Annotated in this window: 221 protein-coding genes, 1 tRNA gene, 2 pseudogenes and 1 riboswitch (2 of these 225 running past the window's edge); of the genes and pseudogenes, 99 read left to right on the top strand and 125 right to left on the bottom strand. The window is 63.8% G+C overall.

The window, feature by feature from the left end:
- Both MESOP_RS07550 and MESOP_RS07545 read right to left on the bottom strand, forming a co-directional pair.
- Positions 1-769, bottom strand: partial view of an FGGY-family carbohydrate kinase gene (locus MESOP_RS07550; RefSeq protein ID WP_013892743.1) — the 5' portion only. The gene continues 611 nt to the left of window position 1, outside the view; only the first 769 of its 1380 coding nucleotides appear in the window; it begins with the start codon at positions 767-769; its stop codon lies beyond the left edge, outside the window.
- Positions 766-1548 (bottom strand): DeoR/GlpR family DNA-binding transcription regulator, encoded by a 783-nt coding sequence (locus MESOP_RS07545; RefSeq protein ID WP_013892742.1) that lies wholly within the window; start codon positions 1546-1548, stop codon positions 766-768. The genes MESOP_RS07550 and MESOP_RS07545 overlap by 4 nt, the downstream gene beginning before the upstream one ends.
- A 179-nt stretch (positions 1549-1727) precedes the next feature.
- Here MESOP_RS07545 and MESOP_RS07540 point away from each other — a divergent pair, with 179 nt between their 5' ends.
- From MESOP_RS07540 to MESOP_RS07530, 3 genes are read left to right on the top strand one after another with little or no spacing between them, the layout of a single operon-like run.
- Positions 1728-2771, top strand: a complete 1044-nt coding sequence (locus MESOP_RS07540; protein WP_013892741.1) for a class II aldolase/adducin family protein — start codon at positions 1728-1730, stop codon at positions 2769-2771.
- Positions 2772-2783: 12 nt separating this feature from the next.
- Complete coding sequence (locus tag MESOP_RS07535) at positions 2784-4058, top strand: FGGY-family carbohydrate kinase (protein ID WP_013892740.1); 1275 nt, start codon at positions 2784-2786, stop codon at positions 4056-4058.
- On the top strand, positions 4055-4906 hold the full coding sequence (locus tag MESOP_RS07530; protein ID WP_013892739.1) for a TIGR01459 family HAD-type hydrolase: 852 nt from the start codon (positions 4055-4057) through the stop codon (positions 4904-4906). The genes MESOP_RS07535 and MESOP_RS07530 overlap by 4 nt, the downstream gene beginning before the upstream one ends.
- Here the strand turns inward: MESOP_RS07530 and MESOP_RS07525 are convergent.
- Positions 4893-5918, bottom strand: coding sequence for a sugar-binding transcriptional regulator (locus MESOP_RS07525; RefSeq protein ID WP_013892738.1), 1026 nt, complete (start codon positions 5916-5918; stop codon positions 4893-4895). The genes MESOP_RS07530 and MESOP_RS07525 overlap by 14 nt on opposite strands.
- Before the next feature lie 156 nt (positions 5919-6074).
- Here MESOP_RS07525 and MESOP_RS07520 point away from each other — a divergent pair, with 156 nt between their 5' ends.
- Positions 6075-6875 (top strand): hypothetical protein, encoded by an 801-nt coding sequence (locus MESOP_RS07520; RefSeq protein ID WP_013892737.1) that lies wholly within the window; start codon positions 6075-6077, stop codon positions 6873-6875.
- A 9-nt stretch (positions 6876-6884) separates the two neighbouring features.
- Here MESOP_RS07520 and ptsP read toward each other — a convergent pair whose 3' ends face one another.
- The 5 genes from ptsP to MESOP_RS07495 form a co-directional block, all read right to left on the bottom strand.
- Positions 6885-8864: a phosphoenolpyruvate--protein phosphotransferase gene (gene ptsP / locus MESOP_RS07515; protein WP_013892736.1), complete on the bottom strand. Its 1980-nt coding sequence runs from the start codon at positions 8862-8864 to the stop codon at positions 6885-6887.
- 56 nt (positions 8865-8920) lie between these two features.
- Complete coding sequence (locus tag MESOP_RS07510; protein WP_013892735.1) at positions 8921-9301, bottom strand: PTS glucitol/sorbitol transporter subunit IIA; 381 nt, start codon at positions 9299-9301, stop codon at positions 8921-8923.
- Between the two features lie 136 nt (positions 9302-9437).
- Positions 9438-10442, bottom strand: a complete 1005-nt coding sequence (gene srlE, locus MESOP_RS07505; RefSeq protein ID WP_013892734.1) for a PTS glucitol/sorbitol transporter subunit IIB — start codon at positions 10440-10442, stop codon at positions 9438-9440.
- Between the two features lie 15 nt (positions 10443-10457).
- Positions 10458-11219: a PTS glucitol/sorbitol transporter subunit IIC gene (gene srlA / locus MESOP_RS07500; protein WP_013892733.1), complete on the bottom strand. Its 762-nt coding sequence runs from the start codon at positions 11217-11219 to the stop codon at positions 10458-10460.
- A 52-nt stretch (positions 11220-11271) separates the two neighbouring features.
- The gene (locus tag MESOP_RS07495; protein ID WP_013892732.1) at positions 11272-11709 is read right to left on the bottom strand and encodes a transcriptional regulator GutM; all 438 of its coding nucleotides are present in this window, start codon (positions 11707-11709) and stop codon (positions 11272-11274) included.
- Positions 11710-11901: 192 nt separating this feature from the next.
- On the opposite strand from MESOP_RS07495, the gene MESOP_RS07490 reads away from it, so the two are divergent.
- Together MESOP_RS07490 and MESOP_RS07485 are read left to right on the top strand one after the other, a co-directional pair.
- A complete protein-coding gene (locus MESOP_RS07490) occupies positions 11902-12543 on the top strand; it encodes a hypothetical protein (RefSeq protein ID WP_013892731.1) in 642 nt (213 codons plus the stop codon).
- An 80-nt stretch (positions 12544-12623) separates the two neighbouring features.
- The gene (locus tag MESOP_RS07485; RefSeq protein ID WP_041164562.1) at positions 12624-13298 is read left to right on the top strand and encodes an HAD family hydrolase; all 675 of its coding nucleotides are present in this window, start codon (positions 12624-12626) and stop codon (positions 13296-13298) included.
- A gap of 19 nt (positions 13299-13317) precedes the next feature.
- On the opposite strand, the gene MESOP_RS07480 is transcribed toward MESOP_RS07485, so the two are convergent.
- The 6 genes from MESOP_RS07480 to MESOP_RS07455 form a co-directional block, all read right to left on the bottom strand.
- The gene (locus tag MESOP_RS07480; RefSeq protein ID WP_013892729.1) at positions 13318-14451 is read right to left on the bottom strand and encodes a DUF930 domain-containing protein; all 1134 of its coding nucleotides are present in this window, start codon (positions 14449-14451) and stop codon (positions 13318-13320) included.
- A gap of 152 nt (positions 14452-14603) precedes the next feature.
- On the bottom strand, positions 14604-15362 hold the full coding sequence (locus MESOP_RS07475; protein WP_013892728.1) for a 5'/3'-nucleotidase SurE: 759 nt from the start codon (positions 15360-15362) through the stop codon (positions 14604-14606).
- A 55-nt stretch (positions 15363-15417) separates the two neighbouring features.
- Complete coding sequence (locus MESOP_RS07470; protein ID WP_013892727.1) at positions 15418-16593, bottom strand: MBL fold metallo-hydrolase; 1176 nt, start codon at positions 16591-16593, stop codon at positions 15418-15420.
- The gene (locus MESOP_RS07465; protein WP_013892726.1) at positions 16593-17666 is read right to left on the bottom strand and encodes an ABC transporter ATP-binding protein; all 1074 of its coding nucleotides are present in this window, start codon (positions 17664-17666) and stop codon (positions 16593-16595) included. Before MESOP_RS07465 ends, MESOP_RS07470 begins: the two co-directional genes overlap by 1 nt.
- On the bottom strand, positions 17654-19357 hold the full coding sequence (locus MESOP_RS07460) for an ABC transporter permease (RefSeq protein WP_013892725.1): 1704 nt from the start codon (positions 19355-19357) through the stop codon (positions 17654-17656). Before MESOP_RS07460 ends, MESOP_RS07465 begins: the two co-directional genes overlap by 13 nt.
- 89 nt (positions 19358-19446) lie before the next feature.
- A complete protein-coding gene (locus MESOP_RS07455; RefSeq protein ID WP_013892724.1) occupies positions 19447-20433 on the bottom strand; it encodes an ABC transporter substrate-binding protein in 987 nt (328 codons plus the stop codon).
- Positions 20434-20696: 263 nt separating this feature from the next.
- Between MESOP_RS07455 and MESOP_RS07450 the strand changes: the two genes are divergently transcribed.
- Positions 20697-21668 carry a sugar-binding transcriptional regulator gene (locus tag MESOP_RS07450; RefSeq protein WP_013892723.1) on the top strand — a complete coding sequence of 324 codons (972 nt, stop codon included), beginning with the start codon at positions 20697-20699 and terminating at the stop codon, positions 21666-21668.
- A gap of 18 nt (positions 21669-21686) precedes the next feature.
- On the opposite strand, the gene MESOP_RS07445 is transcribed toward MESOP_RS07450, so the two are convergent.
- From MESOP_RS07445 to MESOP_RS07415, 7 genes are all read right to left on the bottom strand, one after another.
- Positions 21687-22055 (bottom strand): hypothetical protein, encoded by a 369-nt coding sequence (locus MESOP_RS07445; RefSeq protein WP_013892722.1) that lies wholly within the window; start codon positions 22053-22055, stop codon positions 21687-21689.
- 110 nt (positions 22056-22165) lie between these two features.
- Positions 22166-23569, bottom strand: coding sequence for a pyruvate dehydrogenase complex dihydrolipoamide acetyltransferase (locus MESOP_RS07440; RefSeq protein ID WP_013892721.1), 1404 nt, complete (start codon positions 23567-23569; stop codon positions 22166-22168).
- A gap of 3 nt (positions 23570-23572) precedes the next feature.
- Positions 23573-24571: an alpha-ketoacid dehydrogenase subunit beta gene (locus MESOP_RS07435; protein ID WP_013892720.1), complete on the bottom strand. Its 999-nt coding sequence runs from the start codon at positions 24569-24571 to the stop codon at positions 23573-23575.
- Positions 24571-25599 (bottom strand): thiamine pyrophosphate-dependent dehydrogenase E1 component subunit alpha, encoded by a 1029-nt coding sequence (locus tag MESOP_RS07430; RefSeq protein ID WP_013892719.1) that lies wholly within the window; start codon positions 25597-25599, stop codon positions 24571-24573. The genes MESOP_RS07435 and MESOP_RS07430 overlap by 1 nt, the downstream gene beginning before the upstream one ends.
- 2 nt (positions 25600-25601) lie before the next feature.
- Positions 25602-26930, bottom strand: a complete 1329-nt coding sequence (locus MESOP_RS07425; RefSeq protein WP_013892718.1) for an NAD(P)H-dependent oxidoreductase — start codon at positions 26928-26930, stop codon at positions 25602-25604.
- Between the two features lie 281 nt (positions 26931-27211).
- On the bottom strand, positions 27212-27976 hold the full coding sequence (locus MESOP_RS07420; RefSeq protein ID WP_041164560.1) for a phosphodiesterase: 765 nt from the start codon (positions 27974-27976) through the stop codon (positions 27212-27214).
- 70 nt (positions 27977-28046) lie between these two features.
- The gene (locus MESOP_RS07415; protein ID WP_041164559.1) at positions 28047-28835 is read right to left on the bottom strand and encodes a 3-hydroxybutyrate dehydrogenase; all 789 of its coding nucleotides are present in this window, start codon (positions 28833-28835) and stop codon (positions 28047-28049) included.
- A 246-nt stretch (positions 28836-29081) separates the two neighbouring features.
- Between MESOP_RS07415 and MESOP_RS07410 the strand changes: the two genes are divergently transcribed.
- Together MESOP_RS07410 and MESOP_RS07405 are read left to right on the top strand one after the other, a co-directional pair.
- Positions 29082-29864, top strand: coding sequence for an acetoacetate decarboxylase (locus MESOP_RS07410; protein WP_013892715.1), 783 nt, complete (start codon positions 29082-29084; stop codon positions 29862-29864).
- A complete protein-coding gene (locus MESOP_RS07405; protein WP_013892714.1) occupies positions 29857-31017 on the top strand; it encodes a patatin-like phospholipase family protein in 1161 nt (386 codons plus the stop codon). The genes MESOP_RS07410 and MESOP_RS07405 overlap by 8 nt, the downstream gene beginning before the upstream one ends.
- A gap of 291 nt (positions 31018-31308) precedes the next feature.
- Here MESOP_RS07405 and MESOP_RS07395 read toward each other — a convergent pair whose 3' ends face one another.
- Both MESOP_RS07395 and MESOP_RS07390 read right to left on the bottom strand, forming a co-directional pair.
- Positions 31309-32910 carry an inorganic phosphate transporter gene (locus MESOP_RS07395; RefSeq protein ID WP_013892712.1) on the bottom strand — a complete coding sequence of 534 codons (1602 nt, stop codon included), beginning with the start codon at positions 32908-32910 and terminating at the stop codon, positions 31309-31311.
- Between the two features lie 93 nt (positions 32911-33003).
- Positions 33004-34218 carry an ROK family transcriptional regulator gene (locus tag MESOP_RS07390; RefSeq protein WP_013892711.1) on the bottom strand — a complete coding sequence of 405 codons (1215 nt, stop codon included), beginning with the start codon at positions 34216-34218 and terminating at the stop codon, positions 33004-33006.
- Between the two features lie 219 nt (positions 34219-34437).
- On the opposite strand from MESOP_RS07390, the gene MESOP_RS07385 reads away from it, so the two are divergent.
- The 6 genes from MESOP_RS07385 to MESOP_RS07360 all read left to right on the top strand — a co-directional run bounded on the left by MESOP_RS07385 (position 34438) and on the right by MESOP_RS07360 (position 40518).
- A complete protein-coding gene (locus MESOP_RS07385) occupies positions 34438-35676 on the top strand; it encodes an extracellular solute-binding protein (RefSeq protein ID WP_013892710.1) in 1239 nt (412 codons plus the stop codon).
- An 83-nt stretch (positions 35677-35759) separates the two neighbouring features.
- On the top strand, positions 35760-36644 hold the full coding sequence (locus MESOP_RS07380) for a carbohydrate ABC transporter permease (protein ID WP_013892709.1): 885 nt from the start codon (positions 35760-35762) through the stop codon (positions 36642-36644).
- A complete protein-coding gene (locus MESOP_RS07375; protein ID WP_013892708.1) occupies positions 36644-37489 on the top strand; it encodes a carbohydrate ABC transporter permease in 846 nt (281 codons plus the stop codon). Before MESOP_RS07380 ends, MESOP_RS07375 begins: the two co-directional genes overlap by 1 nt.
- Positions 37486-38508, top strand: a complete 1023-nt coding sequence (locus MESOP_RS07370; RefSeq protein ID WP_041164027.1) for an SIS domain-containing protein — start codon at positions 37486-37488, stop codon at positions 38506-38508. The genes MESOP_RS07375 and MESOP_RS07370 overlap by 4 nt, the downstream gene beginning before the upstream one ends.
- Positions 38508-39446 (top strand): PfkB family carbohydrate kinase, encoded by a 939-nt coding sequence (locus MESOP_RS07365; protein ID WP_013892706.1) that lies wholly within the window; start codon positions 38508-38510, stop codon positions 39444-39446. Before MESOP_RS07370 ends, MESOP_RS07365 begins: the two co-directional genes overlap by 1 nt.
- The gene (locus MESOP_RS07360; RefSeq protein WP_013892705.1) at positions 39433-40518 is read left to right on the top strand and encodes an ABC transporter ATP-binding protein; all 1086 of its coding nucleotides are present in this window, start codon (positions 39433-39435) and stop codon (positions 40516-40518) included. The genes MESOP_RS07365 and MESOP_RS07360 overlap by 14 nt, the downstream gene beginning before the upstream one ends.
- Before the next feature lie 46 nt (positions 40519-40564).
- Here the strand turns inward: MESOP_RS07360 and MESOP_RS07355 are convergent, their stop codons facing one another.
- Positions 40565-41098 carry a TetR/AcrR family transcriptional regulator gene (locus MESOP_RS07355; RefSeq protein WP_013892704.1) on the bottom strand — a complete coding sequence of 178 codons (534 nt, stop codon included), beginning with the start codon at positions 41096-41098 and terminating at the stop codon, positions 40565-40567.
- Between the two features lie 145 nt (positions 41099-41243).
- Between MESOP_RS07355 and MESOP_RS07350 the strand changes: the two genes are divergently transcribed.
- Together MESOP_RS07350 and MESOP_RS07345 are read left to right on the top strand one after the other, a co-directional pair.
- Positions 41244-42608, top strand: a complete 1365-nt coding sequence (locus tag MESOP_RS07350) for an efflux RND transporter periplasmic adaptor subunit (protein ID WP_013892703.1) — start codon at positions 41244-41246, stop codon at positions 42606-42608.
- Positions 42605-45688, top strand: a complete 3084-nt coding sequence (locus MESOP_RS07345; protein ID WP_013892702.1) for an efflux RND transporter permease subunit — start codon at positions 42605-42607, stop codon at positions 45686-45688. Before MESOP_RS07350 ends, MESOP_RS07345 begins: the two co-directional genes overlap by 4 nt.
- Before the next feature lie 135 nt (positions 45689-45823).
- On the opposite strand, the gene MESOP_RS07340 is transcribed toward MESOP_RS07345, so the two are convergent.
- Positions 45824-46279 (bottom strand): L,D-transpeptidase, encoded by a 456-nt coding sequence (locus MESOP_RS07340; RefSeq protein ID WP_013892701.1) that lies wholly within the window; start codon positions 46277-46279, stop codon positions 45824-45826.
- 723 nt (positions 46280-47002) lie between these two features.
- Here MESOP_RS07340 and MESOP_RS33445 point away from each other — a divergent pair.
- Positions 47003-47170: a hypothetical protein gene (locus MESOP_RS33445; RefSeq protein WP_013892699.1), complete on the top strand. Its 168-nt coding sequence runs from the start codon at positions 47003-47005 to the stop codon at positions 47168-47170.
- Positions 47171-47238: 68 nt separating this feature from the next.
- Here MESOP_RS33445 and MESOP_RS07335 read toward each other — a convergent pair whose 3' ends face one another.
- Entirely contained in the window at positions 47239-47940 is a 702-nt protein-coding gene (locus MESOP_RS07335) for a response regulator transcription factor (RefSeq protein ID WP_013892698.1), read from the bottom strand.
- Positions 47941-47985: 45 nt separating this feature from the next.
- Between MESOP_RS07335 and MESOP_RS07330 the strand changes: the two genes are divergently transcribed.
- Both MESOP_RS07330 and MESOP_RS07325 read left to right on the top strand, forming a co-directional pair.
- Entirely contained in the window at positions 47986-48759 is a 774-nt protein-coding gene (locus MESOP_RS07330; protein ID WP_013892697.1) for a response regulator, read from the top strand.
- Between the two features lie 91 nt (positions 48760-48850).
- The gene (locus MESOP_RS07325) at positions 48851-50938 is read left to right on the top strand and encodes a PAS domain S-box protein (protein ID WP_041164025.1); all 2088 of its coding nucleotides are present in this window, start codon (positions 48851-48853) and stop codon (positions 50936-50938) included.
- Positions 50939-51056: 118 nt separating this feature from the next.
- Here MESOP_RS07325 and MESOP_RS07320 read toward each other — a convergent pair whose 3' ends face one another.
- On the bottom strand, positions 51057-51467 hold the full coding sequence (locus MESOP_RS07320; RefSeq protein ID WP_013892695.1) for a hypothetical protein: 411 nt from the start codon (positions 51465-51467) through the stop codon (positions 51057-51059).
- A 499-nt stretch (positions 51468-51966) separates the two neighbouring features.
- Here MESOP_RS07320 and MESOP_RS07315 point away from each other — a divergent pair, with 499 nt between their 5' ends.
- Positions 51967-53169, top strand: coding sequence for an aromatic ring-hydroxylating oxygenase subunit alpha (locus MESOP_RS07315; protein WP_013892694.1), 1203 nt, complete (start codon positions 51967-51969; stop codon positions 53167-53169).
- Between the two features lie 196 nt (positions 53170-53365).
- Here the strand turns inward: MESOP_RS07315 and MESOP_RS07310 are convergent, their stop codons facing one another.
- Entirely contained in the window at positions 53366-54784 is a 1419-nt protein-coding gene (locus MESOP_RS07310; RefSeq protein WP_013892693.1) for an aminotransferase, read from the bottom strand.
- A gap of 395 nt (positions 54785-55179) precedes the next feature.
- Between MESOP_RS07310 and MESOP_RS07305 the strand changes: the two genes are divergently transcribed.
- Genes MESOP_RS07305 through MESOP_RS07295 form a run of 3 tightly spaced genes read left to right on the top strand, consistent with a single transcriptional unit; the run spans position 55180 to position 58008 of the window.
- The gene (locus MESOP_RS07305) at positions 55180-56097 is read left to right on the top strand and encodes an ABC transporter permease (protein ID WP_013892692.1); all 918 of its coding nucleotides are present in this window, start codon (positions 55180-55182) and stop codon (positions 56095-56097) included.
- The gene (locus MESOP_RS07300; RefSeq protein WP_013892691.1) at positions 56094-56918 is read left to right on the top strand and encodes an ABC transporter permease; all 825 of its coding nucleotides are present in this window, start codon (positions 56094-56096) and stop codon (positions 56916-56918) included. Before MESOP_RS07305 ends, MESOP_RS07300 begins: the two co-directional genes overlap by 4 nt.
- A 16-nt stretch (positions 56919-56934) precedes the next feature.
- The gene (locus tag MESOP_RS07295) at positions 56935-58008 is read left to right on the top strand and encodes an ABC transporter ATP-binding protein (RefSeq protein WP_041164024.1); all 1074 of its coding nucleotides are present in this window, start codon (positions 56935-56937) and stop codon (positions 58006-58008) included.
- On the opposite strand, the gene MESOP_RS07290 is transcribed toward MESOP_RS07295, so the two are convergent.
- The 5 genes from MESOP_RS07290 to MESOP_RS07270 all read right to left on the bottom strand — a co-directional run bounded on the left by MESOP_RS07290 (position 57972) and on the right by MESOP_RS07270 (position 63083).
- Positions 57972-59282 carry a flavin monoamine oxidase family protein gene (locus tag MESOP_RS07290; RefSeq protein WP_013892689.1) on the bottom strand — a complete coding sequence of 437 codons (1311 nt, stop codon included), beginning with the start codon at positions 59280-59282 and terminating at the stop codon, positions 57972-57974. The two genes, MESOP_RS07295 and MESOP_RS07290, sit on opposite strands and share 37 nt — an antisense overlap.
- Positions 59279-60355, bottom strand: coding sequence for an extracellular solute-binding protein (locus MESOP_RS07285; RefSeq protein WP_013892688.1), 1077 nt, complete (start codon positions 60353-60355; stop codon positions 59279-59281). The genes MESOP_RS07290 and MESOP_RS07285 overlap by 4 nt, the downstream gene beginning before the upstream one ends.
- A 111-nt stretch (positions 60356-60466) precedes the next feature.
- Positions 60467-61549, bottom strand: coding sequence for an ABC transporter substrate-binding protein (locus MESOP_RS07280; RefSeq protein ID WP_013892687.1), 1083 nt, complete (start codon positions 61547-61549; stop codon positions 60467-60469).
- 25 nt (positions 61550-61574) lie between these two features.
- Positions 61575-62282 carry a transcriptional regulator BetI gene (betI, locus tag MESOP_RS07275; protein WP_013892686.1) on the bottom strand — a complete coding sequence of 236 codons (708 nt, stop codon included), beginning with the start codon at positions 62280-62282 and terminating at the stop codon, positions 61575-61577.
- 6 nt (positions 62283-62288) lie between these two features.
- Positions 62289-63083: a methyltransferase domain-containing protein gene (locus MESOP_RS07270; protein WP_013892685.1), complete on the bottom strand. Its 795-nt coding sequence runs from the start codon at positions 63081-63083 to the stop codon at positions 62289-62291.
- Between the two features lie 194 nt (positions 63084-63277).
- Here MESOP_RS07270 and MESOP_RS07265 point away from each other — a divergent pair, with 194 nt between their 5' ends.
- The 4 genes from MESOP_RS07265 to MESOP_RS07250 all read left to right on the top strand — a co-directional run bounded on the left by MESOP_RS07265 (position 63278) and on the right by MESOP_RS07250 (position 68144).
- On the top strand, positions 63278-64897 hold the full coding sequence (locus tag MESOP_RS07265) for a phytoene desaturase family protein (RefSeq protein ID WP_013892684.1): 1620 nt from the start codon (positions 63278-63280) through the stop codon (positions 64895-64897).
- Positions 64884-66449, top strand: coding sequence for a phytoene desaturase family protein (locus MESOP_RS07260; protein WP_013892683.1), 1566 nt, complete (start codon positions 64884-64886; stop codon positions 66447-66449). The genes MESOP_RS07265 and MESOP_RS07260 overlap by 14 nt, the downstream gene beginning before the upstream one ends.
- A gap of 211 nt (positions 66450-66660) precedes the next feature.
- Positions 66661-67890, top strand: coding sequence for an aminomethyl transferase family protein (locus MESOP_RS07255; protein WP_013892682.1), 1230 nt, complete (start codon positions 66661-66663; stop codon positions 67888-67890).
- 2 nt (positions 67891-67892) lie between these two features.
- Positions 67893-68144 (top strand): hypothetical protein, encoded by a 252-nt coding sequence (locus tag MESOP_RS07250; protein ID WP_013892681.1) that lies wholly within the window; start codon positions 67893-67895, stop codon positions 68142-68144.
- A 5-nt stretch (positions 68145-68149) separates the two neighbouring features.
- On the opposite strand, the gene MESOP_RS07245 is transcribed toward MESOP_RS07250, so the two are convergent.
- From MESOP_RS07245 to MESOP_RS07230, 4 genes are all read right to left on the bottom strand, one after another.
- The gene (locus tag MESOP_RS07245; protein ID WP_013892680.1) at positions 68150-69208 is read right to left on the bottom strand and encodes a dipeptidase; all 1059 of its coding nucleotides are present in this window, start codon (positions 69206-69208) and stop codon (positions 68150-68152) included.
- A gap of 142 nt (positions 69209-69350) precedes the next feature.
- Positions 69351-69650 (bottom strand): GNAT family N-acetyltransferase, encoded by a 300-nt coding sequence (locus MESOP_RS07240; RefSeq protein ID WP_013892679.1) that lies wholly within the window; start codon positions 69648-69650, stop codon positions 69351-69353.
- A 3-nt stretch (positions 69651-69653) separates the two neighbouring features.
- Positions 69654-70274 carry an alpha/beta hydrolase gene (locus MESOP_RS07235; protein WP_013892678.1) on the bottom strand — a complete coding sequence of 207 codons (621 nt, stop codon included), beginning with the start codon at positions 70272-70274 and terminating at the stop codon, positions 69654-69656.
- A 4-nt stretch (positions 70275-70278) separates the two neighbouring features.
- Positions 70279-71211, bottom strand: coding sequence for a VOC family protein (locus MESOP_RS07230; RefSeq protein WP_013892677.1), 933 nt, complete (start codon positions 71209-71211; stop codon positions 70279-70281).
- Between the two features lie 227 nt (positions 71212-71438).
- Here MESOP_RS07230 and MESOP_RS07225 point away from each other — a divergent pair, with 227 nt between their 5' ends.
- Positions 71439-72992 carry an alkaline phosphatase family protein gene (locus MESOP_RS07225; protein WP_013892676.1) on the top strand — a complete coding sequence of 518 codons (1554 nt, stop codon included), beginning with the start codon at positions 71439-71441 and terminating at the stop codon, positions 72990-72992.
- 88 nt (positions 72993-73080) lie between these two features.
- On the opposite strand, the gene MESOP_RS07220 is transcribed toward MESOP_RS07225, so the two are convergent.
- Positions 73081-74388: a PRC-barrel domain-containing protein gene (locus MESOP_RS07220; protein WP_013892675.1), complete on the bottom strand. Its 1308-nt coding sequence runs from the start codon at positions 74386-74388 to the stop codon at positions 73081-73083.
- Between the two features lie 288 nt (positions 74389-74676).
- Between MESOP_RS07220 and MESOP_RS07215 the strand changes: the two genes are divergently transcribed.
- Entirely contained in the window at positions 74677-75597 is a 921-nt protein-coding gene (locus tag MESOP_RS07215; protein ID WP_013892674.1) for a diacylglycerol/lipid kinase family protein, read from the top strand.
- 29 nt (positions 75598-75626) lie between these two features.
- Here MESOP_RS07215 and MESOP_RS33440 read toward each other — a convergent pair whose 3' ends face one another.
- Positions 75627-75800: a hypothetical protein gene (locus tag MESOP_RS33440; protein WP_013892673.1), complete on the bottom strand. Its 174-nt coding sequence runs from the start codon at positions 75798-75800 to the stop codon at positions 75627-75629.
- Positions 75801-75933: 133 nt separating this feature from the next.
- On the opposite strand from MESOP_RS33440, the gene MESOP_RS07210 reads away from it, so the two are divergent.
- Entirely contained in the window at positions 75934-77466 is a 1533-nt protein-coding gene (locus tag MESOP_RS07210) for a sensor histidine kinase (RefSeq protein WP_083833223.1), read from the top strand.
- A gap of 28 nt (positions 77467-77494) precedes the next feature.
- Here MESOP_RS07210 and MESOP_RS07205 read toward each other — a convergent pair whose 3' ends face one another.
- Complete coding sequence (locus tag MESOP_RS07205) at positions 77495-77980, bottom strand: hypothetical protein (protein WP_013892671.1); 486 nt, start codon at positions 77978-77980, stop codon at positions 77495-77497.
- 11 nt (positions 77981-77991) lie between these two features.
- Positions 77992-78318 carry an ElaB/YgaM/YqjD family protein gene (locus MESOP_RS07200; RefSeq protein WP_013892670.1) on the bottom strand — a complete coding sequence of 109 codons (327 nt, stop codon included), beginning with the start codon at positions 78316-78318 and terminating at the stop codon, positions 77992-77994.
- Between the two features lie 336 nt (positions 78319-78654).
- Between MESOP_RS07200 and MESOP_RS07195 the strand changes: the two genes are divergently transcribed.
- Positions 78655-79104, top strand: a complete 450-nt coding sequence (locus MESOP_RS07195) for a response regulator (protein WP_013892669.1) — start codon at positions 78655-78657, stop codon at positions 79102-79104.
- A 42-nt stretch (positions 79105-79146) separates the two neighbouring features.
- On the opposite strand, the gene MESOP_RS07190 is transcribed toward MESOP_RS07195, so the two are convergent.
- On the bottom strand, positions 79147-79698 hold the full coding sequence (locus tag MESOP_RS07190; protein WP_013892668.1) for a sigma-70 family RNA polymerase sigma factor: 552 nt from the start codon (positions 79696-79698) through the stop codon (positions 79147-79149).
- A gap of 3 nt (positions 79699-79701) precedes the next feature.
- A complete protein-coding gene (locus MESOP_RS07185; RefSeq protein WP_013892667.1) occupies positions 79702-79905 on the bottom strand; it encodes a NepR family anti-sigma factor in 204 nt (67 codons plus the stop codon).
- Positions 79906-80129: 224 nt separating this feature from the next.
- Between MESOP_RS07185 and MESOP_RS07180 the strand changes: the two genes are divergently transcribed.
- The 6 genes from MESOP_RS07180 (at position 80130) to MESOP_RS07160 (ending at position 83593) form a co-directional block, all read left to right on the top strand.
- Positions 80130-80924 (top strand): response regulator, encoded by a 795-nt coding sequence (locus MESOP_RS07180; protein WP_013892666.1) that lies wholly within the window; start codon positions 80130-80132, stop codon positions 80922-80924.
- A gap of 212 nt (positions 80925-81136) precedes the next feature.
- The gene (locus tag MESOP_RS33435; RefSeq protein ID WP_013892665.1) at positions 81137-81301 is read left to right on the top strand and encodes a DUF1328 domain-containing protein; all 165 of its coding nucleotides are present in this window, start codon (positions 81137-81139) and stop codon (positions 81299-81301) included.
- Positions 81302-81480: 179 nt separating this feature from the next.
- On the top strand, positions 81481-82512 hold the full coding sequence (locus MESOP_RS07170; protein WP_013892664.1) for a sensor histidine kinase: 1032 nt from the start codon (positions 81481-81483) through the stop codon (positions 82510-82512).
- A gap of 132 nt (positions 82513-82644) precedes the next feature.
- Positions 82645-82821, top strand: coding sequence for a hypothetical protein (locus tag MESOP_RS35545; protein ID WP_013892663.1), 177 nt, complete (start codon positions 82645-82647; stop codon positions 82819-82821).
- Positions 82822-82940: 119 nt separating this feature from the next.
- Positions 82941-83264, top strand: a complete 324-nt coding sequence (locus tag MESOP_RS07165) for a hypothetical protein (protein ID WP_013892662.1) — start codon at positions 82941-82943, stop codon at positions 83262-83264.
- Positions 83265-83347: 83 nt separating this feature from the next.
- The gene (locus tag MESOP_RS07160) at positions 83348-83593 is read left to right on the top strand and encodes a YMGG-like glycine zipper-containing protein (RefSeq protein ID WP_013892661.1); all 246 of its coding nucleotides are present in this window, start codon (positions 83348-83350) and stop codon (positions 83591-83593) included.
- A gap of 98 nt (positions 83594-83691) precedes the next feature.
- On the opposite strand, the gene MESOP_RS07155 is transcribed toward MESOP_RS07160, so the two are convergent.
- The 4 genes from MESOP_RS07155 to xylF form a co-directional block, all read right to left on the bottom strand.
- Positions 83692-85332: a CHASE domain-containing protein gene (locus MESOP_RS07155; RefSeq protein WP_013892660.1), complete on the bottom strand. Its 1641-nt coding sequence runs from the start codon at positions 85330-85332 to the stop codon at positions 83692-83694.
- A 150-nt stretch (positions 85333-85482) separates the two neighbouring features.
- Positions 85483-86295 carry an ATP-binding cassette domain-containing protein gene (locus MESOP_RS07150; RefSeq protein WP_013892659.1) on the bottom strand — a complete coding sequence of 271 codons (813 nt, stop codon included), beginning with the start codon at positions 86293-86295 and terminating at the stop codon, positions 85483-85485.
- Positions 86296-86310: 15 nt separating this feature from the next.
- On the bottom strand, positions 86311-87627 hold the full coding sequence (locus MESOP_RS07145) for a sugar ABC transporter permease (RefSeq protein ID WP_013892658.1): 1317 nt from the start codon (positions 87625-87627) through the stop codon (positions 86311-86313).
- A 143-nt stretch (positions 87628-87770) separates the two neighbouring features.
- Positions 87771-88811, bottom strand: coding sequence for a D-xylose ABC transporter substrate-binding protein (gene xylF, locus MESOP_RS07140; protein WP_013892657.1), 1041 nt, complete (start codon positions 88809-88811; stop codon positions 87771-87773).
- A 269-nt stretch (positions 88812-89080) separates the two neighbouring features.
- Between xylF and MESOP_RS07135 the strand changes: the two genes are divergently transcribed.
- Complete coding sequence (locus MESOP_RS07135; RefSeq protein ID WP_013892656.1) at positions 89081-90325, top strand: ROK family protein; 1245 nt, start codon at positions 89081-89083, stop codon at positions 90323-90325.
- Positions 90326-90643: 318 nt separating this feature from the next.
- On the opposite strand, the gene phoB is transcribed toward MESOP_RS07135, so the two are convergent.
- The 9 genes from phoB to MESOP_RS07090 all read right to left on the bottom strand — a co-directional run bounded on the left by phoB (position 90644) and on the right by MESOP_RS07090 (position 102009).
- Positions 90644-91333 carry a phosphate regulon transcriptional regulator PhoB gene (gene phoB, locus MESOP_RS07130; RefSeq protein ID WP_010911896.1) on the bottom strand — a complete coding sequence of 230 codons (690 nt, stop codon included), beginning with the start codon at positions 91331-91333 and terminating at the stop codon, positions 90644-90646.
- A gap of 16 nt (positions 91334-91349) precedes the next feature.
- Positions 91350-92057 carry a phosphate signaling complex protein PhoU gene (phoU, locus tag MESOP_RS07125; protein ID WP_013892655.1) on the bottom strand — a complete coding sequence of 236 codons (708 nt, stop codon included), beginning with the start codon at positions 92055-92057 and terminating at the stop codon, positions 91350-91352.
- 25 nt (positions 92058-92082) lie between these two features.
- Positions 92083-92886: a phosphate ABC transporter ATP-binding protein PstB gene (pstB, locus tag MESOP_RS07120; RefSeq protein ID WP_013892654.1), complete on the bottom strand. Its 804-nt coding sequence runs from the start codon at positions 92884-92886 to the stop codon at positions 92083-92085.
- Positions 92883-93734: a phosphate ABC transporter permease PstA gene (gene pstA / locus MESOP_RS07115; protein ID WP_013892653.1), complete on the bottom strand. Its 852-nt coding sequence runs from the start codon at positions 93732-93734 to the stop codon at positions 92883-92885. The genes pstB and pstA overlap by 4 nt, the downstream gene beginning before the upstream one ends.
- Before the next feature lie 3 nt (positions 93735-93737).
- The gene (gene pstC / locus MESOP_RS07110; RefSeq protein ID WP_013892652.1) at positions 93738-94721 is read right to left on the bottom strand and encodes a phosphate ABC transporter permease subunit PstC; all 984 of its coding nucleotides are present in this window, start codon (positions 94719-94721) and stop codon (positions 93738-93740) included.
- 67 nt (positions 94722-94788) lie between these two features.
- Positions 94789-95844 (bottom strand): phosphate ABC transporter substrate-binding protein PstS, encoded by a 1056-nt coding sequence (gene pstS, locus MESOP_RS07105; RefSeq protein ID WP_013892651.1) that lies wholly within the window; start codon positions 95842-95844, stop codon positions 94789-94791.
- Between the two features lie 531 nt (positions 95845-96375).
- The gene (locus MESOP_RS07100; RefSeq protein ID WP_013892650.1) at positions 96376-100143 is read right to left on the bottom strand and encodes a PAS domain-containing protein; all 3768 of its coding nucleotides are present in this window, start codon (positions 100141-100143) and stop codon (positions 96376-96378) included.
- Positions 100144-100711: 568 nt separating this feature from the next.
- Positions 100712-100948 carry a hypothetical protein gene (locus MESOP_RS07095; RefSeq protein WP_013892649.1) on the bottom strand — a complete coding sequence of 79 codons (237 nt, stop codon included), beginning with the start codon at positions 100946-100948 and terminating at the stop codon, positions 100712-100714.
- Between the two features lie 137 nt (positions 100949-101085).
- Positions 101086-102009, bottom strand: coding sequence for a DUF2865 domain-containing protein (locus tag MESOP_RS07090; protein WP_013892648.1), 924 nt, complete (start codon positions 102007-102009; stop codon positions 101086-101088).
- Between the two features lie 315 nt (positions 102010-102324).
- Here MESOP_RS07090 and MESOP_RS07085 point away from each other — a divergent pair, with 315 nt between their 5' ends.
- Positions 102325-102534, top strand: coding sequence for a hypothetical protein (locus MESOP_RS07085; RefSeq protein WP_013892647.1), 210 nt, complete (start codon positions 102325-102327; stop codon positions 102532-102534).
- Positions 102535-102682: 148 nt separating this feature from the next.
- Here the strand turns inward: MESOP_RS07085 and MESOP_RS07080 are convergent, their stop codons facing one another.
- From MESOP_RS07080 to MESOP_RS07050, 7 genes are all read right to left on the bottom strand, one after another.
- Complete coding sequence (locus MESOP_RS07080; RefSeq protein ID WP_049802442.1) at positions 102683-103051, bottom strand: hypothetical protein; 369 nt, start codon at positions 103049-103051, stop codon at positions 102683-102685.
- A 291-nt stretch (positions 103052-103342) separates the two neighbouring features.
- The gene (locus MESOP_RS07075; protein WP_013892645.1) at positions 103343-104188 is read right to left on the bottom strand and encodes a glutathione S-transferase family protein; all 846 of its coding nucleotides are present in this window, start codon (positions 104186-104188) and stop codon (positions 103343-103345) included.
- 22 nt (positions 104189-104210) lie between these two features.
- Positions 104211-104792 carry a VOC family protein gene (locus MESOP_RS07070; RefSeq protein WP_013892644.1) on the bottom strand — a complete coding sequence of 194 codons (582 nt, stop codon included), beginning with the start codon at positions 104790-104792 and terminating at the stop codon, positions 104211-104213.
- Positions 104793-105603: 811 nt separating this feature from the next.
- Positions 105604-105975: a hypothetical protein gene (locus MESOP_RS07065; RefSeq protein WP_013892642.1), complete on the bottom strand. Its 372-nt coding sequence runs from the start codon at positions 105973-105975 to the stop codon at positions 105604-105606.
- A gap of 20 nt (positions 105976-105995) precedes the next feature.
- Positions 105996-106070: transfer RNA gene (locus MESOP_RS07060), tRNA-Glu, on the bottom strand.
- Between the two features lie 91 nt (positions 106071-106161).
- Positions 106162-106569: a VOC family protein gene (locus tag MESOP_RS07055; RefSeq protein WP_013892641.1), complete on the bottom strand. Its 408-nt coding sequence runs from the start codon at positions 106567-106569 to the stop codon at positions 106162-106164.
- Positions 106566-106949: a hypothetical protein gene (locus MESOP_RS07050; RefSeq protein ID WP_013892640.1), complete on the bottom strand. Its 384-nt coding sequence runs from the start codon at positions 106947-106949 to the stop codon at positions 106566-106568. Before MESOP_RS07050 ends, MESOP_RS07055 begins: the two co-directional genes overlap by 4 nt.
- Positions 106950-106976: 27 nt before the next feature.
- Here MESOP_RS07050 and MESOP_RS07045 point away from each other — a divergent pair, with 27 nt between their 5' ends.
- On the top strand, positions 106977-108029 hold the full coding sequence (locus tag MESOP_RS07045) for an RluA family pseudouridine synthase (protein ID WP_041164022.1): 1053 nt from the start codon (positions 106977-106979) through the stop codon (positions 108027-108029).
- 209 nt (positions 108030-108238) lie between these two features.
- Positions 108239-109150: an RNA polymerase sigma factor RpoH gene (rpoH, locus tag MESOP_RS07040; protein WP_013892638.1), complete on the top strand. Its 912-nt coding sequence runs from the start codon at positions 108239-108241 to the stop codon at positions 109148-109150.
- 306 nt (positions 109151-109456) lie between these two features.
- Here rpoH and MESOP_RS07035 read toward each other — a convergent pair whose 3' ends face one another.
- The 4 genes from MESOP_RS07035 to MESOP_RS07020 all read right to left on the bottom strand — a co-directional run bounded on the left by MESOP_RS07035 (position 109457) and on the right by MESOP_RS07020 (position 112042).
- Positions 109457-110323, bottom strand: coding sequence for an MBL fold metallo-hydrolase (locus MESOP_RS07035; protein WP_013892637.1), 867 nt, complete (start codon positions 110321-110323; stop codon positions 109457-109459).
- A 160-nt stretch (positions 110324-110483) separates the two neighbouring features.
- Entirely contained in the window at positions 110484-111143 is a 660-nt protein-coding gene (locus MESOP_RS07030; RefSeq protein WP_013892636.1) for a peroxiredoxin, read from the bottom strand.
- A gap of 249 nt (positions 111144-111392) precedes the next feature.
- Positions 111393-111758 (bottom strand): cell division protein ZapA, encoded by a 366-nt coding sequence (locus tag MESOP_RS07025; RefSeq protein WP_013892635.1) that lies wholly within the window; start codon positions 111756-111758, stop codon positions 111393-111395.
- Between the two features lie 11 nt (positions 111759-111769).
- Entirely contained in the window at positions 111770-112042 is a 273-nt protein-coding gene (locus tag MESOP_RS07020; protein ID WP_013892634.1) for a DUF4164 domain-containing protein, read from the bottom strand.
- 262 nt (positions 112043-112304) lie between these two features.
- Between MESOP_RS07020 and tkt the strand changes: the two genes are divergently transcribed.
- From tkt to MESOP_RS06985, 7 genes are all read left to right on the top strand, one after another.
- Positions 112305-114296, top strand: a complete 1992-nt coding sequence (gene tkt / locus MESOP_RS07015; RefSeq protein WP_013892633.1) for a transketolase — start codon at positions 112305-112307, stop codon at positions 114294-114296.
- Positions 114297-114455: 159 nt separating this feature from the next.
- Positions 114456-115466, top strand: coding sequence for a type I glyceraldehyde-3-phosphate dehydrogenase (gap, locus tag MESOP_RS07010; RefSeq protein ID WP_013892632.1), 1011 nt, complete (start codon positions 114456-114458; stop codon positions 115464-115466).
- A 297-nt stretch (positions 115467-115763) separates the two neighbouring features.
- Positions 115764-117644: a potassium/proton antiporter gene (locus MESOP_RS07005; protein ID WP_013892631.1), complete on the top strand. Its 1881-nt coding sequence runs from the start codon at positions 115764-115766 to the stop codon at positions 117642-117644.
- A gap of 158 nt (positions 117645-117802) precedes the next feature.
- A complete protein-coding gene (locus MESOP_RS07000) occupies positions 117803-118999 on the top strand; it encodes a phosphoglycerate kinase (RefSeq protein WP_013892630.1) in 1197 nt (398 codons plus the stop codon).
- Between the two features lie 148 nt (positions 119000-119147).
- Complete coding sequence (locus MESOP_RS06995; protein ID WP_013892629.1) at positions 119148-120173, top strand: class I fructose-bisphosphate aldolase; 1026 nt, start codon at positions 119148-119150, stop codon at positions 120171-120173.
- Positions 120174-120334: 161 nt separating this feature from the next.
- Entirely contained in the window at positions 120335-121075 is a 741-nt protein-coding gene (locus MESOP_RS06990; protein ID WP_013892628.1) for a DUF899 domain-containing protein, read from the top strand.
- Positions 121076-121134: 59 nt separating this feature from the next.
- On the top strand, positions 121135-121848 hold the full coding sequence (locus MESOP_RS06985; protein WP_013892627.1) for an SGNH/GDSL hydrolase family protein: 714 nt from the start codon (positions 121135-121137) through the stop codon (positions 121846-121848).
- Between the two features lie 32 nt (positions 121849-121880).
- On the opposite strand, the gene MESOP_RS06980 is transcribed toward MESOP_RS06985, so the two are convergent.
- Both MESOP_RS06980 and MESOP_RS06975 read right to left on the bottom strand, forming a co-directional pair.
- The gene (locus tag MESOP_RS06980; RefSeq protein WP_013892626.1) at positions 121881-122042 is read right to left on the bottom strand and encodes a hypothetical protein; all 162 of its coding nucleotides are present in this window, start codon (positions 122040-122042) and stop codon (positions 121881-121883) included.
- Between the two features lie 116 nt (positions 122043-122158).
- Complete coding sequence (locus MESOP_RS06975; RefSeq protein ID WP_013892625.1) at positions 122159-123106, bottom strand: ring-cleaving dioxygenase; 948 nt, start codon at positions 123104-123106, stop codon at positions 122159-122161.
- Between the two features lie 298 nt (positions 123107-123404).
- Between MESOP_RS06975 and MESOP_RS33420 the strand changes: the two genes are divergently transcribed.
- The 4 genes from MESOP_RS33420 (at position 123405) to MESOP_RS06960 (ending at position 125630) form a co-directional block, all read left to right on the top strand.
- Positions 123405-123572 (top strand): hypothetical protein, encoded by a 168-nt coding sequence (locus MESOP_RS33420; protein WP_013892624.1) that lies wholly within the window; start codon positions 123405-123407, stop codon positions 123570-123572.
- 105 nt (positions 123573-123677) lie between these two features.
- On the top strand, positions 123678-124268 hold the full coding sequence (locus MESOP_RS06970; RefSeq protein ID WP_013892623.1) for a DJ-1/PfpI family protein: 591 nt from the start codon (positions 123678-123680) through the stop codon (positions 124266-124268).
- A gap of 66 nt (positions 124269-124334) precedes the next feature.
- A complete protein-coding gene (locus MESOP_RS06965) occupies positions 124335-124742 on the top strand; it encodes a hypothetical protein (RefSeq protein WP_013892622.1) in 408 nt (135 codons plus the stop codon).
- A gap of 168 nt (positions 124743-124910) precedes the next feature.
- Positions 124911-125630 (top strand): helix-turn-helix transcriptional regulator, encoded by a 720-nt coding sequence (locus tag MESOP_RS06960; RefSeq protein WP_013892621.1) that lies wholly within the window; start codon positions 124911-124913, stop codon positions 125628-125630.
- A gap of 48 nt (positions 125631-125678) precedes the next feature.
- Here the strand turns inward: MESOP_RS06960 and MESOP_RS06955 are convergent, their stop codons facing one another.
- From MESOP_RS06955 to MESOP_RS06950, 3 genes are all read right to left on the bottom strand, one after another.
- Positions 125679-126374, bottom strand: a complete 696-nt coding sequence (locus MESOP_RS06955) for a DUF1013 domain-containing protein (protein WP_013892620.1) — start codon at positions 126372-126374, stop codon at positions 125679-125681.
- Positions 126375-126817: 443 nt separating this feature from the next.
- Entirely contained in the window at positions 126818-126958 is a 141-nt protein-coding gene (locus MESOP_RS33415; RefSeq protein WP_013892619.1) for a DUF1127 domain-containing protein, read from the bottom strand.
- Between the two features lie 268 nt (positions 126959-127226).
- Positions 127227-128237, bottom strand: a complete 1011-nt coding sequence (locus MESOP_RS06950; RefSeq protein WP_013892618.1) for an NAD(P)H-quinone oxidoreductase — start codon at positions 128235-128237, stop codon at positions 127227-127229.
- A gap of 122 nt (positions 128238-128359) precedes the next feature.
- Here MESOP_RS06950 and MESOP_RS06945 point away from each other — a divergent pair, with 122 nt between their 5' ends.
- From MESOP_RS06945 to MESOP_RS06935, 3 genes are all read left to right on the top strand, one after another.
- Positions 128360-128554: a DUF1192 domain-containing protein gene (locus tag MESOP_RS06945; protein ID WP_013892617.1), complete on the top strand. Its 195-nt coding sequence runs from the start codon at positions 128360-128362 to the stop codon at positions 128552-128554.
- A 90-nt stretch (positions 128555-128644) separates the two neighbouring features.
- Positions 128645-129892, top strand: coding sequence for an MFS transporter (locus MESOP_RS06940; RefSeq protein ID WP_013892616.1), 1248 nt, complete (start codon positions 128645-128647; stop codon positions 129890-129892).
- A 31-nt stretch (positions 129893-129923) separates the two neighbouring features.
- Complete coding sequence (locus tag MESOP_RS06935) at positions 129924-130187, top strand: ArsR/SmtB family transcription factor (protein WP_023763711.1); 264 nt, start codon at positions 129924-129926, stop codon at positions 130185-130187.
- A gap of 112 nt (positions 130188-130299) precedes the next feature.
- On the opposite strand, the gene MESOP_RS06930 is transcribed toward MESOP_RS06935, so the two are convergent.
- Together MESOP_RS06930 and MESOP_RS06925 are read right to left on the bottom strand one after the other, a co-directional pair.
- Positions 130300-130956 (bottom strand): glutathione S-transferase family protein, encoded by a 657-nt coding sequence (locus MESOP_RS06930; RefSeq protein ID WP_013892614.1) that lies wholly within the window; start codon positions 130954-130956, stop codon positions 130300-130302.
- A 98-nt stretch (positions 130957-131054) separates the two neighbouring features.
- Positions 131055-131891 carry an alpha/beta fold hydrolase gene (locus MESOP_RS06925; RefSeq protein ID WP_013892613.1) on the bottom strand — a complete coding sequence of 279 codons (837 nt, stop codon included), beginning with the start codon at positions 131889-131891 and terminating at the stop codon, positions 131055-131057.
- A 92-nt stretch (positions 131892-131983) separates the two neighbouring features.
- Between MESOP_RS06925 and MESOP_RS06920 the strand changes: the two genes are divergently transcribed.
- The 3 genes from MESOP_RS06920 (at position 131984) to MESOP_RS06910 (ending at position 133432) form a co-directional block, all read left to right on the top strand.
- A complete protein-coding gene (locus tag MESOP_RS06920) occupies positions 131984-132505 on the top strand; it encodes a winged helix-turn-helix transcriptional regulator (RefSeq protein WP_013892612.1) in 522 nt (173 codons plus the stop codon).
- A gap of 76 nt (positions 132506-132581) precedes the next feature.
- The gene (locus tag MESOP_RS06915) at positions 132582-132815 is read left to right on the top strand and encodes a hypothetical protein (protein ID WP_013892611.1); all 234 of its coding nucleotides are present in this window, start codon (positions 132582-132584) and stop codon (positions 132813-132815) included.
- A 185-nt stretch (positions 132816-133000) separates the two neighbouring features.
- Positions 133001-133432, top strand: coding sequence for a GlcG/HbpS family heme-binding protein (locus MESOP_RS06910; protein ID WP_013892610.1), 432 nt, complete (start codon positions 133001-133003; stop codon positions 133430-133432).
- A 26-nt stretch (positions 133433-133458) separates the two neighbouring features.
- Here the strand turns inward: MESOP_RS06910 and MESOP_RS06905 are convergent, their stop codons facing one another.
- From MESOP_RS06905 to MESOP_RS06890, 4 genes are all read right to left on the bottom strand, one after another.
- Positions 133459-133860, bottom strand: coding sequence for a hypothetical protein (locus MESOP_RS06905; RefSeq protein ID WP_013892609.1), 402 nt, complete (start codon positions 133858-133860; stop codon positions 133459-133461).
- 257 nt (positions 133861-134117) lie between these two features.
- Positions 134118-135077 (bottom strand): agmatinase, encoded by a 960-nt coding sequence (locus MESOP_RS06900; protein WP_013892608.1) that lies wholly within the window; start codon positions 135075-135077, stop codon positions 134118-134120.
- Positions 135078-135328: 251 nt separating this feature from the next.
- Positions 135329-135511, bottom strand: a complete 183-nt coding sequence (gene rpmF, locus MESOP_RS06895) for a 50S ribosomal protein L32 (protein ID WP_008834724.1) — start codon at positions 135509-135511, stop codon at positions 135329-135331.
- Between the two features lie 141 nt (positions 135512-135652).
- Entirely contained in the window at positions 135653-136414 is a 762-nt protein-coding gene (locus MESOP_RS06890; protein ID WP_013892607.1) for a biosynthetic peptidoglycan transglycosylase, read from the bottom strand.
- Between the two features lie 78 nt (positions 136415-136492).
- Here MESOP_RS06890 and MESOP_RS06885 point away from each other — a divergent pair, with 78 nt between their 5' ends.
- From MESOP_RS06885 to MESOP_RS06875, 3 genes are all read left to right on the top strand, one after another.
- Positions 136493-137410 (top strand): polyprenyl synthetase family protein, encoded by a 918-nt coding sequence (locus tag MESOP_RS06885; protein WP_013892606.1) that lies wholly within the window; start codon positions 136493-136495, stop codon positions 137408-137410.
- A gap of 55 nt (positions 137411-137465) precedes the next feature.
- Positions 137466-138221, top strand: a complete 756-nt coding sequence (locus MESOP_RS06880) for an SDR family oxidoreductase (protein WP_013892605.1) — start codon at positions 137466-137468, stop codon at positions 138219-138221.
- 109 nt (positions 138222-138330) lie between these two features.
- A complete protein-coding gene (locus MESOP_RS06875; RefSeq protein ID WP_013892604.1) occupies positions 138331-140670 on the top strand; it encodes a response regulator in 2340 nt (779 codons plus the stop codon).
- 18 nt (positions 140671-140688) lie between these two features.
- Here MESOP_RS06875 and MESOP_RS06870 read toward each other — a convergent pair whose 3' ends face one another.
- From MESOP_RS06870 to MESOP_RS33410, 5 genes are all read right to left on the bottom strand, one after another.
- Complete coding sequence (locus tag MESOP_RS06870) at positions 140689-141441, bottom strand: Stf0 family sulfotransferase (RefSeq protein WP_013892603.1); 753 nt, start codon at positions 141439-141441, stop codon at positions 140689-140691.
- 54 nt (positions 141442-141495) lie between these two features.
- Complete coding sequence (locus MESOP_RS06865; RefSeq protein WP_013892602.1) at positions 141496-142047, bottom strand: chloramphenicol phosphotransferase CPT family protein; 552 nt, start codon at positions 142045-142047, stop codon at positions 141496-141498.
- Positions 142048-142075: 28 nt separating this feature from the next.
- A complete protein-coding gene (locus MESOP_RS06860) occupies positions 142076-142930 on the bottom strand; it encodes a lytic transglycosylase domain-containing protein (RefSeq protein WP_013892601.1) in 855 nt (284 codons plus the stop codon).
- 4 nt (positions 142931-142934) lie between these two features.
- Positions 142935-144188: a flavodoxin-dependent (E)-4-hydroxy-3-methylbut-2-enyl-diphosphate synthase gene (ispG, locus tag MESOP_RS06855; RefSeq protein ID WP_013892600.1), complete on the bottom strand. Its 1254-nt coding sequence runs from the start codon at positions 144186-144188 to the stop codon at positions 142935-142937.
- A 312-nt stretch (positions 144189-144500) separates the two neighbouring features.
- Entirely contained in the window at positions 144501-144674 is a 174-nt protein-coding gene (locus MESOP_RS33410; protein ID WP_013892599.1) for a YdcH family protein, read from the bottom strand.
- 239 nt (positions 144675-144913) lie between these two features.
- On the opposite strand from MESOP_RS33410, the gene MESOP_RS06850 reads away from it, so the two are divergent.
- A complete protein-coding gene (locus MESOP_RS06850) occupies positions 144914-145117 on the top strand; it encodes a YdcH family protein (protein ID WP_013892598.1) in 204 nt (67 codons plus the stop codon).
- 35 nt (positions 145118-145152) lie between these two features.
- Here MESOP_RS06850 and MESOP_RS06845 read toward each other — a convergent pair whose 3' ends face one another.
- Complete coding sequence (locus MESOP_RS06845; RefSeq protein WP_013892597.1) at positions 145153-145941, bottom strand: IclR family transcriptional regulator; 789 nt, start codon at positions 145939-145941, stop codon at positions 145153-145155.
- Between the two features lie 169 nt (positions 145942-146110).
- Between MESOP_RS06845 and MESOP_RS06840 the strand changes: the two genes are divergently transcribed.
- From MESOP_RS06840 to MESOP_RS06790, 11 genes are all read left to right on the top strand, one after another.
- Complete coding sequence (locus tag MESOP_RS06840) at positions 146111-146941, top strand: transporter substrate-binding protein (RefSeq protein ID WP_174324795.1); 831 nt, start codon at positions 146111-146113, stop codon at positions 146939-146941.
- 69 nt (positions 146942-147010) lie between these two features.
- Positions 147011-147676 (top strand): amino acid ABC transporter permease, encoded by a 666-nt coding sequence (locus MESOP_RS06835; protein WP_013892595.1) that lies wholly within the window; start codon positions 147011-147013, stop codon positions 147674-147676.
- Position 147677: 1 nt separating this feature from the next.
- Positions 147678-148328, top strand: coding sequence for an amino acid ABC transporter permease (locus tag MESOP_RS06830; protein WP_013892594.1), 651 nt, complete (start codon positions 147678-147680; stop codon positions 148326-148328).
- A 4-nt stretch (positions 148329-148332) separates the two neighbouring features.
- Positions 148333-149127 carry an amino acid ABC transporter ATP-binding protein gene (locus MESOP_RS06825; RefSeq protein ID WP_013892593.1) on the top strand — a complete coding sequence of 265 codons (795 nt, stop codon included), beginning with the start codon at positions 148333-148335 and terminating at the stop codon, positions 149125-149127.
- 70 nt (positions 149128-149197) lie between these two features.
- Positions 149198-149662, top strand: coding sequence for a RidA family protein (locus tag MESOP_RS06820; RefSeq protein WP_013892592.1), 465 nt, complete (start codon positions 149198-149200; stop codon positions 149660-149662).
- Between the two features lie 25 nt (positions 149663-149687).
- On the top strand, positions 149688-150893 hold the full coding sequence (locus MESOP_RS06815) for an aminotransferase class V-fold PLP-dependent enzyme (protein ID WP_013892591.1): 1206 nt from the start codon (positions 149688-149690) through the stop codon (positions 150891-150893).
- Between the two features lie 137 nt (positions 150894-151030).
- The gene (locus MESOP_RS06810; protein WP_013892590.1) at positions 151031-151234 is read left to right on the top strand and encodes a hypothetical protein; all 204 of its coding nucleotides are present in this window, start codon (positions 151031-151033) and stop codon (positions 151232-151234) included.
- Positions 151235-151280: 46 nt separating this feature from the next.
- Positions 151281-151820, top strand: a complete 540-nt coding sequence (locus MESOP_RS06805; RefSeq protein ID WP_041164020.1) for a sigma-70 family RNA polymerase sigma factor — start codon at positions 151281-151283, stop codon at positions 151818-151820.
- Positions 151817-152725, top strand: coding sequence for an anti-sigma factor family protein (locus MESOP_RS06800; protein ID WP_013892588.1), 909 nt, complete (start codon positions 151817-151819; stop codon positions 152723-152725). Before MESOP_RS06805 ends, MESOP_RS06800 begins: the two co-directional genes overlap by 4 nt.
- An 86-nt stretch (positions 152726-152811) precedes the next feature.
- On the top strand, positions 152812-153309 hold the full coding sequence (purE, locus tag MESOP_RS06795; RefSeq protein WP_013892587.1) for a 5-(carboxyamino)imidazole ribonucleotide mutase: 498 nt from the start codon (positions 152812-152814) through the stop codon (positions 153307-153309).
- The gene (locus MESOP_RS06790) at positions 153306-154382 is read left to right on the top strand and encodes a 5-(carboxyamino)imidazole ribonucleotide synthase (protein WP_013892586.1); all 1077 of its coding nucleotides are present in this window, start codon (positions 153306-153308) and stop codon (positions 154380-154382) included. Before purE ends, MESOP_RS06790 begins: the two co-directional genes overlap by 4 nt.
- A 13-nt stretch (positions 154383-154395) precedes the next feature.
- Here the strand turns inward: MESOP_RS06790 and MESOP_RS06785 are convergent, their stop codons facing one another.
- Positions 154396-154815, bottom strand: coding sequence for a lysozyme inhibitor LprI family protein (locus tag MESOP_RS06785; protein WP_013892585.1), 420 nt, complete (start codon positions 154813-154815; stop codon positions 154396-154398).
- A gap of 231 nt (positions 154816-155046) precedes the next feature.
- Here MESOP_RS06785 and ykgO point away from each other — a divergent pair, with 231 nt between their 5' ends.
- From ykgO to MESOP_RS06765, 4 genes are all read left to right on the top strand, one after another.
- Positions 155047-155172: a type B 50S ribosomal protein L36 gene (gene ykgO, locus MESOP_RS06780; protein ID WP_006327841.1), complete on the top strand. Its 126-nt coding sequence runs from the start codon at positions 155047-155049 to the stop codon at positions 155170-155172.
- Between the two features lie 108 nt (positions 155173-155280).
- Complete coding sequence (locus tag MESOP_RS06775) at positions 155281-155880, top strand: tetratricopeptide repeat protein (RefSeq protein ID WP_013892584.1); 600 nt, start codon at positions 155281-155283, stop codon at positions 155878-155880.
- A 110-nt stretch (positions 155881-155990) separates the two neighbouring features.
- Complete coding sequence (locus MESOP_RS06770; RefSeq protein ID WP_013892583.1) at positions 155991-157058, top strand: alpha/beta fold hydrolase; 1068 nt, start codon at positions 155991-155993, stop codon at positions 157056-157058.
- A gap of 52 nt (positions 157059-157110) precedes the next feature.
- Positions 157111-157575, top strand: coding sequence for a hypothetical protein (locus tag MESOP_RS06765; RefSeq protein ID WP_013892582.1), 465 nt, complete (start codon positions 157111-157113; stop codon positions 157573-157575).
- Between the two features lie 9 nt (positions 157576-157584).
- On the opposite strand, the gene pyk is transcribed toward MESOP_RS06765, so the two are convergent.
- Positions 157585-159018 (bottom strand): pyruvate kinase, encoded by a 1434-nt coding sequence (gene pyk / locus MESOP_RS06760; RefSeq protein ID WP_013892581.1) that lies wholly within the window; start codon positions 159016-159018, stop codon positions 157585-157587.
- Positions 159015-159461 (bottom strand): DUF1036 domain-containing protein, encoded by a 447-nt coding sequence (locus MESOP_RS06755; protein ID WP_412033906.1) that lies wholly within the window; start codon positions 159459-159461, stop codon positions 159015-159017. Before MESOP_RS06755 ends, pyk begins: the two co-directional genes overlap by 4 nt.
- On the opposite strand from MESOP_RS06755, the gene MESOP_RS35540 reads away from it, so the two are divergent.
- From MESOP_RS35540 to MESOP_RS06740, 4 genes are all read left to right on the top strand, one after another.
- Entirely contained in the window at positions 159418-159606 is a 189-nt protein-coding gene (locus tag MESOP_RS35540) for a hypothetical protein (protein WP_167313525.1), read from the top strand. The genes MESOP_RS06755 and MESOP_RS35540 overlap by 44 nt on opposite strands.
- Positions 159607-159748: 142 nt before the next feature.
- Positions 159749-160561 (top strand): N-formylglutamate amidohydrolase, encoded by an 813-nt coding sequence (locus MESOP_RS06750; protein WP_013892579.1) that lies wholly within the window; start codon positions 159749-159751, stop codon positions 160559-160561.
- Positions 160558-160866: a DUF1244 domain-containing protein gene (locus tag MESOP_RS06745; protein ID WP_013892578.1), complete on the top strand. Its 309-nt coding sequence runs from the start codon at positions 160558-160560 to the stop codon at positions 160864-160866. The genes MESOP_RS06750 and MESOP_RS06745 overlap by 4 nt, the downstream gene beginning before the upstream one ends.
- Positions 160867-161128: 262 nt before the next feature.
- Complete coding sequence (locus MESOP_RS06740) at positions 161129-162304, top strand: MFS transporter (protein ID WP_013892577.1); 1176 nt, start codon at positions 161129-161131, stop codon at positions 162302-162304.
- Here MESOP_RS06740 and MESOP_RS06735 read toward each other — a convergent pair.
- The gene (locus MESOP_RS06735) at positions 162268-163176 is read right to left on the bottom strand and encodes a LysR family transcriptional regulator (RefSeq protein WP_013892576.1); all 909 of its coding nucleotides are present in this window, start codon (positions 163174-163176) and stop codon (positions 162268-162270) included. The genes MESOP_RS06740 and MESOP_RS06735 overlap by 37 nt on opposite strands.
- 116 nt (positions 163177-163292) lie before the next feature.
- Here MESOP_RS06735 and MESOP_RS06730 point away from each other — a divergent pair.
- A pseudogene (locus MESOP_RS06730) lies at positions 163293-164253 on the top strand (SDR family oxidoreductase).
- A 25-nt stretch (positions 164254-164278) separates the two neighbouring features.
- On the opposite strand, the gene MESOP_RS33405 reads toward MESOP_RS06730, so the two are convergent.
- The 5 genes from MESOP_RS33405 to MESOP_RS06705 form a co-directional block, all read right to left on the bottom strand.
- The gene (locus MESOP_RS33405; protein WP_023763678.1) at positions 164279-164437 is read right to left on the bottom strand and encodes a DUF3309 family protein; all 159 of its coding nucleotides are present in this window, start codon (positions 164435-164437) and stop codon (positions 164279-164281) included.
- A gap of 99 nt (positions 164438-164536) precedes the next feature.
- Positions 164537-167713 (bottom strand): efflux RND transporter permease subunit, encoded by a 3177-nt coding sequence (locus tag MESOP_RS06720; protein WP_013892574.1) that lies wholly within the window; start codon positions 167711-167713, stop codon positions 164537-164539.
- A 78-nt stretch (positions 167714-167791) separates the two neighbouring features.
- Positions 167792-168958 (bottom strand): efflux RND transporter periplasmic adaptor subunit, encoded by a 1167-nt coding sequence (locus tag MESOP_RS06715; RefSeq protein ID WP_083833349.1) that lies wholly within the window; start codon positions 168956-168958, stop codon positions 167792-167794.
- Positions 168959-169797: 839 nt separating this feature from the next.
- Positions 169798-170928 (bottom strand): patatin-like phospholipase family protein, encoded by a 1131-nt coding sequence (locus tag MESOP_RS06710; RefSeq protein WP_013892572.1) that lies wholly within the window; start codon positions 170926-170928, stop codon positions 169798-169800.
- A gap of 209 nt (positions 170929-171137) precedes the next feature.
- A complete protein-coding gene (locus MESOP_RS06705; RefSeq protein WP_013892571.1) occupies positions 171138-172226 on the bottom strand; it encodes a citrate synthase/methylcitrate synthase in 1089 nt (362 codons plus the stop codon).
- A gap of 89 nt (positions 172227-172315) precedes the next feature.
- On the opposite strand from MESOP_RS06705, the gene MESOP_RS06700 reads away from it, so the two are divergent.
- The gene (locus tag MESOP_RS06700) at positions 172316-173458 is read left to right on the top strand and encodes a citrate synthase (RefSeq protein WP_041164553.1); all 1143 of its coding nucleotides are present in this window, start codon (positions 172316-172318) and stop codon (positions 173456-173458) included.
- Between the two features lie 19 nt (positions 173459-173477).
- On the opposite strand, the gene phaR is transcribed toward MESOP_RS06700, so the two are convergent.
- On the bottom strand, positions 173478-174086 hold the full coding sequence (phaR, locus tag MESOP_RS06695) for a polyhydroxyalkanoate synthesis repressor PhaR (protein ID WP_013892569.1): 609 nt from the start codon (positions 174084-174086) through the stop codon (positions 173478-173480).
- Positions 174087-174382: 296 nt separating this feature from the next.
- On the opposite strand from phaR, the gene MESOP_RS06690 reads away from it, so the two are divergent.
- The 6 genes from MESOP_RS06690 to MESOP_RS06665 all read left to right on the top strand — a co-directional run bounded on the left by MESOP_RS06690 (position 174383) and on the right by MESOP_RS06665 (position 182602).
- Positions 174383-175561 (top strand): acetyl-CoA C-acetyltransferase, encoded by a 1179-nt coding sequence (locus MESOP_RS06690; RefSeq protein ID WP_013892568.1) that lies wholly within the window; start codon positions 174383-174385, stop codon positions 175559-175561.
- A gap of 128 nt (positions 175562-175689) precedes the next feature.
- A complete protein-coding gene (phbB, locus tag MESOP_RS06685; protein WP_013892567.1) occupies positions 175690-176415 on the top strand; it encodes an acetoacetyl-CoA reductase in 726 nt (241 codons plus the stop codon).
- A 727-nt stretch (positions 176416-177142) separates the two neighbouring features.
- Positions 177143-180631, top strand: coding sequence for a helicase-related protein (locus MESOP_RS06680; protein ID WP_013892566.1), 3489 nt, complete (start codon positions 177143-177145; stop codon positions 180629-180631).
- Positions 180632-180658: 27 nt separating this feature from the next.
- Complete coding sequence (locus MESOP_RS06675; RefSeq protein WP_013892565.1) at positions 180659-181045, top strand: RNA-binding S4 domain-containing protein; 387 nt, start codon at positions 180659-180661, stop codon at positions 181043-181045.
- A gap of 267 nt (positions 181046-181312) precedes the next feature.
- A complete protein-coding gene (gene fdxA, locus MESOP_RS06670; RefSeq protein WP_013892564.1) occupies positions 181313-181651 on the top strand; it encodes a ferredoxin FdxA in 339 nt (112 codons plus the stop codon).
- Between the two features lie 369 nt (positions 181652-182020).
- The gene (locus MESOP_RS06665) at positions 182021-182602 is read left to right on the top strand and encodes a CarD family transcriptional regulator (RefSeq protein WP_010911999.1); all 582 of its coding nucleotides are present in this window, start codon (positions 182021-182023) and stop codon (positions 182600-182602) included.
- A gap of 179 nt (positions 182603-182781) precedes the next feature.
- On the opposite strand, the gene MESOP_RS06660 is transcribed toward MESOP_RS06665, so the two are convergent.
- The 3 genes from MESOP_RS06660 to MESOP_RS06650 all read right to left on the bottom strand — a co-directional run bounded on the left by MESOP_RS06660 (position 182782) and on the right by MESOP_RS06650 (position 185118).
- Positions 182782-183549: an amino acid ABC transporter ATP-binding protein gene (locus MESOP_RS06660; protein WP_013892563.1), complete on the bottom strand. Its 768-nt coding sequence runs from the start codon at positions 183547-183549 to the stop codon at positions 182782-182784.
- Entirely contained in the window at positions 183546-184226 is a 681-nt protein-coding gene (locus MESOP_RS06655; protein WP_013892562.1) for an amino acid ABC transporter permease, read from the bottom strand. The genes MESOP_RS06660 and MESOP_RS06655 overlap by 4 nt, the downstream gene beginning before the upstream one ends.
- 118 nt (positions 184227-184344) lie before the next feature.
- Positions 184345-185118, bottom strand: coding sequence for an amino acid ABC transporter substrate-binding protein (locus MESOP_RS06650; protein WP_013892561.1), 774 nt, complete (start codon positions 185116-185118; stop codon positions 184345-184347).
- A gap of 322 nt (positions 185119-185440) precedes the next feature.
- Here MESOP_RS06650 and MESOP_RS06645 point away from each other — a divergent pair, with 322 nt between their 5' ends.
- Positions 185441-186304 (top strand): RNA polymerase factor sigma-32, encoded by an 864-nt coding sequence (locus MESOP_RS06645; RefSeq protein ID WP_013892560.1) that lies wholly within the window; start codon positions 185441-185443, stop codon positions 186302-186304.
- 47 nt (positions 186305-186351) lie between these two features.
- Here MESOP_RS06645 and MESOP_RS06640 read toward each other — a convergent pair whose 3' ends face one another.
- The 5 genes and pseudogenes from MESOP_RS06640 to thiB all read right to left on the bottom strand — a co-directional run bounded on the left by MESOP_RS06640 (position 186352) and on the right by thiB (position 191712).
- Positions 186352-187758 carry a M48 family metalloprotease gene (locus MESOP_RS06640; RefSeq protein WP_263496972.1) on the bottom strand — a complete coding sequence of 469 codons (1407 nt, stop codon included), beginning with the start codon at positions 187756-187758 and terminating at the stop codon, positions 186352-186354.
- 318 nt (positions 187759-188076) lie between these two features.
- Positions 188077-188853: a thiamine ABC transporter ATP-binding protein gene (gene thiQ, locus MESOP_RS06635; RefSeq protein WP_013892558.1), complete on the bottom strand. Its 777-nt coding sequence runs from the start codon at positions 188851-188853 to the stop codon at positions 188077-188079.
- Complete coding sequence (thiP, locus tag MESOP_RS06630; RefSeq protein WP_013892557.1) at positions 188846-190465, bottom strand: thiamine/thiamine pyrophosphate ABC transporter permease; 1620 nt, start codon at positions 190463-190465, stop codon at positions 188846-188848. The genes thiQ and thiP overlap by 8 nt, the downstream gene beginning before the upstream one ends.
- A gap of 54 nt (positions 190466-190519) precedes the next feature.
- Positions 190520-190677, bottom strand: a pseudogene (locus MESOP_RS36735) (ABC transporter ATP-binding protein); the annotation flags it as partial.
- Between the two features lie 36 nt (positions 190678-190713).
- The gene (thiB, locus tag MESOP_RS06625) at positions 190714-191712 is read right to left on the bottom strand and encodes a thiamine ABC transporter substrate binding subunit (RefSeq protein ID WP_013892556.1); all 999 of its coding nucleotides are present in this window, start codon (positions 191710-191712) and stop codon (positions 190714-190716) included.
- 43 nt (positions 191713-191755) lie between these two features.
- A riboswitch (TPP riboswitch) is annotated at positions 191756-191870 on the bottom strand.
- Between the two features lie 87 nt (positions 191871-191957).
- Here thiB and MESOP_RS06620 point away from each other — a divergent pair.
- From MESOP_RS06620 to MESOP_RS06605, 4 genes are read left to right on the top strand one after another with little or no spacing between them, the layout of a single operon-like run.
- Positions 191958-192602 (top strand): thiamine diphosphokinase, encoded by a 645-nt coding sequence (locus tag MESOP_RS06620; RefSeq protein WP_013892555.1) that lies wholly within the window; start codon positions 191958-191960, stop codon positions 192600-192602.
- Position 192603: 1 nt separating this feature from the next.
- Entirely contained in the window at positions 192604-194424 is a 1821-nt protein-coding gene (locus MESOP_RS06615) for an ABC-F family ATP-binding cassette domain-containing protein (protein ID WP_013892554.1), read from the top strand.
- Positions 194425-194482: 58 nt separating this feature from the next.
- The gene (locus tag MESOP_RS06610) at positions 194483-194725 is read left to right on the top strand and encodes a type II toxin-antitoxin system CcdA family antitoxin (RefSeq protein WP_013892553.1); all 243 of its coding nucleotides are present in this window, start codon (positions 194483-194485) and stop codon (positions 194723-194725) included.
- Positions 194725-195024: a CcdB family protein gene (locus MESOP_RS06605; protein WP_013892552.1), complete on the top strand. Its 300-nt coding sequence runs from the start codon at positions 194725-194727 to the stop codon at positions 195022-195024. The genes MESOP_RS06610 and MESOP_RS06605 overlap by 1 nt, the downstream gene beginning before the upstream one ends.
- Before the next feature lie 25 nt (positions 195025-195049).
- Here the strand turns inward: MESOP_RS06605 and MESOP_RS06600 are convergent, their stop codons facing one another.
- Complete coding sequence (locus MESOP_RS06600) at positions 195050-196699, bottom strand: hypothetical protein (protein WP_013892551.1); 1650 nt, start codon at positions 196697-196699, stop codon at positions 195050-195052.
- A 76-nt stretch (positions 196700-196775) separates the two neighbouring features.
- Complete coding sequence (locus tag MESOP_RS06595; protein WP_013892550.1) at positions 196776-198074, bottom strand: adenylosuccinate synthase; 1299 nt, start codon at positions 198072-198074, stop codon at positions 196776-196778.
- Positions 198075-198285: 211 nt separating this feature from the next.
- Between MESOP_RS06595 and MESOP_RS06590 the strand changes: the two genes are divergently transcribed.
- Complete coding sequence (locus MESOP_RS06590) at positions 198286-199188, top strand: DMT family transporter (protein ID WP_013892549.1); 903 nt, start codon at positions 198286-198288, stop codon at positions 199186-199188.
- Positions 199189-199242: 54 nt separating this feature from the next.
- On the opposite strand, the gene serA is transcribed toward MESOP_RS06590, so the two are convergent.
- The 5 genes from serA to glmM form a co-directional block, all read right to left on the bottom strand.
- The gene (gene serA / locus MESOP_RS06585; RefSeq protein ID WP_013892548.1) at positions 199243-200844 is read right to left on the bottom strand and encodes a phosphoglycerate dehydrogenase; all 1602 of its coding nucleotides are present in this window, start codon (positions 200842-200844) and stop codon (positions 199243-199245) included.
- 58 nt (positions 200845-200902) lie between these two features.
- Complete coding sequence (locus MESOP_RS06580; RefSeq protein WP_013892547.1) at positions 200903-202078, bottom strand: phosphoserine transaminase; 1176 nt, start codon at positions 202076-202078, stop codon at positions 200903-200905.
- A gap of 201 nt (positions 202079-202279) precedes the next feature.
- Entirely contained in the window at positions 202280-203062 is a 783-nt protein-coding gene (locus MESOP_RS06575; RefSeq protein WP_013892546.1) for an outer membrane protein, read from the bottom strand.
- Between the two features lie 219 nt (positions 203063-203281).
- Positions 203282-204130: an outer membrane protein gene (locus MESOP_RS06570; RefSeq protein ID WP_013892545.1), complete on the bottom strand. Its 849-nt coding sequence runs from the start codon at positions 204128-204130 to the stop codon at positions 203282-203284.
- Between the two features lie 246 nt (positions 204131-204376).
- The gene (gene glmM, locus MESOP_RS06565) at positions 204377-205729 is read right to left on the bottom strand and encodes a phosphoglucosamine mutase (protein WP_013892544.1); all 1353 of its coding nucleotides are present in this window, start codon (positions 205727-205729) and stop codon (positions 204377-204379) included.
- Between the two features lie 357 nt (positions 205730-206086).
- Between glmM and MESOP_RS06560 the strand changes: the two genes are divergently transcribed.
- Entirely contained in the window at positions 206087-206935 is an 849-nt protein-coding gene (locus tag MESOP_RS06560) for a hypothetical protein (protein WP_013892543.1), read from the top strand.
- A 216-nt stretch (positions 206936-207151) separates the two neighbouring features.
- Positions 207152-207610, top strand: coding sequence for a hypothetical protein (locus MESOP_RS06555; RefSeq protein ID WP_013892542.1), 459 nt, complete (start codon positions 207152-207154; stop codon positions 207608-207610).
- Positions 207611-207737: 127 nt separating this feature from the next.
- On the opposite strand, the gene ftsH is transcribed toward MESOP_RS06555, so the two are convergent.
- The 11 genes from ftsH to ybgC all read right to left on the bottom strand — a co-directional run bounded on the left by ftsH (position 207738) and on the right by ybgC (position 218165).
- Positions 207738-209666 (bottom strand): ATP-dependent zinc metalloprotease FtsH, encoded by a 1929-nt coding sequence (gene ftsH / locus MESOP_RS06550; RefSeq protein ID WP_013892541.1) that lies wholly within the window; start codon positions 209664-209666, stop codon positions 207738-207740.
- A 122-nt stretch (positions 209667-209788) separates the two neighbouring features.
- A complete protein-coding gene (gene tilS / locus MESOP_RS06545) occupies positions 209789-211156 on the bottom strand; it encodes a tRNA lysidine(34) synthetase TilS (protein ID WP_013892540.1) in 1368 nt (455 codons plus the stop codon).
- A 40-nt stretch (positions 211157-211196) separates the two neighbouring features.
- Entirely contained in the window at positions 211197-212303 is a 1107-nt protein-coding gene (gene ybgF / locus MESOP_RS06540; RefSeq protein ID WP_013892539.1) for a tol-pal system protein YbgF, read from the bottom strand.
- A gap of 223 nt (positions 212304-212526) precedes the next feature.
- A complete protein-coding gene (pal, locus tag MESOP_RS06535; protein WP_013892538.1) occupies positions 212527-213033 on the bottom strand; it encodes a peptidoglycan-associated lipoprotein Pal in 507 nt (168 codons plus the stop codon).
- Positions 213034-213278: 245 nt separating this feature from the next.
- On the bottom strand, positions 213279-213551 hold the full coding sequence (locus MESOP_RS06530) for a four helix bundle protein (RefSeq protein WP_280739555.1): 273 nt from the start codon (positions 213549-213551) through the stop codon (positions 213279-213281).
- On the bottom strand, positions 213481-213669 hold the full coding sequence (locus MESOP_RS36530) for a four helix bundle protein (protein WP_280739554.1): 189 nt from the start codon (positions 213667-213669) through the stop codon (positions 213481-213483). Before MESOP_RS36530 ends, MESOP_RS06530 begins: the two co-directional genes overlap by 71 nt.
- A 52-nt stretch (positions 213670-213721) precedes the next feature.
- Positions 213722-215032, bottom strand: a complete 1311-nt coding sequence (tolB, locus tag MESOP_RS06525; RefSeq protein ID WP_013892537.1) for a Tol-Pal system beta propeller repeat protein TolB — start codon at positions 215030-215032, stop codon at positions 213722-213724.
- A gap of 39 nt (positions 215033-215071) precedes the next feature.
- Positions 215072-216229 (bottom strand): cell envelope integrity protein TolA, encoded by a 1158-nt coding sequence (gene tolA / locus MESOP_RS06520; protein ID WP_013892536.1) that lies wholly within the window; start codon positions 216227-216229, stop codon positions 215072-215074.
- Positions 216230-216237: 8 nt separating this feature from the next.
- Positions 216238-216690 (bottom strand): protein TolR, encoded by a 453-nt coding sequence (gene tolR / locus MESOP_RS06515; RefSeq protein ID WP_013892535.1) that lies wholly within the window; start codon positions 216688-216690, stop codon positions 216238-216240.
- A gap of 12 nt (positions 216691-216702) precedes the next feature.
- Positions 216703-217413, bottom strand: coding sequence for a protein TolQ (tolQ, locus tag MESOP_RS06510; protein WP_013892534.1), 711 nt, complete (start codon positions 217411-217413; stop codon positions 216703-216705).
- A 269-nt stretch (positions 217414-217682) separates the two neighbouring features.
- Positions 217683-218165, bottom strand: coding sequence for a tol-pal system-associated acyl-CoA thioesterase (gene ybgC / locus MESOP_RS06505; RefSeq protein WP_013892533.1), 483 nt, complete (start codon positions 218163-218165; stop codon positions 217683-217685).
- A gap of 57 nt (positions 218166-218222) precedes the next feature.
- Between ybgC and MESOP_RS06500 the strand changes: the two genes are divergently transcribed.
- On the top strand, positions 218223-219473 hold the full coding sequence (locus MESOP_RS06500; protein WP_013892532.1) for a glycoside hydrolase family 5 protein: 1251 nt from the start codon (positions 218223-218225) through the stop codon (positions 219471-219473).
- An 8-nt stretch (positions 219474-219481) separates the two neighbouring features.
- Here the strand turns inward: MESOP_RS06500 and MESOP_RS06495 are convergent, their stop codons facing one another.
- The 5 genes from MESOP_RS06495 to rcdA form a co-directional block, all read right to left on the bottom strand.
- Positions 219482-220378: a metallophosphoesterase gene (locus MESOP_RS06495; RefSeq protein WP_013892531.1), complete on the bottom strand. Its 897-nt coding sequence runs from the start codon at positions 220376-220378 to the stop codon at positions 219482-219484.
- A gap of 161 nt (positions 220379-220539) precedes the next feature.
- Positions 220540-221577 carry a Holliday junction branch migration DNA helicase RuvB gene (ruvB, locus tag MESOP_RS06490; protein ID WP_013892530.1) on the bottom strand — a complete coding sequence of 346 codons (1038 nt, stop codon included), beginning with the start codon at positions 221575-221577 and terminating at the stop codon, positions 220540-220542.
- 43 nt (positions 221578-221620) lie between these two features.
- Positions 221621-222241 carry a Holliday junction branch migration protein RuvA gene (gene ruvA / locus MESOP_RS06485; protein WP_013892529.1) on the bottom strand — a complete coding sequence of 207 codons (621 nt, stop codon included), beginning with the start codon at positions 222239-222241 and terminating at the stop codon, positions 221621-221623.
- Between the two features lie 13 nt (positions 222242-222254).
- A complete protein-coding gene (gene ruvC, locus MESOP_RS06480) occupies positions 222255-222767 on the bottom strand; it encodes a crossover junction endodeoxyribonuclease RuvC (RefSeq protein ID WP_013892528.1) in 513 nt (170 codons plus the stop codon).
- Between the two features lie 62 nt (positions 222768-222829).
- Positions 222830-223275, bottom strand: partial view of a protease adaptor protein RcdA gene (gene rcdA / locus MESOP_RS06475; protein ID WP_013892527.1) — the 3' portion only. The gene runs 88 nt beyond the window's last position; 446 of the gene's 534 nt are visible here — the last part of the coding sequence; its start codon lies beyond the right edge, outside the window — the gene reads right to left on this strand; its stop codon occupies positions 222830-222832.

Here is a 223275-nt window from a genome sequence, read left to right as displayed (position 1 = left end):
AGTCGGGATTGAGCACGACGACCCAGGTGCCGGTCGACACCACGGTCAGCGGGCCAAGTTCCTGCCGGCGATAGGCATGGAGAGCCGCATTCGAATCGTGGACGCCGTTGTGGATGGCGACCGGCCGCGCCGCGCCGCCCAGACGCTGCTCGCCGATGACGGCGCCGGCACGCGCGAACGCCGGCATCCGGCCGCGCCAGCCTTCGGTATCCACCAGCGAAGAGAAATCACGCTTGCGCGGCGCCCACAAATGCGAATGGCAGCCGAGATAGGACACTTCGCAAACCGGCCTGCCGCCGAGACGCCAGCTCCAGTATTGCGGATAGCCGAGGATCGCTGTCGCCGCCGCGAATGCGTCGGGATCGACCTCCTGCAGCCACAGCATATGGCGGCCATAGTTGAAACCGAGCGGCAGGCGCGGCGAGAACGTCTCGGCGAAATCGGGAATGCGAGGATCGATCCGAGCGGCGATCTCGGCCGGCGGCTCCTGCTCGTAGTCGAGGATCGGATGCGTCAGCGCCTCATCGTCCACCAGGGCAAAGGTGCAGCCATGGCCGGATACCATCACCCCTTCGACACCATGGTTGTCGACCGCGTCAGTGACAGTGCTGAGCGCCCAATCGTGGAGGTCGGCCTCGTCAAGCACGCTGAAGCCGCTCTGGCGCGTCCATTTCGGCTGGGTCCGGCGCTCGTCGAGGATGCGTCCGTCCTGGCCGAAGACAAACAGCTTCGAATTGGTCTTGCCGAAGTCGAGCACCGCCAGTTTCATGGGACGGCTCCCAAGGTGGAAGCAATCCGCACCATGACGCCTGCGTCCTCCAGCATGCGTGCATCGGTATCGGAGAGGCCATCATCGGTGATCAGCGTGCCGATGCGCGACAGGGGCAGCGAGACATTGCGCGCGTGGATGGAAAGCTTGCGGCTGTCGGCCAGCACCACGATCTGGTCGGCGCACAGGCTGAGATCGACGATGGAGCGCACCAGCAGCGGGTGCGATTCCAGCAGCCCTTCCTGATTAAGGCCTTGCGCGCCCAGAAAGAATTTCGAGGCGTAGAAGGGAGTGGCTTGCGTCGGCGAATGGATGATACCGGGTTCGCGATGCAGCTCGCCGCCGGCAACCGTCAGGCTGCAATGGCCGTGATCGCTGAGATAGGCCGCGAGCGGCATCGAATTGGTGTAGAGCCGGATGTTGCGCTCGGCGAGCTTGACGCCGAGATGGAAACAGGTCGAGCCGCCATGGACGATGACCGCGTCGCCGTCGCGCACCATGGTAGCGGCAACGGCCGCGATCTGCCGCTTGGCCTCGACGGCGAGGTCACGGTTCTCGTCATAGGGCCGGGCATAGGCGACGCCCGCATGGGAAGCGCCGTCGAGCGCCGAGATGCCGCCATAGACCTTCCGGGCTTCCCCGGCTTCATCGATCCTGTCGATATCGCGCCTGACCGTCGCCGCCGAAACGCCGAGCCGCTCCTGCAGCTCGCGCACCGAGGCGAACGGGCGGTCCCGCAGCAGTTCGACGATCTGACGCTGGCGGCCGAAGTCGCTCAACACTTTCCTCCCGAAATGCCATTTTTCATGACAATTGGCGCAACTTACTCAACATTAGTCGGATTGCAAGCTGTTTTGAGGATAGTAGATCACTGTTGACGTAGATCACTCATATCTGCGATATCTCCGCCAAATGTCGGTCCCGGCGACGGGATTTCGTGCAGGGAGAAGAAGGCGCCATGGCAAACCAGGCTGATGCACAGGAACTGGCAGCCTTGCGGGCGCTTTCAGCCGGCATCGGGCTGAACCCGCACATGACCCAGGCGGCGGGCGGCAACACCTCGCTCAAGGCCGGCGACACGCTGTGGATCAAGGCTTCGGGCACATGGCTGAAGGATGCGCTCAGCGACGACATCATGGTGCCGGTAGCGATGGCGCCGTTGCTCAAGGCGGTCGAAGAGCGCAATCCGGCAGCCGACAAGCCGCAGGCCTTTGCCATCGATGAACTCAATCCGCGCGGCCTGCGCCCATCGATCGAGACCACGGTGCATGCCTTGATGCCACAGCGCGTGGTCCTGCACGTGCATTGCGTCGATACGATTTCGCTTGCCGTGCAGGCCAATGGCGAGACTGAGGTCGCTAGGCGGCTGGACGGCATCGAATGGGCCTATGTCCCCTATTTCCGGCCAGGTCTGCCGCTCGCCCGCGGCATTGCCGAGAAGCTGCGGCCCGGTGTCGATGTGCTGATCCTTGGCAATCACGGACTGGTCGTCGCCGCCGAAACCGTGGCCGAGGCTGACCTTCTGCTGCGCCGCGTCCGGTCGCTGCTGGCGCGGCCGGCACGCGTTACCGCCGCGCCAGATATCGTGGCCCTGACAACGCTTGCCGGCGACAGCGTCTACCGATTGCCGGCGGATATCGAGGCGCATGCGGTCGCGCTCGATCCGGAAAGCCGCCGCATGGCCGAGGCCGGCAGCCTCTATCCGGACCATGTCATCTTCCTCGGCCGGGGCTCGGTCGTGGCCAAGCCAGGCGAGGACGCGGCCGGCGTCGTCGCGCGGCTCGGCGCCGCACCAGTGGCGATCCTGTTTCCCGGCGCCGGCGTCCTGATGCGCGGCGACGCCAGCGCCGGCGCCGATGCCATGCAGCGTTGCCTCGCCGACGTGACGGCACGCGTCGACGTCGCGGCGCGGCTGAACTATCTCACCGCCGCCGAAAACGACGAACTGGTCAACTGGGACGCCGAGCAGTATCGCCAGAAGCTCAACGCGGCCGGCGGCTAGCAAAGGACTGACATGATGCCTCTTGTCATCGGCATCGACATCGGCACGTCGGGCGCGCGCGCCGTCGCCATGCGTCCGGACTTTTCCATTGCCGGCCAGTCCGCTGTCCGCCTCGACACGTTCAGCCAGGATCCACGCGCGCCCTCGGCATGGTGGCAAGCGGTCCAGGCGGCGCTGACGGAGCTGCTTTCAGGCATCGACCGCGCCACGGTTCGCGCCATCGCCATCGACGGCACGTCGGGCACGCTGCTGCCGGTCGACGTCGCCGGGCGGCCGCTGGCGGAACCGCTGATGTACAACGACAAGGTCGCCGACGACGGTATCCTGGCCGCGATCGCGCGCGAGGCACCGGAGGCTAGCGCCGCCCACGGGGCGACGTCGGGCCTCGCCAAGGCTTTGCTGTTCCAGCATCTGCCCGGCATCGCGGCGGTGCAGCACCAGGCCGACTGGATTGCCGCAAACCTGTCCGGCCGCTTCGATGTCAGCGACGAGAACAACGCGCTGAAGACGGGCTATGACGTCGAGGCCCGGCGCTGGCCGGACTGGATCGCGGCCACCGGCATGCACATGGACTTGCTGCCGCGCGTGGTCGAGCCCGGCGATATCACCGGCACCCTCACCCCAGCCATGGCGGATCTGTTCGGCCTGCCGCGCGACGTGGCCGTGGTTGCCGGCACCACCGACGGCTGCGCCTCGTTCCTGGCGACCGGCGCCACGGCCATCGGCGACGGCGTCACCGCACTGGGATCCTCGCTGACCATCAAGATCCTGTCCGACCGGCCGATCTCGGCGCCGCGCTTCGGCATCTACAGCCATCGCCTCGGCGACACCTGGCTGGCGGGCGGCGCCTCGAATTCCGGCGGCAAGGTACTGGCCCAGCATTTTCCGCTCGCGCGGATCATCGAACTCAGCGCGGCGATCGACCCTACGACCGAGACTGGCCTCGATTACTATCCGCTGAGCACAGCGGGCGAACGGTTCCCGATCGCCGATCCAGCATTGCCGCCGCGCCTCACCCCTAGGCCGGCAGACGACGCCGACTATCTCAAGGCGATGTTGGAGGGCATGGCCGCGATCGAGGCGCTCGGCTACGGCAGACTGGCGGAGCTTGGCGCACCTGCGCTGACATCGGTCAGGAGCGTCGGCGGCGGCGCGGCGAATCCGGCATGGACGGCGATCCGGCAGCGCAAGCTCGGCGTCGATTTCCTGCCCACGCTCTCCGACGAGGCTGCAGCCGGCACCGCCAGGCTGGCGCTGAAGGGCGCGGCCAAGGCAGGGCTGGCATGAGCGCGAAAAGGATCGAACGTCTCGACGGCATCGCGCCGCTGGCTGAGCGTTATCAGGTTTTCCTGCTCGACCAGTTCGGCGTGCTGCATGACGGCCAGGCCCCTTATCCCGGCGCGGTGGCGGCATTGTCGGCGCTGAAGCACGCCGGCAAGACAGTGGTGCTGATTTCCAATTCCGGCAAGCGTGCCAGGCCCAACGAGGAGCGCCTGCTCAAGCTCGGCTTCGTCGCCGGAAGCTGGGACCATTTTGTGTCCTCCGGCGAGGTGGCATGGCGCTCCTTCAATGACATGGCGGCATCGGGAAGGCTGCGGCCCGGGACAAAATGCCTGCTGATCAGCCGCGACAACGACCGCACGGCGATCGACGGCCTGCCCTTTGTGCTGACCGAGGCCGGCGAAGACGCCGAACTGGTGCTGATCTCGGCCAGCGAGGGCGACCGTTACGACCTCGACCATTACCGCAGGCTGCTGGCCGCGGCAGCGGCACGGCAGGTGCCATGCTTCTGCACCAATCCCGACAGGATCATGCTGACAGCGGTCGGACCCCGCTTCGGCGCCGGGGAACTCGCCGATCTCTATGAAAGCCTTGGCGGCAGCGTCACCCGCATCGGCAAGCCCTATCCGGCGATTTTCGACGCCGCGCTGGCGCTGGCCGGCGCGCCGAACCGTGACAGCGTGGTTTGCGTCGGCGACAGCGTCGAGCACGACATAGCGGGCGGAAATGGCGCCGGCGTCGCCACGGCGCTGGTGCTGAGCGGAATCCTGGCCGACACATCGGATCTTGCCGCCGTTTTCGACGAGCAGCAGGCCTGGCCGGACTACATCACGGCTTCCTTCAGCTTCCGCTGACCGCATCGAGCATGCGCCTTGCGCTTTCCTCGTCGGTGATCAGGATCGTCGGCGCGATCAGGTTCATGGCGCCGAGCAGCGCCGCTGTCTTCTCCTCGCCGCCGGAAGTGAGGATGCGGATCGGCGCCTTGCGCAGGCGATCGACATCCACCGACATCACATGGCTATTGACGGGATGGTCGACCAGGTCGCCGTTGCGGTCATAGAAATGGAATAGAAGGTCGCCGACCGCGCCACGCGCAAGCAGGGCCTCCCGGTCCGCTTCCTTGAGAAAGCCGCCGCGCGAGAAGGTGGTGGCCGAAGCGATGCCGCCAACGCTCAGCAGGACGGCATCGAGCGCGTCGGCCATTTCGAAAATCTCCTGCAGGCCGCAGCGCTCGACCAGCGCGATCTTGGTCTCGACGCTGTCGACGACGGCCGGTGTCGGCATCAGATAGCCGTCACCCTGGAAGATCTGGGCGAAGCGCCAGGCGAACTCGGCCGGGTTGACCCGGCGCGCGACGCCAACACCGCCAAGCAGCGATATCACGCTGAAATCGGTCAGCGACTTGGCGCTGATGAACGGCAAAGTGTGGAACAGCGTTACACCCCAGCCGACACCGACCCGCATGCCCGATTTCATCGCATCGGACAGGAACATGCCGGTCTTGGCGGCGATTGCCGGGATCGGATCGGCATTGGCCGCCGTCAGCGGCGCCACGAGCGCCTGCTGCAGGCCGAAGGTCCTTTCGAGCGCACGCTCCAGCCGCACGATCTCCAGGAGCTCGCTCTCGATGGTGATCTTCACCTCGTTGCGCGCGCGGGCCTCCGCCAGCATGCGCACGATGGTGACGCGGCCGACGCCGAGCACGTCGGCGATCTCGTTCTGCGTCATCTGCTCGACGAAATACATCCAGGCGGCGCGGATCCTGAGGCGATCCGTCCGGCTCTCGCTGGCGACCTGCTCGGTCGCTCCGGCTCCTATCCGCCCCTCGTCGGCCCGCCCCTCTCCGGTTTGTCGTCGCCTGCCCAAATCATTCCTCCCCCGCAGCGATGGACCAGCACCCCATTGCCGATTCTGCATGCCGTTTTAGTATCGCCTATTGATCTGCCAATCGATAGGAACAATGTAGTGTTGGTGGCTGGCTGCTGCTGACGGCCCTCCACGGCACTTTCGAGGCGACCCGCGATGCTCCGACAAATCTCCGAAGATGTCCGCGTCAACCTGAAGGACCGGTTGCGGGAAGTCCGCGACATCATCCGCCAGAGCCGCCATGACGGCACCGGCGACGCCAGCCTGCTGCGCGAAGCCACCAGCCATCTGCCGCCGTTTCCGGGCAAAGGCATCGAAGGCCTGCTCAGCCACGCCGCGAGTGCCGTCGACGAAGCCCTGTCGATCGCCGAATCCTTTGTCCCGCACGAGCGACCGATCAAGGTCGACGGAACGACCGTAAAGGGCCTCGGCACCTATTTCCCGGCCGGAAACGAGGACCGGCAGTTGAGCGCGGAGCGCCTGTTCCGGCGCGACATGTACTATCTGACCAAGGCGGTGCTTGCCGGGCTGAAGATCGACAATGCCCGTATCCATGAAGCCGATTTCGCCGCCGTTCATGCCACGATGCGCAAGCGGCATGGCGATCTGCTGGCTGCGCTGACCGCGCCCGGTGCCGGCCTGCAGGCGATCGCGGCCACCTGTTCGGCGCTGCTGGTCGAGTGCCTCGCCCAGCGCCCGGTCCGTTTTGGCGAAGCCGCCCCGGAAACGACGGCGGCGGGTGACCGGGCACTCGACATAAGCTGTCTGGCACCGGTCGTCTTGGCTTGCGGCCTGGCGACGACCGGCCGCGACGGCGCGCCGGAGCCCGACATGCTGGAGATCGCGATCCTGGCGGCCGATATACGTCACGACCGCATCGTTCAGGCCTGCGGCAGGGCGAGCCCGATCGCCGAACTGACCCCTGTCTTTGCCACCTTGCTTGCGCATTTGCCGTAGCTCAGGGATTTAGTCCCCGGCCATGGCCGTGATGGTCTTCTTGGCGCGCTGGATCGAGGCCGGGCTCATCGAAAGTTCGGTCAGTCCCATCTCGACGAAGGTGGGAATGAGATCCGGCCGCCCGGCAGCCTCACCGCACATGCCGACCATGATGCCGGCGGCGACGCCGGCCTTGGCCGTCAGCTCGATCGCCGACATGACGGCCGGATTGGTGACGTCGTTGAGCTTGGCCACCGTAGGGTTCAGCCTGTCGGCGGCCATGATGTACTGGGTCAGGTCGTTGGTGCCGATCGAGAAGAAGGCCACTTCTTTTGCCAGCGCCGGCGCGATCAGCACGGCGGCCGGGGTCTCGATCATCACGCCGAGGTCGAACGTTGCGTAAGGTACGCCTTCGGCCTTCAGCTCGGCGGCGCATTCATCGACCAGTGCGCGGGTGCGCGTGACTTCGGAAATATCGGACACCATCGGCAGCATCACCTTGATGTTGCCGTGCACGGCTGCCCGGAGCAGCGCCCTGAGCTGGCGCTTGAAGATATCGGGCCGGTCGAGGCACATGCGGATGCCGCGCCAGCCGAGGAAAGGATTCTCCTCGTCGGGGAATTCGATGCCGGCAATCGGCTTGTCGCCGCCGATGTCGAGCGTGCGCACGATGACCGGGTAGGGTGCGAAGGCCTTGGCCAGCGCCGCATAGGTCTCGGCCTGCATGTCCTCCGAGGGAAGATGCATATGGCGCATGAACAGAAGCTCGGTTCGGAACAGGCCGACACCCATCGCGCCGGCTTCCTGCGCCGCCTCGATCTCTTCCAGCGAGCCGATATTGGCGGCGACCTCGATAACCTTGCCGTCGGCGCGCTTCGGCGTCACCGTCTTGAAGACGCTAAGCCCGGCACGCTCCTTTGCCGCCGCTTCGACGCGGCCGGCGAAATTGGCGCGCACCGCCGCATCGGGGTCGACGATCACCTGGCCGCTATTGCCATCGAGCGCCACCTCTTGGGCGGCACGCAGGGCATTGATCTGGTTGCCGAGGCCCAGCACCGCCGGAATGCCATGCGAGCGGGCGATGATGGCGATGTGGGAGGTGGCGCCGCCATGGCCGCAAACCACCCCGCCGATGCGTTTCAGCGGCGCGCGCGCCAGATCCCAGGCGCCGATGTCGTCGGCGATGAGAATGGCGCCTTCGGGAATATTTTCCAGGCTGACGTCGTCTTGGCCCAGCAGCACCAGGCAGATCTGCCGCCCGACGGCATGGACATCGTCGGCCCGCGCATTGAGATAATGGTCGTCGACGGCGCTGAAATCGGCGGCGATGGTAGAGGCGGCGGTGATGACGGCCGAAACAGCATCATTGCCGCCCCTGATGGCTTTTTCGGCCTCGCCGGTCAGGCTGTCGTCGGCGGCGATATCCCTGAGTGCGGCGACGATGCCGCGATCTCCGGCCGACAGGCTGTCCTGCGCCAACGCCCGGTCCATGCGCGCCTGGACCGCGGCAATGGCGGCGCGAAACCTGTCGATCTCGCCGGCGATCTCATCGGCCTGCAACAGGCGGCCCTGCCCGGCAATGTCAGGCGGGAAATGTGCGAAGGCCGGACCGATGGCGACGCCTTCGCTTGCGGCGACACCGCGCAGACCCCTGGCTTCGCTTGATACCGCCGGCGCGGAATGAGGCGCTGGCACTGGCTCGCCTTCGCGCCAGGCATCATTCGCTGGGGTCTGCGGTTCTTCATCGTCGAGACCGGCCTTGGGGTTTTCCAGATAGCCGATCAGCGCCTCGATGGCCTCGATGGCGTCGGCGCCGTTCGCCCGCACCGTGACTTCCTGGTTTTCCTTGACCGCCAGCAGCATCAGCTTGACGGAACTCTTGGCGCTGACCGCCTTGCCGTCTTTGACCAGCTCGACATCGGATTCGAAGCCCTTGGCGAGCTTGACGAACCGCGTGGCGGGACGGGCGTGCAGACCTTCATGCACTCTGACGATGGTCGAGCGTTCCATGGCAAATACTCTGCTTTTTTGAGCGCCAAAACCAGATGGGTCGCGGCGCGATGCTTTCAGGCGGCGATGGTGATGATCGCGTCTGTCTTCAGGGCGGCCACGAGCGCTTGTGTATCGACCTGCGAAGCACAGATCTCGCCCGGCCTCTCGGCCTCGCTGGCGCCGCTGAAGGAGATGACGACGTGGCCCATCTCGAGGACCTTGCTCCATGCGCTGGAGCCGACCGCGGTTATGGTCGCGGAAACATCGCCAAGGGTGATCGACGCGCCCTTCTGGGGCGCGCCGTCGCTGGGTCCGTGCTCCATCTTGTGGAGCACGGAAACCTCGGCGAGCTCCGGCGGCGAGCCATCCGCGAACAGGATGACCACGCCCCCTTCGGCAAGGTCCGCCACTTCGGGTCCGATGGCTGTGACCCGTGTTCTCAACAGAACCGTCATATGGCGAACCTCATTTTCCAACTCTCCTGAGATAGAGTGGCTCATCGTTTTATGGAAACGGCGAGCCACTCTATCTCTTTTGTTTTGAAGCAATTCCGGACGGAAAACCGTGGAACACTTTTCCTGGAATTGCTTCTTAGAACACGATCAGGCTGACGACCCAGGCGATCAGCACCGAGACCGGACCCATGATCTGGCGGCTGATGAGCACCGCCGGCACACCGATTTCGATCGTCTTCGGCTTGGCTTCGCCCAGCGCCAGGCCGACCGGAACGAAGTCGCAGCCGACCTGGGTGTTGTAGGCAAACAGCGCCGGCAGGGCCATCGCCGGCGAAATCGTGCCGTTGGCGATCTGCGGACCGATGATGGCGACGCCGATGACCTGCGCGATGACCGCGCCTGGCCCGAGGATGGGCGACAGGAACGGCAGGCCGCAGATCGCCGAGATGATCAGCAGGCCGACGATGTTGTTGGCCAGCGGTCCCATCGGCTGGGCCAGCACGTCGCCGATGCCGGTGTACAGGATCAGGCCGATGAGCATGGTCACGAAGGCCATGAACGGCAGCACGTTGCGCACGACCTGGTCGATGGTGCGGCGGCCGGAATTGAAGAAGATGCCGACCACACGACCCATGACGCGGCCGATCGAGCTGATCAGGCCGATAAGCCCGCCTTCGCTCGGCAGCGGCTGTGGTGCCGCGGCTGCATTGCTATTGCTTGAACCCATCGATGCTGCTCCCCCCGCAGTGGTGACCGTTTCGGATCCGTCCGCCATTGTGACGTTGGCCGGCTTCACGCCCGAAACGTAGATGTCTTCCGTGATGAACTGGGCGAGCGGCCCAGCCTGGCCGACCGGCGTCAGGTTGACGGTCGGGATGCGCTTGCGCGGGTAGACGCCGCAGCGGGCGGTACCGCCGCAATCGACGACGACGACCGCCATCTCGCCTTCGACAGGCGGCGCCTTGAAGCCGTCGACAGCCGTGGCGCCGGTCATGTCGGCGATAAGTTGGGCCACGGGATGAATGCCGCCGCCGGTGACGGAGACGACCTTGTCGCGCTGCGCTGTCGGCTCGATGACGAGCGGGCCGCCCCAGCCTGTGTTGCCCCTGGAGATGCGTACGGCTTTGTATGTCTTGGCCATGATGTCCTCCCGCCCTTACAGCTCGACGCCCTGGCGGCGTGCCATGATGGCGGTGATGCGCTCGGTCAGCATGCCCTTGAGCAGGATGACGACGAGGCCGACGATGGCGTACCAGATCGCCACCTTGACGTGGTAACCGGCAACGACCGCACCCTTCTTTTCCAGCTCCAGAAGCGCGACGAGAATGCCGCCCCAGACGAAATATTCGCCGGGATTGATGTGCGGGAACAGGCCAAGCGGCGGATGCACGTAGGACACGGCCGCGTCATAGAAGGCCGGCTTGTGCTTTTCTTCCAGGAACGATCCGAACGTATAGGCCATCGGATTGGTGAGGAAGAACACCGCCAGCAGCGGCAGCAGCGTGTAGCGCGTCAGCGCGATACGGCCGGCGCCGCGCGCCAGGCCGTGCACGCGTTCTTCGCCGACCAGCTCGGTGACGGCGTAGAAGGCGGTCATCAGCACCACCAGCGTCGGAATGATGCCGGTGACGAAGCCGGCGAACACTTCGCCGCCCTTCTGGAAGATGCCGATGAAGTATTTGCCGATGGCGGTCAGCCAGCCGAGCTGCTCTTCCTGCTGGACCTCTTTCAGCTTTTCCTTGAACTGATCGACGGTGATCGGTCCGCTGTCCGCCTGTGCGAGGACAACGAGATGGTCGGAGGCATGCTCGACGGCGAGCTTGCCATGCAAAGCAGCATCCGAGACCATGGCACCTGCGACATGCAGATTGTGCACGGCCATGTCGGCATGCTGCGCCAACAACGAAAATACAGACATTTCTCCTCCTTATGCCGCCCGCCGGTTTATCCCAGTCGGTGCGCGGCGTGCTTTAGGCCCTTGCTACGTTCAAACCGGATAGGCCCGGCTTCTTCCCCGGCTCCGACCGTGCTTTGTCGATCTGCTCGATCGCGCGCTTCACGGCCTCGGCCACACCGGGTTCCCCCTCCCCCATGATTGCAGGGTTGGACCGGAGTCGATCGAGGGCAACGCCCTCGAATTCCTGAAATCTCTTGAATTTGGTGAAGACGGAACGGCCGCTCATCACCATCACGCGGCGCACGACCAGGTCAGGCGTCACCACGACCAGCGCGATGGTGCCCTTGGCCAGCCGGCCGCGAAAATTGCCGGCTCCGACAAAGCCATCCTTGTACTGGTCGGTGACACCGCGGAAGACATCCGAATAGTGCCGCATCTGCAGCCAGACGCCGAGCGACTGCAGCGCCCACACAATAACCAGCAGAAGCAGTCCCCACTGCCAAATCGCCATTCGGTTCTCCTCCCGAAGCCTCAGTTGAAGCGCACCTTGGACCGGCGCGCGACAACAGCAAAGTGAGAACATTTGTTTCCGCGAATGTCAATATGTATGATATTGACCCTGGTCACGGTCATCCACAGGGCCGTCGGCCGATTTCGGCGGCGGCATGGCTGTGCTAGCCTGTGACGAAACGGGATGCGTGAAATGGAACTGCCCTTCAGGGACGAACTGGCCCTCATGCCCGACCTGCGCCACCGGTTGCGGCAGCTGCGCTGGTTCCGCGCCACCTTCCGCGGCAGCGCCAAGGTGGTCTCGGACACGTTCGGCGTGCGTTTCGAGATCGACGAGGCGAAGCTGACCCGGGCTTTTCTCGACTGGGTCGAGATCATGGAAGAGCAGAAGCGCTTCGCCGCGGTCGACCGCGCCGACTTCATCGTCTTTGCCGCCGGCCTCGTGCTGCGCGAATTGATCAAGCAGGCACCGGCCAGGGAAATCTCGGGCCTCGAGCAGCTCATCGAGACGGACCAGAACGCCGGCACGCTGGAAATCATCCGCTTCTGGCCGGAAGGGTTCCTCTACACCAACTACTGCGTCTCGGTCATTTCGGCGATCTACGAGCAGGAATTCGGCACGGCACCCAGCATCGACAAATGTGCCGACGATCTGCGTACCTGGTGGTCCTATCGCGAGAACGTCACCGAGATGCCGGCCTATGCGGTGGCTTTCCTCGACCGCTTCCTGGGTGCGGAACCGAACTGGATCACGCCGGACCGCGCGCAGTCCCGGCAAGCCATGCAACGGGCGCTCGGATCCGCCCGCGCCAGCGACGCGCTGCGCCAGCTTTGACCCCACCACAAACATCGCGCTATTGAACATTTGACTTTTTGCCGATAGCGATGTGCGAAATCGAGTCCGGAGAGAAGCGCGTGGCGCGACCAAGGCCCATCATTTTCGATTGCGACGGCGTCCTCGTCGACAGTGAGCCGCTGGCCGCCAGGGCCTATGAGCGCGTCTATGAAAAGCACGGCATGCCGGGCGTCCATGGCGGCATCATCGCCCAGTGCGTCGGCATGAAGCAGTCCGACATCATCATCCGAATCAAAGAGTTAACCGGCCACCAGTTTCCCGCTTCGGCGGCCAGCGACATCTGGGCCGAGACCAAGATCCTGTTCTCCGAGGAATTGAAGCCGACACTAGGAATTGCCGCGTTCTTGGAAACGCTCGAGGGCGACCGCTGCGTTGCCTCGTCATCGTCGGTCGAGCGCATCAACCACAGCCTTGCCGTCACTGGTCTGGCAGGGTTTTTCGGCGACGCGATCTACAGTTCCTCGATGGTCAAGAACGGCAAGCCCGCGCCGGACATCTTCCTGTTCGCCGCCGCCAGGATGGGCGCCAATCCGGCGGACTGTATCGTCATTGAGGATTCGCCCTTCGGCATCCAGGGCGCGGTCGCCGCCGGCATGACGGCGATCGGCTACACCGGCGGCGGCCATACCTATGCCGAGCATGGCGCGCGGCTGATGGCGGCCGGCGCCGATTTCGTCTGCGCCGACTGGCAAGAAGTTAGCCGGCAATTGTCTGGACTCGGCGTGCCCGCCTAATTTAGCGATTAGAGCAATTCTAAAGAGGCCGCGGCCATTGGCTGCGTGGGATCACAGGGCCGACACGGAAGTTGAACGACAAGACCCTCGTCGCCTCGGTGTCGACCTCGCACCGGAAGCTCAGCTGGTACCAAGTGGTCATCGTGCTGAAGGCGGCCTCCGGTCGGCTGAGAACGTTGCCTGCCTTAAGCGGAATGGTTGGCAGCCATTTGGGAGAATAGTCGGCCTGCTGCAATTCCTGGTTCAGTACGTTGGCGCAAAGGTTGGCAATGCGCTGATCGCGCGGCACGTTCTCCATGGAGCTTGTGGCGAACGCATTGCCGGTTGCCCCCTGCGAGTAAAGCTTTCTAACGCCCGGAAGGCCGGAATAGACCGGCGATCCCGCAACCTCGTTGTTCGTCGAACCTGGCTTCCCTGCATTCCCGCCTGGGGCCTTCAAGGCTCTTGCGGATTTGAACTTCATAGGCTTTGAAGGTTTGGGCTTTGCCTTTTCGGCCGAGGCTGGAGGCGCCGGCTTACCACCGGTCTCAGCCTCCAATGGCTTTGGCGTCACGACCGCTTGCTTTTCGGCGGGTTGCGGTGCGACCTCCGGCGGCTGTTTGTCAGTATCCTCGGCCGCCTGCTTCTCCTCGCTTTGCGCGGGCCTTTCAACCGGCGCAACGGTCGCCGGCTTCTCGTCAGGCTTGCTGGGCTCCGCCTTCTGCTGTGGCGTTGCAGCCGGGACGGGCTGGGTCGGCGCGGGTGCTACAGGCGGCTTCGCCGCCTCATCCTTGGCCGGCGACGGCGTGTTGGGCTTGGCGCTGCTACCGTCGAGTGATTTCTCCGGCCCGGTATCTTTCTGGCCGTATTGGAAAACGCGCTTCAGAACCTCGTCGTTTGGTGGTTTCGGCGGTTCCGGAGGCGGCTTTTGTTCAGGCGGCTTTTCAGCCTTCTTCTCAGGTTTCGGCTCCGGTGGCTTTGGCGCAGGTTTCGGCTTAGGCGTCTCGGGCGGCGGCACGATCGCGACATTGACGGGCTGTTCCTGCTGATCCGGCTGCTGCTCGGATCTCGGCAGGCCAAAGAACAAGAACCCTGCGATCAAGGCATGCAGGATCAGCGATGCGACCAAGGCCCATCGCCAACTGCGAACCCATTCTCGTATCTTGCCGTTCATTGCGCCCGATGTGGAATGAAATAACGGCGGCTTCAAGCATAAGCATTGGATTGACGCGATTTAGCCGCTGACAGGTTGGTGATCCACGGTCGCGGGCCGGAGAGACTAAAGTGCTGGCACGGTTCAAGCGGCTCGACGATCCAGACCTCGGATCAGCCAGCTTGCCGCTGGCTCGGGATCCCGTCGAGAAACCGTTCGTCCAGCCGCGTTTCGCCAAACCAGTTCAGCCGGTTGATGCTGACAAAGCCGGCATCGATCGCCGCGTTCTCGTCGCCCGGCTCGCTTGCATGGGCACGACCGCGCGGCACGGTAATGACGGTGCGATCGGCATCGCTTTCCAGAATTTCGGCGGTGCGGCCAATCTTGTCACGGCCGATGCGCGGCTGCCGGATTTCGGCCGGCAGCGAAGTCGGCAGGTTGACGCTGAGCCAATGTCCCTCGCTCGTCCAATCCCCGCGCGATTGCCACAATGAAGCAATCAACGTGCCGAGCCAGTGGTCGTCGCCATCGGTAAAATCAGGATTCTTCACACGCGAAAAGCCGATCGCCGGGACGCCCCAGAAGGTCGCTTCCCGCGCAATGCCGAGCGTGCCTGAATAGGCGAGGTCTTCGGCGACGTTGCGGCCGTCATTGACGCCCGACAGCACGAGGTCCGGCTTCTTCTCATCGGCAAACAGCCATGTCATCGCACTCACCACGCAATCGGCCGGGGTGCCGGAGCAGGAGTACCAGTTCGGCTTGACGCGCCGCATCGTCAAAGGTCTCGCGATCGTCAGCGACGACCCGGCGGCGGTGCGCTTGCCATCGGGCGCCACCACCCAGACATCATCGCTCAGACCGGTGACCGCGTTGACGAGACGGGCAAGTCCCGGCGCTTCGATGCCGTCATCATTGCAGATCAGGATTCTCATTGTTTACTCCCCAGAGCATGGTGCCGAAAAGTGTGAAGCGGCTTTTCGGACGACATCATGCTCGATCTCCTTGACTTAGAGCCGGCACCGCGATGCGCTGGCCGGTACGGCATTGCGTGCGCAGCGACGGGATGTGGGTTTTCAGGTCATTCAGAAGATCGGTCGTGCAGGAATGACCGAGCGCGTCGGGCCGTCCCGCCTTCTCCCAGATACCGACATTGCCCGACAGCGTCGGATGGGTGGGCATCCGCACCCAGTCGGCACGGCCGGCCTTGTGCAGGAGATCGCCCGGTGAACCGGCGGGCAGGTGTCCGGTGAGCAGCACCGGCAACCCGGCTTGGTCGGCGCGCGGCAGAAGGCGCGACGACGGACCGGCCGCACCCATGCCGTCATCCGCGAGCAGCGGCAAGGCCGGCAATGTGTCGTCATCGGCCCAGTCGGCGGCGCTTGCCAAGCGGGCACGCAGCAGTTCGCAAACGCCGGGCAGCAAGGCCGTCGTGGCGCCGATCTGCGCTTCCAGCGACGTGCGCATGCCGGCGTGGATGGCAAACGGCCCCGGCAAGGCCGCGATCAGCTCCAGCGATCGTCCCGACAGCGGCGTCGGCAGCAGGCACCCATCTGAATGCCTTGCCACCCACTGCGAGATTTCGCGCGCCCGCGCCGCTCCCGGCACAGGGTCGGCGCCGTAGGAGGCATCGAAGACCAGGAGATCGCAATGGGGGATCGTATCCATGACGAAGACGTTGCTGTCCGGCACGACATCGGCCGAATAGGCGACACGGCTTTTCCCGTCATCGACGGCGAACCAGACGCCGCCTACGACATGCCCCGACCGTCCCGTCCTGATCGTCAGATTGCCGCTTTTCAGCGTATCGCCGGGTTCGAAGATTTCGATACGATCGTCTGGAATTGGAAAACGCTTGAAGTCCGCGGGGTCGGCATAGGCGGCAAGTGTCGCCGGCGCCTCTTCGCGGGTTTCGGCCGTCATGAAGATCGGGCCGGCATAGCCGCGCGACAGCAGCCAGCTCAGCGCCCCGACATGATCCTCATGCGCATGCGAGACGAAGACCGCGTCGATGTCGGCGACCGACCCGTCGAGCGCCGGATAGTATTCCGCCCCCGAGGCACCAACCTTGATGCCGATATCGAGCAGAATGCGATCACTGCCGCTGCTGACGGCGAGGCTGGTGCGGCCCTTTTCGCCAAAGCCGCCAAACAAGTCCAGCATCATCACGATGCTGCCCCCGGGATCAGCCAACCGGACTTTATGCGCAGCCGTGCCTGGGCTCCGCTCTCCAGGATCACCGGATCGGGCTGTTCGAAATGCAAGGTGAGATCGGGACCGGCGGAAGGCGTGAATTCGATGCGCGCGGCACCACCCTGGTAGATCACCCGCTTGACGAGGCCGTCAAAGCCGGGTCCGTCAGGCGAAACGTCGAGATCGGCCGAGCGGCAGCATATCTTTGCGCCGGCGCGTGGCTGCTCACCGGCCCGGCAGCGAACGACCAACTCGGCTCCGAGAACCCTGACCTTGCAGTGACCGGCATCTTCGGCGCTCAGCACATCGGCAGGAAGCAAAATTCCATGCGAAATGAAGGAGGCCACCATCTCATTTGCCGGCTCATGATAGAGCTCGCGCGGCGTCGCCAGCTGCGCAAGGCGCCCATGATCCATCACCGCGATGCGGTCGGCCAGCGCCATCGCCTCGGCCTGGTCGTGGGTGATGTACACGATGGTCGTGCCCGTGCGCTTGTGGAAGGCGGCGAACTCGTCTTCCATCGAGGCTCTCAAATGCACGTCCAGATTGGCGAGCGGTTCGTCGAACAGCACCAGTGACGGCGCGGCGACCAGACAACGCGCCAAGGCAACGCGCTGACGCTGGCCGCCGGAGAGATTGGCGGGCCTGCGCTCGCCCAAGCCCTGCAGGTTGACCAGGGTGAGTGCGTCCTCGACCTTCCGGCGCGCCGCCGCTTTGTCGAGCTTCGCCACTTTCAGCGAATAGCCGATGTTTTCGGCGACCGTCATATGCGGCCACAGCGCGTAGTTCTGGAAGACGATGCCGACGCGCCGCTTTTCCGGCGCGACGCTGCCGCCCTTGGCCGACACGATCTGGCTGCCGATACGGATCTCGCCTGACGTCACTTTCTCGAATCCGGCGACGAGCCGCAGCAGCGTGGTCTTGCCGCAGCCGGACGGCCCGAGCACCGCCAGGAACTCGCCGTCGGCGACGTCGATCGATACGTCCTTCAGGGCGTCGAAATCGGCGAAGCTCTTGGTTACATGGTCCAGGGTCAGTCGCGCCATGGCAGAACTCCACTCGGAAGATGAGGGGCAAGCAGATTGGTCACCAGCATCAGCACGAAGGTGACCGCGACCGTGATGACGGACATCGCCGCCGCGTAGTTGGAATCGCCGCCCTGCTCGAAGGAAAACATCACCACGCCGATCGTCTCCGACCCGGACGACCACAGCAGCGCCGAGACGGTGAGTTCGCTGAGCGCCGTCATGAAGATCAGCAGTCCGCCGGCGATCGCCGCTGGTGCCACCAGCGGAAAGATGATGGTGCGCATGCGCGTGAACAGCCCGGCGCCCGCCACTTGCGCCGCTTCCTCCAGCGCCCGGTCGATCTGGTGATAGCCGCTGATGGTCGGCCGCAGAGCCAGCACCAGGAAGCGGGCAAGGTAAGCGTAGAGGATGATCCAGACCGTGTTGTAGAGCTGGATGCCGGTCAGCGGGATCGGTCGCAGGAAGAGCAGCAGCGAGGCGATCGCCAGCACCACGCCGGGCAAGGCATAAGGCAGTTCCACCGACAGATTGAGCAGCCGCACCCAGCGCTGCTTGCCCCAAGCGATCAGATAGCCGATCGGCACGGCGACGAGCACCGCGAAGAAGGCCGTCGCGATCGACAGCCAGAAACTGTTGAAGAAGGCGCGGCTCGCCGCATCGTGCTCGAATAGCACGAAGCGATAATTGTCGAGCGTCGCCGTCTTGGCGGTGAGCGCAATGCCGTAGCCGGGCACCAGCGAGGTCAGCATCAGCCCGAACAGCGGCAGGAATAGCACCAGCACGATCAGCAGCCACATGCCGGCCTGGACGGCGGGGCGCCAGCAGCCAAGCTCGTAGGGTTCGGCCGACAGCGAGGTGGAGCTGATGCGGTAGTCGCGGCGGCGGCTCATGAGCTCCTGGGCGAGAATGCCCGCCATGGCGATGACGCCGATCAGCACCGAAAGAAAGGCCGTTTCGCCAAGCACGGCGGGGCCGCCGCCGGCCAGCTTCTGGTAGATGAGCGTCGGCAGCACGAGATAGTTGGCGGGAATGCCGAGGAAGGCCGGGATGCCGAAATTGCCGACGCAGGACACGAAGGCCAGTGCCGCCGCGGCCATGATCGACGGCGTCATCAGGGGCAGCACGATGGTGACCAGCACGGTGAACCAGCCGGCGCCGCCGGCGCGCGCCGCCTCGACCAGTTCGCGCGGCAGCTTGCGCAGGCCGGCACGCACCAGCAGGAAGACCAGCGGACCATACTGCACGCCGAGCAGCAGAATGATGCCCGATGTCGAATAGAGTGGATTTTTCGTGCCGAGCGGCGGTGCCGCGCCGAATAGCTTGAGAAACGGACTGGCCGGGCCGAACAATTGCAGCCAGGCCAGAGCCGTCACCTGCGGGGCGATCATCAGCGGCATGACGTAGCAAAGCACCAGGGCGCTTCGGCCGCGAATGTCCGTCAGCGAGACGAGAACTGCCACCAGCGTTCCCGACAGCACCGCAAGCAGGGTGCCGCCTATGCCGACGACCAGCGTATGCCAGGTGGCGATCCAGGTCGCCGGGCTTCTCAGCCCGGCCTCGATGGCCACGGTCGACATCGTGCCGCCGGGCGCCACGATCTCCTTGACGAGCCGCAGCATCGGCAACAGGGAAAGCAGTACGATGACGACGGCCACCGCCGCCGTCAGGGCCATTTCCTGGCCCCGACTTTCCCTTATCCGTGTGGACATGATTGATTTTCCTGGGATCGATCCGCGATCGGCTTTGTTCGTAGCGCTTCGGGATGCCGCTGAGACGGCATCCCGAAGCGATTGCCGGCTCAGCCGCCGAACAGTTCGGAGAACTTTGCCTTGTCGGCGTCGGTCTTGGCGACGATCGCCTTGGTGTCGAACGCCATCACCTTGACCTTGACGCCTTCCGGCAGCCAGTCGGGACGGCCGACCGAGGCGCGCGCCGGCAGGTAGCCCATGGACAGCGCCAGCTTCTGGCCATCATCGGAAAGAATGAAGTCGACGAACTTCTTGGCGCCGTCCACATTCTTGGCGGTCTTCATGATGGCGACCGGTTCGGTCACTGCAGGCACGCCCTCGCTGGGGAACACGAACTCGACCGGCGAGCCTTTCTTCTTGGCATTCATCGCCATGAAGTCGACCAGGATGCCATAGGGCTTCTCGCCCGATGCCACCGACTTCAGCACCGCGCCATTGCCGCGCACGCTGACGGTGTTGTTGGTCTTCAGCTTCTGAAAGAAATCCCAGCCATAGTTGGCGTCACCGACGAAGCCCGAGAGCAGGTAGGCGGCGGCACCCGAGTAGAGCGGGCTCGGCATGACCAGACCATCGGCATAGGCGGGCTTGGCGAGATCGGCCCAATGCTCTGGCTTTTCGGCGGCAGCGGTGTTGTAGACGATGCCGGTGGTGATCAGCTTGCTGCCGAAATAGGTCTTGTCGGGATCATAGGTGTCGGCCTCGATGCCATCGAGCTTGGCCTCGGGATAGGCCATCAGCCGGCCGTCCTTCTTCAAAAGCTCCATCGAGACCGCGTCGGCGATCAAAAGCACGTCGGGCTGCGGGCTGCCGGCGGCGAACTCGGCCGCCATCTTGGTCAGGATGTCGCTGGTTCCGGAGCGATAGATGGTCACGTCGATGCCGGGCTGCGCCTTCTTGAAGGCGTCCACGGTCTTGGCCGCGTCGGCCTCCGGCTGCGATGTGTAGAGCGTCAGTGTTTCGGCGTTTGCCACGCCGGCAAACAAAGTTGCCGCGAGCGCCAGCTGGCTGGCCAGCAGCTTGATGAAGTGCGTCTTCATGAGACCTCCTGTCTTGTCTGTGCATGACCGGTCCGGCCCCTGGCCGGCTCCCCGTCTCTTCCTCCCTGCACGGCGCATATGACTGGTGGATGACACAGCGCGTGAAACCCACAAAATATGTTCATATGTACAATGTCAATTACAAATGAACAGAGATGTGCAACTATCGGCATGCCGCAACCCGGCATCCGGTTGACATCCGGCCGGCGTTTCTCCGATGAGGACAACGCGGCCCGGCCACGGCTGATGAGGGACCAGAAGACATGCCCACGCAAAAACCCAGACCGGCCCGCCTGCCGATGGTGTCGTCGGATCTCAACGTGAAGACGGCCTGGCTCTACTATGTCGAAGGCTTCACGCAGGAGCAGATCGCCGAAAAGCTCGATGTCTCCCGGGTGAAGGTCATGCGCACGCTGGCCGCCTGCACAGCCGAAGGCATCGTCGTCACCATGATCAACGCGCCGACCGCCGAGCAGGTGGCGCTCGAACGAGCGCTTGAGAAACGCTGGGGCCTCAACGCCGCGGTCGTCATTCCGACACCCTCGGCCCAGGACCATCTGGAGAAGGCGATCGGCCACGCCGTCGCCGCCTTTCTCGGCGAGCAGATGCAGGACGGCATGACGCTCGCCATCGGCGGCGGCGCGACGCTGCATGCCAGCCTGGGCTTTCTCGCCCGCCGGCAGTTGAAGCGCGCCTCGGTGGTGGCGCTGGTCGGCAGCCTGCCGCATTCGCAATGGATCAACCCGTCGATCGTCGCCGCCAAGGTCGCCGATGTCTTCGAGGTCGACAGCTATCAGATCACTGCGCCGGTGACGGTCGACGATCCCTCGCTTCGCGATCTCCTGTGGGCGCAACCAACCCTGCAGGATGTGCGGCAGCGCGCGGCCGCCGCCGACATCGCGTTGCTCACGGTCGGCGACATGTCGCCGGACGCCACCATCTTCCGGCACGGCATCGTGCCGTCGTCGCTGATCGTATCGCTGAAGGCGAAAGGCGCGGTCGCCAACATGCTGTGCTACTTCGTCGATGCCGCGGGCCGGCTGGTCGACCACGAGGTCAATCGGCGCGTCATGGCCATCGATCTCGAAATGGTCGGCCAGGTGCCGAATGTCGTGCTGGCCGCCGGCGGAAAACGCAAGGTTGCCGCGATCCTCGCTGCGCTGAAGGCCGTCAGCACCAATGTGCTGATCACCGACAGCGACACGGCGACCGCGCTGCTGGCCAAAAGCGGCTAGGAGTGATTCCTGTTCGAGCTAGATAAGTCCGCGTTCGCGCAAAAAATCCTCGACGCCGACATGGGTCATGGATTCGAACTCGGCGATCGCCTCGGCCACCCGCTTGCGCTGGGCAGCCAGCAGCGTGAACACCTGCTTCATCTCACCGGAAACGCCAAAACGGCTCCACCGCTCGGCGATATGCATGGGCAGGCCGATATCGGCGCAGAATGCATCCAGGCTGTCGTAGCCGAGGCTTGCGACAAGCTGCTTCGTCTCCTCCGCCGACATGCGCGGTTCGAAAGCATGGTCGTGCAGGCGCTGCGCCACCAGCTTGATGTCGGATGGCGAGGCGCCCATGACCTTGCCAAACAGGGTTTTGACATCAGATGGGTCGAATGCGGGCATGCTGGCCTCCCTGGATCGCGGTCCACAGAGAAGATGGGTCAAGGGTCGGCGCCTGACAAGTCATTTCCGCCGTAAGCCGGCGCACCATCCGACACCGGCTGGCAAGAGGCCTAGACCAGCATGCCCATCGGATTTTCGATCAGCCGCTTGAAGGCGACCAGCAGTTCGGCGCCCAGCGCTCCATCGACGGCGCGATGATCGGTCGACAGCGTCACCGACATCACGGTGGCGATTTTGATCTCGCCGTTCTTGACCACCGCCCGCTCCTCGCCGGCACCAACCGCCAGGATCGTCGCATGCGGCGGGTTGATGACGGCGGCAAAGTCCTTGATGCCGAACATGCCGAGGTTCGACACCGCCGTCGTGCCGCCCTGGTACTCTTCCGGCTTCAGCTTGCGGCTGCGGGCGCGGCTTGCCAGGTCCTTCATCTCGTTCGAGATCACGGACAGCGTCTTTTCGTCCGCATGCCGAATGATCGGCGTGATCAGGCCACCGGGGATCGACACGGCAACGCCGACATCGGCATGCTTGTGCTTGACCATGGCGCTTTCGGTCCATGAGGCGTTGGCATCCGGCACCGCCTTCAGCGCTAGCGCCATCGCCTTGATGACCATGTCGTTGACCGACAGCTTGTAGGCCGGCGCCTCGCCTTTTTCGGTCTTCTTCACCGGAGCCGCGGCATTGATCTGCGTACGCAATGCCAAGAGTGCATCGAGCTCGCAGTCGAGCGTCAGGTAGAAATGCGGGATGGTGGTCTTGGCCTCGACCAGGCGCCGCGCGATCGTCTTGCGCATGTTGTCGTGCGGGACGAGTTCGTAGGAGCCGGGTTCGAACAAACGCAGCACGTGACCCTCCCCCTTGAGGGGAGGGTGGCCGGCCGAAGGCCGGTCGGGTGGGGTCGGTTCGACCGGGCTCAACGCAGGAGCGGTGCCTCTTGAGACGACCCCCTCTGTCGGCTTCGCCGACATCTCCCCCTCGAGGGGGGAGGAGAGCGCGGCGTCTATGTCGGCTTTTACAACACGGCCATATGGGCCCGTGCCTGCGATATTGGAAAGTGCAATGCCTGCTTCCCGAGCCAAGCGCCGAGCCAAAGGCGTGGCGCGGGTTTTCCCCTCCCCCTCGAGGGGAGGGTGGCCGGCCGCAGGCCGGTCGGGTGGGGTCGGTTCGACCGGGCTCAACGCAGGAGCGGTGCCTCCTGAGACGACCCCCTCTGTCGGCTTCGCCGACATCTCCCCCTCGAGGGGGGAGATTGGCGCCTTGTCCCCATACGCCTCCCCATCAGCATAGATCCAGGCAACAGCCGCACCCACCGCGATATCGACACCTTCCTTGCCAGTGACATCGCGCAGGACGCCGCTGGCCGGGGCGTCGATCTCCATCGCCGCCTTGTCGGTCTCGATCTCGAACAGCACGTCGCCCTTCTTGACGTGCGCGCCTTCCTCGGCGAACCAGCGCGAAATCTGTCCGGTCGCCATGTCCATGTCGACCTTGGGAAGAATGACTTCGGTCGGCATCTCTCAGCGAACCCCTTTCGCGAGGTCGCGCGCGGCGGTGATGATGTCGGGAACCTGCGGCACGGTGGCCTTTTCCAGCTCCGGATTGTAGGGGATCGGCGTCTCCGCGCCGCCCAGCCGCACGATCGGCGCGTCGAGATAGTCGAACGCTTCGCTCTCGGCGATCATGGCGCTGACCTCGGCGCCGATGCCCAGCGTCTTGACCGCCTCGTAGACGCACATCAGCCGCGAGGTCTTCTTGACGCTGTCGATGACGGTCTGCTTGTCCATCGGCCGGATGGTCCTGAGGTCGACGACCTCGACATCGATGCCTTCGGCTTCCAGGATGGCGGCGGCGTCGAGCGCCTTCTGCACCATGATCGAGGTGGCGACGATGGTGAGGTCGCGGCCCTCGCGGCGGATATCGGCCTTGCCGATCGGCACCGTGTAATAACCTTCGGGCACCGGCCCCTTCATCTTGTAGAGCAGCTTGTGCTCGAAGATCATCACCGGATCGGGATCGGCGACCGCCGCCAATAGCATGCCCTTGGCATCGTAGGGCGTTGCCGGCTGGATGACCTTGAGGCCGGGCACATGTCCGAGCCAGGCTTCGAGGCTCTGGCTGTGCTGCGCGGCCGCGCCGGTGCCGGAGCCGGCGGGAAAGCGCATCACCACGGGAACCGAAACCTCGCCGCCCAGCATGAAGCGCATCTTGGCCGCCTGGTTGACGATCTGCTCCATGGCGAGCGTCGCGAAATCGGAAAACTGGAATTCGAATATCGGCCGCATGCCGGTGAGGGCCGCACCGACCGCGACGCCGGCGCCGCCCAGTTCCGAGATCGGCGTGTCCATCACGCGGTCCGCGCCATAGCGCTCGACCAGGTCCCCGGTCACCTGAAAGGCGCCGCCATAGACGCCGATATCTTCGCCCATCAGGAAGACGCGTTCGTCCATGTCCATGGCGATCGCCATGGCTTCCTGGATCGCCTGGGCGTAGCTCAGTTCACGCACCATCGCGTCCATCACGCCTGCTCCGTATAGACATAATTTCCGGTCTCGCTGATGTCCGGCGACGGACTTGCCTTGGCGAATTCGATGCCGTCGGCGATTTCCCGCGCCACCGCATCGCGGATGGCCTCGATGCCCTTGTCGTCGATGAAGCCGAATTCGCGCAGCTCGTTTTCGAACAGCGTGATCGGGTCGCGGTTCGACATCCAGTCCTCGATCTCCTCCTTGGTGCGATAGCGGTTGCGGTCGCTCTTGGAATGGCCGCGATGACGGTACGTCTTGGATTCGATCAGCGTCGGCCCCTCGCCTGCACGGGCACGCTCGATGGCCTTGTAGGACGCCTCGGCCACCTCGGAGAAGATGTTGCCGTTGACGATGACGCCCGGCATCGAATAAGCGGCGGCGCGGTCGGCGATGTTCTTGACCGCGGTCGAGCGAGCCGTCGACGTCGACATGCCGTAGCCATTGTTCTCGCAGACGAAAATGACGGGCAGCTTCCAGATCGCCGCCATGTTGAGCGCCTCGTGGAAGGCGCCTTCATTGTTGGCGCCGTCGCCGAAGAAGGACACGACAACCTTGCCGGTTTTCATCCTCTTGGAGGAGAGCGCTGCCCCCACCGCGATCGGAATGCCGCCGCCGACGATGCCGTTGGCGCCGAGATTGCCCTTGCCGACATCGGCAATGTGCATCGAGCCGCCGCGGCCCTTGCAGTAGCCGGTGGTCTTGCCGAAGAACTCGGCGAACATGCGCTTGACCTCGGCGCCCTTGGCGATGCAGTGGCCATGGCCGCGATGGGTCGAGGTGATCTGGTCATCCTCGCCAAGCGGCATGCAGATGCCCATGGCGCTGGCCTCCTGGCCGATCGACAAATGCATGGTGCCGTGGATGAGGCCGCGCGTGTAGCACTCCTCCGCGCCCTCTTCGAAGCGGCGGATGAGGTACATCTTGTAGAGCACCTGCTTGAGCTGCTCGGCGCTGTACTGGCGATAGACGAAGGGCAGGTTGGCGCGGCTGTCCGCCACGACTTTGCTCAATCCAGCCATGATCAGGCTCCAACGGTTCCATAGACGAGCTTGTCCTGGCGGGCGCGCAGTTCGGCGATCTTGGAGCCCGGAGCCGGGGCCGCATTGGCATAGGTGATGAGCTCGCCCTTCTTGATCGGCGCCGTCACCGAACCGCCTTGCAGCAGGCCACAGGGAATGGCCCGGGCCGCATGCGCTTCGGGTGCCATCATGATCCAGGCACGGTAGCAATATTCGCCGATCGCATCGAGTTTTTCGCCCGGCTGCATGTCCTTCTTGGCCACCGCGCAGACTTCGGCCACGGGCTTGGCCAGCGGCACCATGTCGGCCTTGCCGTAGAGCACGACGCGGGCGCAGGTCAGCGGCACTTCGAGCGAGGTGAGGTGATAAGGACGGTGGAAGGTGAAGTAAGGACCCTTGCCCATCTTCAGATCTTCCATGCGCTCCGAAATGCGAGGATGCGACATGTCGGCGACGACGAAGACGCCGGGTGCGACACCCTTGCCGATCGAGTAGTCGACGACGCCGACCCTGGACAGCACACCGCCATCCTTCTGCGGCACCAGCACTTTCGAGAGTTCGCCGAGCGTCGCGGCCGGGCCATGCATGCCGGCCTTGTCGGGTACCAGTCCGGTGGCGTTGGCGATCGCCGCCATCTCGACCATGGTCTTGGAGCCGTCTACGAATTCGACCAGCATGCGCACATTCATGTGGCGGCGCCTGGCCTCTTCCTCATAGGCGGGCGGCGTGGCGTCGATGTTGAGCGGGTTGTTCTTGCCCTTGCCGGCGGCGACGATCGGATGGCCCATGGCCGAGACGAACTCGATCAGTTCCATGCAGGAGGACGGCTCGTCGCCGGCACCCAGCGAATAGGTGACGCCAAGCCGGTCGGCCTCGCTCTTCAGATAGGCGCCGATGGTGACGTCGGCCTCGACATTCATCATCACCAGGTGCTTGCCGTGTTCCATGGCGCGCAGCCCGATCTCGGCGCCGACGGCGGGAACGCCGGTGGCGTCGATGACGACGTCGATGAGATCATTGTCGATGACCAGGTTGGCGTCGTTGGTGACCGCCACCTTGCCGGCCTCCATGGCGGCCGTCATCGCCGACGCGTTCGACACCTCGCGCGCGTGGCCGGTTTCCTGGAAGGCGATGTCCACCGCTCTGCTGGCAGCGGGCAGGTTCAGTTCGGAAATCGCGCCGATCTCGATGCCGGACATATGCGCGACGCGGGTGACGATATCGGTTCCCATCTCGCCGGAGCCGATCAGGCCGATACGAATGGGCTTGCCCGACTTGCCGCGTTCCTCGAGATCGCGGGCAAGGCCCGTCAATGAAACATTGGAAGCCATACCGCTCATTCCTCCCGTAGTGCAGGCCATGTTCAAGTGCTTGACGGGTATTGAACATCTGTATTCCTGTCAAGACTAATGTCCAAATTCGGTGCTTTTTGACGCGCCTTCGCGGAGGCTGCGGCGCCCTAGGCAACGGCAGCCGCACGGCGGGTGCATATCGACAGGCAGGCGCGTCGGCGGGGCTTCCCGACGGAGGGAACAAGCAGGCCGGCCCCATGGCCGTAACGATCGCCATGATGGCGGACCGTCTCCAGTATGGAGAGCCCTACGGAGTTCGATCAGATGCCGCCGGCAAGGGGAAAATCGTGGAAATGCACGACCACCCCATCGGCGTCGATGAGGATCACGGCATAGGCGGGCGGTTCGTGACCCAGGCTCCAGCTTTCCGAAAAATCGAGCGCCGTCTGGTGGTTGGTGCTGCGCAGCGTGCTGACCGGGATGCCGCGCCAGCTGCCGGCGATCAGCCGGTGAACGTGGCCGGCGAAGATGTGGCGGACATTGCCGTGGCGCGACAGGACGTCATGGAAGATATCGGCGCCGGCGAGCCTGACCTCGTCGAGCACCGGAATCTGTATCCGGAACGGCGGGTGATGCATGAACAGGAGGACCGACCGGTCTCGAGCTTCTTGCAGCCGTTCGTCGAGCCAGTCGAGACGCGCTTGACATAGCCTGCCCTCGACATGTCCGCTGTCCAGCGTGTCGAGCAGGATCAGGCGGCCTTGGCTGCCATCGAAAACGCTCTGGACGAAGCCCCCTTCGGCGGCCGCCTGCGGAAACATCTCGAAAAACAGCGCCCGGTCGTCATGATTGCCGAGCATCAGCCGGCAAGGCGGGGCGAATGCCGCCAGTCTTTCCTTCAACGCCGCATAGGCGGCGCGCTCGCCGTCATTGGTGAGATCGCCCGAAATCACCACGAGTTCGGCGTCGGCGTGGTTCTTGACGATATCGGCAAGGCAGGCATCCAGCCGCGCCAGCGGATCGCTGCCGTAAAGGCGACCACCAGGTGCCATCAGATGCGGATCGGAGAGCTGGATGACTTTCATGGTCCTGACCGTAGGCTTGCCTGCCGACGCCGTCGGCATCAGCCGGCAAACGGAACGCGCTGGCTACCCTCTACTGTGCCGTCCAGCCGCCGTCCATTGGCAAGGTCGTCCCGGTGATCTGCCTGGCTGAATCCGAGCACAGGAACAGCGTCAGCGCCGCAAGCTCCTCGACGGTGACGAATTCCTTCGTCGGCTGTGCGGCGAGCAACACGTCGTGCTTGACCTGCTCCTCGGTCATGCCGCGCGCCTTCATCGTGTCGGGGATCTGCTTTTCGACCAGCGGCGTCCAGACATAGCCCGGCGCGATCGCGTTGACGGTGATGCCGTCCTGCGCGGTTTCCAGCGCCACCGTCTTGGTCAGGCCTGCAATGCCGTGCTTGGCCGAGACATAAGCCGACTTGAACGGCGAGGCGACCAGCGCATGCGCCGACGCCGTGTTGATGATGCGGCCCCATTTGCGCGCCTTCATGCCGGGCACCACCGCCTTGATGGCATAGAAGGCTGCCAGAAGATTGATGCGGATGATCGCTTCCCACTTGTCGTCGGGAAAGTCCTCGATCGGCGCGACATGCTGGATGCCGGCATTGTTGACCAGGATATCGAGACTGCCGAACGCGGCCTCGGCGTCGTGCACCATGGCGCTCACCGCAGCCCCATCCATCATGTTGGCATCGGAATAGCGGCACTTGACGCCGAAATCCTTCTCGATGCCGGCGCGTTCCTGCTCGATCGCGGCGGCATCGCCAAGGCCATTGATGGTGACGTTGGCGCCTTCGGCGGCAAAGGCGCGGGCGATGGCCAGGCCGATACCGCTGGTCGAGCCGGTGACGAGGGCATTCTTCGAAGACAGGGAACCCATGGTGATCTCGCGCGAAGTGGGAGGGAACATGACGATATAATTGTGCGTCGCAACATGACAATGGCAGAGCCATGTGTCGATGCGATTACAGCCAGACGACACCGCTGGCACGGCCCCTCGCCCCCTTCGAAACCATGGTCGTGAGCCTGACACGGCCCTGTCATGGTGCCGTGCAACATAATCGCTTGCGCATTCGCGCGGTCATTCCTGACGAAAATATTGCCCGAAGAACCTTGGGGGTGCAGCTTGGAAATCGCCGATGTCGTGAGGCGCGCCTATGCGATGCCGCTGACCAACCCGTCCTTCCCGCCAGGGCCCTATCGTTTCTTCGACCGTGAATACATCATCATCACCTACCGCACGACGCGTGAAGCGCTCGAGGCGGTCGTGCCGGCGCCGCTGGAGATCGACGAGCCGCTGGTCAAGTACGAGTTCATCCGCATGCCGGACTCGACCGGCTTCGGCGACTACACCGAGACCGGTCAGGTCATCCCCGTGCGCTACAAGGGCCAGCATGGCGGCTACGTCCATTCGATGTACCTCGACGACGACGCGCCGATCGCCGGCGGCCGCGAGTTGTGGGGTTTCCCGAAGAAGCTGGCCAACCCCAAGATCATCCATGAGGGCGAGGTGATCGTCGGCACGCTGCACTATGGCAGCGTTCTGTGCGCCACCGGCACCATGGGCTACAAGCACCGCGAGGCCGACCACGATTCCGTGCTCGCAGCGCTCGCCGCGCCCAATTTCCTGATCAAGATCATCCCGCATGTCGACGGAAGCCCGCGCATCTGCGAGCTGGTGCGCTACTACCTCACCGATATCACGCTGAAGGAGGCCTGGACGGCGCCGGCAGCGCTCGATCTCAGACCACACGTCATGGCCGACGTGGCGAAGCTGCCGGTGCTCGACATCGTATCCGCCGTTCATTTCAAAGCCGACCTGACGCTGGGACTGGGCGAGGTGGTCCACGACTATCTCGGCGATCACCGCCTGTCCGCCGCCAACCAGCTGGAGAAAGCCCGTGCTTGAACGCAACCGCAAGAAGGAGGCCACCGCCACCATCGAGGAAATCTCGGCGCAATACGACCGTATCGCGCTGGTGTTTCAGGGTGGCGGCGCGCTCGGCGCCTACCAGGCCGGGGTCTACCAGGCGCTGGCCGACGCCGGCTGCGAGCCGACATGGCTGTCCGGCGTGTCGATCGGCGCCATCAATGCGGCGATCATCGCCGGCAATGAGTCAAGCCGTCGTCTCCAGCGTCTTGAGCAGTTCTGGCAAACGATCTCGGGCCGCAAGATCTGGTCCTATACGCCCGAAGGCGATATCTATCGCGATATCCGCAACCGCACCTCCTCGTGGATGACGATGACCATGGGCCAGCCCGGCTTCTTCAAGCCGCGCAGCCCCAATCCCTGGTTCGAGCAGCAGGGCGCCGAGGGCGCCACCAGCTTCTACGACACCGCCGAGTTGAAGGACACGCTGGAAAGCCTGATCGACTTCGACGTGCTGAACGACGGCAAGAAGCGGCTGAGCGTCGGCGCGGTCAATGTCCGCACCGGCAACTTCGTCTATTTCGACACCGACAAGGTCCGCATCGGACCGGAGCACATCATGGCCAGCGGCGCGCTGCCGCCTGCTTTCCCAGCGATCCGCATCGAGGGCGAGTATTACTGGGATGGCGGCATCGTCTCCAACACGCCGCTGCAATATCTGCTCGACCAGGAAGAGGACCGTTCTTCCCTCGTCTTCCAGGTCGACCTGTTCAGCGCCCGCGGTGTCCTGCCGCGCAGCATGCCCGACGTGCTGTCGCGTCACAAGGACATCATGTATTCCAGCCGCACGCGCCAGAACACCGACAACTTCAAGCGCATCCATGGCCTGAAGATGCGCCTGCTCGACGCGCTGAAGCGGGTGCCCAAGGAGCAGCTGACGCCGGATGAGGAAGTGCTGATCGCGGACTATTCCGACGCCGGCATCGTCAACATCGTGCACCTGATCTACCAGCACAAGGGCTATGAAGGTCACGCCAAGGACTATGAGTTCTCCGGCACCTCGATGCGCGAGCATTGGGAGACAGGCCTTGAGGACACCCAGCGCACCTTGCGCCATCGCAAATGGCTGACCCTGCCGACCAATGTCGATGGCGTTGCCATCCACGATCTGCATCGCGAGGATCCGACCTAGAGTCGGGCAAGGGCGGTACCCGCAACAATCCCGCCGTCGAGTTCCTTCACACCCCCCTCTGTCCTGCCGGACATCTCCCCCGCAAGGGGGGAGATCAATGAGGGCTGCGCCTTCGCCAATCTCCAATAGCTCTCAAGACTGGCGGGGCGCATGAACTGCCAATCTCCCTCCTTGCGGGGGAGATGGCCGGCAGGCCGGAGGGGGGTGCTGTCCCGCGACGCTTCGGGATGAACAAGCAAAAGGCAGCGCCGGCGACCGGCGCTGCCTTTTTTCTGAAAGTACATGCTCCGCTCAGAACACCTGGCGGAAGACGATGAACAGCACGAAGGCGAGCGCGATCGAGCACGGCAGGGTCAGCACCCAGGCCAGCAGCAGGTTGCGCACCGTCGACCACTGCAGGCCCGAACCGTTGGCGGCCATCGTTCCGGCGACGCCCGACGACAAGACGTGGGTGGTCGACACCGGCAGGCCGAGCCTGTCGGCCATGCCGATGGTCACCATCGCCACCAGTTCAGCGGCGGCGCCCTGGCCGTAGGTCAGATGGCTCTTGCCGATCTTCTCGCCGACGGTGACCACGATGCGTTTCCAGCCGACCATCGTGCCGAGGCCGAGCGCCAGGGCGACGGCGATCTTCACCCACAACGGGATGAACTTCGTCGCGTTGTCGACCGCCTTGTGGTAGTCGGTGACCGCCTTGAGATCGGCCGCTTCCATCGGCAACAGCTTTTTCTTGTCGATCAGCTTGAGCGCCTCGCCGATCAGATAGATGTCGTTACGGGCGTTGCTGACGAGATCGGTCGGCACGTTGTCGACCGAGGCATAGGGCTGCAGCCCGGCGGTCGTGTTGTGGATATAGGTCTGCAGCGCCACGGTGGTCTGGTCGCTCCAGGTCCGGGTGCGCACGGCATCCTGGACAGCGACCTTGGCGTCGGCGACGGTGATGCCGGGCTTTGCATATTTGCCGAGCGCCGTCTCGACATTGACGGAGGCCGACTTGTAGGCTTCGAGGTAGTTGATGTCGGGCGTCCTGTTCAGCGCATAGGCCGTCGGCACCACGCCGATCAGGATCAGCATGATCAGGCCCATGCCCTTCTGGCCGTCATTGGAGCCGTGCGCGAAGCTGACGCCGGTGCAGGTGAAGATCAGCAGGGCACGGATCCACCAGGGCGGCGGGGCATTGCCCTTCGGCGCCTCGTAGAGCGCCGGATTGCGCACCAGAAGCTTCATCACATAGAGCAGGATGGCGGCGGCGAAGAAGCCGACGATCGGCGATACCAGCAAGGTAGTGCCGACATTGGTCGCCTGCGACCAGTCGACGCCGCTGGTGACGCTGCCGGCCGGTGCCATGAACTGGTTGGCAAGGCCGACGCCGATGATCGAACCGACCATGGTGTGCGAACTCGAGGCCGGCAGGCCAAGGAACCAGGTGCCGAGGTTCCACAGGATGGCGGCAACCAGCAGCGCGAACACCATGGCAAAGCCCGAGGAGGAGCCGACCTGCAGGATCAGCTCGACCGGCAGCAGCGACAGGATGCCGAAGGCGACCGCGCCACTGGAGGTGAGGACCCCGAGGAAATTGAAGACGCCCGACCACATGACGGCGAATTCGGCCGGCAGGGAGCGCGTGTAGATGACGGTCGCCACCGCATTGGCGGTGTCGTGGAAGCCGTTGACGAATTCGAAGCCGAGCGCGATCAGCAAGGCAATGCCGAGCAGGATCCATGGCACGGTCTTGGCCACCGCCAGATCCTGGCTGAGCGCGTAGGCGACATAGACGATGCCAACCAGCACCAGCACACCGGAGGCCGGCAGGAACCACTTCGCGCCACCTGAATGATCCAGCGGATGCTCCGGTCTCGGAATGCCCGCCTCGCTAGAAACTATGTCCACCATGTCCCACTCCTATTGCATTGCAGCAAAGAACTGGGAAAGACGCTATGTCCGGACGATGAACCCTGTGTGACGCCGGGTAGACCCCTGAAGCTCCTAGGCCGGACCGGAGCTTGTCTTCAGGATTGCCGAGAACAGCGGATCGAAGGCGCGGCTGATCGGCGCCGCCGCGGCACCGAGCGCGATCGACCAAGGGTCCGTTGTGCCGAGCTGCAGGCGTGGCAAGGTCCGGCCTGGCCGGTCGGCGATCGACGGCAGCAGCGGATGCATCGCTTCGACCAGCCGGCGGGCCAGCGCTTCCGGTGCGCCGCTGGTCAGGATGACGGTCTGCGGATCGAAGATCGTCTCGATCAGATGCACGCTCCAGCGCAAATCATGCGCCGCGCCGTCGATCCAGGCCATCATCCCAGGATTCCCGGCCAGGACCAGGGCATTCATCTGCTCGTAGATATCGCTGTCCGCCGGGTTGAGGCCGAGATGCTGGTAGAGCGAGGCCAGCGATGCGCGATGTTCGAGCGGTGTCGAGCCGGGACCGGCCGGCGACAGCAAGGCCATGCCGATTTCGCCGGCATTGCCGTGGCCGCCGCTGTAGAGTTCGCCATTGAGGATCAGTCCGGTGCCGATGCCGTAGCCGACATAGAGGCAGACCGCGTGATCGACGCCATGCGCCGCGCCGACGATGCGTTCCGCCGTCGCACAAGCGGCGGCGTCGTTCTGCAGGCCGACATTCAGCCCCGTGCCTTTGGCCAGCGTCTCCAGCAGTGGAAACTTCTGCCAGGCCGGCATCATCCATTTGTCGTCCGAATCCTTCAGCCCGAAAGGGCCGGGCATGGCCACGCCGAGACCGACCAGCCGTTTCTCCGACTGCGAGGAAATCCCGGCCAGGTCGCGCCGGACGCCGTCGATCAGGCCGAGGATCACCTCGACGCCCTTCGAAGGCTCATCGAACGGCAAATTGGCTTCCGCCCGCGCCAGTACGCTGCCCATCAGATCGACCGCGACCGCCCGCGTCAGGTAGCGGTCGATCTGCAGGCCGATGGCGAAGGCGCCTTCGGGAACCAGCCTGTAGGGTGTCGAGGGCTGCCCCCTGCCCTTGCGCACCGCATCGAGCGCCACGACAAGGCCGTCGCTTTCGAGATCCTCGATGATGTTGGAAACCGCCTGTTTGGTGAGCTGCGTCGCCCGCGCCAGGTCGGCGCGCGACAGGGCACCATTGAGGCGCAATGCCTCGATCATCACACGGCGGTTGTGCGCGCTGGTGCCTTCCTGATTGGTGCCGCTTTTGGCGCGGATCGGGCTGATGTCATCCATCGGCGTTTCCCTCTTGACTCCATTAGAATATTGATCGACTAATTAAGTCAAGCGAGTTGACTTAATGCGAACCGAATGCCGCAAAACAAGATGGCCAGGGCCCTCGCCCCGTCGCCACTGGGCAGCCCGGTAGTCACCAGGTCACGCGACATGGATCCGGGAAGACGGTGCGAAATATCGGCACCGCCGGCCCATCAACGCCGGAAATGGGAGAAGAAGATGCTTAAGACAATCACCAAAACACTGGTCGGCGCGGTCTTCGCTGGCGGACTGTTCGTTCCGCACGCTTTCGCCGAAACCACGCTCAACGCGCTTTTCATGGCGCAGGCCGCCTACAGCGAGGCCGATGTGCGCGCCATGACGGATGCCTTCACCAAGGCCAATCCGGACCTCAAGGTCAATCTCGAATTCGTCCCCTATGAAGGCCTGCACGACAAGACCGTGCTCGCCCAGGGCTCGGGCGGCGGCTACGACGTCGTGCTGTTCGACGTCATCTGGCCAGCCGAATACGCCACCAACAAGGTGCTGGTCGACGTGTCGTCCAAGATCACCGACGACATGAAGAAGGGTGTGCTGCCCGGCGCCTGGACCACGGTCCGCTACGACGGCAAATATTACGGCATGCCCTGGATCCTCGACACCAAATACCTGTTCTACAACAAGGAAATCCTGGAAAAGGCCGGCATCAAGGCACCGCCGAAGACCTGGGAAGAGCTCGGCGCTCAGGCCAAGATCATCAAGGACAAAGGCCTGCTGAAAACGCCGATCGCCTGGAGCTGGTCGCAGGCCGAGGCCGCGATCTGCGACTACACCACGCTGGTCAGCGCCTATGGCGGCGACTTCCTCAAGGACGGCAAGCCGGACTTCCAGAACGGCGGCGGCCTCGAGGCGCTGAGATACATGGTCGACAGCTACAAGTCCGGCCTCACCAACCCGAACTCCAAGGAGTTCCTGGAGGAGGACGTGCGCAAGGTTTTCGAAAACGGCGACGCCGCTTTCGCCTTGAACTGGACCTACATGTACAACATGGCCAACGATCCGAAGGACTCGAAGGTCGTCGGCAAGGTCGGCGTTGTGCCGGCGCCGGGCGTTGCCGGCACCAGTGAGGTTTCGGCCGTCAACGGCTCGATGGGCCTCGGCGTCACGGCTGTCTCGAAGCATCCCGACGAAGCCTGGAAGTACATCGAGTTCATGACCTCGCAGGCGACGCAGAACCAGTATGCCAAGCTCTCGCTGCCAATCTGGGCCTCATCCTATGACGACCCGGCCGTCACCAAGGGCCAGGAAGAGCTGATCGCCGCCGCCAAGGTCGGCCTGGCCGCCATGTATCCGCGTCCGACCACGCCGAAATACCAGGAGCTGTCGACCGCGCTGCAGCAGGCGATCCAGGAATCGCTGCTCGGCCAGTCCTCGCCGGAAGACGCCCTGAAGACCGCCGCGCAGAACAGCGGCCTCTGAACTCGTCTTGTTCTCAGCACGGGCGGCCTAAGCGCCGCCCGTGCTATGTCTGAAATCACGATGAATGAAGAGAGGCTGCTCTGATGTCGGGCACCTGGATGACCACCCGTGCGTGGTTGCTGATGCTGCCGCTGCTCGTGGTCATGATCGCCGTCATCGGCTGGCCGCTGGTCGATACGGTCAGCCTTTCCTTCACCGATGCCAAGCTGGTCGGCACGGGTGGCGATTTCGTCGGCTTCGACAATTACACGAAGATGCTGTCGAGCACGAATTTCTCGCGCACGCTGGTCACCACGGCGCTGTTCGCGGTCATTTCGGTTGCCGCCGAGATGGTGATCGGCGTTCTTGCGGCCCTTTTGCTCAATCAGGAATTTCGTGGCCGCGCCATCCTGCGTGCCCTGATGATCCTGCCCTGGGCGTTGCCGACGGTGGTCAACGCCACCCTGTGGCGGCTGATCTACAATCCTGAATATGGCGCGCTGAACGCGGCTCTCACGCAACTCCATCTGATCGACGCCTATCGCTCCTGGCTTGGTGAACCCGGCACGGCGCTGGCGGCCCTGATCGTCGCCGACTGCTGGAAGAACTTTCCGCTGGTGGCGCTGATTGCGCTCGCCGCCCTGCAGGCGGTGCCGCGCGACATCACCGCCGCCTCGCTGGTCGACGGCGCCGGGCCCTTCAACCGCTTCCGCTTCGTCATCCTGCCCTACCTCGCCGGCCCGCTGATGGTGGCGCTGGTGCTGCGCACCATCGAGGCGTTCAAGGTCTTCGACATTATCTGGGTGATGACCCGCGGCGGCCCGGCCAACAGCACGCGCACGCTGTCGATCCTCGTCTACCAGGAGGCCTTCTCCTTCCAGCGCGCCGGCTCCGGCGCGTCGCTGGCGCTGATCGTCACGCTGCTCGTGACGGTGCTCGCCGTCGCCTATGCGACGCTGGTCAGGAAGACCGCCGGGAGTGCCGCCTGATGGAACGCAAGAGCCTCGGCTTCACCATCTTCATCCACGTCTGCGCATTGCTGCTCGCCGCGATCATCCTGGCGCCTATCGCCTGGCTGTTCATCATGAGCATTTCGCCGGCCGCCGATCTTGCCGGCAAGCCGCTGCGCTGGTGGCCGCAGGCGGCCGACTTCTCGCGCTACCGGCAATTGCTGTCGACGGCTGAAAACAGCGCCGGCGCCGCCTTCACCTCGTCGCTGCGCAACAGCCTGGAGATCGCCGGCATGGCGACGCTGGCGGCATTGGCCCTGGCCATCCCCGCCGGCTGGGCGGTGTCGCGCACGCCGGCGATCGGCTGGTCGCTGTCGATGGTCATCGCCACCTATATGCTGCCGCCGGTGGCGTTGGCCGTGCCGCTCTATATGGGCCTGTCGCATCTCGGCCTGCTCAACAATGTCTTCGGCCTGGCGTTGGTTTACCTGACCATACTGGCGCCCTTCACCACCTGGCTGATGAAATCGGGCTTCGATTCCATCCCGCGCGAAATCGAGGCGGCGGCGATGATCGACGGCGCCGGCCTGTTCCAGACCCTGCGCATCATCACGCTGCCGCTCGCCGCACCGGTGATGGCGACATCGGCGCTGTTTGCCGTGCTGCTCGCCTGGGATGAATTCTTCTATGCGCTGCTGTTCACCTCCGACCAGCGCGCCAAGACCCTGACCGTCGCCATCGCCGATTTGGCCGGCGGCCGTGTTTCCGATTATGGGCTGATCGCCACCGCCGGCGTACTCGCCGCTCTGCCGCCGGTGCTGATCGGCCTGGTCATGCAGCGGGCGCTGATTTCGGGCCTGACCAGCGGCGGTGTGAAAGGATGATGATGACTGCGACAAAAACCCGGCCGGCCGGACTGGCCGCGATCGACCGTGAGATGGCGCGACAGCATGCCGACGCGCGCACTTCGTTCGAACAGAACGCCGCCGTGGCGCAACAGGTCGCCGCCTCGATCGGGAAGACCGGACGCCTGCTGCTGCTCGGCATGGGTGGTTCGCATGCGGTCGGACGTGCCGTCGAGCCGCTCTATCGCGCGCTCGGCATCGATACCCTTGCGCTGCCGCTGTCGGAACAGCTCGGCCAGCCGCTGCCGCTGGCGGGACGGACGGTGCTTGTCACCTCGCAATCGGGCGAGAGCGCTGAGGTCGTCAGGTGGTTTGCGGAGGCCGGCGGTGCCGCCGATGTTTTCGGCCTGACCCTGGAAAGCACCTCCTTCCTGGCGCGCACGGTGCCTTGCCTGGTCGGCGCCGGCGGCACCGAACTGGCCTTTGCCGCGACCCGCAGCCTGACCGTGAGCTTCGCCTTGCACCTGGCCATCCTTGCAGCCCTCGGCGACGACCCGGATGCCGCGCTCGGCGCGCTGGACCAGCCGCACGACACGGACATCAAGCAGGCGCTCGCGGCACTGGAGAAGGTGACGGCCATCGTCACCTCCGGCCGCCGGCTGCAGGGCGTCGCGGAGGCCCTGGCGCTCGGCCTCACCGAACTGTCGCGGTTGCCGTGCTTTTCACTCGAAGGCGGCCAGTTGCGGCATGGGCCGATGGAGATGCTCGGCCCGCGGATCGGCGTCATCCTGTTTCGCGGCAACGACCCGACGGCGGAGCTGGTGACCGCCATGGCCACCTCCGTGGTCGAGGCCGGCGCGCCCCTCGTCATCTTCGACGCGTCAGGGCAACCGCCCGTGGCGGGTGCCGTCACGCTTCCGTTCAAACCGGCTTCCGGTATGGCCGCCATCTTTGCCATGCTGCCGGTCGCCCAGCGCCTGATGATCGCTTTCGCCGATGCCCGTGTCGACAATGCCGGCACGCCTGTTCGCACCACCAAGATCACCAGGAGCGAGTGATGCGACCGCTTGCGGTGATCGGCAACGTCAATGTCGATTTGATCGTCGGACCGGTCCCGCCGTGGCCGAAGGCGGGAACCGAGACCGTCGTCGACCATGACGAATTGCGCGTCGGCGGCCAGGCCGGCAACAGCGCACTGGCGTGGCAGGCGCTGGGCGTCGACTTCGCTATTGCCGCCAATGTCGGCGACGACCAGTTCGGCCGCTGGCTTCGCGAGGCTTTCGCAAGCCGCGCCGAAAAATGGCCGGTGCGTCCCGAAGGCACGACGCTGTCGGTCGGCATGACCCATCCGGATGGCGAGCGGACCTTCTTCACCACGCGCGGCCACCTGCCGCGCTTCAGCCTTGCCGACGTCCTGTCCGTTCTGGATGGCAACTCGCTTTCTGGCGGCTACGCGCTGCTCTGCGGCTCCTTCCTGACCGAAGACCTGACGCGCGACTACGAGGCGTTTTTCGACTGGGCGGACCGCCACGGCATTGCCGTCGCGCTCGACACCGGCTGGCCGATCGACGGCTGGACCGAAGCCAACTGCGCCGCGACAAGGGCATGGCTCTCGCGCTGCCACCTAGCCCTTTTCAACGAGGTCGAGACGGTGACGCTGGCGGCAACCCCAAGCCCGGTGGAAGCCGCGCGCGAAATCCGCTCCAGCATGCGGCAGGGTGCGACCTTCGTCGTCAAGCGCGGGCCGCAAGGCGCCATCGTCATCGATCCGGACGGGAACCTCGTCGAAGCCACGGCGCCTGATGTCCGCGTTGTCGACACGATCGGTGCCGGCGATGTCTTCAACGCCGCCTTCCTGGCGGCCCTCGCCCAGGAACGGCCGCTGTCCGCCTGCCTTCGCGCCGCGACGCATGTCGCTTCGCGCGCCATTTCCACTCTGCCCCGCAACTATGGCGGGCCGATGCATCTCGAGGAGCCCATGCATGAGCGCGCTTGAAATCCGCGGCATCCGCAAGAGCTATGGCAGCGTCGAGACGCTGAAGGGCATCGACATCGCGCTGCAGAGCGGCGAATTCCTGGTGCTGCTGGGCTCGTCCGGCTGCGGAAAGTCGACGCTGCTCAACATCATCGCCGGGCTCGCCGAAGCGACAAGCGGCGATGTGCTGATCGGCGGACGCTCGATCCTCGGCGTTCACCCCAAGAACCGCGACATCGCCATGGTCTTCCAGTCTTATGCGCTCTATCCGAACCTGACCGTGCGCCGCAACATCGGCTTCGGGCTCGAGATGCGCGGGGTTGCGGCCGATGAGCGCGAGACGGCCGTGAACGAGGCGGCGAAACTGCTGCAGATCGAGACCTTGCTCGACCGCAAGCCGAGCCAGCTTTCCGGCGGCCAGCGCCAGCGCGTCGCCATCGGCAGGGCGCTGGTGCGCAAGCCGCAGGTCTTCCTGTTCGACGAGCCGCTGTCCAACCTCGACGCCAAGCTGCGCCTGGAAATGCGCACCGAGCTGAAACGGTTGCACCAGATGCTGCAGACCACCGTCGTCTACGTCACCCATGACCAGATCGAGGCGATGACGCTGGCGACGCGCATCGCGGTGATGCGCGACGGCAGGATCGAACAGCTCGGCACACCGGAAGAGATCTACAACGAGCCGGCAACGCTCTACGTCGCGGGCTTTGTCGGCGCACCGTCGATGAACATGCTTCAGGCCATCCTCATCGGCGGCAAGCTCGCCATTGCCGAATCCGATGTGCGGATGCCTCTACCCGCGCGCTATGCGAGCGCGGCTCGCGAAGGCGCTCCGGTGATCGTCGGTATCAGGCCCGAAGCGCTTCGCGTGGCGAGCGACACCGCGACGGAACTGTCATTGCCCGTGGAGATCGAGGTTGTCGAATTGACTGGCCCCGAACTGGTCACGACGGCACGGATCGGCACGCAAAGGCTAACCGCTTGCCTGCCGCCGCGAGCCCGGGTCGCCAAGGGCGAAAAGCACAATCTCACCTTCGATGAAACTGCGCTTTGCCTATTCGACCCTTCGACAGGCAAGGCCCTACCAACGGCCTGAGACAAGCCGCGCACGGGGCAGCGCTGTCGGCTCGCACCGCCCCCGACTATTTGGCGATCTCCAGCAGGGACGAGACCAGCAGGTCCCGCTCGTCTTTCGACAGCACATCGGAATCGAAGAGGTTCATGCTGCGCAGCCCCTCGATGGCGAGATAGCAGACCAGCAGCGATTTGAGGTCTGATGTTTCGCCCTTCAGCCGTTCGAAAAGCTGGCGCTTGAAAGTCTTGATCGGCGTCATGAAATCGGGATCCTCGGCGATCGCCGAAAAGATCCAGGACGCCGAGGGCTGCTTTTCCTCGCAGTCATTGGCCGACAGCCTGATGTAGACGGCGAGCGGGTTTTTACCCCCGCCATTGCCGTTGGCGGCTTCCAACGCCCGCTCGAATTCGCGCAGATAGTCCTCGACCAGCCCTTGCATCAACTTTGCCTTGGTCGGAAAATTGTAGAGCAGCCCGCCTTTCGACACGCCGGCGCGGCTGGCGACGGCCTCCAGCGAGAGGCTGCCGGGTCCGGTTTCCCGGGCAACATCTGCCGCCGCGGCGAGAATCTTCTCGCGCGAATTCGGTCGTTGGGCTCTCATGGCGCCTCCCTTGGCAAGCTTAGGCCCAATTGACAAGACCGTCCAGACGGTACAGTAAGACCGCCGCTATTTGAAATCGGGGCCTGCAGTCGATATGTGTCCCGATGTCCGCGCTTTGCGCCGGATTTCGACTGAGGGGACTTCCTTGTTCAAGCGCATACTCCGTATCATTATCATCATTGCGGTCCTGGCCGTGCTCGTCATCGTGGTCGGCGGCATCGTCGGCTTCAACTTCCTGCGCGACAACGGCATCAAGCAGTATTTCGCCACCATGAAGCCGCCCGCGGCGACCGTGTCGACGACAATCGTCAAGCCATCGAGCTGGACGCCCGGCGTCGAGGCGATCGGCACCGTGCGGGCGGTGCGTGGTGTCGACCTGACGGTCGAGACCGCCGGCATCGTCAAGGAGATCCCCTTCCACGCCAACGAGAAAGTCGCGGCCAACGCGGTGCTGCTGCAACTTGACGACGCCGTCGAGCGCGCCGATCTCGACGCGCAGAAAGCGCAGGCCGCGCTCGATCAGGTGTCGCTGAACCGCGCCCTCGAACTGACAAAACGCGGCGTCGGCTCCGACTCGACACTGGACAGCGCGCGGGCGGCGGCGTCCGCTTCGGCGTCCCAGGTCACCAGGCTCCAGGCCGTGCTCGAGCAGAAGCAGCTGACGGCTCCCTTCGCCGGTACGGTCGGCATCCCGAAGATCGACCTCGGCCAGTATCTGTCGCCCGGCACTTCCGTTGTGACACTGCAGGATCTCGACACGATGCGGGCCGACTTCACGGTTCCCGAACAGGAGCTCCCGCTGCTCAAGATCGGCCAGACGGTTCGCTTGGGACTTGGTGGCGACGACAAGCCGTTTGCCGGCGCCATTCGCGGCATCGACCCCAAGATCGACCCGTCCAGCCGGCTGGTGAACATCCGGGCGGAGGTCGCCAACCCCGACGGCAAGCTGACCCCCGGCCAGTTCGTGCAGGTGCGTGTCGAACTGCCCGAGGAGCAGAACGTGCTGATACTGCCACAGACGGCGCTGACCACCAGCCTCTACGGCGACTACGTCTTCGTCGTGCAACCGGCCAAACCGGCTGCGGCGGCGCCGGCCAAGCCGGAAGAAAAACCCGCTGCGGCTACCGACAAGGCGGCGGATGCCAAGCCAGCGGATGCCAAGCCTGCGGATGCCAAGCCGGCGGACGCGATGAAGCCGGCAACCGATGCCATGAAGCCGTCCGCTGAAGCGGCCAAGCCCGCGGCCGATGCGGCTAAACCTGCCGACAAGCCCGCTACCGATGCGGCCAAGCCGGCGGCGGAAGGCGACAAGCCCGCGCTGGTGTTGTCACAGGTCTTCGTCAAGCCCGGTCGCCGCAACCAGGGCATGGTCGAGATCGTCGAAGGGCTGAAGGCAGGCGACGAGGTCGTCACCGCGGGCCAGAACCGCCTCTTCAACGGCATGTCCGTCAACGTCGACAACACCATCGACCCGACCAAATCGGCGAACAAGCAGGCCGACCAGCAATGAGCTTTTCCGATCTCTTTATTCGCCGGCCCGTCCTTTCGACGGTCCTTGCCTGCATGATCCTGCTGCTCGGGTTCCAGGGCATCTTCAACCTGTCGATCCGGCAGTATCCGAAGGTTGATGAAACAGCGATCACCATCACGACCGCCTATCCGGGTGCCAGCGCCGACCTGATCCAGGGCTTCATTTCCGCCCCGATCGCACGCGCCGTCGCCTCGACCGAAAACATCGACTACGTCACCTCGTCCAGCCGTCCGTCGTCCAGCACCGTGACGGTGCAGATGAAGCTCGGCTCCAACCCCGACGTGGCGCTGACCGAAGTGCTGTCCAAGGTCCAGGGCGTGCGCGGCACCTTGCCGGACGCGTCCAAGGACCCGGTCATCGTCAAGGGCACCGGCCAGCAGTTCGCGATGATGTACATCTCGATGCAGAATCCGAACATGACGAAGGAGCAGCTGACCGAATATATCGAGCGCGTCATCAGGCCCCGCATGTCGACGGTCGAAGGTGTCGCCGACGTGCAGATCTTCGGCGCCCAGGAATATTCGATGCGCGTTTGGATCGACCCGGTCCGGCTTGCCGCGCGCGGGGTGACGGCAGCGGAAGTGCTGGCAGCGATCAACAACTCCAACTTCCTGTCTGCGCCCGGAAACACCCAGAACGAATATGTCGTTTCCTCCATTACGGTGCGTTCGACGCTGCAGACGCCGGAAGCCTTCGCCGAACTACCGCTGCGCTCGACCGACGGCAATGTGGTGCGGCTGCGTGACGTGGCCCGCGTCGAACTCGGCGCCGAGAACACCGACACCAGGGTCTCCTTCAACGGCAAGCCCGGCACCTTCCTCGCCATCTTCCCGACCCCGGCGGCCAACCCGCTGACCACAGCGGCCGCGCTCACCAAGCTTGTGCCGCAGATCCAGGAAACGCTGCCGAAAGGCATGACGATCGAGGTCGTCTACGACGCCACCGGGCAGATCAGCGCCTCGATCGACGAGGTGTTCAAGACCATCGCCGAGGCGGTCGCCATCGTGGTCGTCGTCATCCTTCTGTTCCTTGGCTCTTTCCGTTCGGTGATGATGCCGATCATCACCATCCCGCTGTCGCTGGTCGGCGTCTGTTTCCTTCTGTTCGCGGTCGGCTATTCGATCAATCTTCTGTCGCTGCTGGCCATGGTGCTGGCAATCGGCCTTGTCGTGGACGACGCCATCGTGGTGGTGGAAAACATCCACCGCCACATGGAAGAAGACCACATGACGCCCATGCAAGCGGCGTTCAGCGGCATGCGCGAAATCGCCTCCGCAATCGTCGCCATGACCATGACGCTGGCCGCCGTGTTCGCGCCGCTGGCCTTCACCGGTGGCTTGACCGGTGCGCTGTTCCGCGAATTCGCGGTGACGCTCGCCGGCTCGGTGGTGCTGTCGGGCATCATCGCCATCACCATCACCCCGATGATGTCGGCGCGCCTCTTGAAGCCCGGCAACGCCGGCCGGTTCCAGCGCATCGTCGACGGCGTTTTCTCGCGGGTCGAGCATGTCTACGAGCGCGCCGTCACCGGTTCGCTGAACTATCGCCCGCTGACGCTGCTCATCGTGCTGGCGCTTGTCGGCGTGACCGGCTTCATGTTCACCAAGACCTCGACCGAACTGGCGCCGGAAGAAGACCAGGGCTTCCTGCTCTCGCTCGTGACCGCGCCGACCTATGCGACATCCGATTACACCGAGACCTACGTCAACCAGATTCTCGGCCTGGTGAGGGACATTCCCGAAACACGGGCGCAGTTCTCCGCCGTGGCCTTCGGTGGCACGACAAACAGCGCTTTCGTCGGCTTTGCCTTCAAGGATTGGGCTGACCGCAAGCGCAATTCCAAGGAGCTGCAGGCCGACATCACGGCTCGTATCAACAAGGTCGCGGGCGTCCAGGCCTTCGTCTTCGCCCCGCCGACGCTGCCGGGCTCCGGCGGCGGCCTGCCGATTGCCATGGTGGTGCGCTCGACCGGCAATTCCTCGGAAGTGTACCAGCAAGCCGAGCAGATCAAGAACAAGGCACAGGCCTCGGGCCGCTTCATCGTCGTGCAGAACTCGATGTCTTATGATTCGCCGCAGGTGACCGTCACCATCGACCGCGATCGCGCCGCCGCCCTCAACCTGCCTATCGCCGATATCGGCCGGACGCTGACGCTGCTGGTCGGCGGCGCCGAAGTGGCGCAATTCGACCGCGACTCCAACAGCTACGACATCATTCCGCAGGTGCCGCAGGAGTTCCGCGACAACCCCGAAAAACTCGGCCAATACTTCGTGCGCAGCGTGACGGGCGAGATGGTGCCGCTGTCGGCCGTCGTGAAGATTTCGAACAATGCCTCGCCGGCCGCGATCGAGCAGTTCAACCAGCTGAATTCATCGACGATTTCCGCGCTGCCATTGCCCGGCGTCACCACCGGCGATGGTTTGAAAGTGCTCGAGGACATCGCCAGGGAGAGCCTGCCCGACACCTTCTTCATCGACTACTCCGGCCAATCCCGGCAGGAGAAGGAGCAGGGCAACACGATCCTGATCGCCTTCGGGGCCGCCGTCATCGTCATCTATCTGGTGCTGGCGGCGCAGTTTGAAAGCTTCCGCGACCCGTTGATCATCATGATGGCGGTGCCGCTGTCGATCTTCGGCGCCATAGTGCCGCTCAATCTGGGCCTCGGCACGCTGAACATCTACACCCAGGTCGGCCTGATCACGCTGATCGGCCTGATCACCAAGCACGGCATCCTGCTGGTTGAGTTCGCCAACCAGCAGCGCGAAATCCACGGCATGCGACGGCGTGATGCCATCATCGCCTCGGCCAAGGTGCGCCTGCGGCCGATCCTGATGACGACGGCGGCGATGGCGCTCGGCGTGGTGCCGCTGATCACGTCCAGCGGTGCCGGTGCCGCGGCCCGCTATTCGATGGGCCTCGTCATCTTCACCGGCATCCTCGTCGGCACCATGTTCACGCTCTTCGTCGTGCCCATGTTCTACACCTTCATCGCCAGCAAGGACCTGCCGCATCTGGCGGAAAAGCCGGATCCGAAGCTGATGCCGGCCCTGCCGGACTGATAAAAAAGCCGAAGAACGAAAAGAGGCCGGGATTTTTCCGGCCTCTTTTTTTGGCTGTGCTCAAAACCGCGGACAATTTCCAGCGGGAGCCTTGAACACGGGCAGGGTGGTAAACCGGCCCGCTTCTTCAGCCTGCTACTTGACGATGACGATGCTGGTATTGGCGGCCCCGAAGGTCTCCACCAGCTGGTAGAAGTCGGCGGCATTGTCCGGGTGCAGCCGCACGCAGCCATGCGAGGCCGGTTGGCCGAGACGCTTGATGGCATAGGTGGCGTGGACCGCATAGCCGCCGCTGAAGAAGACCGAATGCGGCATCGGCGCGTTGTCGTATTTCTTCGAATACCACATCTCATGCATGCGGGTCGGCTTGAACGAGCCGGTCGGGGTCACATGCGCCCTGTCGCCTGTGGAGACCTTCCAGGCGAAGGTCGGCCGGCCATCGACTGATATCTCCATGACCTGCTGCGAAAGCGAGACCCGCGCCACGATCTTGTTGGCGGCGTGAGCGGCGTTGGCGCCGAACAGAAGCGCGGCACCGGTGAGCGTGGCGGCGGTGATGTTGATGAGCTTGGCGGTGATGGTGCTGTGCATGATGTCCCCTCTCTCTGCCGGTCCGGCCGGCTCCAATTCGATGGGCGGCTTATCGGCGCGGCATGTTTCGGTGAGATTTCGCGAAATGCTCGTTTGTGTTTCGAATCCGTTTCCTCTGGTTAACAAACCAAGACGTCGGGCGGAGACATCGCCGCTGCCGACTGGCACTCAAATACAGCACATAGGTATTCAGTCCGAAACGAAAGTTCGAAGTCACCTTATATGAAAAGACTGAGCCTGTTTTCGAAACCAATCTGCAACAAAGCGCGGCTTCGAGCGGCATGAAGCCGATACAGCTGGCCGGCAAGGTTGACGTAACGAAAGCAGACGGCAACGGCCACGGGAACGAAAGCGAACACGCGGTCCTGGTCTTCAGGATCAGCATCACGGCAGCGGCCATAGGTAGTGTCGGCATTCTTGCCGGCGCCGCCGTGACAAGGCTGGCGATGAGTTCGAGCGAGATCTCTACCCCGCACGTCGCTCTGTTTCCTGCCTCGGTCTGGATTACCACCAGCGTGCGCATCGCCCGATTGAAGGCCCTCTGGCGGGTTGGCCTTCGGCTGCTGGCATTGCGCGGCCCCTCCGGCAACTTGCTGCCGAGAGGACCGAAGGCCCGCGCCGCTGCGGGGGGCTCCGTGGGCGGCGCGGGCACTTCGGGAGTTTCCCGAGGCGACCCGCGACACATTCAATTTTTTGAAGAATTGACATTCTGGGAGTCGGACGATGAAAACGAAATTCGCGGCCTCGGTGCTTTCCGCACTGCTTTATGCGCAGGGCCTGCTTGGCTTTGCCGCCCTTGCCACGGTGCTCCTCAAGGAGCGCGCCCAGGCAAACGAACTCGTCATGAGCAATGACATGCCATCGGGTCCGTCGCTGCTGGTGGCACGCTGAACTCCGGGAGCATCGGCGAACAGGAAAATCCGATGCTCGGCCAAACCGTCACCGAGAGTGCCCAGCAGTCAGTCGGCGAATTGACGCGGCGGATCGAACCGGTAGCCGGCGCCACGGATGGTGGTGATGGTTTCGGTGTCGAGCTTGCGGCGCAGCCGCACGATGCGCGAATCGATCGAACGGTCGAAGGCGTCGGCGTTTTCGGCCGGCGCCGCCGCGATGATGTCGTCGCGCGTCAGCACCTTGCGCGGACTGGCCAGGAACAGCCTGAGCAGCGCCACCTGGCCGGGCGACAGCTGCTCTTCGGTGCCGGAGCGATGCATGACCATCGCCGACCTCAAGTCGACGGTCGCGTTCTCCAGCACGATCAGTTCCTGGTTGCCCCTGCCGCGTCGCGAAAGCAGGCCGCCGACACGGGCGGCGAGTTCCCTGACATTGAGCGGGCTTTCGACGACATCGGCAGCGCCAAGCTCGAGCGCCAGCACCTTGTCGACGAGGTCGGCCGGCCGGCAGATCAGGATGAAATCCGGTCCGTCCTCGCCGCCACTCCCTTGGCCGCCGTAACGCCGCAGCAGATCCCGGCCATCCGCCTGGCTGAGGCTGTCGCCGACGACCACGACATCGACGCCCTTCCCCGACAGCAACGATTCGGCTTCCCAGGGCTGCCGCGCCTGACGCACGTCATGGCCACGCCGCTCGAGATGATCGGCAAGTTCCGTCGCAATCACGTCGGCGACGGAAACAAGCGCAATGACGGCTCGTGGGGCCATATTCTCCAACCGTTCCCTGGCAACCCGATATGAGTGCTGGACATCATGTTTATACCCAATCTACTTTCCACTGAAAGTGGGAGCGAGAGCATCGTGCGGGCAAGAATTGTCATCGTCGAGGACGAGCCCGACCTGAGGGAGGCGGTCGCCGAGTATCTCGACGCCGCCGGCTATGACGTTGCGACCGCGGAAACCGCGGCCGCGGCCCGGATCCTGATCGAGACGCAGCCCTTCCATCTGGCCATCCTCGACATCGCCATGCCGGGCGAGGACGGACTGTCGCTCGGCCGCTGGCTGCGCTCGAGAATGCCGATAGGCATCATCTATGCGACCGCCGCCGGCACCGCGCTCGACCGCATCGTCGGGCTGGAGCTCGGCGCCGACGACTATATCGTCAAGCCATACGAGCTGCGCGAAGTGCTGGCGCGGGTGCGCAGCGTGCTGCGCCGTGTTCCGCAGCCGTCGGAACTGCTGGACAGGAAAGCCAGGACGGATCGCCGCTCCGTTGCCTTCGGCCCCTTCCAGGCCGATCTCGACGGCAGGCTGGTGACCGGTGCCAACGGCGCGGTGATCGACATGGCAAAGAGCGAATTCGACGTGCTCGAGGTTTTCCTGACGCGTGCCAACCGGCTGCTGACCCGCGCCGCGATTTCCGAGGCGATCGGCTTCACCGAGGATCCGGAATCATCGCGCGCAGTCGACATTCGCATCATGCGCCTGCGCAAGAAGATCGAGACCGACCCTGCCAACCCGAAATTCCTGCGGACGGTGCGCGGCGAAGGCTATATCTTCTCGCTGCCGACCGGCGACGGCAACTGAAAGCCAGGCCTACAGTTTCAGGTTCTCAGCCGTGGCTCGCCGAGCGAATTGGGCCGAGCGAATTGGCAGGACTTGGGAATAACGGCTGACGATGACCGCTGAAACAGCAAGCACGGATATGCAAGGGCTCAGGCAGGGCGCGGCGATGGCGGCCGTGCGCGTGGTTCGCCGGCTGCGCGAGGCCGGCGACTGGCAGCGCGAAATGGACGGCATACTGGAAACGCTGTGCCGCGCCATCGAATGTCAGCGCGGTATCCTGTTCCGCTTGCGCGAACTGCCCGGCCAGGGTTTTGCCCAGTCGGTCGCCGCCTATTGGATTGATCCCGACTTCGGCGGAGAGCTGGCGGCGCCGACCGTCATCATGCAGTCGATCGTCAATTCGGATCCGCTGCTGGAGCGGGTGGCCGAAGACGAACGCCAGGGCAAGATCTTCGCCGGACACACGCGCGATCTCGAGGGTTTCCTGAGGACCGACTTCGAAAAGCAGAACATCAAGTCGTTCCTGTCCGTGTCCGTCTTCGCGCATGGCCATCTGTGGGGCACGCTGGCGGTCAATGACTGCGTCGACGAGCGCGAGTGGACCGACGAGGAAGAGGCGACGCTGCATATCATCGCGCTCGCCATCGGCGACGCCATCGAACATTCGCTCTCCGACGCCCATGCCAGCGAGGTCATCCGCCGCACGATGCTGCAGGCCTCCCTGGACGCCATCATCGTCATCGACGAAGCCGGATCGATCATCGAATTCAATCCGGCCGCCGAAAAGATGTTCGGTTTCCAGCGCAGCGACATCCTCGGCAAGGACCTGCTCGACACCGTCGTGCCGGAATACTACCGCAAGGGCTATACTTCGGGCGCCGACTATATGTCGGGGCGCGGCGCGCCGATGGTCGGCCAGCGGCTGGAGACGGTGACGCAGAATGCCGCCGGCGAGGTGTTTCCGATCGAGTTGACGGCGACCGAGATGCGCGTCGGCGACCGTCGCCTGATCTTCGGCTCGATCCGCGACCTGCGCGACAGGCTGCGCGCCGAGGAGGAAATCAACCGGCAGCGCGAGAAGCTGCACCAGAACGAAAAGATGGCGGCGATGGGCTCGCTGCTGGCCGGCGTCTCGCACGAGCTCAACAACCCGCTGGCGGTGGTGGTCGCGCAGTCGACGCTGCTGCACGAATTCGCTTCCGACCCCCAGACCAAGGTTCGTGCCGAGAAAGTCCGCGCCGCCGCCGAGCGCTGCGGGCGCATCGTCAAGAGTTTCCTGTCGATGGTCCGCCTTCATCCTGCGGCACAGGCCGAGACCGACCTCAACCAGGTGATCCGCGCCGCTCTCGAGGTCACCGCCTATGGCGCACGATCGAGCGGCATCATCATCGACACGGATTTCGCCGCCGGCCCGCTGCTGGCCATGGCCGATGCCGACCACGTGACGCAGGTGGCGGCGAATTTCCTCATCAACAGCCAGCATGCGCTGGCCGGCGTCGCCGGCGATCGGCTGATCAAGGTGCGGACGTTCCGCGGCGACCTGGGCAAACCCGGCTTTTCGGTCGAGGACAACGGGCCCGGTGTGCCAGAAGCCATCCGCTCCCGCATCTTCGAATCCTATTTCACCACCAAGCCGGTTGGCGTCGGCACCGGTATTGGCCTGTCGATCTCGAAGTCGATCATCGAGCGGCACAATGGCAATGTCTGGTTCGAGGAAGTGTTGCCGAGAGGCGCGCGTTTCGTCGTCCAGCTGCCGGCCATTGAAGCCGGCATCGCTGCCGCCGGCGAGAACCAGCCGCGCTCGAGTGGCCTGCGTCATGCCCTGATCATCGACGACGAGCCTGACGTCGCCGGCTCGCTGTCCGACATCCTCGAATTGATGGGCATCAAGTCGCGGGTCGCGCTCGTCTGGGAATCGGGCGCCGCCACCTTGAGCGGCTACATGCCGCCGGACATCGTGTTTTCGGACCTGCGCATGCCTGGCATCAGCGGCATTGCCATCTATCGCGAACTGCTGGCCGAAAGGCCTGACCTGGCGCGGCGTTTCGTGCTGGTCACCGGCGACCTGATCGGTGCTAAAGCGGAGATCGAAGCCTTGCCGCAGCAACAACGGCCGCAGATCCTGGAAAAGCCGTTCAGCACGCTCGATGTGCGCAGCGTGCTGTCCGCCATTGCCGAACAGGCGGCGGTCAACGGATAAAAAAGAGGCCCCCGGCGGATTGCGCCGCGGGAGCCGAATGGAGCGCTGGAGGAGCGCTCGGGGAGGTCAGGACACGATCCCGAGAGGGAACCGGTTCGGGATTGTGCCTCGACGGAAATCAGAAAACGTTCGGCGTGTCGGTCAAGGGTGCGGCGTTGGCGATCATGCGGATGGCGCGGGCCTTGTGCGTACCGGACTGCTGGGCAATGGCGCGCAGGCAATCCACGCTCTCGGCGCCCCAGGACTGGCCCTTGCAGGCGAAGTCGATTGCGCGCATCGGCAGACGCGCGGTCTTGATGGTTGTCGGCGCGCCATCGATGGCGTTGGCCGGCGGGTTCAGCGAAGCGAAGGCCGGCCCGACCGTCGGCGTAAGCGCCATGCCGAGGAAGGCGCAAGCAGCCAGCCCCATGAACATGGCCATCGGGTGGTCGCTGGCGCGTTGGCGTAACGCCAGTTTCGGGCGGCGGTCAGCGCGCTGTGGAGCCTCAAGGCGGTGGTCGCTGCTGATGGTCTCAACTTTCGCATACATTGCCTTCCCCTTCGCTGAGTTTCTTTTTAGTGATGAAACGAACCTAGCCGCACTTTGTAACGGCGCAAAGGTGACGCGAGCCTGCCAATGTAACCGAAACGAAACATGGTTCCGGGCAAAATCGGGCAAAAACGGTCACAACGCAGCCCGCACGCTCGTCGGACAAAGGTTCGCGCCGCCGGTTTCGGACCCGATCCGTTCCAGTGCGCCGCTGCGGCGCGGACAGAGCCGGCGAGCGCCGAGGCCATTTTGATCCCTCGCAACAAGCCTTGTCCGTCCATCGGCACGCCATGCGGAATCGAGCAGGGACGGCACCTTGGAAACCTTGACTAACACCCGGATTCTCCGGGATTTTCCCGGCCGACAGCCCAGCCAGAATCAACCGGGAACGGCGCTCGAATTTCATCAAGAAATCACGATTGTTTTCACAAGCCATTGCATTTCAATGCAAAATATGCTTTTATTGAATGATTATTCAACAAAAAAGAAGAGACTTTTTATGAACCCGCACCTCCGTGACGTGGCGATCCCCAACGATTGGGACCGGCGGGGGCTACCGGGCTGGAGTTACCATTCCGATGCCCTTCTCGAGCTTGAGAAGGAGCATGTCTTTCGCAACCACTGGCAGATCGTCGGACATGTCTCCGACGTACCCGACGCCGGCGACTATCTGACCATGGACGTGGTCGGCGAGCGTGCCTTGATCGTGCGCGGCAAGGATGGCGTGGTGCGCGGCTTCAACAACATGTGCCGCCATCGCGGCAGCCGCGTCGTCGCCGACAGCCAGGGCAATTGCAAGAACGCGCTGGTGTGCCCGTTCCATGGCTGGGTCTACAATCTCGACGGCACGCTGCGCGGCGCCGCGCGCCCGCGATCTTTCCCCGATCTCGACAAGACCGAGTTCGGACTGATGCAGCTCGATCTCGAAATCTGGATGGGTTTCATCTTCATCCGTTTCCGCAATGGCGGGCCGCAGCCTTCAGTCGCCGAACTGATGAAGCCGATCGAGCCCGAATTCGCGCACTACAAGGCCGCCGACATGGTGCCCTCCTGGGGCATCTGGACCCAGAAGACGCCGGTCAACTGGAAGTCGGTGCGCGATGTCGACAATGAAGGCTATCATGTCGCCATGGCCCATCCTGCCTTGCAGGATCTTTATGGCGCGACCTATTTCGACGAGCCGTTCATCAACGGCGTGTCGCGCTCCTTCGCCACCTACAACCCGCATGCGGGCCGCCGCTGGAGCGTGCGGAACTACGTCAAGATCGCGCCCGAGCCCACGCATCTGCCGGACTATCTGAAGAAGGCCTGGGTCTATTACGGCATCTTCCCCAATGCGGTCATTTCGGTGATGCCGGAATCGGTGCAGTTCTACCAGGAGTTTCCGCTGTCGACCGGGCAGACGCTGCTGCGCGGCGCCATATACCGCTACCGCGACGAGAGCCGCGAGCAGGCCGCCGCCCGCTACCTCTCCTTCCGCATCGACCGCGACACGATGTCGGAAGACGTGCAGTTGTCGGTGTGGTCGAACGAATCCATGCTGTCCGAAGCCTTCGAGGGTTTTTACCTCTCCGACCTCGAATATGGCGTGCGCACCCATCACGACCACCTGCGCAAGATGCTGCCGGTGCTGGGCCTAGAGACAGCGCCGGAGGAGAAGGACATGTGGAACTTGAACGACGCGCTCAGGTCGCGGTCGTAAGATGCTGACCGCGAAGCGAGCGTCCCTCTCGCCCGGTCTACGGGAAGGGGATGCCGGCAGGCAGGTGAAGGGCAGCCTTGCGGAATTGCATCGGGCAGGCAACGAGATGCGAATGCGAACAATCGCCAACGCTGGCGCCGCCTCTCATCCGCCTGCCGGCACCCTCGTCCCGTGAAACGGGGAGAAGGGAGAAGCCTCACCCCCGCCACACGCCCTCTTTCCTGAGATCATCCATGGTGCGCGAAATGCCTTCGCGCAGGATGCCGACCATGTCGTCGATCTGCTCTCGCGAAATGATCAGCGGCGGCGACATCACGCACATGTTGATCAGCGGCCGCACCAGGAGGCCGAGCTCGTGGCAGTGCGCGTCGATGCGTTTGCCGACATCCTTGTCGAGCTGCAGCGGGTCCTTGCTTTCGCGGTCGGCGACGCATTCGACGCAGCCCATCAGCCCGACGCCACGAACCTCGCCGACCAGCGGCAGTTCTTCCAGCGTCTTCAGTTGGGCCTGGAAATAGGGCGCGACCGCCTGCGTGTGCGCAAGCACGCCCTGTTCCAGCAGGTCGAGGTTTTTCAGCGCCACGGCGCAGCCGACGGGATGGCTGGTGTAAGTCAAGCCATGGCCGAACAAGGCGTCGGGATGGTTCGAACGGCGCAGTTCCTCCAGCAGCCGCTCCGAAATGATGACGCCGCCGAGCGGGAAATATCCCGAGGTGACGCCCTTGGCGAAGGTGATCATGTCGGGATCGATGCCGAACACGTCGCCCGAGGCAAAGATATGGCCAAGCCGGCCGAAGCCCGTCACCACCTCGTCGGAGACATAGAGGATGTCGTTGTCGCGGCAGATCTCGCGGATGCGCTTGAGATAGCCGTCGGGCGGCACGACGACGCCGCCGGAGGCCTGCACCGGCTCGCCGACGAAAGCGCCGATCTTGTCGGCGCCGACGCGGGCGATGGTGTCGCGGAACTGGTCGACCAGGAAATCGGTGAAGGCGGCAAGGCTCATGCCGTGCGGGCGACGGAACGGATCTGGCGACGACAGCTTGATCACCAGTTCGTCGGCGCCATCCATCCAGTCGCGGTCGCGCGGGCGGCCGTTGAGCGAGGCCGACAGATAGGTTGAGCCGTGATAGGCCCCGCCCCGGCTCAGGATGAGCTTCTTTTCCGGCCGGCCGCGCACATTGTTGCAGAACTGCATGAAGCGCAGCGCCGTCTCGACGGCCGAAGAGCCGCCGGTGGTGTAGAAGACATGGCTGAGATCGCCGGGTGCATGGCCGGCAATGCGCATGGCAAGTTCCGCCGACGGCGCGTTCATCGTGTACCACGGCGTGTTGTAGGACAGCGCCATCGCCTGGTCGTACATCACTCGGGCCAGCTCCTCGCGGCGGTGGCCGACATTGACGCACCACATGCCGGCAGGCCCATCGATCAGCCGCTTGCCAGTGTTGTCGGTAATGTAGATCCCGTCGCCCTCGCCGATCAGCGCGCGCGCTTCGGCACCGACGGAACCGGCATACGGCCAGGGCTGGATAAGGTGGCGCTTGCCCAGTTCGATCGCATCATCGCCGCCATGCGCTGCCATTTCAGTCGCCTTCAGGTCTCTCACCGCCGCCATTGTCGCCTCCATACCGCCTGTCAATCTTTTCTCGGACTTAAAATTCGGCGGCAAATGCCGGAAATGGCGGCTTTCTTCACCTTATTTTGAATGTCCATTCAATCAATATCTCAGAAATAGCGCTTGATTTCAATCGGCGGATGCGCGCATGATGAAAGAAAGCCGGCAAGCTAGGAACGCGATCAGCAAAAGTGGTCACCGGTTTTGCGTCCGATCGCGTTCCAAAACCAAAATGGGAACACAGCCGGCGCCAGCACAATGGGATGCCGCATGGCGGGACAGTCCAGGCCAGCAACCGAGATCACACCCGGAGTCCTGCCCTCCGGAGTCCTGCCCTCCGGAGTCTGGCCCCCCGGAGTCTGGCCCCCCGGGAGTCTGGCCCCCGGAGTCTGGCAATGACGGCGGCCGCGGAAGGGTCGCCCCCGTTGCGCATGACGCGGGCCAGACGAAATGCCCTTCTGCAATCCGAACCCGTACAGGGCTTTGCGCTGATCAGCCCGACCTTTCTCTACGCGCTCATCCTGCTGGTCCTGCCGATCCTGGTGGTCATCGCCCACTCCTTCTGGACGCAGCACTATCTGACCATCGACCGCACCTTCACGCTGGAGAACTACCGCGTCGCGCTGACCGAGCCGATCTATCGCGATCTGTTGTGGCGCTCGCTCTACATCTCGCTGACGGTCAGCCTGTTCACCGTCGTCCTGGCCTACCCGATCGCCTATTTCATTTCCTTCCATGGCGGCCGTCACAAGAGCCTCTGGCTGTTCCTGATCACCATCCCGTTCTGGACCAGCTCTCTCCTGCGCGTGATGTCGTGGAAGGTCATCCTCGGCTACAACGGCGTTTTGAATTCCGGCCTGATGGGCCTCGGCATCATCGACGAGCCGTCGACCGCGCTGCTCTACAATTCGAGCGCCGTCATCATCACGCTGACCCATGCCTGGGCGGCCTTCGCCATCCTGCCGATCTTCGTCTCGCTGGAAAAGGTCGACCGCACGCTGGTCGAGGCGGCAACCGACCTTGGCGACGGGCCGCTGCGTTCGTTCCTGCGCGTGACCTTGCCGCTGTCGGCGCCGGGCGTCATCTCGGCGGCGCTGATCGTCATGATCCCGACCGTCGGCGACTACGTCACGCCCAAGCTCGTCGGCGGCAAGGACGGCGTCATGATCGCCAACGCCATCCAGGCGCAGTTCGGCAAGGCTTCCAACTGGCCGCTGGGCGCCGCCCTTTCCGTCACTACCATGGTGATCGTGACGCTGATGGCCGGGGCCACGGTGCTGGTCATTCGCGCGCTGCAGAGGCTGGCGCGATGACGGCGGTGCGGCGCTTCCTGTCCAGCGGCTGGCTGTCCGCCTATGCCTTCCTCTATGTCGTCTTCCTCTATCTGCCCGTGATCTTCCTGCCGATCTTCTCGATCAACACGGCAGCGACGCCGAAGTTTCCGCTCTCCGGCTTTACGCTCAAATGGTATGAGGACCTGCCCAACACCCCGGCCCTGCTCGACGCCGCCTGGAACAGCCTGAAGGTCGGCGTCTGCGCCTCGGTTCTCGCCACGGTGCTCGGCATTCTCGCCGCCCGCTCGATCACCCGCTACCGCTATCCCGGCCGCCGCACCATCAACGGCCTGATCATGGCGCCGCTGGTGCTGCCCGAAGTGATCGTCGCCATCTCGATGCTGCTGGTGATGCTGCAGCTGGGTTTGAGCCTCTCGCTGTTCACCGTCGTGCTCGGCCACGTGCTGATCTGCATTCCCTATTCGATGACGGTGCTGACCTCCGGCTTCGAAGGTTTCGACCGCAGCCTGGAGGAAGCCTCCGCCGATCTCGGCGAAAGCGCCTTCGGCACCTTCCGTCGGGTGACGCTGCCGATGGTGGCGCCGGCCATCATCTCCAGCCTGCTGGTCTGCTTCACCATCTCGCTCGACGAGTTCATCATCGCCTTCTTCCTGACCGGCACCGAGGCGACGCTGCCGATCTACATCTGGGGTCAGTTGCGCTTCGCGGCGAAGCTGCCGGGCGTGCTGGCACTTGGGACGCTGCTACTGGTTGCCTCCTTCCTGCTGATGACAATCGCCGAAATCCTGCGTCGCCGAGCGGCCAGACGCACCCAGAACGAGGGAGGCCTCTATGCCTGAGCAGGCGCAGCGATCCATGATCGAGATCCGCAACGTCACCCGCAGCTACGGAGCGTTCAAGGCGCTGGACGATGCTTCGCTGACCATCAGGGAAGGCGAGTTCTTCTCGCTGCTCGGCCCTTCCGGCTGCGGCAAGACCACGCTGCTGCGCATGATCGCCGGCTTCGACAATCCGACCAGCGGTTCGATCGCGGTCGGCGGCCAGCCGATGGAAGGCATCCCAGCCAACCGCCGGCCGACCAACATGGTGTTCCAGAGCTACGCGATCTTCCCGCATCTCAATGTCGAGCAGAACGTCGCCTACGGGCTGAAGCGGCTGAGGCTGCAAGGCGGCGAGGAGAAGCGCCGCGTCGAGGAAGCGCTGGCGCAGGTGTCGCTGACCGGGCTCGGCAAGCGGCTTGCGACCGAACTCTCCGGCGGCCAGCGGCAGCGCGTGGCGCTCGCCCGCGCGCTGGTGATGCGACCCAAGGTGCTCTTGCTCGACGAGCCGCTGTCGGCGCTCGACAAGAAACTGCGCGAGCAGATGCAGGTCGAACTGCGGCGCCTGCAGCAGGCGGTCGGCATCACCTTCGTGCTGGTCACCCACGACCAGTATGAGGCGCTCGCCATGTCCGACCGCATTGCCGTGATGTTCGGCGGCAGGATCGCGCAGGTCGCTTCGCCGAAGGAAATCTATCAGCGGCCGGTCAACCGCCAGGTCGCCGACTTCCTCGGCGGCATGAACTTCGTCAAGGCCGAGATCGTCGAGGAGAACGGCGCCTCGCTGGTCGTCGACACGCTGGGCTTCGGCCGCGTCAAGACCGACAAGCCGAAGGCTTTCGTGCGCAATGGCGGTGGCGCTACTCTGGGTATCAGGCCGGAGCGCCTGCGCGTGCTGTGGGACAATGCAACCGCGAAATTCGAGGTCGCCGGCAAGGTGGTCGAGCGCCACTATTTCGGCGAGATCACCCATCTGATCGTCGAGGTACCGGGCCTGGAAAAGCCGCTGTCGGTGACCGAGACCAACGATTTCGGTGCCGACGACATTCCGGTCGGCACCCCGATCCGCCTCGCCTACGACCCCGAGGCCTTGGTGGCGATGTCGGACTGAAGCGCGGCCGCGATCTTCCTGGCAGCGATGCGCCCCGCCACGATCGCGCCCTCGACATAGCCCGGAAATGACGGCGACAGTTCCGACGCGGCGAAATGCACGGGCGGCGCGCCGGCAAGGATCGTTCGCTCGGCGTCCCTCGCCGTCACGTCGACGACGAGATCGCTATAGGCGCCGCCGCTCCAGCGGTCATGTGTCCAGTCTCGCCAACTGAAATCAACGACGGCGCCGGCATCCGGGCCGAGGGCTGCCTCCAGGCGGGCAGTCACTTCCGCACGCAGCCTCGCCTCGCCAAGATCACGCCAGCGCAGCGCCAGCGGGCCGCCGATGAACACGACGAGCGCGGCGTGGTCGACATCCTTGCTGGCGTCGCAGGCAAACAGTCCCGGCAGGTCGCGCCACATCACCATGCCGCACAAGTCGCGATCACGCCAGAACGGCCTGGCATAGCGCACGAGCAGTTTGATCACCGCACCGCTTTCCCACACGCCAAGCGCCTTGTTGAGGACCGCCGGCAAGGCAGGCGCGAAGTCGAGCTTTGCGGCTGTCGCCGGCGGCAGCGCGACCAGCACTTGTCGCGCCTCTATGGCGCCGCTGGCCGAGACGATACGAACCCCTTGCGGGCCGTGCTCGATGCGCGTGACCGGTTCACCGAGCCGCACCCGGCCGCCCAGATCGCCCGCCAGATCGTCGGCCAGCGATTGCATGGTGTCGCGCAGGAAATATTGCAGCTCCGGCACCTCGTTGGTGATGCGCCGGTCATTGTCGATCAGATGCCAGAGCGGCACCTTGTCCAGCGCCAGGCACCACAGGCCTTCGATCATCGAACGGAAGGCCACCCTGGCATCGGCCGGATCGTGCTGGCGGGCAAGCCAGTCGGCGACGGTCAGTCCGGCAATCGAGGCATCGTCGGGATCGATCCTGTTCATGCGCTCGCGGATCGCCATCGCACCATGGTAGGTTCGCTCGGCCTCTTCGATCGACATCGACGGATGGCTGATGAAATCGCCATTCACATAGGTTTCGACGAAGACCTTGCCGCGCGCCGCGGCCAGCGCCGTCACTTCCGGCATATCTTCGCAGAAAAACTGTCCGCCACTGTCGATCCGTTCGCCAAGCCCGTTACCAACAGCTTCGACCCTGCCGCCGACGCGGTCGCGTGCTTCCAGCAGCAGGAAATCGATGCCGGCCTTCTTCAGCTCGAGCGCTGCCGACAGGCCGGTGAAACCGGCGCCGACGATGACGACATCGGTGCTTTCCAAATCGTTCGTCAATAGCCGGCCTTGATCTTCTCGAACTCGGCGACCATGCGCTGCTTCAGTTCTGGCGCCACCGGCTGCTGGAACAGCGTCTTGTCGAGAAACTTGTCGAGATTGTCGAAGCCGCGGTCGGCCAGCACCTTGTGGTCGATCGCGGCCATGCCGGCGCCGTTGCCGTGGCCATAGCCGAAGGTCTTGACCAGATAGTCCGAAACAGCGGGAGCGTTGACCGCGTTCAGGAAATCATAGGCTTCATCCAGCTTTCCCGGCGCATCCTTCATCACCACATAGCCGCACACCCAGGTCGAAATGCCTTCCTTGCTGTCGCGGTTCATGGCGATCGGCAGGCCCTGCCCCTTCAGCGTCACATAGGTCTCGTTCCAGCCCCAGACGAGATCGACCTCGTTGCCGATGAAAGCCTGGTTGAGATCGGTGTCGTCGGTCCAGTAGAAACGGATGTTCTTGTGCACATCGCGCAGGAAGGCCGACGCCTCCTGGAACTGCGCATCGGTCATCTTGGTCCAGTCCTTCAGCCCGATGACCAGGCTTGCCAGCGCATAGGCGTCGTCGACATTGTCACCGATCGTGACACGGCCTCTATACTTCGGGTCGGCGAAGATCCTGAGCGACTGCGCCTCGTCGGCCGTTACCTTGTCGGTGCGGTAGAGCAACGACGTGTTGCCCCAGTCGAAGGGCATGAACCAGGCCTTGCCATCGGCGGTGACGGCTAGATCCTTCATCGCCATGATGCCGGGATTGAGGTCTTTCCAGCCCGCGATCCGGGAAGTGTCGAGCGGCTGCAGCATGCCGGCCTCGCGCCACTTGACCACGCTTTGCGAGCAGGGATGGGCGATGTCGGCCTTGAAGCCCGCCCGCATCTTCTCGAAGGCTTCGTCCTCGTCGCCGAAGAAGGCGAAGGTCGGCTCGGCGCCATATTTGGTCGTGTAGGCCGGGTGCAGCAGCGGGTCCTCATAGCCCGACCAGTCGAACACCACGAGATCGCCACCGCCTTCGGCGAAGGCATGGAGCGGACCGGCACCGATCATGCAGACAGTGGCAAGGGCAAGGCGGCGTAGCACTGACTTCATGGCAAACTCCCCCATCGCGAAAAAAGCTACGGTGAGGTTAGGAGAATTCGGCTCTCTTGGCGAGCCCGTCCACCTGCCATCCCGGCGCGTGGACGGAGAGGCGAAACCGGCTCAGTAGCCGGCTTTGATCTTCTCGAACTCAGCGATCATCTTGAGCTTGAGATCCGAGGGAACCGGCGACTGGAACAGGGTCTTGTCGACGAATTTCTGCACGTCGTCATAGCCCTTTTCCTTCAGGATCGCCTGATCGACGCCGGCCATGCCCTTGGCGTTGGCCTGGCCGTAACCCCAGTCCTTGACCAGCACCTTGGCGGTCTCCGGATCGTTGACGGCGTTCAGATAGTCATAGGCCTTGTCGATGTTGCCGGGCGCATCCTTGAACAGCACATAGCCGCAGACCCAGGTCGAGATGCCCTCATTGGTGTCCTTCTTCGACTTGATCGGCACGCCGGCCGCGACCGACTGCACCGTCGCATCGTTCCAGGCCCAGGCGAGGTCGACCTCGCCACCGCTCAGCAGTTGAACGACGTCGGTGGTGTCGGTCCAGTAGGAGCGCACGTTCTTGTGCACCTGGCGCAGGAAGTCGGACGCCTGCTTGAACTGGTCGTCCGTCATCTTGGTCCAGTCCTTGACACCGATGGCGAGGCTCGCCAGCGCATAGGCGTCATCGACATTGTCGCCGATCGACACCCGGCCCTTGAACTTCGGATCGGCAAACGCCTTCAGCGACTGGACGTCCTTCTCGTCGATCTTGGAGGAATTGTAGGTCAGCTGCGTGTTGCCCCAGTCCCAGGGCATGAACCAAGCCTTGCCGTCATCAGTCGTGGCAAGGTTCTTCATCCCCATGATGCCGGGATTGAGGTCCTTCCAGCCGGTGATCTTCGACGTGTCGAGCGGCTGCAGCAGGCCGGCCTCGCGCCATTTCGTCACGCTTTGCGAACAGGGATGGCCGAGATCGGCCTTGAAGCCGGAGCGCACCTTCTCGAAGGCTTCGTCCTCGTCGCCGAAGAAGGCGAAGGTCGGCGAATCGCCGTTCTTCTCGACATATTTCGGGTGGAAGCTGGGGTCTTCATAGCCGGACCAGTCGAATACGACCAGGTCCTTGTCGGCGGCGATCGCCAATGCGGCGGCCGAAGCCGCCAGCGTTCCCGCCAGCGCGAGCGTCAGTGTCAGGCGTCTCGTCAATGTCTTCATTGCTGTTCCATCCTCTGTGGTTTTCTTATGCTTTGGTCGCGCCTTTCAGCGGGTAGTGCTTCGGGAAAGCAGCCGACAGGAATTCGTTGGCCGCCAGCAGGGCGGTTTCGCGGGTGGTGTCCTCGGTCCCCATCATCAGCCGCAGCCACAGCCCCTCCAGCATGGCGCTGAGCGCCAGCGCCATCACCTGCGGCTCATAGGCATACGAGCCGCTCTGCTTGAGCGTCGTGCAGAGATCGATGAAGACCTGCTGGTAATAAGCGTCGCGCGAACTGCTCAGCGCCTGGTAGGTCGGCCGCGACTTGGCCTCGCCCCAAAAGGCCAGCCAGGCGGCGAGCTTGCGCTTGTTGCAGATCGAGCGGTCGAAGTCGGCCCACACCAGTTGCTGCAGCTGCCGCGCCGGATCGTCGCCTGCCTTCTGCAGGGAGGCGCGCCAATGCACCGAATACTCGTCATACATATGCTGCAACGTCGCGATCAGCAGCTTTTCCTTGCTCTCGAAATGGAAGTTGACGATGCCGCGCGAGAGACCCGCGCCATCGGCGACATCGGCCATCGTCGTCTCGGCATAGCCACGCTTGGCCAGCGAATCGATCGTCGCCTCGATCAGCTGCAGCCGACGGACCTCCTTCGAGGCCTTGCGGCCGCGCTTTTCGGTATCGCCTTTTGGCGCCGTTTCAGCGAGAATGTCCCTGGCTTCGGAAGTCTTCATGGATGTGACGGTCTCCAGCATTGCCGGCTATCCAACCGGCTTCCAACCGCGCAGATGAGTGGGACGGTGCTCGCCACTGTCAAGCGCCTTCTGCATGGCTTCCCAGGTCCTGATATTCTTGTCGACATAGGCCGCGCCGACCGCGGCTGCGACCGGCGCATAGAGTGGTCCTTTCAGCCTTTCCAGCTCGCCGCGCGCCACCTCGCGATACCAGGGATTGCGGTCCGTGACGGTGACATCGGCAAAGCCCGCACCTCGCATCGCCTGTGCATAGCGCGCCGGCGATGCCATGGCGAAGGACAGGCCCTCGGCGGCGACATACGCCTTCATCTCGGGTGACGGTTCGCCGTCATGCCCAATCATCCAGTTGGAGGCCGCGAAGACACCGCCGGGCTTCAGCACGCGGAATATCTCGGCGAACAAGGCGTCCTTGTCAGCCACATGCAGCAGCGCGTCCTTGGAAAAGACGACATCGAAGGAGCGATCGGCGAAAGGCAGCGGTCCAGGTGGCGCCTGGAGAAAGCTGGCGCGATCCGTGAGCCCGCGCGCGGCAGTTCGCCGTCGGGCCGCCTCGATCACCGGCTGTTCGACATCGAAACCGGTGGCGTGCGCGGCGCCGTGGCGCTCGACCAGATGCAGCGTGATGCCGCCCGAGCCGCAGCCGATATCGAGGATCGTCCTGCCCTCAAGCGAAAGCCCTTCGATCACCCTGTCGACCTCCTCGGGTCCACCCGGCGACAGGTAGCCATCGCCCCACAGCGCCTCAAGGAAGCGGATGGCGGTGTCGTCATACTCCGGCTCGGCATCTGCCGTTTCGATCATTCGATCCCCAATCGATGAATGCCCGTTTCGAACGTCGGCAAAGCGTAGCGCATGTCGAGGAAAACGCAACATAATTTGTTGAACATTCATTCAGTATGGCTGGACAGAATGGCCAATGCCGTGCCAAATTCCGCGCAATCGGGAACAGATCACGCAAAAATGAACAGCGGGTCGCACGTGAGAATTGAGCCAAAATGAAAGCTTGGGATGCGATCATCATCGGCGGCGGACACAATGGACTGGTCAACGCCTGCTATCTGCAGCGCGCCGGCCTCGACGTGCTGGTGGTCGAGAAGAACGACTGGGTCGGCGGCGCCGCCACCAGCCGCGAATTGACCCCGGGCTTCCTCTATTCCAACTGCTCCTATGTCTGCTCGCTGTTTCGTCCGGAAATCATGCGCGACCTGGAATTGCCCCGCTTCGGCCTGCAGGTCATCTCCTACGAAGGCGGCGCGGTGTTCACCCGCGACGGCGACTATCTCGCCAATTACCGCGACCACGATGCCCATCGGCGCGAATTCGCCCGCTTCTCCAAGCGCGACGCCGAAGCCTACGACCGCTACGCCCGCGATGTGACGCGGCAGTGCCGCTTCATCCAGCCGCTGTTGATGCGCACCGCGCCCGACCCGACCAGCCTCAAGCCACGCGACCTCGGCGAGCTGCTCTATCTCGGCAAGAAATTCGCCGGCCTCTCCGCCGAGGAGATGGCGCTGACGCTGCGGTTCTGGACCATGTCGATCTCGGAATTCCTCGACGAATATTTCGAGACCGATGTTATCAAGGCGAACTTCGCTTTGTCCGGTATCATCGGCACCGCGCTCGGGCCGATGTCGCCGGGCACGGCTTACGTGTTGCTGCACCACTATATGGGCGAGGTCGACGGCTCGGTCGGCGCCTGGGGCTATGCGCGCGGCGGCATGGGCGCGGTGACCAAAGCGCTGGCCGCTTCGTTCAAGGCCTCGGGCGGCACCATCCGCACCGGCGCCGAGGTCGACCATGTGCTGGTGAACCGAGGCAAGGCCAAGGGCGTGGTGCTGGCCGGCGGCGAGGAGATTTACGGCAAGCTCGTCGTCTCCAACGCCGATGTGAAGCGCACTTTCCTCAAGCTGGTCGAGGAAAAGGAGCTGCCCGACATTTTCCTGCGCCGGGTCAGGAACTTCAAGATCCGCGGCTCCTCCGGCAAGGTCAACATCGCGCTCGATTCGCTGCCGGAATTTCCGGCGCTGCCGAAGGATTCACCAATCTATCGCGGCGACATGCATTTCACCGATTCGATGGAGCGCATGGAGCGCGCCTACGACGACTGGAAGGCCGGTCGCTGGTCGGCCGACCCGTTCCTCGACATGGTGATCCCGACAACGCTCGACCCGACGATGGCGCCGCCGGGCAAGCACTTCATGAGCTGCTTCGTGCAGTATGCGCCGCCCAAGGTGAACGGCCGCGACTGGACCGACGCCGATCGCGACGGCTTCGCCGAAAGCGTGATCGCGCAGATCGCCGAGTACTCGCCGGGTTTCCGCGACCGCATCATCCATATGGAGGTGCGCACGCCGCGCGAGATCGAGGCCGAGGTCGGCCTCACCGAAGGCAACATTTTCCAGGGCGAACTGACCTTCGACCAGCTTCTGTTCAACCGCCCGGTGCCCGGCTACGCGCAATACCGTTCGCCGCTCGGTGGCCTCTATATGTGCGGCTCCTCGACCCATCCAGGCGGCGGCGTCATGGGTGCGCCCGGCCGCAACGCGGCGGCGGAAATCCTGCGCGATCTCGCCAAATCCACCTCGCATATGAGCCCGGCCCATGACGTCATTTGATGCAATCGTCATCGGCGGCGGCCACAACGGCCTGATCGCCGCCGCCACGCTGGCCAAAGCCGGCCGCAAGGCGCTGGTTCTGGAAGCCGGAACCGAAATCGGCGGCGCCGCGCGCACCGAGGAATTCGCGCCCGGCTTTCGCGTCTCGTCCGTCGCTCATCTGCTGAACCGGCTGCATCCCGATGTGATAAAAACGCTGGAACTGGAGAAGCACGGCCTAAGAATCCTGCGCGCCGACTTCATGCCGTCGGTTGCTCTGTCCACGGATGGTCCGCCGCTTGTCCTGCATGGCGCCTATGGCGAGGTGCTGACCGGCGCCAGTTCCTCCGAACAATCGGCCTGGAAGGATTTGCGCGCGCAGCTGCTGCGCTACGCCGGCATATTGAAACCGTTCCTTTCCCGCCGGCCGCCCGATCTTGCCGGTATGTCGCTGCTTGAGACGGCTGCCCTCGGCCAGGCCGCGCTGGCGCTGAAGAAGCTCGGCAAGGAAGACGTGCGCGATTTCCTGCGCGTGCTCTTGATGAACGTGGCCGACCTGCTCGACGAACAGCTTACCGATATCAGGCTGAAAGGCCTGCTCGCCTTCGACGCGACGCTCGGCAGCCATCTCGGTCCACGCTCGCCGACTTCGCTGCTTGGCCTCTACTATCGCTTGGCCGGCGAGACCGGCGGGGCGGCTGGTGCGCAGATGCTGCCGCAAGGCGGCATGGGTGCGGTCGTCACCGCCATTCGCGCTTCGGCGGAGAAGTCCGGCGTGACAATCCGCACATCGGTTCCGGTCGCAAAAATCATTGTCGAGAACGGCCGCGCCGTCGGTGTCGCGCTCGACAATGGCGAGGAGCTGCGCGCCAGAACAATCGTCTCCGCCATCGACCCGGCGACCACCTTCCTCGATCTTGTCGGCCCGCGCCAGGTCGACACCGGCTTCGTGCGCAAGGTGAAAAACATCCGCATGAAGGGTGATGCGGCCAAGCTTCATCTGGCGCTCGACCGGCCGCCGCAATTCGCCGGCGTCGATGCCGCCGGTCACAAGGGCCGCCTGGTCATCGCTCCCTCGCCCGATCATGTCGAGCGCGCCTTCAACCCGTCCAAATATGGCGAATTCTCGCCAGAGCCGGTGATGGAGATCACACTGCCCAGCCTTGCCGATCCGTCGCTCGCGCCTGATGGGGCCTGTGTGCTGTCGGCGGTGGTGCAATATGCGCCCTACGGGTTGAAAGAGGGCTGGGCTGCCGGCAAGCCGAACTTCCTCAAGGCTATCATGGCGCAGCTCGACACCTATGCCCCCGGCATCGGCAAGAGCGTCGTGCACGCCGAGCTTCTGACACCGGCCGACATCGAGGCGCGCTACCGCATGCCCGGCGGCCATTGGCACCATGGCGAACTGCAGGCCGACCAGATGCTGATCTCGCGTCCCGTCTCCGGCTGGTCGGGCTACGACACGCCGCTCGACGGACTGTTCCTGGCCGGCGCCGGCTCGCATCCTGGCGGCGGTGTTTCGGGTGCGCCGGGCCTGAACGCTGCGCGGCGTATTATTGCGATGAGGAGATAGGCATGGTTTTTCTATTCACGGAAGTCCAGCTCTACGGCGCCCCCCTCTGTCCTGCCGGACATCTCCCCCTCTTGGGGGAAGATTGGCAGTTCGTTCGGTCGGCGCTTTCCTTGCAACGTCGAGAATTGGCGAAATCGCCGACGACGTCCAATCTTCCCCCAAGAGGGGGAGATGTCCGGCAGGACAGAGGGGGGCGCAAAGGAACGCCGTCATGAATCATCATGTGGAAATCAACTCTGCCCGCATCGCCGCGCAATCCCATTTCCGCACGCTGCGCCTCGGCACGCCGTTCCAGCCGCGCCTCGATGCGCTGGCCAGGACCCAGGACTGGTACAATTGGGCCGGCTACCGCGCGCCGCATTCGCTGTGGGACGAGGAGCTTGAATATTTTGCCATCCGCAGCCAGGCGGCGCTGTTCGACATTTCGCCGATGACCAAATACCGGATCGAAGGGCCGGACGCCGAAGCCTTCCTCGACCGCGTCACCTTGCGCGACGTGACGAAGCTCAAGCCCGGCCGCGTCCACTATACGGCGTGGTGCGACGACGCAGGTTTTGTCCTCGACGACGGCACGCTGTTCCGGCTGTCGCCGACCCGTTTCCGGCTGTGTTCGCAGGAGCGGCATCTGCCTTGGCTTCTCGACAGCGCCATTGGCTTCAGCGTCACGGTCGAGGAAGAAACCGAGGCCGTCGCCGGCCTTGCGCTGCAAGGGCCGACCTCCTTCGCCGTCCTGCGCGATGCCGGCTTCGTCGGCGTCGAGAAACTCAAGGTCTTTGACCTCACCGATTTTCCCCATGACGGCGGTGCCGTCAACATTTCGCGCACCGGCTTCACCGGTGATCTCGGGTACGAACTGTTCGTGCCGGCCGACAAGGCGCTGAGCCTCTGGGACCGGCTGATGGCGGCGGGCGAGCTGCGCGGCATCCGCGCCATCGGCTACACCGCACTCAATCGCGCGCGGCTCGAGGCCGGGCTGATCGTCGCCAATGCGGACTTCACCACAGCCGAGCACGCCATTCGCGCCGACCGCTTGCGCATGCCGGACGAGATCGGGCTCGACTTCATGATCGATCCCGAAAAAGGCCATTTCAACGGCCGCCGCGCTATTCTCGAGGCCCGCGCCAAACGTAGGCTCCGCCATGTGCTGGTCGGACTGGAGATCGAAGGCAACGTCCCGGCCGAACACGCCATTGTCTACCACAAGAAAAGCCAGGAGGTCGGTCTGGTCAGCGCCGCCATGTGGTCGCCGATGGCCAAGCGCAACATCGCCATCGCCTCGCTGGCGCGGCCCTACGGTGATACTGTGGTGGAGGACCTCTGGGTCGAGATCTACGCCATGCGCGAGCTGCAATACCAGAAGCTGATGAAGCGGGCCAAGGTGGTGGCGCGACCCTTCATAAAGCTCGATCGCCGCACCGCCAATCCGCCGGCGGATTTCTGACCATGGCCGGCGAGACAGATGAAGATTGGGAAGCCACCGAGCAGTGGGAGCTGGTCAACACGCCGCTCGGCGAGAAATGGTCGGGACGCACGCGCTATGCCGCCGCCATGTACTTCTACAAACGCGGCGAGATGAGCGCCGAGACGCTCGAAGTCTATCGCATCTGCGCAAGGCTCGATTCGGAAAACCCGCTGCCGATCATCAGGGATCGTGGCGTCGGCAAGGACTGGCTGAAGCGCATCGGCTTCGAATAGGTGGTTCAGCCTATCGTTCTTTCCAGCATGCTTAGCCAGTTGCGGTAAGCGATCTTCTCGATCAGCGCCCGCCCGAAGCCGCGCGCGGCCAGCGCATCGATCAGCTTCGGCAGGCCGGCCACATCTCCGATGACTGCCGGGATCATGGCGCCATCGAAATCCGAGCCGAGACCGACGCCATCCTCGCCCAAGGCCTGCAGCAGGGAATCGACATGGCGCACCATGATGTCGAGGCTGGTGTCGGCATTCATGCGGCCGTCCTCGCGCAGGAACCCGGTGGCAAAGTTCAGCCCGACCATGCCGCCGGACTCGCGGATCGCGCCGAGTTGCCAGTCGGTGAGGTTGCGCGAATGACCGCAGATCGCATGCACGTTGGAGTGCGTGGCAACCAGCGGTGCATCACTAAGCGCAACCACGTCGCGAAAGCCTTTCTCGTTGAGATGCGAGAGGTCGATCATGATCTTCAGCTCGTTGCAGGCCTTGACCAGCGCCTTGCCGGCATCGGTCAGCCCAGGCCCGGTGTCGGGCGAAGAGGGAAAGCGGAACGGCACGCCATGGCCAAAGGCATTCGGCCGGCTCCAGACGATGCCGAGCGAACGCAGGCCCGCGGCATGCAGCACGTCGAGCATGGTGAGTTCGGGATCGATGGCTTCGACGCCCTCGATGTGGAACACGGCCGCGATCGTGCCTTTGGCCATGGCGTTGCGCACATCGGCGGCGCTGCGGCAGACGGCCAGCGCCCCCGCCCGTTCCAGCCGAAACAGGATCGAGGCCATAGCAATCGTAGAGTTGAGCGCATCGGTGCGCGGGACTTCGGGAGGCAAAGGCTCGCTGTCGCTCGGTGCCGAGGGTACGGCGCTGCGCCTGGCTTTCTCGACCGGCGGCGGGAAGATGGCGAACATGCCGCCGGCAAAGCCGCCGGCCTTGGCGCGCGGCAGATCGATGTGGCCGCCCGATTTCCCCTCGATAAACAGCTTTTCGACGTCCGTGTCCTTGGACTGATACAGCCTGAGCAGCGTGTCGTTATGGCCGTCGAAGACGGGGACGAGATCGGATGCGGTCATTGGGGGATCATTCGGTTCGTTTGTCGGCGCGGGAGCGATTATCATACCCACTTAGGCACGATGTGCTACCCGCGCAAATTACAAAGCCGTGCCAGTGGCTGCGCTTTTGTCCCCGCGCAGCTGATCACCCGCCTGTACGATCCTATTGCTTCAGCACGTCGGCCCATTCCTTATGCCGGCGGAACTGGGCGTTGGCGAACGGACAAAGCGGGATGATCTTCTTGCCCGCCGCACGCGCATCCTCGACGGCGCGGGTCACGAGCCGAAGCCCGGCACCCTGGCCGCGAAAGACGTCCGGCACTTCTGTGTGATCGATGATGATCTGGTGCTCGCCGATCTTGGTGAAGGTCATCTCGGCCTCGGCGCCACCGGGGCCGCGCAAGACATAGCGGCCCTTCGAGCCGCGATCCTCCAGTTCGATTTCAGGCAGTTGGTCGGGCATCTGCTAGACTCCTTGCGCGGCACCGGCAAAAAAAAGCCGGGCCGCCTCGATCTCATTCGGCCGCACCTCGTGCCCGCCATCGTGCCACTCCACTGTGACATCGGCGCCGTCGGCACGCAAATAGGCTTCGAGCCGTGTCGTCAGGTTCGGCGGGCAGATCGGATCGCGCTTGCCGGCGCTCACCAAGATGTGACGGCCGGCGAGGCTGCCGTTGACCTTTGGTTCGAACGGGATCAGCGGATGCATCAGCACCGAAGCGTCGAACAGTGCCGGTGCCCCGAACACCACCGAGGCCAGGATGTTGGCGCCGTTGGAATAGCCGAGGCCAAGCACCGCCGATGGCTTCGCAGCCTCAACATGCGCCTTGACGAACCCTGCCATCTTGCCCGTCGCCCGCGCCAAATCGTCCATGTCATAGACGCCCTCGCCGGTACGGCGGAAGAAGCGCGCCGCGCCTTGTTCGGACACATCGCCACGCGGCGAGATGATGGTGGCCTGGGGCGCGAGATCGCGCCCCAGTGAGACAAGCTGGCTCTCGTCGCCTCCCGTGCCATGGAAGACGAAGAGCAGCGGACCGCCGGGCGAACCGGGCAGCACCTTGTGGATGTAGGCGTCCTTGCTCATGGCTTCAGCCTTCCAGTTTCTGCAGATGCTGTTCGAGATAGGGTCTGAGGTGCTGGTGCTGCGTCGGCAGCTTCAGCGCCTCACCGAGATGAGCGGTATCTTCATCCCTGTCGAAACCCGGTTCGTTGGTGGCGACTTCGAACAGCACACCGCCCGGCGTGCGGAAATAGATCGCCCAGAAATAGTCACGGTCGATCACCGGCGTCACCCCATAGCCGGTGTCGGTCAGAGCCTTGCGCACTTCGAGCTGCTTGGCGCGGTTCTCGACGGCAAAGGCGACATGGTGGACGGAGCCGGCGCCGAGATCGGCGAAGGCCGCCGTCGGCAGCGATTCGATGTCGACGACATCAGCGCCGTTGCCGTTCTTCAGCGCCAGCCGCCTGACCGTGCCCGATTTCTCGACTTCCTCGTAGCCCATGAACTTCAAGAGCTCCTCGGTGGCGCCGCCATCCTTCAGCCTGAGCGCAACCGAGTGAAAGCCACGGATCGCCTCGTCGGCGGGAATGCCGCCCTTGGCCCAGGGCGCACGGCTGTCGGCCTTGTCCTCGACCAGCGCGAAACCGTCGCCGTCGGGGCCATCAAACCTGATCCGCTTCTCACCGAAGCTCTCCCCGCGCGAGACGCCGGTCACGCCTTCATCGGCAAAGCGCTTTTCCCAATAGGCGAGCGTGCCCTGCGGCACGGAATAAACCGTGGTGCCGACTTCGCCGACCCCGCGACGGCCCTTGCCGATATTGGGAAACGGGAAATAAGTCATCACCGAACCGGGCGTGCCGACCTCGTCGCCATAATAGAGATGGTAGATGTCGGGCGCGTCGAAATTGACGGTTTTCTTGACCCGGCGCAGGCCGAGCTTGTGGGTGAAGAAATCATTGTTCTGCCTTGCATCCTTGGCCATCGAGGTGACGTGATGCAGCCCCTTGATCTGGTCGAGCATTGTCTTGCTCCTTCCCTTGGTGTCTGTGCGGCCCTCGCCGCTGTCCACCCCAATATGAGGACACCACCGTTTGCGGCAAAGGCGGCAAACACAGAATGGACTGTGCTGCAAAAGTGAACAATCGAAAGCTATTTGTTCACCAATCGACTCACAGAAGCGGTCTTGCGCCATTGCCGGAAATCGGTTCCATGAGCGGCGTTCGAACAATGCAGCGAAAGGTATAACACGTGGCTGGAACAGGCAGGCGCCCCAACGTTCTCCTGATTACCTGCGACCAGTGGCGCGGCGATAGCCTCTCGGCCGCCGGCCATCCCGTGGTGAGGACACCGAATGCCGATGCGCTGGCCGCCGAAGGCGTGCTGTTCAAGCGCCACTATGGCGGCGCCGCACCTTGCTCGCCGGCTCGCGCCTGCCTCTACACCGGCCTCTACCAGATGAACAATCGCGTCTGCCGCAACGGCACGCCACTCGACGCTCGCCACGGCAACATTGCGCTGCATGCGCGCAGTCTGGGCTACGACCCGACGCTGTTCGGCTACACCGATGTGTCGCTCGATCCGCGCTTGCTGGCGCCAGGCGACCCAAGGCTGCAAAGCTACGAAGGCGTGCTGCCGGGTTTCACGGTGCGCCAGCTGCTGCCCGAGCATCAGAAGCAATGGCTTTCCTGGCTGAAGCAGCAAGGCATCGATGTCAGCGCCGGATCGCCCGGCATCCATCGTCCCCTGGAAGATCATGCCGACGCAGTGACAGAGGCGCCGCCAGCCTATTCGAAAGACCATACGCCGACCGCTTTCCTTGCCGGTGAGTTCATCCGCTGGCTGGGCGAGCAGGAGCAGGCCACGCCCTGGTTCGCGCATCTCTCCTTCATCAGCCCGCACCCACCCTTCATCGTGCCGGAGCCCTACAACACGCTGTACGATCCGGCCGACGGCCCGGTCTTTCACCGCGCGGAGAGCTGGCGGGCCGAAGCGCAGAGCCATCCCTATCTCGCCTATGATCTTGGCCGGCAGAAACGCGCGAAGTTCCGATCCGGCGCTGTGGGCAAAGTGCACGACTGGAGCGAGGATGATTTCCGCCAGATCCGCGCGATCTATTACGGCATGATCGCGGAGATGGACGCGCAACTCGGCCGCATCTGGCAAGCAGTCAAGGCCGCGGGTGCGTGGAACGACACCCTCATCGTGCTGACGTCGGACCACGCCGAGATGATGGGCGACCATTTCATGCTGGGCAAGGGCGGCTACTTCGACGGCAGCTACCACATCCCGCTGGTCATTCGCGATCCGCGACATCGCAAAGCCGCCGGCAGCACGGTCGATCGCTTCACCGAAGCGGTCGACATCTTACCCACGCTTATGGATCTGCTTGGTGGGGCCCCCGAGCCGCATCTCGACGGATGCTCGCTGAAACCGTTCCTGAGCGGCGGAACGCCCGCTGTCTGGCGCGACGCCGCTCATTGGGAGTTCGATTTCCGCTCGATCGCGGACGGCGAGGCCGAGCGGCATTTCGGCATTGCCTCGCGCCAGTGCAATTTGGCCGTCATCCGCACCAAAAAATTCAAATACGTACATTTCGGCGGCGGCTTGCCACCCTTGCTTTTCGACGTCGAGGCAGACCCTGGCGAACTGACCAACCTCGCCACCAGCCCTGCGCATCTGTCCACCCGTCTGGAATTCGCCGAGCGGCTTCTCGCCTGGCGTGCCGAACATCTCGACCAGTCACTGGCGCTGGCGGAACTGACGGACAATGGTGTGGCTGGGTATGTAGGCAGTAGGCAGTAGGCAGTAGCATCCGCGGCGGCCTGATGTTGGCCAGCTCTATTCTTCCCTATTCCCTACTGCCTACTGCCTATCCCTATTCCCTATTCCCTTACCTCACAATCATCCGCTGCTGGTCCCGCTTCTCGGCATAGCTGCCCTTGTCATAGGCGGTCTGGGCCTGGAGCTGTTCCTTGGTGAAGGTCGTGTACAGGTACTTCTTGCCGTTCTTGTCGGTCATGAACTTCAAATTATCCATGCCGACAGCCACTTCCTTCGAGCCTATGCCGAGGAAGCCGCCGACGTCGACGATCACGGCGTCGGGCTTGTTGTCGGGCGTCAGCACGACATCGCCGATCTCGCCGACCTTGGCATCATTGGCGCCATAGACGGTCGTGCCTTTCAGGTCCTCGCCACGGATTTCGCCAATCGGCATTTCCGTCAGCGCCGACTTGTCGATGGCCGCGGTCTGCGTCTGGTCGGGAGCCGAGGCATCTGGGGATGCCGGCGCCTGCGCCGTCTTGTTTGCCGGAGCGGCGGGGGCCGTCGTGCCGGAGGGCGCGGCGGCCGGAGTGGTTGCCGCCGGCGCATTGGACGCCGTCGTTGCCGGCACCGGGTCATAGGCCTTGCGGTTGAAATCCGGTTGCGCCTGCAGCTCTTCCTTGGTGGTCTGCGCCACCAGCCAGCGGTCGCCGTTCTTCTCGGCCCACTGTGCCTTGTTGAAGTCATAGGTCACGTTCTTGGCCCCGAGGCCAAGGAACCCGCCCACGCCGATCACCAGTGACTGGGCCTTGCCCTCCTTGCTCAGCACGATGTCGTTGACGCTGCCGATGTTCTGTGCGTCGTCGCCGGTGCCGTTGTAGACGGTCTCACCGATGATGTTGGTGGCAAGATTGCCATCGGCGCGCTTTACCGGCTCGGCCGGTGCGGCGGCAGGTGCCTGTGCCGTATCCGTTGCCGCGGGTGCTGCCGCGTTGGAAGCCGCAGGCGCTGACGCGGGTTCATAAGGCTTGCTGTCGAATTCAGGTTGGGCCTTCAACTCGTCCTTGGTTGTCTTGGCAATCAGCCACCGGTCGCCATTCTTCTCGGCCCATTGCAGCTTGTCGTAGTCGAAGGCGACATCCTTCGTTCCGACACCGAGAAAGCCGCCGACGCCGATGACGACGGATTTCGTCATGCCATCCTTGTCGAAGACGACATCGGTGACCTTGCCGATATTTTCGGCGTCGTCACCGGGGCCGTTATAGACGGATTCGCCGATGATGTTGGTGACGATGCTACCTTCGGCGTGTATCGCCGAACCAGCGGCGGGCTGCTGGACGGAAGGTGTGGCCGGTCCCGGGCTTGCCTCGGTCTGCGCAAAGGCGCCGGTCGCGACCAGGGCTGCGAGTGCGGTCGAAGCTAAAAGGGTGCGGATCATGATCATCTCTCCTGCGTGCCTGAGTTGCGTGCACGCCGCGCCCGGTTTTGACCGTCGCCGGTGAGATCGAGCGCGGCATTTCTACAAGTTCACAACGTCGTGACCATGCTGTTGTTCCGACAAAAAGCCGCGTGGCATTGGTGATGAAACCTGAAGCGAAATGCGGGGCAGGCCCACTGGATGCAACCGCGGATCCCGGTGCCGCCGGAACCTTTTCCGCTTCGCTGCGTTTCAGCCTTCGGCTGGGCGCATGCCGGCCGGACTGTGTCTTAGGCAGCGGAGCGGGGCATGAAATTTGCGGCGGTGCTGAACCGGGACGGTGGCACCATGCGCACCACCGACCTCGCGGCTTTTTCCGACAGGATGCGTCGGACCCTGGAAAGTGCTGGCCATTCTCTCAGCATCGATGTCGTTGCCGGCAAGGACGTGGTCGAGACCCTCGACAGCGTCGCTTCGCGCCGTGCCGTCGATGTCGTGCTGGCCGGTGGCGGCGACGGAACCATTTCCGCCGCGGCCGCCAGGCTGATGGGCAAGAACAAAGCGCTTGCCATATTGCCGGCTGGCACCATGAACCTGTTCGCACGCGGCCTGGGCATTCCACAGTCGCTCGATGCCGCGCTGAAATCCTTCGCCGACGGCGAAATCATCGCCGTCGACATGGCCACGGCCAACGGCCAGCCCTTCATCCATCAGTTCTCCATCGGCATGCATGCGAGGATGGTTCAGTTGCGCCAAAGGATGGAATTCGGTTCGCGCCTGGGAAAGATCGGGGCTTCGGCTAAGGCGGCGTGGGCGACGATCAAGAATCCGCCGGCGATGAACGTCACGTTAAATATCGGCGAAACCGAGATCGCGGCGCGCATCACCGGCATCGGTATTACCAACAATTTGTTTGGCGAAGGCCACCTGCCCTATGCCGACAACCCTGCTGGCGGCGTGCTCGGTATCTACGTCACGGTGGCGCAGCAGCGTGCAGAACTGGTCAAATTCTTCTTCGACGTGGCGCGTGGCAAATGGCGCGACAACGAGCATGTCGAAATCCACCAAGCCGACCGGGCGGTTCTGAAAATCCACTCGGGCAGTAAGAAGTTCCACGCTGTGATGGATGGCGAACTGGTCAGGCTCGACCGCGACACGACGCTCGAAATCCGGCCTGGCGCGCTCAATGTCCTGGTGCCGGCCAGCATTGCCGAGGCAAAGGCCGCCTGATGCGATCTCGGACGATGACGGTCAAGGCTCTAGTTGCTCGGCGCGCTTCCTTGCTCTGTCGCCGGCGTCTTGGCGACCTCGCCATAGATTTCGGCGATGCCCCAGGCCGCGAAGGCGAGAAGCAGTGCGGCGATCAGGATACGCAAGCCATGCCTGCCCCATCGCCCCTGACGCGCTTTGTTTTCGGGAATGATCTTGATCATGGCCGGTCCTTGTTTCGTTCCGCGCCTGTTGACGTTCTCGGTAACGGTTCCTTGCTAGGATGGTTCCGAGACGAGCCGATCGGCCGCAGGCCGGCGAAGCGGCAAAGACCGGGGCTGGGCTTTGGGGACTTGGGTGAATAGCAAGGTGGAAACAGTGCCGGCTCTGCCGGCCGCGGTTGCGGGCGCGGTGAAGGACGAAAGCCGTCTGGCCGTGCTGCACGGGCTGGAGATGCTGGATACGGCCGCGGACCTGGACTTCGACCGCATCAGCAGCCTTGCCGCGACCGTCATGCGAGCGCCGATCGCCCTGGTCACGCTCGTCGATATCGAGCGGCAATGGTTCAAGTCCTGCTTTGGCCTGGACGAGACCGAAACGACGACCGACATCTCCTTCTGCGCCCACGCCATCGCCGCCGGCGACGAACCCATGGTGGTGACGGACGCAACGACGGATCCACGCTTCAAAACCAACCCGCTGGTCACCGGCAAGCACCATGTGCGCTTCTATGCCGGCGCGCCGATGCTGGTGGCCGGCGCAAGGATCGGCACGCTATGCGTCCTCGACCGCAAGCCGCATGCCTATCCGTCCCCCGCCACGCTCGACCAGTTGAAGAGGCTCGCCGGCCTCGCCGCCAGCCTGTTCACCCTGAAGGACGCAACCCGCAGCGGCGCTATCGCCGAGGCCGCACTGGCGCGCGAGGAAAAACGCCGCGCCATCGCGCTCGACGCGGCCTCGCTTGCCAGCTGGGCATGGGACATCCGCACCGACATCATCGAATGCGATGTCCGGCTGTCGGAACTGTTCAACCTGCCACGCTCGACCCGGCTGCGGGCACGCGACATCCTCACCGCCATCGATCCGCGCGACGTCTACCAGACCGAGACCCGCTTTCGCGACGCCTTGACCGGCAGTGACGACTACTTCGGTGAATATCGCGTAAAGGGCTTCCATCCGCCGCGTTGGGTCGCGACGCGTGGCCGTGTCATCGAACGCGACGGCGAGGGCAAGCCGACGCTCATCTTCGGCGTCAACTACGACATCTCCGAACGCAAGCTCGGCGACGAGCGGCAGCGGCTGTTGCTGCGCGAACTCAACCATCGCGTCAAGAACACGCTGGCGACCGTCCAGGCGCTGGCGACGCAGACCGTGCGTCATGCCCGCCAGCCGAGCGAATTCCTGGAAGCCTTCGGTGCCCGGCTTCAGGCCCTGGGCGTCGCGCACAATCTTTTGTCCGACCGAGAGTGGCGCGGCATCGGTATCCGCGAACTCGTCCAGATCGAGACCGGACCCTTTGACACAGCCGGCCAGCCGCGTATGACGATTTCCGGGGCCGACCTGCTGCTGTCGCCCGATCAGGCCGTCGGCCTTGGCCTTATCCTGCACGAGTTGGCCAGCAACGCATTGCAATATGGATCGCTGTCGGTTGCGTCGGGCAAGGTCGATCTCGGCTGGAAGGCGCAAGGCAGGAAGAGCGACCGTCGCCTGGTGCTGACCTGGCGCGAAAGCGGCGGCCCGCAGGTTACCCCGCCCCAGCGCCACGGGTTCGGCTCGATCCTCATCCGGCGCAGCCTAGCCAAGGTCCTTTCAAGCGAAGTGACCCATGAATTCCGTCAGGAGGGCGTATTCGCCGAAATATCGATGCCCCTGGAAGACCTGTCGAAATGACGGACCCATCCGGGCCGAAGCGGCGACGTTATTTCCCCTCGCCGGCATCATCCGGATGGTCAGCGCCGGGTTTGGAGTTCTCGCGGTAAATGGCATAGGCCGCGAGCGCCACGGCCGGGCCCAGAATGATCCCGAGGCCGCCTTTCCCCTTGAGTCCCCCTGTCCCCTTGAGCAACGTCGGCAGCAGGGCCAGTGCGGCCGTGACGCCGATCGCCTTCATGTCGGTTTTGCGCCGCTTTGCCTCGCGGCGAGCGCGAGCGCCGGACATCAACCGATGGATCAGGAGAACGAGGCCCGCGACCACCAGAAAGCCGACACCGAAACCGAGCGCCGCCGCCAGCGATCCATAGCGGGCCGCCGCCCAGATATAGGCGGCCCCCACCAGAAAGCCGAGACCGCACAATGCCGCCAGAGCGGCGAGCGCATAGACGATGGCCGCCGTGCGCGCGCGGCGCACGGCGGCCAAAGTTTCACCCGAGGCGAAACCCGAAAGCAGCGATGCCAGCAGTCCCATCTGCGGCGTGACTAGCGACGCGCGAGCAGCGCGAAGAGGAAGCCGACACCGGCGGCGATTGCCAGTGACGTCACAGGCTTTTCGCGTACGCTCGCCACCATCTGCGCCTCGATATCCCTGGCGTTGCCGCGCAGGTTATCGAAAGCCGCTTCACCCTGGGCCCGCAACTGCTCGACACCTTCGGCCGCCGCACGACGCGCGGTGCCGTAGCCGTGTTCACCGGTCTTGGCCAACTGTTTGGTAAGCTTGTCGATATCGGCCTTCAACTGCCTGATATCGGCCTCGAGGTCCGAATTCGCCCGCGCCTCGTTGGCGGTCTTTCCTGCGGCAGCTGCCATTGCTTAACTCCTTGTGATTGCTCGATTTCAAACGCGCCGTGCGGCTTAACGTTCCGGCATCGGTCCAAACTACCTGGAAAGCTGCCCGCGCGCACCCGATCTGGCAAGATGCATTGCGTCAGAACTCGGCGGCCCTCCCGAGCTGCTTTAGCGCCTCGCAACCGCCGTCGCGCCAGACGACCAGCTTGCGATCCATCAGCTGAAAAGCGCCCATTCTGGCTTGGCATTTCGACCCCCTCCTCGAGCGCCCGCCGGGCGGCAGGCAGGATTTGAAACGCTTTGCCGGGATCGAAGTTCCGACGAGCGGCGGGATGTCTCTGTTAGACGAGCGGCGGCATGTCTTTTTTAAATGACAACGGCCCAAATAACCATCATGACTCCCACCGTTTCAAGGAGCCATTGCCCGTGCCCCCGTTACTTGATGGATTGCGCATTCTTGTCTTGGAGGACGAGTTCCTCATAGCCATGGATGTCGAGCAGCTTTGCCGTGACCACGGTGCAGGCGAGGTGGTGATTGCCCGCGACCTGACCGAGGTCGATGGCCGAAAGGTCGCAACGCAATTCGACGCGGCCATCGTCGATCTGATGCTGGGCGGCACTTCGACGCTCGAATTCGCCGCGGGCCTGCGTGAAACAGGCGTCCCCTTCGTGTTTGCCTCCGGCTATTCGGATGCGGACGAGATCAAGGCAACGTTTCCAGGGGTGAGGCTGGTCACCAAACCCTATTCAGGCGAAGATCTGGTCGAAGCGGTGGCGCTGGCCTACGGACGTGCCTCGCCTGATTGAGACCGACGCGGCAGCATCCGGGTTCCTGCTACTAGGCATGCTTCAATGTGCTGCCGTCCCTGTGACCTGGGTCGAGATCGCATCGGGACCATATTCGTCTTCACCGGAGATCTTCAAGATTTCCTGCAGGCGCGTGCGGGCCCTGCTGACCCGGCTCTTGATCGTTCCGACCGCGCAACCGCAGATTTCGGCGGCCTCCTCGTAGGAGAAGCCCGAAGCACCGATGAGGATGATGGCCTCACGCTGGTCTTCCGGCAATTGCTCGAGAGCGCCACGAAAATCCTTGAGGTCGAGTTGGCCGTGCTGGGCCGGATGCACCGCAAGCCTGGCCGTCATGATGCCGTCGCTGTCCTGCACCTCGCGGCCCCGCTTGCGCATTTGCGAATAGAACTCATTGCGCAGGATAGTGAAAAGCCATGCCTTGAGATTGGTGCCGGGCTGGAAGCTCTCATGCTTGTCCCACGCCTTGACCAGCGTCTCCTGAACGAGGTCGTCGGCCTTGTCGGCATTCTGCGTCAACGACACGGCAAAGGCCCGCAAGCTTGGGATCGCCCCAAGCAGATCGGTCTTGAAGCCTTGGGAGACCGCTGCCATGCCTCAGTCCTTCTTCTGCGCGGGTTCGGTCCGTTCCAGTTGCCTGAGCAACTGGGCAAAGCGATCCGGCACATCGTCGGAGACCAGCTCGTCGTAATACTGCTTGAGTTTGCGTCCGATTTCGGAGTTAGGCCCGAGCGGGTCGCCCGAACCGTTCCGGCGCCTGCCCGCGGCGCCAGTCAAAATTTCTTTGGTCATATCCTTCATTTCGCCCTTATATTCCCAGCACGAAAGCCGCTTGAATTCAACTCGACACAAGGCAAGCGGCATCCTCGTCTGGTCGCCCATCCCAACCCCAAACGCCGTTCGCGCCCATTCGTTCCATTTGCGCCGGAACTTTTTCGGAGAGCCCGCGTTATGTTAGCTGGGCCTGCAATCAGCTCGACCTGCAAATCCAGGCAATCGCGTCATTCTGAGGGAGACGTCCTACCATGAGTTTATCCGCCACCATCGCCCCGCACCTGCCGTTCCTGCGCCGCTTCTCGCGCGCCGTTTCCGGGTCCCAGGAGAGCGGAGATGCGCTGGTCGCCGCGATGCTCGAGGCCATCATTGCCGATGTCGATATTTTTCCCGAAGCATCGAGCGACCGTATCGCCCTCTACAAGGTGTTCGCCAAACTGTTCACGTCGGTCGCCATCCGTGTTCCGCAGGAGCAGGCACAATCGGCATGGGAGCAGCGCGCAGCCGCCAATCTCAATGCGATCGCTCCGCTTCCCCGGCAGGCCTTCCTGCTGGTCGCCGTCGAAGGCTTCAGCGAGGACGAGGCGGCCGAGATCCTCGACGTCGGCGACCAGGAATTCTCCGAGCTGCTTGCCCAGGCGAGCAATGAAATCTCTCGCCAGGTGGCAACCGACGTGCTGATCATCGAGGACGAACCGTTGATCGCAATGGACATAGAGGAGATGGTCGAGAGCCTCGGCCACCGCGTCGTGGGAACGGCGCGCACCCATGCCGAAGCGGTGACGATGTTCGGCAAGACACGGCCGAAGATGGTGCTGGCCGACATTCAGCTCGCCGACGGCAGTTCGGGTATCGAAGCGGTCAACGAGATCCTGTCATCAACGTCGGTGCCGGTCATCTTCATCACTGCCTTTCCCGAGCGCCTCCTGACCGGCGAGCGCCCCGAGCCAGCTTTCCTGGTGACCAAACCGTTCAACCCCGACATGGTCAAGGCGCTGATCAGCCAGGCGCTGTTCTTCGACCGTCAGGCCAAGGCCGCCGCATAGGCCCGGCCGTCTGGCCGCAAGATCCGACCGATAGCAGGATTTCACGGCAAGGGCCGCCAGATGCGACGCATCTGGCGGCCCTTTTGCAAAGCCGGGGTTCCCTCATCAGCGATTTCCCCCGAACCGTTTGCAAGCGTCGTCTTTTTCAGCAAATGGTGGAACAAACCGCAACCACCCACGTTTTCATCGCACCATTCGGAAGGAGATGAACCATGCTTTACTGGGCGCTCGTATTTCTCGTCGTGGCCATCATAGCCGGCGCGCTTGGTTTCGGCGGCATCGCCGGCACGTCTGCAGGCATCGCGCAGATATTGTTCTTCGTCTTTCTCGCCTTCCTGATCATCTCGCTTCTTGCCGGTTTGTTCAGGCGAGCATGAGGCGACCTTCATTCAGGCGAACACTGGAAGCCGCACCCCTCAAACGGTTTCCAGCCACCGCCGGGCGGTGTCCCTCAAACGGACGCCGTCCGGCGGACCGCTATTTGGAAGCTGGTTTTTCCTTGGGAACCCATTTGCCGGGGAACCGTTCAGCCTAGCAGGGGTGGACAGATTGACCGATGCGCTCCAAGACTTCAGATAGGACGGAAGGCGCGGGGAGTGACGAAGTCATCGCGCTGCATCCGGCGGAAAGCGGCATGCAGCTTGGCCGGGCGCTTCTCCACGCCCTGCACAATGCCGGCATTTCCGTCCTCTATCAGGATCGAGAGATGAAGACCGTATGGGCCCGCAACATGCGTGCGCCCTGGGTCTCTGACAATACCGACGGCAATGGCATCTTGCCTACAGCGCAGGCCGACCGCATCCGCACCGCAAAGGGCGATGTGGTCGCGACCGGCAATCCGGAGCGGCTTGAGATCAGTGTCCCGGGCGAAGATGGCATCCGCTGGTTCCAGGTATGGGTCGATGCCGACCATGGCGACGGCGGCGATGTGCAAGGCGTGGTCACCACAATGGTCGAGACGACCGAGCAGAAGCGCCGCGAACAGACATTGACGACGCTGTTGCGCGAAGTCAGCCACCGCTCGAAGAACCTGCTGGCGATCATCCAGAGCATAGCGACCCAGACCGGCCGCTATTCCGACAGCATCGGCGATTTCCTGACCCGTTTTCGTGGCCGGCTGCAGTCGCTGGCGTCCTCCCAGGACCTGGTGACTTCTTCCAACTGGCGCGGTGCGGCCCTCCATGACCTGGTGGCAAGCCAGGTCGGCCGCTATGGCACGAGCACATCGCACAGCCTTCGCTTCCGGGGCGCCAATCCCTACCTCAATCCCAACGCCGCACTGCATATTGGCCTCGCGATGCATGAACTCGCCGTCAACTCGGTCAGCTATGGCGCCCTGTCCCGGCCGGATGGTTTCGTCGAGGTGAGCGCCGATCTCAACACCGCAGCCGCCGGTGAGGTCGTCCTGTCGCTGACATGGGCCGAAGCCATTGGAACCAATGGCGGCCGAGGCAGTCAAAAGCGTTTCGGCAGCGTCGCGCTGGAGCGGGTGGTGCCCGCGTCCCTGAATGGAACCGCGAGCCTCGATATCGTGGATGGCCACCTCGAATACCGCCTTGTCGTTCCGCACAGCAATTTCGAGACATGACGAGCGCGGTGGCCGGGAACGCCTGCGGCGGCCGGAGATCCTTAACCGGCTGTTCACCATAAGGGCGGATGCTGTTTTACCCAGATACTGCTGCAACTTGCTTGGGTTGCAGCAAGGTATTGGGAGGAATGCTTGACCGTCTCCGACATGAACAGACTGGAACAGGCCGCCCGTGTTTCGATGGGCGAATTCCAGGATCCCGAAGCATCCGCGGAACCGCTTTCCCCGCCTCATCACGGTCTGCTTTGGGGTGTGGTCCTGGCCGCGGCCGCGACAATTCTCCTGGTCACCGTGTTCAGGCTGACCTGACTGCGATCCGTCCTGCCCGCCTAGTGTTTAGCCGCTCGCGACAGGCATTATTCGCTTGTCATCCCGGAACCAGGAACTTTTGGCTCATCCGGACCGTTATTGTGGCGAGGGGGCTCGCCATGGAACATATCGCTGCACTGTTGCTGGTCGGTTGCACCAACTCGATGGCCGATTGTCATGAGCTCCAGGTTCCAGTCAGCGTCTTTGCGACCGCCGACGAATGCACCGCCGAGCGTCCCTTCGTCGTGGGCGATGTGCGGGAGCAGGCGCAACACGTCGTCGCCAAGTGCCTCGCGGTCGATCCCGCGCTCGAGGATGACTATGATCGGATCGTCTGGAATGTGCATACCGATGGCAGTCTCGACGCCTCGCTGGCGATATCCAGCCTCGTCGTGGCATCGAACGCGACGCGCCCAGAAAAAGGCGACCTTAGCCAACAATAAATTGGAGCAGCAAAGCCCGTTGTTTCATGCTAAATGGCTGCTGGTGCTTACCAAAGTGTGGACACAAAGTGAGGAGTGACTCAATGCGGAAGATGATTATTGCCATGATTGCGGTGGCTGCTCTAAGCGGCTGCACCTCCACCGAGCAGGACGTGGTTGGCGGCGGCTTGATCGGCGCCGGTATCGGCGGCTTGGTCGGCGGTGGCAAGGGCGCGCTGATTGGTGCGGCCGTCGGCGCCGGTTCCGGCCTGCTGGTGCGCAAGCTGCAGAACGGCTACTGCCAGTATCGCGACCGCCATGGCCGCATCTACACGGCACGCTGCAACTAATCCGCGATAATGGAATGCAAATCCGGAGGCCGGATCCGGCCTCCGGACTTTTTTTATGACCCGGCAATCTGTGGCTATCCCTGCTGACAGGCTGAACCTCAGCCGACCAACGGAATTCTGATCTCCACCTTCAGACCATCGGCCTGAAAATCGCGTTTGATCGTGCCACGCAGTTCGCGGGTGACGTTGAGGTCGATCAGCTTGGTGCCGAATCCGGTTTCGGACGGCGCCTCGACTTTCTTTTTCCCGGCCTCCCGCCAGTTCAGCGCCAGCGTCCGCTCGCGCCCACGCCCTTCCAGCGACCAGTCCACCTTGAGCGCCCAGTCACTCCCAAGCGAATTGGCGGAATTGCCGGCTTCGCCATATTTCAGCGCGTTGGTCGCCAGTTCATGGAAGGTCAGGCCAAGCGACTGCGTCGTCGTCTCGTCGAGCAGTACCTCCGGCCCCGACAGCAGCCCCTCGGGCAGTTCCTTGCCGAACACCTGGCCAAGCTCGATGCGCAGCAGATCGGCGAGATCGGCCTTCTGCCAGCGCGAGCGCGTCAGCATGTCCTGGGAAGCCGCCATCGCCTGCAGCCTGGCCGAGAAGGATGCGGAAAACTCGTTGACGTCGGTCGCCCGCGACGCCGTCTGTCGCGCGATCGCCAGCACCCTGGTGATCGAATTCTTGATACGATGCTTCATCTCCTGCAGCATCAGGTCCTTTTCGAGCAGGCTCTTTTCGGTCGTCTCGTGCAGACGCGATGCCGCCTCGTAGGCCCGTTCCTGATAGCGCGCCACCAGCGCGATGGCGCCTGCCGCGAGCAAACCGAACAGCCCCAGCATCACCGGGATGGCGCGCGACGACGGTTGCAAAAAGGCGCTGGTCGGCCTGAACAATATGGTCCATGGACGGCCAGCCACCATGATCTTGCGGGTGACCAGCAGCCGGTCGCCAAACGACGAAGCCGGTGGCGTCTCCGACCGAAACAACAGATTGTCGCCGTTCACTGTGCCGTCATAGATCTCGGTGTTGACCGGCAGCAGCGGCGTGCGGCTGAGCGCAATCTGGAACAGGTCGCGGGCCCGGAAGGCTGCGTAGAGAAAGCCCGCGGTCGAGGATCGCGATGCGTTGATGACCTCGGGCGCGGTTTCGACGTTGAGCCGCACGAAGACCAGGAAGCCGGTGAAGGTCTGCGCGGCGCCGGTGCCTTGGCCGAGTTGCACCAGCCCGCTCGCGTGCTGCTGGTCGTCCGCCATTGCCTTTTCGATCGCCGCGCGCCGCACCGGCTCGCTGAACATGTCGTAGCCGATGCTCGCCTGGTTGGACGGATCCAGCGGCTCGAACAGAGTGATAGGCGCGCGCCAGGGCTGCGTCGTATCCGGATAGACCGGATGGCTGGCACCGAAATCGTGGAGGATATCGCGTTCGACCGCCGCCTCGTCGCCCGTCTTGACGAGTTGGAGGAACCCGATCCCGCGCAGGCCGGCGAAATTGTCCTTGATATCCAGCGCGTTGAAGAATGCCTTGAACTCATTCTGCGATATGTCGCCGTTACGGGCGTCGAACAGAGCCTGCGTGGAGCGCAGCAGCGACAGATGCAGGTCGATACGGCTCTCGATCCGGTTGAGCGCATCGTCGGCCGCCCCTTCGAACTTGATGCGGGCGGCTTCCTGCGTCGCGAAATAGGCGAACCCCGCCATGGTCATGCTGATCAGCGCGACGGCGACGAACGCGACGATTGGAAAAAGTTTCTTCAATGGTGATGCGATCCATGAGCGATATCGGACCTTTATGGGCAAGTCGCCGGGTCAACACAATGGCAAGGCCAAGCCATCGTGATCGCTGGTACATCACGTGAACGGCAACCGGCCGTGCCCGATCGGCCGATGCCGGACCGACAAAACGCCTCAGGCGGCGATCTTCAGCGCGCCCGGCCCCGGAATGGCGCCCGGAGGACATTTACCCAGGATGATCATGCCGAGCACCTCGTCCTGCGTCACGTCGGTGGTGCGCGCGGTGCCGACGACCTGGCCGTTCTTCATCACGCAGACCCGGTCGGCCAGTTCGAACACATCATGGATGTCGTGGCTGATCAGGAAGATGCCGATGCCATCCGACTTGAGCTGCCTGACCAGTTCGCCGACCTGCGCCGTTTCCTGTGGACCGAGTGCGGCGGTCGGCTCGTCCATGATCAGGATGCGGGCGTTGAACAGGATCGCGCGCGCGATCGCCACCGACTGCCGCTGTCCGCCAGACAGCTTGATCACCGGCTCCTTGAAGCGCTGGAAGCGGGGATTGAGCCGCCCCATCACCTTGCGCGCCTCGGCCTCCATGGCGACGTCGTCGAGCGTGCCCCAGGCGGTCATCAGCTCGCGGCCGAGGAACAGGTTGGCGGCGGCGTCGACATTGTCGGCCAGCGCCAGCGTCTGGTAGATCGTCTCGATACCGTATTTCTTGGCGTCGCGCGGGTTGGAGATCGCCGCTTCCTCGCCATTGACGAAGATCTGGCCGGCATCGCGCTTGTAGGCGCCGGACAGGATCTTGATCAGCGTCGACTTGCCCGCGCCATTGTGGCCGAGCAGCGCCACGACCTCGCCGGGGAAAAGATCGATCGAGGCGTCGTCGACGGCACGGATGCCGCCAAAGGCGATCGAGATGTTGCGCATGTCGACCAGCGACGTGCCGGCGGGAGCAGATGCGGGAGCGGTGTTGTCGGCCATGATGGTTCTCCTTCCCTAGACCCGCTTGCGGTAGACGGTATCGAGCCAGACCGCGACAACGAGCACGGCGCCGACGACGATGCTCTGCAGCGGTGAATCGATGCCGAGCAGCACCATGCCGGACTGCAACGACTGCATCAGCAGCGCGCCGAGCATGGCGCCGAGCACCGTTCCGGAGCCGCCGGCAAGCGAAGTGCCGCCGATAACGGCGGCGGCAATCACCAAAAGCTCGTCCAGCGTGCCCAGCGCATTGGTCGACGCGTTAAGACGGGCCGACGAGATCGCCGCGCTGATCGCAGCCAGCACACCCATGATCATGAACACCTTCATCGTCACCCAGCGGGTGTTGATGCCGGCGAGATTGGCAGCCTCCGGATTGCCGCCGATGGCAAAGACGTAGCGGCCGAAACGGGTGCGCTTGGTGATGAACGTCATGACGATGCCAACCGCGACCGCCATCAGCACCGGTATGGCAATGCCGTGGGCGATGAACAGTCCATTTTCGGGAATGGCGATGCCGTTCTGCTGAGCGTACTGGCGTACGATGCCGATTGGCCACGGATAGGAATTGGCGATCCACACCGCGCCAAGGATGGCAGCGCAGGCGACTACGCCGAGAAAGGTTTCCGCCCAGACCGGACGTAGCGGAAAGTTGAACCGTTTGCGCTGCGATCGACCGTTGAGCAGCGCGAAAGCGACAGCCGCGCAAGCAACGGCGCCGATGATCCAGCTGGCGGTGGCGCCGATCGAGCCCCTCGGTCCGCCCCCCATCAGCTGGAATGTGGCGTCGAGCGGCGCGACCGTGCGCCCGTTGGTGATAAGCCATGCCATGCCGCGCCAGACCAGCAGGCCGCCCAATGTCACGATAAAGGCCGGAACTTCGAGGTAGGCGATGATGAAGCCCTGGAACGCACCGATCAGGAGACCGAGCACCACGCCGGCGGCCAGTGCAATGATCCAGAGCCAGGGGTTTCCAAGCTGGAAGCCGATGACGCGAATGAGGAATTCGGCTTGCGCCACGCCCATGATCATGCCGATCACACCTTCGACGGAGCCAACCGAAAGGTCGATGTTACGCATGACGATGACCAGCACCATGCCGGTCGCCATGATCGCGACCGAGGACGTCTGCACCGACAGGTTCCAGAGATTGCGCGGCGTCAGGAAAAGTCCGCCCGACAGGATGTGAATGCCGATCCAGATGACCAGCAGCGCACCGACCATGCCAAGCATGCGTGTGTCGAGTTCGGTTGCCTTCAGAAACCGGGCGACCGCGCCAAGTTCCGATGCCCGCGCGGTGTCGGCCGGTGCATTTGAGGTCGTGTCGGTCATGAAATCCTCCCGCCGGCTTGCCGTCTGACGCGGATGCCGGAATAGAGCCTAGAAGTTACCCGCCCGCGGCGGAAACACAAATCTTCCTGAAAAAACGCCGCGGCCTGACAGCCGCGGCGTTTCATTGTCTGACGTCTTCGAGATCAGTTGCAGGCCGCGACGCTGCCGGCGGCGACGCCTGCACAGACCTCGTCCTTCTTGATCCAGCCGGCGTCGATGACCACGTTGAGATTGTCCTTGGTGATCGCAACCGGTGTCAGGAACAGCGACTTGACGGTGTTGCCGCCAGGCGTCGTGAAGTCCTTCGCACCGGCGATGTCTGCCATCTTCTTGCCGTCGGCCAGCTGCGAGGCGATCTCGGCGGCATTCTTGCCGAGTTCGCGCGCGTCCTTCCACACCGACACGGTCTGGGTGCCGAGCGCGATGCGGTTGAGTGCCGCATGGTCGCCGTCCTGGCCGGACACCGGCACGGTGCCGGCAAGGCCTTGCGCCGTCAGCGCCGCGACGACGCCGCCTGCGGTGCCGTCATTGGCCGCGACCACCGCGTCGACCTTGTTGTCGTTGGCGGTCAGGAACTGTTCCATGTTCTTCTGGGCGTTGGCGGGCAGCCAGCCGTCCGTATAGGCTTCGCCGACATTCTTGATCTTGCCGCTGTCGATGGCTTCCTTGAGCACTTCCATCGAGCCCGAGAACAGGAAGTCGGCATTCGGATCGGCACCCGAGCCCTTGATGAAGACGTAGTTGCCTTCCGGCTTGGCCTTGAACACCGCGCTGGCCTGCAAGCGACCGACTTCCTTGTTGTCGAAGGTCAGGTAGAAGACGTCCTTGTTCTCGATCAGGCGGTCATAACCGACGACCGGAATGCCTTCGTCCAGCGCCTTCTGCACCGCCGGGCCGATGGCCGAGGCATCCTGCGCCAGGATGATCAGCGAATTGGCGCCTTGCGAGATCAGGCTTTCGACATCGGTGAGCTGCTTGCCGGGATTGGACTGCGCGTCGGCGGAGATGTACTTGTCGCCGGCGGCCTCGATCGCTTTTTTCATCGCGGCCTCGTCGGTCTTCCAGCGCTCTTCCTGGAAATTGGACCAGGAAACGCCGATGACCTTGTCCTTCGCCTGCGCGACCGACGCAAGCGTCAGCGACATGGCGACACCCGCCAGGATGGCGGCTGTGAATTTCTTCATGATATTCCTCCCTGCGCCGCGTATGGCGCGACCAAACTGGCCCTAAGGCCGGCACAAAGGCCCTATTTTTTCGAGCCTCGAAAAAACACTGGTCCATCACCGGAACACTGTCAACAATGATTCTGATGGATTTTGAGGTGCCGTGAACTTTTTTTCGAGCTCCGGAATAAATAATGACAGCGTGGGGCGCTTCTGCCAGTATTTGGTGGCTTCGCTGGCGGCCTTCGGGAGGCACGAAAGGCCGCGGCGACTGGGAGGATGCGGGAAACATGTCGGTCGGAATCCGCCACGACGATCTGCGCCGGCGCAACCGCGCCATGGTGATCTCGGCCGTGCGCCGTGCCGGTCAGCCTTCGCGCACCGAGATCGCCGCCACCACCGGCCTCAGCCACTCGACCATCTCGGCGATCTCCTCCGACCTGATCGGCGAAGGCGTCCTGACCGAGGGCAAGCCGAGCGAGGCCGGGGCGCTGAAACGCGGCAGGCCGCAGGTCGGCCTCACACTCAACCCGGAGGCGGCGGCGGTGATGACCGTGGTGCTGTCGCTGAATTTCCTGTCGGTCGCCGTCATCGACTATGCCGGCCAGGTGATATCGGAGGAACAGCGCCGGCTGGACACGCTGACCATGTCGCGCGAGGCGCTGATCGGCGAATGCGTCGCCATCGTGCGGCGCCGCATAGACGATCCCGACATCGATGTCCGCAGCGTCGCCCGCATCGCACTGGCCATCCAGGGCATCACCGACACCGAGGCGCGCGCCATGCTGTGGTCGCCGATCACGCCGCAGACCGACATCGCCTTCGCCGACATATTCGAAGCCGAGTTCGGCATCCCCGCCACCATGGAAAACGACTGCAACATGATGGCGGTGGCGCTGCGCTGGCGCGATCCCGAGCGCTACCGCGACGACTTCATCGCCATTCTGCTGTCTCACGGCATCGGCATGGGCCTGGTGCTGAAGGGCGAACTGTTCACCGGTACCCATTCCTCGGGCGGCGAGTTCGGCCACATGATCCACCGGCCGGGCGGCGCGCTCTGCCGCTGCGGACGGCGCGGCTGCGTCGAGGCCTATGCCGGCAACTACGCCATCTGGCGAAGCGCGAGACAGCTTGGCGAGGACACCGAACCGGTCGACGTCAGCGACGCCGACATGCGGGCACTGGCGGCCTCGGCGCGCGAGAAGGACGGGCCGGAGCGCCAGGCCTATCGCAAGGCCGGCGAGGCGCTCGGCTATGGCCTCGGCAGCCTGTTCGCGCTGATCGATCCCGCCCCGGTCGCCATGGTCGGCGTCAGCGCCGCCGCCTTCGACCTGATCGAGCCGGCCTTGCGCGAGGCGATTGCACAGACCGCCGGCGGCCAGCACTCGAAATCGATCTCCTTCGACACCGAGCCTAACGAACTGCCGCTGATCCGCGAAGGCTGCGCCATGCGCGCTCTGACCTTCGTCGATCAGGAAATATTCGCGCCGGGCGTGCAGGCGAGAGCAGGCGCGGCTGGGAAGAACGTGGCGTGAAATCGAAGCCATCGTAACATCCGTGGGTTGGACAAAGCCTCACGACTTCGTCATCCCTGGGCGGAGCAGGAGCGAAGCTCCGTCGCGGAGACCCTGGGATCCATGCCGCGACCTTGGCCACGGAGTGCAGCGGAGCAGAATTCCGCACCGAGGCAACGCTTCAAAGTCGCGGCGTGGATCCTCGGGTCTACGCCGCGTCGCTTCGCTCCTTGCTCCGCCCGTGGATGACGAAGCAATGGACGTTTTCGCTGATCGCCAAGGTAAAGCGATCCGGCTTAAGCACGAAATCCGACTGTCTAACCTTCCGCGCCGAAGAACCTAATCTTCCCGGATCGCGTAGCCCGCCCCACGAATGGTTCTAATGACATCGGGCATGCGGCCATTGTTGACCGCCTTGCGCAGCCGCCCGACATGCACGTCGACCGTGCGCTCGTCGATGTAGATCGTCTCGCCCCAGACATTGTCGAGCAGCTGGCTGCGCGAGAACACCCGGCCGGGATGGCGCATCATGAATTCGAGCAGGCGGAACTCGGTCGGCCCGAGCCGGATCTCGCTCTTCTTGCGGTAGACGCGGTGCGATTCGCGGTCGAGCACGATGTCGCCGACCTTGAGCACGCTGGACAGCACTTCCGGTTTGGCGCGGCGCAGCAACGCCTTGACGCGGGCCATGAACTCCGGCGTCGAGAACGGCTTGACCAGATAGTCGTCGGCGCCTGTGGAGAGTCCACGTACACGGTCGCTTTCTTCGCCCCGCGCGGTCAGCATGATGATCGGCAGCCGCTCGGTCTCGGGCCGCATTCGCAGGCGCCGGCAGAGTTCGATGCCGGACACCGCCGGCACCATCCAGTCGAGCACCAGAAGGTCGGGCACGTTCTCCTGCAGGCGGATCTCCGCCTCGTCGCCGCGCGTCACCACCTCGACCTGGTAACCTTCCGATTCCAGATTGTAGCGGAGCAGCACCCCTAACGGCTCCTCATCCTCCACCACCATGATGCGTGGCGCGATCATCGGCTGGTCACCCCTGCTATGCCGCCGGCGCCGACATCGCGGTTTCGTCCTGCTTCGGACGATTGGCGGGCAGCTGCGTGCCGGTCAGCACATAATACGCATTCTCGGCGATGTTGGTCACGTGGTCGCCGATGCGTTCGAGGTTCTTGGCACAGAACAAAAGATGCGTGCAGGCGGTGATGTTGCGCGGATCTTCCATCATGTAGGTCAGCAGTTCGCGGAACACCGAGGTGTATTTGACATCGATGCGCTCGTCGGCGGCGCGCAGCTTCGCCAGTGCCGCGGCATCACGCGCCGCATATTCCTCGATGACACCTTGAACCTGGATCAGCACCAGCTGCGCCATCGCGTCGATGGAGTGCGACAGGTCGCGCGGCGTGGCGGAGAGCCCGACCGTGCCGACGCGCTTGGCGATGTTCTTGGCAAGGTCGCCGATGCGTTCGAGATCGCCGGCCATGCGGATCGAGCCGACGACATGGCGCAGATCGTCGGCCATCGGCTGGCGCTTGGCGATCAGCGTGATGGCGCGGTCGTCCAGCTCGCGCTGGCGCGCATCCATGATCGCGTCATCGGAGACGACGCGTTGGGCGAGCGCATTGTCGGAGTTCAGCAGCGCCTTGGTGGCACCGCCGACCATCGAGCCGGCGAGGTCGCCCATGTCGCTGATCAGCCTGCTGATCTGTCCGAGATCTTCGTCGAAGGCTGCAACCGTGTGTTCGGCCATGATCCTGGTCCTCGTATGCGTGCGATCAGCCGAAGCGGCCGGTGATGTAGTCCTGCGTGCGCTTCTCGCGGGGCGACGTGAAGATCTTCTCCGTCTTGTCGAACTCGACCAGTTCGCCCAGGTACATGAAGGCCGTCTGCTTCGACACGCGCGCCGCCTGCTGCATGTTGTGGGTGACGATGACGATCGTGTAGTCGGCCTGCAATTCGTCGATCAGCTCCTCGATCTTGGCGGTCGACAGCGGATCGAGCGCCGAGGCCGGCTCGTCGAGCAGGATGACTTCCGGCTTCACCGCCACGGTACGGGCAATGCAGAGCCGCTGCTGCTGGCCGCCCGAAAGGCTGAGGCCGCTGGCATTGAGCTTGTCCTTGACCTCGGTCCAGAGCGCCGCGCGCTTCAGCGCCTGCTCGACGCGGCCGTCCATCTCGGCCTTGCTGATCTTCTCGTAGAGCCTGACGCCGAAGGCGATGTTCTCATAGATCGACATCGGGAACGGCGTCGGCTTCTGGAACACCATGCCGATCTTGGTGCGCAAGAGGTTGAGGTCCTGCGAACGGTCGAGAACGTTCTTGCCGTCGAGCAGCACCTGGCCCTCGGCGGTCTGCCTGGGATAGAGCTCGTAGATGCGGTTGAAGACGCGCAGCAGCGTCGACTTTCCGCAGCCCGACGGTCCGATGAAGGCGGTGACGCTGCGTTCGGGCAGCGACAGCGTGATGTCCTTCAGCGCCTTCGACTGGCCGTAGTAGAAATTGAGGTTCTTGACCTCGATCTTTGCCTTGGCGGCTGCCTCGGCGGCGATCGTCATGTCTGGAGACAACATCTGGCTCATTTGTCCTCTCTGCGTCCGGTCAGGCTGCGCGCAAAGATGCTGAGCGCGAGAACCGTCAATGTAATTATGAGTGCGCCGGTCCAGGCCAGTTGCTGCCATTCCTCGTAGGGGCTGAGAGCGAACTGGAAGATGGTGACAGGCAGGCTGGCCATCGGCGCGTTGAGATTGCTCGACCAGAACTGGTTGTTGAGCGCGGTGAACAGCAGCGGTGCCGTCTCGCCGGAGATACGGGCAATGGCCAGCAATATGCCGGTGACGATGCCGGAAAGCGCGGCGCGGTAGGCGACCGAGCGGATCACCACCCAGCGCGGCGCGCCGATCGCGGTGCCGGCTTCGCGCAAGGCGTTGGGCACCAAATTGAGCATGTCCTCGGTGGTGCGCACGACGACGGGGATAACCAGAATAGCCAGCGCGACGGCGCCGGCCATCGCCGAGAAATGCCCCATCGGCCGAACCATCAATTCGTAGACGAACAGGCCGATGATGATCGACGGCGCCGACAGAAGGATATCGTTGATGAAGCGCACAACGGTGGTGAGCTTCGAAAAGCGGCCGTATTCGGCCATGTAGGTGCCGGCCAGCACACCGATCGGCGTGCCGACGATGATGCCGATGACGGTCATCACGATGCTGCCGTAGATGGCGTTGAGCAGGCCGCCGGCATCGCCGGGCGGCGGGGTCATTTCCGTGAAGACCGAAAGATTGACGCCCGACAGGCCCTTGTAGAGCAGGGCGCCGAGAATGAGCGCCAGCCAGGCAAGGCCGATGCCGGCCGCGGCGACGCACAGCGTCATCATCACGCCATTCTTGCGCTTGCGGCTCTGGTGAAGCGACGTGGCTGTCGACATCGGTCAGGCTCCGGTGCGGGCGTCGATGCGCATCAGCATGTAGCGTGCGATGGCAAGGATCAGGAAAGTGATGACGAACAGGATCAGGCCGAGCGCCACCAGCGAAGACGTGTAGAGATCGCCGACCGCTTCGGTGAATTCGTTGGCGATGGTCGCGGAGATCGTCGTTGCGGGCGCAAACAGCGATGTCGAGATGCGGTGCGCGTTGCCGATGACGAAGGTCACCGCCATGGTTTCGCCGAGCGCGCGGCCAAGGCCGAGCATGACGCCGCCCATGATGCCGATCCGCGTGTAGGGAATGACGACGCGGCGGGTCACTTCCCACGTCGTGCAGCCGATGCCGTAGGCCGATTCCTTCAGCACCGGAGGCACCGTGTCGAAGACGTCCTTGGTGATCGAGGTGATGAAAGGCAGCACCATGATGGCAAGGATCATCGACGATGTCAGCAGGCCGATGCCGTAGGGCGGGCCGGCAAACAGGCTGCCGAGGCCCGGGATACCGTGGAACACGCTGATGATGAACGGCTGCACCGTGGTCTGCAGGAACGGCGCCAGCACGAACAGGCCCCAGATGCCGTAGATGATCGAGGGAATGCCGGCCAGCAATTCCACCGCCATGCCGATCGGGCGCCGCAGCGGGCGCGGGCAAAGCTCGGTGAGGAAGATGGCGATGCCGATGCCGAGCGGCACGGCGATCAGGATGGCGATTGCCGAGGTGATGATGGTACCGTAGATCGGCGCCAGCGCGCCGAATTTCTCCGTCACCGGATTCCAGCTTTCGCTGGTCAGGAACGAGAAGCCGAAGGTCGAGAGGGCTTGCCAGGAGCCGGCAAACAGCGAGATCGCGACGCCGCCGAGCAGCACCAGCACCAATATCGCGGCGGCGCGGGTCATTGCGTGGAAGATCGCGTCTGTCAGCGCAAACCGCCTGACGATAGCGTCGCGCGAACCTCGAATGGCTGGCAAGGCTTCCTGGACAGCACTCATGTCAAGCTCGGCTCGTTCGAGTTGAAGGAAAAGGAGCGCCGCGGGCGCGGCGCTCCTCCAGAAGATGTTACTCGCCGGCGTAGATAGGCTTGCCGTCGGCCTGGATGTCGGTCTTCCACGAAGCCTTGATCAGGTCGACGACGCTGTCGGGGATCGACACATAGTCGAGCGCCTTGGCGGTTTCCTTGCCGTCCTTGTAGGCCCAGGCGAAGAATTTCAGCGCTTCGCCGGTGGCGGCCGCGTCATCGGGAACCTTGTGGATCAGCACCCAGGTCGAAGCGGCGATCGGCCAGGTGGTGTCGCCGGGCTCGTTGGTGATGATGACGTTGAAGTTCTTGGCAGTCTTGAAGTCGGCATTCGAAGCGGCAGCGCCGAAAGATTCGAGCGACGGCTCGACGACCTTGCCGGCTGCGTTCACCATCTTTGAGTAGGACAGGTTGTTCTGCTTGGCATAGGCGTATTCGACGTAGCCGATGCCGCCGTCGGTCTGCTTGACGGTATTGGCAACGCCTTCGCTGCCCTTGGCGCCGACGCCGGTCGGCCATTCGACGGCCGTGTCCGAGCCGACCTTGTCCTTCCAGTCGGGCGAGAGCTTCACCAGGTAGTCGGTGAAGTTGAAGGTGGTGCCCGAGCCGTCCGAGCGGTGCACGACGGCGATGGCGGTCGACGGCAGGGTGAGGGTGGGGTTCAGCGCTTTGATCGCGGCATCGTCCCAGGTGGTGATGGCGCCGAGATAGATCTGGGCCAGCGTCTTGCCGTCGAGGACGAGTTCGCCCGGCTTGACGCCGGAGAGGTTGACGATCGGCACGATGCCGCCCATCACCATCGGAAACTGCACGAGGCCGTTCTTTTCCAGATCGGCATCGGACATCGGCTTGTCGGTGGCGCCGAAGGTCACGGTCTTGGCGATGACCTGCTTGATGCCGCCGCCGGAACCGATCGACTGGTAGTTGAGGCCGATGCCGGTGTCTTTCTTGTAGGTGTCGGCCCACTTGGCGAACACCGGATAGATGAAGGTCGAGCCGGCGCCTGAAAGGTCAGCTGCCATTGCCGCGGAAAGGGTGATGGTGGACGCCGCAGCCATTGCAATCGCAACGGCCGCCGAGCGGATGAAATGTCTCATGTGGCCTGCTCCTGTTCGGAAGATGGTCTCTCGGCGCCATTTCTTGCCAGCGCCCGCTGAGGCCAATAGCCTTCGATTATAACAGTCGCATGACAGTTTCATGTCAGCCCGGTAACGCGTCGCCGGCGCCGGCAAAGGCGGTGGCGCGGCCGGTTCGCGGCCCGATCCGAGTTTGTCCCCGGAATCATGGGCTTGAGCCGTCCGCCGGCCGCAGCCGCCGCCGGATTCGACGGGGCTTTCAAAGGTGAAGAAAATCCGGACGGGAGTGCGTTGCTCGAGGCCAGAGCGTGTCGTGGCCGGGCCATCGCCGAAAACAGGTCCGTTGGGGTAGAGTGACGCTGTTCCTTGCCGGCGGTCGCTGCTCCCGCCCGTAACTGGATGAGCGGAATTCGATGCCGCCATTGTCCCGGCTAGGCACAGCCTTTGATATGGTGCGATCGCACCATAGTCATTGCACGCGGGGGTAGCAGGGAATCTCCCACTGATTCCTTCGGCTTGCCTCTTCAGATGCCGCGAATCCGCGACGCGGTGCTATCCCGCGTTGCGCTGCGCCTGGCGGCTGGCGCCGACCCAGCGCTCGACCTTCTCCAAGAGGGCCCTGGGGCTGATCGGTTTGGGCAGATAGTCGTCCATGCCCGCTTCCAGGCATCGTTCGCGATCGCCCTTGAGCGCATGCGCGGTGACGCCGACGATCGGCACATGCGTGCCGGTGTCTTCCTCCAGCCGGCGGATCGCGGCCGTCGCTTCGAGACCGCTCATCTCCGGCATCGAGACGTCCATCAGGATCATGCAAGGATTGAGCTTGCCGAAGGCGTCGAGTGCCTTGCGGCCGTTGCTGACGATCTCGAAGCCGTAGCCGGTCTCGCCAAGGATCTGGGTGAAGACCATCTGGTTCACCTCATTGTCCTCGGCCACGAGGATATCAAGCCTCTGTCCGTCACCGCCGACGGCCGGCAGCCTGGGACGAACCGGCGGTGGCTGCAATTGTGCGCGCTGCTCGGACGGCGCCAATGATTGCCGCTGAGGCGCATTAGGCGCCTCGCCTGCCGATGGCTGGGCGGCGTGGCCAACCGTGGTGTGGCGATGGCGCTGGACGGTCGCGACCAGCGTTTCCAGCAGCACCGAGGAGCGCGCCGGCTTGATCAGCTGTGCGTCGATGCCGAGATCTCGGTAGCTGGTGTTGGCAAGCGACTGGTCGACCGAGGTCAGCATGATGATCGGCGTGTTGGCGAGGCCCGCGGTGTTTCGCACGATGCGCGCCATTTCGGCGCCGCTCATCCCAGGCATCTGGTAGTCGAGCACGACGCAGTCGACCGGTACGCCATAGGCCGCGGCGGCGATCAGCACCTTGAGCCCCTCGGCGCCGCTTTCAGCCGCGCATGAATCGAATGTCCACGACGTCATCTGCTCGGTCAGGATGGCACGGTTCACGGCATTGTCGTCGACGATCAGCACGCGAGCGCCGGTCACATCCACCGGCATGATGCGCTGCCCGTTCTGCTGTTCGGCGCTGGGCAGCGTCACCTCGAACCAGAAAGTCGAACCCTTGCCCTCGGCGCTCTCGACACCGATTTTGCCGCCCATCAGTTCGACCAGCCGCGAGGTGATGGCGAGACCAAGCCCGGTGCCCTCGTGCCGCCTTGTCGAGGAGGTGTCGACCTGGCTGAATTTCTCGAACACCAGCTTCAGCTTTTCCTCGGGGATGCCGATCCCGGTGTCGGTGACCGAGATCGTCAGTTTGGTTCCGGTCGGCATCCGTTCGCCGGTCACGTCGACCAGCACATGGCCTTCGTCGGTGAATTTCACCGCGTTGCCGAGCAGGTTGGTGACGATCTGCCTGATCCGGCCGACATCGCCGATGAAAAGGCTTCCGAGCCTCGGCTCGATGCGCACGATGAGTTCGAGATCCTTTTCCTTGGCGCGTGTCGACACCAGCGTCGCGACGTCCTCGATCGCCTCCGCGAGATTGAACGGCGCCGGATCGAGCACCAGCTGGCCGGCATCGATCTTGGAGAAATCCAGGATGTCGTTGATGATGGTCAAAAGTGCGTTGCCCGATTTGACGATGATGTCGGTGAACGTCTTCTGCTTTGGATCGAGATTGGATTTGGCCAGGAGTTCGGCCATGCCCAGCACGCCGTTCATCGGCGTGCGGATCTCATGGCTCATATTGGCGAGGAATTCCGACTTGGCGCGGTCGGCGAGCACCGCACGCTGGCGCGCCTCGCGCAATTCGGCCTCGCGCATCTTCAATTCGGTGATGTCGGTGGTTGATCCGATCAGATAGAGCGAACCGTCGGACGCGATCATCGCGCCCTTTCGGGCGAACTGGTGGCGCACGCTGCCATCGGCAAGCGTCACCGTCTCCTCGATCTCCTGGGTTTCGCCGGTGCGCAGCACGGCCAGGTCGCCGGCGACGAAGGCCTCGCCGTCCGGCCCGAAGATCTCGACGTCGGTCTTGCCGATCGCCTCTTCCTTGCCGAGACCGGTGAGGTCGCACCAGCCCTTGTTGACGTAGAACTGCCTGAGGTCGGAGCGCTTGGCGTAGATCGACACCGGCACGTTGTCGATCAGGCTGCGGAACACCTCGTTCTCGCGCATGCTTTCTTCCAGCGCCCGCTCGCGCGCCTTGACATCGGTGATGTCGGTGCTGGAGCCGACAAGGTGCACCGAGCCGTCGCTGGCCACCAGGCGGCTCTTGCGCGTCATCAACTGCCGCACCGTGCCGTCGCGATGGGTGACCGGCTCCTCGACCTCGCGCACATTGCCGGTCGCCACGACATCGGCGTCGTCATGGCTGAAGCCTTCCGCTTCCTCGGCGCCGAACAATTGCCGGTCGGTCCGGCCGATGACATCTTCCTTGGCGAGGCCGGTCAGCGCGCACCAGGCCTTGTTGACGAATTCGATGTTCAGGTCCTGCGCCTTGATGAAGGCGGCCACCGGCAGCTCGTCCATGACGTGCCGGAACAGATCGATCTGGCGCATCGAGTCGCGCAAGGCGGCCTCGCGGCTCTTGAGGTCGCTGATGTCGACGCGCACGCCGATGAACGTGCCGTCATCGGTGCGCATGTCGTAGACCTGATACCAGCGTCCATCCGCATTGAGACGCTCATAGGAAGAATTTGGCAAACGGTAGCGCCTCAGCATGCCGTCGAGCCAGCGTTCGGTATCGACCGCATAAAGGCTGTCGACCACGGCATCGCCGCTCGAGCGGAAATAGCCGACCGAGTGGCCGAACTCCAGCGCCTCGCGGAAAGTGCGGCCGGGCTGCCAGTAGGGCTTCAGTGCCGGCAGCGAATCCTGCAGCTTGCGGTTGGCGAAGACGAACTTGTCGTCTCGGTCGTAGATGATGACGCCTGCCGGCAGCGATTCCAGCACGGTTGCAAGGTTTTTGCGGGCATCCTCGGCTTCCGTCTCGCGGCCCTTCATGTCGGTGACATCGACATAGGAAATGAGCCGCTTGCCACCGGCCAGCGATGCCAGTGAGGCGACCAGCGTGCGCCCATCATTGTGCGGCAATTGCCTGGAGCCGGCGACGCCGGCCCTGATCTCGGCTTCGCGCTCGGCGACATGGCGCTGCCAGGCAGTCTCGTCGGCACCGAAGGGATCTATGGCACGGCTGGCTTCCATCAGCTCGCGGAAGCTGGAGCCGATCCCGGCGCGGTTTGGATCGATCCTCCAGAAGTCATGGAAGGCGCTGTTGATCACCTCCGCGCGCATGTCGGCACCGAGGACGACCACGCCGATCGGCATCGAATCGACCATCGTGCGAAGGTTGACGAGACTTTGCGAAGAAACGTCTTCGTCCTGTTTCGGCGCCATCTCCTCGAAGGCGGCGGCCAGCGCGGTGATGTTGCGGCCGATGCCACGATAGCCGGCAAATTTTCCTTCGCTGTCAAAGCGTGGAAAGCCTGACGTCAGCACCCAGCGGCAGTCGGCGCCGCCGCCCTTCAGCTCATAGACGAAGTCGCGGAACGGCCGGCGCGCCTGCAGATCTTCCAGATGCGCTGCCGCGCTGCGATTGCCCTTCAGGACCTGGTTGAGGAAATCGAAGCGGAACCGGCCAAGCACATCGGCCGGATCGATGCCCGTCGCCGCCTGGTAGCCCTGCGAAAGCCAGGAGAAGCGCAGCTCCGCATCGGTCTCCCAGATCCAGTCCGAGCCGGCTTCGACAAGCTGGCGAAGCCCTTCGGCGCGATCCATATCGGCAGTATGTGGCAAGGCGTCGCCGCCATGCACTGCTACCTTGCCGGGCTCGCGCTTGCCGCGCGCGCCGATTGCTTCGTCCGCTTCCGCCATGCTGTCCCCACCCCGAAAATCAAGGCCGAACCCTCCCTCCGCGGTTCGTCGGCGGAATGTGCCCGAGAAGCATTAACGATCCGCTAACCTTAACGAAGCAACCGGACCGTTGTTGCTGCGTTGTTCCGTGCGGTTGCCGGGTCGGCCAACGCTGCGTTATAAGCGCCCGCAGGGGTGTTGCTTATGTCTGGACGGATAGGGCCTTTTTTGCTGGGCGTGGCGCTGCTTTTCGGCAGCGGCTGTTCGCGCAGCTATGACGGCACGGTCATCATCCCGCGGCCGCTCGATGCCAGGCGCTTCTGGGATCGGCCGCCACCCAATGTCGACTACGGACCGTCGCAGGTCGACAATGGTGCCTTTCCGGCGCCACCACAGTCGCCCGAACGGTTTTCCGGGCGTAGGGTTGTGAAGCCCGCCGTGCAGAGACGGCATCAAAGGAGGCTTTCCTCCCCGGCTCCCTCGTCTTCCGGCCCGGAAAAGCAGCTGGCGTGCAGGAATGTAAGCGCGCCAGGCCAACGCGTTCGCATGGTTTGCGACTAAAGCTGGAGCCTTGTTGCCGGCAGGGCTTCTATAGCGTTGCCGCGCCCTTCTTGGGTTCCTTTGCACCGAGCTTGTCGAGCGCTAAGCGAACTTGGCGCAGATCGTCTTGCCAGCCGTCATCGTTGCCCATCGGGCTCTCCGACGCTGCCCGCTGTAGCCCGCGCGCCTCGGATTCGATCTTGCGCAGTTCGGCGATCTTCTCGTCTTTGGTCAAGGAGCCGTCTTCGAGGATCTCCAGAACCCGCATTTCCCTGAACGTGGCCATGGCGTTGCTCCCAGCTGATGTCGATCACAACGCCGGGAGCAGGCACCTGTTCCAGCCGGATCGCGGCGGCCGTGATTGCGGCCAGGTAAGCGACAGGCTCATCGCGGCGGTCGGCCGCCGGGTTTGAAAAACCGTTGCTATTCCACGGGGAAGAAGGCAGGGCCAACCACGCGCACCGACCGCTTGCCAGCCTCGATCGATTGCAACCGAGCGGTGCCCGGAGCCTCGCTGCCGGATCCCGGAATTGCCGCGACACTGCCGAGGTCCGGCTTTGGCTGCGGCAAGGGGATGATGGCATTGCTCATGTTCGTGGGCGTGACCGTCCTCGCTCTCAGTTCGGCAACCCGCTGGTAATAGCGCTTGACGTCACAGGCCTTGAAATTGGCATCCTCACGGTAGCGGAAAGCCGTCGGCAATTCCGTGTAAGGCTTGCGCGTGTCAAGCGCGGCCATTTTTTCGGTTTCCAGACTGGCATCGCTCAGCGTGTAGAGGTCGACCGCCGGATCGTCACAGATGTAACGGCATTGATCGACCGTATCCTTGAGATCGTCGTTGCCGGCGAATTGCGACTTGGGCGCCGGGAAGAAATATCCATCCGAAAGGCGCACGCAAAACAGCATGGTGTTGCCGCTGTACGTTGGCACCGCCGTTGCCGCGGCGGACTGCGCCTTCGGTGCCGGGCGCTGCTCCTTGCCCCGGGATGTGCAGCCGAGCGCCGCGAACCGTGCCTGCAGGCCCGAAATGTCCCGGCCGGAATTGGACGCGGCCGCGATCTGGCGCTGCACGTCCGACCGGTTCCTGGCAAGGTCGGCACAAGCGTTGAAGAAACCGCCCGTCGCACTTTGCGCGGTGCATCTGCGCTGCCTCTCCAGGCCCTGGATCGCCGCGAGCTGGCGGCGCAGCTGCGCCAGTTCCGGGCTCACGCCGCCGCCGCGACCGGCGGAAAGCAACTGGCCTCTGATCGCGCTGCAACTGTCCGCGTAGGAAGATGTTGTGCCGAGCGCAAAGGCGGTCACCATTACCAGTGCGACCATCATTATGAGAAACCAGAAACGGGTCATCGGGACGACATGATCCTTGTTGCGGATAGTCTGGAATCACGTTCTTTAGACTGAGCTAACCTTTGACTAAATGAGTCTAGTCTAATATTCTAAGACTTTCGACCTAAGCAGACCTTCATTTAGTGTAGTAGGACCAGCCCTGTAAATTCGATATTACATTTTTATTTCAAGATTGAGACGAACCGGAAAACAGTGCGGCCCGATCGATGGCAGCCAATGCTGCAAGGCCAGGACGCCAGGCGGGGCGACTAAATCCGATACCTGACCTGAAACCTTTGCCTGGCCTGCGGCGTTGAAAGGCAAAGGAGAACGCGGATGTCGATCCACTTCACGGTATCGGAACTGACAAGAAACCTTTTTCATTCCCTCGGGCTTGAGGGCGCGCCACGGCCGCTCAACGCCGAGCAGAACCTGTTGCTGGAGTGCTATCTGGCCGGGCAAATTCCGGAATCGGCCTGGAGCGACTACGTCTTCGAGACACCGGATTTGGCACGGCATGCCGAGGCGCGGCGCCTGAGCCATTGAGCCAAAAGCGCCGGGCCATTGAGCCGCTGATCCCGGAGGGGCCGGCTACGCGGAGGTGTAAAACCTGCCGGACAGTCTGCTTTTCGCGAGCCTTCCCTGACCCATGGCGTCAGGCATGGTCACCGTAAGGTCGTCGCGGGAACAGCTATTACTTCGGGGAGACCGATTGCAACTGCTTCGGGGAAACCAATTGCAATGTGAACACCTTGCCGCCAATGCCCTGTGCCAGCGTCGCAGAGAAAGTCAGGGGCGTGCAATTCTTGACGGCCGCGGTGGCCGCGTCGATGAAGGCCTGCCGCGCCTTGTAATCGCCGGCCACCTTGACGGCAGTCGCCCTTGGCGGACCGATCAGCGTGCCGTCGCGCTTGAAGCTGAAGCTCAGGGTTACGGTCGAATTCCCGGCATCCGCCGGGGGCGTCCAGCACGCCTGGATCGCGGCCCCGACATCAGCCATTGTATTGAGCGTCGCGGCCTGTAACGGGAGAAGGGTCCCGACCAGCATTCCAACGGCGATCATCAGCCTTGCCGCGACGCACTTCATTGCAATCCCTCGATTTCACTGCCGGCCGGCATTCATGGCTGGACTGGCTGTAAGGGATGTTAGAGCCGACGTTGGCAATGACAATATCTCGCAGCAAAAGTTGATGCTTCGGCGTTGCCTGATTTTCGTGCCGCGATGCCCCGGCACCACCACCCCAAAAAGCAAAAGGCCGGCGCGGGGCCGACCTTTCCTTCCACCTCGGCGCCAGTACATCCGTGGTCGCGCGGTGAATTCCGGGCAGTAGACAGGGCTTTGGTTAACGAATCCCTAACCCCTGGCCTGCGACTTCACATGGGCGATATAGCCGCGCACGTCGCCGGCCGGCTCGGCGTAGGCCTTGCCGAGCTTCTTCTCGATCGCCGCCATGTACTCCTTCGTCCATCTGGGCAGCACGTAGTCGATGACGGCCAGGAATTCGAGCGTCGCCGCCAGCCGGATGTCGGCGATCGACGGGTGCTTGCCGCCGATGAACGGCTTGCCGTCCCTGAAGAAGCTGTGGAAGACCTCCAACGGCTCGGCGATCGCGGCCATGGCTGCCTTCTGCGCTTCGGACTTCTTGTCGGGATGGGCGTCGCTGTGGCCGACCTCGCCGGCATAGTGCGGGAAACCGAGCGCCGGATAGGTGGCGCGTGCCACATAGGGGTAGAGCGTACCGATCAGGTAGAACATGGCGCTGTCGACCATTGCCCGCTTGGCCGGCGCCGTGGGATAGAATTTCTCCAGCCCGTGCTTGTTGGCGAGATACTGCATGATGGCGCAGCTTTCCCAAAGCACGCCCCTGGGCAGCCCCTTGTCCTCGATCATCGGCGTCAGGTGCGCCGGATTGCGCGCCATATATTCGGGCGAGCGCGTGTGGCCCCAGGCGTCGGTCTCGGCGGCGTCGAATCCGGCCGCGCGCGCGAACACCCGCACCGTCATGTTGTTGACGCTCGGCTTCAGCATGCTGAGCTTCAGCCCCGGTTTCTTCGCCGGCTTGGCCTTGGCCTTCGCAGCGGGTTTTGCGGTGGCCTTTGCCGTCGGTTTCGCCGCTGCTTTGGCCCCCGCCTTTGGGGTCGCTTTTGCGGCCACCTTGGCCGCGGGTTTCTTCGCCTTCGTTGTCGCTGTCTTGGCCATTTGTTCCTCCCTCTGTGCCCGTTCAGTATGGGTTCTTCGGCGCCCGGTCATCCGACAGGGTTGCGCGCGAACGCTCGACGAGCGCCTGGATCGCATCGGCGAGATGCACTTCTGCGATGTTGTAGTCGCCGCGCGCGACCCGCAGCCTGTGCGCTTCCATCAGCACGTCGGCATGGGTGAAGCCGGCCGGCGGCTCGAAGCGATAGGAGGCGAGTTCGATCAGCAGCCCGAGCGGATCCTCGAAATAGATCGAATCCATGAAGCCGCGATCCTTGACGCCGCTGTGCTTGATACCGCGCTGGTCGAGCCGCGCGACCGCCTGCAGGAAGGTGACGCGCGACACCGAAAAGGCGATGTGATGGACACAACCCGTATCGGTCGGCGTGCGTCGCTTCTCCGGCGTGCGGCTTTCGTCGGTGAAGATGGTGATCAGCCGGCCATCGCCGGGATCGAAATAGAGATGGCTCTCCTTGGGCTTGTCGAGATTGGGCTGCTCGAAGATGAACGGCATGCCGAGCACGCCCTCCCAGAAATCGATCGAGGTCTGGCGGCCGGCGCCGACCAGCGTGATGTGGTGGACACCCTGCGACTGCAGTTTCTGCATTGGCCCCTCCCGAGGCATCAGCTGCCCGTGCGGATCTGCCCGGCGCTCGGCGTTCTGCGCGCCACTCGAGCCGTGCCTCAAGATCCAGGAGGTGATGCTAATGCAATCGGCTCCGCCGCGCCAGAAGCGGCGAACCCTAATGTTGGCACGCCGGCGAAACCATTCCTGGTGATAAAAGCCAGAGAAACGTTTTTAGGGATAGCGGTTATCAGTGCAAGCGAAAGTCGCGTTCGTAGCGCCATGGCCGAAAACGCGACTACGCGACGGCAACCGCGACTACGCGACAGCCCTGAGCTCGGCCACCGCCAGCATCCCCACGCCGCCACATTCGGCGCATGCGATGGTCTTCCCCGGGCAGCTTGTCTGATGCGTCCCCTGCGGGCAGCAATGCCCTTTTGACGCAGACCATCTCGAGCAATCGAAAACCTTGCCGCCGCCATGGCAGCGCGAGCACATCGTCTTCACTGCGGTCATCCCAACTCTACCCGACCCAAAGTCCGCCATCCGCGGACGCTACCCCGCATGCCAAGTAACAGAGATCGTTATGCTTTCAAGCGTCGCGGCCTGACTTAAATTGGGTGGATTCGGCCATGCGGCCACCGGATTTTCGCGGGCTTTGCCGCTTCTTTCGGTGAACGCAACCCACACGGGTGCTTTGTCTGAATGTGACCCGAGACTGCGGGAAGAAGCGACGGAGCTGTTGTTGCGCCGGGACGGACCGCTGCACAGCAGTCTAAAAGCAAAAGGGGCCGGCATTGCGCTGGCCCTCCACTTCCACTTGGAGCGCGAGGTGGTCGCGAATACGCCAATGCTAGTCGAGAAATCTGATCTTCGTGAAGGACATCATCTCTCCCATCACGTTGCCGCCGTCATCGATCTGCTGCCCTTGTCCGACTGTAACGGTCACGCGTTTTCCCTTGTAGCGGGACGGCATCGCGGTTTGCTCGTTCCAGCTTCCGCACTCGGGAGCGGAACACAGGCCGACTTGCTCCTCCTTCTTGCGGTCGACAATGGTCAGATAGCAATTGTCGCCACATTCGAAACCTCGAATGGTGCCGGTGATCTTCCTGTCCTTGGAGAACGACGGACCGCACTGGGCGATCAGGGACGCGGAAATGAGGAGCGGCAAAGCCAATTGTTTCATGCAGCCAACTTGCTGCAACAGGCCGTATGGCGCAAGCATCGCATCTGGCAGAAAATCCTTGGTACGCCCAAGGGGAATCGAACCCCTGTTCCCGCCGTGAGAGGGCGGTGTCCTGACCGCTAGACGATGGGCGCGCTCAAGAACCGGCGATATAGGCTGACGGCTGGGAAAAAGCAACTGGGGTTTCGGCTGCTTTGCCGCATCGGACAAAAAGCAACGCGCACGTTACCGTTTGGGCTCGATCAGGTCCCAGAGATTGCCGTGCAGATCGGCGAAAACCGCCACCGTGCCATAGGGTTCGTAACGCGGCGCCTCGCGGAATTCGACGCCCTTCTCCAGCATCGCCGCGTGGTCGCGGGCGAAGTCGTCGGTTTCGAGAAAGAGAAAAACCCGGCCACCGGTCTGGTTGCCTATGCTTTTGCCTTGTGCCTCGTCGGAAGCCTCGGCCAGAAGCAGCCTGGCGCCCTGGCCGTTGGCCGGCGCCACCGTGACCCAGCGCTTGCCGCCGCCGAGATCGACATCCTCGACGAGATCAAAACCCAACCGACCGACATACCAGGCGATCGCCTCGTCATAGTTGGCGACGACCAGCGCAACGGTCGCGACGCGACGATGTTCGGCAAAATCCGTCATCTGTTGCGAATTGCAAAGCGGCCGATCAGGCGGCGCTCGGCGATATCGTAGATGAAGATGGCACGGCTGCCGTCGGTGAGCTCGGCATCGATGGAGACGCGGCTGCCGGACAGCGATTGGCTCACCACCTTGGCCCCGACCGGCAGCACGATGTCGCCGCTGGCAAGCTCGCCGGCGGGGGTCTGGATATCGCCGGCCAGCGGCGGGCTCGTCGGTGGCGCGTTGCGCGCTTTGTAGACAAGGGCGCCGATCACCACCATAAGGGCAAGAAACAGCAGGCCGAGATTGATGCCGACGAAACGGACGAGTTTCCTGCGCACCTTTTCGACTTCGGGGTCGAGCGGCTTTTCCTGATCTTCCTCGGCGGTTGGGCTGGCCATGGCAAAACATTCCGGAACGGTTTTTCAATGAGCGCTCATAGCGAAGAGGCCCCTCAATTGATAGAGGACCGATTGATGGAGGCACCCACCGTGCTGGTGACGGGCGCGGATGCGGCCGGCCAGCGCCTCGACCAGTGGCTGGCTGCCAGCCTTGGCCCGGACATGTCGCGCAGCCGCGTGCAGATGCTGATCCGGCAGGGCGCCGTTTCCATCAACGGCAAGCCGGTCGACGAAACCAAGCGCAAGATGCTTCCAGGTGAAAGCGTCTCGGTCGCCATGCCGGAGCCCGAGCCGGCCGAGCCGCAGGGCGAGAACATCGCGCTCGATGTGCTCTATGAAGATGACGCACTGATCGTCATCAACAAGCCGGCCGGGCTTGTCGTGCATCCCGGCGCCGGCAACTGGACCGGCACGCTGGTCAACGCGCTGATCCATCACTGCGGCGACAGCCTTTCCGGCATTGGCGGGGTGCGCCGGCCGGGCATCGTCCATCGCCTCGACAAGGAGACCAGCGGCGTCATGGTGGTGGCCAAGACCGACCGCGCCCACAAGGCCCTGTCGGAAGCCTTCGCCGATCATGGCCTGACCGGCGATCTCGAACGCGCCTATCTGGCTTTGGTCTGGGGCATCCCGCAACGGCCGACCGGAACGGTCGATGCGCCGCTTGGCCGCGCCGCCGACCGGGTGCGCCGCGCCGTGGTGCCGGAAGGTCGCGACGACGCCCGCCACGCCGTCACCCATTTTGCCGTCCAGGAGCGTTTTGGCGAGAAACAGCAGGAGTTCGCCACTGCAAGCCTGGTCGAATGCCGGCTGGAAACCGGCCGCACCCACCAGATACGTGTCCACATGGCCCATATCGGTCATCCGGTGATCGGCGACCCCGACTACGGCCAGGCCTTCCGCACCAAGGCCAACCGGCTGCCCGAACCGTTGAAAAGCCAGGTCAAGGCATTTTCCCGGCAGGCTTTGCATGCCTGGCTCCTTGCATTTCGTCATCCCGATACCCATCTAACGATGAGGTTCGAGGCGCCGATACCGAGGGACATGGAGGAACTCGTCGGCGGCTTTCGCAAGTTCTGAACCTGCCGACGACAGGCGTTGAGCCAGCCATCAAAAACCTGACTGACATTGTTCACTTCAACGTGACACACTGTTTCGTGTTGAACAAAAGCTGTCTTTTCTGGTTTTGTTCCTGTATAAGATCTCGTGTCGCGGGCGAGCCTTTGGTGCTCGCGTCACATGCCCGCCGCGTTTCGGGGGCATCACTCCAATAGAGAGGGGGCGCTATCATGGCCCAGTCACTACCCAGTATCGTTTCCGGCGAAGGCGGCCTCAGCCGCTACCTGGAAGAAATCCGCCGCTTTCCCATGCTTCAGCCGCAGGAAGAGTACATGCTCGCCAAGCGTTATGCCGAGCATGAAGACACGTCCGCCGCGCACAAGCTCGTCACCAGCCATTTGAGGCTCGTCGCCAAGATCGCCATGGGCTATCGCGGCTACGGCCTGCCGATCGGCGAAGTGATCTCGGAAGGCAATGTCGGCCTGATGCAGGCCGTCAAGAAATTCGAACCCGAGCGTGGCTTCCGCCTCGCGACCTACGCCATGTGGTGGATCAAGGCCTCGATCCAGGAGTACATCCTGCGCTCGTGGAGCCTGGTCAAGATGGGCACGACCGCCAACCAGAAGCGCCTGTTCTTCAACCTGCGCAAGGTGAAGGGCAAGATCCAGGCGCTGGATGACGGCGACCTCAAGCCCGACCAGATCGCCGAGATCGCCACGCGGCTCAACGTTTCCGAAGCCGAAGTGGTGTCGATGAACCGCCGCCTGTCCGGCGACGCTTCGCTCAACGCCCCGATCCGGGCGACGGAAGGCGAGTCCGGCGAATGGCAGGACTGGCTGGTCGACGACCACGAAAGCCAGGAAGAGATGCTGATCGAGCAGGACGAGCTGGAAAACCGGCGCGGCATGCTGTCCGGCGCTCTTGCCGTGCTCAACGATCGCGAGCGGCGCATCTTCGAGGCGCGTCGCCTCGCCGAGGAGCCGCTGACCCTGGAAGAGCTGTCGGCCGAGTTCGACATCAGCCGCGAACGCGTGCGCCAGATCGAGGTGCGTGCCTTCGAGAAGGTGCAGGATGCGGTCAAGGCCGCCGCCAAGCGCCAGATGCAGGCGCTGCGCACCATCGAGGCGCAGCCGGCAGCGTAAAGCCGGGTTCGGCAACAAGATCAAAAGGCGGCGTCAGGAAACTGGCGCCGCTTTTTTATATTCGGCTGGCGGTTTGCGAAAACCGGGAGCATGGCCAATCCCCCCCTTGCGGGGGAGATGTCCGGCAGGACAGAGGGGGGTGTGAAGGAACGCTACTTTCGGCGTCAGTCACCCAACCGAAAACTGAAGGCACAATTGGCTGACAGGTCGGAGGGACAGCACCCCCCTCTGCCCTGCCGGGCATCTCTCCCCCGCAGGTGGGGAGATCGGCAGTTTCACCGGCGGCGCCCGCCACAAAAATACCCGTCAAAGCCCATCCAGCGGAAATTTCAGATATCGCCGGCCATTGGCCTCCGGTTCCGGCAGCCGTCCGCCGTTCATGTTGACCTGCAGTGCATGCAGGATCAGCCTAGGCATCGGCAGGGACCGGTCACGCGCCTCGCGCAAGGCGACGAACTCGGCTTCGCTGTGCGCGGCGACGAGATGAATGTTCGTGGCCTTCTGCGCGGCCACCGTGCTTTCCCAGAGAGGCTCGCGGCCGCCGGCCTGATAATCATGGCCGACGAAGACGCGCGTTTCATCTGGCAAAGCCAGGATGGCCTGGATCGAATGCCAGAGCCGCAAGGCGCTGCCGCCGGGAAAATCCGCCCGCGCCGTGCCGCTGTCGGGCATGAACAGCGTATCGTGGATGAAGGCGGCGTCGCCGACCACATAGGTGATCGACGCCAGCGTGTGTCCGGGCGAGAACAGCACCTTGACCGGAAGGGTGCCGATCCGGAAGGTCTCGCCCTCCCCAAACAGCCTGTTCCACTGCGAGCCATCAGCAGGAAAATCCGGCCAGTTGTAGATTGCCTTCCACAGGTTCTGGACATCGACGACCCTGTCGCCGATCGCTGTCGGCGCCCCGGTCTTTTCTCTCAGGTAATGCGCGGCGGAGAAATGGTCGGCATGCGGATGGGTGTCGAGGATCCACTCCAGCTCCAGCCCGTTCTCTTCCATGAAATCGAGCAGGGCGTCCGCGCTCTTCGTACCCGTTGCGCCGGATTTCTCGTCGAAGTCGAGGATCGGGTCGATGATGGCGCAGCGCTTCGTGGCCGGATCGGCGACGACATACTGGATGGCCCCGGTCGGCTTGTCATAGAAGCCGCTGACCAATGGCCTGGCCAAAACCATGTCCAATTCCGGCTCCCTCAACTCCTCGGCCGGCAGGAATGATTTTCTCTGACGGCGCCTGAGAAGAGCATGGTTGTCCTCTCAGGCCGCCCAGTCAAGTATCGCTTCGCCCGAGGCGGCGAGAAAGGCAAAAACCGTTCCCAGGCGCCCGGGGAGGTGCTCAGGCCGATGGCTGCTTGGTCTTCCGGAGATAGGGCAGGATGGTTTCGTAGGCGCCGAAACGCTTGATCGCATCCTCGTTGGAAACGGCGGCGGTGATGATGACGTCCTCGCCCTGCTTCCAGTTCGCCGGCGTCGCCACCTGGTGCTTGGCGGTCAGCTGCATGGAATCGACCGCGCGCAGGATCTCGTCGAAGTTGCGGCCCGTGGTCATCGGATAGGTCAGCACCAGCTTGATCTTCTTGTCCGGCCCGATGACATAGACCGAGCGCACCGTGGCGTTGTCGGCGGGCGTGCGGCCTTCCGACGTCTCGCCGGCACCGCCCGGCAGCATGTCGTAGAGCTTGGCGACCTTGAGGTCCTTGTCGCCGATCAGCGGATAGTTCACGGAATGGCCGGTCGCCGTCTTGATGTCGGCCTGCCATTTGTCGTGGCTGGCAACCGGATCGACCGAAATGCCGATGATCTTGACGTTGCGCTTCTTGAACTCGCCTTCGAGCCCCGCCATCGTGCCGAGCTCGGTCGTGCAGACCGGGGTGAAGTTCTTCGGGTGGCTGAACAGGATCGCCCAGCCGTCGCCGATCCAGTCATGGAATTTGATCACCCCTTGGGTGGTCTCGGCGGTGAAGTCCGGTGCGATATCGTTGATACGAAGGCTCATGATCTATCCCTACCCCTGACAATGCCGCAAACCCGCTGCCGCAGCTCAACACCTTTTTAGCACTCCTGGCAGCGCCGACAAAATGCTTAAACCTGCCAGTTGCAGCGCTGGCGGCGAAAAAGATTCTGTCCTCGATGGAAATTGCGGCAGGATTTTCGGATGTCCGCCGAAGTCGAAGCTGTCTCTGCCGGAGACAGGTCTGTATGAAAGAACAGATCCGGCGCGCGATGCCGTTCAACCGCGACTTGCTCAGGCCTTGTTGACCGCCAGCGTCGCCGTGAGATCTTCCATGCGCTGCGCCAGCGCGCCGAGCGCGTTGGTCAGCACGCTGTCGCTCTTGTCGGCCTTGGTCAGCGCCTCGTCGCGCGTCTTGCGCAAAGTCAGCACTTCGCTTTCCATGCCCTTGACGCGTTTCTGCAGCTCGGAAAGCTCGTCCATCACCATGATCCCGGCCATCACGGTCAGCCGCTGGTCGCCGATCTCGCCGAACGAGTCCTTCAGGTGTGAAACATAACGGTCGAAGCGTTCGGCAAGGTCGATCAGATGCTCTTCCTGGCCCTCGTCGCAGGCCATGCGATACTGCTTGCCGTCGATTGAAACCGTGACCTGTGCCATCGGGCCAGCTCCTATCTGTCCAACACGGCGCGGATGGTTTCCATTGCGGTTACCAGCCGTCGCGAGACTTCCTTGTTGGCGTCTTCCAGCCGTTCGGCGCGTGCTTCGGAATTGTCGAGTTCCTGCGCCAGCCGCGAGCGATCGGCGTTCATCCGCTGCACCTCGGCCTCGGCTTCCGAGTAGTCGCGTTCGTGCTCAAGCTTGGCCGCGACGGCGCTTTCCAGCCCCTCCATGGCCTTGCCTAGCCTGGCGATCACTTCCTTGAGCGTGGTTTCCCCGGTCATGGCGTTCGTCCTGTGCCCTGCCCATCACCGAATCGTTCGCGTTCAGAACGCGTTATATCGGAAACATTAGGCACCGGGTGAAGGCGACGTCAACAAAGCTCTCGCGACTGTCCCCCGCTAACGCTAATGTAGGCCCGCCGCCGGCATCACAAGACCGGCAAATATGCACCCGATTTGTTGACTAAAAGCCCGCGCCTGCTATGTGTCGCGCACCCTTTTCAAGGGCTCTCCCAAGCCCCAAACCCCCCACCATGGAGGAACCATGACGTCGCGTGAACAACATGACCGGATGGCCAATGCGATCCGTTTTCTCTCCATGGACGCCGTCGAGAAGGCGAATTCCGGTCATCCCGGCCTGCCCATGGGTTGCGCCGATATCGCCACGGTGCTGTTCACGCGCTTCCTGAAATATGACCCCAAGGCCCCGCGCTGGGCCGACCGCGACCGTTTCATCCTGTCGGCCGGCCATGGTTCGATGCTGCTCTATTCGCTGCTCCATCTGACCGGCTACGAGGACATGACCCTCGACCAGATCAAGCATTTCCGCCAGCTGGGCTCGAAGACGGCTGGCCATCCCGAATACGGCCATGCCACCGGCATCGAGACGACCACTGGCCCGCTCGGCCAGGGCCTCGCCAATTCGGTCGGCTTCGCGCTCGGCGAGCGCATCATGAATGCCGCCTTCGGCAATGACCTCGTCGACCACTACACCTACGTGCTGGCCGGCGACGGCTGCCTGATGGAAGGCGTTTCCCAGGAAGCCATCGCGCTGGCCGGCCACCTCAAGCTCAACAAGCTGATCGTCTTCTGGGACAACAACAACATCTCGATCGACGGCCCGGTCTCGCTCGCCGACAACACCGACCAGGTCGCCCGCTTCCAGGCCTCCGGCTGGAACGCCAGCCACATCGACGGCACCGAACCTGAAGCCATCGCCTATGCCATCGAAGCCGCCCGCCATTCCGACAAGCCGACGATGATCGCCTGCAAGACGACCATCGGCTTCGGCGCGCCGACCAAGGCCGGCACCAACAAGGCGCACGGCTCGCCGCTTGGCGCCGACGAGATCGCCGGCGCACGCAAGTTCTTCAACTGGGACTCGCCGCCCTTCGAAATCCCGGCCGACATCCTCGACGCCTGGCGCACCGCCGGCAAGGCTGGCGTCAAGGCACGCACCGATTGGGAAGGTCGCCTCGCCAAGGCCGACGCCAAGCTGAAGGCGGAGTTCGAGCGTCGCACCAACGGCAAGCTGCCGTCCAATTTCGACGCCGTCATTGCCGACTACAAGAAGAAGCTCTCGGCCGACAAGCCGAAGGTCGCCACCCGCAAGTCTTCGGAAATGGCGCTCGAAATCATCAACGGCGCCGTGCCCGAGACCATCGGTGGCTCCGCCGACCTCACCGGCTCCAACAACACCAAGACCAGCCAGACCAAGAACATCACGCCGGACGATTACGGCCAGCGCTATGTCCACTACGGCATCCGTGAGCACGGCATGGCCGCCGCGATCAACGGCCTGACGCTGCATGGCGGCCTCATCGCCTATGGCGGTACCTTCCTGTGTTTCTCCGACTATGCCCGCCCCTCGATGCGGCTTGCCTCGCTGATGGGCATCCGCTCGATCTTCGTCATGACCCATGATTCCATCGGTCTGGGCGAAGACGGCCCGACCCACCAGCCGGTCGAGCATATGGCGGCGCTGCGCGCCATCCCGAACCACAATGTCTTCCGTCCGGCCGACGCGGTGGAAACCGCCGAATGCTGGCAGATCGCCCTTGAATCGGAGAAGACCCCGTCGACCTTGGCGCTGACCCGCCAGAACCTGCCGACGGTGCGCACCGAGCACTCGGACAAGAACCTGAGCAGCCAGGGCGCCTACGAACTGGCCGCGGCCAGCGGCGAGGCGGCGGTGACGATCTTCGCCACAGGTTCCGAAGTCGAGATCGCGCTTGGCGCCCGCGACTTGCTGGAGAAGCACGGCCACCCGACCCGCGTCGTGTCGGTGCCTTGCTTCGAACTGTTCGACAAGCAGAGCGATGGCTATCGGAAGAAGACGATCGGAAACGCGCCGATCAAGATGGCGATCGAAGCCGGCATCCGCCAGGGCTGGGATCATCTCATCGGCTCCGACGGCATCTTCATCGGCATGACCGGCTTCGGCGCCTCGGGCACCATCGAGCAGCTCTATCCACATTTCGGCATCACCGCCGAGGCGGCTGCCAAGGCGGCGGAAGCCCGCCTGCACGGCAAATAACCGATTGAAGTGCCCAGGCCCACGAAACTGCATCCGCATTTTCGTGACCTGGCCCGACCTAATCGATTTAAATCCATGCCTTGGACGGCTGGATTCTTCGGCCGTCCGCCGCTATGAAGCTGCGGACCAAATTACCTTCCAACTCCCAGGGAGAGAAACATGACCGTCAGAGTTGCCATCAACGGATTCGGCCGCATCGGCCGCAACATCCTGCGCGCCATCCATGAGTCCGGCCGCAAGGACATCGACGTCGTCGCCGTCAACGATCTCGGCCCGGTCGAAACCAACGCGCACCTGCTGCGCTACGACAGCGTGCACGGCCGCTTCCCGCACGAGGTGAGCGTCGATGGCGACCAGATCACCGTCGGCAAGGAAAAATTCAAGGTCACCGCGATCAAGGATCCGACGCAGCTGCCCTGGAAGGAACTCGGTGTCGACATCGCCCTCGAATGTACCGGCATCTTCACCGCCCGTGACAAGGCCGCCGCGCACCTCACCGCCGGCGCCAAGCGCGTGCTGGTGTCCGCACCCGCCGACGGCGCTGACCTCACCGTCGTCTACGGCATCAACCACGACAAGCTGACCAAGGACCACATCGTCATCTCGAACGCGTCCTGCACCACCAACTGCCTGGCGCCGCTGGCCGCCGTGCTGCACGAGACGGTCGGCATCGAAAAGGGCATGATGACGACGATCCATTCCTACACCGGCGACCAGCCGACGCTGGACACCATGCACAAGGACCTCTACCGCGCCCGCGCCGCCGCGCTGTCGCAGATCCCGACATCGACCGGTGCCGCCAAGGCGATCGGCCTCGTGCTGCCCGACCTCAAGGGCAAGCTCGACGGCATCTCGATCCGCGTGCCGACCCCGAACGTCTCGGTCGTCGACTTCAAGTTCATCGCCAAGCGCGCCACCACGGTGCAGGAAATCAACGAAGCGGTGATTGCCGCCTCCAACGGCAAGCTCAAGGGCATTCTCGGCGTGACCCATCACCCGAATGTCTCGATCGACTTCAACCACGATCCGCGTTCCTCGATCATGGCACTCGACCAGACCAAGGTGATGGACGGCAACTTCGTTTCGGTGCTGTCCTGGTACGACAATGAATGGGGTTTTTCCAACCGCATGGGCGACACCGCGGTCGCCTTCGGCAAGACCATCGCCTGATCGCAGGCCCGTCTTCGCAAGTCCTGAAACGCCCGGCTTCGCCCGGGCGTTTTTCATTTGCCGGAGCCGCAACGGTCAGCCGCCCGAAAATCAGCGGCTTCGGCCAAAAAACCACCCTCCCGCCTTGCACTGGCCATGCCTTCGCCCCACTCTCCGTTGAATCGGGAAAGCACTACAGCGCCGCGCGTCCTCGGACGCGCAAAGGACGCTGTAACACTTTGACTTGGCGCATGATCCTTTCCGAAATCGATCCCGATTTCGGGGTCATGCGTCAGGAATTCGAGGGGCAAATCACGGATGGAGCATGCGATCTATCTCGTCACGCTGGTCGGCACAGCGCTTGTCGTCGCCGCCGCGTTTTCGAGCCTGATCGCCTTCCGCTTCGGCGCCCCCCTCCTGCTTCTGTTTTTATGCATCGGGCTCGCGACCGGAACGGACGGCCTCGGCATCGAATTCGACAATGCCCGCGTCGCCTATTTTGCCGGCTCACTGGCGCTTGCCGTCATCCTGTTCGATTCCGGTTTCGGCACGCCGCTCAATGCCTTGCGGCAGGCGGCGGGGCCGGCGCTGTCGCTGGCGACCTTCGGCGTGCTGCTCACCACTGGCCTGTTCGGGGCCGCTGCCTACTATCTGCTCGACCTCAGCTGGCTGGAATCCTTCCTGCTCGGGGCTGCCGTCGCGTCCACCGATGCGGCTGCGGTGTTCTTCCTGCTGCGCGCCGGCGAGATCAATTTGCGCGAGCGCGTGCGCTCCACGCTCGAGGTGGAATCCGGCACCAACGATCCGATCGCCATCTTCCTCACCATCACGCTGGTCGAGATCATCGCCGCCCACGCCAATCCCGAAACCAACGTCCTGGTCACCAACCTGATGCTGGGCTTCCTCGTCAACATGGGCCTCGGCGCCGTTGTCGGCGTGCTCGGCGGCCTCGGCATCGTGCGCCTCGTCGACCGGCTTAATCTCGACCATGGCCTGCTGCCGATCTTCGTGCTGACGCTATCGCTGATGGTTTTCGCCGCCGCCGGCGCCATCGGCGGCTCGGGCTTCCTGGCGGTCTATCTTGCCGGGCTCATCGCCGGCAATTCCGACATCCGCGCCGTCACCATCCTCAAGCGCTTCCAGGATGGTATGTCGTGGCTGGCACAGATCATCATGTTCCTGATCCTCGGCCTGTTCGCGACGCCCTCGCAATTCCCCGCGATCATGCTGCCGGCGATAGCGCTTGGCCTGTTCCTGATGTTCATCGCCAGGCCGATCGCGGTCTGGCTCTGCCTGATCCCGTTCCGCTTGCCTCGCCCTGAGGTCGCCTTTGTCTCCTGGGTCGGCCTGCGCGGCGCGGTTTCAATCCTGCTGGCCATCACCCCGCTGCTTGGCGGGCTGGAGAACGGCCGCACCATCTTCAATGCCGCCTTCATCATCGTGCTTGTGTCGCTGGTCATCCAGGGCTGGACGGTTGGCCCGCTGGCACGTCGCCTTGGCCTCATCGTGCCGGCGCGCCTCGGCCCGCTGGACAAGGTCGAGCTGGAATTGCCGGGCTCCGCCCACCACGAGCTGCTCGCCTATCGCGTCGCACCCGGCAGCCCGGTGGCGCGCGGCGAGCGCATTCCGCGCTGGGCGCGGCCCTCGCTCGTGCTGCGCGACGGCCGCTCGATGCGCTTCCAGGACATGGGCCGGCTCGCCGCCGGCGACCAAGTCTACATCTTCGTGCCGGACCGCTATCCGCGCCTCCTCGACAAGCTGTTTGCCAGCCGCGCCGTCGTCGATCCGGAGGACGCCGATTTCTTCGGCGCCTTCGCCGTCGACCCGGCGCGCTCGGCCGCCGAACTGGAAGCCGCCTACGCGCCGGGCCTGACCGAAGCCGAGCAGAAGCAGACCGTCGGCGCGCTGGTCACCGCGCGGCTCGGCGGCCATGCCGAATATGCCGACCGTGTGCTGATCGGTCCGATCGAGCTGATCGTCAGGGATGTCGATGACAAGGGCAGGATCACCGGGCTGGGCCTCTCCTTCGAGCCCACCGCGCCGGTGGCGCGAGTGCCGGTCTTCCTCAGTGCCGGCGAGATCGTCGACCGCCTCGCTGCCTTCATCCGCGATTGGCGCAGACCGGTAGTAACGCAGGTGGCGGCAAAGACAGACGACGCCCCTGAGCCGCCGGTCGAAAAGGCAGCGACGGGAAGCTGACTGCGGCGCTCGTTTGCGTCTCCCTCATCTACGTCGGCGCTGTCTTCACGGACTGTGTGCCCGCCCGCCTCAAAATTTCGTCCCGAACCCAGCCCAAGCCTTGCATCGTAGCCGATGCGGGGTATGGTCCCGGCGATCTTTCGAGGAAAGGGATCGGCATGGCTGCCTTCAGGACACTGGACGACATCGGCAACATCAGCGGCAAGCGCGTGCTGGTGCGCGTCGACCTCAACGTTCCCGTCGCCGACGGCAAGGTCACCGACGCCACCCGCATCGAGCGCATCGCGCCGACCATCGCCGAGCTGTCCGGCAAGGGCGCCAAGGTCATCCTGCTCGCCCATTTCGGCCGCCCCAAGGATGGCCCCTCTCCCGAATTCTCGCTGGAGCCGATCGCGAAAGCGACGGCGCAGGTGCTCGGCCGTCCCGTCGGCTTTGCCTCGGACTGCGTCGGCGACACGGCGGGAAGCGCGGTCGCTGCAATGAACAAGGGCGACGTGCTGCTGCTCGAAAACACCCGCTTCTACAAGGCCGAGGAGAAGAACGATCCGGCCTTCACCGAACGGCTCGCCGCCAATGGCGACATCTTCGTCAACGACGCCTTTTCGGCGGCGCATCGCGCCCATTCATCGACGGAAGGGTTGGCGCACCTGTTGCCGGCCTTCGCCGGCCGCACCATGCAGGCCGAGCTCGAGGCGCTGGAGAAAGGCCTGGGCAATCCGGTCCGTCCTGTCGTCGCCATCGTCGGCGGCGCCAAGGTCTCGACCAAGATCGACCTGTTGATGAACCTGGTGAAGAAGGTCGACGCGCTGGTAATCGGTGGCGGCATGGCCAACACCTTCCTCGCCGCGCGCGGCACCAATGTCGGCAAGTCGCTGTGCGAGCATGATTTGGCCGCGACCGCCAAGCAGATCATGATCGAGGCGGCCGAGGCCGGCTGCGCCATCATCCTGCCGGTCGACGGCGTCGTCGCCAAGGAATTCAAGGCGGGCGCTGCCTGCGAAACCGTCGCCATCTCGGAGGTGCCGGCCGACGGCATGATCCTCGATGTCGGTGCAAAGACCGTGACGGCCGTCGGCGAATGGATCGACCGCGCCGCGACACTGGTCTGGAACGGCCCGCTCGGCGCCTTCGAAATCGCTCCCTTCGATCACGCCACGGTGGCCGCGGCCAAGCATGCCGCGGCGCGCACCAAGGCCGGCAAGCTGGTCTCCGTTGCCGGTGGCGGCGATACGGTGGCAGCGCTCAACCACGCCGGTGTCGCCGACGACTTCACCTATGTCTCGACCGCCGGCGGCGCGTTCCTGGAATGGATGGAAGGCAAGCCGCTGCCCGGCGTCGACGTGCTGAAACGGTAGGCATTCCAGGAAAAACGGGCAATCCGATCAACTCGGCGAGAGCCGGAGAGGCGCCCGGGACTTTCAATCGATTCGAGCTTTCCGATGCCATTCCTTTGGCGGTAGACTTCCGTTAAGCGCGGAAGAAACCCCTTCAGGAGGAAGCACGATGAGCGAACGTCTCGAAGACATTGCCGCCGCGATGGTGGCGGGCGGCAAGGGCCTGCTGGCCGCTGATGAAAGCTCGGGCACGATCAAGAAGCGCTTCGACGTCATCGGCGTCGAATCGACCGCCGATAGCCGTCGCGACTACCGCGAGATGATGTTCCGCGCCAAGGACGCGATGACCAAGTATATTTCCGGCGTCATCCTCTACGACGAGACCATCCGCCAGAAGGCCGCCGACGGCACGCCGCTGGTCGACATCATCAAGGCTTCAGGCGCCATTCCCGGCATCAAGGTCGATGCCGGCGCCAAGCCGCTGGCCGGCTTTCCCGGCGACACCGTCACCGAGGGCCTCGATGGCCTGCGCGAGCGCCTTGCCGACTATTACCAGCTCGGCGCGCGCTTTGCCAAATGGCGCGCGGTGATCGACATCGATACCGGCAAGGGCGTACCCTCGGCCAATTCGATCGCTGCGAACACCCATGCGCTCGCCCGCTATGCGGCGCTTTGCCAGGAAGCCGGCATCGTGCCGATCGTCGAGCCGGAAGTGCTGATGGACGGCGCCCACGATATCGACACCTGCTACGAGATATCGAAGGCGACGCTGATCAAGCTCTATGACGAGCTCCATGCAGCCCGCGTCGTGCTCGAAGGCACCATCCTGAAGCCCAACATGGTCCTGTCGGGCAAGAAGTCGGGCACGGTGGATAGCCCTGAGGAAGTCGCCGAGAAGACCATAAAACTGTTCCGCCAGACGGTGCCGGCGGCGGTGCCGGGCATCGCCTTCCTTTCCGGCGGCCAGGAGGACGAGGAGGCGACCGCAAACCTCAGCGCGATCAACGCCATCGGCCCGCATCCGTGGAAGCTGACCTTCTCCTACGGCCGCGCGCTGCAGGCCGCCCCGCAGAAGGCCTGGAGCGGCAAGGCATCGAACGTCGCCGCCGGCCAGGCCGCCTTCACCCACCGCGCCCACATGAACCACCTTGCGGCGCTGGGTAAATGGAAAGCGAGCCTCGAACAGGCCGCCTGACCACATCTTTTTCGTCTTCCTTCAAACCCGGGCCGCCGCGCCCGGGTTTCGTTTGTGGCATGCCGGGCTTGGGACGGCGCGTCTCCGTCCTTATCTCCTCTGCGGCGATGTCGGTTTTCGCTCGTCCCGAACGTCCTTGGGATGCAGACAGGGAGAGATACATGCATCGCAACAAGGTCGTTTCACGCGAAGACTGGTTCCAGGCGCACAAGGCGCATCTGGCTCGCGAGAAGGAACTGACGCGGCTCCGCGAGCGCGTCGCGGCCGAGCGGCGCGAGCTGCCGTGGCTGAAGATCAGGAAGGACTATGTCTTCGAGACCGGGCAAGGGCCGAAGAAACTGGCCGACCTGTTTGGCGCCAACAGCCAGCTGATCGTCTACCACTTCATGTTCGGGCCGGGCTGCTCCCATCATTGCGAGGGCTGCTCCTTCCTTGCCGATCATATCGACGGCGCCAATCAGCACCTCAAGCACCACGACGTGTCTCTGGTCGTGATCTCGCGCGCGCCGCTGGCCGAGCTTCTGCCTTACAAGCAGCGCATGGGCTGGAAGTTCGACTGGGTGTCGTCCTATGCGTCGGATTTCAACTTCGACATGCAGGTCTCCTTCACCGACAGGCAGATCGCCGCCGGCGAAACCACCTACAATTTCGAGACCCGTCCCCGCACCTCGAAGGAACTTCCCGGCACCAGTGTTTTCTACAAGGACGAGACCGGCGACATCTTCCTCACTTTCATGTCGCGGGCCCGCGGCGGCGAGGCGCAGATCGGCACCTATGACTATCTCGACATGACGCCGAAGGGCCGCAACGAGAACGGCCCCTATCACGGGCTGATGGACTGGGTGCGGCTGCATGACGAATATCAGGACAACCAGGCCGGCAAGTCCAACTGCTGCGGCTGAAGGCGTTCACCTCGACCCGAACATGCGCTAAGCCTGCCTGATCATTTCACGGTATCGCCATGCGCTTCCCGGCTCTTCTCACCTGGCTCGCCTACCCCGTCTATGTCTGGCAGGGCTTGGGCGTGCGCCGTCGCACCACCCGCATGCTGCCGGCGCAGGGACCGGTCATGCATGAAATATCAGGCGAAGCACCTGCGATCTCGCTGCTGGTGCTGGGCGACTCCTCCGCCGCCTCGGTCGGCATCGGCAATTCCGAGGACGGGCTTGCCGCGCAACTCGCCGTCATGATTTCGCAGCGCACCGGCCGCACGGTCCGCTGGCGCGCCGCCGGCTTCAATTCAGCGACATCAGGCCAGATCCGCGATCATGTCCTGCCCAATCTGTCGGCCGATCCGTGGACGCACATCGTGCTGGCCATCGGCACCAACGACACCAAGAACTTCCACTCGGTGCCGCGCTTCAAGAAGGAGTTCGGCGGCCTGCTTTACGGCCTGCGCGCCAAATGGCCGGAGGCGCGCGTGGTGTGGTCGCCGGTGCTGGAGTTCACGCGGGCACCGGCGATGCCGTCGCTGCTCGGCAAGATCCTGGAAGTCCGCGCTACAGCGATGAACCGCATGGGCGAGCGCCTGTGCCTCGAGCGCGGCGCGGTGCCCGCGCCTCGCCTGCCGATCACCGATCCCGAGGCCGGCTTTGCCTCTGATGGCTTCCACGCCTCGGAGGCCGGCTACCGGGCTTGGGCCGAGCATCTTGTCGGCCCAGTGATCGCCGGCTGAACGCCAACCGGGTAGGCTCCGTCTTGGCCGCCTTATGTCAAATGCCCGAGCACGGCGGCCAGCGAGATCGCGGCCATGGCGAGCAGCGCCAGCTTCCAGAAATCAGCCCGTCGCTTGAGCCCGGGCCAGCCGAGCGGCTTGATCAGCTGGACGACCATGAAGCCGATAATGACAAGGGCGAGGAATTTCGTCATGCCGCCTTTGACCAGCAACGTGGCTGGCTGTCAAAGCGGATCGTCCGGGCTCTCGGAAAGAATAGGCGCCGCGATTCCGAACCGGGACGCGGCGCCCGCCTTGAGCACGCAGCGGCTTATTTCAGCGGCTTCAGCCCAGCCTCAATCGAAGCGCGCCTTGCTTCGAGGAATGGCGGCAGGGCCAGGCCTTCGCCCAGCGTCTCCAGCGGCTCGTCGGCGGTGAAGCCCGGCCCGTCGGTGGCGATCTCGAACAGGATGCCGTTCGGCTCGCGAAAATAGAGCGAGCGGAAGTAATAGCGCTCGACCTCGCCGCTCGACGGCAGGCGGAATTCGGCCAGGCGCGCCGTCCACTGATGCAGCGTCTCCTGGTCCGGCGCCCTGAACGCGACGTGATGGACCGCACCGGCGCCTTGCCTTGCCGGCGCGACACCTGGCTGCACCAGGACATGCAGCTCCGCCGCCGGTCCGCCCTCGCCCATTTCAAAGACGTGAACCTGGCCCTCCGGCGACGCATGCTCCCGCGCCTTGCGCATGTTCATGACCCCCGTCACCACCGCCTCGGTGTTGGTGATGTCGGGGACACTGATGACGATCGGCCCGAGCCCGCGGATCTGGTGCTCGGCCGGCACCGGACTTTGCGCCCAGGGATGGCTATCGCCCTTGCCGCCATCGCTGACCAGCCGCAGGCGCTGGCCCTCGGGGTCTTCGAAATCCAGGCTGGCATAGCCGCCAATCTCGGCGATTTCTCCTGTCGCGATCGTCTCGTCGGTCAGGCGCTGTTTCCACCAGGCAAGGCTTTCCCGGCTGCCGACCCTGAGGCTGGTCCGCACGATGCTGTGCGTCCCGCGCCGCTCGCTCCCGACCGGCCAGTCGAAGAAGGTGAGGTCGGTGCCCGGCGTAGCCTCGCCGTCGGCGTAAAAAAGGTGGTAGGCCGAGGTGTCGTCCTGGTTCACCGTCTTCTTGACCAGCCGCAACCCCAGCACCTTCGTGTAGAAGTGAAGATTGCCGGGCGCGTTGGCCGTGATGGCGGTGAGATGGTGGATCCCTGTCAGTTGCAGGCTCATGGGGTGTCTCCCTGTTTTGGGGGGAATTTTCTCCTTCCATATCGGAACGGCAGCCATGACGCTGAAGGCCTTGCACTCCGACAGTCCGTCGCCGCTGATTGAACAACGGCAGATTGATTTGCTCCCACTCAGTGAACAATCCGCTGTCCGTAAGCTGGTCGGAGGCCGTGGTCCAAGGACCGCTCTCCGACGAGCCGCGCCCGTGCGCGCTATTGTCGTGCGCCCTGCCATCCTCCTGACAGACTGCTGTCAGGAGGGGTATGCGATACTGCCTCCAGTCAGAGAGAGGAGAATAGCCATGAACGGGTTTACCATTCTTCGCGGCGTGCAGCACTATGTCGGCAAGGTGCGGACCATGCGCAACGAAATCCGCACCCAGCGCTTCATGAATTCGCTGCCGGCGGACATCCGCAAGGATATCGGCTGGCCGGACATGTATGCCGATCGTCGCCATCGCGGCAATTGAGACAAGATTTTCGAGACAGCACGTTGGACATGGGCGCGTCAACGCCCAGATATATCGCGACATGCATGAAAACAAAGTCCGGCGCTAAAGGGATGGAGCGAGCTTATGCCCGATCGGAAGACAATCGGCTTTCTGTTCATCGAAGGCTTCGCCGACTGGGAATATGGCTTGCTGGCGGCCTCGGCGGTGGAATGGTTCGGCGCCCGCGCCGTCTCGCTGACGCCTGAAGGCAAGCCGGTGACCGGAATTAGCGGTTTTCGGCTTACGCCTGACCGCTCGGCGGGCGTCGATGAGAATGCCGACCTCGATGCCGTCGCCGTGATCGGTTCCGATCAATGGGCGGGCAAGGCACCGCCGGACGTCGCAGGACTGCTTACGGCCGTCGCGTCCCGCGACGGTGTCGTTGGCGGCATCTGCGCTGGGACGCTTGCGCTGGCCCGGGCCGGCCTGTTCGAGAAGGCCAGGCATACCAGCAATGGCCGTGACTGGATCAACCGCCACGAAGCCGGTTATGCCGGCGACATCAACTACCAGGACGTCCCGCATGCCGTGGCCGACGGCAGGATCGTGTCCGCGCCGGGTTCGGCGCCCGGCACCTTCGCCCTTGCCTTTTTGCAGACGCTCTACCCCGAAAAAGGCGGCGATCTCGCGCAGATGCGGAGGCTGTTCGCCAGGGAGTATGCTGAAGCCTCCTGACAGTATGCTGTCAGGAGCTGCGTGCAATGGTGGGATAATGCGTATGGCCGGCCGAAAGGACGATCGATGAAAAGCTGGAACGACAGGCTGAACACGCCGGGCATCAATGGTGTGAAACCAACGCCGCGCACGATGGGAGACGTCGTCGAAGGCCAGCCGATGCTGGTGCCGACGGCGCGGCAGGTCGACGATTTCATCCGTTCCATTCCCCAAGGCGTCGAGATGGACGTGCGCGCGTTGCGCACCGCGCTTGCCGTCGAACATGGCGCCGAAGTGACATGCCCGGTCACCATAGGCTATCATCTGCGCACCGTTGCCGAAGCCGCCAGGGAGGACCTCGAACGCGGCATGACGCTGAGCGACATCGCCCCATTCTGGCGCGTGCTCGATGCGAAGACGCCGACAACGAAAAAACTGTCCTTTGGCGCGGAGTTCGTTGCCGCGCAGCGCAAGCGCGAAGGGCTGAAACCTTAATGCATGTCATTTGGAAGTGGATCCGGTCCAGGAGCCACTGCATGCATGGAGCAATTCCGGTGTGGAACGGTTTTCCGTCCGGAATTGCATCAAGACAAAGAGTTGGAGCAGGTCGCCGTTTCCATGAAACGGTGAACCGCTCTAGGAAAAACACTGGGGAAGCAAACGATGCGCCGCGCCGACAGGCTCTTTCAGATCGTGCAGCATCTGCGTGGTGGCCGTCTGGTCACCGCCCAGAAGCTCGGCACGTGGCTCGAGGTTTCCGAGCGAACGATTTATCGCGACATAGCCGACCTGCAGTCGACCGGGGTGCCGATCGACGGCGAGGCTGGCGTTGGCTACATGATGAGGGAGGGTTTCGACCTTCCGCCGCTGATGTTCACGCGTGACGAGATCGTGGCGCTGGTTGCCGGCGCGCGCATGGTGCGCGCCTTCGGCGGCGCCGCCATGGCACGTGCCGCCGACGAGGCGCTGGTCAAGATCGGCGCCGTGCTTCCCGATGCCGAGAAGGACCGCATTGCCCGCACCGAGATCCACACGCCGATGTGGGTGGTCAGCGACGCCGCCCGCGAGGCGATCGACCTGATTGAGCGCGCGGTGGAAAAGCGCCAGGTGCTGACCATCGACTATTCGGACGAGGCAGGGCGCGGCACCGCGCGCGATATCCGGCCGCTCGGCCTGTGGTTCTGGGGCAAGGTGTGGACGCTGGTCGCCTGGTGCGAGATGCGCGACGATTTCCGCGCGTTCCGCATCGACCGCATCGCCTCGGTGGTCATCGCCGGCCGCATCTTCAAGCCGGAGCGCGGCAAGCAGCTCGCCGACTTCTACCGCGCGGTGGAACGCAGCGAGGACTACGGCATGGCGCCGGACCGCGCCGCGCGAAACTGACAAAAAAGCCCGCTCGAAGCGGGCTTTTTGTCGTCATGTTGCGGGCGCTCATTCCTCGTCGCCGGAATCCTCATCCTTCGACTTCAGTGCCGAGAGCTTGGCGAACACGGCGTTGGCATCGAGTTCGGCGTCCTCGTCCTTCGGCTTCTCCGGAGCCGGCACCAGCCGCTCGGTCAGGGCTGCCGGCAGCAGCGTGTCGCCGACCGGCTGCGCCTGTTCGCGGCCACGCGAAGCGCGGTTGACTTCCATGTCGAGGTCGATCTGCGAGGCCAGGCCCAGCGTCACCGGGTCCATCGGCTGCAGGTTGGCGGAGTTCCAGTGCTTGCGTTCGCGGATCTGCTCGATCGTCGACTTGGTGGTGCCGACGAGGCGCGAAATCTGCGCGTCCTTGAGTTCGGGGTGGTTGCGCACCAGCCATAGGATGGCATTCGGCCGATCCTGGCGCTTCGACAGCGGCGTATAGCGCGGCCCTTTGCGCTTGGATTCGGGCACGCGAACCTTGGGGTCCGAAAGCTTCAGCCGATGGTTGGCATCCTTCTCGGCGCGCGCGATCTCGTCGCGGGTCAGCTGGCCGGTCATGATCGGGTCCATGCCCTTGATGCCTTGCGCCGATTCGCCATCGGCGATTGCCTTGACCTCGAGCGGATGCAGCCCACAGAACTGCGCGATCTGCTCGAAGGAGAGCGCGGTGTTGTCGACCAGCCAGACGGCGGTCGCCTTGGGCATCAGCAGCGTATTGGCCATTTTTAAAAATCCTTCTCGTTCGCCCGCGTTCCCGCGCGGGCGGTGGTTTAGAGCCACCAAAATGGGAAATTCGCGGCCTGTATAACCGTTCCCTGCCTGTTTCGCAACGTTTTTGGATACACTCGCCGGAAACCGCGAACTGGAGGCTAACGGAACGGCTCGGCGCCCTTGAGCAGCGCCACCGGCTGGCGCTGCTGGCGCGTTTCGGTCTTGGCGCCACCACGCCGTCACGCGGCAACCGCCTGCCAAAGTGTCATGCCGAAAACTGAGGTCAAGCCTGCCGCCGCCGATATCGCAAAACGGCTGGCCGGCCGCTTTCTCGGCCCCAAAAGACAAAACCCGCCGGACGGTGTCCAGCGGGTTCGGAACCGGAGACGGGTAACGTCTCGACGGCTCTACTTCCAGGCGTAGGCCCGGCCCTGTGGCCGGGTCACGCTTTGAAGTCAGATCGCCTGACGGGCGATCCGTTCGATGTCGCCACGGTTGATGCCGAGGTCGCTGAGCTGACGCGCGTTGAGGCGGTTCAGTTCACGCACGGTCTCATTGTACATACGCCAGTTACGGAAAGCGCGGATCGGGTTCATGGTAGTCCTCCAAATGGGGTGTTCGTTTCGATGATGCTCAAATAGTCATCATCAAGGGCGACTTGAATGGCTGATTTTGCATAGCAATGATGCAAATGCTGCATTGCACCATTAAGGTTCTGTTCATCTTGTAGGCAAGCGCGTGCCGCGCTGACTCAGGACGCAGAGATACCGTCAGGCCGGCATCACCGAATGTCGATACGCCCTAGTGCATGTCCCCCAAAAACGACCCCGGTTTTGGGAGAACGACATGCATAAAAACAAAGACCTAGCCAACGTCGAGCACGATCTTGCCGATATGCTCGCCCTCTTCCATCCGTTCGTGCGCGCGCCAGGCTTCGCTGAGCGGGAAGATCATGTCCATGACGGGCGCTACCTTGCGTGTGCCAAGCAGGGGCCACACCTGCGCTTCGAGCGCCGCCGCGATCGCCGCCTTGAATTCGACGGTACGCGGCCTCAGCGTCGAGCCCGTATGGGTCAGCCGCTTGACCATGATTTTCGAAAAATCGGCGCTGGCGACGGCGCCAGCCTGCACGGCGATCTGGACGATGCGGCCTTCGACGGCCGCGGCCTCGTAGTTTCGCTGAACATAATCGCCGCCGACCATGTCGAGGATGACATTGGCGCCCTTGCCATCCGTCGCCTCCTTGACCGCCGTGACGAAATCCTCCTCGCGATAGTTGATCGCCCGGTCGGCACCGAGCTTCAGGCAGGCGTCGCACTTCTCCTTGCTGCCGGCGGTGGTGACGACATAGGCGCCGAAGGCTGAGGCAAGCTGGATCGCCGTGGTGCCGATGCCGGACGAGCCGCCATGCACCAGCAGTGTCTCGCCCTTCTTCAGGCCGCCGCGTTCGAACACATTGTGCCAGACGGTGAAGTAATTCTCCGGCACCGCCGCCGCTTCGGTGTGGGTGAAGCCGGCCGGCAGCGGCAGCACACTGCCGGCATGGACCTTGACATATTCCGCGTAGCCGCCGCCCGGCGTCAGCGCGCAGACCCGGTCGCCGATGCGCCAGCGCGATATCTCGTCGCCAAGGGCGGCGACTTCACCCGACGCCTCCAGGCCCGGCAGGTCCGATGCGCCGGGCGGCGGCGGATAGGCGCCCTTGCGCTGCTGCACGTCGGGCCGGTTGACGCCGGCGGCATGCACCTTGATCAGGATCTCGCCGGGACCGGGCTGCGGCACGTCGCGCATTTCCGGCTTCAGCACCCGTGGGCCGCCCGGCTCCGAAATCGCGATCGCCGTCATCCTTGCCGGAATTTTCTGTCCGCTCGCCATGAAGTTTCCCGTCTTTCCTCGCCGCATTCTTACCGGCTGTTTGCATCGACACCCCCGCCCTATGTATGCTCATTGCCAAATCAGGCAAATGGCCAATCTGGTGTGGCGGAGGAGGAGCAACTATGGCGATCTTCGACGACGAACCCAAGAAGAAGGCGCGCCCGCACGAGATCGGGCAGGATCTGGCGCTGCTGTCCGTCGGTGAACTGTCGGAACGGATCGGCATCCTGCGCGACGAGATCGGCAGGCTGGAGGCGGAGCTCAAAACCAAGGACAGCACCAAGTCGGCGGCCGAGGCACTGTTCCGCCGCGGATAATCCGTCAGCGGCACGGGCCGCCGCTGAAAAGCCCGAATGCGACTGTCTTCAGACCCTGTCACCCGTTCCAGTGTCCAGCCGGATCAAAAAATGCTTGCATCCTACAGACCGATCCTTTCCCTGCTTCGCGGCACCGCCTTCCTGCTGGCGGCATCGGGGCTGCACGGGCTGCTGCTGCCGCTGCGCGGCCAGGTGGAGGGCTTCTCGACCGCATCGCTCGGCTTGATGGGCACGGCCTGGGCAGGCGGCTTCGTCACCGGCTGCTTTTTCGCGCCGCGCATCGTGCGCCGTGCCGGACATGTGCGCGCCTTCGGCGCCTTTGCCGCCTCCGGTGCCATCGTGGCGCTGCTCACCGGTCTCATCATCGACGAATATGTCTGGATCCTGCTGCGCGCCTTCACCGGCTTCACCATGGCCGGCGCCTTCATGGTCATCGAGAGCTGGCTGAACGAGAAAGCCACCAACGAGAACCGCGGCACCGTCTTCGGCCTCTACATGATGGTCACGTATGCCTCGATCATGGGCGGACAGATGATCGTCGCCGGCGGCGACGTGAAGTCGGCGTCGCTGTTCATGATCACCGGCATCCTGTTCTGCCTGTCGCTGATCCCGACCGCGGTTTCGACGGCGTCGCACCCCAAGCCGCTGCAGGACGTCAAGCTCGACGTCAGGGGGCTCTACGCCAACTCGCCGGTCTCCGCGATCGCCTGTCTATTGATCGGCATCGCCAATGGCGCCTGGGGCACGCTCGGTGCCGTCTATGGCGCCCGCATCGGCATCTCCACGGCGGAGATCGCCTTGATGATGAGCCTCGTGGTCGTTGCCGGCGCCGCCATGCAGCTTCCCGCCGGACGCCTGTCCGACAAGACCGACCGCCGTTTCGTGCTGGCGGGTGCCGCCTTCGGCGCGGCGCTCGTCGCGCTCATGATCTTCCTGTTCGAACCGCGCTCCGGTGTCTTCGTCATCGTCTTCACAGCAGCCTACGGCGCCTTCGCCTATACGCTCTATTCGATCGCCGTCGCGCACGCCAACGACCACGCCCGGTCGGAGGATTTCGTCAAGGTATCGGGCGGGCTGCTGCTGCTCTACGGCTTCGGCACCATGATCGGGCCGTTGCTGGCAGCGGCCCTGATGGGCTGGATGCGTCCCGAGGGCCTGTTCCTGGCAACCGCCTTCGCGCATCTCTGCCTGGGCGGCTACACGCTGCTGCGCATCAGCCGCCGCGCCCCGGTGCCGATCGAAGGCCGTGACGCCTTCAAGACCCAGCCGGCCGACCGCTCCGTGACGCCGGAAGCACTGCGTCTTGACCCAAGAAGAAAAGCAGAAGCAAGCAGTTGAGATTCGAAAGACTTTGCCCCACAAATAAGGCATGATGTTTTCCGACGCCTTCATGGCGATCGCCGACCCCAATCGGCGCCACCTTCTGGAAGAACTTCGACGCGGCCCGAAGACCGTCAACGAGTTGGCAGCCGGGCTGCCGGTTTCACGCCCGGCCGTCTCACAGCATCTGAAAGTTTTGCTCGACGCCGGTCTGGTCCATGCCAAGGCCGAAGGCACGCGGCGTGTCTATACGGTAAGCAACGCCGGCTTCCTGAGGCTCAACATTTGGCTCGATCAATTTTGGGAAGCTTGATTTTTGATGTGCTGGATGGCTTCTCATCTGTCTCAGCCGGTCGGCCATCCGCCGCCGCGCCGGATCGGCAAGCGCCTGGAACGTCAGGTCGAGCTGGGCGGGATCGTGGCGGTCAGCCGTTGTTGTAGGGGAAGAGCTGGAAGTAGGGCTGCGCCTCCTCGATCACCCTGACGAAGGCGGGGCGCTGCAGCAGGCGGTCATGGTAACGCTTCACCGCCGGATACTTGTCGCCGAACGGCTCGACCTTGTTGGCATAGAAGAGCGCCGGAGAGGCCGCGCAGTCGGCCATGGTGAAGGCATCGCCCATTGCCCAGGCCTTCGACTGCATCTCCTGCTCGACGATGGCGTAGGAATTGCGCAACTGGCCGCGCGCCTCTTCGACCCCGAACGGATCGGTCTTGTCCTGCGGCCGCAACCGGTCGCCGACGATCTTCTGCATCGGCTCCTGCACATAGAAATCATAGAAGCGATCGGCCTGGCGGATTGCCAGCGCCATGTCGATATCGGCGGGAACGAGCTCGACCGGCCCGGGATAGTGCGCGGCCAGATATTCGACGACGATTGTCGATTCCAGCACCGTGCGGTCGCGCGCATCGTCGCGCAGCGCCGGCATCTTGCCGGTCGGCGAAATCTTCAGGAAGGCCTCGCGCGAGTGGGCATCGCCGAGATCGACGATGACTGGCGTGAAGGGCGTGCTGTTCTCGTAAAGCGCGATCAGCGGCTTCCAGCAGAAAGAGGCCAGCGGATGGAAATGAAGCGTCAGGGACATTCTTTTCTCTTCTGTTTTGGCTTTTCTCGTCTGTTTCTGGTTCATCGGTGACCGGATGTTGCGTCAGGCCTGGTCCGTCAAGGCTCACCCGGGGAGTCTCAGTTGGATCGGATATGCGCGACAATGGCGGCGGCAATCGCCGGCCAGTCTTGTGGATGCAACTCGTGGCCGCCGCCTTCGACACGAAGCAGTTTAGCGCCGGCGACCGCCTTGGCCAGCGCCTCGCCATGCTCGACAGGAAAGATCGGATCCGTCGTGCCGTGGATGACCAGCAGCGGCGCCGTCATCTCGCGCAGGCGGCCGTTCCATTCATCACTCCCCTTGAGCAGGAAGTGATTGGTGGCGCTCAGGAAACCACCGGAACGGTCATAATCGCGTTCGATAAAGTCTCTCATTCCGGCCTCGTCGAAGGGATGCGCCGTGCTGGCGGTCGCCCTGATATACCGGACCATGAAATCGATCACCTGACCGCGATCCGACCAGTCGACACCAGCGCCCTCGGCCGAATGTTCGGCGTAAGCATCGCTCATATGCGGCAGATGCGAGGTGTCCATGCCCATCGGCGAGCTGCTGATCACGATCAGCGACGCGACACGGGCGGGATGCCTGAGCGCCACGCGTTGCGCAATCATCCCGCCCATCGACATGCCGGCGACATGCGCCTTGTCGATGCCATGGCTGTCGAGGACACCGATCGCATCATCGGTCATGTCGTCGAACGTGTAGGGCGGCTCGCCGGGCGGATATTTGGTCGAGCGGCCGGTATCGCGATTGTCGTAGCGGATCACGTAGAGGCCGGCATCGGCGAGTTTCCGGCAAAGCGCCTCCGGCCACCAGAGCATCGAGGCCATCGCGCCCATGATCAGCAGCAGCGGAGGATTTTCAGGGTCACCGAAAGCTTCGGATATGATCTCCGGGCGATTGATCGTCGTCATCGTATGGCCTCCCAATCCGCTTGCATTTTGCAATCGGTTGCACCATAATAAAACTGATATGATAATGCAACCGGTTTTGTGGAGAGAATCGAATGAGCCTCGATCGCCGGTCCGGCTGTCCGATCAACCTGTCGCTGGAAGTGTTCGGCGACCGCTGGAGCCTGATCATCCTTCGCGACATGATTTTCGGCGGCAGGCGCCATTTTCGCGAATTGCTCAATGGATCGATGGAAGGCATCGCCTCTAACATCCTCGCCGACCGGCTGAAGCGCCTGATGGAATTGGGCATGCTGACCAAGGCGGATGACCCCTCGCACAAGCAGAAGGCGATCTATAGCCTGACCGAGATGGCCATCACGCTGGTGCCGATCCTTGCCCATCTCGGCGCCTGGGGTCGTGTCTGGCTGCCGACCAGCGAGGAATTGTCGATCCGCGCCGAGCTTCTGGAAAAGGGCGGACCGCCGATGTGGGAAAAATTCATGGACGAGTTGCGCCATGAGCACCTCGGCAAACCGGCCGTCCCGACGGCCGGGCCATCCGTGCGGGCGACCCTGCAAGCGGCCTATGAGGCCGTCGTCGCCAGCAAGGCGCACGCCGCCAGCCCGGCCGCGTGACCAACTATTTTCCCCGTTGAGAGGTCGCCTCTGCTACAAGAGGCGGAAAACGCACTTTACGGGATTGGACAGGCTGTTGGTTGAGAACTCCAGGGATACGGCGCGCGCGCGCGCCGATCTGCGCTTCAAGAAGCAGGAAGAAGCAGCGACCGTCCGCCAGAAGGCGATGGCGGAATATGTCGCCGAGAGCGACGCCCGCAAGGCCAAGACCGACAAGCTGCGCGCGCTGCGGCTCGCCAAGGAAGCCGAAGACCTTGCCAACGCGCCGGCAGTGCCCGCCAAGAAGCCCGCCCGCGCCAAGAAAAAGTAACGCACGACACCGCCGGCAGCTTCGACCTGGTCTGAACCGGGCCATCGTCGATCGCGTATCGATACCATCTAGCTGCACGGCGCTGTCCATCACACCGCTTCACGAGAAGCAATTTCAACCGAAAGCGGGATTGCTTCATCCGGCTGGCGGCCGAAAATTGACTCATTTCAAAACAGGAGACTGCAATGACCGCACTGTCGCTGGAAAAAGCCAATGAGATCATCGCCACGGCCTTCGCCAAGGGCGCCGATCTCAAGCTCAAGCCGCTTGGCGTCTCGGTGCTCGATGCCGGTGGACATCTGGTCGCCTTCCAGCGCCAGGACGGCGCCTCGTTCCTGCGCCCGCAAATGTCGGCCGGCAAGGCCTATGGCGCGCTGGCCATCGGCATGGGTTCGCGCAAGGTCGAGGCCTTCGCCAAGGAGCGCCCGCATCTGGTGGCCGGCATCTCCGACGTGTCGGGCGGACGCGTGCTGCCGGTGGTCGGCGGCGTGCTGATCCGTGACAAGGCCGGTGCCATTATTGGCGCCGTCGGCATTTCCGGCGATACCTCGGACAATGACGAGGCGGCGGCCATCGCCGGCATCGAGGTAGCCGGCTTCACCGCCGATCCCGGCTGAGGCGCCGGCTCTAATTCAGGTTCCGGCTAATTCAGGTTGATGTCCCGGCTGGCCGACCGCATCGACACCGCGAATCCGGCCAGCACATCGAACAGCGCGATGATCATCAGCGTGAAGAAGATGGAGTGCGCCGCGCCCTTCACCAGCAGGAACTCGACCAGGAAGGCGACGAAGACCAGCGTCGACAGGAGATGGTCCATGATCGAAGCGCTGGTGGTGCGCGCCGACTTCACCATTTCGAGGAACAGGAAGATCAGCCCGATCAATATCATCAGGTCGCCGAGCGTCATCGAGAACACCCCGCCCGACATCATGCGGAACGAGAACACCTCACTCGCCCACGGATCGTCACCGCCGCCGAAAATTCCGAGCAGTCCGAGATTGTAGAGAATGAAAGGCACGATCAAGAGCGGGACGGCACCGAACATCTGGCGTCTCCATATGGGGGCATCTTCTGTAGAATGCGCCGCAGGCACGCCGTCAAGATTTTTCGTGCAAAGCCGCAAACACGGTCGAAGACCGGATGCAACAACCCTGTCAGCCGGTTGTCCGGCTGGCAGGGTTTCGGTTCTAGAGCATTTCACCGTTTCACGGAAACGGCGAACCGCTCTATCTCTTTGTTTTACGCAATTCCGGACGGAAAACCGTGTCACACTTTTCCTGGAATTGCTCTAGCGCTTGATTTTCAGTTCTGGCGCTTGAATTGACCAGCGCGAACGGCGGCACCGATGACATTGAGGATGATGTTGCCTGCCGTCATCGACGTGATCTCGTTGATATCGCGTGCCGGCGCGATCTCGACGATGTCGACGCCGACCACTTCTCCCTTGGCGAACAGCCCCTTGATCAGGTCGATCGTCTGGCGATAGGTGACGCCACCCGGCGACGGTCCCTCCACCGCCGGCATAACGGCCGGATCGAGACCGTCGGCGTCGATCGTGAGGTAGTAACGGCCGCCCTCGGGAATGCGCTCGAGCAGGGCCGCCGTGCCGATGTCCTGCCACTGGCCAGCGGTGATGATGTTGGAGCCGTAGGCGCGTGCCGCTTCGACTTCTTCCATTCGGGCGCTGCCCTGGCCGCGAATGCCGAGCTGGAAGATCGCGTCGATATGCGCCATTTCGGATGCCCGTCGGATCGGGCTGGAATAGCCTTCCTTGACGCCGTTGACATTGTCGCGCCAGTCGAGATGGGCATCGATCTGCACCAGCGTGATCGGCCCCTCGCCATCGAGCGCCCTGAAGATCGGGATCGGAATGCCGTGGTCGCCGCCGATGGTGATCGGCAGCGCGCCGGCGGCGCGTATCTTGCGGATCGCCGCCTCGGCTCTGGCGTAATGCCCGGTGGAATCGGATGCTTCGCCCGGCACGTCGCCGACATCGACCACCTTGACGTCCCGCCCGTCGAACAGGGTACCGCCAATGTCGAAATCATAGCGATCGAGCCCAAGGCTGATACGCTGCGAGGCACGCCGCACCGCGGTCGGCGCATTGGTCTGGTCGTTGATCGTCTCGTCGATCGTATAGGGCGCGCCGTAGGGCATGCCGATGATGACGACATCGGCGCTCAGCGTGTCGAGGTCCTCGACCAGCGGAAAGTCCAGGAATGTCTGGAAGACGGTGCGCGGCGTGACGGTCAGCTTGGACATGGGATCTCCTCTGTTGCCTCGCCTTCGTCATCACCCGCGGCTCGAGCGGTCGGGGTCTCGCGTGTTTCCAGCCACATGAAATGGTGGCGACGAAAGCGTTCAAACCTCGGTACAGCAAGGTCACTCCGGTGGGTATCGCCACCGACCGCCTTGCCTTTGGCATAGGTCATGCCGGCCCGGACGCCTGCAAACGCAAAAAGACCGGCCACTGGCCGGTCTTTTGGAACCAAAAACCTTGGGAAAAGCTGGTCTCAGCTTTCCTTGGGGGTCAGCACCTGGCGACCGCGATACATGCCGGTCTTCAGGTCGATGTGGTGCGGGCGGCGCATTTCGCCGGAATTCTTGTCCTCGACATAGGTCGGGGCCTTGAGGGCGTCGGCCGAGCGGCGCATGCCGCGCTTGGACGGAGAGGTTTTGCGTTTCGGAACGGCCATGGATATGCTCCACTACATGGTCAAAAGCCCCGCCCGCCCTCGTGAAAGGGCCATGTCGGGGCCTAAATCTGAGAAAGTCGGGTGCCTATACACGCCTGATGCTGTTTTGGCCAGCGCTGCCGTGAATTTTTTTGAGCAAGCCTACCGGAGACAACCGACATAGGCGCCGGAACGGCCGGCCCTGCGTTCGATCAGATTGGCAAGCCTTCTCAGGCCCGGTCCGGGCTTCGCCGGGTTGCGGGCGATCGGGTTTGGCAGTGTGACGGCCAGAAGTGCCGCCTGCCGTCTGGACAGCTGTTTTGCCGAAACGCCGAAATGGTGCTGCGCCGCAGCCTCGATGCCGTAGATGCCCGGCCCCCATTCGGCGATGTTGAGATAGATCTCCATGATGCGCCGTTTCGACATCACCGCGTCGAAGTAGACGGCCAGCGGCAGTTCGACGACCTTGCGCACCGAGCCTAGCGGCCGCGACCACAGGAAAAGGTTCTTCACCGTCTGCATGGTGATGGTCGAGGCACCGCGCGTCGCCTCGCCGGCCAGCGCGTCGTCGACGACGCCCCGGAGTTCGCCGAGATCGACGCCGCGGTGGAAGCAGAACTGCCCGTCCTCCGACATGATGACCGAATGGGCCAGCACCGGCGCAACATCGTCGATCGACACCCAGCGCCGGTCATAGCCGGAGAATGTCGTCAGGTCCTTCAGCATCAGCGTCGACACCGGATGCACGAAGGGTGGCAGGTAAAGAAAGGTCAGCACCACCGGGATAAGTGCCAGCACGGCGGCCACGACGATGCCGCGCCGGACCCAGCGCCTGAGACTGCGGCGGTTCACGCCGCGCGATCTCGGCGCCATGTCCAGCTTTTCGGTTTCATGATCGACGATCGGTTCCGCCAAGCCGCCCAACCCGTGCTTCTCCCTCCCCCGGCATAATGGCGCTTGCCTTCTTGCGCAACGTCTGAGTGTCGGCTACCGCTCCCGGCCATGACGAATGACGACGAAATGGCGTTCGAAATGGCGCTCATCAGGCGGGCGGCCGCCGTCGAGGTGCTGCTGCGGCGGCTGCTCGACGACCGTCCGCTTACGGGTGAGATCGCGCGGCCCGGCCGTCTGATGGCGGCGATGCGCCATGGCGTGCTGAACGGCGGCAAGCGCCTGCGTCCTTTCCTGGTGATGGAAAGCGCGGCGCTTTTTTCAGCCGATGGCGAAGCGGCGCTGCGCGTCGCCGCGGCACTTGAATGCGTCCACTGCTATTCGCTGATCCATGACGACCTGCCTGCGATGGACGACGACGATATGCGCCGTGGCCAGCCGACCGTGCACAGGGCCTTCGACGAGGCGACCGCGATCCTGGCTGGCGATGCCTTGCTGACACTGGCCTTCGACATCATTGCCGGCGAGGCAACCGTGCTGCCGGCCGAGCGGCGGGCTGCCCTTGTGCTGGCGCTCGCCCGCGCCGCCGGGGCCGGCGGCATGGTCGGCGGCCAGACGCTCGACCTCGAAGCCGAGCGCACGCCGCCGGACGAAGCCGGCATCATCCGGCTGCAGGCGATGAAGACCGGCGCGCTGATCCGCTTCGCCTGCGAGGCGGGCGCCATCATCGCCGGCGCTCCGGCCGAAGACCGCGAGCGGCTGGCCGAATTCGGCTCGGCCGTCGGCCTTGCCTTCCAGCTTGCCGATGACCTGCTCGACCTGACGGCCGACGCCAGCCAGATGGGCAAAGCCACCGGCAAGGACGCCGCCGCCGGCAAGGCAACGTTGGTGGCGCTGCACGGGACGAACTGGGCGCGCAGCCAGTTGCACGGGCTTGTCGAGCAGGCGCACGCATTGCTCGAACCCTATGGCGAGAACGCAGCCTTGCTGAAGGCCGCCGCCACATTCGTCGCGACGCGGAACAACTGACGGGCGGCCTCCAATATCGGGACCGCATGGCGAGAACCAACGGAGATCAGCGTAGATGTCATCCAATCTGTTCGATCTCGCCGGGCGCAGGGCGCTGGTAACCGGCTCCTCGCAAGGCATCGGGTTTGCTTTGGCCAAAGGGCTGCGCCAAGCCGGCGCCGTGGTGATCCTCAACGGCCGTGACGCGGAAAAGCTCGACGCCGCGGCAGCGCAGATCGGCGGAGCGGAAACGCTCGCCTTTGACGCCACCGACCACGGCGCGGTCCGTTCCGCGATCGACAGTTTCGAGCTGTCCGGCGGGCCGATCGACATATTGGTGAACAATGCCGGCATGCAGTTCCGCACGCCGCTCGAGGACTTTCCCGCCGACGCGTTCGAACGCCTGCTGCAGACCAATGTCGCCAGCGTCTTCCATGTCGGCCAGGCCGTCGCCCGGCACATGATCCGTCGCGGGCGCGGCAAGATCATCAACATCGCCAGCGTCCAGACGGCGCTTGCCCGCCCCGGCATCGCGCCCTACACGGCGACCAAAGGCGCGGTCGGCAATTTGACCAAGGGCATGGCGACGGACTGGGCTAGGTTCGGCCTGCAATGCAACGCCATCGCGCCCGGCTATTTCGACACGCCGCTGAATGCCGCGCTGGTCGCCGATCCGGCATTCACCGAATGGCTTGAAAAGCGCACGCCGGCCGGCCGCTGGGGCAAGGTCGAGGAGCTGGTCGGGGCCTGTGTCTTCCTCGCCTCCGATGCCTCGTCCTTTGTCAACGGCCATATCCTCTATGTCGATGGCGGCATCACGGCATCGATCTGATCTCGCTTCTCCGTTGTCGAGCAACTCGCCGGTCCGCGCGAACGAAATCTTAATGTAAATGAAGCGTAATCCCGACCATTAAAATAATGCGTATGTGTTGGGGTTGCGCATGCCGGAATATTCTTCCTTCATCCGATTGGTCCGGATTCGTTATCTTTCAGGATTGTTGGCCTTCGCGCTGGCTTCGGCCATCATCATTTTCGCGCTCAATCGCGTCAATTCCTTCCGCCATGAGGTCGATGCGCTGAGCGCCAATCTCGTGATCTTCACCCGCGACCTGCGCAACGCAACCAGCTTCTCCGAGACAACCAGCTCCGCCTGGCGGGCAGAAACGCGCGATGCCCTGACCACCGCGGCGCGTGGCCATTCGGAGCGCCTGACCGGCGAGATCGAAACGCTGAGCGCGCAGCTCGCCGCGATTCGGTCGCGCCTGTCCGCCGGGACCCTCAACGAGCTCGAAGCGGCCTCCGTCAACGGCGACCTGTTCTGGTCGCCGCGCGACATGGTGCGCAACTTCAACTTGATGTCGGTGGCGCAAAAGACCGACGAATGGAGTTCCCGCGAAATCCGCAACCAGAACGATCTGTTCGTCCAGCCCATGCTGGTCCGCGTGCGCACCGCCATGGATGAAGAGCGTCACCTGGCCGATGTCGCCAGCGACCGCTTGCTGCTCTGGGCGAGCGGGCTTTTGTTCGCGGTCCTGGCCGTCGTCGCCTTCTGGATCTTCCGGCCGATGGAACAGGCGATCCGCCGGGCCTTTGCCCAGTCGGCGGAATCCCTGTTCAAGGCCGAGGCCGCCGACCGCGCCAAGTCGGAATTCCTGGCCAATATGAGCCACGAGATCCGCACGCCGATGAACGGCGTGCTCGGCATGGCCGAACTCCTCGCCAAGACCGAACTGACCGCTCGCCAGAAGACCTTCACCGACGTCATCGTCAAATCGGGCAACGCGCTGCTCACCATCATCAACGACATTCTCGATTTCTCCAAGATCAATGCCGGTCAGTTGACGCTGGACCCCGCCCCCTTCCGCCTTGCCGAAGCGGTCGAGGACGTGGCGACGCTGGTATCGGCGCGCGTCGCCGAAAAGAACCTCGAGCTGATCGTGCGCGTCGACCCGCGCCTGCCGACCTATGTCGTCGGTGACGCCGGCCGGTTCCGGCAGATCGTCACCAACCTGGTCGGCAATGCGGTGAAGTTCACCGAGAAGGGCCATGTGCTGATCGATGTCGGCGGCGAGACCGTCAACGGCGTCGTCCAGCTCAAGCTGCGTGTCGAGGACACCGGCATCGGCATCCCGGCCGAGAAGCTGCAGAACGTGTTCGAGAAATTCGCCCAGGTCGACGGATCGTCGACCCGCCGCCACGAAGGCACCGGCCTCGGACTTGCCATCGCCGCCCGTCTCGTCGACCTGATGGCCGGCAAGATCGGCGTCGAGAGCGAGATCGGCCGCGGTTCGGTGTTCTGGTTCGCGGTGCCGCTGCCCCTTCACACTGCGCAGGCGCGCGACGAGATCGTGCCGGTGGACGTCACCGGCGCCCGCGTGCTGGTCATCGACGACAATCCGGTCAACCGCGAGATCCTGCTCGAACAGCTGAGGAGCTGGAGCTTCGACTGCGCCGCCGCCGAAAGCGGCGCGGTGGGACTGGCCTTCCTCGACCGTGCCTACCAGCTGGGTGCCGCCGTCGACTGCATCATCCTCGACTACCAGATGCCCGGCATGAACGGTGCCGACGTCGCGCGGGCCATTGCCGCCGACAGCCGGCTGTCGGCCATCCCTATCGTCATCCTGACCTCGGTCGACCAGGTCGATTTCGGCAAGATGATCATCGACTTCGGCATTGCCGCGCATCTGACCAAGCCGGCGCGCTCCGCGGTTCTGCTCGGCACCGTCATCTCGGTCATCCAGAAGGCCCGCTCCCAGGTCGGCAAGGCGCAATTCACGCGCGAGCCTGTCCAGCCTCAGCCCCAGCCGGCACCGCTTCCCTTCACCGTCATTCGTGGCCCCGCCTTGCCCGTGGTCCCGGCGCCGGAATCGACCGCCACGCCGAACGGGCCGATCGACATCCTCATTGCCGAGGACAATGACGTGAACCAGCTTGTGTTCGGCCAGATCCTCAACGGCCTGGGCCTGAGCTACCGCATCGCCGGCAATGGCCGCACGGCGGTCGAGATGTACCGGTCGCTGCGTCCCAGGCTGATCCTGATGGATGTCTCGATGCCCGAGATGAACGGCTACGAAGCGACCCGCGCCATCCGGGCGATCGAGACCTCTTCGGGCGGCCACATCCCGATCATCGGCGTCACCGCGCATGCGCTGAAGGGCGACCGGGACAAATGCATCGAGGCCGGCATGGACGACTATCTGCCCAAGCCGGTTTCACCCGATCGCCTCGGCGCCAAGATCGGCACATGGCTGAGTGAGACGGTGGTGGCCAAGACGGCCTGAGCACCCTGCATCGACGCCTTAGACGGCTGCGTCCACGTGAAAGCGGCGCATCCAGTCCAGGCTCGTCTCGTCGGAGAGCTTTGCGACGCCTGGCCGCACCGCCTCGGCGTCAGGCGCTTGAACGCCCAGGGCTTCGCAGATGGTTAGCAATGCCGCGGCCGGATCGGCGGAAAGGCGCTCATAGCCTATCCGCAATGGGGTGACGCCCTGTTTTGCGAACCATGTGTTCCAGGCCGCGTCATACGCTTCAAGCTCGGTGAGCTCGCCCTTGATCCGCTGGAAATCATACCGAGCTTGCCCGGGAACTCCGACCCTCTCGATCTCGGTTCCGTCGGGCGCGACATGCCAAAGGCCGGTCTGCTGCGCCTTGACCAGCGAGACAGCCTGCGCCAGCTTGTCCTCGCGCGACAGGTGTATGTAGAGGACATGGCCAAAGGCCTTTTCGAAACGCGCTGTGTCCGCCGCAAGCCCCGGAAAAATCCGGTTGAGGATCGCCGAAAGTTCATCCAGGTTTTCGCGCATCAGGCGCAGGCCGAAGATATCTGTCCCGCCCTTCCCTGCAGCGATTGCCGCATCGAGATAGGCAGTGTCGAATTCGAGTTCACCCATCGTCTCGCGGGCCGGCAGTTTCCACTCCTGCGCCCACTCCGTCACATCCTGCCGCCGGTAGAAGGAGTGAGGATCGCCTGATGCCCCGGTGGAGGCCAGCAGCTTGCACAGCAGAGTGCTGCCGGTTCTCGGCGTGCCGCAGATAATGTAGGCGTCGAACATGTGGCTGCCCCAGTCCTGTTTGAGGCAGGGCAAGCCCGGCCAATCGATCGCCGCCTATAGTCGAAATTGTTGCTGGATGCGACGGGCGCATTCCAGCGGCGTCAGCACGCTGGTGTCGACTTCGAGGTCGTAGCGTATTCCCTTGTGCACACGTCCATATTGCCAACGTGCCAGGCCGGGCAGCCGGTCGGCCCGCTGGGCTTCGCGGGCTTCCAGAACGTCCAGTGGCGCCATGACACCGACCCGATGGAGATCGAAGGCCGACAGCAGTTCGACATATTCCGATATTTCGCCGTTGCACAGCACGTCGTCGACGATGAGGTTGTTGCCTTGCCCGGCCATGGCGGCAACGGCATGGCGCATGCCGCGCAGGGTCCGCGCACCGATCGGTCCAGTCCTGATCACGACCGAAGGCTTGCCCTCCTGCCGGATGGTTTCATAGGAAAAGCCATCGGCATGGTCCTGCAAGGCATCGGGCAGCATCGCGACGAAACTGTCCATCTGGACATGCAGGAATGGTTCGGCAGTGATCTGCTGCAGCGCCCTGGCGATCGAGGATTTGCCGGCACTGCCGACGCCGTTGAGCAGAACGATCCTGGCTGGCAATTTCAACCGCCTCCTTCAGTCCTGTCGGCTATCGGTTGCGCACCACCACGCAGGCTCCGCCGACGCTCTGCAGTTTCTGGCAGATGACATTGGCATCGGCGCGGTCATTCACCCCGATCCTGACGGCATAGATGCCGCGCCGGCCGATCGGCGTGCGCACCCGGCTCACCACCGGATCATGGCCGCTGAGCAGGGCCGGGAAACGGCCTCTCACCCGCAGCCACTGGCCGATCGCCGCGCTGCGGCGGAAATTGCCCGCCACCTGGACGCCCCACGGCTTGACGTTGATCGAGGCCATCGCCACGGTCCTCGACATGATCACCGGCAGCTTGCGGCAGGCGGCGGCAAAATCCGTCTTTGCGTCGAGAGGCGCGATCTTGCCGGCATAGGCGCGGTCGGTGAACTTGTCGACCGGCTCGCCCATGACGTCGAAGACATAGCTCTCGGTCTCCATCGGCAGGAAGCCGCCTGAACCCAGCCAGCGCGACACCCGGCTTTCGCCGGCATTGTAGGCGGCCGCCGCCAGGCCGAGATTGCCGTAGCTGACTTTCATTTCGGCCAGGTACTTCGCCGACGCCGGGATCGCCTGGTTGATGTCGAAGGAATTGGCGAGCCCGCGCATCTTGGCGGTGCCCGGCATGAACTGGGCGATGCCTTCGGCGCCGACGGGGCTGACCGCGTTGGGATCGAACCTGCTTTCCTTCCAGATCAGCCGGGCGAAGAAATCCCGGGGCAGCCCGTTCTGGTCGGCATGGGCCTGGATCAGGTTGCAGACCTTGTCGATCAGCCTTTGCTTGGCCGATTGCGGCGGGTCGGCCTGAACCAGCGTCGACCAGGCCAGCCCGCACAGGGAAATCAGCGCCACCCAGAGGAAACGCTGCATTGCCCTACTCTGCCGCGGCCTTGCCGCCGCGACCGAACCTCTGCTCGATATAGTCGGCGACCATTTTCTCGAAATCCGATGCGATCGACGGCCCCCGCAGCGTCGCCGCCTTCTTGCCGTCGACGAAGACGGGAGCCGTCGGCGTTTCACCGGTGCCGGGCAGCGATATGCCGATATCGGCATGCTTGGATTCACCCGGACCGTTGACGATGCAGCCCATCACCGCGACCTTGAGGTTCTCGACACCGGGATATTTTTCACGCCACACCGGCATGTTCTTGCGCAGGTCCGCCTGGATGTTCTGGGCGAGTTCCTGGAACACGGTGGAGGTGGTCCGGCCGCAGCCGGGGCAAGCGGCGACGATCGGCACGAACTGCCGGAAGCCCATGGTCTGCAGCAACTCCTGCGACACCTGCACCTCACGCGTGCGGTCGCCATTCGGCTCCGGTGTCAGCGAGATGCGGATGGTGTCGCCGATGCCTTGCTGCAAGAGGATGCCCATCGCGGCGGACGAGGCGACGATGCCTTTCGAACCCATGCCGGCTTCGGTCAGGCCGAGGTGCAGCGCGTGGTTGGAGCGGGTGGCAAGTTCGGTATAGACCGCGATCAGGTCCTGCACGCCGCTGACCTTGGCCGACAGGATGATCTTCTCGCGCCCGAGGCCGATCTCTTCGGCCATCTCGGCCGACAGGATCGCCGACTGCACGATCGCCTCGCGGGTGACTTCCTGCGCGGTCAGCGGAAAACCCTTGTCCTGGTTGTCGTCCATCAGCTGGGTCAAAAGCTCCTGGTCGAGCGAGCCCCAATTGACGCCGATGCGCACCGGCTTGTCGTGTTTGATCGCCATTTCGACGATGTCAGTGAACTGCCGGTCCTTCTTGTCCTTAAAGCCGACATTGCCCGGATTGATGCGGTATTTGGCCAGCGCCTCGGCGCAGGCCGGATGGTCGGCCAGGAGCTTGTGGCCGATATAGTGGAAGTCGCCGACCAGCGGCACGTTGATGCCAAGCCGCAGCAAGCGCTCGTGAATACGCGGCACGGCGGCCGCGCTCTCGTCCCGGTCGACGGTGATGCGCACGATCTCGGAGCCGGCGCGGTGCAGTGCCGCGACCTGCGCGACCGTCTGGTCGATGTCGGCTGTATCGGTGTTGGTCATCGACTGCACGACGACCGGCGCGCCGCCGCCGACGACCACGCCGCCGACATCGACGCCGACCGAGGTGCGGCGAGGGAAGGGAAAGGAAAAATATCCGGTCATGCCGGCAGCCTTTTGTCTCTGAAGCCCCATGCGTCCACTTGGACACACGAACGCTCCCCGGGGCCGATACGCTGAAGTTCGGGCATGAGGTGGATGAGCAAAGATGGCTTGTCAATGGCGACAGGTCGCCACTGGCAGCAATTGATCCCCGCCGGGGACCTGAAACGGTCCACGACCCGGGGTCAAAAAGTGAGACCGGTAGAGATATTAGCTGCGGCTCATGGTGGAGCGGTGAAAACCAAAACTCACACCGGCGGCGCTTGCCGCCGGCAAGGAAAACCGCAACTAACGAGCGGCTATATCAGGTGAGCGTCAATGCGTGGTCGCCCTCAGTTTTTCAATCTCGTCCTTGAGTGCCAGCTTGCGTCGCTTGAGATTCACGATTTCGAGGTCGTCCACCGACGGGTGGTTCATCGCGTCATCGATCTCGCGTTCGATGTCGCCGTGTTTCCGCTGCAACTCATCAAGATGGGATGCAAGAGACATGATTGGTTCTCCCTTTCATGGTTTCCTCGATTGCAGCCGTCAAAGGCACGTCCACCGCAGGTCGCTTCTGTGACGGCACAATGACACTGTGCCACCTTCCGGCTGGGATGTCGAATGCTGCGTGGTAGCATTCCACGACAATGTGAAATGTGATATGGCCTGCGCGCCGGTGGCAGAAATTGCCGCCCCCGCCCAATCAGGCCCAGTTTTGGGCGCCGCAGACGTGCAGACGGTAGAGAATGTCCGATCAGGAACAGGCCGATATTCGCCTCGAATTTTCCCGGCTGAAGCAGGAACACGCCGATTTCGACGCGGCGATCAACGCGATGATCGCCATGGGTTGCGATCCGCTGCAAATCCAGCGCATGAAGAAGAAGAAACTGGTCCTCAAGGATCGGCTGATGGCGTTGGAAGACAAGATCATCCCCGACATCATCGCTTGAGCCGCGGGCACCAAGCGTCCTCCATCATGCTTCGCCTATCCGGCGATCGATAGCCTGGCGGCGCGCTCGCGCAGCAGGCCGATGAGGCTGGCGGTCCGCTCATCGGTGGTATCGATGGGAACCACCAGGCACATCGTCGCCTCGACCTTGCCCGGCGATGAAAAGACCGGCACGGCAAGGCATTTCGTATAGGCATCGACCAGCCCCGAAGTGACGCAGTAGCCGGTGACCCGCGCCTTGGCGATGTCGGCGACGAAATCGTCGAGCTTGAGCTTGCGTCCGTCGGGCAGCACGAGATCGTCGTCCGATACCATGGCTTCGATCGCGGCCCTGTCCAGCCCCGCCAGCAGCAGCCGCCCCGAAGCGGTCCACGGCAGCGGTATCTGCAGGCCGGTGGCCGAACTGATGCGGAACGGCCTGGTACCCGGGCTCGCGTGCACGATGGTGTAGCGGCCGCTTTGCAGCATACACAGTTCCGAGGTCTCGCCGGTCTCGCGCGACAGATTGTCGACCTCCTGGCGCCCTCGCCGCATCAGGTCGTTGCCGCGCACATAATCCATCCCGTAGAGGTAGAGCTTCTTGCCGAAATAGACGCGGTTGCCGTCGCCTTCCATTTCCAGCAGGCCGGCGTCGACCAGCGACCGCACCAGCGTGTAGGTTGTCGAGCGCGGTGCGTTCACCCCCTTGGCAAGGTCGCCGATGCCGATGGCGCGCTGCGTCGTATGAAGAAACTCCAGGATTTCGAGCACCCGGTTGAGACCCTTTTCCCGGGAGCCCGAGATCTTCTCGCCGGCTGAAACCGCCAGGGCATTGCCATCTTGCATTGTCGATTCCTGATGTTAGTATCTGTCTTGTACAGGATACATACGTCTCTTGTAAGAGACAATCGCTGTGAAAACAATGACGTGTCTTGCCTGTGCATAGGGGAACACAACACGAAAGGAGGTCGCCGTGAACGACACATCCGGAAGACGTGATTTTCTGAAATTGGGAATGGCGGGACTGGCGACGGCCGGCGTTTTGGCAACCGTCGATGCCCAGAAGGCCGCCGCCCAGGCAGCGTCCGACAGCTTGCTGCGCACCGTGCTCGATCGCGGCAAGCTCATCGTCGGCACCGGCAGCACCAACGCGCCCTGGCATTTCGAGAACGATGCCGGCGAGTTGGTCGGCATGGACATCACCATGGGGCGCATCCTGGCCAAGGGCCTTTTCGACGATCCGACCAAGGTCGAGTTCGTCATGCAGGATCCGGCGCAGCGCATTCCCAACGTCACCACCAATAAGGTCGACATCACCATCCAGTTCATGACGATGACGGCGCAGCGCTCGCAGCTGATCAACTTCACCAGGCCGTATTACGTCGAAGGCGTCGCCTTGCTGACGCTTCCCAACGCCGAGAACAAGACCTTCGACAAATTGCTTGCCGGCGGTTCGGCGACGCGCATCTCGATCCTGCAGAACGTCGATGCGGAAACTTCGGTCCATTATGCCTTGCCGCAGGCGCAGGTGATGCAGATCGACACCCAGGCCAACGTGCTGCAAGCCTTGGAGTCCAAGCGTGTCGATGCGGCCGCGGTCGATCTCTCCACCGTGCGCTGGCTCGCCTCGCGCAATCCCGACAAATATTTCGATGCCGGCAAAAGCTGGTACTCGATGCTCTATGGCGCGGCCCTGCGGCAAGGCGATCTCGACTGGCTGACCTTCGTCGACCAGACCTTCACCATCGCCATGTTCGGCCATGAATCAGCGCTCTACGACGCTGCCTTCAAGGACTATTTCGGCCAGGAGCCGCCGGCGCGCCACCCCGGCTTCCCGGTCATCTGACCCAGCAGGCGGAGGGGCGGCATTCGCCCTTCCGCTCTCTTCCGACGCCCTTCACACCGAGGCGGACGCATGGGCTATGCCCTCAATTTCAACCTGATCTGGCGGCATTTCGACAAGCTCTGGGGCGGACTGCTGCTCAGCCTCGAGCTTGCCGTCATCTCGATCGCCATCGGCGTCGTCATCGGGCTGGTGCTCGCGGTCTGGTATGTCTCGGCCGGACGCGTGGTGCGGGCGGTGATCGCCGCCTATGTCGAGTTCATCCGCAACGTGCCGCTGATCCTGCTGGTCTATCTCGTCTTCTACGGCTTGCCGACCGTGGTCGACCTCGCCTACAGCGCGCCGACATCGTTCGTCCTGACGCTGTCGGTCTATAGCGGCGCCTATCTGGTCGAGGTGTTTCGCTCGGGCCTCGAAGCCGTCCCGCGCGGCCAGCTCGATGCCGGCAAGGCGATCGGCCTGACGCCATGGCAGAGGCTGCTGCATGTGCGCCTGCCGACCATGCTGCGCATCACGCTGCCGGCGCTGTCCAACACCTTCATTTCGCTGTTCAAGGACACTTCGATCGCCTCGGTCATCTCGGTGCCGGAGCTCACCTACGGCGCCCAGTGGATCAACTTCAACACCTTCCGCATCGTCGAGGTCTATCTGGTCACCACGGCGATGTATCTGGTCACCGGCTACGCCCTGCTTTTCGCGCTCAGGCTCGTCGAGCGCCGGTTCAGGGCGGCGCGCTGACATGCTGGGCCAGATCTTCTACGCCTTGCCGTTCCTCGCCGAAGGCTTCGCCGTGACCTTGTGGGTGTCACTGCTGGTCGTCGTCCTGTCGCTCATCGCCGGTGTCCTGCTGGGGGTCGGCCTGGTCTATGGCCCCACTCCGTTGCGCTGGGCGGTGCGCATCTTCTCGGACACCATCCGCGGGATTCCGATCCTGGTGCTGATGTTCTTCGTCTATTACGGCCTGCCGGCGATCGGGCTGCACCTGCCATCGTTCTGGGCCGCTGTGTTCGCGCTCACCTTGTTCAAGACGGCGCAAGTGGTGGAATATGTGCGCGGCGCCGTCGGCTCCATCCCCCAGGGCCAGTCCGAAGCGGCGATGGCGATCGGGCTGACCTTCCGCCAGCGACTGGCCTACGTCATCTTCCCGCAGGCCTTCCGGCGCTTCCTGCCGCCGTGGATCAACGGCGTCACCGACGCGGTCAAGGGCAGCGCGCTGGTGTCGCTGCTCGGCATCACCGACCTGATGCAGGCCATCAACCAGGTCATCGGCCGCACCTATGAGGCAATGCCGCTCTATATACTGGGCGCGCTCATCTACTTCGCGGTCAACTACGCGCTCTCGCTCGCCAGCCGGCGGCTCGAACGGCGCTTCTCCTTCATCCGGGAATAGCACGATGTCCGAAGCCTCAACCGCCAGCCCCGCGCTGCTCGACGTGCGCGATGTCTCCAAGGCCTTCGGCGCCGTCGAGGTGTTGCGTTCCGTCAGCCTTGAGGTCAAGCGCGGCGAGGTGGTCACCGTCATCGGCCCCTCCGGCAGCGGCAAGACCACGCTGCTGCGCTGCGTCAACTTCCTGGAGAGCTACGACAGCGGCTCGATCCGCATCGACGGCAAGGAGGTCGGCTACCGCGAGGCCGCAACGCGCCAGCGCCGCAGCGAACGCGACTTGGCCAGTATGCGCGCCGAGACCGGCATGGTGTTCCAGAGCTTCAACCTGTTTCCGCATTTGACGGCGGCCGGCAATATCATGCTCGGGCTCACCAAGGTGCGGGGAAAGAGCGAGGCCGAGGCGCGCCAGGCGGCCGAACACTGGCTCGGCCGCGTTGGTTTGGCCCACAAGGCCGACAGCCTGCCGGCCGAGCTCTCCGGCGGCCAGCAGCAGCGCGTCGGCATCGCGCGCGCCGTGGCCATGGAGCCGAAGATCCTGCTGCTTGACGAGATCACCTCCGCGCTCGACCCCGAACTGGTCGGCGAGGTGCTGGCCGTGGTGCGCAGCCTCGCCGAGGATGGCATGACCATGCTGATGGTGACGCACGAAATGGCCTTTGCCCGCGACGCATCGAGCCGCATCGTCTTCATGGCCGATGGTGGCGTCAGCGCTGTTGGTCCGCCCAAGGAAATCCTCGCGGCGGAGACCAGCAACGAGCGCCTCCGCACCTTCCTGGCGCGCTTCCGCGCCTCGCATTTCTGACACCGGACGGCCGACACCGCCCATTTTTTGAATATCGGATGGCTGAAGCCATCCAAGGGAGCCTTCTTCCATGACGCCTTACATCCGGCTCGCCGAACTCGGCCTGAAGCTGCCCGAGCCGCCGACGCCCATTGCCAACTTCGTCACCCATGCAGAGAGCGGCCGGCTGATCTTCCTCTCCGGCCAGGGACCGCTGCGCGCCGACGGCACGCTTTGCACCGGCAAGGTCGGCGAGGACGTGACGGTCGAGCAGGCGTATGAGCATGCACGTCTCACCGGGCTCAACCTGCTCGCCGTCATGCATGCCGCCGCCGGCGACCTCGGCCGCATCGTGCGCGTCGTCAAGCTGCTCGGCTTCGTCAACGCGACCCCGACCTTCAGCGACCATCCGAAGGTGGTCAACGGCTGCTCGGACCTGTTCGCCGATGTCTTCGACAAGATCGGCGGCCATGCGCGGTCGGCGATCGGCGTCGGCTCGCTGCCTGGAAACATCACTGTCGAAATCGAGGCGGTCGTCGAGATCGCCGCAGCCTGATTTGTCACTCACGGGACCTGCTGACATGAAAACCTATTCCGACACCGGCTCCAACACCACCATCCGCGAACGGCTGGGCTTGCGGCCGATCATCAACGTCTCCGGCACAATGACCGCGCTGGGCGCATCGATCATCGTTCCCGAAGCGATCAGCGCCATGGCCGAAATGGCTTCGCAATGGGTGGAGATGGACGATCTGCAGCGTGCCGCGAGCACGGTCGTCGCGCGCCTCACCGGCGGCGAGGCCGGCTTCATCACCGCCTGCTGCGCCAGCGGCATCACCATGGCGATCGCCGGCGCCATGACGGGCACCAGCCTTCTCGCCATCGAGCGCCTGCCTGACGACACCGGCGACCTCAAGTCGGAGGTCGTTATCCAGCTCGGCCACATCGTCAATTACGGCGCGCCGATCGACCAGTCGGTCCGCGTCGCCGGCGCCAAAGTGATCCCTGCCGGCACGGTCAGCGTCACGCAGCACTATCACGTGCGCGAAGCGATCAACGAGCGCACGGCGGCTGCCCTCTACGTAGTCGCCCACCACACCGTGCAGTACGGCATGCTGTCGCTGGAGGAATTCTGCGATATCTGCCACGCTAAGGGCGTGCCGGTGATTGTCGATGCCGCTTCCGAATATGATCTGCGCGGCTTCCTGGCGCGCGGCGCCGACGTCGTCATCTACAGCGGCCACAAATTCCTCTCAGGCCCGACCAGCGGCATCGTCACCGGACGCAAGGACCTGGTGCGATCAGCCTATCTGCAGAACCGAGGCGTCGCGCGCGCCATGAAGGTCGGCAAGGAGAGCATCGCCGGCACCATGGCGGCGCTGGAAGCCTGGGAAAAGCGCGACCACGCCGGCATCCGCCGCCGCGAGGAGGCTGCGCTCAACCTCTGGTTGGACGCTTTACAGGGACTGCCGGGCATCTTTGCCAACATCATCCCCGATCCGACCGCCAATCCGCTCGACCGGCTGCAGATCTTCGTCTCAGCCGAAAGCCGGTTCAGTGCCGCCGGTCTCGCTTCGACGCTCGCGGCAGGCTCGCCGCCGATCATCGTGCGCAATCACGAGGTCGAGCGCGGCCATTTCTTCCTCGACCCCTGCAACCTGCATCCCGGCGAGGCGGAGATCGTCGCCGAACGGCTGCGCGCTGTACTGACCGCGAAGGATCGTCCCGCCGATGCGATGAAAGCCGCCCGCAAGGATTCGTCCGGCGTCTTGCGCTGGCCGGATTGAACGCGGAACCAGCATCGACCGGCTAAATCAGGCTGATCACGCGACTGTGAACAGCCTGATTTGCGCGCTGCGGGAATAAACCCCAGCCGCAACAAGTCTCCTTGTCATACGCCACTGCTGGCGTTGAGGAGATCGGCATGTCCTATCATCGCGAGCCCGGCGAACACGGCTGCGGCTACAGCCGTCGCCATGTGTTGGAGCGCATGATGGTCACCGATCTCTCCCCCGTGACGCTTGACACCGGTGACGCAGATGAATTCACTTCCAGCAAGGCAGGCGCCCTTGCCTGTTCCCAGGGGTTTTACCCCTGCGAGCAAGGCAAACTCGCTGTCGCGTCCTGAGGCGGCACGCCCGGTCTTGTCCGGAGTATCGGATCATGGTGCTGCTTTGAGCGAGAGGGCGCTGGCGGAACGCTTCAACGAGGTGGTGCTGCCGCATCTTGGCGACGCGCTGGCACTTGCCCGCTGGCTGACCGGCAATGCGGCCGATGCCGAGGACGTCGTGCAGGACGCTTGCATCAAGGCGCATGCCGGGATCGCAGGCTATGCCGGCGGCAATTCCCGCGCCTGGCTGCTGACCATCGTGCGCAACGCCTCCTACACCTGGATGGCGCGCAACCGGCCGCGCGGCATGATGGCCGTCGGCGATCTCGGCGATCTCGACGACATGGCCGCCGCGCACGGCACCAGCCTGCCGGACGAGGATGGCCCGGAGGCAAGCCTGATCGCCAGGGCCGATACAGCGGCACTCGAGGCTGCAATCGCCGCCCTGCCGCAGCCGTTTCGCGAAACGCTGGTGCTGCGCGACATCAATGGCCTGAGCTATCGCGAGATAGCGGCTATGCTTGCCGTGCCGATCGGTACAGTGATGTCCAGGCTGGCCCGTGCTCGCGGCCTGCTGGCGTCTGAACTGGGGAGAGCGTCATGACACACGACGACGGACTGCCCAATGATCCCGAAGGTATCAGACTGATGATCCATGCCCTTGCCGATGGCGAACTCGACGCGGCCGCCGCACTTGCCGTGGAGCGGCGCATCGCCGCCGACCCGCGGCTTGCCGCCGAGCATGCCCGTATCATGGCCTTGCGGGGAGCGGTGAGCCGCTTGCCGCGCCCCGATGTCAGCGATGCCTTTCGAGCCCGCATCGCGGCGATCGGCATGGCCGGCACCGAACAGCAGGAGCAGGCCGGGGCGACGGAGCCGCAGCGTGGCGTGCCGTCGGCGCTGCCAGGGTTGATTGCGGGCGCGGGCGGCGGCCAGCGCCGGGAAGCCGGGACACGGCCTTCCCAGGCGCGGCCATCGCCAAGGGCGCGCCGTTTCGGCTCGTTCGACTGGCGCGCCATGGCCGCGTCGATCATGGTCAGCGCCGTGCTGGCCAGCGGGGCGACGCAATGGCTGATGTTCAACGGCGCGGAAGATGGCTTTGCTGCGGCGGTCGCCAGCGGCCACCGCCGCAGCCTGCTTGCCGCGAGCCCGATCGACATCGTCTCGTCCGACCGCCATACGGTCAAGCCGTGGCTCGATGCCCGGATCGGCGTCTCGCCGCCGGCGCCCGATCTTGCCCAGGACGGGTTCGCGCTGATCGGCGGCCGGGTCGAGATGATATCGGGCCGGCCGGTGCCGGCACTGGTCTACCGGCACCGCGAGCACCTGATCACGCTGGTCGCCGAGCCGCAGCAAGGCGGCAAGACCATCCAGCCGGACGACCTTTCGTCGGGCGGCTTCTCGATGGTCCACTGGAGCGATGGCGCCTTCTCCTACTGGGCGATCTCCGACATGGAGCGGCCCGAGCTCGACGACTTCGTCGCCCGCTTCCGCAAGGCTGCGGTGTGAGCCAATACGCGGCCACTTCGGCTGCGTATCCTTGCCGTGGCGCCCGAATTCCGCTAAGGCGCGCCTTTGTCGCCGGGAGCATTAGCTTGAACGATCAACGCGCCGACGTCGCCATCATCATGGGCAGCCAGTCCGACTGGGCGACCATGCGCCAGGCCGCCGAAACGCTGGACGCGCTGGGCGTTCCGCACACGCGGCTGATCATCTCCGCGCATCGCACGCCCGACCGGCTCTACGAATTCGCCAAGGGCGCCAAGGCTGCCGGCTACAAGGTGATCATCGCCGGCGCCGGTGGGGCCGCTCATCTGCCGGGCATGACGGCGGCGATGACGCCGCTGCCGGTGTTCGGCGTACCGGTGGAATCGAAGGCGCTGTCCGGACAGGATTCGCTGCTTTCCATCGTCCAGATGCCCGCCGGCATTCCGGTGGGGACGCTGGCCATCGGCAAGGCTGGTGCGGCCAACGCCGCCCTGCTGGCCGCTGCCGTGCTGGCGCTGAACGACGACAAGCTTGCCCAGCGGCTCGATGCCTGGCGCGCCTCGCAGACCGCCAAGGTCGCGACTGAGCCGACGGACACGCCGTGAGCCTGCCCGCCGGATCGACCATCGGCATCATTGGCGGCGGCCAACTCGGCCGCATGCTGGCGATGTCAGCCGCCCGCCTCGGCTACCGCACCGTGGTGCTGGAGCCGCAAGCGGATTGTCCCGCCGCGCAAGTCGCCAACCGGCAGATAATGGCCGCCTATGACGATCCGGCGGCCCTTGCCGAACTGGCAGCGGCAAGTGCCGTCGTCACCTACGAGTTCGAGAACGTTCCGGTTGCCGCCGCAGGCGCTCTTGCCGCCAAAGTGCCGGTCTACCCGCCGCCACGCGCCCTCGAAGTGGCGCAGGATCGGGTGGGCGAGAAGACGTTCATCAATGACATCGGCATTGCCACGGCTGATTTCCGCCCCGTCGACACTGACGACGAACTGACGGCGGCGCTGAAGGCATTCGGCGGCAGCGGCATCCTGAAGACGCGACGCATGGGTTATGACGGCAAGGGCCAGCGCGTCTTCCGCAACATGGAAACCGGCGGTTTTGCCGGCACCTGCGAGGCGATGGGCAATGTCCCGCTGATTCTGGAAAGCTTCGTGCCGTTCGAGCGCGAGATATCCGTGATCGCGGCGCGTGGACTGGACGGAACCGTGGCTGCCTACGACCCGGCCGAGAATGTCCACCGCGACGGCATCCTCCACACCTCGACCTTGCCGGCCGCGATCAGGCCTGAAACTGCGCAGGCGGCGCGAGCGGCGGCGGCAAAAATCCTATCGGCGCTCGACTATGTCGGCGTCATCGGCGTCGAGTTCTTCGTGCTGGCCGACGGCTCGCTGCTGGCCAACGAGATCGCCCCGCGCGTCCACAATTCCGGCCATTGGACCGAAGCCGCCTGCACCGTCTCGCAGTTCGAGCAGCACATCCGCGCCGTCGCCGGCCTGCCGCTGGGGGACCCGAAGCGTCATTCCGATTGCGTGATGGAGAACCTGATCGGCGATGACGTGCTGCGTGTCCCCGAACTGCTCGCCGAGCCCGATCTGATGCTGCATCTCTATGGCAAGGCCGAGGCGCGCCCAGGCCGCAAGATGGGCCATTTCACCCGCATCAGCCGCCGTACTTAACTTCGAAACGGGCCTATTGCACCTCGTCGCTGTCCTCGTCGGGGCTGGCGCAACTGACATCGCCTTCCTCGCAATTGGCCGCGGCGGCGAGTTGCCTAGTGCGATCATCGGTCAGCCTGGTGAGGCATTGCGAAACCGCCATCGCGTGAATGGAACCGCCTGCGCTGGCGGCTGTGGAGTGTGCGCACTCGGCGTCGCGGAAGGCGATCCAGGCACGCTGTGCCGCCTGCAGCAATCTCTTGCCGTCGGCATCGTCCGAGCTGATCAGGTCCTGGTAGGCCGCATTGAGCCTGGCGTCGGCGGCCTGGTAATCCTCGCCGGCACAGATATTCATCATTTGCTGGCTGTCGTCCGAGCGGTCGCATTCCTGCGCCCGGACAATCGAGGTTCCGGCCAGCAGGACAAGGCAGGCGGACAGGAAAATTCGGCGCATGGTCATCCCCCAAATCACGTCACGGCTGGCCGATCATTCCAGCCGGGCCACGACCATGCAATGCCGCTGGGCCGACATGGCGGATATTTGATGATAAGGCGGAGTGGAGCACGCTTGCGGTTGACACGGACAAGGCTCCTCGTTTATGAGCCACCCACAGTTCAAAGGCGCGTCTTCTGGCGCGCCTTAAAATTTCGACCCGGGACCGGGTCCACACCGACAGGCAAGACCATGAAGATCAAGAATTCGCTCAAGGCGTTGAAGGCGCGTCACCGCGACAACCAGCTGGTTCGCCGCAAAGGCCGCGTCTACATCATCAACAAGACCGCCCCCCGCTACAAGGCGCGCCAGGGCTGAGTTTTCGGCCGGAGGCTTTTTGCCTCCGCCAATTGATGCTTGTCGGCCTGCCGGCCTCTCACGCTAAAATCACTTTGATGTTCCGCCGCCCGGGACTAGGATCGGGCGATGCGGATTCTTTTTGCATTCTTGACAGCTTTGCTCGTCTCCGGCGCCCTGCCGGCCAGCGCGGATGATCAGGCGGCTCCGCCGTCAGCCCCGAATGCACCGGCCGCGCCGGTGACGAAGCAGGACCGGCTCGACAAGCTGTTCACCGACCTGAAGCGCGAGCGCAACGAAAAGGCGGCCGAACGCATCGCCGGCAACATCTGGAACGAATGGTCCCAGTCGGGCAGCGCCTCGATCGACCTGATGATGCAGTGGTCGCAAAAGGCGATCGAGAACCAGAAGTTCGACGTCGCCCTCGATTTCCTCGATCAGGTGGTGACCTTGCAGCCGAGCTACGCCGAAGGCTGGAACCGGCGCGCCACTGTGCATTTCATGATGAAGAACTACGGCAAGTCGATGTCCGACATCGACCGCGCGCTGCAGCTCGAGCCGCGCCATTTCGGCGCGCTGTCCGGTCTGGCGCAAATCATGGCGCTGACCGGCCACAAGCAGTCGGCGCTCGAGGCCTGGCAGAAGGTGCTGGTCATCTACCCGATGATGCGCAGCGCCCAGGACCAGGTCGCGACGCTTTCCGAAGAGCTTGCCGGAGAAGGGATTTGAACTGGGCACTAGGGAATAGGCACTAGGCGCTTGAGCTTCCCCTACGGCCTAATTCCTACTGCCTATTCCTGTTCCAGAACTTATCCCCCTCCACCCCCGTATATCCCTGAATGAACCTGATCTCCGCCGCACTCGCCTTCCTGATGGCGCTTGTCTTTGGCCTCGTCGGCGTCACCCGCGTCGGCTCATGGCTGATCGAGCGCCGCAATCCGCCGATCGGTGAATTCGCCGACATCAATGGCGCGCGCATCCACTATGTCCACATCCCGGCGCCCGCCAATGCGGACCTGCCGCCGATCGTCTTCATCCATGGCGCCAGCGCCAATCTCCGGGATCAGATGCTGCCGCTGCGGCCACCGCTCGAAGGACGCGCCGAAATGCTGTTCTTCGATCGGCCGGGGCACGGCTGGTCGGGGCGCGGCCCCGGCAACAATGAGGATCCGTCGGCTCAGGCAAGAACGCTGGCCGCACTCATGGATCATCTCGGCATCCGCAAGGCGATTATCGTCGGCCATTCCTTCGGCGGAGCCATAACCGCCGCCTTTGGCCGCGAACACGCCGACAAGACGCTCGGCCTAGTCTTCCTCGCGCCCGCGACCCATCCCTGGCCGGGCGGCGCGACTTCCTGGTACTACGACCTGACCACCCTCCCGGTGATCGGCCGGCTGTTCTCGGAAACGCTGGCCTATCCCGCCGGAACGCTGCAGATGGCCGATGCCACCACCTGCGTGTTCTCGCCCAACAAGGTGCCGGACAATTATCCCGGCATTGCCTCGATCCCGCTGGTGCTGCGGCCGGCGGCCTTTCGCGCCAACGCCACCGACGTCGCCGGGCTCTATCGCTATGCGCTCGGCGCGGCACCGCACTACAACGCGATCACGGCGCCGACCGTGATCATCTCCGGCGACCGCGACAAAGTCGTCTATGCGCATATCCATTCCGTCGGCCTGGCGCGCGACATATCGGGCGCTGAGCTGATCTGGGTGCGCAATCTCGGCCACAAGCCCGACTGGATCGCCGCCGATCTCGTGGTTGGCGCCATCGAGAAGTTTGCCGGCAAGACCGTCGATCTGGAGGCTATGGCCAAGGTGGTGGAAGCACGGATTGCAGGCGATACATACGGTGCCGGCAAGTGCGCCGACATCAAGGAACCTGAAGCCGAGCTGGCACCGACCTGATGCGCGTCCCCAGAAAACGGTCATCGCAAGGCGCCATCAGGACCCGAGCGGCATGTACGTCCTGAAGCACGGCATAAAGAGAGACCCCGAAAAGCGATGGGCGCTGCCGGATCGCATCTTCTTCGGTCATGGCGCATGCGCCATTCTCGCCGGCACCTTCCTCAAGCATCCCCCTCTGGGGGGATTTTACGCAGAGCGGATCATTCCAGGCGAAGGTTTTTCGGGAAACCATATCTATGTGACGAACGGCATCGTCGCTTTCGACTACCACGGCTACTCCAGCCGTGAGCGGCTCCTGGTACACCACAGCAAAGGATGGGCCTCGCACAGTGCGGGATGGCATTGCACGATCGAGAAGGTCGATTTCGATCTGCTCGATACGGCCGAACTCAACCGGCGAAAGATACTGGGCCCGGATCAGTACCTGCACGACCCTATTCCTCGCGCATACCGGTTTCTTCAGCGCAGAGATCACGCTGAAGCCGCGGCACGAGCACTCAGAATTGCGACAGGCTGAAGCCCCGCTTTACCGGCCGGCAGTTTCCGATCCGACATAGGCGATGCGCAGCATGTTGGTCGATCCGGGCGTCCTCAGCGGCACGCCGGCCGTGATGATGACGCGGTCGCCAGGCTTGCCGAATTCCTCTTCGAGCGCGATGCGGCAGGCACGGTTGACCATGTCGTCGAGGTCGGTGGCATCGGGCGAGACGACGCAATGCGTGCCCCACAACAGCGACAGCCGCCTGGCGGTGTTGAGAATCGGCGACAACGCGATGATCGGTACCTGCGGCCGTTCGCGCGCAGCGCGCAGGCCAGTGGTGCCAGATGCGGTGTAGGTGATGATCGCCGACAGCTTCAGCGTTTCGGCGATTTCGCGCGCGGCCAGCGAAATGGCGTCGGCACCGGTCGCTTCGGGCTCGGAGCGCTGCGCGTTGATGATGCCGGCATAGGTCGGATCGGTTTCGACCTTGGCGGCGATGCGGTTCATCATCGCCACCGCTTCGACGGGATAGGCACCCGCCGCCGATTCGGCCGACAGCATGATGGCGTCGGCGCCTTCGAACACAGCGATCGAGACGTCGGACACCTCGGCGCGGGTCGGCACGGGCGCGGTGATCATCGATTCCAGCATCTGCGTGGCCACCACCACCGGCTTGCCGGCGCGGCGCGCGGCGCGCGTGATCTGCTTCTGGATGCCAGGCACGGCCTCGAGTGGCATCTCGACGCCGAGATCGCCACGGGCGACCATCAGCGCGTCGGACAATTCGATGATCTCGGCCAGCCGGGCAACGGCTTGCGGCTTTTCGATCTTGGCCATGATCAGCGCCCGGCCGCGTGCGATCTTGCGCGCCTCGGCCAGATCCTCGGGCCGCTGCACGAAGGACAGCGCAACCCAGTCGACGCCCGTGGCGAGCACCGCGTCGAGATCCTTGCGGTCCTTTTCGGTCAGCGCGCCGACCGGCAGGTCGGTATCAGGCAGGCTGACGCCCTTCTTGTCGGAAATCGTGGTGCCGGCAACGACGGTGCAGACAATCGACTTGCCGTTGCTCTTCACCGCCTTCAGTTCGAGCTTGCCGTCGTCGATCAGCAGGCGATGGCCTGGTTCAACCGAGCTCAGGATTTCCGGATGCGGCAGATAGACCCTGGCCGACGTACCCGGCTCTGGATTGTCGTCGAGCGTAAAGGTCTGGCCCAGCGTCAGCACTTCCTTGCCATTGGCGAACTTGCCGACGCGCAGCTTCGGCCCTTGCAGGTCGGCGAGGATGCCGATCGGCCGGCCGACCTGTTCCTCGACGGCCCGGATGCGGCCGACCAGCGTGCGCATCAGTTCGTGATCGGTATGGCTCATGTTGATGCGGAAGACATCCGCGCCGGCCTCGAACAGCTTCTTCAGCATCTCCTCGGAAGAGGAGGCCGGACCGATGGTGGCTAGGATCTTGACCTTGCGGCTGCGTCTCATTGACTATTTGTTCCCGGGGCGGCTGGAGCGCCTCCCGTTGCGGGCTCATCGGTCAGCTGGACCATCCAGCTTGCCTGTTCGCCCGTGTCATATTCCTGGAATCCGGCGCGTTGGAAGCCCCGGGCGACGCAGTCGTTTACGCCGGCGATCTTGAACTCTTTTTCAGCCACGCACATGTTGATCGGGCCGTCCCAGCGTCCGCCACGCTCGGCGTCTTCTGCATAAAGATAGTAAAACCTTGATGACAGCGGCCCTTCGATCAACGTCTTGCAGCTCGATCCTTCGATGTGCCACCAGCCTTCGGTGATCCAGCCGGCCTTGGCGCGATAGCCGATGCCGACGCCGACCAGGTTCTGCGTGGCGTTGCAGACACGGAAATCGGCGCGCGCCGGCGAGGCCATGACCATTGCCGACATGCCGACGGTCAGGGTCAGGAGCGGCATGGCAAAGGCAGAGCGCATGCGCTGCCTGCCGGCGGAACCCATTCCAAAACCCCTCAAGAACCACATCAGCATCTCTCTGCGCCCCTTTTCGGAAAAGTCCGGGCGCATGTCAACGCACCGTTTTGTTCAATTCCAATCGATTTAGAAAGGCTCCGGCGCACAATTCGCCGACTTCCGCCAGATTTCCCGGGAAACCTTGGCCAAACAACGGCATTGCGCAAGCGTCGCCTTCGTGGAATGACGATAGCACCCTCCCTGGAAGCCAGCGAACAGACCATTTTCCGCCAATGACCCGATCCACAGTTTTCGCGCCTTTCGACATTGTCGAGGGCGATCGCAAGCGAGGCATCGTGCTCCTGGCCGATCATGCCCGCCGCGACCTGCCCGACGAGTATGGCAGCCTCGGCCTGCCCCCGGCGGAGTTCGACCGCCATATCGCCTACGATATCGGTGTCGAAGCGGTGACGCGCGAACTCGCCGCCTTGCTCGACGTCCCGGCGGTGCTCGCCAATTTCTCGCGGCTGCTGATCGATCCCAATCGCGGTGAGGACGACCCGACGCTCATCCGCCAGCTCTACGACGGCACGGTGGTGCCCGGGAACTATCCGCTCGCGCCTGAGGAGCGTGAAAGGCGGCTCGACCGCTTTTACCGGCCCTATCACGACGCGGTCGGCGCCATGATCGCTTCGGTTGCGCAAGCGTCCGGTCAGGCACCTTTCATTTTCTCCGTGCATTCCTTCACGCCGGTCATGCAGGGCAGGCAGCGTCCGTGGCATGTCGGGATCCTCTGGGATCGGGACGACCGGGTGGCGCGGCCGCTGATCGACATGCTGGCCGAGGACGAGGGTCTCGTGGTTGGCGACAATGAACCCTATGACGGCGCGCTGCGCGGCGACACCATGTTCAGGCATGCCATCGTCAATGGCTATGCCCACGCGCTGATCGAAATCCGCCAGGACCTGATATCGGATCAGAAGAGCGCCATCGCCTGGGCCGAACGCCTGGCGCCGATCGTTGACGCCATCGACCGCCGTCCCGATATACATGCGGTAAAGATGTTCGGCTCGCGCACCGGGCCGCTATGGCGGAGGTTTCGATGACCAAACTCAGCGACGAGCAGAAACGCGACTTCGAAGCCGCAGCCTTTCGCCGGCTGGTCGAGCATCTCAGGGAGCGCAGCGACGTGCAGAACATCGACCTGATGAACCTCGCCGGCTTCTGCCGCAACTGCCTGTCGAACTGGTATCGCGAGGCGGCAAACGCCGAAGGCGTCGATCTCGACAAGGACCAGTCGCGCGAGATCGTCTACGGCATGCCCTATGCGCAATGGCAGGCGCTTCACCAGACCGAAGCTTCCGAAGCCAAGAAGGCCGAATTCGAGGCAAGGCGGCCCACGGATCATTAGAGCAATCCACGTTCTTCATCGATAATGCTACGCGCCTTCGTCATCCTCGGGTCTGCGCCGCGTCGCTTCGGCCCTTGCTCCGCCCGTGGATGACGAAGAGAGAAGCGTTTTCGCTAATCTCCAACGCGGATAAGTCCGCTACGAACGATACCGACCTTATTTGCGTCTTTGGTCCAAGCACTTCCGGGCAACCGACGCTTGACTGCAAATTGAATCGATCTAATTTCCCGCGCAAAGTCCAATTCTCGACCGGATTCGCCGTATGAATGCGTCAACCGCCATGCAGACTGCCATTCGCGGACGGTGGGCCGTTGCGGCCATTTTTCTGGCCAACGGCTTCCTGACCGGCAGTTGGGCGCCGCAGATCCCGGTGTTCCTGACCCGGCTGGATATCTCGAAGTTCACGCTCGGCCTTTTGATCCTGCTGTTTGGCGCCGGTGCGGTCACGGCCATGACCTGGTGCGGCCACCTGATCTCGAAACATGGTTCGCGCACCGTGCTGCGCTGGTTCGGTCTTTGCGGCAGCCTTGGCTTGCTGGTCGTGGCGCTGGCGCCCAACGTGCCGCTGGCGGCGATCGCCATGTTCATCTTCGGCGGCTCGATCGGCGGCATGGATGTCGCCATGAACGCCAATCCCGTGGTGGTGGAGCGAAAATTGTCGCGCGCGATCATGTCGTCCTCGCATGGCTTCTGGAGCCTCGGCGGTTTCGCCGGCGGCGCCCTTGGTGGCTTCGCCATCCAGAACTATGGCCATCTCGCCCATGCCGCGGTGGTGACCGCACTCGCTTTCGCGGTGATCGCGTTGGCGGTCGGCCATCTCATTGCCGAGGGCAAGCCGGAAGCGGCCGAGCATCACAAATTCGCCCTGCCAGCGAACCCGCTGGTCTATCTGGTCGGGCTGATGGCGCTGCTGACGATGGTCTCCGAGGGCGCGGTGCTCGACTGGGCAGCGCTTTACCTCAGGCAGGAACTCGGCGCCGACCTTGCCATCGCCGGCCTCGCCTATGCCGCCTTTTCCGGCGTCATGGCCATCATGCGCTTCTTCGGCGATGGCGTGCGCAATCGTTTCGGAGCCGTGACGACCCTGCGCGGCTCAGCTGTCATTGCTGCTGCCGGCATGCTGATCGCCGGCCTGTCGCCCTCACCCTGGCTCGCCATCGCGGCCTTTGCCCTTTGCGGCTTCGGCATCGCCAATATGGTGCCGATCATCTTTTCGGCCGGCGGCAACCAGGAAGGCATGTCGTCCGGCACCGGCATGAGTGTCGTCACCACCATGGGCTATTCCGGCATCCTCGTGGCGCCATCGGCGATCGGCTTCGTCGCCGAGCATTCCAGCTTCGGCCCGATCTTCGTTGCCATGTCGGGTCTGCTGATCGTCGTGCTGCTGATGGCAGGCCTCGCTCACCGCGCCGAATTCGCGCCCGCGCCGGCCGAATAGCGTTTCAGTTCCTCATGGAGAAAATCCGCCACGCGGCGGATGCGCACGCTGGTGCGCACGTCGCGATGCATGGCCAGCCAGACCGGCAAAGCGGGTAGCGGCAGGCCGGGCAGTACCTTCTCCACCAGCGGGTCACGCTCGGCCAGCGGCTCTTGGCCGAGGCCAATGCCATTTCCCGCCCGCACCGCTTCCCACAGAACCATCTGGTTGTCGGCCCTGAAGCGGAAACTGTTCCGCGTGACGGGGATGCCGGCCTGCACAAAGCCTCGGATCATCTCGTCGCTGCGGTCGAAGCCGATCAGGGCGTGATCGACGAGGTCGCCCGGCTCCAGGGGGCGACCGCGCCTGTCGAGATAGGAAATGGCCGCGCAGGCGCAGAGGGGGATGTCGCAGACCTTGCGCGCCACCAGTTCGTTCTGCGCTGGCTTGACCATGCGGATGGCGATGTCCGCGTCCCTGCGCAACAGGTTCTCGACCTGGTTCGAGGCAACGATTTCGACCTCGATGCCGGGCTCCTCGATGTCGAGCCGTGCCATCATCTGCGGCAGCACATAGGCAGCCACCACCTCGCTGGCGGCAATGCGCACCGTGCCTTCGATGGCCTCGACCGAGCCCTGCGCCAAGAGTGAGAAGGCACTTGCCTGCTCGCTGACCGTCTTGCCACGCTCGAACAGTGTGGCCCCGGCTTCCGTCAGCGCATAGCCGCTTCGCCCGCGCCGGAACAGCGTGACACCGAGCGCCTGTTCCAATTCCGAGATGTGGCGGCCAAGCGTCGGCTGGCTTGCCGACAGCTTTCGCGCCGCGGCCGACAGGCTGCCGGTTTCCGCCACCGTGACGAAGCTCTTGATCAGGTTCCAGTCGATGTCAGCCATTCAAGAATGAATATCAGAACTGCATCCATGGTCAATTTCAATTCATCCGTGCGGCAATCATATTCGGCCTGCAAACACCGATACCGACCGCAACAACCCAAACAGGAGTAACTCAAATGACCAAGATCGCAATTCTCGGCGCCAATGGTCGGCTCGGCCGCGTCGTCGCCAAGGCATTTGTCGGTGCGGGCTTCGACGTCCGCGCCGTCACCCGCACCGGCAAGCTGCCGGCCGGACTCAAGGGTGCGACCGCAATTGCCGGCGACGCACTTGACCGCGAGGCCCTCATCCGCGCCACGCAAGGTGTCGACATCATTTTCAACGGCCTCAATCCGATCTACACCGACTGGGGCAAGTGCCTGCCGATGGCCGAGAACGTCATGGCCGCCTGCCATGCCAACGGCGCGCTGCATCTCTTCCCCGGCACCGTCTACAACTACGGCTCGCCGATGCCGGCGGTGATCACCGAGGACACGCCCTTCCACCCGACGACGGAAAAAGGCCGCATCCGCTGCGCCATGGAGGCGCTTTTTCGCAGCGAGGCCGACGCCGGTCGGGTTCGCACCATTGTTCTGCGGGCCGGCGACTTCTTCGGCGGCACCGGCAGCGGCTCGTGGTTCGACCTGATCGTCGCCGCCAAGATCGCCAAGGGCATCTACACCGCGCCCGGCCCGGCCGATCTGGTGCATGAATGGGCCTATCTGCCGGACTTCGCCGTGGGCTTCGTCGCGCTGGTCAAGAATCTCGACAAGCTCGGCTCCTACGAGGCGCTGAACTTTCCCGGCCACGCGGTCACCGACCTGGAGATCAAGGCGGCGGCCGAGAAGGCTGTTGGCCGCCCGCTCAAGACGACCTCGATGCCTTGGTGGGTGCTGCGCGCCGGCAGCCCGTTCGTGGCGATGTGGCGTGAGATTGTCTCGATGTCCTATCTGCGCTTCGAACCGCACCGGTTGGCCTCGACGCGGCTGGAAGGCATCATCGGCGAGATCCCCGCATACGCCGCTCGACCACGCTGTCGCCGAGGCCCTGGAGGACATCGGCATCGCAACGGTCGGAACTTTGGCCAAGACCGCCTGAACGCACCGCCAGGGGCTGCGCGTCATCAGATCCTGCCCATCAGCACAAGTATCAAAACCACCACCAGCACCACGCCAAGAATGCCCGACGGCCCATAACCCCAGGAGCGTGAATGCGGCCATGCCGGCACCGCGCCGATGAGGACAAGGACCAGGATGATAATGACGATGGTGGTGATCGGCATGAGACTTCCCCGCATTTGAACCCATGAGGCTGAGGGACAATGCAAAAGGCCGCCCGGTTGTTCCGGACGGCCTTTTGCACTCAAATCGGAAAGTCGTGCCTATTCGGCGGCTTTCGGGAAGGCGATCGCTGGTTCCGAACCGGCATCCGGTTTTGGCGCATCCGACGAGATCTCGCCCTTGCCGCGCCGGAACAGCCGGCTGAACAAGCTGCGCCGGGCGCCGGGCTTAACCTTGGCGCGGGTGAACACCATCAGCATCGAGGGTGTCACCACCAGTGTCAGCACCGTGGCGAAGGACAGGCCGAAGACGATCGCCGAGGACAACGAAATCCACCATTGCGTCGACGGCGCGTTGATCGTCGTCTCGTGATGGAAGATTTCCAGTCCAAGGCCAAAGGCGATCGGCAGCACGCCGAGAATGGCCGATACCGCCGTCAGCACCACCGGGCGCGCGCGCTCGCGGCAGGTCTGCAGCACGGCCTCCATCTTGTCCCAGCCCTCTTCGCGCAGCCGGTCATAGGTGTCGATCAACACGATGTTGTTGTTCACCACCACGCCGGCCAGAGCGATGACGCCGATGCCCGACATGACGATGCCGAACGTCTCGCCCGTTATCAGCAGCCCGAGGAACACGCCGATCGTCGCCATGACCACGCAGGACAGCACCAGCCAGACGCTGGTGAACTTGTTGAACTGCGCCAACAGCACCAGGAAGATCAGGAAGATCGCGGCGCCGAAGGCCTTGCTGAGGAAGGCGCTGGCTTCGGCGCTGTCCTCGTTCGAGCCGGCCAGCTTCCAGCGGATGCCGCTGCCGAGATCCATGTCGGCGACCGCCTTGGTGACCTCCTGCTGGACAGCCGCGACCTGTTGGCCGGCGGCAACGTTGGCCTGCACCACCACCGTACGCGCGCCGTCGATGCGGTTGAGGATACCGACCGTCGGCTCGGGCTTGCGGATGACGAAGTTCGAGATCGGCACCGAGCCCTGCGAGGTCTGCACACGAAGTTCGTCGAGCGTCGACAGTGTGCGCCGGTCTTCGGGCAGGCGCAGTCTGATATCGACGGCATCATCAGCGCCGGCCGGCCGGTATTCCGAGAGCTTCAGCCCGTTGGTTACCAGCTGGACGACTGTGCCGACAGCGGTCGGACTGATGCCGTATTGCGCCGCCTTGGCGCGGTCGACCTCGAGCGCCCAGTCCACACCGGGTGGCGGCAGGCCATCGGAAATATCTATGACGCCGGGCACTTTGGCCACGCGCGCCGCAACGGCCCGGGCCTTGTCGTCGAGCCCCTTGGGATCGACAGCCGAAAGCCTGATCTGGATCGGCTTGCCGGTCGGCGGTCCGGCCTCGGGCACGCGAACTTCGACGTCGACGCCTGGAATGCCGGCCATGACGCCGCGCAGATCGTTCAGGATCTGGTTCGCCGATTTGCGCTCGCGCCAGTCGATGAATTCATACTGGATGACGCCGACCACGTCTTCGGGCACATCCTGGCCGCCGCCCTGCGTCTTGCCGACGCGGGTGTAGACGGATTTGATCCCGGGCCAACCAAGCATCCGATTTTCCGCGATCTTCGTCGCGGTATCCATTTCGGCCAGCGAAAGGTTGCCACGGGCGTGCACATAGAGCAGGCCGTAGTCGGGCTCGACACTCGGGAAGAACTCGACGCCTGCGCCGTATTTCGAATAGCCGACGAAGATGCCGGCAAGCAGGACGACGGTGAGCACCATCACGGTGATGGGGAAGCGCACCGCTTGCTTGACGACGGCCATGTACCAGCCATCACGATTGTCGTCCTCGTGATGCTGCGGCGCCTTGGCGAAGATCGCGCCCAGCGTCGGCGCGAAGACCAGCGCGTAGAGCATCGACGCCGACAGCGTGACGATCAGCGTGATCGGCATGTACTTCATGAAATCGCCGATGATGCCGGGCCAGAACAGGAGCGGCGAGAAGGCGGCAATGCGCGTCATCGTCGCCGCGATGACCGGACCGGCCATGCGCTTGGCGGCCAGCGCGAAGGCATCCTGCTTCGGCATGCCCTCGCTCATGCGCCGTTCGGCGAATTCGGTGACGATGATGGCATCGTCGACCAGCATGCCGACGGCCAGGATGAGGCTGAACAGCACGATCATGTTGATCGTGTAGCCCATCATCGCCAGCAACAGGATGCCGATCAGGAAGGACGACGGGATGGCCAGGCCGATGAGCAGCGAGGCACGGCCGGACAGCGCATAGAGGATGACGATGAACACCAGGATCACCGCGATCATCACATGGTTCTGCAGGTCGCCAAGCAGCTGGTTGACGAAGACCGACTTGTCCTGGGTGTAGGTGACGTGCATGCCCTCGGGCATCGTCTTGACGAAACCGTCGGACACCTCCCTCACCTTTGTGAGCGTGTCGATCAGATTGGCGCCGATGCGCTTCTTCACCTCGATGGCGATGGCCGGCTTGCCGTTGAGGCGGGTGATCGTCTCTGCATCGGCGAAGGTCGAGCGGATCGTCGCGATATCCTTGGCCTGCACCACGGCATTGGGACCGGCGACCACCGGCAAAGCCGCAACATCCTCGGGCGTCTCGATCAGCGATGGCACCTTGACCGCGTATTTGCCTTCGGAGCCTTCGATATTGCCGGCGGCGACCAGGCTGTTGGAAGCGCTGACGGCGCCGATCAGCTGGTCGAGCTGCAAGCCATAGGAAGACAGTTTCATCGGATCGATGACGACTTCGACGAGATCGTCGCGCGAGCCCTGCAGCGAGCCTTCGAGAACGCCGGGCACTTCCTCGATACGGTCGCGCAATTCGCGCGCCGCGGCGGTCAGGACGCGTTCGGGCAAATCGCCCGACAGTGTCACGACGAGCACCGGAAATTCGGAAATGTTGACCTCGGTGACGACGGGCTCCTCAGCCGCCTGCGGCAGGTCGGCCTTGCCGTCCTGCACCTTGGAGCGCGTATCCTGCAGCGCCGTCGCAAGGTTGGTCTGCGGCTGGAACTCGACCAGCACGTAGCCGCCGCCCTGGAAGGCGGCCGAGCGCATCTCCTTGAGCCCCTTCAGGCTTTTCAGCTTGCTTTCCATCGGCCGCAGCAGAAGGCGCTCGGAATCTTCAGGCGAAATGCCTTGATAGATCAGGCTGACATACATCATCGGAATCGGAACGTCCGGTTCCGCTTCCTTCGGTGTCGACTGATAGGCGACCCAGCCTGCAATCAGCAGGAAGACCAGGACCGAGATGGTCAGGCGGGCATTGTTGATTGCGAGTCTGACGATATCCATGACATCTGCCTGCTGTTGCTTCGGGAGTGGCGAACGGACTGACGTCGCCGGGCAAGGCCCTGCGCCGGCGTCGCCGCGCTACTGCGTCCCGGCGGTGGCTTCGCCGATCAGCTTGTTGATGGTCGCCTGGTCGGCCTCGACCGGCTTGACCTCATCGCCTTCCTTCACCAATTCCTGGCCGGCGACGATGATGCGCGCATCGGCCGGGATACCGCCGAGCACGAGACCGGTCGGCGTGTCGTCGACCAGGTCGATCGGGAAGAACGCCACCTTGTTGTCCTTGCCGACGGCGCGGATGCCCAGATCGCCCTTGTCACCGAGCGTCACCACCGAACGCGGCAAAAGCACCGCGTCGGTGGGCAGCGCGCTGAGCTGGATTTCCGCCGTCATGCCGGCCGGCACCGAGCCGTCGCCATTGGGGATGGCGACCTCGACACGGAAGGTGCGGGTCGCCGACGACGCATCGCGGCTGATGTAGCGCACGGTGCCTTCGACCGTCTGGCCGCTGACCAGCCGCACATTGGCCTTGTCACCGAGCTTGAGATAGCCCAGGTCGCGCTCGCTGATCTCGCCACGGGCAATCACCGGATCGAGCTTGAGGATGGTCGCCACCTCGCCGCCCTGCATGACCGAACTGCCAAGTTCCACCGGCACCCGGTCGATGACACCGTCGAACGGCGCCTTGACTTCGTTGCGGTCGAGCTCGGCCTGTGCGGTATCCAGCTGCGATTGCGCCAGGGTCAGATTGGAGCGGGCGGTGTCGAGCTGCAGCTTGGGCAAATTGCCGGTCTTCATCAGCCGCAGCGACGCGTCCAGTTCGGCCTGGCGCTGCGCGACAAGCTGCTTGGCATTGTCGCGCATCGAGATCTTTTCCTCGGCGGCCAACATCAGCACCAGATCGCCGGTCTTGACGTGATCGCCTTGCTTGACTGGCAGCTTTTCGATGACGCCAGCGACGCGTGTCGCCAGCACCGCGCGCTTGTCGGCCTCGGTCAGCCCGGAAATGCGGATGGCGCGCGCATAGGTCTTGCGCGGCGGCGTCACCACCGCGACGGTGCGCAACGGCGCCTTCGGCTCGGCTTCAGCCTTCGGCTTGCCAGCGTCCTGCGCCTTGGCGGGCTCGCCCGCCTTCTGGTGGTCGACAGCGGCGCTGCCCACCGACGAGAATTCGCCTGTCGCCATCCAGGCCGCGAAACCAATAAGCACAACAATGGCTGCAAGCTTGTGAAACCTGATTCTCGGCATCGTCGTTTTTTCCACTGCGGGTTCGGCCAGCACCGCGCCCTCATGACGCGGGCGCGTCGCCGATATGGGTGCGCGCCTGACCGTGTTCAAATTGCCGTGATCGGCGAGCGCGCTTCTACATCAAAGTTGCACCGCAATATAGTCGGAAAGTTGCAACGGCATTGCGGAACCGGACAGAGTGTGGCAGCCGCGAAACGGTCCGTGACCTCCTGGTCAGCCCCCGAGGAGCGCCTGCTGCCGGCTCACGATCTGCCCCCACGACCAACCCGAACGACCGACTTGGCATTGCCGGTGGGCGGCGTGGCGTTCTCGAAAAATACAGCTGCCGTCGCGCGCTGGATCGTTGATCCGGACGCTGATTTTCATCGATGAACAAATCATTTCGGCCGACGGCAGGCACCGATGCCCGGCGCCGGAAAATCTAGGCAATGCATTGGAATACTGATGAAATTGCCAGGAATGTTATTCCGATTAAGATTGCCAAAGACCAGTCCGCGGGCATCGAACCTGGCGTCGAAAGTGCCTGTGCGTCCAACACCGGAGGGTGCTGGACCTGCCATTCGTGACGCATCCCCCAACGCCCTGTGCGTGCAGCAATGCCGGTCATTGTCCATGCGACGCGCAACGACGATGCCGACCATTCCGCTCGCCGGTTTCCGGCAATATCGTGCGACAGCGCAAGGCATTGCCGGAAGGTCGGTGGCAGCAGGCGTCAGCATGATGATGCGTTGTTCACACGCATTGGTTGCCGGTACGGGTTGTCGCTCTGTCCGAAATCCATAGATGCCGAAAGCCCTCGCTGATGCAGATCGGCCACTGCTCTTCGGCAACAGACGGGCTCAGGCCCGACGGCGCTCCGCCTCCGGGTTCTTGCGCGCGGCCAGGAATTCCTTCACCCGCCGGCCGGGTGCGGGACCGCGCACCGGCTTGAAACCGTCATCGAGTTCGCCGGAAAGATCGAGCGTCGCCCGTTTGCCGACGGCGTCGTAATTCTCCTCAAGCCAGTCGCTGGCGGCGGTGCGTCCGAGATCGCGCAGATAGGTCAGGAATGCCCATTCGGCATTGACCTTCGATGACGCCGACAGATCCTTGAACGCCTCGTCGGCATCGATGCGATGCATGCGGATGTCGCGATATTCGCCATGCGGCAGCCGGCCGGCGGCGATCAGTTCCTTGACGAAGGCGATCGAGCGGAATTCGCGCAGCAGCCCGGCGTTGAAGGTGATCTCGTCGATGCGGTTCTGGATCTCGTTGGCGCTCCTGGGCGTTCCCTCCCGCACCACTGGATTGATCTGAACCAGAAGCACATCCTCGGTCGCCGCCGTCTTGAAGAACGGATAGAGCGCCGGGTTGCCGCCATAGCCGCCATCCCAGTAGGGCACGCCCTTGATCTCGACGGCACGGAACAGTTGCGGCAGGCAGGCCGACGCCATCACCGTGTCGAGGTCGATCTCGCCATCGGAGAACACCCGCAGCTGCCCGGTCTCGACATTGGTGGCGGAGATGAACAGTTCCATCGACTTGCAGGCATGGACATTCTTGAAATCGATCTCCTGCTGAACCACGTCGCGCAGCGGATTGAGGCCAAGCGGGTTGGCGACATAGGGCGAGAACACCCGCGACATGGTGTCGAAGAAGACATAGCCCGGCGTGTTCTCGATCGACCAGTTGCCCCAGGCGACATCCCATGGCATGCGCTGCACCGGACTGAACCGGCCCTTCGCCGCCACCGCGTGCCAGAAATCATCGAGCTTTTGTCGCGCGCCGTCGACCCCGCCGCGCACAAATCCGTCGGCCAGTGCCACCGCGTTCATGGCCCCGGCGCTGGTGCCGGACACGGCCGAAATCTCCAACCGTCCGTCCTCCAGCAGCCGGTCGAGCACGCCCCAGGAAAAGGCGCCATGCGAGCCGCCTCCCTGAAGGGCGATGTTGATCTTCTTCTTTTCCTCCGCCTTGCCGTTCTTCGTCATGGCGTTCCTGTCACCTCGGTGCCCGACCCATCCGGTCCGGGAATCGGAGCGGCAGGGTCACGGCAGGCTATGTTGCGGTGCAGCATATAAGGGCGGACCAAGGCAAGAACACGAACACGGTCGCGTGATCACATGAAATTTCGGTCATGGGCAAAGCCTCTCCGCCTTGAGACGAAGAGGCTTTGTTCCGTCGAGGCCGGCTTGCAGTGTCAGGCGACGAGGTCCGGCACCGGCCCGACATAGCGCGATTGCGGTCGGATCAGCCGGCCGGTCGTTTGCTGCTCACGCGCATGCGCGATCCAGCCAGCGACACGCCCGGCCGCGAAGACATTGCTGAAGGCTTGGGCGGGGAAACCCGCCGCCTCCAGCACGAGCGCGGTGTAGAACTCGACATTGGTCTGCAGCGAGCGCTGCGGCTTGGCGAGCCGAAGCACATCGAGTGCCGTTTGCTCGACCTTTTCGGCGAAGGCCAGCCGGCGGCCGGTCTCGCCCTCGCCGCCAATCTGCCGCACGACGGCCTTCAGCACGTCGGCGCGCGGATCGCGCACGCGGTAGATGCGATGGCCGAACCCCATGATCCGCCTATCATGCGCGATCTCGTCGCGCAGCCAGCCGGCCGCGTCGCCATGCGCCTGGATGGCATCGAGCATCTCGATCACCGGGCCGGGCGCGCCGCCATGCAGCGGTCCCTTGAGCGCGCCGAGGCCGGCCAGCACCGATGAGGTCAGCCCAGCCAGTGTCGAGGCGACGACGCGGGTGGCGAAGGTGGAGGCATTGAGGCCGTGGTCGCAGACCGTCACCAGATAGGTATCCAGCGCCTTTGCCAATGTCGGCGGCGGGGCGGAACCTCTGAGCATCCTCAACATGTCGGCGGCATGGTCGGCCTTGCCGTCCGGCGCAACCGGCTGCTCGCCGCGCTGCAGGCGCAGCAAGGCCGGCGTCAGCACCGCTGGCGCCGCGATCAGCCGCAGGGCATCCGCCAGCGTTTCGCCGTCCGGTAATAAGGCCATTCCGGCGCGCATGGCACTGTAGACGTCGAGCGGCGCCAGCAGCACCAGCGAAGGCTGGAGCCGATCGAACACCTCGACGCGTGCCTCGCCCAGGCTCGCCGCCAGTTCGGCATCGCCGGGCAGGTCGTCGAAGAAACCGTCCAGCAGCAGGCGGACCACCTGCGGATAGGTCCATCGTCCCGCCAATTCCGGCAAGGAATGGCCGCGGATCGTCAGGCGGCCGCCCAGGCCATCCACGTCCGACAGGATTGTTTCGGCCGCCACCACGTCATCGAGCCCATTCGCCATAGCTGTCTCCTTGAAGCTTTTGCGCATGGGAGATAAGGATGGGCGACACAGGCATCAATCTTGATCAACAGAATCAATATCAGGTTCACATGTCCGAATGGTTGTCACGGGAAGAGGCGCTGGAACGGCTCAAGGTGCGGCCGCAGACGCTCTACGCCTATGTCAGCCGCGGGCGCATCGGCATGCGGCCCGACCGTGCCGATCCGCGCCGCAGCCAGTACCGCGCCGACGATGTGGCGGCGCTGGCGACGCGAAGGGCGCGCGGACGCAGCCCCTCGGCCATCGCCGAAAGCGCCATCGCCTGGGGCGAGCCGTCGATCGCAACGTCGATCTCGACCGTTTGGCACGGCAGGCTCGTCTATCGGGGACGGGACGCCGTTGCGCTCTGCGAACATGCCACGCTGGAGGAAACCGCCGCCCTGCTTTGGGCCCGGCCAGAACCGGTGAGTTTCGAAGCGCAGGCGTCGGATGCCTCCGGCCAGCTTGGCCAGGCCCCGGCCTTCGCGCACCTTGCCACGCTTGCCGGCCAGGGGCGGCCCTCGCTTGGACGCAGTGCCGCCTCGCTCTGCGCCGATGCCGCGCGCGCTATCGGCGTGCTGGCCAGCGCCATCGGTGCCTCGCCGGGATCCGACCCGGTGCATCGGCGATTGGCCCGGGGCTGGTCGGTGGATGATGGCGGTGCGGAAGCAATCCGGCGCGCCCTTGTGCTGCTCGCCGACCACGAACTCAACGCATCGACCTTTGCAGCCCGCGTCGCGGCCTCGACCGGAGCCTCGCCTGCTGCTTGCCTGCTGGCGGGCCTGGCAACGCTTTCCGGCCCCCGGCACGGTGGCGCCAGCGAAGCGGTGATGCAACTCGCCGACGATGCGGCACGGCACGGCGCCGATGCCACGATCCGGCGCTGGCTCGGCCACGACCGGCCGCTGCCGGGCTTCGGCCATCAGCTTTATCCCGAGGGCGATCCTCGCGCCACAGCACTCTTGGCGGCCATCGACGACACAGACGAGACATTGCGATCGCTGGAAACCGCCGCCATGGCCGCGACCGGCGCTCCAGCGAATATCGATTTTGCCCTGGCCGTGCTGACGCGCAGCCTTGGCTTGCCCCGCGACGCACCGTTCCATTTGTTCGCGCTCGGACGCAGCGTCGGCTGGGCCGCGCATGTGGTCGAACAGATCGTGAGCGGCAGCATCATCAGGCCGCGCGGCCGCTATGAGGGATTGCTGCCGTAGATTGCGTGAATGACAGCGCTCACGACATCGTGTCGAGCTTGCGCTGCATGGCCGCGATCTGGTCCTTGAGCTGCTGCAGGTCGTCGGGCTTCTCCGGCGCTTCCTTCCTGGCCGGCTCGGCGGGAGCCGCGGCAGGCGCCGAGCCCGCAGGCGGGAACGGCGTGAACAGCCGCATCGCGTTCTGGAACATTTCCATGTTGCGGCGCGTCTGTTCTTCCAGCGCCTTGATCGGCGTCGCCATCTTCATCACGTCGAGCGGCGACTTGCCGATGGCGCCTTTCATCTGCTCGCGGAAGCGCTCCTGCTCCTTGGAAAAGGCGATCATCGACTGTTCGAGGAAGCTCGGCACGATCATCTGCATCTGGTCGCCATAGAAGGCGATCAGCTGGCGCAGGAACGGGATCGGCAGCATATTCTGCCCGTCCTTGTTCTCCAGTTCGAAGATGATCTGGGTCAGCACCGGATGCGTGATGTCGTCGCCGGTCTTGGCGTCCTGGACGGTGAACTCCTCGCCCTTCTTGACCATCTCGGCCAGATCCTCGAGCGTCACATAGGTGCTCGTCCCCGTATTGTAGAGGCGGCGATTGGCGTATTTCTTGATAACAATCGGATCGTCTTTTGCGGCCATCTGCATCCTCCCCGGACACCGGCGCGCCTGAGTAAGCGGCCGGTAACGATTGCGCCTTTTTAAAGGATATGCGCAAAAGCCTCACAATTCCAAGCAGTTTGTGCAGTGCGGGATCATATAATGCTGCATAGCAGGCAAAATATGTTGCGCAGCAGCGCCCGCCCTGCCGGCACGGCGATGCGCGGCCTGCTTGCGGCGCATGGGCGCCATACCCATTTCCGGTTTGACTTGGGGTTGGGAAAGGGCAAGAAAAGTCCTCAACGGCAGAACAACACCCATGAAGTCTGGAGAAGAAAATGTCCGCTTCCATCGTCATTGCCAGCGCCGCGCGGACCGCGGTCGGCTCCTTCAACGGCGCCTTTGCCGCCACCCCGGCGCATGAGCTCGGCGCCGTCGTCGTCAAGGAATTGCTGGCCCGTGCCGGTGTCGAAGCGGCCGAGGTCGACGAGGTCATCCTCGGTCAGGTGCTGACCGCGGCTCAAGGCCAGAATCCCGCCCGCCAGGCCTCGATCATGGCCGGCCTGCCCAAGGAGACCACCGCTTGGGGCCTCAACCAGGTTTGCGGCTCGGGCCTGCGCGCCATCGCGCTCGGCATGCAGCAGATCGCCACCGGCGACGCCAAGGTGATCGTCGCCGGCGGCCAGGAATCGATGTCGATGTCGCCGCACGCCCAGCACCTGCGCGCCGGCGTCAAGATGGGCGACTACAAGATGATCGACACCATGATCAAGGACGGGCTGTGGGATGCCTTCAACGGCTATCACATGGGCAACACCGCCGAGAACGTCGCCCGCCAGTTCCAGATCACCCGTGAAGACCAGGACCATTTCGCGCTCGCCTCGCAGAACAAGGCCGAGGCCGCGCAGAAGGCCGGCAAATTCAAGGACGAGATCGTCGCCTTCACCATCAAGGGCAAGAAGGGCGACACCATTGTCGACCAGGATGAGTATATCCGCCACGGCGCGACGCTCGATGCCATGACCAAGCTGAGACCGGCCTTCGACAAGGACGGCACGGTGACCGCCGCCAACGCGTCCGGCATCAATGACGGAGCCGCCGGAGCGCTGCTGATGAGCGAGGCGGAAGCCGCCAGGCGCGGCATCACCCCGCTGGCGCGCATCGCGTCCTGGGCAACGGCCGGCGTCGATCCGGCGATCATGGGCACCGGACCCATTCCCGCCTCGCGCAAGGCCTTGGAAAAGGCCGGCTGGTCGGTCGGCGATCTCGACCTCGTCGAGGCCAACGAGGCATTTGCCGCGCAGGCCTGCGCCGTCAACAAGGACATGGGCTGGGATCCCTCGATCGTCAACGTCAATGGCGGCGCCATCGCCATCGGCCACCCGATCGGTGCGTCCGGCGCCCGCGTCTTCAACACGCTGGTCTTCGAGATGCGCCGCCGTGGCGCCAAGAAGGGCCTGGCCACCCTGTGCATCGGCGGCGGCATGGGCGTCGCCATGTGCGTGGAAGCGCTCTAAGAAAGAGAAGTGAATAGCGAATAGGGAGCAGCCAATAGGGAAGAATGGCGTCAGCGCGACAGGACATTTGATCCCTACTCGCTATTCGCTACTCCCTATTCGCTCTCCCGACCAAAGGGAGGGAGCGCATGACCAAGGTTGCAATCGTCACGGGGGGATCGCGCGGCATCGGCGCCGCGATTTCGATCGCTCTGAAGGCCGCAGGCTATTCCGTTGCCGCGAACTATGCCGGCAACGACGAGGCGGCGGCGAAGTTCAAGGCCGAGACCGGCATTCCGGTCTACAAATGGTCGGTCGCCGACTATGATGCCTGTGCCGTCGGCATCAGGCAGGTCGAGGCCGATCTCGGCCCGGTCTCGGTGCTGGTCAACAATGCCGGCATCACCCGCGACGCCATGTTCCACAAACTGACGCGCGAGCAGTGGAAAGAGGTCATCGACACCAATCTGTCCGGTGTTTTCAACATGACGCACCCGCTGTGGAGCGGCATGCGCGACCGCAAGTTCGGCCGCGTCATCACCATCTCCTCGATCAATGGCCAGAAGGGCCAGGCCGGTCAGGTCAATTATTCGGCAGCCAAGGCCGGCGACATCGGTTTCAGCAAGGCCCTTGCTCAGGAGGGGGCTCGCGCGGGCATCACCGTCAACGTCATCTGCCCCGGCTATATCGCCACCGAGATGGTCAAGGCGATCGACGAGAAGGTGCTCAACGAGCGCATCATCCCGCAGATCCCCGTCGGCCGCCTCGGCGAACCGGAAGAGATCGCGCGCTGCGTCGTCTTCCTCGCTTCGCAGGATGCCGGCTTCATCACTGGCTCGACGCTCACTGCGAACGGCGGTCAGTATTTCGCCTGAGGCGATGGTTTCAGCGAGACAAGCTGGGACAACGAGAAACTGGGCGGACCGGGAAACCGCTCCGTTTTTTCGTTGATATGCTGATCGCAGCAGAATGCCTCGTTCCAGCGCGATGATCCAATCCGGCACGCAAAGGTTAATGGCCGCAGCGGTATCTGTGCAAAACCGGTCGCCAGACCTGTGGATTCTCGGTGGATAAGCTGTTCACAACACAAGATATTGGGAGAACAAAAGGGGAAAATATCGTTGGCGCTGTTTTGTCGCCGATTCGTTCCGGCTTTGAGCGGAAGTTAACATTAACGGCCTGAAATCTTCTGCAATGCTTTAACGGTCAATTCAGAAAGATTAACAATTTCATAATCTTGGGCGAGGCGGATCGGGCCACCTTCCTCATTTGCCGGCAAAGATTAACGATGGGGGCCACCTAGCATAAAACGGGCCAGTTCAACGATTCAGCATGTGGTGAGACTCATCGTCACAAAATCCATATGTAGCCGTGAACAAAAGCTGAATCTGACGGAGTCAGCGATTCGTCGCTGATTCGTTCCAGACTCGTTCCAACTCTTAATCCGCCACCGATCGGGAGCTTGACAAACGCGCCTTCGAACCGACGGCGGAACATTCCGCTTTCGCTTCGCGCCCGAAATCCCTATGTGTCGCCTGTCATACGCGCCGTCCAGGGCACGCTCCCGACAATGAGAGGCCAGAAAGCCCTATTTCCGAGCCGATGAACATCCAGCCGAAACACACCGAGCCGCTGATCCTGTCGGGCCGCGACGTGACCGCCGTGCTTGGGCCGACCAACACCGGCAAGACCCATCTCGCCATCGAGCGCATGGTGGCGCACGAGACCGGCATCATCGGCCTGCCGCTCCGGCTGCTGGCGCGGGAGGTCTACACCCGCGTTTGCGAAAAGGTCGGAGCCCACAAGGTGGCGCTGATCACCGGCGAGGAGAAGATCCAGCCGAAAGGCGCGAAATATTCCGTCTGCACCGTCGAGGCCATGCCGCGCGAGACCGATGCCGCCTTCGTCGCCATAGATGAGGTGCAACTGGCCGGCGATCTCGAGCGTGGCCACATCTTCACCGATCGCATCCTGCATCTGCGCGGCCGCCAGGAGACATTGCTCTTGGGTGCGGCCACCATGCATGGCATCTTGCAGCGGCTGCTGAAGGGCGTTTCCGTTGTGACCCGGCCGCGGCTGTCGCATCTCGCCTATGCCGGCTCCAAGAAGCTGACCCGGCTGCCGCGTCGCACCGCGATCGTCGCCTTCTCCGCCGATGAGGTCTATGCCATCGCCGAGTTGATCCGCCGCCAGCAGGGTGGTGCCGCCGTCGTGCTCGGCGCGCTGTCGCCGCGCACCCGCAACGCGCAGGTGGCGCTGTTCCAGTCGGGCGATGTCGACTATCTCGTCGCCACCGATGCCATCGGCATGGGTCTCAACCTCGATCTCGACCATGTCGCCTTTGCCCAGAACCGCAAGTTCGACGGCTACCAGTACCGCAATCTGACGGCGGCCGAGCTTGGCCAGATCGCCGGCCGCGCCGGCCGGCATCTGCGCGACGGCACCTTTGGCGTCACCGGCCAGGTCGATCCGCTCGACGAAGAGCTGGTCAAGAAGATCGAGGGCCACGACTTCGATCCGGTGAAGGTGCTGCAGTGGCGCACCGCGCGTTTCGACTTCGCCAGCCTCGACGCGCTGAAGCGCTCGATCGAGACCAACGCTCCGGTCGAGGGTTTGACGCGCGCGCTGCCGGCGGTCGACGCACAGGCGCTCGAATATCTGTCGCGCGACGGCGACATCCGCGCGCTGGCCACCGATGCCAGGCGCGTGGCGCTGCTGTGGGAAGCCTGCGCACTCCCCGACTACCGCAAGATCGCCCCGGCCCAGCATGCCGACCTCATCGCCTCGATCTACATGGACCTTGCCCGGCACGGCCATGTCGACGAGAATTACATGGCCGAGCAGGTGCGCCGCGCCGACACCACCGAGGGCGACATCGACACGCTGTCGCACCGCATTGCCCAGATCCGCACCTGGACATTCGTGTCGAACCGGCCAGGCTGGCTGGCCGATCAGGCACACTGGCAGGAAAAGACGCGCGAAATCGAAGACAGATTGTCGGATGCGCTGCATGAGCGGTTGACGAAACGCTTCGTAGACCGCAGGACTTCCGTCCTCATGCGGCGCCTTAGAGAAAATACCATGCCTGAAGCCGAAATCAGTCCTACCGGAACCGTCCTTGTCGAAGGCCATCATGTCGGCGAGCTGCAAGGGTTCCGCTTCACAGCCGACCAGACGGCCGGCGGCGAAGACGCCAAGGCCGTGCGCACGGCCGCGCAAAAGGCGCTGGCCGCCGAATTCGAGGCACGCGCCGAACGCTTCGGCGCCTGCGCCAATGGCGACCTTGCGCTTGGTTCGGACGGCACGCTGCGCTGGATCGGCGCACCGATCGGCACGCTGGTTTCAGGCGAGGACGCACTGAAGCCGCGCCTGGTGCTGCTGGCCGACGAACAGTTGACCGGCCCGGCGCGCGACAAGGTCGCCGCGCGTGCCGAACGCTTCGTCAATTTCCAGATCGAAACGCTGCTGAAGCCACTGGTCGACCTGAAGAATGCCGACCAGATTTCCGGCATCGGCCGTGGCATCGCCTTCCAGCTCGTCGAGAATTTCGGCCTCATCAACCGCCGCGACATCGCCGAGGAGATGAAGTCGCTCGACCAGGAAGGCCGTGCGGCACTGCGCCGGCTTGGCGTCCGCTTCGGCGCCTACCATGTCTTCGTGCCGGCGCTGATCAAGCCGGCACCGGCTGGACTGGTGACCTTGCTGTGGGCGCTGAAGAACGACGGCAAGGACAAGCCCGGCTTTGGCGACGTGGTCCACGCGCTGGCATCGGGCCGCACCTCGGTGGTCATCGATCCGGCCTTCGACAAGGCCTTCTACAAGCTTGCCGGCTACCGCAATCTTGGCCGCCGTGCCGTGCGCATCGATATTCTGGAGCGGCTGGCCGACCTGATCCGCCCGGCGACCAACTGGAAGCCCGGCCTTGGCCAGCGGCCGGACGGCGCCTATGACGGCCAGTCCTTCATGGTGACGCCGCCGATGATGTCGATCCTCGGCGCCACCGCCGACGACATGGAAGAGATATTGAAGGGCCTCGGCTACCGCGCCGAGCCGAAGCCGGCGGCCGAGGTCAAGGCACGGCTGGAGGCGCAGGACAATGCCGCGCGCGAAGCGGCAGCCGCCAAGCTCGCGGCGGAAGAGGCGGCACGCGCCGAACAGGCCACGGCAGCCGAAGCCGCCGCAACGGATGCTGCCGCCGAAGCCGCGGTCGAAGGTTCCGAGCCGGCTGCCGCCGAGGCGGCGGTCGAAGCTCCGGCCGAAGCCATCGCGGAAACGGCTGTTGAAGCTACAATCGGAACCTCAGCCATTGCGGAAACAGCGTCAGAGCCTGTCACGGAAGAGCAAGTCGCAACTCCCGCAGAAATCGTGGAAGAAACTCCGGCTGTTGCAGAAGTTGTCGCCAACGTCACTGCCACAGAAGGCGCCGACGCCCCCACCTCCCCCTCGATGGGGGAGGTCGCGGCGCGAAGCGACGCGGGTGATGGCGCCGACGATGCACGTCGTGCTGATGAAGCCAGTGACGCAGTTGCTGACGGTACTAACGCGGCCCCCACCCCGGCGCTGCGCGCCGACCCTCCCCACGAGGGGGAGAGTGAGGCCAGTGAGCCCGCCGCCGAAGCCGAAGCGCCCAAGCCGATCCTGCTGTGGCGCCAGGGCCGTTTCGACCAGCGCCCCCGTCACCAGGAGGGCCGCAACAATCGCCAGCGCAACGGCCAGGCGCGCGGCCGAGGCAATACACCGACCGATGCCGTCGGCGTCCAGGCAACGGGCACGCCAGGCGAGCGCCCGGCCCATGAAGGCCGCCGCGACGGCGCCGGCAAGCCGCGCTTCGACCGTTCGAAATTCAAGCCCAAGCCGCAGGGCGAAGGCGAACAGCGCCGCGACGGCCGCCCGCAAGGCGAACGTCCCGAACGCCGTGAAGGCCGGCCCGACTGGAAGGGCGGCAGGCCGGAAGGCAAGGGCGGTCGCCCCGATCAAGGGGGCGCAAAGCCCGTTTTCCAGCCGAAGCCGCGCGAGGAACGCCCGGTCCGCTTCGATCCGGACTCACCCTTCGCCAAGCTCGCCGCCTTGCGCGACCAGCTGAAGAAGTAGGCCCCTCGACCAAGAGATCGCGCTTCGATGGTTGCTGAAGGCCGCCAGCGCATTGACAAATGGCTGTTCTTCTCGCGCGCCGTGAAATCGCGCTCGCTGGCGGCGAAGCTGGTGGTCGCCGGCCGCGTGCGCATCAATCGCGACAAAGCAGCGCAGGCCTCGGATCTGGTCAAGCCGGGCGACGTGCTGACCATCACGCTCGACCGGCGCATTTTCGTCTGGAAGGTGCTCGGCGCCGGTGTGCGGCGCGGCCCGGCCGAGGAGGCCCGTACCCTCTACGAGGACATGTCGCCGCCGCCCACACCGAAGGCCGACACCCTGCCCGATGCCATCCCGGCGCTGCGCGAGGCTGGCAGCGGCCGCCCGACCAAACGGGAGCGCCGCCAGACCGACCGCTTGCTCGGCGAAGATTGAGGCTTGTCGCCCAAGAGGATCGGCCAAGAGGTTTGTGGCCAAAGACGCGGTTGGCGATTTGGGACAGCGACAGACGCCAGACGGAAACCGACCCCGGCAAACAGGACACCAAATGCCCCTGTCGCACCCGCGTGCTGGAATTTCATTCCGGAAACGCCGATGCCGCTGGGCATGGCTGCCCTTGCAAGCGACGGACAAAGGCGTTACCTCACGGAAAAAGCCCAACAAAACTGGCCCAATAGAGCTGGGACGTCCCGGAGCCGACCGATGACCTATGTCGTGACCGACAACTGTATCAAATGCAAATATATGGATTGCATCGAGGTCTGTCCGGTCGACTGTTTCTACGAAGGCGAGAACATGCTCGTCATTCATCCCGACGAGTGCATCGACTGCGGCGTCTGCGAGCCGGAATGCCCTGCCGACGCGATCAAGCCCGACACCGAGTCGGGCCTCGACAAATGGCTGCAGATCAATACCGAATACGCCGAGAAATGGCCCAACATCACCGCCAAGAAGGAGCCACCGGCCGACGCCAAAACCTTCGACGGCGAGGCTGGCAAATTCGAGAAATACTTCTCCGCCGAGCCTGGCGAAGGCGATTGACAACCCGGTCGCGAAGGCCGGTATTACGCAAGGTAAGAGCCATGCTGCATTGAGCGTCTTGACAGGCGGCACGGACCTGTGGCCTTCGCTGACGCAGCAAAACCTTGATTCTTCCGACTTTTTGTGTTACATCAGCCAAACATGCCGGTGACACAACGTCGATTTATGGCGCAGACGCCCCAAATCACTGAAAGGTGAAAATCCCATTCCGGACCAGAGCGATCTGGGCCAGGCGGTCGCAATCTGTGCGGTTTGCCGGTCCGGCTTTTCCGATGGGTTCATCTGTTGTGCGGCTAAGGATCGGGTCCCCCGATCGCACGAGTTCGGGCCGGCAGGACGCCGGCACCACAACAAGGAGTTCACGGCGTAATGGCTACGATCACCCCGCAGAAGAAGTCCACCGGCGCGCGTCATGGTTTCAAGACCGGTGAGTACATTGTCTATCCGGCGCACGGCGTCGGCCAGATCGTGTCGATCGACGAGCAGGAAGTGGCCGGTCACAAGCTGGAACTGTTCGTCATCGACTTCCAGAAGGACAAGATGCGCCTGAAGGTGCCGGTCGCCAAGGCGACCTCCATCGGCATGCGCAAGCTGTCCGAAGAGGATTATGTCGAGCGCGCACTGAAGGTCGTCCAGGGCCGTGCCCGCGTCAAGCGCACCATGTGGTCGCGCCGCGCCCAGGAATATGATGCCAAGATCAATTCGGGCGACCTGATCTCGATCTCCGAAGTCGTGCGCGACCTCTACCGTGCCGACAATCAGCCGGAGCAGTCCTATTCCGAACGCCAGCTCTATGAGGCGGCGCTCGACCGCATGGCCCGCGAGATCGCGGCCGTCAACCGCATGTCGGAAACCGAAGCCGTCCGTCTGATCGAGGTCAACCTCAACAAGGGCCCTAAGCGTGGCGCCAAGGCCGACAACGAGGAAGCCGAGCAGGAAGAAGCTGCCTGAGCCTTTGAACCTTCGAGTTCTGAAAAACCCGGCCTCGCGCCGGGTTTTTTGTTTACCCTCCCCCTTGTGGGGAGGGTCGCTGCAAAGCAGCGGGGTGGGGGGCAGCGCCTACCCTCCGGACCTTCGGTCCGACCTCCCACAAGGGGGTCCGACCTCCCACAAGGGGGGAAGTAGAAGACTCACCCCTTGCCCTCCTTCTCCGCCTCCTGCTTCAGCGTCGCGATGAACCGCTTGGTCCGTTCGCGCTCCGGATTGCCGAACAGCACGGCGGATGGCCCCTTTTCGACGACGACGCCGGCATCGAGGAAGACCACTTCCTGGGCGATCTTGGAGGCGAGGCGCAGGTCGTGCGTCGCCATCACCATGGTCGTGCCTTCGCTGGCGAGCTTGCCGAGCACGTCGACCACCTCCTGTGCCAATTCCGGATCGAGCGCCGAGGTCGGCTCATCACAGAGCAGCACTTTCGGCGACGGCGCCAGTGCCCGGGCAATAGCCACGCGCTGCTGCTGGCCGCCCGACAGCGTCGCCGGCCATGCATCGGCCTTGTGCACCATGCCGACCTTCTCCAGCAGCGCCAGCGCCCGCTCGCGCGCCCTCTGCGGCGACCATTTCAGCACCGTCACCAGGCCTTCCATGACATTCTCGATCGCGGTGCGGTGCGGGAACAGCTGGAAATTCTGGAACACCATGCCGGTCTGGAGGCGCAGGCGCCTGATGTCGGCGGTCGCCACCTTGACGCCCGGGCGGAATTCCAGCGTTTCGTCGCCGATGCGCACCGTGCCCGATGTCGGGATCTCCAGAAGGTTGATACAGCGCAGCAGCGTGCTTTTTCCCCCGCCCGAAGGGCCGACAAGCGCGGTGACGCTGCCTTCGTCGATGGCGACGGTCACACCCTTCAGCACCAGATTGTCGCCGAAGCGCTTTTCGATGTCGGTAAGGCCGATCATGAGCGTGCCTCCAGGAAGCCGCCATAGCGGTTGAGCCGTTCCTCCAGCCGCGTCTGCAGGGCCGACAGCACCGAGCTCATCGCCAGATAGAGGATCGCCGCCTCGACATAGAGGATCAGCGGCTCATAGGTGGTGGCGACGATGCGCTGCGCCGCCTGGAACATCTCCGGCACGGTGATGGCGGCTGCCAGCGAGGTGTCCTTGACCAGCGAGATGAACGTGTTGGACAGCGGCGGCACCGCGACCCGGCCGGCCTGTGGCAGGATGGTGCGCCGCATCGCCTGGCTCCAGGTCATGCCGATCGAATAGGCGGCCTCCCACTGGCCTTTCGGCACCGAGCCGATGGCGGCGCGGATGATCTCCGACGTGTAGGCGCCGATGTTGAGCGTGAAGCCGATCAGCGCCGCGGTGAAGGCGTCGAGCAATATGCCGACCGACGGCAGGCCATAGAAGATCAGGAACAACTGCACCAGGAGCGGCGTGCCGCGAAATATCCAGACATAGAAGCGCACGAGCGCGACCAGCGGCTTGGGTCCGAACAGCCGGCCGAGCGCCGCGCCCAGGCCGACCGTCAGGCCCAGCACGAAGGACAGCAGCGTCAACGGCACGGTGAAGATCAGCGCGGCCCAGAGCAGCGAAGGCAGCGACTCCAGCATCAGTTGCAGCCAGTGCGGCACGAAAGACCCTCCAGAGTGCTAGACGTCAGCCATATCACGACAAAAGCGGCAAACCGTCAAAGACGGCTCGCCGCTGGATGCATCGCACGGGCCGGCAACCGGCCCATCCCACGAAAACTTACTTCGAAACGTCCTGGCCGAAATAGGTGTCGGCGATCTTCTGATAGGTGCCATCCGCCTTGATGTCGGCCAGCGCCTTGTTGATCGCGGCGACCAGCTCGGGATCGCCCTTGCGCACGATCACGCCTGAATAGTCGGCGTTTTCCTCTTGCGCGGCGATCTTCACATTGGCGTCGGGCTTGTGCTTCTTGAAGTCGAGGAACGACAGGCTGTCGTTGATGGTGGCGTCGGCACGGCCGGTCAAAAGCAGCTGGATCGACTGGTCGAAACCATCGGTGCCGACCAGTTCGGCGCCGTTCGTCTCGGCCAGCTTGCCGAAATTCGAGGTCAGCGACTGCGCCGACTTCTTGCCCTTGAGATCGGCGAAGGTCTTGATGTCGGTGTTGTCGCCGCGCACGATCAGCACCGCCTTGGAGGCGATGTAGGGATCGGAGAAATCATACTTGGCCTTGCGGGCGTCGGTGATGCCGACTTCGTTGATGACGGCGTCGTAGCGGTTGACGTCGAGGCCGGCGATCAGCCCGTCCCACTTGCCCTCGAGGAACTCGACCTTCACCCCGAGCTTGTCGCCGATCGCCTTGGCGATTTCGACGTCGAAGCCGACCAGCGCGCCGGAAGCGTCATGATAGGTGAAGGGTGCGTAGGTGCCTTCCGTGCCGACCTTGATGACCCCGGCCTGCTTGATCTGGTCGAGATTGGCGCCGGCATGGCCCGATGCGACAGCCAGGGCTTGCAGCGTTCCGGCAATGATGAGCGACTTGAGCCATTTCATTTTTCTGTGATCCCGTCCTTGGCCGGCAACCCGGCATGTTGTGAGGGTTGGAAAATGACAGATGCAGGTCGAAAAAATAAGGAACGAGATTTCAAAAACAATGGATTTCTGAAACCGCATTCTCCGCAGGGGCCTTATTCGCAGCATCCTGATGGTCCAGGCAACCGCTGCGAAATCGCCCGGATGATACCGCTCGCCTGCCCGCGCGGGCGGAACTTTTCTCGCGCATGGCAGTTTTGGCTGTTCTAGGGCACGACGCGGCGATTTCAACCCGACGCCCTGCCAGTTCGTTATTCGCATCGCCTGAGCCAGGGAGTGCCTCATGATGGAAGACACGGCAGGACGGACCATGGTCCGCGCGGCCATGAAGGCCCCCTACCTGGAGCGTGACGAGGAGCATCGGCTGGCCCTGCTCTGGAAAGAAGACAACGACCAGAACGCTTTGCACAGCATCACCGTCGCTCATATGCGGCTGGTCATCTCCATGGCTTCCAAATTCCGCCATTACGGCCTGCCGCTTGGCGATCTGATCCAGGAAGGCCATGTCGGCCTGCTCGAGGCCGCCGCGCGCTTCGAGCCCGAACGCGACGTGCGGTTCTCGACCTATGCGACATGGTGGATCCGAGCCTCGATGCAGGACTACATCCTGCGCAATTGGTCGATCGTGCGCGGCGGCACGAGTTCCGCGCAAAAGGCGCTGTTCTTCAATCTCAGGCGCTTGCGTGCCCGCTTGGCAAATGGCGCCGAGCCGCTCTCCAACGAAACCCTGTATCGCGAAGTGTCGGTTGCGCTTGGTGTTTCCGAAGCTGATGTGGCGATGATGGATTCGCGGCTGTCGGCTCCGGATTCCTCGCTCAACGTGCCGCTGGCCGACGATGCGGGCGCCACCGAGCGGATGGATTTCCTGGTCTCGGACGATCCCCTGCCCGATGAGGTCGTCAGCGACCGCATCGATGTCGCGCGCCGCTCCGTCTGGCTGAAAGCGGCTCTCGCCGCCCTCAACGCCCGTGAACTGCGCATCATCGAGGAACGCCGGCTCAGCGACGAGGGTGCGACGCTTGAGGCACTCGGCGAAACGCTCGGCATTTCCAAGGAGCGCGTACGCCAGATCGAGGCCCGCGCCATGGAAAAGCTCAAGGTCGCGCTGGTGAAGCAGAATCCGGAGTTCCTGGCGACAGCCGCCTGATCCCCAAAAGTGTGTGTCAGAGCCCGGAGTGCGTTTGCAACGCGCTCCTACTTGTCGGTGACGATCTTGACCTTGTCGCCGGCCGAAACCGCGGCACCCGGCGACAGCGCATTGAGCACGCGGAACAGGTCGAGCTTGCGGTCGACGCCCACCATCTGCGCGGCGAGCGAGCCCATGGTCTGTCCCGGCTGCACGGTGAGCACGCGGATGTGCAGCGGCTTCAGGGCCGCTTTTTCAGCAGGGCTCAGGATACGAAACGACCCGCTGACCGAGCGTGCCACCGTGTCGAGCGAGGTGCTGGCCGAGGGTGCAGCGGTCAGCAGCCGGTAGACCTGGCCGCCGGCGCGGATCACCGCGATGTCGAACTGCCAGCCTTCGGCGCCGGCATGCGCGGTCGCCGCCTCGTTGCCGTTGATCGTTTCCTGCTTGACAGTGCTGTCGTCGAGACCGGCGACCCAGCCGCTCCGGATGTAGTCGGTCAAGGCGCGGTTCTTGTCGATCGAAACCCCGTCGAAGCGGATGGCTATGTCGCCCGGCCCGGTCGCCGTCACCGCTGCCGCGGAATTGTCGATGATGAAGCCGTCCGGCACCGTGAATGACACACCGAGGCCCGGATGCAGGAAGGTCTCGCCGCGCACGTAGCCTTCCTCCGGCGTATCTCCGTAGAGCAGGCCGTCTATGCCGGCGAGGAAGGAATCGCGGTCGCGCGTGCCGACGCCGGGGGCGCCGAACTGGCGGGCATGGCGCTGCGCCAGGTCGATGCGCTGCGGCGTGTTGGGATGCGTCGCCAGGAAGTCGAGGCTGGCGTCGGTGGCACCGCTGATCGAGCGGAAATCGGTATAGGCCGACATCGATTGCAGGAACCGGCCGGCGGCGTATGGATCATAGCCGGCTTCGCCGATCGACTTGATGCCGATGGCATCCGCTTCCAGCTCCTGGTTGCGCGAGAACTGCGCCAGCCTGAGCTTGCCGCGGATCAGTGCGGCCTTGGCGGTCGGGCTGTCGCCGAGCACGTCCGAGACCACCTTGGTCGCCAGGCCTTCCTCGGCCTCCAGCTGCTGGCGTTGCAGGCCGTGGTTGGCGGTGACGTGGCCCATCTCGTGCGCGATGACCGCGGCGAGTTCGGACGAATCGTTTGCCAGCGCCAGCAGGCCGCGCGTGATGTAGAGATAACCGCCCGGCAGCGCGAAGGCGTTGACGTTGGGCGAATTCAAAATGGTGATGCGGTAGGTCTGGGTCGGATTGGCGGACACCACGGTCAGGCTGCCGACCACCTTGGCGACCATGCGCTCGAGCTTGGGATCGGAATATTCCCCGCCATAAGTCGCCAGGATGCGCGGGTGCTGCGCCTTGGCCAGTTCGGCGAGTTTGTTGTTGGCGCCGACATTGTCGACCGTGATCGGCTTGTCGGACGGCTGGAACCCGGATTCCTGGACTGCCGGAGGTGTGAACATCTGGCAGCTTGCGAGCGCCACGGCAAAACCGGCCAGCGCCAGAAAGCGCGCCAGCGGGTTCCATCTTGGTCTGTCAACGCCGATCGCCAGAACGGCTTCCTTTCGGGTCCCGGCGCATGACCACGAAAATCGGGGGCGATCTTCGGAATTATCATGCGCAAACAAACTACTACAGCATCCGTCACACGTCCCTCGGGGCGTGCGGCGGATGCTGTAGGCAAATCACGGCCTGTGCCGGACCAATAGGGCGGACCTAGCCACACTACGTCTGCCATGGCAAGCAAGCGCCACTTCGCCCGAAGACGGTTTGGCCGTAAATTATGTCCGCTTCCGGGCAATATCTCGTGATACGGCATCCCCAGCACCGGTACCGATATAGTGCCGGAACGCCTCGGGACCAGCCCCGGCAAAGAAATCCTCGGCGGAGCCGGTGGCCGCCACGGCGCCATTGTCCAGAAACACCACATTGCGGCCGATGCGGCGCGCATCCTGCGGCTGGTGCGTGACGAACAGCACCGTCATGCCATGGTCGGCATGGACGCCGGCAACCAGGTCGAGCATGTCGTCGCGCAAAGCGGGCCCGAGCGAAGCGAAGGGTTCGTCGAGCAGCAGCACCGGGCGATCGCGCACCAGCACGCGGGCCAGGGCGACGCGCTGGCGCTCACCGCCCGAGAGTTCGCGCGGCAAGCGTTTTTCCTTGCCGGCAAGGCCGGTGCGCGCAAGCGCGTCGGCGATATCAGCGCGGTCGGCCTCGGTCAGCCGCAGCGACGGCGAGCGGCCGAGCCCGACATTCTGCTCGACGCTGAGATGGGCGAAAAGATTGTTTTCCTGGAACACCATCGACACCGGCCGCGCCGCCGGAGGCGCGCCGCCGACATCGGCCCCGCCGATCAGCACACGGCCGGACCGTGGCGTCTCGAACCCGGCGACCAGGTTGAGCAGCGTCGACTTCCCCGAGCCGCTCGGCCCCATGATGGCGGTGATTTCCGCCGCGGCGAACGCGACATCGAAGGTGAGCGGCGCCTCGCCATAGCTGAACGAAACCTTGTCCAGCCGCACCGGAACACCTTTCCTGCCAATCGCCCCATCAGACATCGCGGGCCATTCCTTTTCCCAGCCGGTCCGCTGCCAGGACCAGCGCCAGGCAAACCAGGCCGAGCAACAGTGCCAGGCCGGCGGCGTCCGCGGTGCGGTAGCTGCCCATGCGCGCCAGCAGAAGGTAGGGCAATGTCTGCACGGAATCACTGCCGAACAGCGCGATGACACCGAGATCGCCAAGCGACAGCGCCATGGCGAAGGCGAAGGCGGTGGCGAGCGGCCGCCGCAGCGACGGCCAGTCGACCAGCCGCAGCCTGGCCCAGCCCGCTATGCCGAGCTGCGCGCAGAGCCGTTCGTGACGCTCGCTGCCCGCATCATAGGCGGGACGGACCGCGCGCAACGCGAAAGGCATCGCCATCACCGCATTGACGGTCACGACCATGACCGGGGCGATGGCGAAGACATCGCCGGCATGGCGCAGCAGCAGGAACCAGCCGGCGCCGATGACGATGGGCGGCACGACCAGGACGAACCCCGCGCCGGTATCGGTGGCGTGTTCGAGCAGCGTCCTTGGCCCGGAGCGGCGGTTCAGCGCCAGCGCCCTGCGCGCCATGGTCAAGGCCAGCGACAGCATCACCGAAAGCAGCGCCGACAGGAAGGCCAGCACCGCACTCGTCAGCGTCGCCTGCCGGACCGCGGCCTCGCCGGCGAGCCGGCCGAGATCGGCGCCAAGCCCGGAGATCACCGTGGCCGCCATCGGTCCGGCAACGAACAGCAGCGCCAGCACGATGAGCGCCGCGTTCAGCCAGGTCTCGGTCCGGTTTACGGAGAGATAACGGCGCGGTGCAACCGGCAGGTTGGTGTCGCCGACGACATTGGCGCCAAGCCGCGTCAGCGCCAGCACCACGATGAAGGTCAAGGCGATCTGCAGCAGCGTCAGCGCGACCGCCCGCGCCGGATCGAAATCGAAGCGCAGCGCCTGATAGATGCCGACTTCCAGCGTCGTCGCGCCTGGTCCGCCGCCGAGCGTCAGCACGATGGTGAAGGAGGTAATGCAGAGCATGAAGACGAGCCCGGCGACGCCGGGCAAGGCGGCGCGCAGCGTCGGCCATTCGATCAGCCGGAACGCCGGCCGCGCGCCCATGCCAAGCTGGCTCGCCAGCCGCCACTGGTCGGCAGGAATGGTCTGCAGCGCCTCGAGGAACAGCCGCGTGCTGAGCGGCAGGTTGAAGAAGACATGGGCGACGAGGATGCCGGACAGGCCGTAAATGCCTGGCCAGCCCTGCCCGCCGACCGCGCCGAACAGACCGGCGAAATAACCGGCGCGGCCGTAGAGCGCCAGGATCCCGAGCGCCGCGACGATGGCCGGCAACGCCAGCGGCACGGCAAAGAGCTGCAGCATGAAGGCGCGGCCCGGGAAGCGCGGGTGCCGCGACAGGGCGCGCGCCACGAACAGCGCCGGGGTGACGGACAACAGGGTCGAGAGCGCGGCCTGCCAGAGCGTGAAGCGCACGACGCGCAGCAGATAGGGATCGAAGGCCGCCCAAGCGCCCGTGAGATCGTGGGCGCCCTCGACAAGCAGCCCGGCAAACGCGCCACCGATCAGCAGCGCGATCGCGGAAAGCGCGATGATGCCGGCGCTGACGCGGGGGTCAGACGCGCGTTGCACGCTGGACCGCCTGTCTGCGCGTCGCGGCACTTACAAAGGATTGTGCTCTACGGCGCCCCCCTCTGTCCTGCCGGACATCTCCCCCACGAGGGGGGAGATTGGCAGTTTCCGCGCTTAGCTTATATCTGCAGCGTCGGCGATTTGCGAAATCACCGATGACGTTCGATCTCCCCCCTTGTGGGGGAGATGTCCGGCAGGACAGAGGGGGGCGCCGTAGAGCAATCATCTTCGGTCGGTTTGCCTCAAAACTACCTGCTCATCACCGCCAGCCACTCATCCACCCAGGCCTTGCGATTAGCGGCGACCTCCTCGGGGCTGAACAGCAAGGTCTTGGTCGGCTTGACCAGTTTGCCGAAGGCCGGGTTGAGCGGCTTGTCGGTCTTGCCGGCGGGGAACATCCAGTTGGTCTCGGGGATGGCGTCCTGGAACTTCGGGCTGGTCATGAAGGCCATGAACTTTGCAGCCAGCGGGTTCTTGGCGCCCGTGGTGGTGATGCCGGCAACCTCGATCTGCAGGTATTCGCCCTCCTCGAAGGACGCCGCCTGGTAGCGCTCGGTGTTCTCGGCGATCATGTGATAGGCCGGCGACGTGGTGTAGGACAGCACCATCGGCGCCTCGCCCTTGGTGAACAGGCCGTAGGCCTCACTCCAGCCCGGCGTCACCGTCAGCACCTTCGCCTTGAGCTTGGCCCAGGCCTCCGGCGCCTTGTCGCCATAGACCGATTTGACCCACAAAAGCAGGCCGAGACCCGGCGTGGAAGTGCGCGGATCCTGGATGACGATCTTGTCGTCGGCACTGCCCTCGACCAGTTCCTTGAGGCTCTTGGGCGGTGTCTTGAGCTTCTGCGTGTCATAGACGACGGCGAAGTAGCCATAGTCGAAGGGGACGAAAGTATCGTCGCTCCAGCCACCCGGCACATCGACGTCGGACACCGCGCCATGCGGCGCGAACAGGCCTGTCGCCTTGGCATCGGCGGTGAGATTGGTGTCGAGGCCGAGCACGATGTCGGCCTTGGTCGAGGCCCCTTCGAGCTTGACGCGGTTGAGCAGCGCCACGCCGTCGGCGACCGAGACGAACTCGACATCGCAGCCGCATTCGGCCTCGAATTCCTTCTTCACCACGGGGCCTGGACCCCAATCGGCGGTGAAGCTTTCATAAGTGTAGACGGTGAGCTTGTCCTTGGCCAAGGCCGGCCCGGACAGCGCCAGAACCGCTGCCGAGACAAGAGAGTATAAAAGCGTGCGCATCGGCGCCTCCTTCGTTCGAGTTGAAAGGAATTGAGGCGTCGGACTGTCCGAAACGTCTAATCCCTCCGCCGGTACAAACCGGATCAGGTTCAGCGGGTTGGCGAGACTGCCTCTCAGCCGGTCCGCGAAGATCGCGTCCGGCACCCCGTTAGAGCGTTTCGACACATAGGCCGGGCCAATGAACCGCGCAAGTGGGAGTTTGCCGCCTTCCGTTTCGCGTGTCGGGCTGGTAAGGGCCACACGATATGAGCACATTCACCATCCTGCTTGGCGGCGATCTCATCCGCACGCCGCGGCTCGACCGCCAGATCGAAGGCTGCCGCGTGATCGCCGCCGACGCCGGCATCGGCCATGCGCGGCTGCTCGGCCTTGTCCCGGAACTCTGGGTGGGTGATTTCGATTCGGTGCCGGCTAATCTGCCTGACGATCTGGCCGCCGTGCCCCGCCAGACCTTTCCGGCGGAGAAGGACAAGACCGATGGCGAACTGGCGATCGCCGCCGCACTCGAACGAGGCGCGACCCGCCTGGTGCTGGCAGGCGCTTTCGGCGGCAAACGGGCCGACCACGCTTTCCTGCATCTGTCGCTCGCGCTGCGGCTGGCCGAGACCGGCACCGGAGTGGTGCTGACCAGCGGCGCCCAGGAAGGCGTGCCCTTGCTGTTGGGAAAGACGGGTTTCGACTATACCGACGGCACGCTGTTTTCGATCCTCGGCTTTTCAGACCTCGCCGGCCTGACCGTCACCGGCGCCAAATGGCCGCTGAACCAGGTCGAGGTGGCCTTCGGTTCGTCGCTGACCATCTCCAACGAGGTCCGGGGGGGCCTCGAAATCGCGCTCGGCCATGGCCGCGCGCTGCTGCTCGCTCATCCCTATCCCTTGCCCGAAAGCTGACATGGCCCCGCCTCTTCTCAATCTCGACGGGATAAAACTGACCTTCGGCGGCACACCGCTGCTCGATGGCGCCGCCTTGACCGCTTCGGCCGGCGATAAGATCGCGCTGGTCGGCCGCAACGGCTCGGGCAAGTCGACGCTGCTCAAGATCGCCGCCGGCCTGATCGAACCCCAGGACGGCGAGGTGTTCCGCCAGCCGTCGGCGACCGTGCGTTATCTGCCGCAGATGCCCGACATGGAGGGTTTTGCCACCGTGCGCGCCTATGTCGAGGCGGGGCTCGGGCCCGCCGACGATCCCTACCGCGCCAGCTATCTGATGGAGCATCTCGGCCTGTCGGGCGAGGAACGGCCGAACGATTTGTCCGGCGGCGAAGCCAGGCGCGCCGCCCTTGCCCGCGTCATGGCGCCGGAACCCGACATCCTGCTGCTTGATGAGCCGACCAACCATCTCGATCTGTCGGTCATCGAGTGGCTGGAAGAAGAGCTTGTCCGCACCTCATCGGCACTTATCGTCATCTCGCACGACCGCCGTTTCCTCGAACGCGTCTCGCGCGCCACCATCTGGCTCGACCGCGGCCAGACCCGCAGGCTCGACAAGGGTTTTGGTCATTTCGAGGAATGGCGCGATCAGGTGCTGGAAGAGGAAGAGCGCGAGCAACACAAGCTCGGCCGACAGATCGTGCGCGAGGAGCACTGGCTGCGCTATGGCGTGACGGCGCGGCGCAAGCGCAACATGCGCCGCCTCGGCGAGTTGCAGACCATGCGCAAGAGTTTTCGCGGCCATCGCGGCGCCGAGGGTTCGGCGACCATGGTGGCCAGCGACGCCGCCGAATCCGGCAAGCTGGTGATCGAAGCCAAGAACATCGAGAAGAGTTTTGGCGATCTCACCGTGGTCAAGGGATTCTCGACCCGCATCCAGCGCGGCGACCGCGTCGGCCTCGTCGGACCGAACGGCGCCGGCAAGACGACGCTTTTGAAGATGCTGACCGGTGAATTGGCGCCGGATGCAGGCTCGGTGCGGCTCGGCACCAATCTGGAGATCGCCACGCTCGACCAGAAGCGCGAGGCCGTCGACCCGCAGGAGACACTGGCGCAGTATCTCACCGACGGGCGCGGCGAAAACCTCGTCATCAATGGCGAGCAGCGCCATGTCGTCTCCTACATGAAGGATTTCCTGTTCAAGCCGGAGCAGGCGCGCACGCCGGTGCGCGAATTGTCCGGCGGCGAGCGGGCGCGACTGATCCTGGCGCGCGTGCTGGCGCGGCCGGCGAACCTCCTGGTGCTCGACGAGCCGACCAACGATCTCGACATGGAGACGCTGGAACTCCTGCAGGAACTCGTCGCCGGTTTTGCCGGCACCGTCATCCTAGTCAGCCACGACCGCGATTTCCTCGACCGCACCGTGACCAGCATCATCGCGCCGGACGGCGGCGGCCGCTGGGTCGAATATGCCGGGGGCTATTCCGACATGCTGGTCCAACGCGGCGGCACCAGGCTCGACGACCGCAAGGCGCGCGCCAAGACTGAAGCCGCCGATACGCCGGCTCAGGCCAGGAGCGAGCCGGCAGCGCCAAAAGGGCCGGCGAAGAAACTGTCGTTCAAGCAGAAATTCGCGCTGGAATCGCTCCCCAAGAAGATCGAGGCGGTGACCGCGTCGATCTCGCGGCTGGAAAACAACATCGCCGACCCGGCCTATTACGAGCGCGATCCAGCCTCGTTCCAAAAGACCATCGCCGCCCTCGACAAGGAACGCGCTACGCTGGCGGCGCTTGAGGAAGAGTGGCTGGAACTGGAGATGTTGCGGGAAGAGATGGAAGGGTGAACGATTGCATGCGGTCTTTTATGCGCGTATATTATGCGCATGGAAGAAGGGCATCCCCATGCTTCAATCGAGGCCAAAACCTCAGAGGACGTCCGTCAACACGTCCATTGACTCTCAGTTGATCAAAGACGCCAAGGCGTTGGGCATCAACATCTCCCGCGCTGCCGAGGCAGGTATCGCGAAAGCGATAGCGGCGGAGAAAACGCGTCGATGGCAGGAAGAAAACAACGAAGCCATCGAAAGCTCCAACGAGTATATTAGGCGCAACGGACTGCCATTGGCCAAACATCGGCCGTTCTGATGGCACGTTACGATTTTTATCGGAATGCCGACGGTAACGGTTATCTTCTCGATGTGCAGTCCGACCTTCTTGAAGGGCTGAACACGAGGGTCGTCATTCCCCTGATGCCGCCCCAAATAGCTCCGGTTCCTGGCCGCCGACTAAACCCGACCTTCGCTATAGACGGCAAAGATCATGTGATGGTCACGCAGTTTATATCAGCCTTCACCGCATCTGAACTATCGGACGCGGAGGGAAACCTCTCAAAGCATCACGACGACATCGTCGCAGCGCTCGACATGCTGTTCCAGGGTTTCTGAACGAAGGCGACGTTAGGCCGCCCTCTCAGCCCGCCGTCTTCGCCTGCCAGGCCTTGATCGCCTCGTCGAACACCTTCTCGCCGGGGATGCCTTTTTCCATGGTCAGCAGCGCCCGCCTTCCGGTCTTGTAGACGACCGGCACGTCGATCCAGTCCTGGCCGCGCAGCAAGGTCATGTTGGCGTCCTCGTCGGCCTTGGTGTCGTTGAGCGCGACGAGGAAGAAGCCGTCGGCGATCTTGGCCGGAATGCCGATCAGCGGGCTGCCGGCGTCCTGCTCCGAACTCTTCATGGCGACGCGCAGGATGTTGTCGACACCGCCGCCTTCGAAGCCGTCGGGCGTCAGGAAGATCATCTCGATAATGTGGCTCGCCGGCAGCGTCTGATCGGTGTTGCGGCGGATGGTCATGCGCAGTTGGATGTCCTTGCCGGGGATGGTCGCCTCGGCGCGGATCGCCGGCTCGGGCGGCAGGTCGCCGCCGGGCGATTCCTGGACCAGCGACCAGACGATGCTGCCGGGCTCGGCCGAACCCTGCGCTGTGCTGGTGCGCTCCTCATAGAAGATCGCCTTCTGGCCAACCGGCACCGCGGCTTGCGTCGCCGGAGCGGCGGCGGCGGGCGGTGTGGCGGCCGCGGGAGCCGGCGGCGTAGCGGCGGCATCGGCCGGTGCCGCGGGTGCGGTGCCGTTGGCGGGCGGCGTTGCCGGCGCAGCACCAGCCGCAGGCGGGGTCGCGGCGGGGGCAGGCGTGGCGGCGGGCGTAGGCGCATTGGCCGGCGCGCTCGTTGCCGTTGGCGGCGTCGTCAACGCGGCGACGGATTCGCCCTCGCCTATGCCGCTTTGCCCACCGGCCGGGCCGGGATCGGTTTCGCCGCCTTCAGGTGTCAGCCGCTGCGTGAATTTCGTCGCTTCGGCGCCTGCCGCCGGCGGCGTCGCCGCGTCGGTCGCCGGCTTGGCCGGCGCCGGTTTCACCGGTTCGGTCTTGGCAACCTTGCTGCCGTCCAGACCCAGCATCTTGCCGAAGGCATCCTTGTTCAGCCAGATTCCATAGCCGCCGCCGGCAACGACCAACAGGGCGACGACGGCGGTAATCAGCCCGCCATAGCTGCGCTTGCGCTCGGCGGGACGCAGACGCTGGAAGGTGTCGGCCGTGGCCGGCTCGTCATCATTGGGAAAGACATCCGGCTGGTCGTCTTCCTGGTCCGCGTCCATGCCCGGCAGGTTCTTGTCAGCCAGATTGAAGGATGCCGGCTGCACCGACGCGGGCTTCGGCCAGCTTGGCTCGGCCTTGGCGGCGGGTGGCGGCGCGGGCCGGTAAGGTTCCGGCTTTGCGGTGGGCGCCGCTGCGGGCGCTGGCCACGACGGCTCCACATTCGCCGGCTGGCGTGTGTGGTTCGACTGGTTCTTGTTGCGATCGATGGAGGAAAAGATGTTTTCCAGCTCGGCGAGCGGATCCGTCTCCGGCACGCTCTTGGTGTAGTCGCGCTCGACGCTGGAGATAGCATCTTCCAGACCGCGCTTCTGCTTGGCGGCATCCGACGGCGACAGCGGCGGATCGCGCAGGGCAATCTTGGCTGCGATCGTCGAGCGGGCCTTGTCATAGACCCTCGCCCGCATCTCCGGCGACTGATCGCTGAGGTTGTCTATCGTTTTCTTCAGAACAGCAACGAAATCTGCCATGCTTCAGTCGACCTGTATTTTTGCTTCCGCGCCGGCCCCCGCAAATCAGCCGCAATGCCCGGAAAGGCTTCAGAAACTAGTCTTGAAACGGATCGGTCACAAGTATCGTATCGTCCCGTTCCGGACTGGTGGAGAGGAGTGCTACCGGCGCACCGATGAGCTCCTCGATGTATCGGACATATTTGACGGCCTGGGCCGGAAGATCGTTCCAGCTGCGCGCCCCGGCGGTGGTGCCTTTCCACCCCTCCAGCGTCTCGTAGACCGGTTCGACACGGGCCTGCGCGCCCTGGCTCGCCGGCAGATAGTCGATCGCCTCGCCGTCGAGGCTGTAGCCGGTGCAGACCTTGATCTCATCCAGCCCGTCGAGCACGTCGAGCTTGGTCAGCGCGATGCCCTTGATGCCGTTGACGGCGACGGCCTGGCGCACCAGCACCGCGTCGAACCAGCCGCAGCGGCGCTTGCGCCCGGTGACGACGCCGAATTCGTGGCCGCGCGTGCCGAGGAACTCGCCGACCTCGTTCTTCTGTTCGGTCGGGAACGGTCCCTCACCGACACGCGTCGTGTAGGCCTTGGTGATGCCGAGCACATAGCCGATGGCGCCTGGACCGACGCCCGCGCCGGCGGCGGCCTGCCCGGCGACCGTGTTCGACGAGGTGACGAACGGATAGGTGCCATGGTCTATGTCGAGCAGCGTGCCTTGCGCGCCCTCGAACAGGATGCGCTCGCCGGCGCGGCGCTTGTCGTCGAGTATCTTCCAGACCCGGTCCATATAGGGCAGGATCTCGTCGGCGACCGAGGTCAATTCCGTCATGATCGCATCATGCGTGACTTCGGCATGGCCAAGCCCGCGACGCAGCGCATTGTGATGCGTCAGCAGCCTGTCGACTTTCAGGGGAAGCGTTTCCAAATCCGCCAGATCCATCACCCGAACCGCGCGCCGCCCCACCTTGTCCTCGTAGGCGGGGCCGATGCCACGGCGGGTCGTGCCAATTTTCGTTCCGGAATTGGTGGCGGCATCCTCGCGGAATCCGTCCAGCTCCCGGTGCAGTGACAGGATAAGCGCCGTGTTTTCGGCTATTTTCAGGCGGTCAGGCGTCACTTCGACGCCCTGCGCCTTGAGCTTCGCCACTTCGGCCACGAAAGCATGCGGATCGAAGACCACGCCATTGCCGATGATGGACAGCTTGCCTTGCCGCACGACGCCGGACGGCAACAGCGACAGCTTGTAGACCTTGCCGTCGACGACCAGCGTGTGGCCGGCATTGTGGCCGCCCTGGAAACGCACCACGACATCGGCGCGCTCCGACAGCCAGTCGACGATCTTGCCCTTGCCTTCGTCGCCCCACTGCGAGCCGACGACCACCACATTGGCCATGTTTCTTTTCCCTTGAGACGCCGCCGAGCGGCTTGGATTTGGTTCGAAACGACAGGCCTCTATAGCGTCAAGACCTCGCGAGTGCGACCTTTCTTTGCCGCCGAAAATGCCCTGAGGCACAACAATTTTCGGCTTTGACATCATTTACTTGGGCTGACGGGGGCAATAGGCCGGCAAACACCGTGGTCATCCCCACGGCCGGAATCCCGCGATGCATCGAAGCGCTTACATATTCCTGCTGCTCACCACGCTGCTGTGGGGTGGCAATTCGGTGGCCGGCAAGCTGGCGGTCGATCACGTCTCGCCGATGACGCTGGTCTTCCTGCGCTGGGTGCTGGCGGTGGCGATCCTGCTGCCGATCGGCTGGCGCACGATCCAGGAAGACTGGCCTGTCGTGCGCCGGCACTGGTTCGTGCTGGCCGCACTTGGGGCCAGCGGCTTCACCCTGTTCAACACCATCTTCTACACCGCGCTCAACTACACGACGGCGATCAATGTCTCGATCGAACAGGCGGCGATGCCGGTCTTGATCATCGTCGCTAATTTCATCTTCTTCCACTTGCGTGTGAGCTGGGCGCAGATTGCCGGCGTGGTGCTGACCATCTTCGGCGTAGTCCTGACTGCCTGCCATGGCGATCCGCGCCGGCTGCTCGCATTGGAACTCAATTTCGGCGACGCCATCATGCTGGTGGCGGTCGTCCTCTACAGCGGCTATTCGGTCGGGCTGCGGATGAAGCCGGTGATGCGTTGGCAGAGCCTGATGCTGTCCCTTGCGGTCGCCGCGCTCATCACCTCGCTGCCCTTCTTCCTGTGGGAGGTCGCCGCCGGCAAGGTCATCGTGCCCGACGCGCGCGGCTGGACGGTGATCGTCTACACCGCGATCGGCGCCTCGGTCATCTCGCAGATAACCTACATCAGGGGCAACGAACTGATCGGCGCCAACCGCGCCGGCCTGTTCATCAATCTGGTGCCGATCTTCGGCACGCTGCTCTCGGTGCTGATCGTCGGCGAGACGTTCCAACTCTATCAGGCGCTGGCACTCGTGCTCGTGCTTGGCGGCATCGCGCTCGCCGAATACAGCGGGCGAAAGACGGCAAATTTGCCGCCAGTCTGAACGAAAGGCACGACCACGCCGCACCTTTCGAGGCTGAGTGCAAGGTCGCGGTGTCTACACCCCGCTCACGTCGAACTGCAGCCGCTTGGCCGAATCGATCGACTTGTGCGCCCGCACCTGTTCCAGCACCTTTTCCGGGAACGGCGCGTCGAGGTAGAGCAGCGCGATGGCGTCGCCGCCCGGCCGGTTACGGCCAAGCTGGAAATTGGCGATGTTGACGCCGTTCTCGCCGCACACCGTGCCAAGCAGGCCGATGATGCCGGGCGCGTCGGCATTGGTCGTGTAGAGCATGTGCTGGCCGACTTCGGCGTCGAGGTTGATGCCCTTGATCTGGATGAAGCGCGGCTTGCCGTCGGAGAAGCAGGTGCCGGCGATCGAGCGCGTCCTGTGCTCGGTCGTGACGGTCAGCTTGATATAGCCGTCGAACACGCCCGATTTGTCGCGCTTGACTTCCGCGACGATGATGCCGCGCTCCTTCACCATGATCGGCGCCGACACCATGTTGACGTCGGAGACCTGCGGCCGGATCAGGCCGGCAAGTGCGGCACTGATCAGCGCGCGCGTGTTCATCGTCGCGGTCGAGCCGTCGAACAGGATCTCGACCTCCTTGATCGGATCCTCGGTGACCTGGCCGACAAAGGCGCCGAGCACTTCCGCCAGCTTGACGAAAGGCTTCAGCCGCGGCGCTTCCTCCGCCGTGATCGACGGCATGTTGATGGCGTTGGAGACGGCGCCCTTGATCAGATAGTCCGACATCTGTTCGGCGACCTGCAGCGCGACATTCTCCTGCGCTTCCGCCGTCGAGGCGCCGAGATGCGGCGTCGCCACCACGTTCTCCAGGCCGAACAGGGCGTTCTGCTCGGCCGGTTCGACCTCGAACACGTCGATGCCCGCACCCGCGACCTTGCCGCTTTTCAGCGCCGCGATCAGGTCGGCCTCGACGACCAGCCCGCCGCGGGCGCAGTTGATGATGCGCACGCCGTTCTTCATCTTGGCTATTGCCGCGGCGTCGATGATGTTGCGCGTCTTGTCGGTCAGCGGCGTGTGCAGCGTGATGAAGTCCGCGCGGGCGAAAAGCTCGTCCAGTTCCACCTTGTCGACGCCAAGTTCCTCGGCGCGCTTGTCCGACAGGAACGGGTCGAAGGCGATGACATGCATCTTCAGGCCGACGCCGCGCGTCGCGACGATCGAACCGATATTGCCGCAGCCGATGACGCCCAGCGTCTTGCCGGTGATCTCGACGCCCATGAAGCGGTTCTTCTCCCATTTGCCGGCATGGGTCGAGGCATTGGCTTCCGGGATCTGGCGCGCCAGCGCGAAGATCATCGCGACGGCATGTTCGGCCGTCGTGATCGAATTGCCGAAGGGCGTGTTCATCACGATGATGCCCTTGCGGCTGGCCGCCGGGATATCGACATTGTCGACGCCGATGCCGGCGCGGCCGACGACCTTGAGTTTGGTGGCGGCGTTGATCAGCTTTTCGGTGACCTTGGTCGCCGAACGGATGGCGAGGCCATCATACTGGCTGATCACCTCGAGCAGCTTTTCCTTGTCCTTGCCGAGGTCCGGCAGATAGTCGACCTCGATGCCGCGATCCTTGAAGATCTGGACTGCGGTGGTGGAGAGTTTATCCGAAACGAGAACGCGGGGCGCCATGGCGGCCTCCTTGAAATGGATTGTCGGGAAATGGCGGCCCGCGGGCCGCCACGAAATCTCAGGCCGCCGCTTTCAGCGACGCCTTCTGCGCGGCGAAGGCCCAATCGAGCCAAGGCAGCAGCGCTTCGAGGTCCGAAGCCTCGACCGTTGCGCCACACCAGATGCGCAGGCCGGGGGGCGCGTCGCGATAGGAGCCGATGTCGTAGGCGACGCCCTCCTTGTCGAGCGCCGAGACCAGTCCCTTGGCGAAAGCCGCCTGCGCGTCGGCATCGAGTGCCGCGACTTGCGGATCGGTGAAGGACAGGCAGACGGAGGTGTTCGACCGCGTCGCCGGCAGGGCGGCAAGATGGCCAAGCCATGCGGACTTGTCGACGAAGCGATCGAGCACCGCGGCATTGGCGTCGGCCCTGGCGACCAGGGCATCGAGGCCGCCGATCGACTTCGCCCAGTTGAGCGCGTCGAGGTAATCCTCGACGCACAGCATCGACGGCGTGTTGATGGTCTCGCCCTTGAAGATACCTTCGATCAGTTTGCCGCCCGAGGTCAGGCGGAAGATTTTCGGCAGCGGCCATGAAGGCTTGTAGCTCTCCAGCCGCGCGACGGCGCGCGGCGACAGGATCAGCATGCCGTGCGCGCCCTCGCCGCCCAGCACTTTCTGCCAGGAGAAGGTGACGACATCGAGTTTCTCGAAATCGAGCTTTTGCGCGAAAGCGGCTGAAGTCGCGTCGCAGATGGTCAGGCCTTGGCGGTTGGCCGGAATGAAATCGCCGTTCGGCACGCGCACGCCCGACGTGGTGCCGTTCCAGGTGAAGACCACGTCGCGGTCGAAATCGATCTTGGTGAGATCAGGCAGTTCGCCGTAGCCGGCCTCGATCTTGCGCACGTCGGCGAGCTTCAGCTGCTTGACCACGTCGGTGACCCAGCCGGAGCCAAAGCTCTCCCAGGCGACCATGTCGACGCCGCGCTCGCCGAGCAGCGACCAAAGCGCCATCTCGACGGCGCCGGTGTCCGACGCCGGCACGATGCCGATGCGGTAGTCAGCCGGGACCTTGAGGATTTCGCGCGTCAGCTCGATTGCTTGTTCGAGCTTGGTCTTGCCGATCTTGGCGCGATGGGAACGGCCGAGCGCGGCATGCTTCAGCGCCTCGACCGACCAGCCGGGGCGTTTTGCGCAGGGACCTGAGGAGAAATTGGGATTTGCCGGACGGAGTCCGGGCTTCGTAGGCGTGGTCATCGTGGTCTATCCTTCCAGATAGTGGCCCCTCGTTGGGGAGGGGTGGCCCACGGACGGCGATATGCGTTCAGGTCCCAGGCGTCAAGGGAAAAGTTTTTGTCGCTGGCAGGATACTGGCGATCCTTGATCAGGATCTCGTGATTTCAAACGCAAACGGCGGACCCCAGGGATCCGCCGCCGAAATCCTCGTCTGCCCAAGGCCTACCAGAGATCGTATCTCAGGCCGAGCTTGACCTGGTGATTGCTGATCCCCTTTTTGACTGGAAAGGAGGTCAGGCTTTCGGCTGTCACATATTCGGCGTCCGGGGCGGAGAAGTACTGATAGCCCAGATCGACGGAAACATTCTTCGTCACCTGGTAAGCCAAACCGGCATTCAGTGTGTAGGCCAGCGAGTACTGGTTCTTGTTGTCCTGCTGGGTGAGATTGTTTGCCGGGTCATTGTTATCGATGTAGGTCGCCGAAAGCTTGCGCGTACTGCGGACGACACCGACGCCAGCGCCGACATAAGGCGTGATCCCGACGTAGGTGCCAAGATCGACATAGCCGTTGAGCATGCCCGAGAAGGCATAGTTCTTCAGCGATGCCGATCCCACGGTCGGCAATGTCGGCGACGTTACGACCGCTGAATCATTGTAGCTGGCGTTGGCGCTGTTGCCGGGCAGATAGCCGAAGTTGAGATCGGCGCGGAGGTAATCGTTGAAATGATATCCGAAGCCTACGCTCCCGAAAAATGCGTCTTCGCTCTGACTGAAGCTTTCGTTGTTGATCGTTGACGGGAAGGTGAAATCCCCATTCTTGAAGTTCTTCTCCGCCAGGTAGGAGACATCGCCGCGCAGATACCAGCCGGAGCCAACCTCGACAGGCACGTAATCGGGCGCCTGGTCGACATAGATCGGAGGATCGTAGTCGGCGGCCAGGGCTGGTGTCAGCGGCAACAGGCTGAGCGCGGCAAGCGCCTGCGCCATACGCGATGTGAGTGTCATGTCCCCGGCTCCCGCATTCGGCCCCGTCCGCGATCGTGACGGCTGCCATCGTTTCAAGGAGCATTGTTAACCATAGTGGTTAAGTCGGGGTTAAGGCTAACAGAGCGTTAGCGGATTGATTTCGCACGCGAACTCATCCGGGCCGCCCGGCGCGAGACCGCCAAACGAAAACCGCCCGGCTGAGCCGGGCGGTTCGCGATTGTTCCGATGTCGGAGGTGTTACTTGGTGTAGATCGGCTCGGGTTCGGGCTGGTAGGCCACCACCGGTGCGGCGCATCCATTGTTGCCGCCGAACTGGTAGCGCAGGCCGCCGCGCACTTCGTGGGTGTTGATGCCACGGTCGAAGCCAGGACCGGCGCTGCTCACATCCCATTCGAACATGCGGCCGCCCTGGATATGGGAGAAGCGGTAGCCTGCATCGAGGATAATCTTGTCGGTCAGGCAGTAGGAGGCACCGGCCATCAGGGCATAGGCAAAGCGCCAGTTGGACGAGCCGGGATTGGTCTCGGTGGTGTTCGGGTCGTAGACGGTGTCCCATTTGACATGCGCGCCACCGATACCGGCGCCGACATAGGGCGTGATGCCGTGGTAGGTGCCGATATCGACATAGGCGTTGGCGAGCAGCAGCAAGGCGCTCATCTTCGACACTTCGACGGAGGTCGTGGGGTTGCCACCCGAGTCAAAGCCGGAGGTGCTGCCGTTGAAGTTCGACTTGAACCAGTAGTCGGCGGTCAGATCGGTGCGGAAGTGATCGTTGATCTTGTAACCGACGCCGCCGCCGAGCGAGAAACCGCCCTTGAGCTTGCCGGAATCGAAACTGTTGCTGCCCGGCGTGACCACGTTACAGGGACAGATGGTGTAGGTCGTGTAGTCGATGCCGCGCACGTCGGACTTGTGATAGTCGATGTCGCCACGGATATACCAGCCGCCGACATCGGCAACCGGCTGTTCGTAAACCGGCGGCGGTGCCTCTTCGACCTGCGGCTCCGGCAGGTCGGCCGCGAACACTGGCCAGGCCAGACCCGCGAACAGCAACGCGAACAGGGCCTTTCTTGCTGTATTGAACATGCTTGTCACCCCTAGAACCCTCGGAACGGCGATCGTGTCCGAATAAGATTTGGCTTTCAGGCGTGGATAATGAATTGCAAAAGTTAAAAGGCATTTAACCCTGTCGATTAACCACGAATCTCTAGAATCCGAAGCATTCGAGGGTAATTATCGAGAGCGGGATCGGTCCTGCCGCCAACGAAAAAAGCCCGCCGGAGGGGCGGGCCTTCGATGTAACCAGGGCGAAGCCGCGGCGCGCGCCGGAGATCAGGCGGCGCTGCGGTTTTCGGAGATGACCTCGACGATGTCGTTGACGACGGCCTCGACCAGTTGCGGATCGTCGCCCTCGGCCATGACACGGATCAGCGGTTCGGTGCCCGATGGCCGGATGACCAGCCGCCCGGCCTTGCCGAGGCGATGACGGGCATCCTCGATGGCGGCCTTAACCGGGGCTTCCTCGAGCGGCTTGCCGCCGGCGATGCGGACATTCTTCAGCAGCTGCGGCACCGGCTCGAACTTCTTCGACAGTTCGCTGACCGGCCTGCCCTGCCGCTTGATGCAGGCCAGCACCTGCAGGGCCGAGACGAGACCGTCGCCGGTGGTCGAGAAATCCGACAGCACGATGTGGCCCGACTGTTCGCCGCCGACATTGAGCCCGTGCGCGCGCATATGCTCCACGACGTAGCGGTCGCCGACCTTGGTGCGGTGCAATTGCAGCTTCATGTCGCCGAGGAAGCGTTCGAGCCCGAGATTGGACATGACCGTCGAAACGACGCCGCCGCCGGCGAGCCGCCCGCTCTGGTGCCAGGACTCGGCGATCAGCGCCATGATCTGGTCGCCATCGACGATGGCGCCATTTTCATCGACTATGACGACGCGGTCGGCGTCGCCGTCGAGCGCGATGCCGATGTCGGCGCGCACTTCGTGCACTTTCTTCTGCAGCCCCACCGGATGGGTCGAGCCGCATTCCTTGTTGATGTTGAAGCCGTTGGGTTCGACATTGATGGCCACGACTTCGGCGCCGAGTTCCCACAATGCCTCGGGCGCCACCTTGTAGGCCGCGCCATTGGCGCAATCGACGACGATCCTGAGGCCTGAAAGCGACATCGAGCGGGGTAAGGTGCGCTTGGCGAATTCGATGTAGCGGTCATGCACGCCGTCGACGCGCTTGGCCCGGCCAAGCCCGTCGGAATCGGCGAGCGCCAGTTCGATATCCTTGTCGAGCATGCTCTCGATGCGCTCTTCGATCTCGTCGGAGAGCTTGTAGCCATCTGGCCCGAACAGCTTGATGCCGTTGTCGTAATAGGGGTTGTGCGAAGCCGAGATCATGACGCCGATGTCGGCCCGCAGCGAACGCACCAGCATGGCCACCGCCGGCGTCGGGATGGGGCCGAGCAGGAACACATCCATGCCGGCGGCGCAAAGACCGGCCACCATGGCGTTCTCGATCATGTAGCCGGAAAGCCTGGTATCCTTGCCCAGAACGACACGATGGCGATGGTTGCCGCGCTGGAACGAAAGGCCGGCGGCCATGCCGACCCGCATGGCGATTTCCGCGGTCATTGGAAACTTGTTGGCGCGCCCGCGAATGCCGTCCGTGCCGAAGTAATTTTCCGCCATGCTAACCAGCATCCCTGATTGTTCTTAGCCGGCACGTCATGCCACAATTGGCCCGCGCCCTTTGATCACATTGTGTGATTATATGTTACCATTCCTTAGAAAATCATTGTTGTGCACTGCACACACCCTGACCTGCTGAGACTGCCACGTCGCAATATACCAGTCACGTTAGCCTTTCAGCGTAGATGCACCTGGAAAAACTTGTCCTCAAGTCCAACAGTCCGAACAATTTCATCACCTTGCCGCGAGGCTCCGGCTTTCGGCGACATATACGCTACTTAGCATCTGGCGCAACCGACCGTTGAGCGTTATTGATTCGCAGGGACGTATCATGGGCTGCTGCAACGGAGAAACGCTATGCTCATCCACCGACTTGCCACTTTGACCGGCCTCGCCGTCGTGACGTTGTTCCTGGCCGCGCCAGCCAACGCACTGACGATGGCCGAATGCAGCACGAAGTATAACGCGGCCAAGGACGCGGGGACCCTTTCCGGACAGACCTGGAACCAGTTCCGCAAGGCGCAGTGCGGCACCGACGCCGCCGCCACCACCGACACCAAGCCGGCCGCCACCACCAAGGCCGAAACCAAGGCTGCCGAAACCAAGCCCGCCAAGGCAGCAAAGGCTGCCGCCGCCGACAGCACGGCCAAGGGCCTGACGGCCAAGGAATGCAGCGCCAAGTACCAGGCGGCGAAGTCCGCCGGCACGCTGAACGGCATGAAGTGGAACGACTTCCGCAAGGCCGAGTGCGCCGCCGGCGCATCCGCTGCCACCGACACGACCAAGCCGGCCACCACAAAGGCAGCCGCGGCTCCCGCAGACGGCGGCAAGGGCCTGAGCATGGCCGAGTGCAGCACCAAGTACCAGGCTGCCAAGACGGCGAACACGCTGAAGGGCATGAAGTGGAACGACTTCCGCAAGGCCGAATGCGGTGCCGGTGCCTCCGATGACGACACCGTGCCTGCCCCCAGCGAGGCGAGCTATACCAAGGAGCCGGCAAAGCCGACGACGGTCGCGCCCAAGGGCGTTACCTTCCCGTCCGCGATCTCGCCGAAATATGCCAGCGAGACCCCCGGAAAGGGCCGCATGCATACTTGCCTCGACCAGTATTACACCCTCAAGGACGCCAACGCGCTTGGCGGCCTGAAATGGATCCAGAAGGGCGGCGGTTTCTACAGCCTGTGCAATGCCAAGCTGAAGAGCTGATCTCCAGCAGCATTCTGAAAAAATATAAGCCCGCGAGCCGCGAGGTTCGCGGGCTTTTTGTTGCGTATGACAGCGCCCCGGCTTGCTCGCTTCGTACATGACGGAGTTGTCGGTCTCATCAGTTCGTGTGCTCTTGGCGAAAGATTCCTATTGAACATAACAAGAACAAAAAGTATACAAAAAGACGTCAAACTTGTTATCAACCAGGAGGGTCTTATGTCCAGTTTGAAATTGGCGGTATGGGCCGCGACGGCATTGGTTTCTTGGAGCGTCGCCCCTGCAAGCGCACTGACGATGAAGGAATGCGGCGAAACCTATCGAACCGCCAAGGAGGGCGGCACACTGAACGGCATGGACTGGGCCGCTTTCCGTAAGGAGAAATGCGCGACGTCCCTCGCGGAGGGTGTCAGCGCAGATACGGCCAAAACCGCGCAGCAGCCGAAGGACGAAGCCAGTCCGGCGTCCGCCCCCACCGTGGCGCCAGCGGGCGTCACATTCCCGACTACCCTCGCCGCCGAGTTCAAGACCGAAAAGCCCGCCAAGGCACGGATGAAAACCTGCCTGCAGGGTTACCACGGCAACAAGGAAGCGGGTACGTTGGACGGCCTTCGCTGGATCCAGAAGGGCGGCGGCTATTACAGCCTGTGCAATGCGCGGCTGAAAGCTGAATCATGAGGAACCATGCGGCAAACCCCGAAGCGCCAAGCGCCTGAGCGAATGCAGGCGGGGTGCTTGAAAAGCGAATGATTTCAGGTCGATCGACCTGAAATCATTCCGCCTCCATCGCAAAGATGCAGCGCATTCAGCTTGACGGCTGCGGCTCCATGCCGCCTTCGGGCTCGGGGCCCTTCTTGCGGCGACCACCGGACTTCGGCACGGCCGAGCCGCGGCTTGGTGGGGTATCATCCCCCAAATCTCGCGCGGGCTTGTTGCCCGCGATCAGTTGCTTGATCTCGTCGCCCGACAGCGTCTCGTATTCGAGCAGGCCCTGCGCCAGTGCGATCCATTCCTTCTTCTTCTTGGTCAGGATGGACTTCGCCGTCGAATAGGCCTCGTCGATCAGGCGGCGCACTTCGGCGTCGATGATCTGCGCGGTCTCTTCCGAGATGTTCTGCGTGCGCGCCACCGAATGGCCGAGGAACACTTCCTCCTGGTTGTCGCCATAGGCGACATGGCCGAGCTTGTCGGAGAAGCCCCAGCGCGTGACCATGGCGCGTGCCAGCTTGGTCGCCTGTTCGATGTCCGAGGACGCGCCCGAGGTGATGTTCTCCTTGCCGAACTTGAACTCCTCGGCGACGCGGCCACCCATCATGATGGCGAGGCGCGAGATCATGTATTTGTAGCTCATCGAATAGCGATCGCCTTCCGGCAACTGCATGACCATTCCGAGCGCGCGGCCGCGCGGGATGATAGTGGCCTTGTGCAGCGGATCGGCCGACGGCACGTTGAGCGCCAGGATGGCGTGACCGGCCTCGTGATAGGCGGTCAGCTCCTTCTCGGCCTGGGTCATGGCCGACGAGCGGCGCTCCGCGCCCATCATGATCTTGTCCTTGGCGTCCTCGAACTCGGCCATGGTGACGAGGCGCTTGTTGCGCCGCGCCGCCATCAGCGCCGATTCGTTGACGAGGTTCATCAGGTCGGCGCCGGAAAAGCCCGGCGTGCCGCGGGCCACGACCTTGAGATCGACATTAGGCGCCAGCGGCACGTTGCGCACATGCACCTTGAGGATTTTCTCGCGGCCGACGATGTCGGGGTTCGGGACCACCACCTGGCGGTCGAAACGGCCCGGACGCAACAGCGCCGGATCAAGCACGTCGGGACGGTTGGTGGCGGCGATCAGAATGATGCTTTCGTTGGACTCGAAACCGTCCATCTCGACCAGCAGCTGGTTCAGCGTCTGCTCGCGCTCGTCATTGCCACCGCCGAGGCCGGCGCCGCGATGGCGGCCGACAGCGTCGATTTCGTCGATGAAGATGATGCAGGGCGCATTCTTCTTGGCCTGGTCGAACATGTCGCGCACGCGGCTGGCGCCGACGCCGACGAACATTTCGACGAAGTCCGAGCCGGAAATGGTGAAGAACGGCACGTTGGCTTCGCCGGCGACCGAGCGGGCAAGCAGCGTCTTGCCGGTGCCGGGAGGGCCGACCAGCAGCACGCCGCGCGGAATCTTGCCGCCGAGGCGCTGGAACTTCTGCGGATCGCGCAGGAATTCGACGATCTCTTCCAAATCTTCCTTGGCTTCGTCTACGCCGGCGACGTCTTGGAAGGTGACGCGGCCATGCGCCTCGGTTAGAAGCTTGGCCTTCGACTTGCCAAAACCCATGGCGCGCCCGGATCCGGACTGCATCTGGCGCATGAAGAATATCCAGACACCGAGAATAAGGATCATCGGCAGCCAGGAGATCAGGTAACCGAACAGCGAGTTGGAGCCGTCGGTCTCTGGCCGCGCGTTGATTGTGACGTTCTTGTCCTGCAGCCGCGAAACCAGCTGGGGATCGCCGGGTGAATAGGTCTGGAAGCCGCTGGAATTGTCGGTGTAGGTGCCGGTGATACGGGCACCCGCGATGGTCACCGTCTTGACCCGGCCGGCCCCGACATCCTGGAGGAACTGCGAATAAGGCACATCGCTCGAAGCCCCGCGCGTCTGCGGCGTCTGGAACAGATTGAACAGGGCGATGAGCAGGACCGCTATGATCGCCCAGAGCGCGAGGTTGCGATAGTTCGGATTCATCAATTGTCCCGTTGGCGTCCGCTTGCGGACAGCATCATGAGAGGAAACTTGGGCCTAACATAGGGAGAGCGTCCCCCCTTGCCAAGCAGAACAGCATGTCTGGGTTAAGCTTTCGACCACCGTCAACCGGCACTGTGGCCGCCGAAAGGCAAGGCGGGCAGCGATGGCGCGCCAATCAGGCCGGCGATGGCCCGCGCCGGCGCCAGGTCGAAGGATGGCAGGAAGCGGGCAAAAGGCGCAACGACCGGCCGCGCGTCGAACCCTGGCGATGCCGGTTCGCCCTGTGGCACATCAGGGTTTTCAAAGGCTTGCCGCGATGTCGGTTCCGCAGCCAACGCAGCGCGCATCAGGCTTGCCGGGGTTTCTCCCGCGTCGATCGGCAGCCGCTTCGCTGCTGCCGCACCCAGCGGCGCGATCAACAATCCGGCGGAGCTGTCGTTCAATGTGATGTGGCGGCGGCCATCCCAGATGGTGTTGTCGATGGCCGCGGCGGCGGGCGGCAAGCCACGTGCCTCGCGGCGCAGGAAGATACCGGCACGCCGGAAATCGACCACCGTCCGCGACAATGTGGCACAAAGAAATCCGGCCTTCAGCCGGCCGAACAGCACCTCGCCGCGGGCCTGGTCCGGCAGGAAGGCAAGCCCTCCGACGGTCGCCAGCAGGATACGCAACGCATAGATGGCCGCGCGCTCGTCGCCGGTCGAGCGCAGTTGCGGGTCGAGGCGCACAAGGCCCGTGGCTGGCTGGCTGGCAAAACGCCGGATCAGGTCGGCGGCATCAAGACCAAGCTGTCCGCGCTCGATGGCAGCCTGGCTGGCCAGGACCAAAGCCTCGTCCATGCGGCGGACATTGTCGCCGGCAAGTGCCGCTCTCACGCGCGGTCGCTCGAAGCTCTCGTCGCTGTTGGTCGGATCCTCTGCCCAGCCGACATGTTTGCTTTGCAGGAAATCGCGCAGTGCCGCGCGCCGCGTGCCCAGCAGCGGCCGCACGATCCATTCGCGCCAGTCGTAGAGCGTGGCTGGCGCCATGCCGGCCAGCCCCCGACCCTGTACATGGCCCAGGCTCCCGTCGCGGGCGTGGCGCATCAGCACCGTCTCGGCCTGGTCGTCGGCGGTGTGGCCGGTCACGATCAGGCCGATGCCTTCCGCGCGGGCAGCGCTTGCCAGCAACCGGTAGCGCGCCTCCCGTGCCGCCGCCGGCAGACCGGTCGAAGGCTTGCGCCCGGACCAGATCATGGTGCGGTGGGCGATGCCCCGCTCCGCGCACAGCTTCGCCACGGCTTGCGCCTCCGCCGCCGAGTCCTGCCGCAGGCCATGGTCGATGGTCACCGCCAACAGCTTGGCGGACGGCGCGGATCGATCGAGATGATGTTTGAGAAGCAGAAGCAGGGCGGTCGAATCGCTGCCGCCGGATACGGCCGCAACAGCGCCGTTGGTGAAATCGATATGCGAAAAAAGTCTGGTCGAAAGATCAGGCCCGGAATCGAGCATCAACATCCCGGTTCTTGGGCTGGGACATGCAGACGAAAAATCAGCACGCAGCCAGTGCCTTCTCCTGCTTGACGCGTTCCTTGAGGGCGCTGGAAATGTCGGGATAACGCTTGCCGATCTCGCCGAAAGTAGCGCAGGCGACGTCATGCTGCTTGAGGCCGACCAGCGACACGCCGAGCTTCAAGAGCATGTCCGGCGCCTTCTTGGCCTTGGGATAGTCCTTGCTGGCAGCGAGGAAAACCTCGGCCGCGTCGCGGAATTTCTGCTGGCCCAGCAGCGACTCGCCCAGCCAGTAATGCGCGTCGGCCGTCTTGGCATCCCTGGGGAAGCGCGAGATATGATCGCGGAACCCCTGCTCGGCCGTGCCGTAGTCGCCCGACAGGATGAACTGATAGGAATTGCGGTAAAGCTCCTCCGGATCGTTGGTGGCGGGCAGCGCCGCGACCACAGTGCCGTCGGACTTGCCCGCCTTGGCCGGCGCACCGGTGGCCGGAGCGGCATCCTGTGCCGGCGCGGTCGCCTGGGTGTTGCCGCCGGCGTCGATCACATTGCCGTTCTTGTCGACGGTGATGGAACCAAAGGTCTTTTCCGGCGCTCCCTTTCCAGGGATCACCTTGCCCGGGTCGCCATCGGGCGATTCGACGATGACGTCCTCGACCGTCTTGCCGCCGGCGGACTGATCGCTGCCGGCCGCGGCGCCGGCATCGGCCGGCGCCTGGGTCGCGGGGGCCGAGGCCACGTCGTTGTTGGTGCCGGCATCCGACTTCTTCTGTGCCGGTGCTTGTCCGCCTTGCGCCCCGCCCTCGAGCTGCTGGAAGCGGAACTCGTTGTCTTCCTGCTGCTTGCGGATCTGTTCCTGCATCTGCAGGATCTGGAAATTGAGTTCCTCGATCTTGCCGTTCATCTGCCGCAGCTGATCCTCGAGCGCGGTTGCGCCGGCGCCATTCGACTGCTGCGCAAGCTGGACCTGATCCGGTTTCTTCTTGTCGCCGAACAGGCTGGGCAACTCGATCGACGGCAGGTGGAAGGAAAAGCCGCTGCCGGTTGATTGCCCCGGGCCACCAGCCCCCAAGCCGCTAGCCGAGGCTGTGACGCCTGATAGGAGCAGCAGCGCAAGCGTGCCGCTCAGAACCGATCTCAAATGCATGTGCCTCTCGCGTGTGTCGTTAGTTGTCCGCGCCTTCCAATCACCATGAGACCAGCCAAGCGCCCTCGGCTCATAGCAGGGCGCGAGACTTCGGCCAAATTTTGTTTCGGGCAGCCGGATATGAAAAAGGCGGCCGCAGGGGCCGCCTTTCGCAAAGCTGTGTTGCATTTCTGCCGCTACCGCCGCGCCTTCTCCTGGCGCAGCCTGGACGGCTCTGCGCCGATCAGGAACCGGCGCCGCTGAGCGTGGTGACCGCACGGCGGTTCTGCGACCAGCACGAGATGTCGTCGCACACCGCGACAGGGCGTTCCTTGCCGTAGGAAATCGTCTTCAGCCGGCTGGAAGCGACACCCTTGGAAACGAGGAAGTCGCGGGCGGCGGCGGCGCGGCGGGCGCCGAGTGCCAGATTGTATTCGCGCGTGCCGCGTTCGTCGGCATGGCCTTCGACGACGATGGCATACTGCTTGTACTGGTTCAGCCACTGCGCCTGCCGGGCGAGCGTCGTCTGCGCATCGGCGCGGATCGAGGACGAGTCCGTGTCGAAGAAGATGCGGTCGCCGATGTTGACGGTGAAGTCCTGCGCCGAGCCGGGCGTTGCGGCACCCGCGCCGTTGAGGCCGAGATCAGCGGCGCTGTTCGGCGTCTTCTTCGAGGCGCAACCGGCGATGGCGAGCATCGCCACCAGCGCGATCATGACCGGGTTTCTGGTAAGTGCTGCGATACGGCCCATGCCGCCTCTCCTTCGTATTTCGAGTGATCGTATTCGAGTGATTTCGTTGATCACCCAGTAACCACGTTTGGGTTAACCGGCATTCAAGAAACACGGTTAATATTAGGTTTAGCTACCCGTCCGCAGCTGTCATCCCCGGGGTCACAATTGGCGCGGACCCTAGGCGGAAATACGGCCAAAACGCGACGAAGGCGTGGAAAAAGGGGAATTGAAGAACTGGAGAATTGAAGAGTTGGAGAAAGAGGTCACTTCAGCGCTGCTCTGAGATTCACCAGCATCCCGTAGATATGGCTATAGAACTGCTGCCACCTGTCGAGTTGTGTCTTCGAGATGTACTCAAGGTCGGATGCGTAGGAAATCCACGTCTCCACCTCGCTGCATGATCCCATCGCCATTGAAATGAACCGCGCGAATTCAGCTTTGGAGTGAGGTTGTTTGGCAAACCCCTCAGCCAGATTGGCGCAGATCGCCTTGCTCGAACGGCGCAATTGATCGGCGCAATTGATCGGCGAGCGCATATTGCTCGATCTTTGGAAAGGCAAGGGTGGCTTTGTGAATCTCGAGAGAAACAGCATAGGCCCGCTTGTAGACCTCGAGGTCCTTGGCGCGCCCAACGTAGCCTCCCTGCTTCTCCATTCCCCAGTTCTTCAATTCCTCAGTTCTTCAATTCCTCGGTTCTTCAATTCCCCTACTCAAGCAGCGGCGACCAGGCCGGATCGGACGCAAAATTCGAAGTCGGGATCGGCTGCTCGTTGCGGCCGGTGAGATCGACCGAAATGAGTTTCGGACCGCCATTGGCGTCGCGGAAGAACATCAGGACGCGGCCGTTCGGCGCCCAAGTCGGCCCTTCCTGCTGGAAGCCCGACGACAGGATGCGCTCGCCCGAACCGTCGGTCTTCATGACGCCGATCTGGAATTCGCCGCCGGTCTGCTTGGTGAAGGCGATGAGGTCACCGCGCGGCGACCACACCGGCGTCGAATAGACGCCGTCGCCGAAGGAGATGCGGGTCTGGCCGGAGCCGTCCGCGCCCATCACGTAGATCTGCGCGCGGCCGCCGCGGTCGGATGTGAACACGACCTTGCTGCCGTCCGGCGAATAGGAAGGCGAGGTGTCGATGGCGGTCGAGTTGGTCAGCCGCGTCGTCGAGCGGCTGCGCAGATCCATGGCGAAGATGTTGGAATTGCCGTCGTCGCGCAGCAGGCTCATGATCACCTTCTGGCCGTCGGGCGAGAAGCGCGGCGCGAACGTCATGCCGGGGAAGTTGCCGACGAGTTCGCGCTGCCCGGTCTCGATCTGCAGGAGATAGACCCGCGGCTGGCCGCTTTCATAGGACATGTAGGTGATCTCTTGCCGGTTCGGCGAGAAGCGCGGCGTCAGCACGATCGACCGGCCGTCCGAGAGGTAACGGACGTTGGCGCCGTCCTGGTCCATGATGGCAAGGCGCTTCTTGCGCGCGTTCTTGGCGCCGGACTCGTCGATGAAGACGACGCGCGTGTCGAAATAGCCCTTCTCGCCGGTCAGCCGCTCGTAGATGGCGTCGGCAATGATGTGGGCGACACGACGCTGGTTGGCGTCGTTGGCGAAGAACTGCTCGCCCGACATCTGCTGGCCGGCAAAAGTATCCCACAACCGGTACTGAGCGCGGATGCGCCCATCGGCCTCCTTGCTGACGCTGCCGGTGACCAGCGCCTGCGCGTTGATCACCTTCCAGTCGTCGAAGCGGGGTGCGGCATCCGGGTTCGAGATCTTCTCGATGAAGGCACTCTTGTCGATCGGCGCGAACAAGCCGGAGCGCTTGAGATCGGCGGTGATGATTTGCGAGATCTGGGCACCAAGCGCATCGCCGCCCTGGAAATCCGTGATGGCGATCGGCAACGGCTCGACATTGCCCTTGTTGACGTTGAGCTCGACCAGCGCCAGCGCCGGCAGCGTGCTGGCGGCGGTCATTCCCATCGCCATCGCTGCGACCATCAGGAGCGGCTTGAGGATTGATTTCATGTCTTCTCGCTTCTCATACTGATTTTCGGATAACCGGGCCTAGAGGCCGAGCATTTCCCTTGGATCGAAGGTGACCCGGATGTCATTCCAGATGTCTTGCTTGCCGGCGGGAACCTGCAGCCCGGCCACGTCGCATTTCTGCACCGCACGGACCGCGCTCTCATCGAACTGCCGGTTGCCGCTCGATTTTTCTACGGACGGACGACCATCGAGCTTGCCGGAGTTGTCCAGGTTGAAGCGCACCACCACGACGAAACTCTCCGAGCCTTCCAGCCCGGCCGGCAGCGTCCAGCAGCCACCCAGCTGGCTTTCCAGAGCCCCCTGTTCGGACTTCGAGAGCTTCTGGCCCTGATCCTTGTCACCGCCGAGCGAGGCTTGCTGGGTCGAACGCTTGGCACCGCCGCCGGACGGCTTCTGCTTGTCGAGGAGAGCAGAGATTTCGTCGGCGTTGAACTGCTTGTCGTCGGACTTAGGCTTGGACGACGCTTCCTTGACCGGCTTGTCGGCATCCTTGCGGTCCGGCGCCTTGGCGCTCTCCGCCTGCGCCGGCTGCGGCTTCGGCCGCGCTTCCGGCGCCGGCGCCGAACTCGGCAATTGGGTCTCTTCGGTCGGCGGGTCCTTCGCTATGGCCTCGGCGACCGCATCAGGCTTGACCTCGGGCGTCGGATCGATAGCGGCGGTCTTGTCCTGCGGCGGCGGGGTCGGCGCCGGCTTGGCCGGCGTCGGCTTGGGCTCCACCTGCTTGACCGGCTCGGGCTTGACCTCTTCCTTGGGCTGCGGCGCCGGCGCCACTTCCGTCGCCGGAATGGGCTTGGGCTTTTCCTGTGGCTTCGGCACGTCCTCGGTCTTCGGCGCTTCCTTGGGAGTCGGCGCAGGCGGCGGAGCCGAGGTCGTATCGACCGGCTTGGGCTTGGCTTCCGGCGTTATCGGCTTGTCGGTGTCGACGCTGTTCTCGCCGACCTTCTGCGCATCCGGCACGATATCGGGACGCTGCGTCGGCAACGGCGCCGGCTTTTCATGCATCACGGCCTTCTTGTCGCCCTGCAATGTCTGCGCGATGGCTTCCATCGGCACGATATCGACCGCGACCGACTCGACATCGGCCGACGGCAGCGCGGCCGGAGCCGACAGGGTGAACAGGCCGAAGGCCAGCACCGCCGTGTGCAGGATCACCGATGTGGTGAGGCCGGTCTTCATCGTCTTGTCTACTGATCCTGTTCCTGCAGTGAAACCAGGCCGATGTTCTTGTAGCCGGCGGCCGAAATGCGGGCCATCACCTTCATCGCCGTGCCGTAGTCGGTGGATTTGTCGCCACGAATAAAGATGCGCTCCTCATAGCCGGTCTTCGAGATCGCCTGCAGCTTGGCCACCAACTCCTCGATCGGAATCTCGGTCTCCTGCAGATAGATCTTACCCGCGGCATCGATCGAGACGGTGATCGGCTGCGTGTCGGCATTCATCGCCTTGGCCTGCGTATCCGGCAGGTCGATCGGCACGCCGACCGTCAGCATCGGTGCGGCGACCATGAAGATGATCAACAGCACCAGCATGACGTCGACCATCGGCGTGACGTTGATTTCCGACATCAGCCCATGGTGACGGCCGCGCCGCCGGTGGCCGCGCCCGCCGCGCCCTGCCATGCCTACGGACATACCCATCTTTTGTGCTCCTCAGGCCTTCGGCGCGACTTTTTCATCGATTTGGCGCGAGAGTATGGCGGAGAACTCGTCGGAGAACCCTTCCATGCGCACCGCTATCTTGCTCGCGTCGGACGACAGTTTGTTGTAGGCGATGACGGCGGGAATGGCGGCGAGCAGGCCGATGGCCGTCGCCAGCAGTGCCTCGGCGATACCGGGCGCGACCACCGCAAGGCTGGTGTTCTTGGAGTCGGCGATGGCCTGGAACGAGGTCATGATGCCGATGACGGTGCCGAACAGGCCGATAAAGGGGGCGGCCGAGCCGGTGGTGGCGAGGAAGCCGAGGCGCCCCTCGAGCTTCTCCATCTCGCGGGTCAGCGCCAGGTCCATGGCCTTGTCGATGCGGGTTTGCAGCCCGAGCGGCGTTTTTGCACCTTTCTCGAAGCTCTTCTTCCACTCGCGCATGGCGGCGACGAAAATGGCGCCCATACCCGACGTCTTGCGGTCGGCAAGCGTGCGGTAGAGTTCCTCCAGCGACTGTCCCGACCAGAAGACCTGCTCGAAGCGGTTGAGCGCCAGCCGCATGCGGCCATAGGCAACCAGCTTGTCTATGATGATCGCCCAGGTCCAGACCGAGGCACAAAGCAGCCCGATCATGACCAACTTGACCACCCAGCTGGCCTGCATGAACAGCGCCCAAATCGACAATTGCGCGCCCGGTTCGGCGAGTGCGATATTTTCCATCGTTACGTCCTTAAGATTTCCGGGCGAAGCTGGCGGCTGGCCCCTGGCATCCCTTGTGGTCGGTTCGCACGAAGCTACCGGGCACCCCAAGTCGAGCCTTTCGCGGCCTTTTCGGGGCAAATATTGGTGAAAGGAAGGCGCTGGATAACGCCAATCTTCACCAATCTCTTCATGAACCGTTATGGTTAAGGATGGGTTAGTCCGTAAGGCGCGGCGCATTGCCGCGCCCGGCAAGGTCGAGAAGTACAATCTCCTGCCGTGCAATCCGCCTAGTTGGCCGTCGGCGGTGCCTTGGGCATGAACGCCGCGATCCATTCCTTGGGAAAGCGTCTCGGCCGGCCATTCTCGCCTATGATCGCCGCCTCGACCTTGGCTTCGACCAGCACCTCCTCGCCGCGTTTGAGCTGCTGCGCCATGAAGATGCGAGCCCCGGAAATGGCCTCGGTGCGGGTGTCGACGGTCAGGATGTCGTCGATGCGGGCTGGGATACGAAAGTCGATCTCCATGCGCCGCACCACCCAGACTATTCTTTCGCCATGCTTGCCACCGGCAAGTTCGGTGTGATGCACGCCGGTGAGCCTGAGATAGTCGGAGCGGCCGCGCTCGAGAAATTCGAGATAACGCGCGTGGTAGACAACACCCGAAAAATCGGTGTCGGCATAGTAGACCCGCGCCATCAGCCGATGCCCGGACGCCGTCAGCGCACCGGAAAGCCCGGCCAGCAGCGTCGCCGATTCACCATGATCGTCCATTGCGCTTCCTTTTTCAGCCGCAGCGAGGCACCAGTCCTCCACGCGACAAAGCATCGGATGGCACTGTTGACGGCGATGATCAAGAGTTTGATGGCGGCGCTGCTGGTGCTCGTGGCCCTGGCGTGGCCCGGCCAGGCGGCCACTTTTACGATGAAGCGTGGCCTCAACCTCGATCAGTGGGTCACCTGGCCTGGCGAGGATCAGTGGGGCGACGCCAAGGCCATCCTGCCCTTTCCTGAGTGGCGCAAATTCCTCAACGGAGACGATCTCGAGGCACTGAAGCAGGCCGGCTTCGATTTCCTGCGCATGCCGGTCGACCCTTCGCCCTTGCTGTCCGATCAGACAACGGCTCTGCGCGATGACCTCTACGCCAGCGTGCTGGACTCGGTGCGCATGATCAATCGCGCCGGCCTGAAGGTGATCGTCGACATGCATCTGATCCCGGCTGGCGGCAGCCGCAAGATCGGCATGGCTGAGGTGATGGAGGACCCGCGGACCTTCGAGCTTTATGTCGACATGGTGCGCAAGATGGCCCGCACCCTGGCCGGTGAGGATCCCAAGAAGGTCGCCTTCGAATTGATGAACGAACCGATCGTCGATTGCGACAGCGACGGCACCAGCCTGTGGCCCGACCGCCAGCAGAAATTGTTCGCCGCCGCCCGATCCTCGGCGACGAAACTCACCCTGGTGCTGACCGGCGCCTGCTATTCCGCCGCGTCGTCGCTGGAGAAGATCGATCCGAAGGCCATTCCCGATGACAATGTCATCTGGACCTTCCATTCCTACGATCCGTTCCTGCTCACCCATCAGGGCGCGACCTGGGCCGGCGACTTCATCCCCTATGTGACTGGCCTTCCCTATCCGCTGACCGCCTTGCCGAAGGCGCAGCTCGACATGACGCTGGACACCATCCGCGCCCGGATCAAGGCCGAGGCGCCATGGACACGGCAGAGCGGCCTGCTTGCCTATCTCGACGAACAGGTCGCCAGCATGGACAGCCCCGACAAGCTCGACGGCCTGATGGATGCCCCGTTCAACAAGGTCGAGGCGTGGGCGAAGGCCAACCACATCAAGCCGGAAAACATCACGCTGGGCGAGTTCGGCATGATCCGCCAGGAATACGGCAATTCATACGTGATGCCGGCACAGTACCGCGCGACCTATGTCAGCGACATGGTCGCCCGCGCCGAGGCGCACGGTTTCTCATGGTCTGTGTGGAGCTATGGCGGCGCGTTCGGCATCGTCGACGCCTTCAACGGCGACAAGGCCGAGCCGGACGTGATGAAGGCAATCCGCAACCTGCGCTGAACCACGCATCAGCCAAGGTCGATCGACAGGATTTCCGGACGCATTCCGAAACGGATGGGCAAATTGCTGAAGCCAAGTCCGCCTGAGACGATCAGGTTGCGGTCGCTTTCCACGACATGGCCGTAGGCGTAGCGATTGCCGTAACGCGACGGCACGATCGGCGAATAACCGAACAGCCGCACCTGCCCGCCATGGGTGTGTCCCGACAGCGTCAAAGAAACCCGCCACGGCACTTTCGGGAAGATATCCGGCTCGTGCGCCAGCAAGATGACAGGCGAGCTATCGCGGACCTTGGCCAGCGTGCCGTCGAGATCGTCCAGCCCCTTGGGCCTGTCGCCCTTTTTGGTCGGCAGCAGGGCCAGCTGATCGGCGAGCCCCGCGATCCAGACACCATGCCCATCCTTTTCCAGGCGCACGGCGTCGTTCTCGAGCACCGGAATGCCGACCTTCTCCAATGCCTTGCGCGCGATCGTCGGACCAACCCCTGCCCGCTGCGCGAAGCCGTCGTTCCACCAGTCGTGGTTGCCAAGGATCGACAGCACGCCAAGCGGCGCCTTGAGCCCTGACAGGGCGCCCGCCCATTGCGGTGGCGTCACCCTTTGCGAAACCAGGCGCATGCCGGCGATGTAGTCGCCAAGCAGCACGATCAGGTCCGGCTGCAGGGCATTCGCCTCTTCGACAAGCGATGCGATGCGCTCCTGCGTCATCCACGGCCGGCAGGCATGGATGTCGGCCAGGGCGACGACACGCAGCTTCAACCCCGCCGGCCAGTGCGGCGGCGTCAGCGCATAGCGCTTCACATGCGTCAGGAGCATCGGCTCGATGCCGACCGCGTAGGCGCTGAAAGCGGCAACCGACAGGAACGACCCGCCCATGAAGCGCAGGAACCCGCGTCTGGTTATCATTCCATGGCTCCGGCACTTCGACCACGGCGGCGTGCCGCGAGGCAGCGCCGATAAAGTCCACGATTGCGCCGGCAAATCGGCAAAGACGAGTAGATTTTGCGCAGAACGTTCACAGATGCTTGATCACTGGGTCTGGGAACCCGCGCCTGATCGCCTGGCCGTTACTCTTCCTGGAACAGGTTGATCTGCTGCTGCGCGAGATCCTTCGGCGCGTCGAGGCCGAGGTGTCGCCAGGCATTGCCCGTCAGCATGCGCCCGCGCGGCGTGCGCTGGATGAAGCCCTGCTGGATCAGATAGGGCTCGATGATGTCTTCGATGGCGTCGCGCGGCTCGGACAGGCCCGCCGCGATCGTCTCGATGCCGACCGGCCCGCCACCGAAATTGCGGGCGATCATCGACAGATACCGGCGGTCGAGCGCGTCCAGGCCGAGCGCGTCGACCTCCAGCCGGGTCAGCGCCTCGTCGGCGATCAGGCGGTCGACATGGCCGTCGCCGGCCACCGAAGCGAAATCGCGCACCCGGCGCAGCAGCCGGCCGGCGATGCGTGGCGTGCCGCGCGCGCGCCGCGCGATCTCGAGCGCGCCATCGTCGCCGAGCGGCATTTGCAGGATGCGCGCACCGCGCCGCACGATCTGTTCCAATTCCTCGACCGTATAGAAATTAAGCCGCACCGGAATGCCGAAACGGTCGCGCAGCGGATTGGTGAGCAGGCCAAGCCGCGTCGTGGCGGCGACCAGCGTGAACCGGGCAAGGTCGATCTTGACCGAACGCGCCGCCGGCCCCTCGCCGATGATCAGGTCGAGCTGGAAATCCTCCATCGCCGGGTAGAGGATCTCCTCCACCGCCGGGTTCAGCCGGTGGATCTCGTCGATGAACAGCACGTCGCCTTCTTCGAGATTGGTGAGCAGTGCCGCGAGATCGCCGGCCTTGGCGATGACCGGGCCGGAGGTCGAGCGGAAATTGACGCCGAGCTCGCGCGCCATGATCTGCGCCAGCGTGGTCTTGCCGAGCCCCGGCGGGCCGACGAACAGCACATGGTCGAGCGCCTCGTTGCGGCCCTTGGCGGCCTCGATGAACACTTTGAGGTTGGCCCGCACCGCCGCCTGGCCGACGAAATCGTCAAGCGTCTGCGGCCGCAAGGTCTGCTCGGCATCCTCGCCGCGTTTTTCGGGAGCAATCAGGCGGGGCGCTAGGCTCATGCCGTCTTCCTCGCATATGGCCGGGAAACGGACAAGCGAGCCCTCACCGCGCCAGTTCCTTCAGCCCGAAGCGGATCAGCTTCGAGGCGTCCGCGTCCTCGCCCGCCGTCTTCAGCGCCGCCGATACCGCATTGGCGGCGGTGTCGCGCGAATAGCCGAGGTTGACCAGCGCCGAGACGGCATCGGTGATCGGCGCGGGCGCCACGCCATCGCCGAGTTCCTGTTTCAGGCCGATGGTTCCGGAGGCGGCGCCGGCATAGGCCGGCGCCTTGTTCTTCAATTCGGTGACGATGCGCTCGGCCACTTTCTTGCCGACACCCGGCGCACGGCTGACCATGGCGATGTCGCGCAGCGCGATCGCATTGGCGAGGTCGGCCGGCGTCAGCGTCGACAGGATGGCCAGCGCCACCTTGGCGCCGACGCCCGGCACATTGTTCATCAGCAGCCGAAACCACTCGCGCTCGAGCTGCGACTGGAAGCCATAAAGGCGCAGCATATCCTCGCGCACATAGGTCTCGATGAACAGCACCACCGCTTCGCCGGGAGAAGGCAATGCTGCCAACGTGCGCGCCGAGCAATAAGCGACATAGCCGACGCCATGGATGTCGACGAGGCAATGATCCTCGTCGATCTCGTCCAACGTGCCCTTGAGCTTGCCGATCATTCCGCAAAGCCTCTCATGATGCCAATGCCGCCATCCGGTAAGCAACGCTTTGCCGGTGATGCGCGTGGCAAATCGCGATCGCCAGCGCGTCCGCGGCATGTTCGGTGTCGAAGGTCGCTTTCGGCAGCAGCACCTTCACCATCATGTGGATTTGCTTCTTGTCGCCATGGCCGACGCCAATCACCGCCTTTTTGACGGCGTTGGGCGCATATTCGGCGACGACGAGGCCGGCGCGCGCCGGCACCAGCATGGCGATGCCGCGCGCCTGGCCGAGCTTCAGCGTCGCCACCGCGTCCTTGTTGACGAAGGTCTGTTCGACGGCCGCTTCGTGCGGCATGGCCGCATGCAGAACCTCGGCGAGCCCGTCATGCAACTGGCAAAGCCGCGTTGCCAGCGCCGCCTTGTCCTCGGAGCGCACGGTGCCGGAAGCGACGAAGCGCAAGGAATTACCGAGGCTCTCCACGATGCCCCAGCCGGTGCGCCTGAGCCCCGGATCAATCCCGATAATGCGAATCGCGTCCCCCATCCCGCCAGTTTACCTCCGGCGGACAGCGATGCCAGCAAAATGTGAACAAACCAGAAACGGAGCTAATTGCGGGCGAAAGCCGTGTTGAGCAGGCTGATCTGGTCCGAAACCGGATTGGCCCGGCGGACCACGGGCTGCATGTCTACCATGGCGCTGGCGCCGTAGATCTCCTCATCCATGCGGCGCACCAGCGCCTGCAGGCGTAGCGAGCGGGTGACGAGGTCGAGGAAATCGTCGGGCAGTTCGGCCCAGCCGGCCGCCTCGTTATGGGCGGAAGCCGTGTCGAGGCGCACCTTGGATTTTTCCGAAGCGACCTGGTCGCGGGTCATCTCGCCGGAATTGGCCGCGCGCTGCAAAAGCAGCCACGAGGCAACCTGCATCAGCCTGGTGGTCAGCCGCATCGATTCGGCCGCATAGAGCGTCGCGGCCAGCCGCGACAGCTTCTTGGCCTCGGCCCGGCCCTTGCCGTCGAGATATTCCGCTGCCTGTTCGACCAGGCCCATGCCTT

Origin of the sequence: Mesorhizobium opportunistum WSM2075, assembly GCF_000176035.2 — a bacterium.
Lineage (GTDB): Bacteria > Pseudomonadota > Alphaproteobacteria > Rhizobiales > Rhizobiaceae > Mesorhizobium > Mesorhizobium opportunistum.
Note: the sequence above shows the minus strand (reverse complement) of the source record. Positions and strands in the feature narration are given on the sequence as shown.

Coding starts and splice junctions, on each gene's coding strand:
- MESOP_RS07495 (WP_013892732.1), bottom strand. CDS start 11,709: ATGGCGATTTGGCAGTGGGGACTGCTTCTGCTGGTTATTGTGTGGGCG.
- MESOP_RS07240 (WP_013892679.1), bottom strand. CDS start 69,650: ATGCCCGACCAACTGCCTGAAATCGAACTGGAGGATCGCGGCTCGAAG.
- MESOP_RS07305 (WP_013892692.1), top strand. CDS start 55,180: ATGACGGCGGCCGCGGAAGGGTCGCCCCCGTTGCGCATGACGCGGGCC.
- MESOP_RS06970 (WP_013892623.1), top strand. CDS start 123,678: ATGCCCGATCGGAAGACAATCGGCTTTCTGTTCATCGAAGGCTTCGCC.
- MESOP_RS07160 (WP_013892661.1), top strand. CDS start 83,348: ATGCGGAAGATGATTATTGCCATGATTGCGGTGGCTGCTCTAAGCGGC.
- MESOP_RS36530 (WP_280739554.1), bottom strand. CDS start 213,669: ATGGAGAAGCAGGGAGGCTACGTTGGGCGCGCCAAGGACCTCGAGGTC.
- MESOP_RS07520 (WP_013892737.1), top strand. CDS start 6,075: ATGCTCCGACAAATCTCCGAAGATGTCCGCGTCAACCTGAAGGACCGG.
- MESOP_RS07065 (WP_013892642.1), bottom strand. CDS start 105,975: ATGCTTGCGCCATACGGCCTGTTGCAGCAAGTTGGCTGCATGAAACAA.
- MESOP_RS06860 (WP_013892601.1), bottom strand. CDS start 142,930: ATGCAGCGTTTCCTCTGGGTGGCGCTGATTTCCCTGTGCGGGCTGGCC.
- rpmF (WP_008834724.1), bottom strand. CDS start 135,511: ATGGCCGTTCCGAAACGCAAAACCTCTCCGTCCAAGCGCGGCATGCGC.
- MESOP_RS07330 (WP_013892697.1), top strand. CDS start 47,986: ATGTTTATACCCAATCTACTTTCCACTGAAAGTGGGAGCGAGAGCATC.
- MESOP_RS06815 (WP_013892591.1), top strand. CDS start 149,688: ATGAAAACCTATTCCGACACCGGCTCCAACACCACCATCCGCGAACGG.
- glmM (WP_013892544.1), bottom strand. CDS start 205,729: ATGGCGGAAAATTACTTCGGCACGGACGGCATTCGCGGGCGCGCCAAC.
- phaR (WP_013892569.1), bottom strand. CDS start 174,086: ATGGCCGCAAAAGACGATCCGATTGTTATCAAGAAATACGCCAATCGC.
- MESOP_RS07195 (WP_013892669.1), top strand. CDS start 78,655: ATGTCTTTTTTAAATGACAACGGCCCAAATAACCATCATGACTCCCAC.
- rpoH (WP_013892638.1), top strand. CDS start 108,239: ATGGCCCAGTCACTACCCAGTATCGTTTCCGGCGAAGGCGGCCTCAGC.
- MESOP_RS06720 (WP_013892574.1), bottom strand. CDS start 167,713: ATGGATATCGTCAGACTCGCAATCAACAATGCCCGCCTGACCATCTCG.
- MESOP_RS07355 (WP_013892704.1), bottom strand. CDS start 41,098: ATGAGAGCCCAACGACCGAATTCGCGCGAGAAGATTCTCGCCGCGGCG.
- MESOP_RS06600 (WP_013892551.1), bottom strand. CDS start 196,699: ATGGCAGATTTCGTTGCTGTTCTGAAGAAAACGATAGACAACCTCAGC.
- MESOP_RS07465 (WP_013892726.1), bottom strand. CDS start 17,666: ATGGCGCGACTGACCCTGGACCATGTAACCAAGAGCTTCGCCGATTTC.
- MESOP_RS06745 (WP_013892578.1), top strand. CDS start 160,558: ATGACCAAACTCAGCGACGAGCAGAAACGCGACTTCGAAGCCGCAGCC.
- MESOP_RS07095 (WP_013892649.1), bottom strand. CDS start 100,948: ATGGCCACGTTCAGGGAAATGCGGGTTCTGGAGATCCTCGAAGACGGC.
- MESOP_RS07090 (WP_013892648.1), bottom strand. CDS start 102,009: ATGACCCGTTTCTGGTTTCTCATAATGATGGTCGCACTGGTAATGGTG.
- MESOP_RS07265 (WP_013892684.1), top strand. CDS start 63,278: ATGAAAGCTTGGGATGCGATCATCATCGGCGGCGGACACAATGGACTG.
- MESOP_RS07135 (WP_013892656.1), top strand. CDS start 89,081: ATGTCGGTCGGAATCCGCCACGACGATCTGCGCCGGCGCAACCGCGCC.
- MESOP_RS06810 (WP_013892590.1), top strand. CDS start 151,031: ATGTCCTATCATCGCGAGCCCGGCGAACACGGCTGCGGCTACAGCCGT.
- MESOP_RS06985 (WP_013892627.1), top strand. CDS start 121,135: ATGCGCTTCCCGGCTCTTCTCACCTGGCTCGCCTACCCCGTCTATGTC.
- MESOP_RS06835 (WP_013892595.1), top strand. CDS start 147,011: ATGGGCTATGCCCTCAATTTCAACCTGATCTGGCGGCATTTCGACAAG.
- MESOP_RS07490 (WP_013892731.1), top strand. CDS start 11,902: ATGGAACTGCCCTTCAGGGACGAACTGGCCCTCATGCCCGACCTGCGC.
- MESOP_RS07020 (WP_013892634.1), bottom strand. CDS start 112,042: ATGACCGGGGAAACCACGCTCAAGGAAGTGATCGCCAGGCTAGGCAAG.
- MESOP_RS06715 (WP_083833349.1), bottom strand. CDS start 168,958: ATGCCGAGAATCAGGTTTCACAAGCTTGCAGCCATTGTTGTGCTTATT.
- MESOP_RS07230 (WP_013892677.1), bottom strand. CDS start 71,211: ATGCTCGACCAGATCAAGGGGCTGCATCACGTCACCTCGATGGCCAAG.
- MESOP_RS06785 (WP_013892585.1), bottom strand. CDS start 154,815: ATGCGCCGAATTTTCCTGTCCGCCTGCCTTGTCCTGCTGGCCGGAACC.
- MESOP_RS07270 (WP_013892685.1), bottom strand. CDS start 63,083: ATGATCGAAACGGCAGATGCCGAGCCGGAGTATGACGACACCGCCATC.
- phoB (WP_010911896.1), bottom strand. CDS start 91,333: ATGATCGCGCCACGCATCATGGTGGTGGAGGATGAGGAGCCGTTAGGG.
- MESOP_RS06605 (WP_013892552.1), top strand. CDS start 194,725: ATGGCACGTTACGATTTTTATCGGAATGCCGACGGTAACGGTTATCTT.
- pstS (WP_013892651.1), bottom strand. CDS start 95,844: ATGAGACATTTCATCCGCTCGGCGGCCGTTGCGATTGCAATGGCTGCG.
- MESOP_RS06610 (WP_013892553.1), top strand. CDS start 194,483: ATGCTTCAATCGAGGCCAAAACCTCAGAGGACGTCCGTCAACACGTCC.
- pal (WP_013892538.1), bottom strand. CDS start 213,033: ATGGGCCGTATCGCAGCACTTACCAGAAACCCGGTCATGATCGCGCTG.
- fdxA (WP_013892564.1), top strand. CDS start 181,313: ATGACCTATGTCGTGACCGACAACTGTATCAAATGCAAATATATGGAT.
- MESOP_RS06885 (WP_013892606.1), top strand. CDS start 136,493: ATGACGAATGACGACGAAATGGCGTTCGAAATGGCGCTCATCAGGCGG.
- MESOP_RS06840 (WP_174324795.1), top strand. CDS start 146,111: ATGGCGGGACTGGCGACGGCCGGCGTTTTGGCAACCGTCGATGCCCAG.
- MESOP_RS07395 (WP_013892712.1), bottom strand. CDS start 32,910: ATGGTGGACATAGTTTCTAGCGAGGCGGGCATTCCGAGACCGGAGCAT.
- tolB (WP_013892537.1), bottom strand. CDS start 215,032: ATGAAATCAATCCTCAAGCCGCTCCTGATGGTCGCAGCGATGGCGATG.
- MESOP_RS07420 (WP_041164560.1), bottom strand. CDS start 27,976: ATGAAAGTCATCCAGCTCTCCGATCCGCATCTGATGGCACCTGGTGGT.
- MESOP_RS06940 (WP_013892616.1), top strand. CDS start 128,645: ATGCTTGCATCCTACAGACCGATCCTTTCCCTGCTTCGCGGCACCGCC.
- MESOP_RS07370 (WP_041164027.1), top strand. CDS start 37,486: ATGATGATGACTGCGACAAAAACCCGGCCGGCCGGACTGGCCGCGATC.
- serA (WP_013892548.1), bottom strand. CDS start 200,844: ATGGCGCCCCGCGTTCTCGTTTCGGATAAACTCTCCACCACCGCAGTC.
- MESOP_RS07435 (WP_013892720.1), bottom strand. CDS start 24,571: ATGGACGCGATGGTGCGTGAACTGAGCTACGCCCAGGCGATCCAGGAA.
- thiB (WP_013892556.1), bottom strand. CDS start 191,712: ATGCGCACGCTTTTATACTCTCTTGTCTCGGCAGCGGTTCTGGCGCTG.
- MESOP_RS07375 (WP_013892708.1), top strand. CDS start 36,644: ATGGAACGCAAGAGCCTCGGCTTCACCATCTTCATCCACGTCTGCGCA.
- MESOP_RS06775 (WP_013892584.1), top strand. CDS start 155,281: ATGCGGATTCTTTTTGCATTCTTGACAGCTTTGCTCGTCTCCGGCGCC.
- MESOP_RS07325 (WP_041164025.1), top strand. CDS start 48,851: ATGACCGCTGAAACAGCAAGCACGGATATGCAAGGGCTCAGGCAGGGC.
- MESOP_RS06665 (WP_010911999.1), top strand. CDS start 182,021: ATGGCTACGATCACCCCGCAGAAGAAGTCCACCGGCGCGCGTCATGGT.
- MESOP_RS07415 (WP_041164559.1), bottom strand. CDS start 28,835: ATGGGTTCCCTGTCTTCGAAGAATGCCCTCGTCACCGGCTCGACCAGC.
- MESOP_RS07260 (WP_013892683.1), top strand. CDS start 64,884: ATGACGTCATTTGATGCAATCGTCATCGGCGGCGGCCACAACGGCCTG.
- MESOP_RS06965 (WP_013892622.1), top strand. CDS start 124,335: ATGAAAAGCTGGAACGACAGGCTGAACACGCCGGGCATCAATGGTGTG.
- MESOP_RS06910 (WP_013892610.1), top strand. CDS start 133,001: ATGACCGCACTGTCGCTGGAAAAAGCCAATGAGATCATCGCCACGGCC.
- MESOP_RS07220 (WP_013892675.1), bottom strand. CDS start 74,388: ATGATCCGCACCCTTTTAGCTTCGACCGCACTCGCAGCCCTGGTCGCG.
- srlA (WP_013892733.1), bottom strand. CDS start 11,219: ATGTCTGTATTTTCGTTGTTGGCGCAGCATGCCGACATGGCCGTGCAC.
- MESOP_RS06500 (WP_013892532.1), top strand. CDS start 218,223: ATGGCACTGTTGACGGCGATGATCAAGAGTTTGATGGCGGCGCTGCTG.
- MESOP_RS07180 (WP_013892666.1), top strand. CDS start 80,130: ATGAGTTTATCCGCCACCATCGCCCCGCACCTGCCGTTCCTGCGCCGC.
- tolQ (WP_013892534.1), bottom strand. CDS start 217,413: ATGGAAAATATCGCACTCGCCGAACCGGGCGCGCAATTGTCGATTTGG.
- MESOP_RS06945 (WP_013892617.1), top strand. CDS start 128,360: ATGGCGATCTTCGACGACGAACCCAAGAAGAAGGCGCGCCCGCACGAG.
- MESOP_RS06740 (WP_013892577.1), top strand. CDS start 161,129: ATGAATGCGTCAACCGCCATGCAGACTGCCATTCGCGGACGGTGGGCC.
- MESOP_RS33415 (WP_013892619.1), bottom strand. CDS start 126,958: ATGAACCCGATCCGCGCTTTCCGTAACTGGCGTATGTACAATGAGACC.
- MESOP_RS06755 (WP_412033906.1), bottom strand. CDS start 159,461: ATGCCGCTCCTGACCCTGACCGTCGGCATGTCGGCAATGGTCATGGCC.
- MESOP_RS06960 (WP_013892621.1), top strand. CDS start 124,911: ATGCGCCGCGCCGACAGGCTCTTTCAGATCGTGCAGCATCTGCGTGGT.
- MESOP_RS07340 (WP_013892701.1), bottom strand. CDS start 46,279: ATGCACAGCACCATCACCGCCAAGCTCATCAACATCACCGCCGCCACG.
- MESOP_RS07535 (WP_013892740.1), top strand. CDS start 2,784: ATGATGCCTCTTGTCATCGGCATCGACATCGGCACGTCGGGCGCGCGC.
- MESOP_RS07165 (WP_013892662.1), top strand. CDS start 82,941: ATGGAACATATCGCTGCACTGTTGCTGGTCGGTTGCACCAACTCGATG.
- ispG (WP_013892600.1), bottom strand. CDS start 144,188: ATGACCGGATATTTTTCCTTTCCCTTCCCTCGCCGCACCTCGGTCGGC.
- MESOP_RS07320 (WP_013892695.1), bottom strand. CDS start 51,467: ATGTATGCGAAAGTTGAGACCATCAGCAGCGACCACCGCCTTGAGGCT.
- MESOP_RS06800 (WP_013892588.1), top strand. CDS start 151,817: ATGACACACGACGACGGACTGCCCAATGATCCCGAAGGTATCAGACTG.
- MESOP_RS06620 (WP_013892555.1), top strand. CDS start 191,958: ATGAGCACATTCACCATCCTGCTTGGCGGCGATCTCATCCGCACGCCG.
- tolR (WP_013892535.1), bottom strand. CDS start 216,690: ATGGGTATGTCCGTAGGCATGGCAGGGCGCGGCGGGCGCGGCCACCGG.
- MESOP_RS06990 (WP_013892628.1), top strand. CDS start 120,335: ATGCATCGCAACAAGGTCGTTTCACGCGAAGACTGGTTCCAGGCGCAC.
- MESOP_RS07390 (WP_013892711.1), bottom strand. CDS start 34,218: ATGGATGACATCAGCCCGATCCGCGCCAAAAGCGGCACCAATCAGGAA.
- MESOP_RS07530 (WP_013892739.1), top strand. CDS start 4,055: ATGAGCGCGAAAAGGATCGAACGTCTCGACGGCATCGCGCCGCTGGCT.
- MESOP_RS07055 (WP_013892641.1), bottom strand. CDS start 106,569: ATGACGGATTTTGCCGAACATCGTCGCGTCGCGACCGTTGCGCTGGTC.
- MESOP_RS06595 (WP_013892550.1), bottom strand. CDS start 198,074: ATGGCCAATGTGGTGGTCGTCGGCTCGCAGTGGGGCGACGAAGGCAAG.
- MESOP_RS07450 (WP_013892723.1), top strand. CDS start 20,697: ATGCCCACGCAAAAACCCAGACCGGCCCGCCTGCCGATGGTGTCGTCG.
- MESOP_RS07205 (WP_013892671.1), bottom strand. CDS start 77,980: ATGGGACTGCTGGCATCGCTGCTTTCGGGTTTCGCCTCGGGTGAAACT.
- MESOP_RS06555 (WP_013892542.1), top strand. CDS start 207,152: ATGTCCAGTTTGAAATTGGCGGTATGGGCCGCGACGGCATTGGTTTCT.
- MESOP_RS07455 (WP_013892724.1), bottom strand. CDS start 20,433: ATGAAGACGCACTTCATCAAGCTGCTGGCCAGCCAGCTGGCGCTCGCG.
- MESOP_RS07445 (WP_013892722.1), bottom strand. CDS start 22,055: ATGCCCGCATTCGACCCATCTGATGTCAAAACCCTGTTTGGCAAGGTC.
- MESOP_RS07255 (WP_013892682.1), top strand. CDS start 66,661: ATGAATCATCATGTGGAAATCAACTCTGCCCGCATCGCCGCGCAATCC.
- MESOP_RS07050 (WP_013892640.1), bottom strand. CDS start 106,949: ATGGCCAGCCCAACCGCCGAGGAAGATCAGGAAAAGCCGCTCGACCCC.
- ykgO (WP_006327841.1), top strand. CDS start 155,047: ATGAAGATCAAGAATTCGCTCAAGGCGTTGAAGGCGCGTCACCGCGAC.
- MESOP_RS06935 (WP_023763711.1), top strand. CDS start 129,924: ATGATGTTTTCCGACGCCTTCATGGCGATCGCCGACCCCAATCGGCGC.
- MESOP_RS06975 (WP_013892625.1), bottom strand. CDS start 123,106: ATGAGCCTGCAACTGACAGGGATCCACCATCTCACCGCCATCACGGCC.
- MESOP_RS07460 (WP_013892725.1), bottom strand. CDS start 19,357: ATGTCCACACGGATAAGGGAAAGTCGGGGCCAGGAAATGGCCCTGACG.
- MESOP_RS06920 (WP_013892612.1), top strand. CDS start 131,984: ATGAGCCTCGATCGCCGGTCCGGCTGTCCGATCAACCTGTCGCTGGAA.
- MESOP_RS06700 (WP_041164553.1), top strand. CDS start 172,316: ATGTCCGAATGGTTGTCACGGGAAGAGGCGCTGGAACGGCTCAAGGTG.
- MESOP_RS07510 (WP_013892735.1), bottom strand. CDS start 9,301: ATGACGGTTCTGTTGAGAACACGGGTCACAGCCATCGGACCCGAAGTG.
- ptsP (WP_013892736.1), bottom strand. CDS start 8,864: ATGGAACGCTCGACCATCGTCAGAGTGCATGAAGGTCTGCACGCCCGT.
- MESOP_RS06930 (WP_013892614.1), bottom strand. CDS start 130,956: ATGTCCCTGACGCTTCATTTCCATCCGCTGGCCTCTTTCTGCTGGAAG.
- MESOP_RS06575 (WP_013892546.1), bottom strand. CDS start 203,062: ATGACACTCACATCGCGTATGGCGCAGGCGCTTGCCGCGCTCAGCCTG.
- pstB (WP_013892654.1), bottom strand. CDS start 92,886: ATGAGCCAGATGTTGTCTCCAGACATGACGATCGCCGCCGAGGCAGCC.
- MESOP_RS07365 (WP_013892706.1), top strand. CDS start 38,508: ATGCGACCGCTTGCGGTGATCGGCAACGTCAATGTCGATTTGATCGTC.
- MESOP_RS06645 (WP_013892560.1), top strand. CDS start 185,441: ATGATGGAAGACACGGCAGGACGGACCATGGTCCGCGCGGCCATGAAG.
- MESOP_RS06615 (WP_013892554.1), top strand. CDS start 192,604: ATGGCCCCGCCTCTTCTCAATCTCGACGGGATAAAACTGACCTTCGGC.
- MESOP_RS07025 (WP_013892635.1), bottom strand. CDS start 111,758: ATGGCACAGGTCACGGTTTCAATCGACGGCAAGCAGTATCGCATGGCC.
- MESOP_RS07425 (WP_013892718.1), bottom strand. CDS start 26,930: ATGGCTTCCAATGTTTCATTGACGGGCCTTGCCCGCGATCTCGAGGAA.
- xylF (WP_013892657.1), bottom strand. CDS start 88,811: ATGAAGAAATTCACAGCCGCCATCCTGGCGGGTGTCGCCATGTCGCTG.
- MESOP_RS07380 (WP_013892709.1), top strand. CDS start 35,760: ATGTCGGGCACCTGGATGACCACCCGTGCGTGGTTGCTGATGCTGCCG.
- MESOP_RS06580 (WP_013892547.1), bottom strand. CDS start 202,078: ATGACCACGCCTACGAAGCCCGGACTCCGTCCGGCAAATCCCAATTTC.
- MESOP_RS06765 (WP_013892582.1), top strand. CDS start 157,111: ATGTACGTCCTGAAGCACGGCATAAAGAGAGACCCCGAAAAGCGATGG.
- MESOP_RS33435 (WP_013892665.1), top strand. CDS start 81,137: ATGCTTTACTGGGCGCTCGTATTTCTCGTCGTGGCCATCATAGCCGGC.
- MESOP_RS07430 (WP_013892719.1), bottom strand. CDS start 25,599: ATGGCTGGATTGAGCAAAGTCGTGGCGGACAGCCGCGCCAACCTGCCC.
- MESOP_RS07315 (WP_013892694.1), top strand. CDS start 51,967: ATGAACCCGCACCTCCGTGACGTGGCGATCCCCAACGATTGGGACCGG.
- MESOP_RS06660 (WP_013892563.1), bottom strand. CDS start 183,549: ATGATCGGCCTTACCGACATCGAAAAGCGCTTCGGCGACAATCTGGTG.
- MESOP_RS06850 (WP_013892598.1), top strand. CDS start 144,914: ATGTCCGATCAGGAACAGGCCGATATTCGCCTCGAATTTTCCCGGCTG.
- MESOP_RS07075 (WP_013892645.1), bottom strand. CDS start 104,188: ATGGCCAAGACAGCGACAACGAAGGCGAAGAAACCCGCGGCCAAGGTG.
- MESOP_RS33440 (WP_013892673.1), bottom strand. CDS start 75,800: ATGATCAAGATCATTCCCGAAAACAAAGCGCGTCAGGGGCGATGGGGC.
- MESOP_RS07470 (WP_013892727.1), bottom strand. CDS start 16,593: ATGATGCTGGACTTGTTTGGCGGCTTTGGCGAAAAGGGCCGCACCAGC.
- MESOP_RS33410 (WP_013892599.1), bottom strand. CDS start 144,674: ATGTCTCTTGCATCCCATCTTGATGAGTTGCAGCGGAAACACGGCGAC.
- MESOP_RS07215 (WP_013892674.1), top strand. CDS start 74,677: ATGAAATTTGCGGCGGTGCTGAACCGGGACGGTGGCACCATGCGCACC.
- MESOP_RS07335 (WP_013892698.1), bottom strand. CDS start 47,940: ATGGCCCCACGAGCCGTCATTGCGCTTGTTTCCGTCGCCGACGTGATT.
- MESOP_RS06640 (WP_263496972.1), bottom strand. CDS start 187,758: ATGTTCACACCTCCGGCAGTCCAGGAATCCGGGTTCCAGCCGTCCGAC.
- MESOP_RS06705 (WP_013892571.1), bottom strand. CDS start 172,226: ATGGCGAATGGGCTCGATGACGTGGTGGCGGCCGAAACAATCCTGTCG.
- tolA (WP_013892536.1), bottom strand. CDS start 216,229: ATGAAGACCGGCCTCACCACATCGGTGATCCTGCACACGGCGGTGCTG.
- MESOP_RS06675 (WP_013892565.1), top strand. CDS start 180,659: ATGGTTGCTGAAGGCCGCCAGCGCATTGACAAATGGCTGTTCTTCTCG.
- MESOP_RS06735 (WP_013892576.1), bottom strand. CDS start 163,176: ATGGCTGACATCGACTGGAACCTGATCAAGAGCTTCGTCACGGTGGCG.
- tilS (WP_013892540.1), bottom strand. CDS start 211,156: ATGCTCGATTCCGGGCCTGATCTTTCGACCAGACTTTTTTCGCATATC.
- MESOP_RS06690 (WP_013892568.1), top strand. CDS start 174,383: ATGTCCGCTTCCATCGTCATTGCCAGCGCCGCGCGGACCGCGGTCGGC.
- MESOP_RS07310 (WP_013892693.1), bottom strand. CDS start 54,784: ATGGCGGCGGTGAGAGACCTGAAGGCGACTGAAATGGCAGCGCATGGC.
- MESOP_RS06825 (WP_013892593.1), top strand. CDS start 148,333: ATGTCCGAAGCCTCAACCGCCAGCCCCGCGCTGCTCGACGTGCGCGAT.
- MESOP_RS07190 (WP_013892668.1), bottom strand. CDS start 79,698: ATGGCAGCGGTCTCCCAAGGCTTCAAGACCGATCTGCTTGGGGCGATC.
- MESOP_RS06830 (WP_013892594.1), top strand. CDS start 147,678: ATGCTGGGCCAGATCTTCTACGCCTTGCCGTTCCTCGCCGAAGGCTTC.
- MESOP_RS06750 (WP_013892579.1), top strand. CDS start 159,749: ATGACCCGATCCACAGTTTTCGCGCCTTTCGACATTGTCGAGGGCGAT.
- MESOP_RS06560 (WP_013892543.1), top strand. CDS start 206,087: ATGCTCATCCACCGACTTGCCACTTTGACCGGCCTCGCCGTCGTGACG.
- MESOP_RS07250 (WP_013892681.1), top strand. CDS start 67,893: ATGGCCGGCGAGACAGATGAAGATTGGGAAGCCACCGAGCAGTGGGAG.
- MESOP_RS07000 (WP_013892630.1), top strand. CDS start 117,803: ATGGCTGCCTTCAGGACACTGGACGACATCGGCAACATCAGCGGCAAG.
- ftsH (WP_013892541.1), bottom strand. CDS start 209,666: ATGAATCCGAACTATCGCAACCTCGCGCTCTGGGCGATCATAGCGGTC.
- MESOP_RS07145 (WP_013892658.1), bottom strand. CDS start 87,627: ATGACCGACACGACCTCAAATGCACCGGCCGACACCGCGCGGGCATCG.
- ruvB (WP_013892530.1), bottom strand. CDS start 221,577: ATGAGCCTAGCGCCCCGCCTGATTGCTCCCGAAAAACGCGGCGAGGAT.
- tkt (WP_013892633.1), top strand. CDS start 112,305: ATGACGTCGCGTGAACAACATGACCGGATGGCCAATGCGATCCGTTTT.
- MESOP_RS06680 (WP_013892566.1), top strand. CDS start 177,143: ATGAACATCCAGCCGAAACACACCGAGCCGCTGATCCTGTCGGGCCGC.
- pyk (WP_013892581.1), bottom strand. CDS start 159,018: ATGAGACGCAGCCGCAAGGTCAAGATCCTAGCCACCATCGGTCCGGCC.
- MESOP_RS07170 (WP_013892664.1), top strand. CDS start 81,481: ATGCGCTCCAAGACTTCAGATAGGACGGAAGGCGCGGGGAGTGACGAA.
- MESOP_RS07360 (WP_013892705.1), top strand. CDS start 39,433: ATGAGCGCGCTTGAAATCCGCGGCATCCGCAAGAGCTATGGCAGCGTC.
- MESOP_RS07480 (WP_013892729.1), bottom strand. CDS start 14,451: ATGAACGGCAAGATACGAGAATGGGTTCGCAGTTGGCGATGGGCCTTG.
- gap (WP_013892632.1), top strand. CDS start 114,456: ATGACCGTCAGAGTTGCCATCAACGGATTCGGCCGCATCGGCCGCAAC.
- MESOP_RS07295 (WP_041164024.1), top strand. CDS start 56,935: ATGATCGAGATCCGCAACGTCACCCGCAGCTACGGAGCGTTCAAGGCG.
- MESOP_RS07070 (WP_013892644.1), bottom strand. CDS start 104,792: ATGCAGAAACTGCAGTCGCAGGGTGTCCACCACATCACGCTGGTCGGC.
- MESOP_RS06570 (WP_013892545.1), bottom strand. CDS start 204,130: ATGTTCAATACAGCAAGAAAGGCCCTGTTCGCGTTGCTGTTCGCGGGT.
- MESOP_RS07045 (WP_041164022.1), top strand. CDS start 106,977: ATGAGCGCTCATAGCGAAGAGGCCCCTCAATTGATAGAGGACCGATTG.
- MESOP_RS07280 (WP_013892687.1), bottom strand. CDS start 61,549: ATGAAGACATTGACGAGACGCCTGACACTGACGCTCGCGCTGGCGGGA.
- betI (WP_013892686.1), bottom strand. CDS start 62,282: ATGCTGGAGACCGTCACATCCATGAAGACTTCCGAAGCCAGGGACATT.
- MESOP_RS06980 (WP_013892626.1), bottom strand. CDS start 122,042: ATGACGAAATTCCTCGCCCTTGTCATTATCGGCTTCATGGTCGTCCAG.
- MESOP_RS07100 (WP_013892650.1), bottom strand. CDS start 100,143: ATGGCGGAAGCGGACGAAGCAATCGGCGCGCGCGGCAAGCGCGAGCCC.
- ybgC (WP_013892533.1), bottom strand. CDS start 218,165: ATGGACGATCATGGTGAATCGGCGACGCTGCTGGCCGGGCTTTCCGGT.
- MESOP_RS06925 (WP_013892613.1), bottom strand. CDS start 131,891: ATGACGACGATCAATCGCCCGGAGATCATATCCGAAGCTTTCGGTGAC.
- MESOP_RS07150 (WP_013892659.1), bottom strand. CDS start 86,295: ATGGCCGACAACACCGCTCCCGCATCTGCTCCCGCCGGCACGTCGCTG.
- MESOP_RS06710 (WP_013892572.1), bottom strand. CDS start 170,928: ATGACGAAGAACGGCAAGGCGGAGGAAAAGAAGAAGATCAACATCGCC.
- phoU (WP_013892655.1), bottom strand. CDS start 92,057: ATGGCCGAACACACGGTTGCAGCCTTCGACGAAGATCTCGGACAGATC.
- MESOP_RS07385 (WP_013892710.1), top strand. CDS start 34,438: ATGCTTAAGACAATCACCAAAACACTGGTCGGCGCGGTCTTCGCTGGC.
- MESOP_RS06995 (WP_013892629.1), top strand. CDS start 119,148: ATGAGCGAACGTCTCGAAGACATTGCCGCCGCGATGGTGGCGGGCGGC.
- MESOP_RS07030 (WP_013892636.1), bottom strand. CDS start 111,143: ATGAGCCTTCGTATCAACGATATCGCACCGGACTTCACCGCCGAGACC.
- MESOP_RS06950 (WP_013892618.1), bottom strand. CDS start 128,237: ATGGCGAGCGGACAGAAAATTCCGGCAAGGATGACGGCGATCGCGATT.
- MESOP_RS06900 (WP_013892608.1), bottom strand. CDS start 135,077: ATGTCCAAGCTGACCGTCACGCCGCGCACCGTCTTCCAGACATTCCTG.
- thiQ (WP_013892558.1), bottom strand. CDS start 188,853: ATGTCTGATGGGGCGATTGGCAGGAAAGGTGTTCCGGTGCGGCTGGAC.
- MESOP_RS07345 (WP_013892702.1), top strand. CDS start 42,605: ATGAGCTTTTCCGATCTCTTTATTCGCCGGCCCGTCCTTTCGACGGTC.
- MESOP_RS06845 (WP_013892597.1), bottom strand. CDS start 145,941: ATGCAAGATGGCAATGCCCTGGCGGTTTCAGCCGGCGAGAAGATCTCG.
- ruvC (WP_013892528.1), bottom strand. CDS start 222,767: ATGGGGGACGCGATTCGCATTATCGGGATTGATCCGGGGCTCAGGCGC.
- MESOP_RS07185 (WP_013892667.1), bottom strand. CDS start 79,905: ATGAAGGATATGACCAAAGAAATTTTGACTGGCGCCGCGGGCAGGCGC.
- MESOP_RS07005 (WP_013892631.1), top strand. CDS start 115,764: ATGGAGCATGCGATCTATCTCGTCACGCTGGTCGGCACAGCGCTTGTC.
- MESOP_RS06870 (WP_013892603.1), bottom strand. CDS start 141,441: ATGTTCGACGCCTACATTATCTGCGGCACGCCGAGAACCGGCAGCACT.
- MESOP_RS07540 (WP_013892741.1), top strand. CDS start 1,728: ATGGCAAACCAGGCTGATGCACAGGAACTGGCAGCCTTGCGGGCGCTT.
- MESOP_RS06820 (WP_013892592.1), top strand. CDS start 149,198: ATGACGCCTTACATCCGGCTCGCCGAACTCGGCCTGAAGCTGCCCGAG.
- phbB (WP_013892567.1), top strand. CDS start 175,690: ATGACCAAGGTTGCAATCGTCACGGGGGGATCGCGCGGCATCGGCGCC.
- MESOP_RS07475 (WP_013892728.1), bottom strand. CDS start 15,362: ATGAGAATCCTGATCTGCAATGATGACGGCATCGAAGCGCCGGGACTT.
- MESOP_RS07300 (WP_013892691.1), top strand. CDS start 56,094: ATGACGGCGGTGCGGCGCTTCCTGTCCAGCGGCTGGCTGTCCGCCTAT.
- MESOP_RS33445 (WP_013892699.1), top strand. CDS start 47,003: ATGAAAACGAAATTCGCGGCCTCGGTGCTTTCCGCACTGCTTTATGCG.
- MESOP_RS07235 (WP_013892678.1), bottom strand. CDS start 70,274: ATGAGCAAGGACGCCTACATCCACAAGGTGCTGCCCGGTTCGCCCGGC.
- MESOP_RS07085 (WP_013892647.1), top strand. CDS start 102,325: ATGTCGATCCACTTCACGGTATCGGAACTGACAAGAAACCTTTTTCAT.
- MESOP_RS35540 (WP_167313525.1), top strand. CDS start 159,418: ATGACCATTGCCGACATGCCGACGGTCAGGGTCAGGAGCGGCATGGCA.
- MESOP_RS06590 (WP_013892549.1), top strand. CDS start 198,286: ATGCATCGAAGCGCTTACATATTCCTGCTGCTCACCACGCTGCTGTGG.
- ruvA (WP_013892529.1), bottom strand. CDS start 222,241: ATGATCGGCAAGCTCAAGGGCACGTTGGACGAGATCGACGAGGATCAT.
- MESOP_RS07080 (WP_049802442.1), bottom strand. CDS start 103,051: ATGATCGCCGTTGGAATGCTGGTCGGGACCCTTCTCCCGTTACAGGCC.
- MESOP_RS06875 (WP_013892604.1), top strand. CDS start 138,331: ATGCCGGAATATTCTTCCTTCATCCGATTGGTCCGGATTCGTTATCTT.
- MESOP_RS06650 (WP_013892561.1), bottom strand. CDS start 185,118: ATGAAATGGCTCAAGTCGCTCATCATTGCCGGAACGCTGCAAGCCCTG.
- MESOP_RS06495 (WP_013892531.1), bottom strand. CDS start 220,378: ATGATAACCAGACGCGGGTTCCTGCGCTTCATGGGCGGGTCGTTCCTG.
- MESOP_RS06905 (WP_013892609.1), bottom strand. CDS start 133,860: ATGTTCGGTGCCGTCCCGCTCTTGATCGTGCCTTTCATTCTCTACAAT.
- MESOP_RS06880 (WP_013892605.1), top strand. CDS start 137,466: ATGTCATCCAATCTGTTCGATCTCGCCGGGCGCAGGGCGCTGGTAACC.
- ybgF (WP_013892539.1), bottom strand. CDS start 212,303: ATGCATTTGAGATCGGTTCTGAGCGGCACGCTTGCGCTGCTGCTCCTA.
- MESOP_RS06770 (WP_013892583.1), top strand. CDS start 155,991: ATGAACCTGATCTCCGCCGCACTCGCCTTCCTGATGGCGCTTGTCTTT.
- MESOP_RS33420 (WP_013892624.1), top strand. CDS start 123,405: ATGAACGGGTTTACCATTCTTCGCGGCGTGCAGCACTATGTCGGCAAG.
- MESOP_RS07285 (WP_013892688.1), bottom strand. CDS start 60,355: ATGAAGTCAGTGCTACGCCGCCTTGCCCTTGCCACTGTCTGCATGATC.
- MESOP_RS06955 (WP_013892620.1), bottom strand. CDS start 126,374: ATGGCCAATACGCTGCTGATGCCCAAGGCGACCGCCGTCTGGCTGGTC.
- MESOP_RS07440 (WP_013892721.1), bottom strand. CDS start 23,569: ATGCCGACCGAAGTCATTCTTCCCAAGGTCGACATGGACATGGCGACC.
- pstA (WP_013892653.1), bottom strand. CDS start 93,734: ATGTCGACAGCCACGTCGCTTCACCAGAGCCGCAAGCGCAAGAATGGC.
- MESOP_RS33405 (WP_023763678.1), bottom strand. CDS start 164,437: ATGCCGATCACCACCATCGTCATTATCATCCTGGTCCTTGTCCTCATC.
- MESOP_RS07200 (WP_013892670.1), bottom strand. CDS start 78,318: ATGGCAGCTGCCGCAGGAAAGACCGCCAACGAGGCGCGGGCGAATTCG.
- srlE (WP_013892734.1), bottom strand. CDS start 10,442: ATGGCCAAGACATACAAAGCCGTACGCATCTCCAGGGGCAACACAGGC.
- MESOP_RS06530 (WP_280739555.1), bottom strand. CDS start 213,551: ATGCGCTCGCCGATCAATTGCGCCGATCAATTGCGCCGTTCGAGCAAG.
- pstC (WP_013892652.1), bottom strand. CDS start 94,721: ATGAGTGCTGTCCAGGAAGCCTTGCCAGCCATTCGAGGTTCGCGCGAC.
- MESOP_RS07245 (WP_013892680.1), bottom strand. CDS start 69,208: ATGACCGCATCCGATCTCGTCCCCGTCTTCGACGGCCATAACGACACG.
- MESOP_RS07035 (WP_013892637.1), bottom strand. CDS start 110,323: ATGGTTTTGGCCAGGCCATTGGTCAGCGGCTTCTATGACAAGCCGACC.